We start from the raw sequence: 229,079 nt of genomic DNA, 5'->3' as shown, positions 1-229,079 counted from the left end.
GTCGGCGCGCTGATCTCCGGCAGCCGCCGCCACAGCGACCGCGCGGGCGGCACCAGCCACGACCGCACCAGCTCCACAGTGGTCCGTCCGAGCGCGGGCCCCGCCCAGGGCAGCCGTTCGCGCTCCTCGAACTCCGCGACCGCCTCGGCGAAGCGGTGCGGCGGCACCACGCCCGGGTCGGCGAAGCACAGCCGCATCAGCTGCGCGGCCCGCTCCGCCGCGGTCACGGTGGCCAGCTGCCGCCGCGTCCGCGCCCCGAGCACCGGCACCATGGCCAGCGCGATCCGCGGGTCGGACAGCCGCCGCGGGTCCAGCCGCAGGTCGGGCATGGCCGGGGAGATCAGCGTCAGCGTGGCGACCAGGTCGGGGCGCTGCGCGGCCACCTCGACCGCCACCGCCGCGCCGAAGGAGTTGCCGGACAGGTGCACCGGTCCCGGCAGCTGCGCCAGCAGCGCGACCACCGCTTCGGCGTTGGCCTCGCGGGTGCACGGGAAGCCGGGCGGCGGTTCGGTGCGGCCGAAGCCGGGCAGGTCGACGGCGATGCTGCGCAGCCGGACCGACAGCAGCGCGGCGAGGTCCGTCCAGTTCGTCGAGGACCCGGCCAGCCCGTGCAGGTGGACCGCGGTCCCGGCGTCCGCCGCCGGGCCGGGTGTCTCCCGCACGTGCAGGCGGAGCGGCCCCCAGCTGGTGGCGAGCTGGAGGTGCTGACCGGGTGGTGGCTTGGCGGTGAGGTCGACCGGTGGAACGCCGTCGACCGCCAGCGGTACCCGCGTCAGCTCCCGCTGGCCCAACCGCCCTCGTCCGGGGCGCGCAGCGGTGGATGTAGTCGTGGTCACAGCTACAGCATGATGGCCCGGCCACCACCGGATTTCGCTACCTACCACTACCGGCGAGTAGAGTCAGTCCCCACCGGTGGCCGAGAGGCCGCCGGGCGCGTTTGGAAGGAATCGGGTGGAGGCGAGGATGACCGAGACCGCGCAGCCGAGCCGAGGTGTCCGGTTGCCCCGCGACGCACGCCGAGCGCAGCTGCTCGAAGCTGCCCAGCACGTGTTCGTGCACAACGGCTACCACGCGGCGGCGATGGACGACATCGCGGAGCGCGCGGGGGTCAGCAAGCCCGTCCTCTACCAGCACTTCCCCGGCAAGCTGGAGCTCTACCTGGCGCTGCTGGAGACGCACGGCAACGAGCTGGTGCGCCGCGTCCGCGAGGCCATCGAGTCCACCTCGGACAACAAGCTGCGGGTGCGGGCGGCGATCGGCGCGCTCTACGAGTTCGTGGCTGGCGAGGGCCAGGCGTTCCGGCTGGTGTTCGAGTCCGACCTGCGCGGCGAGCCGGTCGTGGAGAAGGCCGTGGAGGACGCGCTGAACGGGTGCATCGACGCGATCACCGAAGCGGTGACGGCGGATGCCGGGCTGGACGCCGAGCGCGCCCGCCTGCTGGCGGTGGGCCTGGTCGGCCTGAGCCAGGTGACCGCGCGCTACTGGCTGGACGCGCGGGAGACGATCTCCCGCGAGGAGGCCGTCGGTCTGATGTCCACCCTGGCCTGGAAGGGCCTCGCGGGCTTCCCGCTGCAGAACCCCTGAGCTCCGGAGACCGCAGTTTCAACGAGGTCTTTCCAACCTCGTCCTGCGCGGCGGTGCCGGTAGCGGAACCTCAGCGCCCGCCCGGACTGCGCGTGGCCGACCTCGTGCATGCCAGATCCGCACGCCCACGGCGTCGGCGTGTCGGGACACCGACACACCGACACCTGTGGACGACCCCGCGATTTCAATGGAAATCGGACGTCCGATTTCCATTGAAATCGCGATCCCCCGGGTCCCCGCGCGTCAGCGGGCGGCTCGGGTGACGAGCTCGGCGATGCGGTCCGTGACCTCCACCGACCGCTCCAGCGGGAGCATGTGGCCCGCCCCCGCGTAGATCAGCAGCTTCGCGTCGGGCAGCGCCTCGGCGATGCGCCGCGAGTGGGTGTGCGGGGTGAGCCGGTCGGCCAGCCCGGAGAGCACCACGGTCGGGATGGACCGCAGGGCGGCCAGCGCGCCGATCCGCTCGTGCTCGGCCAGCGCCTCGCGGTAGGCGGCCATGTTCGCCGGGTTGCAGGCCGCCACCCAGTCCGCGGTGACGGCCACGTCGGCCGCGTCCGCGCCGGTCCCGAACAGCAGCCAGCGCATGCCCGGCCGCAGCCAGGACGACTGCGGGGCCAGCCGCTTCCCGCGGGCCGCCGCGAGCCGCTTGCGCACCACCCGCTCCCCTCGGTTGGCCAGCGCCGCGACCGGGCCGGGCAGGCCGAGGGTCGGTGCCGCCAGATCGCCGCCGGAGGTCGCCACCAGGGCCACCCCGGCGACGCGCTGCTGGACCAGCTCCGGGTGCTGCTCGGCCAGCGCCATGATCGTCATGCCGCCCATCGAGTGCCCGGCCAGCACCACCGGCCCGACCGGGACCCGCTGCTCGATCAGCTCCGCCAGGTCGTCCGCGCAGCGCCGGATGGTCGCGCTGCCCGGCGCCGCCGGTTCGCTCTCGCCGTGCCCGCGCAGGTCGTACCGCAGCGTGCGCACCTCGACCCCGGCCGCCTTCGGCAGCCCGGTCGCCACCCGGTCCCAGGTGTGCTTGGTCAGCGTCCAGCCGTGCACGAGCACGACGGTGACGGGCGCGTCGGCCGGTCCTTCCTCGACGACGCGCAGCCGGGCGCCGTCGCTGGTGGTGAACTCGTCGGCGGTCGTGGTCTGCAAGTTCGCTCCCGTCATTTCCAGTCTGTTCATCCTGGTCAGCAACCGCAGCCGCGGCGCTCGGGGCCGTTTGGCCGCGGAACCGTCGCCGAGCGCCGCCAGGCGCTTTCGGGCCCACCCGCGCAACCGGCACCGCCGCGGGTTCCCAGACGTCGCCTGGCGAGGACAGCCCGTTCGCCGTGCATTGGGGGCATGCATGAGAACGGGGTCCCGCAGCCAGGCGGCGTCCGAGGTTCCGCTACCCGCACCGCTTCGCAGGACGAGCCGGAAACCGTCATCGGATCAGGTAGGCCTTCTTCCACCAGTACATGCCCGGCTTGCCGACCAGCCCGGCCTCCTGCAGGAACGACATGATCTTCTCGCCGCCCCAGTGCAGGGTGTCCTGCCAGTTCGGGTTCCGCCAGGCCGCCTCCATCCCGTCCCTGGGACGGATCCCGACCGCCTTGTAGACGTGCGGGTTGATCAGGCTGAAGCAGATGAAGTACGACACCAGCGCGGTCCAGAACTGGTGGTAGGCGCGCTCCGCGGCGTTGCACTCGGCCATCCGGCGCACCACCTCCTCGCGCGCGAAGGTGACGTGCCGGGCCTCCTCCAGCACGTGGATGCGGTTGATCATGCGCACCAGCGGCTGGACGTTCTCGTCGTTCATCTGGTCCCGCTGGTAGCGGTCCAGGATCTCCTCGGCGACCAGGATGGACGCGTACGCCGACGGCCCGCGCAGGGTCGCGGGCAGGATCCGACCGCCGAGCTTGAGCAGCGGCAGCGGCCCGTAGGCGGGGGCTCCGACCCGGTCGACGGCCTTGGCGAACATCGTCGAGTGGCGGCACTCGTCGGCCACCTCGGTCAGCGCGTACTGGGCGTGGTTGGTGCGCGGGTCGGAGTCGTAGAACTCCTTGAGCAGCATCTGCATCAGCAGCACCTCGAACCACAGGCCGTTGGAGGCGATGCTGGCGAACTCGTGCTTGGTGAGCTCGATGCGCTGCTCGTCGCTGAGCCGGTCCCACAGCTCGGTGCCGTAGAGCGAGCTGCGGTGGAACGGGATGAACGGCTTGCCCTCGTCCAGCGGCGCGTCCCAGTCGACGTCGACCTCCGGGTCGTAGCTGTTCCGGGCGGACGAGTTCAGCAGTCTGCCGGCTGTCTTCTCCCGGTCGTTGACCTGCAAGGCCCTGCTCATCCGTCGATCACCCTTTCGCCCGCCACATTGCGTGTTACTTCAGGTAACAGTTACCTTAGGTAGCGTGAGCCACATCTCTCGACCTGTCAAGGCGGTCCCGCGCGACGGCGCACGCGGCGACGCCCGCCGGGAGCGCTGGCGCGAGCACCGCGAGGCGAGACGCGCCGAGTTCGTCGAGGCCACGGTCCGCGCGATCGGCAAGCACGGCGCCGAGGTCGGCATGGACGACATCGCCGCCGAGGCGGGCGTCAGCAAACCGGTGCTCTACCGGCACTTCCACGACAAGAGCGACCTCTACGTCGCCGTCGGCGAGTGGGGCGCGGAGCTGCTCATGCAGCGGCTGCGACCGCTGTTCCACGAGGGCGGCAGCCCGAACCAGCGGATCCGCCGCCTGCTCGACGCCTACCTCGGGACGATCGAGCAGTACCCGGAGCTGTACCGGTTCGTCGTGCAGCGCGACTTCGCCGACCGGCCGGTGCGCAGCGACCCGGTCTCGGCGGAGAAGACGGTGATCGCGAACTCACTGTCCCGCATCCTCGGCGAGTACCTGCGGCTGCTCGGCCTGGACTCCGGCGGGGTCGAGGTCTGGAGCCACGGCGTGGTGGGGATGGTGCAGGCCAGCGGCGACTGGTGGCTGGACCGGCAGTCGATGAGCCGCAGCGACCTCACCGACTACCTGGCGCAGATCATCTGGCACGCCATCGACGGCGTGCTGCGCTCGGCCGGGCTGGTGATCGACCCCGACGAACCGCTGGAGATCGGCGAGCACGGGTTGCGCGTGGTCGCCGAAGCCGACGAGGAGGAGGCCGACCATGGCTGACCACGACGAGGACGACTACCGCGGCCCGGCCACGGTGCGCACCGACGACCGCGAGGTCGCGGTCGAGGTGGTGCTGCGCGGCCACTTCCAGCCGATCGACGGCCGGTTCCACTGGTACGGCCGCGTCTCCGCGCACGACGAGGTGGCCGAGTTCGCCGCGAACCGCAAGACGCCGGTGCTGCTCAGCACGCCCGGCGGCGAAGCGCCGGGCACCCTGTCCGACCCGGACCCGTGGGGCCGCTACCGCATCACGGGCACCGGGCGCCCGCCGTTCCCGATCCCGACCGAAGTGGACGACTGACCCGCCGATCGGGTGAAAACGCGAAGGGCACCTCCCGGTTGCCGGGAGGTGCCCTCCACCTCGATCCAGGTCCTGCGTCCGCAGGACGGAATCGCCGCGATCAGCCGACGCCGAAGCCGACCCGCGGCAGCTCGGCCGGGCCGATCTCCACGTAGGCGACCTTCGTCGACGGGACGATGATGCGCCGCCCCTTCTCGTCGGTCAGCGCCAGCACGCCTTCAGCGTTCTTCAGCGCGTCGGCGACCAGCGACTCGACCTCTTCGGGGGACTGTCCGCTGGCGACCGTCAGCTCGCGCGGGCTGTCCACGACGCCGATCTTGACCTCCACGCCGAACCTCCGTTGAGCACTCGATTCCAATAGGTGTGGTCAGGCTATCCCAGCCCGCGCCGACTACGGGCAACGAAGCCCGCCGCGCCGCTATTCCACCGCCCGCGGCGGCCACGGCCCCGTCGACCGCAGTTTCAACTGAAACCGCGACCACCACCCACGCCGGACCGCAGTTTCAATTGAAACCGCAGGTGTGCGCGGCGGGACGGATCAGCCCAGGCCCAGCCGGTCCATCCGCTTGGAGTGGTTGCTCTGCAGGCGGCGGAACAGCGCGCCGATGCCGGTCAGGTCGCCCGAGCCCTTGATGATCAGCTCGGCGAGCGCGTCGCGCTCGGCGACCACCCGCTGCGCCTGCATGATCGCCTCGCCCAGCAGGCGCCGACCCCACAGCGTCAGCTTGTCGCGCAGCGTGCGGTCGTTCTCGCAGGCCGCCTGCACCTCGCGCTCGGCGAAGGCCGAGTGCCCGGTGTCGGCCAGCACCGCGAGCACCAGCTCGCGCGTCGTCGGGTCCAGCCACTCCGCGACCTCGCGGTAGAAGTCGGCCGCCAGGCCGTCACCCACGTAGGCCTTGACGAGTGATTCCAGCCACGAGTGCGGCGCGGTGGACTCGTTGAACGCCTCGAACGGCTCGACGAAGGGCTGCATCACCTCGCCGATCGACACCCCGCGCGCGGCCAGGTGCTCCTCCAGCAGCCGGTAGTGCCCCATCTCCGCCGCCGCCATGCTGGCCAGCGCCGCGCGCCCGGTCAGGGTCGGCGCGGTGCGCGCGTCCTCGGCGAGGCGGTCGAACGCGGTCAGCTCGCCGTAGGCCAGCGCCGCCAGCAGATCCACGACGCCTTCCGAGTAACGCTCGTCACTTTCTCCGGGCAGCGCCGTGCTCTGGTCAGCCTCACTCATGGCTGTGAGCCTAACCGGCGGCACGCCCGAGTTATACGCACCACGGCGAGAACAGCGGTCGAACAGGTATCCTCGGCCGCGGAGGAGCTTCGGCGTCCAGCGGGCGGGCACCGGTCGGGACCGGTCGAACACCGCGGGGCTGGCTCCCCGAACGTCACGATCCGGGCGCGAACGCCCGACCGGGACGGCCCCGGACCACTGCCGGCGCGAACGCGGCCCACGTGAGATCGCACGCCGGCTTTGGCGCACGCGACGCCGAGAGGAACGAACCACAGCGGTCAACCGCTGAGCGAACAGAGGCGCGCATCATCACGTCGGTGACCACGAGCACAGCGAGCGGCTGGCAGCAGCAGGCCGCGGTGCCGGGAGGACGTCGCCACGGATCGGCCCGAACCGGGACGCGAGCGCGCAGGTACCGAGAGAGGCGATCATTCTGACGTTCACCAACAGCCAGGCCCCCGACGGCCTCGAAGATCCCAACGGCGGCGGCAGCCCCGACGCGGACGCCACCCCCGCCCAGGCGAACCCGGACTCCCCGACGTTCGCCGAGCTGGACGTCCACCCGGACATCGTCCGGGCGCTGAGCGAGTCCGGCATCGAGCGCACCTTCGCCATCCAGGAGCTGACGCTCCCGCTGGCGATGAGCGGCGAGGACCTGATCGGCCAGGCCCGCACCGGCACCGGCAAGACGCTGGGCTTCGGCGTCCCGCTGCTGCACCGCCTGCAGCTGCCCGGCGACGGCACCCCGCAGGCGCTCGTCGTGGTCCCCACCCGCGAGCTGTGCCTGCAGGTCACCCGCGACCTCACCGACGCGGGCAAGCACCTGGGCGTGCGCACCGTCGCGGTCTACGGCGGCCGCCCCTACGAGGAGCAGATCTCCGCCCTGCGCAACGGCGTCGACGTGGTCGTCGGCACCCCGGGCCGCCTGCTCGACCTGGCCGAACAGCGCCACCTGGTGCTCGGCAAGGTCCGCGGGCTGGTGCTCGACGAGGCCGACGAGATGCTCGACCTGGGCTTCCTGCCGGACATCGAGCGCATCCTGCGGATGGTGCCCGAGCAGCGGCAGACGATGCTGTTCTCGGCCACCATGCCGGGCCCGATCCTGACCCTGGCCCGCACCTTCATGACCCGCCCCACGCACATCCGCGCGGAGCAGGCCGACGAGAGCGCGATCCACGAGCGCACCCGGCAGTTCATCTACCGGGCGCACGCGATGGACAAGACCGAGCTGATCGCCAAGGCCCTGCAGGCCGAGGGCCGCGGCCTGGCGATGATCTTCAGCCGCACCAAGCGGCAGGCGCAGAAGCTGGCCGACGAGCTCACCGAGCGCGGCTTCGCGGCGGGCGCGGTGCACGGCGACCTCGGCCAGGGCGCCCGCGAGAAGGCGCTGCGCGCGTTCCGCTCCGGCAAGGTCGACATCCTGGTCGCCACCGACGTGGCGGCCCGCGGCATCGACGTCGCCGGGGTCACCCACGTGATCAACCTGCAGTGCCCGGACGACGAGAAGACCTACGTGCACCGCATCGGCCGCACCGGCCGGGCGGGCCGCGAGGGCGTCGCGATCACGCTGGTCGACTGGGACGAAGAGCCCCGCTGGAAGCTGATCAGCGACACGCTGGGCCTGGACAAGCCGCAGCCGGTGGAGACCTACTCCACCTCGCCGCACCTGTTCACCGACCTCGACATCCCGACCGACGTGACGGGCCGCCTGCCGCTGTCCAAGCGCACCCGGGAGGGCCTGGACGCCGAGCCCGAGACGCAGGGCGAGGCGGCCAAGCGCCCGCGGCGCAACCGCCGCCGCACCCGCGGCGGCAAGGAGTCGCGCGGCGAGGCCGAAGCAGGCGCCCGCCAGGACAGCGACGCCGAGACCCGGCCCGCGCGCACCCGCCAGCGACGCCGCACCCGCGGCGGGGCCGAGACCAGCGCCCCGGCCCCGGAGGCGCCCGCCGCAGGCGGGGAAGCCGACGCGGGCGAGCGGCCGCGCCGCCGACGCCGCAGGCGTCGCTCGGGCGGCGGCGAGCAGGCCGGCGAAGCCGGCGGCTCGGCCCGCAGCGGCAACGCCGAAGGCGGCGCCGCGTAGGGGGAGGCCGCGAGGATGGCGGTTTCGCGCGAGATCGCCATCCAGGCCGCTGCCGCACCGCCACGCAGAACGATCCGCTCACCTTCTAAGCTCGCCTCCGGAAAGAGCTCGCCTTGCTGAGGAGTGATGGTGGTCCGGCCGGAGCGGCGTACGCGTACCGACCTCGTCGTGGTGGCGCTGATCGCGGTGGCCGTGGTCGTCACCGGGACCGTGCTGTGGTTCAACAGCGACGCCCGGGCCACCGTTTCCGAGGTCGCCGCGCGACCGCTGCCGGAACCTCCCGCGGCTGAGGGGGTTCCCGCGACTCTGACCGAGGCGTGGCGGGCACCGAGCCCCGCCACCCCGGTGCCGGTGGTCGCCGGTCCGGCGGCGGTGACCGGGGCGGGCAACGAGGTGCTCGGGCGCGATCCGCTGACCGGCGAGGTCGCCTGGCGCTACGCGCGCGACATCCCGCTGTGCACGGTCGGCGGCGAGTGGGACCGGGCGATCGCGGTCTTCCGCAAGTCGCTCAACTGCAGCGAGACCACTTCCCTGCGCGGGCCGACCGGTGTCCGGGGGCCGCAGCGCAACGGCGACGCCGAGCTGGGCACCCAGCTGCTCTCCGACGGCACCTACGTGACCGCCACCGGGCAGCGGACCTTCGAGTCGTGGCGCTCCGACCTGGTGCGCACCCAGCAGTTCGGCATCCCGCCCGCCATCAAGAACCCGGACAACAACATGAAGCGCCCGGACTGCACGTACTCCTCCATCGCGGTCGGCGACGAGCGCACCGCGGTGGTGGAGAACTGCCCCCGGGAGCTGGGCCGGATCACCGTCGTCAAGACCAAGCCGGAGGACGACGAGAAGCCGGAGGAAGTCCTCAGCGTCGGGCTCGGCAGCGCTTCGGCCGGGGTCGTCGCGGTCACCGACAAGCACGTCGCGGTGGTCGAGCGCGACCACTCCGCGGTGGTGGTGCTGGACAGCAGCGGCCGCGAGGTGGCGCACTACCCGGTCCGCGTCGGCACCCCGGACTTCCGGGCGAACGTGCAGGTCGAGGCGACCACCACCACCGCGGACCGGATCTACTGGCACACCGGCGCGGACACCGTCGCCCTCGACCCGGCCACGCTGACCCCGCTGTGGACCGCCCCGGACACCCTCGGACCGGGCGTCGGATTCGGCGGCAAGCTGCTGGTCCCGGTGCCGGAGGGGCTCGCCGTGCTCGACCCCGCCACCGGCGCCCGGGAGCGGGTGATCCCGGTGGACCGCGCCGGGCACACCGGCCCGGTGCAGCTCAACGCGGTCGGCCCGGTCGTCCTCGAGCAGCGCGGCAACACCCTCGTCGCCCTGCGCTGATCAGGCCCACCACTGCTCCGCACGCCCGGCGGCACGTTCCGCCGACCGCGCCCCGTGAGCACTTTCTGGTGCTATAACGCCCAAGTACGCACGTGCCGCCACCTGCACGAGCCCTCAGGCCCACCACCAGAACCACAGCGATCCGAGCACCAGCACGAACACGACCAGCGTCGCCAGGCCACCGGTCATACCGCGGTGGCGGTCGGCGACCGACTGCACCGCCAACGCCACCAGCGACGTGATCAGCTGAGCGATCACCGCAGGCAACCCGGGCCCCTGCTGCCCCTCCCCGGTCGCCCAGAACTGCACGCCGACGAGCACCAGCGCGAGCACGAGGGAACCGGCCGCCAGCGCCCCGCTCACCCCGCTGATCGCGCTCCCGCCCCGGCCGGGCGGTCGGTGCGCGTGCCGTCCCCGCCCGGCGGCGGGGATCGGTCGGGTCCGGTACTGGCGCGGCTCCGCGCCGCGCCGCCACTCCTCCGCTCGCCTGCTCATCAGGCTTCCAGCGCGGACCAGGACGGCAGATCCGGCGCCGCCTGCTCGCCCTCGGCGCAGTGGGCCCGGAAATCGCACCACGAGCAGTGCTTCCCGGTCCGCACCGGGAACAACGCCTGCGGATCACCACCGAGCTCCAGCTCGTCGGTGGCGCTCTGGAACTCCGCGGCCAGCTGCTCGGCCCGAACCCGCAGCTCGGCCAGCGATTCCTCGGTGTGCTCCCAGCTCGCGACGGTTCCGGTGGGCAGGTGGTGCAGCTCGACCCGGCGGCAGGTCCGGTGGAACTGCTTGCCCACGGCCAGGGCGTAGAGGCCCAGCGCCAGCGAGTCCCGCGCGTCGCCGACCTGCAGCCCGTACCTGCCGGTCTTGTAGTCGACGACCACGAGCTCGCCGTGCCGCTCGTCGATGCGGTCCACGCGGCCCTCGGCGATGATCGACCCGACCGGCGCGGACACCCACCGCTCGACGGCGAGCGGGGCTTCCCCCTCGGGCAGCTCGGCCACGTACCCGCCGACCCACTCCTGCGCGCGCGCCCGGTACTCGGCGGCCTGCTCCGGACCGGAGAACCCGTCGGACTTCCAGTGCTCCCGCACCAGCGCCGAAGCCCGCTCCGGAGACCGCTGGTCGACGCGCAGGTCGAAGTAGGCCTTCAGCGCGTTGTGCACCACCGCGCCCAGGGTGGCGTTCGCCCGGGCACCGGCGCGCGGCGGGGTCGGCCGGTCCAGGTAGGTCATGCGGTACTTGCGCGGGCACTGCTGCCAGGTCGAGAGGCGCGCAGGAGTCACCCGCACCAACTTGCCGGGAATTCCCTCGAGACCTAGCTGCCCTTGCACGCGCCCCACAGTACGCAGTTTTACCGCTACTCCTCGATCGACCCCGCTCAGCCGATCACCTTGCTGCCGGTGCACCGGTCGACGAGCCGGTCCAGCGAGTCCGGCGGCGTGGTCTCCTGGCCGATCCGGATCGTCTTGTTGGTGCCGTGGTAGTCGCTGCTGCCGGTGGGGATCAGGTCCAGCTCGTCGGCCAGGCCGCGCAGCCGCTCGCGGGTCGCGGGGTCGTGGTCGGGGTGGTCGATCTCGATGCCCGCCAACCCGCGGTCGGCCAGCTCCGCGACGACCTCCGCGGTCACCACGGGGCCGCGAGCCGTCGCGAACGGGTGCGCCAGCACGGTCGCCCCACCGGCCTCGGTGATCATCTCGATCGCGCGGTGCACCGGGGTGTCGGTGCGCGGCAGGTAGTACCGCCCGCTGCCGCCGAGGTACTGGGCGAACGCCTCGTCCACGCTGGCCACCGTCCCCGCCTCGACCAGGGCCCGCGCCAGGTGCGGGCGGCCGCCCGGCGAGTCCGGCGGCAGCCCGGCCATCAGCTCGTCCGGGTCGATCGGGAAGCCGTCGGCGGCCATGTGCCGGGCCATCTCGTGCAACCGCACCCGCCGCTCCGCGCGCAGCCGCGACTGCTCGGCGACGAGCGCCGCCGACTCCGGGTCGAACAGGTACGCCAGCAGGTGCACGGTGATCGTCCGGCCGTTCCCGTCCGGGCACGAGCAGGAGAGCTCCGCCCCCGGCACCAGCCGGAACCGGCCCGGCTGCCCGAGCTGGCGCACCGCGCGCTCGGCCTCGGCCCAGCCCGCGGTGGTGTCGTGGTCGGTGATCGCGATGGCGTCCAGCCCGGCCGCGACGGCGGTCGCCACCAGCTCAGCCGGGGTGTCGGTGCCGTCGGACTCGGTGGAATGCGTGTGCAGGTCGATTCGCACACCCACCAGTGTGACCTATGCCCCGCGAACCGGTTCGACCGCTGTCCGAGCAGCGATCGGCCCGGCGGGCGAACCACCCGCCGGGCCGATCTCCGCTCAGAGCTTCGCGGCCTTGCGCTTGCCGACTGCGGCGCGGCGCGCCTTGAGCATCGAGAAGCGGTCCTGCTGCTGACCCTTCTTGTCGCCGAAGACCAGGCCGGAGATGGCGTCCTCGACCTCGGTCGGGTTCGGCACGTACTCGATGCGGTTGAGCGCCTGGATCTGACCCGCCGACTCCACGACCAGGGTGCCGTACCCGAAGATCCGGCCCATCAGGGTGCGCGCGAAGGTCAGGTCGGTGACCTTGGTGATCGGCATCATCGCCACGTTGGTGGTGAAGATGCCGGAGGTCAGCAGGAACCGCTTGTCGGTGACCACGATGCGTTCCACGTACCAGTCGAGCACCTGATAGGTGAAGCGCACCAGCACGATCAGACCGGCGTACCAGAGGACGTTCTGGACCAGCCAGGCGTTCCCCTCCGGCAGCAGGTAGGACACCATCACCAGGCCGACGAGCAGACCGACCGCTTCGAAGAGGTCCCACAGCAAGCACGCCCAGTGGCGCCGCACGCGGATCACCCTGCGTTCGGTGTCCAGCAGGTACTCGTCGGGATCCCTCGGAGCGAACAAGGCACCCGCCTCCCGCGGCTCGCGCTTACGTGAAGAGGTTCTGCATGAAGGTGATGACGGCCTCGGCTGCGCCCTTCAGGCTGTCCAGGATGCCGTTCACCACGCCGCTGGCTTGCGCCGGCGCGGCGAACAAGAAGTACAGGAGGAAAGCAACTCCGGCCCACGTGAGGATTTTCTTCATGTTCACTGTCACGCACCCCGTCCGAAAATGCCCTTGAGTAGCGCAGGCGTTTGCTGATCCGTTGTACCGCACTTCGCCGCTTTACGGCAGCTTTGTACCGCACTTGGGTCAGTCGTTTCCGAGCAGGCTCGGATCAACTACCCTCCGTGTCGATGATCGTATCGGAGAACCCCGCGATTCGCTGCGTCGGAGCGGTGATCCACGACCCGCGCGGCCGGTTGCTGCTGGTCAAACGCGCACATGAGCCGGGTTCCGGGAAGTGGTCGCTGCCCGGCGGCCGGGTGGAGCACGGCGAGACCGACCATTCGGCGGTACGACGCGAAGTTCGAGAGGAAACGGGACTCTCCGTCACCGTCGGCGAGCTCGTCGGGCGGGTTCTGCGGCCCGCGCCGAAGGGCACCTACGAGATCCTCGACTACTCCTGCCGGACGAACGAGTGGACCCTTTGCGCTGGTGATGACGCCGCCGATGCGATCTGGGCGGACAGTGCGACTTTCGCCACACTCGACGCCGAGGGCGCCCTGACGGAGGGTTTGGCGGACTGCCTGCGGTCCTGGGATTGTTTACCCCGCAACGAGTGATCGCCGGAATTCGTCCGGGTTACCCGCATTCGCACCCCGGTGACCGAGTTGACCGAACCGGCCGCCGAAGTCGCGCGACAATCGCCCACACCGCCCAATTCACCCGTTTCCGCCAGCGATCGGGTGCGCGCTGTGACGTTCCGCGAGAGCGGTTGCCGCACCGGTGCCCGGACGGAGTATCGTTGCCGGTTGGCTGACGCGAGGACCACCGCATCGGTGGATGACCGCAGGAGGTGAGGGATCGTGGGCAATAGCGCCGACAGCGCTCTTCCGTGCAGTACCAACCGCATCCCCGCCGGAGGGACCGTCCGCCAGTAGCGCGGGTCCGCGCCCCGCTCCGGGCCCGGCCGGGATGCGCGAACAGCGAGACTCCCGCTCAGCGCCCGCGTCCCCCGGATGATCCCGGGTGGACCGCGCCCGGACTCCTGGAGGCAGCCGTGCCCAACCTCCCCTCGCTCGGCCTGCGCAACCGAAACAACCGCGCGCCCCGCACCACCCCGCGCGCGCCCGCGCCGACGTCCGACTACGTGGTGGACTGCGCCATCTACGTCGACGGGCACCGGGTCGAGGGCACCTGGAACCACTCCGACGCCGTCGACGAGGTGCGCCGCCGCGGCACCGGGTTCGTCTGGATCGGGCTGCACGAGCCCACCGAGCAGCAGATCAACGGGCTCGCGGACACCTTCGGGCTGCACGAGCTGGCGGTCGAGGACGCCGTGCACGCCCACCAGCGGCCGAAGCTGGAGCGCTACGACAACACGCTGTTCATGGTGCTCAAGACGGTCCGCTACCTGTCGTCCGAGCGCCGGTCGGCGACCAGCGAGATCGTCGACACCGGCGAGCTGATGGTGTTCCTCGGCCGGGACTTCGTGATCACCGTCCGGCACGGCAAGCACGCCGGGCTCGCCCAGGTGCGCAGCCAGCTGGAGGCCGACCCGGAGCAGCTGGCGCTGGGCCCGTCCGCGGTGCTGCACGGCGTCGCCGACCACGTGGTGGACACCTACCTGGAGGTCACCGAGGCCATCCAGGACGACATCGACGAGATCGAGGCCGAGGTCTTCGAACCGCGCACCAAGATCGACGCTGAGCAGATCTACCTGATGAAGCGCGAGGTGCTGGAGCTGCGCCGGGCGGTGCTGCCGCTGACCAAGCCGATGCAGCGGCTGGCCGAGGGCTACACGCCGATGGTCGCCGACGAGGTGCGGTCCTACTTCCGCAACGTCGAGGACCACCTGGCGAAGGTCTCGGAGCTGGTGGGGTCCTTCGACGAGCTGCTGACCACGCTGGTGGACGCGACGCTGGCCAAGATCACGCTCCAGCAGAACACCGACATGCGCAAGATCTCCGCGTGGGTCGCGATCATCTCGACGCCGACCATGATCGCCGGGATCTACGGCATGAACTTCACCAGCATGCCGGAGCTGAGCTGGACCTTCGGCTACCCGGGCGTCCTCGTGGTGATGCTGGTCGCCTGCGTGGTGCTGTTCAAGATCTTCCGGCGGAACAAGTGGCTGTGATGGCACTCGGTAACGAAGTCCGGATCTCGGACGATACGCTGAGCGGGGTCACTTCGCGCCCGGTGTTCTTCCGGACGCACCACCTGCCGTTCTCCACCGCCCGCCGCGTTCGGGTGGTGTCCGCGCGTGAGGAGGTTGTCATGCACCGGATGCTGCAGCACCGAGGTCCGGCCGAGCATCGGCAGCTCGCCTCGCCGCGACCGCGGCGAAGTCCGGTGTCGCGCCGGCAGATCGCGGAGCAGTTGTTCCGGCACACCTCGTGGGTGCAGCGAAAACCCGGCGCGATGTGGGACGCGGTTCCCGCCGCGCCGCGCGCCGCCGTGCGCTGACGCCTGCCGGGATCGACCGCGGGCCACATCGTGAGGACGAATCTCTCGCAGATCTTCGTTGTTCACGCAGGAGGCACCGCCATGACTCGCTTGATGACCAACAAGCTCACCATCCTCGTGGCCCTGCTCGTGGGATGGATCTTCACCCTCTTCGTGCTGATCTCCAACCAGGCTTGATCAGTTGTCCACTGTGGCCTGAATCCGCCCCCACGCGCGGTAGCCGAGTTCAGCGACGCGGCCGCGCAGCGCGGTCGCGGCGCGGTTATAACTCCCACCGGGCAAGGCTTTCCAACGGCGGGGGTGGTCGCGGATGTCGGCTTTGCGCGCAACGGCTGCGGTTCTGGCGCTGTTCAGCGCCGGGCCGCTGCTCCTGGCGGCGAAGACGCCGCCGGTCGACCAGCAGCTGCTGGACCTGACCAACGACGCCCGCGCTGCCGCGGGGTGCCCGCCGCTGCGCCTGAACGCGGACCTGAGCGAGGCCGCTGCCGGGCACAGCGCGGACATGGCGCACCGGAACTTCTACGACCACACGGGCAGCAACGGCAGCGATCCCGCGGGCCGCACCAGGGCCGCGGGCTACCCGGGCGACTACATCGGCGAGAACATCGCCGCGGGCTACCCCTCGATCGAGGTCGTCTTCCGGAAGTGGATGGACACCACCGCGCACCGCGACAACATCCTCAACTGCAAGTTCACCGACCTCGGCATCGGTCACGCGAACGTGCCGGGCAGCCGCTACGGCGACTACTGGACCCAGAACCTCGGCCGCCCACCGGGCGGGTGACGGGCGCCCCGACGGGGGCGGGGCGCCCGTCGGCGATCAGGTGAGGGTGGCGCCGGTGGTCGGGTTGAAGAGGTGGATCTTGTCCGGGTCGAACCAGACCTCCAGGGGCTGGTTCTCGCGGGCCGCGGACTGGACCGAGAGCCGGGTGACGACCTGGCCCTCGTCGGTCGGGATCTCGCTGCTGCCGCTGTCGGCGGCCAGCTCGTCCAGCTCCGCCGTGCTGGCCCGCCCGCCGTGCAGCGTGAAGTAGACGTACTTGTCCGAGCCCATCTCCTCCACCACGTCCACCTCGCCGCGGAACGTCGCGCCCGCCGCGCGGGCCGCGTCGTCGAGCAGCGCGGCGTCCTCGAAGTGCTCCGGGCGGATGCCGAGGACCAGTTCGCGCGGGGCGTCCGCGGACTCCAGCGCACGGCGGAGGCGGTCGTTGAGCGGCACGTCGCCGAGCGCGCTGCGCAGCACGCCGTCGGCGGCCTCGACCGGGACGAAGTTCATCGCCGGGGAGCCGATGAAGCCCGCCACGAACAGGTTCGCCGGGTGCTCGTAGAGGTGCTGCGGCGCACCCACCTGCTGCACCACGCCGCCGCGCAGGACCACCACGCGGTCGCCCAGGGTCATCGCCTCGGTCTGGTCGTGCGTGACGTAGACCGTGGTGGTGCCCAGCCGCTTCTGCAGCTTCGACACCGAGGTCCGCATCTGCACCCGCAGCTTGGCGTCCAAATTGGACAGCGGCTCGTCCATCAGGAACGCCTTGGGGCTGCGCACGATCGCCCGCCCCATCGCGACCCGCTGGCGCTGCCCGCCGGAGAGGTTGGCGGGCTTGCGCTCCAGGTGCTGGGTCAGGTCGAGGATCTTGGCCGCCTCCTGGACCTTCGCGCGCACCGTCGCCGCGTCGACCTTGGCCAGCCGCAGCGGGAACGCCATGTTCTCGAACACCGTCATGTGCGGGTACAGCGCGTAGGACTGGAACACCATCGCGATGTCGCGGTCCTTCGGCGCGCGCTCGTTCATCCGCTCCCCGCCGATGCGCAGCTCGCCCGCGCTGATGTCCTCCAGCCCGGCGATCATGTTCAGCGTGGTGGACTTCCCGCAGCCGGACGGGCCGACCAGGATCACGAACTCGCCGTCCGCGATCTCCAGGTCCACCTCGTCGACCGCCAGCGCCCCGTCCGGATAGCGCTTGGTCACCTTGTCCAGCACGATCTCGGCCACTTGCTTACCCCTTCACTGCGCCGGAGGTCAGTCCGGACACGATGCGTCGCTGGAAGAACAGCACGAACACGATGATCGGCACGGTGATCACCACCGCCGCGGCGGAGATCGACCCCGTCGGGTCCTCGAACTGCGAGCTGCCGGTGAAGAACTGCAGCGCCACCGGCACCGTCCGGGAGTTCTCCGTGGAGGTCAGCGAGATCGCGAACAGGAAGTCGTTCCAGCAGAAGATGAACACCAGGATCGCGGTGGTGAACACGCCCGGCGCGGCCAGCGGCGCGATCACCTTCGCGAACGCCTGCCCCGGCGTGGCGCCGTCCATCTTGGCGGCCTTCTCCAGCTCCCAGGGGATCTCCCGGAAGAACGCCGACAGCGTGTAGATCGACAGCGGCAGCGAGAAGGTGATGTAGGGCAGGATCAGCCCCGGCCAGGTGTCGAACAGCCCCAGCACCCGCTCGATCTCGAACAGCGGGGACACCAGCGACACCTGCGGGAACATCGCGATCAGCAGCGAGACCCCGACCAGCAGCCGCTTGCCGGGGAACTCCAGCCGGGCGATGGCGTAGGCGGCCATGGTGCCCAGCACCACCGCGATCAGGGTGGCGATCAGCGCGATGCCGATGGAGTTCAGCAGCGCGCGGGTGAACTCGGAGGTGCTGAAGATCGCCGCGTAGTTCTCCAGCGTCCACTCGCGCGGGATCAGGTTGCCGTCGGACAACGTCTCCGGGGTCTTGAACGACAGCGACAGGATCCACAGCACCGGCAGCAGCGCGTAGACCACGACGATGACGTTGAGCACCGTCCACTTGGCCTTCCGCGCGGGGGTTTCCGCCCCGCCCACGCCCGCCATCAGCGCCTCCCCTTGTCGTCGCTACCGGGCGCGGCCGTGCCGAACAGCTTGACGAAGATCCACGCGATGAGCGCGACCGCGATGAAGATCAGCACCGACATGGTGGAGCCGATGCCCAGGTTCAGTCCCTTGATCAGGTTGTTGTAGGCCAGCACCGACACCGACGAGGTGTCCTGCGCGCCCGAGGTGAGCACCACGATGTTGTCGAAAACGCGGAACGCGTCGAGGGTGCGGAACAGCAGGGCGACCAGGATGGCCGGTTTCATCACCGGCAGCATCACCTTGACGAACCGCTGCCACGGCCCGGCGCCGTCCATCGCCGCCGCCTTGAGCAGGTCGTCGGGCACCAGCGCCAGCCCGGCCATCAGCAGCAGCGCCATGAACGGGGTGGTCTTCCAGACCTCGGCGAGGACCACGATGGCCAGCGCGCTGGCGTGCTCGGTCAGCGGCGCGCCGTCCGGGGTGATCGCGTTGGCCAGGTAGCCGGTGTCCGGCGTCCACGCGTAGCGCCAGCTGAAGGCCGCCACCACGGTGACGATCCCGTACGGGATGAGGGTGACGGTGCGGACCAGGCCCCGGCCGACCAGCGCCCGGTGCATGATCAGCGCCAGGCCCATGCCGAGCACGAACTCGATGACCACCGACACCGCGGTGACCAGCACGGTCACCCAGAACGCGGTCCACCAGTAGCTGTTGCCCAGCACGGTGATGTAGTTGTCCAGCCCGACGAACTCGCGCTGGTCCGGGTACTTCAGGTCGAAGCGCTGGAACGACAGCCAGAGCGCGTAGAGGATCGGGTAGCCGGTGACGGCGAGCATCACCAGCGCGGCCGGGGCGCACAGGAGCCAGCCGAGCTTGCGCTCCGCCTTCTTGCCCTCGCTGATCGCCCCTGCATCGTGGGAAACCGCCACCGGCTCCGCTTTCTCCTGCTGCACCATCAGGGCATCACTCCCTTGGACTCCAAGGCGTTCTGCACCTCGGTGCGCATCCGCTCCGCGGTGGGCCGCGGGTCGATCTCACCGATCGGGGACAGCAGCTTGGACAGCACCGTGGAGACGTTCTGGGCGGCCGGGGTGATCGGGCGCACGCCCGGGTCCTTGAGGGCTTCCAGGATGGTGTCCCGCATCGGGTACTCGGCGGCGATCTCGGGGTCGGCGTAGACGGACTCGATCGTCGGCGGCACGCCGTCGTTGAGCGCGGAGAACTTCTGGCTCTCCGGGTTGCGCAGGCACTTGGCCGCTTCGAAGGACAGGTCCGGCTTGGTCGAGAAGCTGCTCACCGCGTAGTTGGCGCCGCCGATGGTGGACTTGCTCGGCACCCCCGGCTGCAGGCCGGGCATCCGCGCCCAGCCGACCTTCGCCGCCAGCTCCGGCTCCTTCTCCTGCATCGACGCGTAGACGAACGGCCAGTTCAGCTCGAACGCGGACTGCCCGGTCTCGAACTCCTGCCGGGCGTCGTCCTCCTTGGCGTTGTTCATCGACGCGCTGGTCACGCCCGCCGTGCCGAGGTCGCGCAGCGCCTGCAGCGCCCGCACCGCGCCCTCGTCGACCACGGCGCTGCGGCCGTCGTCGGAGACGACGCGCCCGCCCGCCGACTCGACCAGCGTGTTGAAGTGCACGTACACGCCTTCGTACTGGGCACCGGTGAGGGAGATCCAGTGCGGCTTGCCCTCCTGCTTGAGGCGCTGGGCGGTGGAGATCATCTCCTCCCAGGTCTCCGGCGGTTCGGGCACCAGGTCCTTGCGGTACCAGAGCAGCTGCACGTTGGTGTTCTTCGGCGCCGCGTAGAGCTTGCCGTTCCAGGTCGCGGTCTCCAGCGGGCCCTGCAGGGTGCCGCGCTCCACGTCCGCCTTGTCCTGCCCGGTCCACTCCCGGATCCACTTCGCCTCGGCGAACTCGGCGACCCAGGTGACGTCCAGGTACAGGATGTCCAGGCCCCGGTCACCGGCGGCGAGCCGGCGCACCATCTGCTCGCGCTGGCCGTCGGCGTCGCGCGGCAGCTTGTGGTAGACGATGTTGTACCGCCCGCCCGACTCGGCGTTGCAGCGGTCCACGTTCTGCTGCAGGTTCTCCTCGGGCGCGCTGTAGAGGTTCACGGTGTTCGCGCTGGATGCCGGGGCGCAGGCGGTCAGCGCGGACGCGCAGACCAGCGACGCACCCAGCAGCGCCGCGCGACGAGTGCGGCGAACTCTCACTGTCAGTCCTCCCAGTTGCTGGTCGCAGCCACGACCAAGCATCGGGAGGTGCCCACGCTTCGCCGCCTGCCACCACCGGCGATGAGCCGGTGCTGGAAAGCTAGGCCTCTTGATCAGTCAAGGCAAGACAGCGCTGCCCCTTGTTGCCAACACGTGAAAATCGACGAAACCGGCAACACCCGGCTACCCCGAACGCCCCGCAACACTCCCCTGAAAGCACCACGCCCAGGCTCCGAAGGGCCTGGGCGTGGGCGAGGTCACTGGGTGGGTGGGGGTTTCATCGCGAGCTTGGCGAGGAGGTCTCGGCCCTGTTCCGCGTGGCGGGGTTGGGCCAGGACGTCGTAGCGGCCCGCGACCAGCTGGCTCGCCGAGGAGAAGTCGCGGCGGCCCCGGGTGGAGGCGTAGCCGACCGCGGCGAAGACCAGGCCGAACAGCACACCCGCGCCGAGACCGGCCAGCACCGGGCCGAGCCAGCTGCCCTGCGGGGTGAACATGCCCATGATCAGGCCGACGAGCAGGCCGAACCACGCGCCGGACGCCGCACCGCCGCCCAGCACCCGACCCCAGGTCAGCCGCCCGGTGACCCGCTCGACGAGCATCAGGTCGACGCCGACGATGGTCACCTCCTGCACCGGGAAGTCGCTGTCCGCGAGGTGGTCCACGGCGCGCTGCGCCTCTTCGTAGGTGCTGTAGGAGCCGATCGGCCAGCCGCTCGGCGGCGTGGGCAGGTTGGGTGTGCCCGGCGTCGGCCGGCTGGCGCCGGTGAATGGGTTGGACACCGCTGACACCTCCGTGGAACGTGCTGCCAAGGTCGGGACGGCGGTGGCCGGGCGAGCCCGATTCCGCCGCAATGTCCCTTCCCCCATCAGGCTACCCTGCGGGGGCTTCCCGGAGATCATGTCGGTCCCAGCCGCAGCCCGCATCCCCGGCCGGGTGATGGGCCCGCGCGGAGGCGGCGAAGACGACTTAGGCTTGCCTTACTTAACGGAGTGCGGTCGAATGGATCCGTGACCGTCTTGACCCCCATCCGAGTCGTCGCCGACCACTTCGACCTGGCCGTCTCGACGTTGCACTACTGGGAGCGGCGCGGGCTGATCGCGCCGCACCGGCGCGGCGGGCAGCGCTGGTACGACACCGATCAGCTCTACCGCATCGCCCTGATCAAGGAGTGGCGCCGGAGCGGGCAGTTCGGCCTGGACCAGATCGCCCTCATGCTGTCCGGCGGACCGGCCTGGCTCGACGAGGTCGCCGCCCGGATCCGCGAGGTCGAACGGCAGCAGGCCGAGCTGACCCGCGCCCGCGCCTACCTGGACCGGCTGCTCGGCTGCCACTCCCCCGAAGATCCCGAGCGCTGCCCGGGTTTCCGCGCCGAGACCGACATCCCGGGCATCGCCGCGGCGGCGATGATCCCCGCGACCGCGACGCACACCGCCGAGGCGGAGAACGCCGCGGTGTAGCCGTGCGCCAGCGCGTCGAGCTCGTCACCGGGGTGCGCGCTCCGCCACGACGCGGCCGCCGCCGCGGACAGCACGCTCAGCGCAGCCAGCCCGATCGCGCCGCTGGTCTGGCGGACCGTGTTCAGCAGTCCCGCGGCCAGGCCGTTCTGGTGCGCCGGGACCCCGCTGGTCGCGCCCATCGTGATCGGGGTGAACGCCGCGGTCGTGCCGAACCCGAAGACCAGGCCCGGCAGCATCACCGAGGTCGCGTACGAGGCGTGCACCCCGGTGAGCAGCGCGATGCAGGCCAGGCCCGCGGCGCCGAGCAGGCAGCTCAGCGCCGCCGCCCGGCGCACGCCCAACCGCACCGACAGCGAGCCCGCGACCTGCGCTCCGGCGAACTGCGCCGCCCCGATCGGCAGGTAGCCGAGCCCGGCGCCCAGCGGCGAGTAGCCGTGCACGTCCTGCAGGTACAGCGACAGCAGGATCGGGCTGGCGAAGAAACCCAGCCCCAGCAACAACATCACCACGTTGCCGCTGCTGACCGAGCGCTGCCGGAAGAGGCCGAGCGGCACCAGCGGCTCCCGAGACCACCTTGACTGGTGCACCAGGAAGACGCCCAGCACCACGAGCCCCGCCAGCAGCGGCGACCACACCGATACCTCCGCCCAGGCTGCCTCGGAGGAGTGCATCACCGCGTAGACGATGCCGACCAGGCCCGCCGTGACCAGCACAGCACCGAGCACGTCCAGGCGCGGCCGCTCCGCACCGCCCGGCCGCGACGGCAGCACCGCCCAGGCGACAACGACCGCCAGCACCCCGATCGGCACGGTCACGAAGAACACCCATCGCCAGCCCGCCCACTGGGTCAGCAGCCCGCCGAGCACCGGCCCCGACGCCGCACCGGCCGCGCCCACCGCGCTCCAGGCACCCAGCATCCGCGCGCGCTTCGCGGGATCGGTGAACGTCGTGGTCAGCAGCGAGAGCGTCACCGGCATCAGCAGCGCTCCGCCGACGCCCTGCACAGCTCGCGCGGCCAGCAGCAGCTCGGCCGACACGGCCAGTCCGCCCGCCGCGCGGGCCAGCGTGAACAAACCCATGCCGAGCACGAACATCCGGCGCTGGCCGATCACGTCCGACAGCCGTCCCCCCAGCAGCAGGAGCCCCGCGAAGGCGAGGGTGTAGGCGTTGACCACCCACGGCAGCGTCGCGTCGGTGAACCCCAGCTCGGCGCGGATCGCGGGCAGCGCGACGGAGACGATCGTGGCGTCCAGGATCACCACGAACGCCCCGGCGCACGCGAGCGCGAGCACCACCGCGGCTGATTTCCGTTGCGCGTCCACCTGTTTCCCCTCAGTCATGGCGGTGCGGCCGAGGCCCGACCTCGCGCGGGACGGGCATGGCGTGCAGGGACTCGATCGCGGCGAGCCGAGCGCGGTAGGCCGACGCCAGCCCGCGCTTCTCGCTCTCGTCGGCCGGGAGGCCCGCCGCGGCGAGCAGCTCCTCGACCCTCCGGTGCAGTTCCCGATCACCCAGCGACACGGCCGGGCCTCCTCTCGTGCCAGTTCGTGCAGGTCTGGAAGGCCGCGCCGACCCGCAGGACGGTGGCCTCGTCCCGGACCGCGCCCGCCAGCTGGACCGACAGCGGACGGCCGTCGGCGGTCGCGCCGACGGGGATGGCCAGCACCGGGTTCGCGACGGCGTTCCAGTACGGGGTGCGGATCTTGGCGAACAGCTCGTCGTCGTCCTGCTGGCCGGCGTCGTTGGCGAGCTCCGCCAGCAGCGGGGCGCCGATCACCGCCGTCGGGCAGGCGATCACGTCCACCTCGCGGAACAACTCGTCCACCGCGCCCTGCGCGAACCGCCGCGCGCGCTGCGCCTGCACGTAGTCGGCACCCGAGGCGAGCGCACCGGCCGCGAGGAGGCCCCGGGCGGCGGTGAAGTAGTCGCCCCACCTGGTGCGCAGGTCGCCCCGGTGGTGCGCCAGACCTTCGCTGGTCACCGACACCACCACCGCGGCGACCATCTCCGACCAGTACGGGAGGACGACCTCGCAGATCTCGGCCCCGAGATCGGCGAGCACCGCGATGGCGCGGTCGAACGCCTCCGGCAGCGCGGGATCGGCCCCGTCCGGCACGTCGCGCACCACCCCGATCCGCAGGCCGGTCAGGTCGGCGTCGAAGTCCGGCGACTCGAACGACCACCGCATCGAGTCCGGATCCCCCTGGTCCGCACCGCTGATCACCTCCAGCAGCAGCGCGCAGTCCCGCGCGGTGCGCGCGAGCGGACCGACCCGGTCGACGCTGTGCGCCAGCGGCACGCAGCCCGACCTCGGCACCCGGCCGAACGTCGGCAGCAGCCCGCTGACCCCGCAGAACGCCGCTGGCATCCGGATGCTGCCCGCGGTGTCGGAGCCGAGCCCCGCGAGGAACATGCCGGCGGCCACGCCGCTGGCGGTCCCGGAGCTCGACCCGCCCGCCCAGCGCTCGGGGGCCCACGGGTTGCGGGGCGTCGGGAACGGCTTGGTGCCGTCCGGGATCCCGCAGCCGAACTCCATGGTCGTGGTCTTGCCGGTGATCACCGCCCCCGCGGCCTTCAACCGGGACACCACCGCGGCGTCGACCCCGCGCCCCCAGTCGCCGAGGACCAGGCTCTGCGCGGTCGTCGGCCCCTCGGCGACGGCGATGAGATCCTTGATGCCGAGCGGGATGCCGTGCAGCGGACCGCGATCCACCCCCGCCGCCAGCTCCTCGTCGGCGCGCTGCGCCGCCGCGAGCGCGGGCTCCCGGAAGCGGGTCAGGTACACGCCGAGCGCCTCGTCCAGCTCATCGGCCACCGCCTGGCACCCCTCGACGAGCGCGGTGCTGGTCGTCGCACCGGCGCGCAGCGCGCGACCGGCTTCGACCACCGAGCCGAAAATCATTCCGACCTCCGTTCCGCCCACCGCCCCGGGCGGGCGGTGGGACCAGCCGCAGCCTCCCGGCTCAACTCGGGTTGAGCGCAAGCCCGCGATCCGGCGGAACCCCGGTCTTGGCTAGGGTTTCGGCAGGGGGTGAGCGCGGTGGGACGAGTCCGCGTCGAGCGGTCGGTCTGGTTCGGCGAGGCCGAGCTGCTCCCCGACCCGCACCGGGACGCCGGGTGGACCGTCGCCGTCGACGGCGTCACCCAGTCCTTCGTGGACCTCGCCGACCCGACCTACCTGAAGCTCCCGTACGTCGCCTGGATCGGGCAGGCGATCGACCGGCACTGGCCGCCCGGCACCGCCGTGTCGGCGACCTACCTCGGCGGCGCCGGGTGCACGCTGCCCCGCTACGTCGCCGCCACCCGACCGGGATCCGAGCAGACCGCGTTCGAGCTGGACGAACCGCTGGTGGAGCTGGTGCGCGAGCACCTCGCGCTGGACGAGGTGCCGGGCCTGGAGGTCCGGGTGCAGGACGGGCGTGCGGGCGTCCGCGATGCGCAGGACGACAGCGCCGACCTCGTGGTGCTCGACGTCTTCCGCGCGGGCAGCGTGGCAACCGAGCTGGCCACCGTGGAGTTCCTGTCCGAGATCGCGCGCGTCCTGCGGCCCGGCGGCCTGTTCGCGGCGAACATCTGGGACGGCGGCGAGCTGCCGTTCGCGCTGGGCGCGTTCGCCTCGGTCTGCGAGGTGTTCCCGCACGTCCTGGTCCTCGCCGAACCCGCCGTCCTGCTGCGCCGCCGCGCGGGCAACATCGTGGTCGTGGCCTCCACCCGAGACCTGCCCCGCGCAGGCCTCGACGCGTGGGGCGCCGCGGCGGCGAACCGGATGTCCTGCCTGACCCCGCGCCAACTGGCCGCCGTAGCCGGAACAGCACCCCCGATCACCGAGGCGAACCCCCACACCGGCCAGGTCCCACCCGTCCGCCACCCGCGCGAACAACGCGATCTCAATGGAAATCAGAGGTCCGATTTCCATTGAAATCGCATCCTGCCCGTGGACCGCAGCCGCGAAGGGCGAACTGCACCGCTCGGCAGGTGCCGCATGCGCCGCAGGCGCATAACCCACCCTCGCAACCGGCACCGCCGCGGGTTCACGGTGCCCACCCCCCTGGGGTTCCTTCCGGCGAGGACGGCACTGACACCGTGTATCGGTCATACACAAGTCAGGGCACCCGGAGTCCAGGCGGGCGCTGAGGTTCCGCCACTTGCACCGCCACTCAGAACGAGGTTGGAAAAACCTCAATGAAATCGCGAACGTCCCCGGCACGTCCGGCCTCCGGCACACCGCGAGTCCGCAGTTTCAGTTGAAACTGCGGATCGCCGTGCCCGGGGACCACAGTTTCAACTGAAACTGCGGTCCGGCGGCGGTCACTGCCGGACGGCTCGGCGCGGCCGTGGTGGGAGGACGTCGACCGTGCCCAGCAGGATCATGTGGGCGTAGGCCGTGAGGACCGTCGCCAGGAGGATCCAGCTGCCGCCGCTCCAGGCGTCCGGTCGGGTCAGCCACAGGACCGCGCCGAACACCACCGCCGTCAGGGCGGTCGCCCCGATGCGGGCGCCCGTCCGGTAGGCGATCGTCGCGGGCCAGGTCAGCAGCACCGCGGCCAGCGCCAGGCCGAGCGGGCCGAGCCGGAATCCGGTGCTGAACAGCCAGAACTCCGCGGCGAGCAGCACCGCCGCGATGACCAGCGCGGGGACCCAGCGCGCCAACCCGCTGCCGAAGCGGCGCGCGAGCTGGTTGCCCGACCACACCCCGAACACCGCCACCAGCAGCATCGCGATCAGCACGCCGGGGCCGAAGGAGCTGCCCGAGAAGTCCGCGACCACCAGCCAGTCACCGCGCGGGGCGTAGGCGAACCAGCCGAAGTCCTCGCACCCGCCGTACGGGCAGGAGATCGCCGTGGCGGTGAGCGTCTGCTCCCCGCTTAGCTCGTAATAGCTGTCCGAGTACGCGGTGATCGACTGCAGCTCCGACTGGCCGATCCCGGTGAACGCCACCGCTGAGGCGGCCAGCAGACCGAGCAGCGCTGCCCGGCGCGGCGCGGCCACGGCGTACACGACCAGCATCACCAGCGGTTTGATCAACGTCATCGCCCGGCGGCCGAGCCAGCGCAGCACGCCCCGGCCCGACGGGCGGGCGGCCCGGTAGGCGAGCATCCCGAAGCGGGTGGCCAGCGACAGCGCCCGCCGCTCCCCCAGGTCGGGGAACCGCTGGCGCCCGACGGCGTAGTGCTCGACCTCGCTCGACAGCTCCGCCGGTGCGGGCGTGCCCGGTCGTCCGCCACCGCGCTGGTCCGCGCCCGAGGCGACCGTCGCCACGTACGGGACCTCCTCGGCCGCGATCGTCCACTGCAGACGCTCGGTGAGCAGGTTCCGGGTCTCGGTCAGCGGGTGCTCGTCGTCGGGCCGGGCGAACAGCGCGTCGAGCTCGGCGCGCACCTCGCCCGCGTGCCGCGCCCACACCTCGGCCAGGAAGCCGCGCCACTGCTTGGCCTGCTCCTCGTCGAGCTCGCCGAGCTCGGCCTTCGTCGGACGGCTGACGATCGCCTGCAGCGCGTCGCCCAGCGCCTCCGAATCGCCGTGCCGCCGCAGCCGAACCGGGTCGGCGAGCAGCCCGACCAGCGCGGCGGCGGCGTCCATCCGCCCCCACATCCAGTCGTTGGCCCGCCACTTGGCGGACAGGAACGCCCCGAAGTTGCCGATGTCCAACCCGCGGATCTTGTCCGCGATCTGCAGCGGAACGCCTTCCCCGCGGCGCAGCGCCGCGAACGGCAGCGGGCTCTGCTCATCGCTGACCACGCGCAGCAGGTTGATCCGCGAGCCCGGCACCCGGCCCACGTCCAGCGGCGCGGTCAGCACCACCAGCTGCTGGAGCACCTCGGCCCGCTGGTCGCTGCGCTCCAGCAGCGAATAGCCGATCTGCGCGGGCTCGTCGCACCGCTCGCGCGGTGGCGCGAGGGCGGCCAGCCGGTCGGCGACGCGGTGCAGCAGCTTGCGCGCCTCGGCCACCGCGTCCACCCCGGTCGCCTCGGGCACCGCGTCCGCGCCCGAGGACTCCACGATGGACCGGAGCTCGGCGGCGAACTCGGCGAGCACCCGCTGGAAGTCCGCGCCCTCCTCCACCGCGCCCAGCACCTCGCCGAGCAGCGGGGCGATCGGCGTGGGCAGCGCGTGCTGCAACCGGCCCCGGCGGCGGAGCACCCGCTGCACCCACTCGTCGAGCTCGGCGGTCTCGACGATCGGCTCCAGCTTCGCGCCGTTGATCCAGTACCGGTCCGCGTGGCCCTCCAGCACCTCGCCGAAGGCGCGCAACCGGTAGAGCACCGACTTGCAGCGCCCGATCTCCCGGCTCTCCGGCGACCAGCGCTCGATGTCCCACGCCCAGCCGAGGCATTCCTGGACCGCGGTGAGCAGGCTGCGCGCGTCGTCGAAGACCCGCGTCGTCGCCTCCCGGCCGAGCCCGTCCGACAGGCGCTGCGCGAGCTGGGTCCGGGCGGGCGCCGACCAGTCCGCGAGCGGATCGCCGACCACCGGCGGCAGCAGCTTCCCGTCCTCGCTGCCCGCGGGCTCGGTGAGCAGCCGGTAGACCGCCTGCGCGTCGAGCTCCGCGCGCACCACGGCGTGGTCCGGCGCGACGGCGGCGACCTGGTTCGCCAGCGCGGCCAGCCGCTCGTCGTCCGGGGTGGCGTGCAGCTGCGCGAACAACGCCTTGCGGCGCAAGGCCGTTCGCTCCACGACGCGGTTGTGCTCCTCCAGCGCGTCGAGGTCGGCCAGCAGCGATTCCTGGGTCATGCGGGCGCGCAGCGCGGTCAGCGTGACCGGGACCGCGCGCCCCGGTTCGCGGCGCTGCCCGCGCGAGGCGACGGGGTCCGGGTTCAGGTACAGCAGCCACCGCTGCGTCGGGCGGTCCGCGGGCGCCTCGGTGATCGCGTTGATCGCCGCCGACACCGGGATGTTGTCCAGCACGCCGCCGTCGATCACGCGGAACGGCGCGCGACCGGAATCGGGGGTGGTCTCGGAGAACAACCCGACCATGTTCGGCTCGCCCGCCGGTGGCCGACCGAGCGAGGAGAACACCTGAGCGGGCTCGAAGGCGAACGGGAACGCCGAGGTGGCGCGCGCCGCGTGGGCCAGCCGCAGCACCGTCGCGTCGAACTGCTCGCCCGCGCCGAAGTCGGACAGCGGATCACCCGCCCGCCCCCGGTGCCGGAACGAGAACGAGGCGGTACGCCGCTCCTGCAGCATCGACCCGGAGCGGGCGTCGAGCCGCTGTTCCACGGCCGGGTCCAGCAGGGTCGCGGTGAGCAGCAGGTCGGCGCGGTTGCCCGGCAGCTCCGCGTCGGCGGGCACGTTGCCGGTGATGACCTTCGCCAGCTCGGCGCGGAAGTAGGCGTCGCCCTCCAGCAGCGACGGCGGGCTGGGCTGCCAGAACTTCGGCACCGGCCGGGACATCGCCTCCACGTCGCCCAGCTGCACCCAGACCTCGCGCATCCGGTCGAAGGGCATGCCGTAGACGAGGGTGGCGGCCAGCAGCGTGGCGTTCAGCCCACCGGCCGACGCCCCGGCCAGCACGTCGACGGCGACCGAGTCGTAGCCGGACAGCTCCGCCAGCGCCGCCCACGGGTGCGCCCCGGACGGGTCCTCGACGTCGAGCGCGGTGCGCAGCCGGTTGATCTCGGCGACGGCGCCGCCGATCCACACCGCCATGCTCGCACCGCCGCGCATCGCCAGCGCCAGGCGCAGTTCCTGCTCGTTCTCCGCTCCAGCCGCGGTGGACACCTCGGAATCCGCCCTCTCGATCGACACCTGCGGATCACCCGAAACCTACCGCGCGGGAGCCGACCGGTGGCCCCGAACGGAACGACTCTCCCCCGTTGCCCCGAACCTCAACCCTGGCGGACCAACGACGAGCTCCCCACCGGCGGCGGAGGCCACAATTTCAATGAGGTTTTTCCAACCTCGTTCTGCGCAGCGGTGCCGGTGGCGGAACCTCAGCGCCCGCCTGGACTGCGGGGTCCCTGACTTGTGTATGACCCGATACACGGTGTCAGGGCCGTCCTCGCCGGAAGGAACCCCGGAGGGGTGGGCACCGTGAACCCGCGGCGGTGCCGGTTGCGAGGGTGGGTTATGCGCCTGCGGCGCATGCGACACCTGCCGGTCGGTGCAGTTCGCCCTTCGCAGCTGCGGTCCACGGACAGGATGAACAAGTTCAATGGAAATCAGACCTCCGATTTCCATTGAAGTTGCGTCTCACCCGATCGGCGGCTGGAGCTCAACCAGCAGGCGGTGTCCAGCGGTCCGTTCGGGTCATGCCCGCTGCGCGCCCCTTGCCCGCGATGACGAGCGCCATCTTGCGGGAGGCCTCGTCGATCATCTCGTCGCCGAGCATCGCCGCTCCGCGGGCTCCGCCCGCCGCCGAGGTGTGCCACTCGTAGGCGTCCAGGATGTTCTCGGCGTGGTCGTAGTCCTCCTGGCGCGGGGAGAACAGCTCGTTCACCGCGTCCACCTGGGCCGGGTGCAGGACCCACTTGCCGTCGAAGCCCAGCGCCGCCGTGCGGCCGCCGACCCGCCGCAGCCCGTCCACGTCCTTGATCTGCAGGTACGGGCCGTCGATCGCCTGGATCCCGGCCGCGCGGGCCGCGATCAGGATCCGCATCAGCGTGTAGTGGTAGGCGTCGCCCACGTCGTAGCCCGGGGGCTGGTGGCCCACCACCAGGGAGCGCATGTTGATCGAGGCCATGAAGTCCGCGGGCCCGTAGACCAGCGCCGCCACCCGCGGCGAGGCGGTGGCGATCGCGTCCACCTCGACCAGCCCGGCGGCGTCCTCGATCTGCGGCTCGATGCCGATCCGGCCGACCTCCAGGCCGTTCGCCCGCTCGATCTGGGTGAGCGTCAGGTCCAGCCACCGCACGTGGTCGGCGGTGCTCACCTTCGGCAGCACGATCGTGTCGAGCTCGGCGCCCGCGCCCTCCACGACGGTCACCACGTCGCGGTAGGTCCACTCGGTGTCCAGCGCGTTGACCCGCACCGAGCGGATCTTGCCGTCCCAGCCGCCCTCGTTGAGCGCGCCGACGATCCGCTCCCGCGCCTCGGCCTTGGCCAGCGGCGCCACCGCGTCCTCGAGGTCCAGGAAGAACTGGTCGACGGCCAGCCCGCGCGCCTTGTCGATCATCTTCGCACTGGAACCGGGCACCGCCAGGCAGCTGCGCCGCGCACGTCGACCGTCCACGTTGTCCTCCTCGAAAGACTGTTCCTGGTTGCGTTGCTTGCGTGGTCGCTGAGCGGAACCTGAGAGCTTCCCTGGACTGCGGATGCCCCTCCTGATGTATGCCCAATACACGGCGGAGGGGCCGTCCTCGCCAGGAAACCTCTCAGAACCCGCCGGTGGTCACCTTGCGCAGGTGGATGCAAGCGGCTGGCGCCGCTTCCACAAGCGCGGACGGCATTCGCCGACAGTGTTCTCAACGACGAGATCTGCTGGTTGTGTACCACGCCGCAGGCCCGGCCCGAGCGTGCTGAAGGTCACCCGGCCCGTCCGGACAGCGGGCCGACCGCGGAGTGCCTAACCTGATCGCGTGGTTGCCGCGACCAGGGTTTTCGCCGCTCGGATGGCCGGGCTGCCGGTGTTCGGGCCGGACGGCGAATCGATCGGTCGAGTGCGCGACGTGGTCGCCGGGCTCAGCATCGGGCGGCGGCCGCCGCGCGTGCTCGGCGTGGTCGTCGAGCTGCCCACCCGCCGCGGCATCTTCGTGCCGATGCTGCGGGTCACCCGGATCGAGCCCAACGCGGTGACGCTGGCGACCGGATCGGTGAACCTGCGCCAGTTCCACCAGCGCCCCAACGAGCTGCTGGTGCTCGGCCAGCTCCTCGACGCCCGGGTCACCATCGACGCCTCCGGCGCCCCCGCCGTGCTGGTCGACGTGGCGATGGAGCAGACCCGCACCCGAGACTGGCAGCTGTCCAAGCTCGCCGTCCGCGAGCGCACCGGTCGGCTCGGCCGCCACGGCCCCACCCAGGTGCTGGACTGGGACCAGGTGACCGGCCTGGAGTTCGCCGAGGTCACCGGCCGCCCGCAGGGCGTGCAGCAGCTGCTGGCCATGTTCGACACGATGCGCGCCGTCGACGTCGCCAGCACCCTGCACGACCTGCCGACCAAGCGCCGCTACGAGGTCGCCGAGGCGCTGGACGACGAGCGGCTCGCCGACGTCGTCGAGGAGCTGCCGGAGGACGACCAGAAGGACCTCCTGCGCCACCTCGACGACGAGCGCGCCGCCGACGTGCTCGGCGCGATGAGCCCGGACGACGCCGCCGACCTGCTCGCCGAGCTGTCCGAAGTGGACAAGAACCGGCTGCTCGACCTGATGGCCCCGGAGGAGTCCGGCCCGGTCAAACGGCTGCTGGAGTACTCCTTCGACACCGCGGGCGGCCTGATGACGCCGGAACCGGTCGTCGTCGGGCCGGACGCGACGATCGCCGAAGCGCTCGCCATGGTCCGCAACCCGGACCTGCCGGTGGCGCTGTCCAGCCTGGTGTTCGTCTGCCGCCCGCCGTCGGCCACCCCGACCGGTCGCTACCTGGGCTGCGTGCACATCCAGCGGCTGCTCCGCGAACCACCGTCCACGCTGGTCGCCGGCGCGCTGGACACCGACCTGGCCAGCCTGTCCCCGCAGGCCCCGCTGACCGAGGTGACCCGCTACTTCGCCGCCTACAACCTGGTGTGCGGGCCGGTGCTGGACGACGAGGAGCACCTCATCGGCGCGGTCACCGTCGACGACGTGCTGGACCACCTGCTGCCGGACGGCTGGCGGGAGAGCGGGCTGCCGGAAGCCGAACCGAACCAGCCGACGGACCGGGAGGCGCGCTGATGCCCGAGCTGCTGACCCATCGCCGACTCGACCAGCCCCGGCCGCCGCGCCACCTGTCGCTCACCTTCGACCGGGAGATGTTCGGCCGGTTCTCCGAGCGCATCGCGCGGTTCCTGGGCACCGGCACGTTCATCTTCTGGATGACCGCCTTCGTGATCACCTGGATCGGCCTGAACCTGTTCGCGGTCGGCCTGCAGTGGGACCCGTACCCGTTCATCCTGCTCAACCTGGCCTTCTCCACCCAGGCGTCCTACGCCGCGCCGCTGATCCTGCTGGCGCAGAACCGCCAGGACGACCGGGACCGCATCTCGCTGGAGGAGGACCGGGCGCGCGCCGAGCAGACCAAGGCCGACACCGACTTCCTGGCCCGCGAGCTGGCGGCCCTGCGCCTGGCGATCGGCGAGGTCGCCACCCGCGACTACCTGCGCGGCGAGCTGGACCGCCTCCGCGAGGAGCTCCCCGGCCTGCAGAGCCCGGCGGAGAAGCGCCGGACCCGAACCCCGGCCCGCGCCGAGGAGGCCTGACGCCCTCAGGACGGGTCGAGGTCGGCGTAGAGCGCGACGATCGCCGGGGCCGTGACCGGGCGGGCCAGGTACTCCTCGCGGGTCATCCAGGCGAGCTCGGCGATCTCCGCCGCCGGTTCGGGCTCGCCGTCCAGCTCGCCCGAGTAGCAGCTCAGCGACACCTGGACGCCCTCGCCCTGGCCGACCGCGTCGGTCTCGTAGCGGCGGTAGAAGTCCGCGCCGACCAGCCCGACGCCGAGCTCCTCCCGGATCTCCCGGTGGAGCGCCTGCACCTCGGTCTCGCCGGGGTCGATCTTGCCGCCGGGCAGGTAGAACGCGTCCTGGTAACCGGCGCGGACCAGCAACAACTTGCGGTCCGCGAACCGCACCAGCCCGACCGCGCGGATCACCCCGGGCGCGGAGAACTTCGCTTCTGGCACGTCCTCATGCTTGCGCACGCTGCCCGGGCGGCGACGGCACACCCCCGTCGGCCAGCCGCTCGCAGGTGCGCATCAGCGCCTCCAGCTCGCCCGCCGTCGCCGACAGGAAGTACCGCGCGACGCCGTTGCGGTGCGTCGCCGTCGCCGTCCGCAGCCGGTTCTCGCCACGTTCGGTGATCACCGCCTGGACCCCGCGGCCGTCGGAGTCCACCCGGACCCGCTGCACCAGCCCGAGCCGTTCCAGGCGGTCCACCAGCCGGGTCACCCCGGAGCGGGACAGCAGCACCACGTCGGCCAGCTCGGTCATCCGCAACCGGCGCTCCGGCGCCTCGGCCAGCGCTTCCAGGACGTCGTAGGCGGCCAGCGTCAGCCGTTGCTCGGCGATCAGGTCGCCCTCCAGGCAGCGCGTGACCCTGGCGTGCGCGCGGAGGAAACTGCGGTACGCCAACAACTCGTTTCGAGTCGGTAATCGATCAAGAGCCGTCTCGGCCACGAAGATTGATATTACGGTCCGCGTTCATCCGACTGCGCAGCGCCCCCGCGCAAGCCCCGGTCGTCACCCCGCGTAGCCCCACCCCGCGCGCCATCGCCCCTGTTCCGGGCGGGCTACCGATCCGTAGCATTGGAATCGCCCCGAAGGGGCGGTGTGAGAGCCTTGGCCTCTCCGCGAAGTTCCCAACAGCTTGCCGAGGTAACCGTGACCAGTACGCAGTCCGCGCCCACCGAGGACGCCGTCCGCAAGGCACTCAGCCAGGTCGAGGACCCGGAGATCCGGCGATCGATCACCGACCTCGGCATGGTCAAGAGCGTGTCCGTCGGCGAGGACGGCGCCGTCGCGGTCGAGGTGTACCTGACGGTCAAGGGCTGCCCGATGCGGGAGACCATCACCCAGCGGGTCACCACCGCCGTCTCCGCGGTCGAGGGCGTCAGCTCGGTCCAGGTCGAGCTGGACGTGATGAGCGACGAGCAGCGCACCGAGCTGCGCAAGATGCTGCGCGGCGACGCCGCCGAACCGCGCATCCCGTTCGCCGAGCCGGGCTCGATGACCCGGGTGTACTGCGTGGCCTCCGGCAAGGGCGGCGTCGGCAAGTCCAGCGTGACGGTGAACCTCGCCGCCGCGATGGCCAAGCGCGGGCTGTCCGTGGGCGTGGTCGACGCCGACATCTACGGCCACTCGGTGCCGCGGATGCTGGGCGCGGGCGGCAAGCCCACCCAGGTGGAGAAGATGATCATGCCGCCGCAGTCGCACGGCGTGAAGGTCATCTCGATCGGCATGTTCACCCCGGGCAACACCCCGGTGGTCTGGCGCGGCCCGATGCTGCACCGCGCGCTGCAGCAGTTCCTCGCCGACGTGTTCTGGGGCGACCTCGACGTGCTGCTGCTGGACCTGCCGCCCGGCACCGGCGACGTGGCGCTGTCCACCGCCCAGCTCATCCCGAACGCGGAGATCCTGGTGGTCACCACCCCGCAGCAGGCGGCGGCCGAGGTCGCCGAGCGCGCCGGTGCGATCGCCATGCAGACCCGCCAGCGGCTGGCCGGCGTGGTGGAGAACATGTCCTGGATGGAGCTGCCCGACGGCCAGCGGATGGAGGTCTTCGGCTCCGGCGGCGGCCAGCTGGTCGCGGACTCCCTGAGCCGCTCGATCGGCACCGACGTCCCGCTGCTCGGCCAGGTCCCGCTCGACCCGCGCCTGCGCGAGGCGGGCGACTCCGGCACCCCGCTGGTCCTGGAGGCCCCGGACTCCCCGGCCGCGGTGGTCCTCAACGACATCGCCAAGCGCCTGTCCACCCGCTCCCGCGGCCTCGCGGGCAAGCTCCTGTCGGTCTCCCCGGCGTAGCGGCGCTGATCCTCAGGCCTGGAGAAGGGTTCTGCAGCTCATGGCCCGTGAGCACTTTGCAGGGCTATAGCCCCAGAAAATGCTCACGGGCCCTCACCAGGCAAAACGTGGCGCACGGCCCAGGCACCTGCGGCGCTGCGCTCAGGCGCGCTTGGTGATGGCGAGGAGGCCCGGGCCGGTCGGGAGGGTCACCGGGACCAGGTCGTCGTCGGCCTGGACCTCGCTGATCAGCTCGCGGAGGGCTTGGGCCATCGCGCTGCGGATGTCCGGGCCCGCCAGCTGGGTCCCGGCGAACACGATCACGCCGCCCGGGCGCAGCAGGCGCAGGCCCAGCTCCAGGTACTGCGGGTACTCCGTGGTCGCGATGTTCACCGAGACCAGGTCGTAGCCGCCCGCGGTGAGGCGGGGCATCAGGTCGACCGCCCGGCCGGCGATCAGCCGGGTGCGCCCGGCCGGGATCCCCGCTTCGCGCAGCGTGCCGCGGGCCGCGCGGTGCACCGCCGCGTCGGCGTCGATCGAGGTCACGACGCCGTCGGGCACCATGCCTCGGAGCAGCCACAGCGCGGTCTCCCCGGAGCCGGTGCCGACCTCCACGACGGCCTTCGCCCGCAGCGCCGCCGCCAGGAAGCGCAACACGTGCAGCGGCGAAGCCCCGACCGACGTGCCCTGCGGACCGTCGGGCATGCGCAGCGGTGTCTGCTCGCGGCCCGCGGGCCCGGCACCGAGCGGCGTCTCGGGAATCACAACGCGAAAGGTTATCGATGTTGTGCCCATCCGTGACCCGCGCCGTCGACATCGTTAGTGGGCCGTTTCCGGCGAGGCCGGGAGCGACGTAGCTCACGTCAGGTTCTCAGGCTGCTCTCAGGCGCTTATTAAGGCCACCTCACCAGGGCAGACAAGACTAGTAGCGTCATGACCTACACCCGTCGGCGTCTCCGCTCCGAGGGGGTCGGGAACAAGCCGCCCGGCCCGATCGTTCTGGTAGATGCAAAGCGCAGGAGGTGGCTTTTCGCCCAATGGCAACTCAGCCGATGAGTGTGGCCCCCAGTGTCCGACCGAGCACCAGTGCTCAGCCCAGCACGGTCTCGCCCGCTGAGGAGGTCGCCTGGACCCCGCCGTCGTGGGACGAGGTCGTGCGGCAGCACGCCGACCGGGTGTACCGGCTGGCGTACCGCCTGACCGGTAACCAGCACGACGCCGAGGACCTCACCCAGGAGACCTTCATCCGGGTGTTCCGCTCGCTGGCGTCGTACAAGCCCGGCACGTTCGAGGGCTGGCTGCACCGGATCACCACGAACCTGTTCCTGGACATGGCCCGCCGCAGGTCCCGCCTGCGGATGGAGGGCCTGCCCGAGGACACCGACCGGCTGCCCGGCGGTGACCCGAGCCCGGAGCAGGTGTTCCACGACACCCACCTCGATCCCGACCTGCAGGCGGCGCTGGACGAACTGCCCCCGGAGTTCCGGGCCGCAGTGGTCCTCTGCGACGTCGAGGGCCTCTCCTACGAGGAGATCGGGACGACGCTGGGCGTCAAGCTCGGCACGGTCCGCAGCCGGATCCACCGCGGGCGCCAGATGCTGAAGGCCACCTTGGAATCTCGCCGCGAGCAGGCCCGGGAGGTTTGAGACGGATGACGGTTTTGCGTGGGTGGGGTCTGCCCGAGCAGCACCTCGCGCTGGACGCGATCGTCGCTTTCGTGGACGGGGAACTGAGCCCCAACGCCCATGATCGCGCCGCCGCCCACCTGGCCCGGTGCCCCGCGTGCACCGCGGATGCCGCTGCCCAGCGGCAGGCGCGGGCCGCGGTGAAGGCCGCCGGGACCCCGTCGATCTCGCCGAAGCTCCTGCAGGCGCTGCAAGCCATCCCGGCGCACGCCGAGCTGCCGAGCCAGCCCGAAGGGCTCGCGCTGACCGAGGACGGCCAGCTGGTCACCGTGTCCCGCCCCGACCGCGCGAACCGGTTCGGCACCGGCGCGGTCCTGGGTTCCACCACCCCGCTCGGAGGCGGGCAGCAACCGCTGGGCAGTTCGCGCCCTTTTGCCGGTGAGCCCGAACCGACCCGCCGCGTGGGTCGGCGCACCAAGCAGGGCGCCGGAGTCGTGTTCTCCGGTCTTGTGCTCGGCGCGCTCGCGCTGATGAACCTGCCCGCCGACGAGGACGGCGTCCACCCGGTTCCAGGACTGCCCGGCCCGAATCCGGGCGGGGAGTTCGCCGTGGTCCCGGCCTCGGCCCGCGATTCGCTGCCGCCGGAGACGACGAGCACCGAGCCGCCCGCGCCGCTGGTCGCCGCCGTCGTGCCGTCGTCCGCCGACGAACCGGCCCCGACGACCACGAGCGAAGCCCCGCAGAACTGACCTGAGCAGGTCCGACGACACGGATCACCGTCGCGCGGACCGCCAGTCCTCCGTCCAGCACGCGATTTCATTGAGGTTTTTCCCACCTCGTTCTGAGTGGCGGTGCAAGTGGCGGAACCTCAGCGCCCGCCTGGACTCCGGGTGCCCTGACTTGTGTATGACCCGATACACGGCGTCAGGGCCGTCCTCGCCGGAAGGAACCCCAGGGGGGTGGGCACCGTGAACCCGCGGCGGTGCCGGTTGCGAGGGTGGGCTATGCGCCTGGCGGCGCATGCGACACCTGCCGACCAGTGCAGTTCGCCCTTCGCAGCTGCGGTCCACGGCCAGGATGAACAAGTTCAATGGAAATCGGACCTCTGATTTCCATTGAAATCGCGGAGAGTTGTCCGGCAGCACCGGCGTGTCGGGGTGCGACACTCCGACGGTCCGCAAGTTCCGCTGAAATCGCGTCTGCCCCTTCCACCGAACTCGCGCCGCGTCCGGACGCCGTGGCCCTCCCCGTCGGGTTCGGCGGTTTTCGCCCCACTCCAACACGGACTTCACCGTTCACCCGGCAGAATGGGCGCACCGGCAGTGGGCCCAGGTGCCGGTGGCACGGGTACCTCACCCGTGTGATCCACTCGAGGGGACGAGTCCGACCGCATGCCCGGGGAGCGATGACCGACCAGCCAGGAACGCCCGCGCAGGGCCCGGACCACGAGCAGGGACGCCAGGACGACCCCCGCGCAGGCCAGCCAGCAGCCGACGGGCGGCCCGCTCAGCCGATGCACCCGTGGCAGGGCACGTCCACCGGGGCGCGCGGCGTGCCCGCCAGCGCCGCCCCGCAGCCCACCACCGTGAACGGCTCCGCGGAACCGCCCCGCCTGGCGCCGAAGCCGCTGCACCGGCCGCCGGTCGACCCCGCGCAGAGCTCGTCGTTCCGCCGTCCCCCGGGCGTGACCGGGAGCTTCGACCCCGACCGGCACAACCTTCCGGTGCGCGGCATCGAGCGCACCGCTCCCCCAGCAGCCCCGCTGGCCAGCGCTTTCGGCCGTCCCGAGGACAGCACCGAGCAGCTCCAGCGGGCACCCGGCGAGCAGCCCGCGACGCCGGAGCCCGCCGACGAGCCGGTGCTGTGGAACTCCGACGAGCGCGACCCGTGGCGCAACCCGGCCGCAGGCGCGGTGCTCGGCCCGCCCGCCGCGTCCGTCGAGCAGGACGAGGAGTCCGAGCCGACCGAGACCGGCCCGCTGCTGAGCGCCCGCGAAGTCCTGTTCGGGCGGCGGGTGCAGCCCCGCGCGCTGGTGATCCTCACCGTGATCGCCCTGCTCATCGGCCTCGCCGGTGGCTTCCTCGGGCGGATCACCGCCGAGGAGGGCAACCCGCTGCTCAATCCGTCCGTGACGCTGGCCGAGGTCGAGCCCGCCCAGGACCGGCCGAAGGGCACGGTGGCCGCCGTCGCGCAGCGCGTGGTGCCCGCCGTGGTCTCCATCGAGGTGCGCGTCGGCGCGCAGGGCGGCAGCGGTTCGGGCGTGGTCATCGACGGCGACGGCTACGTGGTGACCAACAACCACGTCGTCTCGATGGCCGCGGACACCCCGAACGCGCAGGTCTCCGCGGTCTTCCACGACGGCACGCGGGCCCCGGCCCGGATCGTCGGGCGCGACGTCAAGACCGACCTCGCGGTGATCAAGGTCGAGGTGTCCAACCCGACCGTCGCCCAGCTCGGCAACTCCGACAGCCTCTCGGTGGGCGACGACGTGATCGCCATCGGCTCCCCGCTGGGCCTGGCCGGGACGGTGACCACCGGCATCGTCAGCTCGGTGCACCGCCCGATGCGGCTGGCCGGGGAGGGCACCGACACCAACGCGGTGATCGACGCGATCCAGACCGACGCCGCGATCAACCCCGGCAACTCCGGTGGCGCGCTGGTCGACGGCAACGGCGCGGTGGTCGGCATCAACAGCGCGATCCGCACGCTCGGCGCCGGGGGCGAGGGCGGTTCGATCGGTCTGGGCTTCGCGATCCCGATCGACGACGTGCGGCGGATCGCCCAGGAGCTGATCCGCACCGGCCACGTCCAGCACGCCGACCTCGGGGTGAACGCCAAGTCGGTGAGCGACGGCCTGGCCGACGGTGCCCAGGTGCAGAACGTGCAGGACGGCAGCGCCGCGGCGGCGGCCGGGATCGCCGAGGGCGACGTGATCATCCGGGTCGGCGAGCGCAAGGTCGGCAGCGCGGACGAGCTGGTCGTGGCGGTGGACCGGCACCAGGTCGGCGAGCGGATCCCGGTCGCGGTGGTGCGGCAGGGCCGCGAGCTGGTCCTGGACGTGACGCTGAAGTGAACGCCTGCACACCTCCGCCGGAAGGCACCGTGTTCGGCCACTTCCCCCTCCAACCCGGATCGCCCGGTCGGTACGCTGGGGGCGTTGGCAGCTCGCGTGGTGCTGGACCGCGAGCGGCGAGGACCCGGAGGTAGTCGAGAGGTGTTCGATAGCATCGGCTGGCCTGAGCTCCTCGTGCTCATCGTGGTCGGGCTGTTCGTGCTCGGGCCGGAGCGGTTGCCGCAGGGCGCGGCGTGGCTCGGCAAGACCGTCCGCCAGGTCAAGGAGTACGCGACCGGGGCGCGCGATCAGATCAAGTCCGAGCTGGGCCCGGAGTTCGACGACCTGCGCAAGCCGCTGGAGGACCTGCGCGGCATCCGCAACTTCAACCCGCGCACCGCGGTCACCAAGCACCTCTTCGACGGGGAGAACCCGCTCGACCTCAACTCGAACGGCAACGGCCAGCACCAGCCGCCAACCCCGCCGAAGCCGCAGCAGCGCCCGCTGGAGCCCGGCGAGCGCCCGCCCTTCGACTCCGACGCGACCTGACCTGGGCGACCCACACCGCGACGGCTGCGACCGCGAGCCAGCAGCAGAGCAGCGCGGTCATGCCGGACCAGTCCCAAGCCCCGTAGGCCGCACCGCCCACGACGCCGCCGACGCTGCTGCCGCCGTAGTAGGCCAGCTGGTACAGCGCCGACGCCTGCCCGCGGGCCTGCGCTGACGCCTGGACGCCGACCCACCCGCTGGCCACCGAGTGCGCGGCGAAGAACCCGCCGGTGAACACCACCAGCCCGACCACGATCACGCCCAGGCTGTCGGCCAGCATCAGCAGCAGTCCCAGAACCGTCACGGCGAGCCCGCCGAGCAGGACCCGCGTGCGTCCGTACCGGTCGGCGGCGCGCCCGGCGAACGTCGAGGTCACGGTGCCCGCGGCGTAGGCGAGGAACGCGAGCGCGGCCAGCGCTGGGGGCACCAGCAGCGGCGGAGCGGTGAGGCGGAAGCCGAGGACGTTGTAGACCGTGACGAACGAACCCATGCCCAGCGCGGCGACCAGGTAGGGCGCGTAGAGCACAGGATCGCGCAGCGCCGCGCGCAGGCCGCCGAGCAGCGGGGCGAGCGCGAGCGGCTTGCGGCGGTGGTTCTGCTCGGCGGGCAGCAGCACCACGAAGAGCGCAGTGCAGACCGCAGCCAGCAGGGCCACGGCGAGCACGCCGCCCCGCCACCCCGCGAAGTCACCGACCACACCGCCCAGCAGTCGGCCGGTCATGCCGCCGATGGTGGTGCCCGCGACGTAGAGGCCCATCGCGGTGCCCAGGTTCTTCCCGCCGGTCTCCTCCGCCAGGTACGCGGTCGCGACGGCGGCCAGCCCGGCGATCGCGATGCCCTGGACCAGCCGGATCGCCACGAGCACCGGGAAGACCGGAACCCACGGCAGCAGCAGGCCCAGCACCTCGGCCACCAGCAGCGCCCCGATCATGACGCGGCGGCGGCCGACGACCTCGGCGAGCGCGCCGAGCGGGATGGCCGCCACCGCCAGCCCGAGCGTCGCGGCCGAGATCAGCAGCGCCACCGTGCCGGGGGCCAGCGCGAACGCCTCGGCGAACTGCGGAAGCACCGGCTGCGGCGCGTAGAGCAGGGCGAACAGCGCCAGCGCGCCGAGCAGCAGGGCGATGCGGATTCTGTTGGTGCGTGCCTGGTCCACGCACCCGAAACTAAGCAGCACTAACTAATGCGTCCAATGCGGCAATGAAGCATCATCGATGCGATGGTGAATCAATCGCAGCCGCTCGACGATCCGTCCCAGCTCGCGGCCCACCTGGCTCCCTCGCTGGCGCTGCTGCGCGCGGTCGCGGCGGAGGGGCATCTCACACGCGCTGCGGAGTCCCTCGGCATCCCGCAGCCGACGGTCAGCCGCACCCTGGCCAAGCTGGGCGAACAGCTCGGAGCGCCGGTCATCGCCCGGCAGGGCCGCGGGATCCACCTGACCCGAGCGGGCACCTTGCTGGCCGAGGCCGCCGAGGACGCGATGCAGCGGCTGGAGGCCGGTTGCCGCGCGGTGGTCGAGGAGCTCGACCCCGACCGCGGCCAGGTGACCTTCGGATTCCAGCACACGATGGGCAGCACCCTGGTCCCACCGCTGCTGCGCGGCTTCCGCGACCAGCACCCGCAGGTGCGGTTCTCCCTGGTCCAGGGCGCGCGCGACGCCATGCTGGCCCGCACCTGGGCGGGCGAGATCGACCTCTGCCTGATCGCCCCGCTCCCCGCGAACGACCCCCGCTGGTCCAGCGCCACGATCCAGGAAGAACCCCTGGTAGCGGTCCTGCACGCCCACCACCGCCTGGCCCGCCGCCGCACCTTGCGCCTGGCCGATCTCGCAGCGGAGGACTTCATCGCGATGCGCCCCGGCTACGGCCTCCGCCAGATCTTCGTGCGCCTCGCCGAATCCGCCGGATTCGAACCCCGACTCGCATTCGAGAGCGAAGAGGTCGACACGGTCAGAGGCCTGGTAGCAGCCGGACTCGGCGTAGCGCTCCTACCCCCGGCAACCCCGGCCCCAACCCCGGACACGGTAGAAATCCCCCTCAGCCCACCGGCCCACCGAACGATCGGCCTGGCCTGGCCAGCGAACCGCCCCCAACCCCCAGCAGTCCGCACCTTCCGCACCTTCGCCACCGCCAAAGCACAGAACGCCACCAGCAGATCGGTGCCGAACCTCCGCGATTTCGATTGAAATCGCCTCACCTCGCCACCGCAGGCTCCGTCGAGAACGAAGGCGATTTCGATTGAGGTTTTTCCAACCTCGTTCTGCGTGGCGGTGCAAGTGGCGGAACCTCAGCGCCCGCCTGGACTCCGGGTGCCCTGACTTATGTATGTGGCCAGCACCGATCCCCGGCGGTCGGACGATGTGCCAGTTCTGCCGACAACTGACCGGGCGTAGCAGAGTGCCAGTTTCAGGCCCCCGGCACACCACCGCCGGAGGCACAGCCACCGACCCGTGAGCACGCCACCCGAGCGTGCTCACGGGCCAACGCCTCAGCCCTTCGCGAACCCGGCCGCGAGCTCCACGAGGCTCCGCGCCGCGAAGCCGGTACCGCCCGGCACGACCTCGTTGTAGTCCTTGTCCGCCCGCGCCGGGCCCGCGATGTCCAGGTGCGCCCACGGCAGTCCGGCGGTGAACTCGCGCAGGAACAGCGCCGCCGTGATGCCGCCCGGCCCGGTCGGGGTCTGCTTGACGTCCGCCAGCTCGCCCTTCACGGCCTCCGCGTGGTCCTCGACCAGCGGCATCCGCCACCACGCCTCGCCGACCCGCTCCCCGGCCGCGCGGACCTGCTCGGCCAGCTCCTCGTCGGAGGCGAACAGGCCACCGGTGCGCAGGCCGAGCGCGACCTTCATCGCGCCGGTCAGCGTCGCGACGTCCACCAGCACGTCGGGTTCGAGCTTGTCGACCGCGTAGGCGATGGCGTCGGCGAGCACCATCCGGCCCTCGGCGTCGGTGTTGCCGACCTCGGTGGTGGTGCCGCCGTAGTGCCGGACGACGTCACCGGGCCGGTAGGCGCTGCCGGACACGTGGTTCTCCGCCGACGGCACCAGGCCGGTCACCTTCACCGGCAGGCCGAGGCGGGCGATGGTCAGCAGCGCCGCGATCACCGCGCCGCCGCCGGACATGTCGGTGCGCATCAGGTGCATGCCCTCGGCGGGCTTGATCGAGATGCCGCCGGTGTCGAAGGTGATGCCCTTGCCCACCAGCACCAGGTGCGGCCCCGCCGCGTCCTTCGGGCGGTAGGCCAGCTCCAGCAGCCGGGGCGGCCGCGACGACCCGCCGCCGACGGCGAGGATGCCGCCGAAACCGTGGTCGGCGAGCCACTTCTCGTCGCGCACGGTGGCGGTCAGGTCCGGGACGTCCGCGGCGAGCTCCGCGGCCAGGCCGGTCAGCCAGGCCGGGTCCTTGACGTTCGACGGGGTGTTCGCGAGGTCGCGGGCCAGGGACGTCGCGGACGCCAGTTCGCGGGCGCGCCGGACCTGCTCGCCCAGCGCCGCCACGTCGGCGCCCTCCGGCGCGACCAGCAGGACCTTCCGCAGCCGCGGCGGCACCGGGCCGCGCGACACCCGGAAGCGGTAGCCGCCGAGCGCGAGGCCCAGCGTCAGCGCCGAGACGATCTCGCCGTCGACGTCCGCGGGCAGCTTCACCTGGAGGTAGTCGGCGTCGGACGCCTCGCCGAGATCACCGGTCTCGTCCTCGGACTCGGCCACGTCGTTGAGCCGCTCGCGGACCGCGCGCGCCAGGGCACCACCCGCGCTGCGCCACTTCACCGGCTCGCCGGAACCGACCCCGACGACCCAGCCGAGGCCGCCGGTGCGCAGCGGCAGCGCGCGGACCGCACCGGCCGAGGCGGACGCTCCGACGGCCTCCAGCACCGCGGCGTCCACATCGAACTGTTCGGCTGCGGCGGCCAGCTCGGGCCCCGACTCGCCGTCGAAGACCGGGACCGCACCGGGCACGCCGTCCCGCCACTGGCGCACGACGTCCACTTCGACCAGAGCGGTCGGGATCGCGGGCAGCGCCGGGTCCGCGTCGCGGACCGGGTGGGCGGGGCGGAACACTGAGGCACCGGACACGAAAAGACCTTCCTGCGCGGACCGGCCGCGCACTCTCGTAACTACCGTCGTCACCCGGGCGGTCACGATCCGCACCCGACCGCGGGGACCTGCCTGTCGACGACGGCCCCGGTGCCCACCTCGGCACCGGGGCCCGACCGCGGCGAAGAGTGCTCGCCACCCGTCGTCGACGCTGCGCTGACGCCTCGGCGTCAGGAGGGGCCGCGCCCGCGGCACCCCCGAGATCGCCGGCCGGCGGCCTCAGCCGGTGGCGGACTCCAGGGCATCGCCCAGGTTCTTGGCCTCCTCGACCGACATCTCGACGACGAGCCGCCCACCACCCTCAAGCGGAACGCGCATCACGATGCCGCGTCCCTCCTTAGTCACCTCGAGGGGACCGTCACCGGTCCGGGGCTTCATGGCCGCCATAGCGTGCTCCCTCCGTGAACTCTTACCCCGCTGATCGCCACAACCAGCTCGGGTTCACCCCCATTCTCCCCCATCCCGAGGCTGGGACGAAACCGAACCGATCAACTCGTGTCGCCCGTGCGCTGGTCGAATGCCCGCGGCGGCTGGCAGACTCAGCGCCCGTGCGGGCTGTTTCGCGGCCGCCGCGGGCCACCTGGCGGCGGTTCGGCGCAGCCGACGCGCCGCTGGTCGCCGCGGGCGGCGGTCCACCGCCACCGATCCCCCGGCTACCTGCGACAACACTGTCCACCCGGGACATCGCGCGGCCGGCGGAGTCCACTTTGGAACCCGGTGCGCCGTCCCGGCCGAGAAGCCGCAGCGGACCGCGAGGCAAGGAGTTCGAAGTGACCGACGTACTGCTGACCGAGGACACCGCCGGTGTGCGCCTGCTCACGTTGAACCGCCCCGAGTCGTTCAACTCGCTCAACGTCGAGCTCAAGCAGGCCCTGATCAGCGCGTTGCGCGACGCGGCAGCCGACGACTCGGTGCGCGCCGTGGTGATCACCGGCGCGGGCAAGGCGTTCTGCGCCGGGCAGGACCTCAAGGAGCACGTCGCGCTGCTGGAGGCCGACGACCCGAGCCCGCTGAAGACGGTCGAGGAGCACTACAACCCGATCATCCGGGCCGTGACGAGCATGCCGAAGCCGGTGATCGCGGCGGTCAACGGCACCGCCGCGGGCGCGGGCGCGTCGCTGGCCTACGCCTGCGACCTGCGGGTGGCGGCGTCGAACGCGAAGTTCCTGATGGCCTTCGCCAACGTCGGCCTGTCCACCGACTCCGGCGCGTCCTGGACGCTGCCCCGGCTGATCGGCTACGGCCGGGCCATGGAGATGCTCCTGCTGGCCGAGCCGGTGGCGGCCGAGGAGGCGCTGCGCATCGGCATGGTGAACCGCGTGGTCGGCGAGGGCGAGGCGCACGGCGCGGCCATGGAGCTGGCGACCCGCATGGCGGCGGGCCCGACGTTCGCCTACGCCCGGATCAAGGAGACGGCGCAGGCCGCGGCGGCCGAAGGCCTGGCCGAAGCCCTGGCGGTGGAGGCCGGGGCACAGGCGGAGGCCGGAGCCACGGCCGACCACCGCGAAGCGGTGGCCGCCTTCGTCGCCAAGCGCACCCCCAACTTCACCGGCCGCTGACGGGTCGTGAGTGCGTAACAGTGTTCGAACACTGTTACGCACTCACGACAGGGTCCGCCAGCAGTCGGACAGGTGGTCGTCGACCATGCCGGTGGCCTGCATCAGGGCGTAGCAGGTGGTCGGGCCGACGAAGACGAAGCCGCGGCGCTTGAGCTCCTTGGCCATCGCCTTCGACTCCGGGGTGATCGCCGGGACGTCCTCCAGGGTCGCCGGGCGGTGCTTCCGGGGTTCCGGGGCGAAGGACCAGAGCAGGTCGTCCAGCGGCTGGTCCAGCCGCAGCACGGCACCCGCGTTGTTGATCGCCGCGTCGATCTTCGCGCGGTTGCGGACGATGCCCGCGTCGGCGAGCAGGCGCTCCCGGTCCGCGTCGTCGAAGGCCGCCACCTTCTCCGGCTCGAACCCGGCGAAGGCGCTGCGGAACGCCTCGCGCTTGCGCAGGATCGTCAGCCAGGACAGCCCGGACTGGAACGACTCCAGGGTGATCCGCTCGAACAGCTCCACGACGCCGCGCAGCGGGACGCCCCACTCCCGGTCGTGGTACTCGGTGTAGTCCGCCGGTCCCGCGCCCCACGGGCACCGGGCCTTCCCGTCCGCGCCGAGCACGGCGCCGGATCCGCTCACGTCCCTCTCCTGTCGTACTCGCGGCAGAACTGCGCGAACGCGGCCAGCGACCGGCGCACGCCCCAGGCGAACGCGGGCCGCACCACCGGCCAGACCAGCGCCGCACCGGCCGGCAGCGTCAGCCGCTCCCACCAGACGAAGGTCGAGGCCGCGTTCCCGCACCGGACCACATCGAACCCGCCGACCCCGACAACCGGCTCGGCGAGGTGGCGCACCCGGCAGCTCCGCGGCGGTTGCCACTCCACGATCTCCATCCGGTCCACGAACCCGACGCCGCCGAACCCGGTGACCGCGACCAGCCGCCCGCCCGGCCCGCTGGCGTCCCCGACCGGGTGCACCTCGGTGCCGAACATCCACTCGCCCTGCCGAGCCCAGTCCGTCGCGGCCGCCCACACCACCTCGGGCGGGGCCTGGACCGGGACGCTGAACCGCAGCTCGACCGGGCTCACCGCTCAGCCCTCCGCGTCGTCGCCGCGCGCGGAGCGGGACTCCTGCAGCTGCTCGCCGGCGACGTCGAGCTGGCGCTCGAGCACCGCGATGCGGCCGTGCAGCTCGTCGATCTCCCCGGCCAGCCGCTCCAGCGCCCAGTCCACCTCGGAGGCCTTGTAGCCGCGCAGGACCTGCTGGAACCGCAGCGCGCGCACGTCGGAGCCCTCGATGTCGGCCGGGGGCAGGCGGGTCGGGGTCGAGCCGGGCGGCAGCGGGGACAGCTCCTCGCCGCGCCCGAAGACGAGCGTTGCGAGCAGGTACACCACCGCGGCGACGGCGAGCACCGCGAAGAGGTAGATGAGCGCACTAGCCACGGTCGTCAATCGTGGCACGGACGGCGAGCCGCCGCGGCCACGGTCAGGTCTTCGCCGGAGCGGCTTCCAGGACGCCTTCGATGGCGCTGGTGAACTCGCGCCACGCCCGCCGCTCGGCCTGCAGGGTCTGCACGCCGGCCTGGGTCAGCCGGTAGGTGCGCCGCTGGCGGCCGCCGACGGTGCTCCAGGTGCTCTGCACGTACCCGGCGCGCTCCAGCCGCCGCAGCGCCGGGTAGACCGTGCCGGTGGGCAGGTCCAGGGCACCGCCGCTGCGTTCCTGCAGCGCCTCGATGATCGCGTAGCCGTGTAATGCCCTGCCGTCGAGCGTGGCCAGCAAGAGGGCATCCAGGTGGCCGCGGAGCGCATCAGCCTTCACAAGTAGCGACTCTACGGTCATTTCCGACCACTGTCACCGCCCTTCCACAAGAGGACCTAAGTCCTTTCGCGATCCGGCAGGTGATGACCTCGATCACAGTGCGCCGTTCGGGTGGCGTCAACTGGGAAAGGCGTTGACGTTCGGGAAATCCGAGCACACTGCGGAGTCGGATGAGCCGCGCGAGCAACCAGGAGGCGTTCGCCGTGCCCGACAACAGCGCCCCGGCCACGTCCGGAGCCTCGCGGTTGGACGCCGCGACGACCTACGCGCCGCAGGAGGAGGCCCGCGACCAGGTCCGCGCCTACCTCGCCCAGCTGGTCGACGTCATCGCCCAGCACCCGGAACCGGTGATGGCCCGGGACGAAGCGCACTGGCGGCTGGTGGAGCTGGTGGACGAGCTGTCCCGCGACCCGCTCAGCCCGCGCCGGGTGCAGTCGCGGTGGCTGCGCCTGGTCCCGCTGCTGCGCGAGGTCCGCCCGGACATCCCGTTCCCGGCCCTCACCGACCTCCTCAACCGCGCCGTCGGCACCCCCTGACCGGGATCAGGCCAGGGCCCGGAGGACCTGGTCCGGCGGGTGGGTGCCCGCGATGGCCGCGACCATGTCCACCACCCGGCGGGTTTCGCGGACGTGGTGGGCGCGGAACACCTTCGCCCCGCCCCAGGCCGCGACCGCCGTCGCCGCCAGGGTGCCCTCCAGCCGCTGGTCGACGGCGGCGCCCAGGGTCTCGCCGATGAAGTCCTTGTTGGACAGCGCCATCAGCACCGGCCAGCCGGTGGCCACCAGCTCGTCGACCCGGCGCAGCAGCGCCAGCCCGTGCCAGGTGTTCTTGCCGAAGTCGTGGGTCGGGTCGATCAGCACGCCCTGCCGGGGAACCCCGATGCGCACCATCCGCTCCGCCCGCTCGACCAGCTCGGCGGTCACCTCGGCGACCACGTCGGTGTAGCGGACCCGGTACGGGTCGGTGCGCGGCGGCAGGCCGCCGGTGTGCGAGCACACCACCCCGGCGCCGAACTCCGCGGCCACCTCGGCCAGCTCCGGGTCGGCCCCGGCCCAGGTGTCGTTGAGCAGGTCGGCCCCGGCTTCGCAGACCTGCCGGGCCACCTCGTGCCGCCAGGTGTCGACGCTGATCACCAGCTCCGGGTGCCGCTCGCGCACCGCGGCCACGAACGGCACCACCCGGCGGGCCTCCTCCGCGGCGTCCACCGCCTCGCCCTGCGCCCCGGCGCGGACCCCGCCGATGTCCACGATGTCCGCGCCGTCGGCCACCGCCCGGTCGACCGCCTCGGCGGCCGCCTCGACCTCGAAGGTCCGACCGCGGTCGAAGAACGAGTCGCGGGTGCGGTTGACGATCGCCATCACCAGGGGGCGGTCCTGGGGCACGTCCTTGTCGCGGAACCGGAGCGGCTGCACGTCTGCAGATCCTGGCACGCCGCCGCGGTCGGCCGGGAGGGTCACGGGGCGCAGGCGTCGAGCGCCGCGTCGACGTCGGTGACCACGTTGAGCACGTCCAGCGAGTGCTGCTTGGCGAACCCGCTGTCGACCAGCCCCTGCAGCCAGTCCAGCAGCCCCCGGTAGTGGCCGTCCGGGTCGAGCAGCACGATCGGCTTCTCGTGCATGCCGATGTAGCGGGCGGTCCAGACCTCGAACAGCTCCTCGCAGGTGCCGATGCCGCCGGGCAGCGCCAGGAACGCGGTGGCGTGCGCGTCCATCAGCCCCTTGCGCTCCCGCATGTTGTCCACGACCAGCAGCTCGTCCGCCTCGGTGTCGGCGATCTCCTTCTCCACCAGCGCGTGCGGGATGACCCCGACGGTGCGGCCGCCGTCGGCGCGCGCGGCCCGGGCGACCTCACCCATCATCGAGACCCGGCCGCCGCCGGAGACCAGCGTCCAGCCGCGCTTGGCGATCTTGCGCCCCACCTCGGCGGCCAGGTCGAGGTGCTGCTGGTCGACCGGTCCGGATGCGCAGTAGACGCAGACCGAGACGTCGGCGGGTGCGGAACTGGTCAATGCGTGGCCTCCCATGCTTCGTACGCCTCCTGCACGATCCCGACGGCGTCGTCGATGTCGTCGGTGAGGTGCAGCAGCGCGAGATCCTTGTCGCCGATCTTGCCGGACGCCCGCATGCTGTCCCGGATCCAGTCGTACAAGCCCTGCCAGTAGGACCTGCCGAACAGCACCACCGGGAACTTGGTGACCTTCTTGGTCTGCACCAGGGTCAGCGACTCGAACAGCTCGTCCATGGTGCCGAACCCGCCGGGCAGGCAGACGAACGCCTGGGCGTACTTGATGAACATCGTCTTGCGGACGAAGAAGTAGCGGAAGTTGACCCCGAGGTCCACCCACGGGTTCAGGCCCTGCTCGAACGGCAGCTCGATGCCGAGCCCGATGGACAGCCCGCCCGCCTCGGAGGCGCCCCGGTTGACCGCCTCCATCGCGCCCGGACCGCCGCCGGTGATCACCGCGCAGCCGATCTTGGCGAGCGCCGCGCCGAGCTCGACCCCGGTCGCGTACTCCGGGTGCTCCCGCGGCGTGCGCGCCGAGCCGAACACGGTGACCGCCCGCGGGACCTCGGCCAGCGCCCCGAAGCCCTCCACGAACTCGGCCTGGATGCGCAGCACCCGCCACGGGTCGGTGTGCACCCAGTCCGACGGGCCGCGGGAGTCCAGCAGCCGCTGGTCGGTGGTGGTGGGTTCGCGCAACCGGGACCGCCGCAGCACCACCGGTCCGCGTTGCTTCTCCTGGGGCCGCTCGGCACCGTCCGGCTCGCCCCACTGGCCTTCGATCGTCATGGCACGAGCCTACGCAGCCGACGCCCCGCGCCGGACCGAGGGGACGCGGTGAAATGCCTGTTCACGGGGGATTCACGCGAGCTTGCGCGAGCGTACGATTGCGATACAACGATCGAGTGGTGCCGACGGCCCGGCCGGTTCACCACGCAGGTCCCAGCGGCGATCTACGCAGGCGCAGCCGGGTCGCGGGCACGACCGGAAACCGAGCCCGGGAGCCTGCCATGCTCATCGAACTGCTCATCGTGATCCTCGTGCTCGGCGTCCTCTGCGCCGCCGCCGGCGTCAAGGTCGTCAAGCAGTACGAACGTGGTGTGGTGTTCCGCTTCGGCCGGGTTCAGCAGCTGACCCGCGGCCCCGGCCTGACCGCGATCGTCCCGGTGGTGGACCGGATGCGGAAGGTCAACCTGCAGATCGTCACCATGCCGGTGCCCGCCCAGGAGGGCATCACGCGCGACAACGTGACCGTGCGGGTGGATGCGGTGGTGTACTTCCGCGTCGAGGACCCGGTGCGCGCCATCGTCAACGTGGAGGACTACCTGTTCGCCGTCGGCCAGGTCGCGCAGACCTCGCTGCGGTCGATCATCGGCAAGAGCGACCTGGACGACCTGCTGTCCAACCGCGAACGGCTCAACCAGGGCCTGGAGCTGATGATCGACAGCCCGGCGCTGGGCTGGGGCGTGCACATCGACCGCGTGGAGATCAAGGACGTCTCGCTGCCGGAGTCCATGAAGCGCTCGATCGCCCGCCAGGCCGAGGCCGAGCGCGAACGCCGCTCCCGGGTCATCTCGGCGGACGGCGAGTTCCAGGCCTCCCGCCGCCTCGCCGACGCGGCCCACGTGATGGCCGACACCCCGGCCGCGCTGCAGCTCCGGCTGCTGGAGACGGTGGTGGAGGTGGCCGCGGAGAAGAACTCCACCCTGGTCCTGCCGTTCCCGGTGGAGCTCCTCCAGTTCGTCGACACCGTCAAGCGCGGAGCCACCGGCGCGGAGCAGCCCGCCGAGGCCACGCCGGAGGCGGCCGAGGCGGAGCTCGCGGAAGCGGAGCGAGCGGCGGAGCGCGAAGCGGAGCTGGTCAGCGCGGAGCGCGGCGAGGCGGAGCTGCCGCGGCAGCGCGCAGCGGAGGCGAAGCCCGACGCGGAGAGCTCGGAGAGCTCGGAGCAGTCGATGCTCGGCATCGCCTGAGCCGCGGAGCGGGGAGGGCGCCTTCCGGCGTCAGCGCAGGAAGCGGGTGAGGATGTCGGCGCAGTGGCGGATCTCCGCCGTGGCGACGTGCTCCTGCTTGGTGTGGGCGAGGGTCGGCGAGCCGGGGCCGAAGTTCACCGCCGGGAGGCCGCGGGCGGCGAAGCGGGCCACGTCGGTCCAGCCGAGCTTGGCCACCGGTTCCGAGGCCGAGGCCTCGACGAGTTCCGCGGCTGCCGGGGCGGTCAGGCCGGGCAGCGCACCGGCCGCACCGTCGGTCACCGTGACCTCGAAGCCGTCGAAGACCTCGCGCAGGTGGGCTTCCGCGTCGGCGAGGGACTTGTCCGGCGCGAAGCGGTGGTTGACCGCCACCACGCACTCGTCCGGGACCACGTTGCCCGACACCCCGCCGGAGATCCGCACCGCCTGCAGGCCCTCGCGGAACTGGAGGCCGTCGATCACCGGGTTGCGCGGGGTGTACTCGACCAGCCGCTGCAGCACCGGCTGCGCGGCGTGGATCGCGTTCTCCCCCATCCAGGCGCGGGCGGTGTGCGCGCGGGTGCCGGTGGTGCGCACCTCGACGCGCATGGTGCCCTGGCAACCGGCCTCGATCGCCGCGTTCGACGGCTCGCAGACCACCGCCAGGTCCCCGGCCAGCCAGTCCGGCAGCTCGCGCTCGATGCGGTTGAGGCCGTTGCGCTCGGCCTCGACCTCCTCGCAGTCGTAGAACACGAACGTCAGGTCGTGGCGGGGTTCGGTCAGCGTCGCGGCGAGGTGCAGCATCACCGCGTCGCCGCTCTTCATGTCCACCGTGCCGCAGCCGTGCAGGACCTCGTCCGCGCCCGATCCGCTGCGGGTCAGCGGCAGGTTGTCGTTGATCGGCACGGTGTCCAGGTGCCCGGCGAGCACGACGCGCGAGCCCCGGCCGAGGTTGGTCCGGGCCAGCACCGCGTCGCCGTTGCGCACCACCTCCAGGTGCGGCGCCTGGGCGCGCAGGGCCTGCTCCACCGCGTCCGCGATGGCCTTCTCCCCGCCGGAGACGCTGGGGATGTCCACCAGCGCGGCGGTCAGCTCGACGGGGTCAGCGGTGAGATCCAACGACGCAGTCACGACCGGCAGGCTACCCCGCAGCGGTGCGGCGGGGCCGGTGGGAACCAGATCGCCCGAACGCACATCTCACCCGTGATCATGGCGCTAGGCTTCGGCCGCTGGAGGTGGGCGTTGACATTCACGGCAGACCCGGACGTGCTGCGCAAGGCCGGGAAGAGTGCGAGGACGGCCGGTGAGCAGGCCGGGCAGGTCAAGCTGGGACCGCCCGTCGAGGACATCGCCGGGGCGATGCCCGGCGGCCGGTCCGAGGGTGCGGCCAAGCAGGTCGCGCAGAGCTGGGAGCGGGCCATCGGCGACTGGAGCAAGGCCGCCGAGAAGCACGGCCAGTCGCTGACCGCGAGCGCTGACGAGTACCAGGGTTCCGACGAGGCCAGCGCGCAGGGCATCAACGCCGCGGGCGGGAGGTAACGATGGTGTCCTACGCCGATGTGCGCCGCTGGAAGCCCGAGGAGCTCGAGTCGGCCCACTCCGAGCTCGGCAACCGCCGCAACGACCTCGTCGGGCTGCAGGACGAGCTGGACGGCGCCAAGAAGACCGACGGCTGGAGCGGCGCGGCCGCCGAGGCCTCCGCCGCGGAGCACGCGAAGCTCGTCGACGGCATGCGCTCGCTGATCGCCGAGGTCGCCACCGTGCGGGTCGCGGTGGCCGCGGCCGCCGATGAGGTGGCCAAGATCAAGAAGCGGATCGAGGAGGCCGACCGCGAGGCCGAGGCCAACGGGTTCCAGATCACCGACGAGGGCGGCATCCGCGACGTCGCCCCGCCGCAGGACGTGCCCGAGGACCAGCTGGAGGAGGTCAAGCAGCAGCGCCTCCAGGTCCGCGACAAGCTGATGGCCGACATCGAGAAGATCCTCGACGACGCCGAGCAGACCGACGCCGACCTGGCCAAGGCGCTGACCGCCGCCCAGGAGGACGAGATCAAGCCCGGCGAGGGCGGCACGCTGGCCGACGCGGCCAGCACCGGCGACCTCCAGGCCCTGGCCGCCTCCGCGGGCAAGCCCGCCGACGACTCCCCCGAGGCCAACGCCGAGTGGTGGAAGTCGCTGTCCGACGAGCAGCGCGCCGCCCTGCTGGAAGCCCCGCCCGCCTGGCTGGGCAGCCGCGACGGCATCCCCGCCGCCGCCCGCGACATGGCCAACCGGGCCAACATCGACAACGTCCGCGGGGACCTCGTGGCCGAGCGGGAACGGCTGGAGGCTGGCGGCGTCACCGAGGACGAGCGGGAGAAGCTCGACCAGATCAACGCCAAGATCGCCTCGGTCGACCAGGTCCGCGAGACCATCGGAAAGGAGGAGCCGCCCCGCCAGCTGCTGGTGCTCGACCCCAGCGGGGAGCGGCTCAAGGCCGCGGTCGCGGTGGGCGACGTGGACAAGGCCGACCACGTCTCGGTGTTCACCCCCGGCTTCACGACCACGGTGGACGGCAGCCTCGCGAACTACGACGACAAGATGCAGGAACTGGTCACCAAGTCCGAGGACCAGTTGGCCGAGAGCGGCAAGAAGGGCGACGTCGCCGCCGTCACCTGGATCGGCTACGAGGCGCCGCAGCAGGACGAGATCGGTGATCTCACCGGCGACTCCGTGGCCAGCTCCAGCTCGGCGAAGGAGGGCGGCGCGAAGCTCAACGACTTCTACCAGGGCATCAACGCCTCCCGGGACAACGACCCGCACCTCACCGCGATCGGCCACTCCTACGGCTCGACGACCACCGGCTACGCGCTCCAGGGCGGCGACCACGGCGTGGACGACGCGATCCTCTACGGTTCCCCGGGCGTGGGCACCAACGACATCGAGGACCTGGGCGTCCCGGAGGGGCACGCCTACCTGCTGGAGGCCAAGAACGACCCGGTCGCGGACTTCGCCCGCTTCGGCGGCGACCCCTCGCACATGGACGGGTTCACCAACCTGTCGACGGAGAAGTCCGAGCACGGCGCCGAGGTCACCGGTCACAGCGATTACCTCAACCCCGACACCACCAGCCAGCACAACATGGCGGCGGTCGTCGCCGGTCTGCCGGAGAACACCGTCGAGGGCAAGACCGACGGCGTGGGCGACGTGATCTCCTACCTGCCGCACCAGACCCAGGAGGGCGTCTCGGCGGCCCAGGAGTGGGGCAGCGAGGCCTGGTCGGACGTCAAGGACTTCGGCAGCGACACGTGGTCGGGCGTCAAGGACACCGGCTCCAAGATCAAGGACTTTTTCTCGTGAGGCGGCTCGCCCTGCTCGTCCTCAGCGCCCTGCTCATCACCGGATGTGCGGGCCAGCCCGACACTCCCGACGGGGGAAGCATGGAAGACCAGACCAGCACGCTGCAGGAGCGGCCCTCGATGGAGGAGATCACCGCGCGCTACGAGGAGATGCAGCAGAAGATCCGGGACCGGTTCACCGCGGAACTCGGCCTGGCCACGCCGTGGATCGACGACGGCGACCCCGGGCAGGCTGGCTGCGGGGAGTTCCCGGACACCCCGGAGGCGGAGAAGCACACGCTGAACCGCTGGTTGTACGAGGGGAATATCCCCGACGACCAGTGGCCCCGCGCGCTTCAGATCGCCGACGAGGTCGCCGCCGAGTACGGCTTCGTCGAGCGCCAGGTGATCCTCGACCGCCCCGGAAACCACAAGATCGAGATCCGGGACAGGTTCGGCGGTTGGCTGCAGCTGGGCACCAACGTGAACACCGTCCTGCGGGTCCGCACCGGCTGCCACCTGGTGCAAGGTGGCTGAGCAGCCGGGCGCGCGGGTCGTCGCGCTGGTCTTCGCCATCGCCTCGACCGTCCTCGCCATCCCGGAAGCCGCCTTCGCCGCGATGATCGGGGTGTGGGCGGCTTCCGTCCCGTGCGAGCCCGGCGGGTCGGGGGTCTGCGCGCCGATGGGCTACACGACGGCCGTCGCGCTCTTCGTGATCGCGGCGGCCCCGGTCGGGCTGTGGCTGCGCGTCCGCCGCCCGGGCCCCGTGCTCACCGCGGTGGTGGTCGGAGTGCTCGGGCTCGTCGCGGCACCGCTGCTGGCCTTCGGGATCATCCAGGTCGCGGCGACCTCGATCGGCTGACCTCCGGCGGTGCAGATCACAACTGCGGGTTGACCGAAGTCGATCTCCGGCATGATCTCGTCCGGCACCCCAGTCCGACCCGAGGGAGGAGCCGTGGAAGATCCCCGCAAGCTGCTCCGGCTGCGGCCCAGCATCGAGGAGATCAGCGCGCAGTACGGCCAGCTGCAGCAGCGGCTGCGGGACCGGCTCGACCACGAGCTCGGGCCGCTGTCCTGGGTGAAGTCCGAACCGCTCAGCCGCGCCGGTTGCGACGAGTTCCCGGACGTCCCGGAGGCGGAGGCCTGGGTGCTGGAGTCGTGGCAGGTGCCGGACAACCTGCCGGACGCGTCCTGGCCGCGCGCGGTCGACATCGTCCGGGCCCTCACCCGCGAGTACGGGTTCGGCGAGCCCGAGATCATCGTGGACCGCAGCGGCGACCACGAGATCACCGCCAACGACGAGTACGGCGCGGTCTACCGGTTCAGCACCGCGGCCAGGACGGTGCTGTCCATCACCACCGGCTGCCACCTGCGGGCGGCGGCGAAGGGCTGACCCGTGCGGGCCTCCGCCACCTGCGCCGATTACCGTTTCCGGTATGAGTGCACAGTCTCCCGATCCGCAGACCACGGGCGCCCACGGCGTGGGCCTGGCCACCGTGACCGACGACGGCACGGTGCTCGACACCTGGTTCCCGACCGTCCGGCTGGGTGAGCCGGGGCAGTCCGGCACGAAGCGGCTGTCCGCCGAGGAGGCCGCCGAGTCCCTGGGCGAGGCCGGTGCCGCACTGCTCGGACGGGACGAGGCCCGCGGGGTCGAGGTCGTCGCGGTGCGCACCGAGATCGGCCGCCTGGCCGACGCCCCGGTGGACGCGCACGACGTGTACCTGCGGCTGCACCTGCTCTCGCACCGCCTGGTCCAGCCGCGCGGGCTGAGCCTCGACGGCATCTTCGGCCTGCTGGCCAACGTCGTGTGGACCAACCACGGCCCCTGCCCGGTGGAGGGCTTCGAGGCCACCCGCCTGCGGCTGCGGGCGCGCGGCGCGGTCACCGTCTACGGCGTGGACAAGTTCCCGCGCATGGTCGACTACGTCGTCCCGTCCGGCGTGCGCATCGGCGACGCCGACCGGGTCCGGCTGGGCGCGCACCTGGCCAGCGGCACGACCGTGATGCACGAGGGCTTCGTGAACTACAACGCGGGCACCCTCGGCGCGTCGATGGTCGAGGGCCGGATCTCCGCCGGTGTCGTGGTGGCCGACGGCTCCGACGTCGGCGGCGGCGCCTCGATCATGGGCACCCTGTCCGGCGGCGGCAAGGAGGTCATCTCCGTCGGCGAGCGCTGCCTGATCGGCGCCAACGGCGGCGTGGGCATCTCGCTGGGCGACGACTGCATCGTCGAGGCGGGCCTGTACGTCACGGCGGGCACGAAGGTGACGCTGCCGGACGGCACCATCACCAAGGCCGCGGAGCTGTCCGGTTCGAACAACCTGCTCTTCCGCCGCAACTCCACCACCGGCGCCGTCGAGGTCACCGAGCGCACCGGCGGCAAGGTCGAGCTCAACGCCGCCCTGCACGCCAACGACTGACCGGTCCCGTGAGCACTTTCTGGTGCCACAGCACCACAAAGTGCTCACGGGCCCCACTCGGCACCGGCGGCCCGGCGGAGATCTTCCGCCGATCGGCCGAGGCGGGACCGGGGACGGGCGTTTTTATCATTGGCAATGGCTAGCAGCTGGCAGCAGCGCGACCTCTCGGCCGTCGTCGACCTGCCCGCCGAGCCCGTGACGGCCGACCGGCGGTCCCCCATCGCCGAGCACGTCCGGGCCGGGCTGGACAACCGCCTGCGCGCGCTGGTCGCGCACGACCCCGGCACCCGGCTCGGCGAGGATCCCGAAGAGCTGCACCAGATGCGGGTCGCGGTGCGCCGGATGCGCGCGATGCTGCTGGCCGCGCGGCCGTTCCTGGACCGGAGCTGGTCGGAGCCGCTGCGCGCCGAGCTCGGCTGGCTGGGCCGGGCGCTGGGCCCGGTCCGCGACCTCGACGTCCTGCTGGACCGCTTGCGCCAGGAGAGCGCCGACCTGCCGACCGACGAGCGGGCCGCCGCCGCCCGGCTGATCTCCGGGCTGGAGGCCGAGCACGGCGCGGCCCGGGTCGAGCTGCTCGCGGCGCTCGACAGCGACCGGTACCTGGATCTGCTGCGCGCGCTCGCGACCGCCGTCCGCACCACCCTGGCAGAGTCCGATGTGGACAGCGAGCGGGAACTGCGGAAGCTGGTGCTCGGCCAGTTCCGCAAGCTCCGCAAGGCGGTCGACCGGCTGCCTGCGGATCCCCCCGACCAGGACCTGCATGCGCTGCGCATCCGCGGCAAGCGCGTCCGCTACACGGCGGAACTCGCGCAGCCCGCCCTCGGCCGACCGGCGCAGCAGCTGATCAAGGCCGCCCGCCAGTTCCAGGATGTGCTCGGCGAGCACCAGGACGCCTGCGTGGCCGAGGAACGCGTGCGCGGCCTGCTCCACGACTTCGGCGACGAGGTGGACGCGGCGGTGGCGTTCGTGGCGGGCCGACTCGTCGAGCGCGAGCAGACCCGCCGGGCCGAACGCCGCGCGCAGTGGCCGTCCGCGTGGGAAGCCCTCACCGAAGCGGCGCAGGGCGTCTGATCCCGGGATTCACTCCGCGAGGCGCTTGGCGGCCGCCGCGATGCGCTCGTCCGTCGCGGTGAGCGCGATGCGGACGTGGCGGTCGCCCGCCGGGCCGTAGAAGGTGCCCGGCGCCGCGAGGATCCCCCGCTGCGCCAACCAATCCACCGTCTGCCACGCGTCCTCGCCGCGGGTCGCCCACAGGTACAGGCCCGCCTGCGAGTGCTCGATCCGGAAGCCCGCCGCCTCCAGCGCGGGCCGCAGCACCGCGCGCCGCGCCGCGTACCGCTCGCGCTGCTCGCTCACGTGCAAGTCGTCGCTGAGCGCCGCGGTGATCGCTTCCTGCACCGGCCGCGGGACGATCATGCCCGCGTGCTTGCGCAGCTCCAGCAGGCGCCGCACCAGATCCGGGTCACCGGTGACGAACCCGGCGCGGTACCCGGCCAGGTTCGACGACTTCGACAGCGAGTGCACGGCGAGCACGCCGCGCCGGTCCGCGCCCACCGAGGGGTGCAGCACCGACACCGGCTCGGTGTCCCAACCGAGCGCCAGGTAGCACTCGTCCGATGCGACCACCGCGCCGAGCTCCTGCGCGGCCCGCACCGACTCGCCCAGCTGCTGGGCGTCCAGCACGCGACCCGTCGGGTTGGACGGGGAGTTCAGCCACAGCAACGCGGTTCCGGCCGGGGGCAGCTCACCTGGCGCGAGCCGCACCACCTCGGCACCCGCGATCCTCGCGCCGACCTCGTAGGTCGGGTAGGCCAGTTCGGGGATGGCCACGACGTCGCCGGGCCGCACGCCGAGCAGCGTCGGCAACCAGGCGACCAGTTCCTTCGAGCCGATGGTCGGCAGCACCGCGTCGGGCTCCAGCCCGGAGATCCCGTAGCGGCGCTGCAGCGAGGCGATCGCGGCCTCGCGCAGTTCGGGAGTGCCGTGGGTGGCCGGGTAACCCGGTTTGTCGGCCACCTCCGCCAGCGCCCGCTGGAGGTTCTCCGGCACCGGGTCGACCGGGGTGCCGACGGACAGGTCGACGATGCCGTCCGGGTGGGCCTTCGCCGCGGCGGAGTGCCGGGCCAGCGAGTCCCACGGGAAGTCGGGCAGCTGCGGACCGCGGGGCCCGGACGCGGCGTCCGGGCCGGTCGCGCTGCTCATTCGCCCTGCGGGGGCAGGCTCTTGATGGGCTCGACGTCGAAGTCCTTCTTGCCCACCTTCGCCGCACCGCCCGGCGAGCCGAGTTCGTCGAAGAAGTCCACGTTCGCCTTGGTGTAGGCGGCCCACTCCTCCGGAACGTCGTCCTCGTAGTAGATGGCCTCCACCGGGCAGACCGGCTCGCAGGCACCGCAGTCGACGCACTCATCGGGGTGGATGTAGAGCATCCGCCCGCCCTCGTAGATGCAGTCGACAGGGCACTCCTCGATGCAGGCCTTGTCGAGCACGTCCACGCAGGGCTCGGCGATCACGTAGGTCACGGTTGCACTCCTGCTCGAAGCGTTGTCCTACTCGCGCGCAGGAACCTCCTGCCGCGACTGCTGACAGTATCTCTCCTACCCACCCAGGACACGTAACCGGTCCCACAGCTCGGGAGCGCTGCCGACTCTACGACGCGGGCGTTAACGGCGTAAACCACGTCGGCCCCCGGTCGCCCCTCGACGCGCACGTCAGCGGTGGTAATCCGGCCACCGTGCGCTGCGCCACACCGCTCAGGCCCGGGCGCGCTTGCCCAGCACGATCCCGAGCATCATCGCGCTCGGCAGCGCCCCGGCGCCGATCAGCAGCAGCGTCCGCCAGTCGTTGCCGACCAGGACCATGTCGCCGCCCGGTCCGAGGACGCCGAACACCAGCACGGTCAGGAACCAGAGCACCAGCGGCGCCCCGGCGATCCGGCGGCGCGGGGAGAGCCGCGCGGCCTCCGACACCAGCAGCGGCGTGGTCACCGCCGCGACCGCCGCGGTGATCGGGAACTGCACGGTGCCGAGGTAGGACGGCAGGAAGAGCAGCTCGACCAGCGCCAGGATCACGGCGTCGACCAGCAGGAAACCGAACACCGCCCGGTCCAGCGGGCTCAACGGTCCCCCACCGGCTCGGTCCCGCTCACCCCGAGCCCGCCGAACAGGTCCGCCTCGCAGCCCGCCGGATCACCGCTGGCCAGCACGTAGTGCTCGGTCGGCACGATGGGCTGCGCGACGCCGTTGGACAGCGCGTACGCCGCGACGCCCTCGCCGTTGTCCCACCGGTCCAACCACACCTTGACCTGGGTGCCGTGCGCCCGCAGCGCGCTGATCTTGGCGGGGAGGTGCTCGGACACGTCGATCACGGTGGTGATCGTCTCGTCCGCGACGCTGGCCAGCTCGTGCGGTTCGGGCAGCTGGAACGGCATGTCCTCGACCTCGGCCAGACCTGCCAGGCCCTTTTCCAGGGCGTCGCGCGAGGGCACCGCGTAGAAGACGCGCTGCACGTCGGGCACCTTCGCAGCGGCGGCGACGGTCACCTCGTGGGCGCGGACGTGGTCGGGGTGGCCGTAACCTCCGTCGGCCGCGTAGGTCACGACGACCTGCGGCTTGACCTCGCGCAGCACCGCTTCCAGCGCGTCGACCTGCTCCTCGGCGGAGCCGATCGCGAACGCCCGGGGGTGCGCGTCCGGCAGCGCCCCGGCCAATCCCGGCTTCTCCCAGAGCATCCCGGAATCGCGCCAGCGGCCGATGCCACCGAGGAACCGGTGGTCGGTCACGTGGAGGGCGGCGCAGGCCGAGCGCAGCTCGCCGACCCGGTAGCCGCCGAGCTGGTCCGCCTGGTCGGCGGCCAGGCCGCGCAGGCTCTCCGGGATGACCTCGCCCTCCTCGCCGAGGGTGCAGGTCACCACCACGACCTGCACGCCGCGCGCGGCGTAGCGGGCGATCGTCCCGCCGGTCCAGAGGCTTTCGTCATCGGGGTGCGCGTGTACCAGCAGCAACCGCGGTGGGGCCGTCAGCGTCACCGGTCCAGCCTAATCTGCGGCCCGCACCACACGGCGGACGGCAGTCGCATTGCTCCGAACGGCCCAACGACCCGGAGCGGTCGAACCAAGCCGATCAGTAGCCGTCGTTGTCGGCGTAGGTCCCGAGCCACTGGGCAGCGGTGGAGAACGGACCGGACAGACCGTTGCCCGGTTCGACGCCCTTCACCTCCGGGCGCAGCGCCAGGACCTGCGCCTGCTGGTAGAGCGGCAGCGCGACCGCCGCCCGCCACAGCACCGGCTCGACGATCGACGACGCCTCGGCGAACGGCACCTGACCGGTCATCGCCGCGTCGATGGTCGGCTGCAGCAGCTCGTCGCAGAACCCGGCCGCGTTGTGCGGGAACGGCTGCTCGCCGTCCGGGGTCACGCCGGGGCACCCGTACGCCGCGGCCATCGTCGCGGCCGGGTCGCCACCGGCGGGCCGCGGCGCGATCGCCATGTCCACCGAGGCCGCCCCGCCGGAGTCCCCGGACTTCGGGTTGGCCGCCAGCATCTCGCCGAACAGCTGGTCCCCGGTGGGCGTCACCACCGTCGCCTGGATCCCCTGCTCCCGCAGCTGCCGCGCGGCCTCCTCGGCGACCCGGATGTAGGACTCGTGCTCGAACGGCGCGGCGATGACCAGGTTCAGCGGCCGCCCGTCGCGCAGCCAGGCCCCGCCGCTGCGGTGGTAACCGGCCTCCTCCAGCAGCTTCTCCACCCGCGCGGGGTCCGGCTTCGCCGGGAACGCACCGGACGGTTCCGTCGGCGTGTAGCCGAGCTCGGACGGTGCGAGCACCTGCGCGTGGGACTGCAGCTGCTCGGCCGGTCCGCCGCCGGTGCCCGCCTCGATCAGCGCCGGGCGGTCGAGCGCCGCGAGAACGGCCTGCCGCGCCTTGATGTCGGCCAGCGCCCGGCTGTCCGGGCGCAGCAGCACCTCCACCGTCGCGGGCCGGGGCACGTTGATCAGCTGCACGGAGTCGCCGAGGTCGCGCAGGGCCTGCATGGTTCCGGTGTCCGCGCCGAACACCGCCAGGTGGCTGTCACCGCTGCGCAGCGCCTCGACCTGGCGGGCCTTGTCGATCGCGCGCAGCACGATGCGGTCGGACTGCGCGGGCGGCCCCCAGTAGCGGTCGTTGCGCTCCAGGATGATCTCGCCGCGGTCGAGGTCGACCTGCCGGATCGCGAACGGGCCGCCGGAGGCCGGGTAGCCGTCGTCCAGCACCGTCGACCAGCCCCGGGGCGCGTCCCGCAGCAGGTGCGCGGGCAGCAGGTTGTTGAACAGCGACTGCCAGCCGGGGAACGGCTTGGTGAAGGTCACGTCCACCGTCTTGCCGCCCTGGCGCGAGGCCACGTCCTCGATCAGCTGGTAGCCCGCCGCGTCGGACACGCCGGGCTGCGAGCGCAGCTGCTGCCACAGGTAGACGAAGTCCTCGGCGGCGATCGGCGCGCCGTCGGACCAGTTCGCCTCGCGGCGGATCCGGTAGCGGACGGTGAACTTCTCCCGGTCCGGCACCACCTCCGCCGATTCCATCAGTGTGGTGTCCAGCTGCAACCGCCCGTCCGGGCCGGGCCGGTGCACCGACGGCAGCATCAGGCTGGCCAGCGCCGAGCTGGTCGGCGAGAGGTCGGCGAGGGTGTGCGGGTTGAACCCGCCCTCCAGCTCGTCGACCCCGACCACGACCTCCACCGGCATCGGCTGCGTGGGCGGCGCGGTGGTCGTCGGGGGCTGCGTCGTCGGGGTTTCCGACACCAGCGGCGGTGGTGGCGCATTGGTGCAGGCAGCCACCAAGCTCGCTGTCGTCACCAGCAGGGAGACCGCAGCCAGTGGGCGGCGTCGACCCTGGGACACGCCGAACCTCCCCTCACGTCTGCTCCCCCGAACGCACCCCGACGGCCGGGGCGCCTCGCACGTGCGGAAGACGCGCGAGGGCCCTCCATGGTTCCCTCCGTCGACCGGGTGATCGACACCGGGGTAGGCGCCCAGTGTGCTAGCCGACCGCCCCGCGCGCCCGCAGAACGGCGAAATCCCTTTCGCCGCGCGAAATCCGGCAACCCGGCATTCCGGACGCGCTGGTCGCTCCCGGCGCCCACTGCCCAGCCTGGCTCACGACGCGTTGTCGCGCGCCTTCGCCCGGGAGCGCTCGCGAGCGCGGGTGGTGCCGTCGAGGATCACCTTGCGGACCCGGATCGCCTCCGGCCCGACCTCCACGCACTCGTCCGCGGCGCAGAACTCCAGCGCCTCCTCCAGCGCCAGGGTGCGCGGCTTGGCCAACCGCTCCAGCTCGTCCGCGGTGGACGAGCGCATGTTGGTGAGCTTCTTCTCCTTGGTGATGTTCACGTCGAGGTCCTCGGCGCGCGGGTTCTCCCCGACCACCATGCCCTCGTACACCTCGTTGCCGGGCTCCACGAAGAAGCTGCCCCGGTCGGCCAGCTGCAGCAGCGCGTAGGTGGTCGCCGAGCCCGCCCGGTCGGCCACCAGCGAACCGGTGTGCCGGGTGCGCAGCTCGCCCACCCACGGGAAGTAGCCCTCGAAGACGTGGTTGGCGATGCCGGTGCCGCGGGTCTCGGTGAGGAACTCGGTGCGGAAGCCGATCAGACCGCGCGCGGGCACCACGTAGTCGAGCTTGATCCGCCCGGTGCCGTGGCCGTCCATGGTCTCCATCCGGCCCTTGCGCCCGGCCAGCAGCTGGGTGATCGCGCCGAGGTGCTCCTCCGGCGCGTCGATGGTCAGCCGCTCGAACGGCTCGCACAGCTGCCCGTCGATGGTCTTGGTGACCACCTGCGGCTTGCCGACGGTGAGCTCGAAGCCCTCCCGGCGCATGGTCTCCACCAGGATGGCCAGCGCCAGCTCGCCGCGGCCCTGCACCTCCCAGGCGTCCGGCTTCTCGGTGGGCAGCACCTTCATGCTGACGTTGCCGATCAGCTCGGCGTCCAGCCGGTTCTTCACCAGCCGCGCGGTGATCTTGGTGCCGCCGTTGCGGCCGGTCAGCGGCGAGGTGTTGACGCCGATGGTCATCGAGATCGCCGGGTCGTCGACGGTGATCCGGGGCAGCGGCTCCGGGGCGTCCGGGTCGGCCAGCGTGTCGCCGATGGTGATGTCCGGGATGCCGGCGATGGCGACCAGGTCGCCCGCGGAGGCCTCCGCGCACGGCACCCGGTCCAGGTTCTCGGTGATCAGCAGCTCGGTCAGCCGGACCTTCTCCACCGAGCCGTCCGCCCGGCACCACCCGACGGTCTGCCCCTTGCGCAGGGTTCCGGCGTGGATGCGGCACAGCGCGATGCGGCCGAGGAACGACGAGGCGTCCAGGTTGGTCACCAGCGCGCGCAGCGGGGCCTCGACGTCGGCGACCGGCGCGGGAACGTGCTTGAGCAGCACGTCGAACAGCGCGGTCAGGTCCTCCTCGGCGGGCAGCTCGCCGTCCACCGGCTGGGCCACGGACGCGCGACCGGCGCGGGCGGAGGCGTAGATGACCGGCAGGTCCAGGATCGCCTCCATGTCGAGGTCGACCTCGCCGTCGAGCTCGCTGGCCAGCTCCAGCAGCAGGTCGTGGGTCTCCTCCACCACCTCGGCGCAGCGGGCGTCCGGGCGGTCGACCTTGTTCACCACCAGGATCACCGGCAGCCCGGCGGCCAGCGCCTTGCGCAGCACGAACCGGGTCTGCGGCAGCGGGCCCTCGCTGGCGTCGACCAGCAGCAGCACGCCGTCGACCATGGACAGCGCGCGCTCCACCTCACCGCCGAAGTCGGCGTGCCCGGGGGTGTCGACCACGTTGATGGTCACCGGTCCGGCGTCGGTCTCCCGGCGGATCGCGGTGTTCTTGGCCAGGATGGTGATGCCCTTCTCCCGCTCCAGGTCGTTGGAGTCCATGACCCGGTCGACCAGTTCGGCTCGTTCGGAGAAGGCGCCGGATTGCCGCAGCATGGCGTCCACCAGGGTGGTCTTGCCGTGGTCGACGTGCGCGACGATCGCGACGTTGCGGAGATCGCTGCGAATGGGGGCGGCGACGCTGGTGGCGGACACGCGGGTACTCCATGGCTCGGCGCGGAATGCGGGCGGCGGCGGGTTCGTCGACTGCGGGCCGGGTGCGGGTGCTCCCGCAACGCACCTCGTCGGGCGCGGGACACCTGGTCCTGGCACCCCTCGGGGCACCCTGCCGCGGCTCCGCTGCGCCGCTGCTGCGGAGCTCCTTCCGGACGGCACCCCGCCAGCAGCGGGGCGCGTGCGTCGACGCGCGGCTCGTTCCAGAGTAGTGCAACGCCGAGCGGGACCGGCCGCCGCGTGCTCAGCGCAACACCCGGCGGTCGCCCGCCAACATCAGGTTCGCCATTTGAGGTTAGGTTCACCTACCCTGTGCCCAACCGCCGTCGGAGCACCGGAAAGAAACATCGTGGGCAAAGGCACCATCAAGGTCAAAAAGAAATGTTGCCGCTCGCAACCTCCTTGCAAGAGCTGCCCGATCGTGGCACTGCGCAACCTGCTCCGCGAGGCCAAGGCGGAAGAGGCCAAGAAAGCGCAAAAGAAGGCAAAGAAAGAAGCAAAGAAAAAGAAGGCGAAATGATCTCGCCACGGCGGCGCCGTGGTCGCGGAACGCGTTTCGGGACTACTTGTGGGCAGCCGGGGTCAGCGGGTCGGCGTACTTCGCCAACTCCGGGATGGTGCGCAGCGCCTGGAACTCGATGACCTCGTAGCGAACCAGCTTGTGCAGGGCGAACGGGTCCGTGGCGAGGATCGCGTCGAGGCGCCCGCGGGACATCGCGCGAGCGATGATCACCGCTCCGCTGCGCGGGTGGCGGTGGCCGGCCGCGATGAAATCACCGGCGTCGTAATGCTGGGTTACCCATTCGTAGTGATCTACCAACTGGGCGTCGATCTCCGATTCCGGGGCGGTGTATTGCAGCAGCACTACAAACATGCTCCCACGGTAACTCCTCAACTTGACCGCTGCCGATCACCAAGCGGTAACATTGCCCCGTGCGCGCAATGTCGAACATCTGGTGGACCGCCTTCGGGCGGCCCGGCGACTCAGCGCACTGACGCACAGCACATCGGCCGCCCGACCGGGCGGCCGAGCAGTGCCAGGTCGATCCCGGTGGCGCCGACGACCACAGGAGAGACCCATGACCCGCCTGTCCGGGATCACCCCGTCCGGCCACGTCCAGCTCGGCAACTACCTCGGCGCGGTGCGGCGGTGGGCCGCCGAGCGCGAACCCGCGGACCTGTTCTTCGTCTCCGACCTGCACGCCATGACCACGCCGAACCGCCCGCAGCGGCTGCGCGCGCTCACCCGCGAGCAGTTCGCGGTGCTGCTGGCGGCGGGCATCGACCCGGACTCGCTGTTCGTCCAGTCCGACCTGGCCGGTGAGCTGGGCGCGCTGAACTGGATCCTGGAGTGCACCTGCTCCTTCGGCGAGGCCGCCCGGATGGTCCAGTTCAAGGAGCGGGGCGCCGGGCAGGACGGTTCGCGGGTCGGGCTGCTCACCTACCCGGTGCTGATGGCCGCGGACATCCTGCTGCAGGGCGCCGACCGGGTCCCGGTCGGCAGCGACCAGGGCCAGCACGTGGAGCTGGCCCGCACCCTGGCCCGGCGGTTCAACTCCCGCTACGGCCAGGTGTTCGCCGCCCCGGAGGCGGTGGTGCCCAGGACCGCGGCCCGGGTGCGCGACCTGGCCGATCCGGGCCGCAAGATGGAGAAGTCCAGCCCGCAGTCCCCCGGCGTGGTCTTCGTGCTCGACGAGCCCGACGTGATCCGCCGCAAGTTCCGCCGCGCCGTCACCGACGGGCTCGACCGGGTCCGCTTCGCCCCGGACGAGCAGCCGGGAGTGGCGAACCTGCTGGAGATCCTGGCCGCCTGCACCGGCACCAGCCCGTACACCGCGGCCGGATCGGCCAGCGCTTACGCGGAGCTGAAGGAAGCCGCGGCCGAAGCGGTGATCGAGGAGCTGCGCCCGCTCCGCGAGCGCACCTTGGAGCTGCTGGACGACCCGGCCGAGCTGGAACGCGTCCGAGCGCACGGCGCGAAGCGGGCGACCGAGCGGGCCCACCCCCGCCTCCAGGCCGCCTTCCACGTCACCGGCCTGCGCTGAACCCCCCGGAGGGCGCCTTCACGCGTCGACCGAAAGCGCCCTCCACCTGCCCATTCGTTCACCAGTTCGAGTTATTCACCTTGCGAACACGTGATCGACATCAGCAGCCTGGGATTCGTGATCGCCTACTTCGAAATCCCCACCGGTTTCGCCATCGCGAGGAGGAATCCCATGCACACGCCCGAACTCACCCCGTTCACCGCCTTCGCCGGGTGCGGCCCGGCCGATACCCGACGCGCCGCCGACCAGGCGTGCTTCTCAGGCGTCGGACAGCAGGTCGCGGAGGGAGTGGACCAGGACTCGGTCGGCGTCCAGCCAGTCGAGCTCGGTCAGCTCGTCCGCGGTGACCCAGCGGAGGTCGCGGTGCTCCACGGCTTCCGGGACCGCCGTCGGATCGACCAGCTCGGCCGCGTGGATGCGCAGCAGCATCCCGTTGCTGAGCGGCACGTCGGTGCCGACCCGCCCGGTGGGCCGCACCTCGACCGCTAGTTCTTCCCGGCACTCCCGGACGACCGCGGTCGGCTCGTCCTCACCGGGTTCGACGCGTCCGCCCGGCAGTTCCCAGCGTCCGGCGTCCGGTGCCGGGTAGCTGCGCTGCTGCGCCAGCAGGCGTCCCTTGTGGACGATCGCGGTGCCGACGACGATCGAGCGGCTCGCCCAGGACTCGGCGAGTTCGCGCACCGCGGCGATCCGGGCCGCCAGCACGTTCAGCACGAAGCGGCGGCCGATCGCGACGTCGGCCAGCCGTCCCAGCGGCCCGAACGGGGTCGTCCAGTGCACCGAGTCGGTCAGCAGTGTCCGAGGCCCGGCCGCGGCGAGCACCGACTCGTGCCGCAGTTCCGGCAGCAGGCCGGACACCAGCACGGAGCTCAGCGCGTCGGCGTCGGCGCGCACGATTCGAGTGGTCAGATCGACCGGGAGGCGGGCGATTCGCGTGTGGAAAACGACCTCATCGCCGGGCACGAGCAGCGCGGCGGGCCGGGTGGCGGCGTGGCCGCGGATCCCGATGTCGGCCAGGCCGACCTCGGCGGTTCGCGTGTGCCGCAGCGCGGCCCCCACCGTGGCGACGGGTGCCTCGATCAGTCCGGTGCTCCGCAAAACCGACACGTGCACACATCTTGCCGGACCCGGTCCGACCGATCGCGGCCACCTCGGCGCCACGGCCGGTGGCGCTCCGCCACATGGCGGTCAGGCGGTCACCGCACCGCCCCGGACGAGCTCCGATGCGTTCGAGGGCGATCAGGGCAGCGGCCGGTGCCTCGGCCACCGCGCTTCCACCCGCGCGCCGCCCTCCGGCGACATCGTCGCGCGGACCGTTCCGCCCCGGCGGCGCACCGCGTCGGCCACGAGCGACAGGCCGAGCCCGGCCCCACCGGTGCTGCGCGCGCGGTCGGGTTCGACGCGGTGGAACCGGTCGAACACCCGCACCCGGTGCTCCTCCGGGATGCCCGGCCCGTCGTCGTCCACCACCAACCACACCCACCCCATCCCGGAGCCGCCCATGCCATCAGCGAACACCGAGACCCGCACCACCGTCCGCGTGTAGCGCAGCGCGTTGCCGACGACGTTGTCCAGCACGGTCGACACCTCCGCCGGATCGGCGAGGACGAGCACCGGAGCGGTCGGCACCTCGACCGCGATCGGCGGCCCGTCGGGCGATTCGAGCCGGTCCGCAGCGGCCCGGGCGGCGGCGCCGAGGTCCACCGGTTGTCCCGGTGATCCGACGCCCCGTTCGGCCCGAGCCAGCGTGAGGAGGCTTTCCACCAGCGCGGACAGCCGTTGCGCTTCGCCCGCGATGTCCTGCAGCGTCTCCTGCGCGAGCTCCGGATCCGGGTGCACCACGGCGACCTCGGCTTGAGCTCGGATCGAGGCGACGGGGTTGCGCAGCTCGTGGGCGGCGTCGCCGGTGAACCGGCGCAGCCGCTCGGTGTCGGCGTCGCGGCGGGCGAGCATCGTGTTCAGCTCCTGCGCCAGGGCGCGGATCTCGTCGGCGGCCTCCGGGACCGGCAGTCGCCTGCCCTCCGGCAGCCCGGCCGCGGCCATGCGCATCCGCTCCACCGGGCGGAGCGCGCGGCGCACCACCAGCCAGGTGGCCAGCCCGACCAGACCGGCCGCGAGGACGGAACCGAACCCGAGCAGGCGGCTGGTCCTGCCCGCCGCGTCGAGCAGCCCGACCAGGCGAGCGCCGGTGGCCACGAGCAGCGGCTGACCGTCCGGGGCGGGCACCACGACGCCGCGCCAGCGGTGCAGGTCGGTCGGCGGGTCGAAGGCGAGCACCCCGCTGCCCGCCCGAAGCTCGTCGACCTGCCAGCGGTGGAAGCCGGGTGCGGGAAGCGAGTCCAGCGGTGCCCCGGCGACGTCGAGCACGCGGATGTCCGGTCGGGCCAGCTCGGCCGGTGCCGCGCCGCGCTCGATCTGCTGGGCGGTGGCGGTCGCGGTGCGCCGCAGGTCGGCGTCCACCGACTCGATCATGAGCCAGCCGACGATGCCGGTGCTGGCGTGCGCGATCACGCCGAGCCCGATGAGCGCGACGACGGCGGCCACGACGCTGGTGCGGAACTGGATGGTGCGGCGGCGCCACCACCGCCGCAGGCGGCCGGTCATGCCGGTTGGGCGCAGACCCGGTAGCCCTGGCCGCGCACGGTCTGCACCAGCTCACCGGCACCGACCGCGGCGAGCTTGCGGCGCAGGTACCCGATGTAGACCTCGACGACGTTGCGGGTGACGAACTGCTCCTCGCCCCACACCATGCGCAGCAGGTCGTCCTTGGGCACCACCGCCTCCGGGTGGCTGGCCAGCGCGACCAGCAGCCCGTACTCCCGGGGCGAGAGCGCGATCGGCTGCCCGGCCCACCGAACCTCGCGGCCCGCGCGGTCGATCTCCAGCTCGCCGACCCGCAGGCACACCTGACGACCGGCGGCGTCGCGCCGCCGCAGCAGCGCGCGGACCTGCGCGACCAGCACCAGGAAGGAGAAGGGTTTGACCAGGTAACCGTCCGCGCCGAGGTCCAGTCCGTCGGCCTGGTCGACCTCGCCGTTCTTCGCCGAGATCAGCAGCACCGGGGTGGTGACGTCCTGGTCGCGCATCCGCTCCAGCACCCGGTAGCCGGACAGGCCGGGCAGCATCACGTCGAGCACGACGACGTCGAAGGCGCCGGTGAGCGCCAGGCGCAGGGCTTCGGTGCCGTCACCGGCGACGGTCACCTCCATGCCCTCGGCGGAGAGGCCGCGCCGCAGCGCTGCTCGAACCCCGGGTTCGTCGTCCACCACCAACACACGCGGCACCATGCGCTCCAGCATGCCGATAGGCGGGCGCATCGGACATCGAACTCTCAGTCCGTTCTCAGATGTGCACCGGTTTCTCAGGCTGATCTCAGCATCGGGCCGCATCACCCGACGCACAGGACCGCACCGGCGGGCGAGACGCCCGAAAATCCGGCAACCGTCCGAATCGGTGCAGCGACCAGCGGTGACCGGACGCCGCGGACCGACTGTGAGATGGCTCGCCAGCGATTCGCGCGACCGGCACGGCCCGGACGGGCCGCCGCGAGGCCTGCGCCGATCGCCGCCGCGACCCGTCCGGGACCGGCGAAACCCATGGCCAAGCCGGGTCCGCGAACCCGATCAAGCGTTGCGAAAGTAGCAAGGGAGCACAACGTTCGATCTCCGCTGCGCATCGGGGGCTTGACATATCTACCCAGCACATGACGCCTTGACAGCCCCGTTCACGTCCGCGAAGGTCGATGCGATCGATTGACTGATCAATCAGTCGCACGTCGAAACGCAACACCAGCGGGGTGCTGCCGGGCCGCCCGGACGGGCCGGTCGACCGGCGCGAGCCGAACCGGCGCACGTCCCCGCGAGACACAGGAGGTACCGCCCGGATGGCGAGCAGAGGACAGTCGAACGCCGCCCCGAGTCGTCGCGACTTCCTCCGGTACGTCGCGGCGGGTGCGGGCGCGGTGGGCGCGGGCGCGCTGATCACCGGGTGCGCGGGCGGCGCGGTCCGCAAGGCACCGGTCCCGACCGGCCCACCGCAGTACGGCGGACGGCTGCGGGTCGGCATCGTCGGCGGCTCCAGCAAGGACACCCTGGACGCGCACGCCCCCGTCACGCACCCCGACCAGGCCCGGGTCTTCCAGCTCTACGACACCCTGCTGCGCTACGACGACGACTACCGGATCCAGCCCGCGCTGGCCGAGTCCGTCGAATCCGATCCGCAGGCCACGGAGTGGACGATCCGGCTGCGCGAGGGCCTGGAGTTCCACGACGGCAAGACCGTCACCGCCGACGACGTGATCCACTCGCTGCGCCGGATCGCCGACCCGGCCGACCCGAAGAACGGCGCGGTCGGGTTGAGCGCGCTGGACCTGAACGCGATGCGGGCGATGGACCCGCGCACCGTCCGGCTGACGCTGTCCCGCCCGGACGTCACGCTGCCCGACCAGTTCGCCGAGTACGGCAACGGGATCGTGCCGGTCGGCTACGACCCGGGGCGACCGGTCGGCACCGGCCCGTTCCAGCACGACGCCTTCGAACCCGGCCAGCAGAGCCTGTTCACCAAGAACGCCAACTACTGGCGCGACGGCGAGCCGTACGTGGACGAGCTGGTGATCATCGACTTCCCGGACGACACGGCGCGGATCAACGCGCTGCTCGGCGGCCAGGTCGACGCCATCGACCAGGTGCCGCTGGGCCTGCTGCGGGTGCTCGACGCGGACCCGAACCTGCGGCTGCTGGAGTCGGAGACCGGCTCGTGGCTGCCGTTCACCATGCGGGTGGACCGGCCGCCCTTCGACGACGTGCGGGTCCGGCAGGCGTTCCGGCTGGTCGTGGACCGCGAGCAGATGGTCCGGCAGGTCCTCGGCGGTCACGGCACGGTCGGCAACGACCTCTACGCGCCCGCCGATCCGCTGTTCAACTCCGCGCTCCCCCAGCGCAAGCGCGACGTGGCCAAGGCCCGGCAGCTCCTGCGCGAGGCGGGCAAGGAGAACCTGACCGTGGAACTGGTGACCTCCCCGGTGGCCGCGGGCGTGGTGGAGGCCGCGCAGGTGTTCGCCCAGCAGGCCGCCGACGCGGGCATCACGGTCAACATCCGCCGGGTGGACACCGGCGAGTTCTTCGGCGACATGTACCTGTCGTGGGACTTCGCCCAGGACTTCTGGTTCACCCGGAACTTCCTCGCGCAGGCAGGCTCGGGCAGCCTGGCCGACTCGCCGTACAACGAAACGCACTGGGACCACCCGGAGTTCACCCAGCTCGTGCTCGAAGCGCGGGCCACCACCGATGAAGCGCGCCGCAAGGAGCTGATCGCGCGGGCGCAGCAGATCGAGTGGGAGAGCGGTGGCTACATCGTCTGGGGCTTCCCGAACCAGCTCGACGCGCACAGCGTCCGGGTGGTCGGGCTGGCCCCGGACAAGAGCGGGATCCCGCTGAACTCCTACGGGTTCCGGCACGCCTGGTTGGCGAAGTGAGGGGGCACCAGATGACTCGAATGCTGGTCAAGCGCATCCTGCTCGGCTTGGTGATCCTCTGGGCGGTGTCCGTGGTGGTCTTCCTGGCCACCCAGGCGCTGCCGGGTGACGCGGCGCGCGCCATCCTCGGCCGCGAGGCCACCCCGGAGCGGCTGGCCGCGCTGCGGGAGCAGCTGCACCTCGACGATCCGCTGTGGCTGCAGTACTTCTCCTGGCTGGGCAACCTCTTCCAGCTGAACCTCGGCGAGTCCTACGCCAACGGCATGCCGGTGACCGAGCTGCTGAGCTCGCGGCTGAACAACTCGCTGGCGCTGATGCTCTGCGCGACGTTGATCAGCGTGCCGCTGTCCATCCTGGTCGGCACCTACAGCGCGCTGCGCCGCGACAAGGCCTTCGACCACACCACCTCGGTGATCAGCCTGGTGCTGGCCTCGCTGCCGGAGTTCGTGGTCGGCATCCTGCTGGTGCTGCTGTTCTCCACGGGTGTGCTGAACCTGCTGCCCGCGGTGTACGTGATGACCGGTTCCGGGTCGGCGTGGAGCGATCCGGTCCAGCTGATCCTGCCGACGTTGACGATGGTGCTCGCGGTCTCCCCGTACATCGTGCGCATCATGCGCGCCACCATGATCGAGGTGCTGGAGAGCGAGTACGTGCAGCAGGCCCGGTTGAAGGGCATGCCGGAGCGGACCGTGATCCTGCGGCACGCGCTGCCGAACGCGATCGGCCCGGTCGCGCAGGTGATCGCGCTGCAGCTGGCCTGGCTGGCCGGTGGCGTGGTCATCGTCGAGTTCCTGTTCCGCTTCCCCGGCATCGGGTTCGCGCTGGTGGACGCGGTGAACAACCGCGACCTGCCGGTGGTGCAGACGCTGACGCTGGCCATCGCGGCCGTCTACATCGTCGTGAACCTGCTGGCCGACGTGGTGAGTCTGGCCGCCAACCCGAAGGTGAGGTCTGCCGCGCGATGACCACGACTGCGCAGAAAACCAACACCGCGACGACTCCCGCGCCGCCGGCACCGCGCGCGGTCGGGGTCTGGCGGGCCGCGCTGCGGCTGCCGCGCACGAAGGTCGGGCTGGCGCTGTCCGCGCTGGTGGTGGCGATCGCCGTCGTCGGACCGCTGCTGGCCCCGCACGCCGCCACCGAGTTCGTCGACACCCCGTTCTCCAACCCGACCGGGAACACCTGGTTCGGCACCGACAACCTGGGCCGCGACGTGCTGACCCGGTTCCTGCACGGCGGGCAGACGTTGCTGCTGCTGGCGGTGCTGGCCACGCTGCTGGGCGTCGGGCTCGGCTCGCTGCTGGGCATGTACGCGGGCTACCGGCGCGGCTGGCTGGACGAGCTGCTGATGCGCTTCGGCGACATCGCGCTGGCGTTCCCGCAGGTCGTGCTGGCCCTGCTGTTCGTGAGCGTGGTCGGCCCGGAGCTGTGGCTGCTGGTGCTGGTGGTCGGCGGCAGCCACCTGCCGCGGGTGATGCGCGTGGTGCGGGCGGCCACCCTGTCGGTGGCCGAGCGCGACTTCGTCAAGTCCGCCGAGGCGATCGGCCTGTCCAAGGTGCGGATCCTGCTCGGCGAGATCCTGCCGAACGTCACCGGCACGGTACTGGTCGAGCTCGGCCTGCGGTTGAACTACTCGATCGGCCTGGTCGCCGGGCTGAGCTTCCTCGGTCTCGGCCTGCAGCCGCCGACCGCGGACTGGGGTCTGATGATCAACGAGAACCGGATCGCGCTGACGGTGCAGCCGTGGGCGGTGGCGCTCCCGGTGCTGGCGATCGCGGTCCTGACCATCGGCACGAACCTGGTCGCCGACGGCCTGGCCCGCTCGGTGGCGGGCGTGGACCGAGGCATCGAGAAGGCCCGCTGATGCCCGCCGAACTCCCGCCGGTGCCGGTCGATCCGCGATTTCCATTGAAGTCGAACATCCGATTTCCAGTGAGCCTTTTTCATCCTGCCCGTGGACCGCAGCTGCGAAGGGCGACCGGCACCGATCGGCAGGTGTCGCATGCGCCGCAGGCGCATAACCCACCCTCGCAACTCGCACCGCCGCGGGTTCTCAGCGTTCGCCTGGCGAGGACCGCCCTGACGCCGTGTATCGGACATACATCAGTCAGGGCACCCGGAGTCCAGGCGGGCGCTGAGGTTCCGCCACTTGCACCGCCACGCAGAACGAGGCTGGAAAGACCTCGATGGAAATCGCGTGGGATCACCGCGCACCGAGCCACCTCAGCCGCGTATTCCTGCCACCTCAGGAGGTGTCGATGACCGCCCCAGCCTTGGACGCCGCCGGTCTGGAGATCCGGGGCGTGCCCTCGGAAGCCGCCATCGTCGCGGACGTCTCGCTCACCTTGGCCCCGGGCGAGATCCTGGGGCTGATCGGCGAATCCGGCTCCGGCAAGACCACCTTGGGCCTGGCGATGCTGCGCTACTGCAAGCGCGGCACCCGCATCGCCGACGGCCGCATCCTCGTCGGCGACACCGATCTCACGGCGCTACCGCCCAAGCAGGCCGCCGCGCTGCGCGGCCGCCGCGTCGCCTACATCCCGCAGTCCCCCGCTTCGGCGCTGAACCCGGCGCTGCGCCTGAGCACCCAGCTGTCCGAAGCGGTGCACGACGTCTCCGGCGCTGACGCGCGGCAGCGCATCAAGCAGGTCCTCACCGAGGTGGCGCTGCCGGACGACGACGAGTTCCTGCGCCGCTACCCGCACCAGCTCTCCGGCGGTCAGCAGCAGCGGATCGCGATCGCGATGGCGTTCGTCGGCCGCCCGGAGGTCGTGGTGCTGGACGAGCCGACCACGGGTCTGGACGTCACCACGCAGAAGACGGTGCTGGCCACCATCCGCGAGATGTGCGAGCGGCACGGCACGGCCGGGGTGTACATCTCGCACGACATGGCGGTGGTCGCCGAGCTGGCGGACCGGATCGCGGTGATGTACTCCGGGCGCGTGGTGGAGACCGGCCCGACCGACCAGGTGCTGAACGAGCCGCGCCACCACTACACCGCAGGTCTGGTGCTCGCGGTGCCGGACCTGGACGGCAAGCGGGCGATGCAGGCCATCGACGGCCAGGCGCCGTCGCCGCTGAACCGCCCGGGCGGCTGCGCGTTCGCGCCCCGCTGCGCGGCGGCCACCGACGAGTGCCGGACCGAGGTCCCACCGCTCGAAGAGGTCGCCACCGGGCACGAGATCCGCTGCCTGAACCCGCGTTCCGGGCGGCTGGTGGCCGCGCCGAGGACCGCGGACGCCGCGCCCGAGTCGGCGGAACCGGTGCTCGAGGTGCGCAACATCCGCGCCTGGTACACGGATTCGCCGGTGCTGCAGGACGTTTCGCTGGCCGTCGCGCCCGGTTCCTGCCTGGCGCTGCTGGGCGAGTCCGGCAGCGGGAAGACCACGTTGTCGCGCTGCCTGGCCGGTCTGCACGCCAAGCACGAGGGCTCGGTGCTGCTGCGCGGCACCGAGCTCGCGCCCAGCAGCGCGAAGCGCACGCGCGACCAGCGCCGCCAGGTGCAGTACGTGTTCCAGAACCCGTACGAGTCGCTGAACCCGCGCCGCCGCGTGCGCGACCTGGTGGCCCAGCCGATCTCGGTGCTCGGCGGCGATGACGGCGGCAAGAGCACCGAGGAGCGGGTGATCGAAGCGCTGGAGCTGGCCGCGCTGCGCCCGGACATCGCCGAGCGCTACCCGGACCAGCTCAGCGGCGGCGAGCGGCAGCGGGTGGCGATCGCCCGCGCGCTGGTCACCCGGCCCGAGGTGCTGATCTGCGACGAGATCACCTCGGCGCTGGACGTGTCGGTGCAGTCGGCGATCGTCGACCTGCTGCAGGACCTGCGCGAGAAGATGGGGCTGGCGCTGGTGTTCGTCACGCACAACATCGCGCTGGTGCGCAACATCGCGCAGCAGGTGGCGGTGCTGCAGGGCGGGCGGATCGTGGAGCAGTCCGCGGCCGACGAGTTGTTCGCCGCGCCGCAGCACGAGTACACGCAGTCGCTGCTGACCGACGCGCCCAACTTCCAGCTGGAGGCGAGCGACCGATGAGCGGTTTCGACCGGGTGGCCGAGGAGTTCGCCGCGGTGGTCGCGGCCGACGAGGCGGGCGCGGCGTTCGCGGTGTTCCGCGACGGCGAGCAGATCCTCGACCTGCAGTCCGGGCACCGCGACCCCGACGGCGCCGAACCGATGACCACCGACACCCTGATGCCGATCTTCTCCGGCACCAAGGGCCTGGTGGCCACCGGAGTGGCGCTGCTGGTGGACCGCGGCGCCATCGACCCGGACGCGCCGGTGGTCCGCTACTGGCCGGAGTTCGGCGCGGCGGGCAAGCAGGACGTCGCGGTCCGGCAGCTGCTCTCGCACGCGGCGGGTCTGCCCTACCCGGAGCGCCCGGTGACCCGCGAGGACGCCGCGGACGGCCGGGCGATGGCCGCGCTGCTGGCCGCGCAGGCCCCGCTGTGGCCGGTCGGGTCGACGACCGCATACCACGCGCTGACCTTCGGCTGGCTGGCCGGAGAGCTGATCCGCCGGGTGGACGGCCGGGAGGTCGGGGAGTTCCTGCGCGCCGAGATCGCCGAGCCGCTCGGGGCGGACTGCTGGCTCGGCCTGCCGGAATCGGAGTGGCCGCGCACCGGTCGGCGCTGGCGCGCCCCGGACTACCAGGTGGCGAACCGGCTGAACACGCCGGAAGCGCTGGCCTACCGCGACAAGGTGTACGGCAACCCGCCTTCGCTGCTGGGCGAGGACGCCCCGTGGAACACCCCGGCCTGGTGGACCACCGGCATGCCGGGCGGCGGCGCGATGGCCTCGGCGCGGGGCATGGCGGCGGTGTACTCGGCGCTGGTGAGCGGGAAGCTGGTCAGCAAGTCCACTGTGGATCGGATCAGCCGCGAGGAGAGCCGCGGCACCGATCCCGGCACCGGACGCCCGCTGGTCTTCGGCCTCGGGTACGAGCTCCAGGACGAGCTGGAGACGTACGGCCCGGTGGCCGACGGTTTCGGGCACAGCGGAGCTGGCGGTTCGCTGTTCGGCTGCTGGCCGAGCGCGGGCGTGTCCTTCGCCTTCAGCCCGTGCCTGATGCGCACGGAGGGCTTCGACGACCGAGCCCACCGCCTGCTGACCGCCCTGCACGCCGCCCTCTGAACCTCGGTCCCACCGGGCGAACAGCAGTTCCCCGCACGGCACCGAAAACGCGTGTCCTCGGAGGCCGAGCGCGCAGTAGCCTGACCCGCATGGAGTTCGAGGTGGACGACGCACGGGACCGGGTGGATCGCGACGTGGTGTGGGACTTCCTCGCCACGCAGGCGTACTGGGGCAAGTGGCGGCGGCGCGAGCACCTGGACCAGCAGATCGACCAGGCGTGGCGCGTGGTCGGCGCCTACCGGAAGTCCGACGGCGGGCTGATCGGCTTCGCACGGGCGTTCTCCGACGGCGTGGGCAGCGCCTACCTCGCCGACGTCTTCGTCCTCCCGGAGGCCCGCGGCCACGGCGTCGGCAAGGCCCTGGTGCGCGTCATGATCGAGGACGGCCCGGGCCGGGACTTCCGCTGGATGCTGCACACCGACGACGCCCACGGCCTCTGCCGCTCCTTCGGCTTCGCCGAACCCGACACCACCTACATGGAACGCCCCCGCCCCACCTCCTGAACCCCGGACGGCCGCCCTCGCGGTGCCCGGGGCGGCTCCCGCGGGCGCGGTCCCGGTGGAGTTCGGCGTGCGGAGCCGCCACCATGTGCACATGACCGAACTGCTCACCGACACCCAGGTAGCCGAGGCGCTCGAACACCTCCCGGAATGGCGGCAGGACGGGGCCCAGCTGTCCCGCACCGTGGAGTTCGCCAGCTTCCCGCAGGCGATCCAGGCGGTCAACCGCATCGCGGAGATCGCCGAGACCGAGAACCACCACCCGGACATGGACATCCGCTGGCGCACCGTGGTGTTCCACTGCAGCACGCACTCCAAGGGCGGCATCACGGCCAACGACACCTCGCTGGCGCAGGAGATCGACAACGTGGTCGACGCGCTCAAGTCCTGACGGGTCAGCCCTCCACCAGGTCGGCGACCTCGAAGGCGCACCCCCAGGACAGCGTCACCCCGCAGCCGCCGTGCCCGTAGTTGTGGATGATCCGGGACCCCTCGTACCGCTCGACGTCCACCCGCACCGACTCGCGCCCGGGCCGCAGCCCGACCAGCTCGTCGAGCACCTCGGCGTCGGCCAACCGCGGCTCGACCGCCGCGCACCGCCGCCGGATCCCGGCGCTCACCTCGGGCCGGACGTCGAGCTTCCACTCCTGGGCTTCGGCCACCCCGCCGAGCACCACGCGGTCGCCGTGCGGCATGAAGGCGGCGAACTCCCCCGAGTCGGTCAGCTCGACGAAGTACTCGTCGATGCCGGGGTTGCGCACCACGACGCCCTGGCCGCGCACCGGGTGCACGCCGGGGTCGCCGACGAGCTCGCGCGCGCCCACGCCGGTGCAGTTGACCACCGTGCTGGCCTCGGCGGCCGCGTCGGCCAGCGTCTGGACCGGGCTGAGCTGCAGCTCTCCCCCGGCGCCCTGGAACCGGGCGACCAGGTGGTCGAGGTAGCGCGGCATGTCGATCAGCGGCACCGTCCCCCGGTAGCCGCTGACGAAGCCCTCGGGCAGCTCGTCCCGGGTGCAGCGCCGCAGGTCGGGGATCAGCCGGGCCTCGGTCGGGACCGCGTCGCCGAGCTCGAACCGGGCGGCCATCCGACCGGCGGTCAGGCGCACCCCGGAGCCCTCGTCGCGGGCGAGGGCGGTGAACTCGGCGTGCGAGCGGGTCACCCAGTACAACACCCGTTCAGCTGGTCGCAGCTGCGCCGGACCCCACATCGCACCGGCCGCCGCCGAGGTGGTCTCGCGCGGCCGGTCCGCGGTCCGGATCCGCACGGGCCACCCCGCCTCGGCCAGCACGACGCCGCAGGTCAGACCCTGCACGCCCGCGCCGATCACCAGCACCGGTTCTGCGGATGCAGTCATCCTCGAAACGCTAGCAGCGATCGGCGCGGCAGGCCGACGGCCGCGCGGGCTTTTGCAGCGCGGCGGGGGGATCGGTCGGTTTTGAGTCCGGGGGCTTGGGGATCGGTCGGCCTTGAGATCGGGGACTTGGGGATCGGTCGGCCTTGAGATCAGGGACTTGGGGATCGGTGGTGATACTGGGGTCGGCCTGGCGACGAGGGGTGCGGTTGGGTGGGGGGTTGGGTTTGGGTTCAAAGCGGTGGGTGGTTGCGTTGCGTGGTGTTGCAATTTCAATCGAAATTGCCGGCGTTCTCGACGGAACCTGCAGTGCCGAGGTGAGGCAATTTCAATCGAAATTGCGGACGTCACCACCCGTCCGGCGGCCGACCGAAGCGCGGACGTCACCGCTCCTCCGGCGGCCGTCCGAAATGTGGGCGTCACTCGGGTGGCCGTGATCGGGGGCTCGTGAGTGTTTTCGGGTGCTCTTGCACCCGAAAACACTCACGACCTGGTCAGTTCAGGAAGTTCTGGATTGCGGCCAGCCAGGCGCCGGGGTTCTGGGCCGCGATCAGGTGTCCGGACTCGACCTCCGCGAGCTTCGCTCCGGGGATCGCGTTCGCCAGTTCTCTGGAGTGGTGCGGCGGGACCAGCGTGTCCTGGGTGGTCGCGACGACCAGCGTCGGCACGGAGATCCTGGGCAGGTCGGCGCGGACGTCGACGGTGCGCAGCAGGTCGATGTGGTCGCCCGTCCCGACGGGGACGCCGTCCGCCGTTCCGCGCAGCACTTCGTCCCAGTCGTCGAGCGAGTTCAGCGCTTCCGGTCCGAAGCAGTTCAGCAGCAGGAAGCGCGCTAGCGCGTCCCGGTCGTCCAGGAGGTGCTGCCAGACGTCGAGGTTGAGGTGCAAGTGCCGGTCCGCCCGGGCGAAGCCTGCCGTGAGCACCAGTCCCGTCACGCGCTCCGGGTGCCTCGTGGCCGCGCGGATCGCGACGGTCGTTCCCATCGAATAGCCGAGCACCGCGAAGGTTTCCACTCCCGAGTCGACCGCGGTGGCGACGACGTCGTCGACGAGCCGGTCCAGGTCCAGCGGCTGCTCGGCCTTCGGCGTCTTGCCCGCGCCCGGGTAGTCCGGTGCGATCACGGTGTGCTTCTCAGCGAGCTCGGCGATGAACGGGAAGTTGGCCGCAGCCGACCCTCCCGCACCGTGCGCCAGCAGCAGGCCCGGCCCGGAGCCCCGGACCTCAGAGGACAGCGACATCAGTTCTTCCTTCCACTACAGCACTTCTCCGAGCAGCCGCGGTCATCGCCCAAGCTGCGACCGCGGCGAGAACCCCGATCCCGATCAACCAGTGCGGCGCCGCACCACCGTCGAGCACCCGACCCCCGATCCACGCACCACCCGCGTTCCCGAGGTTGAACGCCGAGGTGTTCACCGCGACCGTCAAGGTCGGTGCGGCCGCTGCAGCCGCGAAGGCCCGAGCCTGCAGCGCCGGGATGAGCGCGCAGCTCACCACACCGAGCACGAGCACACCCACCGCCGCAGCACCCGCGTGCGGCACCACCACCGCGAAAACCCCGAGCACCGCAGCCATCCCGGCGAGGAGCCCGCGAACCGAGCCCCACGGCCACCGATCGGCCAACCGGCCGCCGATCACGTTCCCCACCAGCCCACCGATGCCGAACGCCATCAGCAACCACCCCACCGCCCCGGCGGCGAACCCGGACACCTCGGTGAGGATGGTGGCGATGTAGGTGTACGGCGTGAAGAGCGCGATCTGCGCGAGCACCGTGACCGCGACGACCACGACCACCTCGCGGCTGGCCAACGCCCGGATCTCCGCCCGCACCGACTGCGGTCCGACCGCGCTCGACCGGGGCACCGCGACACCGACGAGCCCGGCGGCGACCAGGCTCACCGCGGCGAGCGCCCAGAACGTGGCCCGCCACCCGAACGCGTGGCCGATGAAGGTGCCGACCGGCGCGCCGAGCACGGTCGCCAGGTTCAACCCGGCGCTGACCACCGCGATCGCCCAGCCCCGGCGCTCCGCACCGACGACCGACACGGCCTGCACCAACCCGACGGCGAAGAACGTCGAGTGCACCAGCGCGGCGAGGACCCGAGCGACCAGCACCAGCCCGAAAGCACCGGCGAGCGCGGCCAGCACGTTGCCCGCGGTGAAGACCCCGATCATGCCGATGAGCAGCGCTTTCCGCGGAACCCGCGTGGTCAGCGCGGTGACCACCGGCCCGGCGACGGCGACCGTCAGCGCGTAGCCGGTGACGAGCAGACCGGTGGTCCCGACCGAGACCCGGAGGTCGCCCGCGATGTCGGGCAGCACCCCGAGCACCGCGTACTCCGCGGACCCGATGGCGAACACGCAGACCAGCAGGGCCGCGAGGGTCCAACGACTGCTTCTCATGCGGCAGACGCTAAAGTCTGACACCGATGGCAGAGTCAACCTCGCGTGAGCCGGATCTCATGAAGATCGGCGAGCTGTCCCGCCGGACGGGGGTCAGCCAACGCCTCCTGCGCTACTACGAGCAGCAGGGCCTGCTCACCTCGCAGCGAGCCCCGAGCGGCTACCGCTACTACCCGGCGGAAGCGATCACGGTCGTCGCCCAGATCCGCAACCTCCTGGCCGCGGGCCTGAACACGGAAACGATCCGCACGGTCCTCCCCTGCGCCCGCGGCGAGCTCCCCACCCTCGAACCGTGCCCGGACCTCCTGGCCACCCTCCGAGCCGAGCTGACGGCGATCGACGACCGCCTCACCTGCCTCCAACAAACCCGAAAAGCCCTCGCCACCTACCTCGCAGCCACCGAACCCTGACCGGCGGGCCTGCCCCACCGCCATGACCACGCCGCCGTACTGGACGCGCCCGCCCCGCGCTGAAGGCTGGTTCGCTGAGGATCTCGACCGTCTGCCTGAAGCACCCCGGCACACCGAGCTGATCGATGGAGCACTCGTCGTCGGAGAGTCCCCGCAGCGGTCCTGGCACGGCCGCCTCGTCACCGGCCCCACCGTCGAGCTCGCCCGCCAGGCCCCCGACTGCATCGAGAGCGAACGGGAGATGACCATCCGGCTCGACGCCCGCAACCGCCCGGAACCGCACCTGCTGGTCCCACCGCCCTTCGCCCCGGACCGGACCTGGTTCGAGCCGGAGGACGTGCTGCTGGTCTCCTGTTCGGTTCCATCGCCGCAGAACACGATGTCGGCTACTACGACCCGGCGAAAGCCGCGGTCGCCTCCTTCGCCGTCGGTCTCGCCGCAGATCTGGGACCACGGGACATCCGGGGCAACTGCATCTCGCCGGGCTACATCGCCGACATGGAGTTCTTCAACGGCACATGACCGCAGAACGAGCCGAGCAGCTCCGCCAGCAAACCGCGATCGGCCGCACCGGAACCCCGGACGACGCCGTGGCGCTCGCGCTGTTCCTGCTCTCCCCCGAAGCCCGCCGCATCACCGGCCAAGAACCTCCACCTCAACGGAGGCGCGTTCGCCACCCGCTGAGGGCCACTTCCGGGCAAGGTGCTGCTCCGCACGTCAGGATTTGTCGCCTGCTCCTGCCGAACTCCTGTCAGCCAGGGGGCGTACAGGCGGGTCATGAACGGCATGATGACGAACGTCATCAGGAACACCAGCGTGGCCGACAGCAGCAGCGTCGTGACGTAGACCGGAAGGCGTTCCACCAGGGGCGCTGCCACCCAGAGCAACAGGGTGATCAGCGGGTAGATCGCCAACCAGTTGATGATGGCGAGCTTGTACCGAGGAGGAGTTCCCGCCAGTCGAGCAGGCGACCTCGTCGAGGAAGCAACGGCTTCCCACCTCGCGCATCGCGTCATGCCGGGGTCTCGTGGTTCACCCACGCGACCGCGTAGGGATGGCGTGCCCGCCACTTGTGGATCACGTCGACCGCTCCCGGCGCCGCGAACAGCGTCGCCAGGTCGTCCTGGTCCGCCACTCCGAACTGCAGCACCGCGGTCGCGATGAACGCCGGGATCGCCTCCTCGCCGACGACGGGAATGTGGCGCTGCGCGGAGTACCACCGCACGACCCCGGTGTCTTTCATGGACTTCTCAATATCGGACAGGAACTGATCGAGGTCCGCGTCGGAGATCTGATCTTCGAAGGAAACAAGCATCGTGTGCGTGAACATGCTGCAACTCAAGCACTCCTCAGAACGATCGGTCCAATATCGACTGGACAGGCACTGATAACCTGGAGGCATGGATCTGCTGGAGGTGCGGGAGCTGCGGTACTTCGTGGCCGTCGCTGAAGAACTTCACTTCGGCCGCGCCGCGTCGCGCCTGCACATCGCCCAGCCCGCACTGTCGAAGACGATCCAGCGCGTCGAGACCCGTCTGGGCGTGCAGCTGTTCATCCGGACCAGCCGGAACGTGACCCTCACGAACGCTGGTGAGGCACTGCTCGAACAGGGGCGACACGCGCTCAACGCCATGGTCGTCGCAGTGCGGAGCGCCCAGCAGGCGGCCGAGTCCGGGCCGCTGCGCCTCGCCATGAAGCCGGGCGGCGATGCCGGGCTGCTGTCCGCGTTGCTCGCGGAGTACGCGAAGTCGCCGGACGCCAGGCACGTCGACATCATGTTCCACGCAGGCCCGGAACGAGCCGACCTCGTTCGCAACGGGCGAGCCGACGCCGCTCTGCTGTACGCGCCCTTCGAGGACCTCACCGGCCTCGCGACCGCGACCCTCCACGTCGAGGACCGCGTCGCCGTGCTGCCCGAAGACCATCGCCTGGCCCGGCACCCCAGCATCAGGTCCGCGGATCTCGACGGGGAGATCTTCCCGCGCTGGCGAGACATCCCAGATGACGGATCTGACGGACCCGAGCTCAACGACGTCGCCGAACTGATCCCCATGGTCAGAATCGGACGCGTGGTCGCGGTACTTCCCCGCTCGCTCGTCACCCCGGCACCGCCCGGCACGATCTGCGTCCCCGTCGCCGATGCCGAGCCGAGCTACGTCGTCCTCGGGCACGCCGAGCACGACCACCGCGACTCCCTCACCGCCCTCGTGAACGCAGCGGCGACGCTGAACGCCACCAGCTGAGACGCCTCTGCTTCGCGTGATGCGGGCGCCGCGGTCGGGACGGACCATCGAACCCACCGACCGCAGGAGGCACCTGATGACTGAGCACGCGCAGGACCGCAAACCCACCCCGGATCGGGCCGAGGACAACGCCTTCTTCCCCTCGCCCTACTCGCTCTCCCAGTACACCTCCGACAAGACCGATTACGACGGTCTGGCCACGGAGGAGAAGTACACCGGTGGCCGCTGGAAGATCCTCGTGATCGCCACCGACGAGCGCTACATGCTCATGCAGAACGGGACGTTCTTCTCCACCGGCAACCACCCGGTGGAGACGCTCCTGCCCATCCACCACATGGCGCAGGCCGGGTACGGCATCGACATCGCCACGATCAGCGGTGGCCCCGGCAAGATCGAGTGGTGGGCGTTCCCGGGGGAGGACGAAGCGGTGAAGTCGGCATGGGCGGCCACGAAGGACGGCTTCAAGGCTCCGGAGAAGCTCGCCGAGGTGATCGCGGACGGCCTGGAGGACTACGCAGCGATCTTCATCCCCGGTGGGCACGGGGCGATGAACGGCATCCCCTCCAGCACCGACCTGCGGGATGCGCTGGACTTCTTCCTGGACAACGACCGCTTGGTGATCACGCTGTGCCACGGGCCCGCCGCGTTGCTGGCCGCTGGCGTCGATCGTGACGCCAACCCCTTCGCCGGGTACGAGATCGTCGCCTTCCCCGACGCCCTGGACCTCGGTGCCAACGTCGAGATCGGATACCTGCCCGGGAAGATGCCCTGGAACCTCGGCGAACGGCTGCAGGAAGCCGGTATCGAGGTCATCAACGGCGACATGACCGGAGCGACCACCCGCGACCGCAACCTGCTCTCCGGCGACAGCCCGCTCGCGGCCCACCAGCTCGGCAAGGATTCCGCCCTCGCGCTGCTGGAGAAGTTCAACAGCTGACCGCGCCGGATCCCGCGTCAGGAGTCGAGGGTGATCGAGGCCCCGATCGGGAGAGCCTCGACCGCTGCTGCCTGGCCAGCGGTGATCAGGCCTCGTTCCCGCAGCCGCCCCACCGCACGCGTGCGCTCGGCAGCGAGGCCCTTGACCTTGCGCGGTGGCAGTGCGGCGACCAGGGCATCGGCGCGGGCGAGGTCGGCTGGGCCCGTGACCTGGAAGTCCCGGGCATCCCCGGTCCGCCGCCCCGCCGAGGCCAGGGTGAACGCTCCGAGCACGGCGGCTGCGGCCGCGGCCGCACCCCAGACCGGGGCGAACCCGAGCACGTCGACGGACGTCATGAGCGGCAGCGCGACGAGGGCGGCGACCAGCGTGAACACGACCGCGAACACCTCGGGCCCGGCGCGGAGCCGACCGCGCCGGAGCCACAGCGCCGTCAGGACCGCCAATCCGACCAGGGCGACCGCGAAGAAGAACGATGCGGTGGAGGGAGCGCGGTCGCCGAGGTCCACCGGCTCAAGCCACGGCTCCCCCTGGGCCTGCCGGAACCAGCCGGGCGCCAGCACCAGCGCGCCGATCCCGGCTGGCATGGCTGCCGCGAACGCCACCGTGTCGGTCGATGGCCCGGTGCGCCACCGGCGCCCCAGGGCCGCCAGGATCTCCGGATGGGAACCGAGCACGTGGAGGTCGAGCTCCGAGAGCCGGAACTCCTCGTCCGACACCTGCGACGCCCACGAGTGGGCACCAGGTCGCTGCGCTGCCATGTCGCTCCCCGATCTAGCCGTCGGGCCAGCATCGCACGAGCGCGATCAGACGTTGAAGCAGAACTCCACCGAGTTCCAATACATAGAACCGTCTGCCACGGCGTCGGACAGAGTCGCGAAAGTGGCTCCGATTGATCTGTGGCTGAATCGCTCAAGGAGATCCTCGGCGCGCGGGCGCGCGGGCTACGCAAGTCCCATGAGCTGGTGCAGGAAAAGTTCGCGGAGACGATCGGCGTGGCACCCATTTCAACGTCACGAACGCCGCTGGCCACGACTTGCGCGGGCTCTCCTCACGCCGGTGAGGGTTCGTCCCGACCGGGCGCGAACAGCGGCTCACCGTCGAAGTCCATGTCGACGAGTCCTCCCGCCGGTTTGATGTTGACCAGGTCCGGTTCGGGCAGATCGGCCGGGACGAACCGCTCGTCATCGGGATGGTGGAAGACGTACTCCCTGGCCGACTCCACGGTGTGCAGGTTGAACAGCTTCTCCGTGGCCGTGGTCCCCGGCTGAACTCGGTCAATCTTTCCAGCAAGCACCAAGCCGCGGAGTTCCTGGACACGCGGGGCATCGGCTCCAACGCCCTCCAACATCGCCATGGGATCGCTCATAAGCAGTCCCAGTTTGCGCGTGAGCGGGAACGTGACGCCCCATGCCGTCGCGAAGCCGACCCCGTCCCACGGCTCGTCGTCCGGTCGGCGCACAAGGCTGACCGGAGCATCCGATGTTATGAGGGAGCGTCGGTCGAAGCGAATGAGTGCCCAGGGACGGGTCGCGAGGTAGGGCGTCAGTTTCAGCGCGGTCGCGACTGCGTTCTGGATGTGGGCCAGGTTGGAGAACCCGATCGGCGGCCCGCCTGGCTGGGTGGCCTCTTCCCAGATGCGCTCCTCTTGCTCGGGCGTCGGGTCGAATCCGAGATTGTCGCGGATCCACGCGCCGACGTTCTTGCGCCCGCCGACACCTACCTCGAGGCGGACCATGGTCGCGCGGAGGTGCTCGATCGTCCTACGCGTGTCCGGCCCACGCACGCTTTGCAGCGCCATGTAGTGGGCGAAGGCCCACCTGTTCTGCTCGGAGGGAGGGAACTCGCCTTCCGCAAAGCCCCTGATGATGCCGAGGGCCTGGCCCTCCACCTCGCTCAGCACCTTCTCGAACGCATCCGGCTCCTCGAACTCGCCAACCGTGTGGAAGTGGTTCTGCGCGGCCACATTCCTCACGCTCGGCGTGTAAGGCTTTCGGCGGCGGTCAAGGGGAATGACGCTGATGCGCTCCTGGTTCGTAGCGAAGCCCCGAAGGTACCCCTGTGGAACGTAGTGATGAAGCTTCGCTGTGCTCTTCTTGCCGGTCACGTGCACACCATCCTCAGACGGCGCTTCTGCGGTCGCAACTGAATCGCCCTCACTCAATGCAGCTACCTCCTACGCCGCGCATCTGCGCTCAGCGACAGCCCCCTTGGTCATGGCGATAGTCTTCCCGACGGGACCGACAGTCTCGAATGAATGACCGTCCTGCGCCCAGCAGCGAGTAGGGCGGGTCAGTCGGATTCGGAGGCGACCAGCCGTTCGCGGGCGAGGCCAGCCGTATGCCTGAGCCTTGGATGATCCCGCACGATCTCCCTCTGCCGCTCGGCCGGCAGGCCGAGCTCGTGCAGAAGGTTGAGGATGACGACGGCGGTGGTCACCTCGACGATCGCGATCAGCTCGTCGAAGGAGTGCTTGGGCGTCTTTCCTTCGTGCGCCAGGTCGTTGCGGGCCTTGGAGGCCCGTTCTGCCCATCTCTCGACGTCCGGCATCAAGAGTCCGATTGCTTCCCGGTCAGGACGCATCACAAGAGCGTCCAGTCGATCCCGCAGCGTCGGGTCGTTGCGGATGACCTCCTTGAACCTTGAACGGTGCTCGTCAGGGACCTGCTCGAGCATGGCGCTGCGCATCGCCTTGAACGCGGCCGGAGGGAACGGCTTCTCGTCGATGCGGAGGTTTCGGTGCAGCACCTCGGCCGCACCGACTGCAGTCAGAAGATTGGTCTCGACGAAGCGGGCCGGTGCGTAGCGCAGGCCCAAGATCATGTTCGTCGCTGCCCGCAGGCGACCACGAGCCTCGCACCAGCGGGGCAAGACCTCCTCAAACGGGAGCGAGTCGCAGGTGAAAAACACTCGGTGATGGTCGACGACCTTCGCGTCATGCTCGCCCACCGCTGCGGGCGAGTAGAGCACATCGGCGCGCCGACGCGGCAGGGGCCGATCATTCGGGAGGAGTAACTCGGTACCGGCCACCTCCAACCGGAGCCAGATCACCCCAGCCGCGCGGTGCGTCGCCAGGGAGATCAGGTCCTGCACCAGGCTCGCCGCCTGCAAGGCAGCGCTCAGCGAGAACGGTTCGGCCGGCGCGACGCAGATGGAGACTGTGTCCCTCATACGTCCGACAGCGCCGCCCTTGCGCTGGTCGAAGTACGGGAGCGTGTGAGTGTGCACAAGGCGATACTCGGTGTCGTCGACCACGACCGACTGCCCCTCGACGGGCTTCACCGAGAGGCGCCCGGTCCCGTCGATCTTGCCGTCAGGAGCGCCGAGGAATCCTTCGAACACTGAAGACGCCGCCCAGAGGCCTAAGTCGTCGACCGAGACCTCCGCCATGGAGAACGCCGCGTCTTCCTCGCCGTTGACGTGCGCGCCGACGATCGCGGTCGCCGCGGTCATGGTCTGCGTTTCAGGGCTCTTCACCCGTGCACCGAAGGTCCTTCTCGTGCTCTTTGGAACACAACCGAGCAGAGTGATCTCCCTGAGCTCGGCCACACCGTGCATGACTTCCCAGGTACGGGTTCCTTCGTGGACCTCGGTCCATCCTGACGAGCCCGTCGTCATTATCCGGTCCTCGAAGGTGCCGATCAGCGACAGCAAGAGACCCCCTTCGGCGTCGTACCGGAGGACTCCCGGGACCTTCTCGTCAGGCTTGTCCGGCAGCCACCACAGGCCAGCCCACTCGCCGGCCTCGTCGAGATTCAAAGGATCGTTGGACATCGTGCTCCCCGTCAGGGCTCCTTCTTGTCTCGCCGACAGATGTCAGTTTGAAAATCTAAATTCGACCGAGTTCCGGCACGCAGGGCCATCTGATTTCGCAGCCCGCGCTCGTCGCCACCGCCCCGCGCCTGGGGACGGCAGGGTCGATCCCCGCACCTCCGCCAGCAGCATTCGCATCCGGCCGGTTTCTCGGTTGCGGCCGATGCGAAGCTGCGCTCAAGCGAGGGGCAAACCGGCTCGACCGACCAACCACTCGTGGGTCGCCGATGTGGGCACTCCCAGGTCCTCGACCTCGAACGCCTTCTCCTCCCAGAACGGCGAAGCACCATCGAGCGTGGCCACCGACTCGGTGAAGCGCACAGCGACCTCCGTCTGAGAAGCCTGCGGGTCCGAGTCCGCAGCGAGGTGGATTTCCATCCGCACCTGCGGAACCCACGCAAGTGGCCACACCTCCAGCACCTGCTGCGCCGTGAGCCGACGAGAACGTGAAGCCAGGCCAAAACCTGCGGCCGCGAACCGCGACCGGTCGATGTCGGAGAACGGGTAGTGGAAGCTCACCGAATAATCGTGAGTCACCAGGACGTGGGGCGGGCCGCCGCGGATCAGACGTTTTGGCAGAACTCCACCGAGTTCCGGCACGGACCAACCTCACGACGCCGATACCTGCGGCGCTCACACCACAAGCGTCCTCACCGCGGCGAGCACCGCTCCGATCCCGAACAGCGTCACGACGATCGCCGCGGCCTTTGTGATCCACGGGAGCGCCCGCGCGAGAATCGTGCGGCTTCGCTTGGCACCCATCACAGCGGCGACGAACAGGTCCCACGCCAGCACGATGGAGAACATCCACGCCCCGTACAACGTGAGCTGCCCGGTCGTCGCCGACGACAGCGTGGCGGCGAGGCTGACGTAGAACAGGAGGTTCTTCGGGTTCAGGAGCCCGGAGGCGAGCCCGAGGCCAACGTTCCTGATCCACACCGCGCGTCCCACAACACCTTCCGCGTCGACGGTGAGCGAGATCCGCGCACGCCAGAAGGCGAGGCCCATCGAGATGAGGAACGCACCACCGGCGAGCTCGATCCACGCGAGGATCCGATCGTCACCAACCAAGGTGAGTCCGGTGAGCGCGGCGACGATGAACACCCCGTTCGCCGAGGCGATGCCCGTGCAGACACCGCTTGCGCTGCGCCACCCGTGGGCGGCGGCGGTTCGGACGATCAGGAAGAAGTCGACGCCGGGGATGAGCAGCGCGAGGAAGTGGGCGAGGGCGACGGCGAGAAACTGATCCATCAAACTTTCGTTCGGGACGAGCGGAGAAGACGCTGCCCATCTTGAGGTCCGCTCGCGCTCACCGTATTGAACGAAATTGCATCAGCGCATGTACGCGCCAGGCGTCGTCGCCACGTGGGCGCGGAACACGCGGTGGAAGTGGCTCTGGTCCGCGAACCCCAGGGTGTGCGCGACGGAGGCGATCGGCTCCCCGCCCCGCAGCATCGCCCGCGCCCGCATGACGCGCGCGTTGTTGCGCCAGGCGATCGGCGTGAGACCGGTGGCGCTCTTGACGGCGCGGATCAGCTGGTATCGACTCATCCCGACGTCGGTCACGAGATCATCGAGGCGCGGGTCCTCCGGCCGCTCTGCGAGCACGTCGAGAACCGGGCGGAGCCTGGCCGCGAGTGCGGATGCGCCGACAGGATCCTCGCGCCGGACGCTCGCGGTTCCGAGCCCGGCGAACGCACGGCGAAGCGACCGTTCGAGCCCGTCGAGATCACGCGGCCCCTCGAACAGCGCTGCGTTCACCTCGCCGAAGAGGCGGTACGCGTCGGAGTCGCGATGCACTTGGATCGCCCCGTCGAATGCCGTGTCGTGCTCCCACGCGCGCACGCGAAGCCACTCCGGATCGAAGAGCATCATCTGGTACACCCAGTCGCCGCTGACCGGGTTGCACGAGTGGACGTGCCCGGCGGGGATGAGAATGACGTCGCGCGGTTCGAGGCGCACCGGCGATGCGGACCGCCCGACGAACTCGCTGGTCCCCTCGTCGATCAACCCGACGGCGAAGCGATCGTGCGTGTGCGGCCGGTAGCAGGAGTTCTGCCTGCAGGAGCGCCTCGACTCGATCTGCGGGAAACGCGGATCGTGCCAGAACTCCGGCGACCGGATCCTGGTCCCCGTCGCCGCCCTCACAGGTCTGATCCTATGACGCATGGCCGGGCCCTTCCGCGCCCGCACTGTTCGGGTCTCCGGCTTGCTGACAACGGCCCCCTGATCACGAGCGGGCGGCGGAGGAGCCCAGCCCCGACCTGCCGGTCACACGTTGAAGCGGAACTCCACGACGTCGCCGTCGGCCATCACGTAGTCCTTGCCCTCCATGCGGACCTTGCCCGCCGACTTGGCCTCCGCCATCGAGCCCGCGCTGGTGAGGTCGTCGTAGGAGACGATCTCGGCCTTGATGAAGCCGCGCTCGAAGTCGGTGTGGATCACGCCCGCTGCCTGGGGCGCCGTCCAGCCCTGGCGGATCGTCCAGGCGCGGGCCTCCTTCGGGCCAGCCGTCAGGTAGGTCTGCAGGCCCAGGGTGTGGAAGCCAGCGCGGGCCAGCGCGTTGAGGCCCGGCTCCGCCTGGCCGATCGACTCCAGCAGCTCGCGCTGGGACTCCTCGTCGAGCTCCTTGAGCTCCGCCTCGACCTTGGCGTCCAGGAACACCGCGTCCGCGGGCGCGACCAGGTCGCGCAGCTCCGCCTGCTTGGCCTCGTCGGCCAGCACGCCCTCGTCGGCGTTGAACACGTAGAGGAACGGCTTGGTGGTCAGCAGGTTCAGCTCGCGCAGGTCCGGGGTGTCCTTGCCCAGGCCCGCCGCGAACAGCGTCTTGCCGGAGTCGAGGATCTCCTTGGCCTGCTGCGCCAGCTCCAGGGCCGGGCGCTTGTCCTTGTGCGTGCGGGCTTCCTTCTCCAGCCGCGGCAGCGCCTTCTCCAGGGTCTGCAGGTCGGCGAGGATCAGCTCGGTGTTGATCGTCTCGATGTCGCTGGACGGGTCCACCCGGCCGTCGACGTGCACCACGTCGGGGTCGTCGAAGACCCGGATGACCTGGCAGATCGCGTCCGCCTCGCGGATGTTGGCGAGGAACTTGTTGCCCAGGCCCTGGCCCTCGGAAGCGCCCTTGACCAGGCCCGCGATGTCCACGAACGACACCGTGGCGGGCACCGTCTTGGCCGAGCCGAAGATCTCCGCGAGCTTGTCCAGCCGCTCGTCCGGCAGCGGCACGACGCCCACGTTCGGTTCGATGGTGGCGAACGGGTAGTTCGCCGCGAGAGCGTCGTTGCTGGTCAGCGCGTTGAACAAGGTGGACTTGCCGACGTTGGGCAGCCCGACGATTCCGAGGGTGAGGCTCACGCCCTGGAGTCTAGGTGCTCGCCCGGACCGGCATCGGCCCCGGTAGGGCTCGTGAGCGGCGAGGACCACCACCGCCGCTCACGAGGTGCGCCGGTCCGTCCTAGCCGTCGTCCTGCTGGTCGTCGCCGCCCTGGTCGTCGCCGCCCTGATCGCCCTGCTGGTCGTCGTCCTGGTCGCCCTGCTGGTCCTGCTGGTTGCCGTCCTCCTGCTCCTGCTGCTGCTCCGGAGCCGGTGCCGGGTCGTTGCAGCCAGCGGTGACCATCGCGGCGAGCGCGGCCCCGGCCGCGGCGGTGATGAGCTTGATCTTGGAATTCGCCATGTCGCGACGATAGGGATCAAACGCGCATTTGCCCACCCATCGCCCACGAACGGTCGTGTCCGATTTCCGCTAGTGACCGGTGCTGCCCGCTGGCACGATCGAAGGCATGTTGGTGGGAACCGAGGAAGCCTTCCGGGCAGTGGCCTCGCGCGATGCGCGGTTCGACGGCTGCTTCATCCACGCCGTCCGCTCGACCGGCATCTACTGCCGCCCCTCCTGCCCCGCTCGCACCCCGAAGCGCACCAACAGCGTGTTCTTCGCAACAGCCGCCGCCGCGCAGGCCGCCGGGTTCCGGGCGTGCCGGCGGTGCCTGCCGGACGCCGTGCCGGGGTCGCCCGAGTGGAACCTGCGGGCCGACCTCGCCGGTCGGGCCATGCGGCTGATCACCGACGGCGTGGTGGACCGCTGCGGCGTCCGCGGGCTGGCCGACCAGCTCGGGTACTCGGAGCGGCACCTGACCAGGGCGCTCACCGCCGAGCTCGGCGCCGGTCCGCTCGGCCTGGCCCGCGCGCACCGCGCGCACTCGGCGCGGATCCTGATCGAGACGACGGCGATCTCGTTCAGCGATGTCGCCTTCGCGGCGGGCTTCTCCAGCCTGCGGCAGTTCAACGACACCATGCGCGAGGTCTTCGGCACCACGCCGACCGAGATGCGCAGCCGCGCGCAGCGCCGGAACGACGCCCCGAGCGGCGCTGGCACCGTGCCCCTGCGGCTGCCGTTCCGCGCCCCGTGCGACGCCTCGGGCGTGCTGCGCTTCCTCAGCCAACGTGCACTGGCAGGCCTGGAAGAAGCCGGGCCCGACCACTACACGCGCTCCCTGCGGCTGCCGTACGGAACCGGAGTCGCGACGCTGCGGCCTCAGGACAAGTACGTCGCCTGCACGCTGCAGCTGACCGACCTGCGCGACCTCGGCAGCGCGGTGACCAGGCTGCGCCGCCTGCTCGACCTCGACGCGGACCCGATCGCGGTCCGCGAGGTGCTCGGCGCCGACCCGGTGCTGCGCACCTCCATCGCCCGCACACCGGGAGTGCGGGTTCCGGGCAGCGTGGACGGCCTGGAGATCCTGATCCGCGCGGTGATCGGTCAGCAGATCTCGGTCGCGGCCGCCCGCAAGACCACCGAGCGGCTGGTCACCGACCTGGGCGAGCCCCTGCCGCACGCGCAGGGCTCGGTGACCACGCTGTTCCCCACTGCCGAAGTGCTCGCCGAACGAGCGCTGGAAGCCCTGCCCGGACCGCGACGACGTGCGGAAACCGTCCGCGACGTGGCGGCCGCGGTCGCCGAAGGCCGGTTGGCCCTGCACCCCGGCCGGGACGAGGCGGAGCTGCGGCACGAGCTGGAGCAGATCCGCGGGATCGGCCCGTGGACGTCGAGCTACGTCGCCATGCGCGTGCTCGGCGCACCGGACGTGCTGCTCATCGGTGACCTCGCGCTGCGCCGCGGCGCCGAGGCCCTCGGACTGTCCGAAGATCCGGCGGTGATTCAGGAGCACGCCCGGAGGTGGAGCCCGTGGAGCTCCTACGCCGGGGTGCTGCTGTGGGAGGCTGCAGTCGCGCCACCACAGCTGCAGCGCGCTTCGTGAACCGCCGGGCTGATCCCCCTTGGAGTCGTTGTGATCAAATGGTCTACTGTGGACACTCCGGCCGGGCCCTTCACGGCCGTGGTCGATGGCGAAGGTGCTGTGCTCGCGTCCGGCTGGACCGCGCAGCTGGACGAGCTGCTGCCGCTGATCTCCCCCGCGCTGCTGTCCGAGACGCCGGTGGAAGCGGCCGATCTCGGTGCGGTGACGGAGGCGATCCGCAGGTACCACGACGGCGATCTGCACGCCGTGGACGGGACCCCGGTGCGGCAGAAGTCCGGGCCGTTCCGGGAACTGGCGTGGGAAGTCCTGCGGAAGGTTCCGGCCGGGGAGCCGGTGAGCTACGCCGAGTACGCGGCGCTCGCCGGTCGCCCGCAAGCGGTCCGGGCGGCGGCGTCGGCCTGCGCGCGGAACGCTGCGGCACTCTTCGTGCCGTGCCACCGGGTTCTTCGCAGCGACGGGTCGCTCGGTGGATTCCGGTGGGGAGCGCCGGTGAAGCGGTGGCTTCTTGAGCACGAGGCTGGGCTTGCGTCGTGAGCCGGGCGGTGCGACGGGGCTTTCGGTGACCGTGGGTTGGGGTTGCGGGGCGGAGCGGCGCGTGGAGGCCTTGGTGCGGGGTGATCCTGCGGTGCCGTTTGAGCTGAGCAGGGGTGTCCTCACCGGAGGATCGGTGGTGATACTTCGCAGGCTTGGCGTGGAGAGGTGCGGTGGGGTACGGGGTTGGTTTTGGGTTCAAAGCGGTGGGTGGTTGCTTTGCGCGGTGTTGCAATTTCAATCGAAATTGCCATCGTTCTCGACGGAGCCTGCGGTGGGGTGGCGAGGCAATTTCAATCGAAATTGCGGACGTCACCACCCCTCGCACGGCCGTGGCCGTGGTATCGGAGTCTTCACTGCACCTCGGGCCCACTGTGGGCGCGGCTTGGGCAGCGCTGAGGCTCGGTCGTCTTGGGCGTGTTTTGGGGCTTGGGTCAGGTTTGGAGTTCGAGGGTTGAGCCTTCTCGGGACTTTCTGACTCGGAGGCGGACTGCGATGCGTTGGCGCATTTCTTCGACGTGGGAGACCAGGCCGACCACTCGGCCTCCTGCTCTGAGGTCGTCGAGGGTGTCCATGACCAGGTCGAGGGTGTCCGCGTCCAGGGTGCCGAAGCCCTCGTCGATGAACAGCGTGTCCAGCAGCGCACCGCCGGTTTCCGCCGCCACCACGTCGGCCAGGCCGAGCGCCAGGGACAGCGAGGCCAGGAAGGACTCGCCGCCGGACAGGGTCTTGGCCGGGCGGACCTTGCCGGAGTAGTCGTCGAGCACGTCGAGGCCGAGCCCGCCGCGAGTCCCGCGCGCCCCGGCCGCATCGGAGTGCACGAACGAGTACCGCCCGCCGCTCATCCGCTGCAACCGCCGCGTCGCCGCGACGGCCACCTCCTCCAACCGCGCGGCCAGCACGTACGCCCGCAGCGACATCTTCCGCGCGTTCTGCCCGCGGCCGTTGACCACGTCCGCCAACGCCTCCAGCTCGGCGTGCTCCGCCAACGCCGGTCCGAGCTCCGCCCACGCTCCGCGCAAGCGCTCCGCGAGCTGCGCGATGTCGCGCTGCCGCTGCTCGGCGCGATGCGCCAGCGCAGCTGCGCGCTCCGCTGCTTCGCGTGCGACGGTGGCCGCCTCGGTGGCCTCTTCGAGGCCGACCTCGGCGGCTGGGTCGATTCCGGCGAGCTCCGCGCTCGCCAGCGCTGCGCGGGCGCCTGCGGCGCGCTCTTCGACCTCGGCCAGCGCCTCGGTGAGCTGGGTGATGCGTTCCTCGCTGCGCTCGGCGGCCAGGGCGGCGGCCGGGTCGGCGAATCCCGCGGCGGTCGCGGCTTCGGCCAGCGCCTCCTGCTGTTCGGTCAGGCGGCGTTCGGCTTCGTCGCGGGCTGTCCGGGCTGTTGTCAGCTGGTCGAGCCGTGCGGCGAGGTCGAGCAGGTGGGCGCGCCGGTCCGCGATGCTGGGGAAGTCGCCGCGCCCTTCGCGCAGCCGCGACTCCCTTTCTTCCACTGTGGACAGCAGCGTGGTGTGTTCGCTCTTCGCCGCCGCGAGGGCGGTGCGGAGCTGCGACAGCTGCTCGGCCAGGCGTTCCGTGGAGGCTTCGAGCTCCGCCAGGTGCGCGGTGCGCTGCGGCAGCTGCTCCGCTGCGCTTCGCAACGCTTCGCGCTCCGCTCGCAGTTCCTGCAGTTCGGCGGCGAGTTCCGACTCCGTTCGCTCGCCGAGGCGCTCCAGCAGCGCATCGACCTTCTGCTGCGCTCGCTGTGCTTCCACCGCGGCCTGTTCGCGGCGGCGGTGGGCCTTCTGCTCGTCGAGCTGGGCCTTCTCCTCGTCTTCGGCGCTCACCGGGTCGCCGATCGGCTTGCCCGGCTCCGGGTGCTCGGCCGAGCCGCACACCGGGCAGGGTTCGCCGGGGGTGAGCCGGGTGGCGAGTTCGGCGGCCATTCCGGCGAGGCGCCGGGCGCGGAGGTCTTGGAGCAGGTCGCGCGCTTGCTGGTGGGCGTCCACCGCCCGCTGGGCGTTGGTCGTCGCCGCCGCGAGCGCCTGCTGGGCGGCGGGGAGTTCGCGGGCGGCGGTCAGCAGTGCGGCGACCTCGGTCCCCCTGGCCTGGACGCCGTCCAGCCGGAGCTCCGCGTGCTTGGCCTCCTCGACCTGCTGGCGGGCGGCGCTGATGCGTTCCGGGAGGGCTGTCTGCTGTTCGAGCAGCTTCGCCTCCCGCTGCTCGTCGCGAGCGATCTGCTCGGCCAGCTCGGCCGCCCTGCGGCGGTCGGTTTCCTGTTGCTGCGCCTCGGGAACCAGGTGCGCGAGCGCACCGGCCTCCTCCCGCTTCGCCCCGGCCAGGGAGCGCAGCTCCGCCACCGGCGTTTCCGGGTCCAGCTCGCACCGCGCCGCTGCGGCCACGACCTCGGCGCCTGCCTTGTCGCGCTCCTGCTCGGCGCGCTGGACCGCGCGGTGAGCCGCCAGAACCGGGACCGCGCGGTGAGCAGCCTCCCGCTCCGCGCGCCACGCGTCGTGCTCGGCCTGCTGCTCGGCGATCTCGGCGAGCGTGGCGTTCGCCCGGCGAACCCGCCGCACCTTGTCGGCCAGCTCGCGGCGTTCCGCCAGGGTCGCTTCCGCCGACTCCCGCTCGCGGCGCAGCCTGGACTGCTCGGCCTGCGCCCCCTCCAGCTCGCGGAGCGCGGTCTTCTCGATGTCCTCCAACCAGCTCTGGTCGTCCACATCGGACTCGTGCACCGCGCCGGAGACCTGCGAGACGCGCGCGAGCAGCTCGCGCACCTGCTGGGTCTGCGCCTCGACCTCGCGGCCGCGCTCCCGGCGCCGTTCCACGAACCAGCGCTCGACCTCCCCGAAGCGCTGGGTGCCGAACAGCTTCTCCAGCAGCTGCTCGCGCTCCGCGGTGTCCGAGCGCAGGAACCGGGCGAACTCGCCCTGCGGCAGCATCACCACCTGGAAGAACTGCTCGACCGTCATGCCGAGCAACCGCTGCACCGTGCGGGCGACCTCGTCGATCCGGGTCAGGCCCTCCGGCGGGTACTCGGTCGGCGCACCGTCCACCCAGGTCAGCGAGGCCTTCGCCGGCTGCGTGGTGAACCCGTCACCGCGCTTCTTGGGCCGCTCGTACTCGGGACTGCGCTCCAGCCGCAGCCGCTGGCCCTGGATCGTGAGCTCCAGCACCACCTTGGTCGGCACATCGGGCGCGGCGGTGTCGCAGCGGAGCCGCTTGACCTGGCCGCGCGCACCCGGAACCGAGCCGTAGAGGGCGAAGGCGACCGCGTCGAGCAGCGTCGTCTTGCCCGCTCCGGTGTCGCCGTGCAGCAGGAAGAGGCCGTCGGCGCCCAGCCGGTCGAAATCGACCAGCTGGCGGTCCCGGTACGGGCCGAAGGCGGTGACCTCCAGGCTGTGCAGTCTCATTTCGCCCCCTCCGCGGCAGCGACCGCGCGCAGCGCCTCGCCGAGCAGCGCGCGTTCGGAATCGGTGGGATCCGAGCCCCGGCAGTCCGCCACGAACTGGTCGGCCAGCGCGCGGTCGTCGCGGCCCCGCACGATCTCGGCGTAGCGCAGCGGAGCGGTCGCGCGGCCGGTCGCGGGCTTCCACTCCAGGTGCACCGCGTGCGGGAAGCGCTGCTGGAGCTTGCGCATCGGCTCCAGCGGGCGGACCTCGTCGGTGAGCGTCACCGACAGGTAGCAGTCCTCCAACTCGGCGTGCTCGGGTGCTTCGAGCAGCTCCTCCAGCTCTCCCCGCACGGTGGCCAGGCGGCGCGGGACGGGCAGCTCGCGGCGCTCGACCCCGGCCAGGCCGTCGGCGTCGAGGTCCACCAGCCACACCGACTTGCGCTGCGCTGCCTCGGAGAACGAGTACGCCAGCGGGCTGCCGGAGTACCGCAGGTGCTCGGCCAGCCGCTGCGGGCCGTGCAGGTGGCCCAGCGCGACGTAGTCCACGCCGTCGAAGACCGAGCCCGGCACCTGCTCGACACCGCCGACGGCGATGGTGCGCTCCGAATCGCTGCTGTCGCCGCCCGTGACGAAGGCGTGCGCCAGCACCACCGAACGCGTGCCGTCCGGCCGCGCGGCCAGATCGGCGCGGATGCGGTTCATCGCCTCGGTGAGCACCGCGGTGTGGCCGCGGGACTCGATCTCGGCGCTGGCCCCCGGCACGTCCGCGCAGTCCTGCAGCGCGCGCCGCGCCGGATCCGGCTCCAGGTACGGGATTCCGTAGACGGCGACCGGCCCGTGCTCGTCGGCGAGCTCCACCGGCACGTGCAACCCGGCGACCTGGGTGCGCAGGTGCAGGCCACCGGCGGCGGCGAACTCGGCGAACGCGCCCACCCGCGCGGCCGAGTCGTGGTTGCCGGAGGTCACCACCAGCTGGGCGCCCGCCTCGCGGATCCGCGCCAGCACCCGCACGCAGGTCTGCACGGCCTCGCCGGACGGCACGGCGCGGTCGTAGAGGTCCCCGGCGACCACGACGACGTCGACCTGCTCGTCGACGACCAGGTCGGCCAGCCCGCCCAGGACGGCCTCCTGATCTCCGAGCAGGTCGCGCCCGTGGAACGTCCGGCCCACGTGCCAGTCGGAGGTGTGCAGTACCCGCATGGATCTCAAGTTATCGACGTCCGGGCGGAACCCCGCCGACCCCCCACGCCGCTTCGGCGTGTCGTGCACCAGCACCCCATCGCGTGACGGACCGACCACCTGCCGTCGCCGTCCCGGGCAGCGGGCCCGGGTGGCGGTGCGTGATCTTGTCGGGTCGGTCGGCCATCATCGGGGTGCAAACGGTCACTACCGGACGGAGCTCATGTGGGTACCGGCGTCCTGATCACCATCGTCGTCGTGCTGACGCTGTTGTTCGCCGCGGCGCTGATGCTGATCTGGCGGCTGTACACCGACAGCGCGCGCCGCGCCGACGAGGCGCTGCGCATGGTCGAGGCCGAGCGCGCGCGGAGCACCGAGCAGCAGGCCGCGCTGCGCCGGTACGAGGTGGCCTTCGCCTCCATCACCGGTCGCGGCGAGCTCGGCGAGCAGGTGCTGGTCGAGACCGCGCGGTCGCTGGGGCTGCGCGAGGGCACCCACTTCACGCTGCAGACCGACCTCGCGGGCGGGGGTGCGGCCCGACCGGACATGGTGCTCTCGGTCGGCGGTGGTCGGCAGGTCCCGGTCGACGCGAAGGCGAGCCTGGCGGTGTGGGCCGAGGCGATGGAGACCGACGACCCCGAGGAGCGCCGCGACGCCCTGCGCGTGCACGTGCGCAACATCCGCTCCCGCGCCACCGAGCTCGCGGGCAAGGGCTACCAGAAGTGGGCCGACGCGATCTACGGCTCGATCATGTTCGTCCCGTCCGACGCCGCCGTGGTGGCCGCCCTGGACACCGACCCGCAGCTGCTGTCCTGGCTGCTGGACAAGCGGGTCTTCCTGTGCGGGCCGACGGGTTTCGCGGTGCTGGCGTCGGCGGCGATGTTCGCCGCGACGGAGCGCACCATCGCCGAGGACATCGAGCAGGTGCGGGCGCAGGCGGTCCGCGCCCAGCGCGCCGCGAACGGCGCGGTGGAGGCGGTGAACCTCTCCAGCACGCACCTGCAGCGCTTCGTCTCCGCCCGCCGCCGCGAGCTCGACGCGCTCGAATCCTTCCGCAGCGCGGTCCAGCCCCTGGCGGAAGCGGCCGGTTCCGGCACCGTCGACCAGGTCCGCCGCAACGAGGACGCCCTGGTCAACGGGACAGCACCGGAGTAGGGCGCCCGCCGTCAGACGTGGGTTTCGACGAAGGCGGCGACGGTGTCGGCGATCAGCGGGGTGTGCGGGCCGCGGCCGAAGCCGTGGTCGAGGCCCTCGTAGGGGTGCATCTCCACGGTCACGCCGAGACCGCGCAGGGCTTCCGCGAAGTCCAGGCTCTGCTCCAGCGGGACCAGCGAGTCCGCCGTGCCCTGCTGGACCAGGAACGGCGGTTCGTCGCCGGAGAGGTTCCGGATCGGGCTCATCGCCTCCGCCTTCGCCGGGCAGTCCACCGGCATGCAGCCGAGCAGCTGGTTGACCACCCGGCGGGCGTACTCCTGCATTTGCGGCTGCGCGCGCTGCGCCTCGGCGCTCATGTCCGTCGGGCCGAACCAGTCCACCACCGCGCGGATCCCGGTCAGCCCGCCACCCGGCTTCCCCGGGTCACCGGCCACCGCGCCGAGCTGCGACACCAGGTGCCCGCCCGCGGAGGCGCCCCAGAGCGCGACCCGATCGGCGTCCAGGCCCCACCGACCGGCCTGCTGCTGCAGGTAGCGCACCGCGTCGGCCACGTCGACGACCTGCGCCGGGGCCTGCGCCACCCCGCTCAACCGGTAGTCCACCGTGGCCACCGCGTAACCGCGGTCCAGCAGTCGTTGCGCGGTCAGCGCCTCGGTGGCCGAGAGGTCCGAATCGAGCGTGCGGACGCCCGCGTCCCAGCCGCCGCCGTGCACGTAGACCACCAGCGGAGCGGGCTCCCGCTGCGGAGCGGGGAGGAACAGGTCCAGCTTCAGCGCACCGGTGTCGCGCTCGGCGTAGACCTGGTCGCGCACCACTTCGGCCGCGCCCAGTCCGCGGGCCGCCGTCTCGACCGGCGGGGCCTCGTCGGCGTCCGACACGCGCGAGCATCCCGCGGTGACCAGCGCCGCCAGGGCGAAGCAGGCCGCGAGAACACGTCGCGTCACCGACATTCCCCCCGAGCCTCCCCGATCTAGTTAAAGCTCACCCGAATGCCTGAGCTTAACAAGATCAGCAGAACGTCACCGGTGGATCAGCCGCGCTCATCCGCGGCGCGCTGCTCACCTGCCAGGAAGTGCGCGATCCGCACCGTGGACTCGTAGAGGTCCCGGTAGTGGCGGAAGTAGGCGTCGTAGCGCTCCGTGTGCTCCGGGTTCGGCCGGACGGTGCGCGCCACCGGGTTCCAGCCGTCCGGGTCGACGGCCGTGTCCGTGCCCACCCCCGCGAGCAGCGCATCGCCGTAAGCCGCGCCGATCGTCTCGCCCGGCACCTGCTGCTCCTGGCCGGTGATGTCGGAGACGATCTGCGTCCACAACCCGCCCTGGGTGCCACCGCCGACCGCGACCAGGCGCCCGGCCGTGCCGCCCGCCTCGCCCATCGCCTCCAGGTTGTGCCGGACCCCGAAACCGATGCCCTCCAGCGCCGCCCGGTACAGCTCGGCGCGCCCGTGCTCGAGGGCCAACCCGGCGATGATGCCCCGCGCGTCCGGGTCGAAGATCGGCGTCCGCTCGCCCGCGAAGTACGGCAGCATCAGAAGCCCGCGGCTCCCGGCGGGCACCGCGGCGGCCTCCTCGACCAGGTCGGCGAACTCGCCGTCGACCAGGTTCCGCAGCCACTGCGTGACCGCGCCCGAGGTCGCCATCCCCGCCGCGAGCGTGTACGTGCCGGGGAACGCTCCGCAGGTTCCCCACAGCGCCGGGTGCGGCCGCACCTCGTCGAGCACCTGGACGAAGAACATCGTGGTGCCGTACATGAGCATCACGTCGCCGGGCTGCCGCACGCCCACGCTGGTGGCCTCCGCCCACGCGTCCACGGTGCCCGCGGTCACCGGAAGTCCTTCCGGCAGACCGGTTTCCGCCGCCGCCTGCGCGCTGACCCGACCGACGACCTCGGTCGGCCAGGCCAGCTCGGGCAGCGTCAGCCCGGGGGCCACGCGCTGCGCCCAGTCCGCCGACCAGGTGCGGGACCGCAGGTCGTAGAGCGGGTCGCACTGGCTGGCCGAGTGGTGGTCGAGCACGTAGCGGCCGGTGAGCCGGTGCACCAGGTACGAGCTGCACATCAGCAGCATCTCGGTGCGCCGGTAGACCTCCGGCTCGTGCTTGGCCAACCAGCGGATCTTCGGCCCGACCGCCTGGCTGGACAGCGCGGAGCCGCCCCGGCGGAGGATCTCGTCGGCGCCGAGCTCCTCGGTCAGCTCGGCGATCTCCTCCGTCGCGCGGGTGTCGACGCCGTAGAGGATCGCCGGGCGCAGGGGCTTGCCGTCGCCGTCCGCGGGCAGCAGCACCGGACCGATGCCGCTGACCCCGAGCCCGGCGATCTCCCGCCCGTCGGCCGCGGGGACGAGCTCCCGCACCAGCCCCAGGAAGTCGTCCCACCACACCGCTTCGGCGTCGTGCTCGACCCACCCCGGGTGCGGGTAGGACGTCTCGTGCTGCCGACTCGCCCGGGCCAGGATCCGCCCGTCGGCGCCGACCAGCACGCCCTTCGAACTAGCCGTCCCGATGTCGATCCCGAGCAACACCTTCTCGGCCACCTGACCCGCTCCCTCTCAGCTCGACTGCTCGGCCCCCGACGGACGCGATTTCAATGGAGATCAGACCTCCGATTTCCATTGAAATCGCGGATGTTGTCCGCGGCCTTCGGCGTGTCGGCATCCGACGCGCCGAAGATCCGCGACTTCCATTGAAATCGCACCGGGACCGGGTGTCAGCCCCGGGTCCACTCGTCCAAGCGGATGTCGAGCTGCTCGGCGATCGCGCGCAACGCCGGGCGGTGGTCGCCGGGGATCGCGTGGATGTGGTTGGCGCCGAACTTCGACAGGAACAGCTCGCCCGGCGCGTCTAGGCGGGCGAACGCGTGCGGCCACTCCGGCGTCGACTGCTCCACCAGCGCCTTGTTGGTCGCGTCGTCGTAGTTCTCGAACTCGCCGAGCATCAGCTGCAGCCGGTACTCGCCGTTCTCCCGGGTCAGCCGCCCCAGCGTCATCTGCCCCGGCGCCGCGATGTGCTGCACGGACGCCCCACCGGCCGGGAAGAAGAACACCTCCGGGTAGAAGTTGACCTTGGCCAGGTTCTCCGCCGGATCGTCGCTGCGCGCGGCGTACCAGGTGGCGTGCTGACCGGAGTTGCACAGGTCCCAGATGTCGCGGTCGGCGTGGTAGTGGCGGACGTCGGCGAACAGCACCGGCTTGCCGGAGATCGCCTTGAACAGCTGCATGGTCAGCGCGCCGTCCATGTCCGCCTCGGTGGCGCAGACGTGCGGCTCCTTCGGGCCGTTCCAATCGTAGGGGTCGTTGAGGAACGCCTCGGTGACGTCCATGGTCGCGAAGTTCTCCGTCAGCTCCGGCTGCGCCTTGATGCCGGTGAAGTCCAGGCCGCGCTCCGCGATGATGTCCCGGATCGCCAGGTAGGAGCGCAGCTGGAGCTCCAGCAGCTCCGGGGTCAGCTTCTTGCCGTCGTAGTGCACCCCGGCGGCGTTCTGCTCGATCCACTCGCGGGCCTTGCGGGCCTCCCCGGCGTCCGCCTTGTCCGCGCGCAGGACCAGCTCGTACTGGTCGATCTCCTCCACGTCGACGCCGAACTTGCGCATCCACTGGTCGGTGTTGGCGACCGCGGTGTTCATGCCCATCGGCCGCCCGCCGAACCGGCCGAAGGTCGAACCCCGCAGCGACTTCACCGCGGCCGAAGCGGCGGCCTGCACGCCGATCTTCTCGACCAGCTCGGCGTCGTCCGGCGCGCCCCAGGCCCGGGTGTGCTGGCGGCCGATCTGGTCCAGCGCGCCACCGGCGGCGAGCATGCCGACCAGCCCCGGCTCGGTCGGGTCGGTGCTGGCCACCAGCACCAGCGGGCTGCGGGTGGCGTCCTGGGCGAGCATCGTGAAGTGCGGGAACGCCCAGACCGCGTAGTAGAAGACGGTCACGTCCACGTCGGCGGCGGCCACCTTGCGCGCCACCGAGGTGGCCAGCGAGTTGGTGGCCACCAGGTCGTCCCCGACCACCACTTCGTGCCCGGCCCCGCGCAGCGCCCCGACCAGGGCGTCCTGCTTGGACCGGATGAAGTCGGCGTTGCGGGCGTGGACGTGGTCACGACCGTCGGAAATGGTCACGACACCGATGCGGGCCACAGTTCCTCCAAGGTGAGCAGGCGGCGTTGACTGCGCAGGACCGGCGGCGAGGAGGCGCCGCCAGCCCACCCGGCGGGCTCCCCCGCGGGGCCGCCCGACCGGAACAACTCGTGTCCGAATGCCGACATGACCGGCGAGCAATCGTTTTCTCGGACGCTATTCTGGCAGGACGAGGGCTGTCAAGGCGGGCGGCCCGCCATCACTCGGGAAGAGGTCACGAGGAGGAACCGTGGCGACGATCAGTGACGTGGCGACCCGCGCCGGGGTGTCCACCGCGACCGTTTCCCGCGCGCTCAACGGCAAGAGCACGGTCGACCCCGAGCTGGCCGCCCGGGTGTTCGCCGCGGCCGCCGAACTCGGCTACCGGCCCAACGGCCCGGCCCGCAACCTGCGCAAGCAGGAGACCGCGGTGCTGGCCCTGATCATCGCGGACGTGGAGAACCCGTTCTTCACCGCGATCGCCCGCGGTGTCGAGGACGTGGCGCACGCGGCGGGCTACTCGGTGGTGCTGTGCAACTCCGACGACGAACCGGCGAAGGAGCGCGAGTACATCGACGTCGCGCTGCAGGAGCGGGTCGCCGGGGTGCTGCTGTCGCCCACCGGGCACAGCGAGAGCGTCGAGCTGCTCAACCGGTCCACCACGCCGGTCGTGGCGGTGGACCGCCCGCTGCCGGACACGCCGAGCGACACCGTGCTGGTGGACAGCAGGCTCGCGGCCGCGGAAGCCGTCCAGCACCTCGTCGACCAGGGGTACCGCCGGATCGGCTGCCTCACCGGCCCGAGCGGGGTGCGCACCGCCGACGACCGACTCGCGGGCTACCGCGACGGTGTCCGGGCGGCCGGGCTGCCGTCGAGCGACGTGCTGGTGCGGCGCTCGGAGTTCAAGGCGGCCGGGGCGAAGCGGGCCGCGCACTCGCTGCTGATCCGGCCGGACCGGCCGGACGCGGTGCTGGTGGCGAACAACATGATGGCGGTCGGCGTGCTGGAGACCTGCGCCGAGCTCGGCCTGCGGCCCGGCCGCGACGTCGGCGTGGTGGCCTTCGACGACGCACCGTGGGCGACGCTGCTCGACCCGCCGCTGACCGTCGTCGCGCAGCCCGCGTACGACGTCGGGGCGGTGGCGGCCCAGCTCCTGCTCGGCCGGATCGGCGGCGAGCGCACCGAGGCGACCACGACGACCCTCTCCGCCCACCTGGTGGCCCGCGCCAGCAGCAGCCGCGAACCGCAGAGCTGAAACGGGCCGTCCACCCCTTCCGAGGTGAACGGCCCGTTGGCGATCAGTCCCGTCAGCCGGTCGTCCGGTGCCCGTTGAGGGCGTCCTCCACCGCCTGTTGGACGTCGACCTGGCCGGTTCCGTCGTCCTGGCCCGTGGTGTGCGGGGCCGTGGTCTCCGGGGTCACCGGGCGGGTCGGGGTCACCGAGGAGGTCGGCGGAGCCGTCGGGGGTGCCGACGGGGTCGGGACCGGGCTCGGCGGCCGCGTCGGCAGCGGCGGGAGGACGGGCGCTCGGCCCGACGCGTTCCCGCCGTACCAGTAGGCCGTGGAACCGTAGTCGCCCGGCTCGTCGTTGACCGGTCCGTGCTCGATGCCCGCCACGAAGCCGGTGCGGAACGGCACCGCGTCGTTGAGCAGCAGGCGGTAGGCACCCGTGCAGTCGTACCGGCAGCCGTCGCCGTTGATCTCGTGCGACGGGTTGCCCGCCAGCGGCATCGAGTAGGTGGTGCCGAACCGGAAGTACCAGCCGGACTCGTAGAAGTCCTCGGTGCCGGTCCCGTGCCAGGCCGGTTCGCGGGAGCCGTCGACGTAGAACCGCTCGTCGCCCTCCAGGTAGTTGCGCTGGTTCACCGCCTGCGCCCGGGAGCGCGTGTCGGAGTGGGGCTGGTTGGAGCGCGTCTGGGCACCGGGCGGGATCAGCCCGCGCATGCTGTGCGAGACCCCGTAGAAGGTGCCCGCGCCGTTGGCGGTCAGGAAGTTCCAGTCCTCGCCGGGCACCGTGTTGCCCCGGTGGTGGGTGGCGTGGAAGTAGCCGGTGCCGGGGGCCAGCTCGGTCGGCGCGCTGGTCACCTCGGCGGTCGCGCCGGTCACCGGCACCCCGCCGGTGTTGACCAGCTCCACCTTGGCGCTCTTGCCGAACGGCATCGGCCACCAGGCCGTGTACCAGCCGTCCAGGCCCGGGTCCACCGAGCTCATCATGGTGCGCACGTCGTACTCGCCGAGCCCGGTGCCGAAGAACTCGCCGATCGGCGCGTCCACGGTGGTCCTGCCGTCGAAGGTGATGCGCAGCCGGGTCTTGTCCAGCACCTCGTCGGCGGCGGCGACGTCCTCCGGCCGCGTCGGGTAGCGGCCGACCAGCTTCTCGCGGGCGAAGACCGGGTTGTCGATGCGGTAGCCGTGCGCGGCCTCCTCGCCGGGGTGGCCCGGGCCGAGGTCGAGCACGTCGGTGCGCACCCACTCGCCGTCGACCAGGCTGTGCACGTCGTAGCGGAACTCGTTGAAGTCCAGCGAGGAGGAGATGAACCGGTTCTCCACGTCCACCGACGACCGGCCCGCGGTCACCTCGGCGGGCACGTCGATGATCTGCACGCCCCACGAGCCCGGCGCGGCCGCGCCGCTGCGCCACTCGCCGACCTGCCGCCCGTTGACGTGCAGGCTGCCGACCTGGTCGGCGATCTGCGGGTCGTACCGGCGGATCACCCGGATGCCCTGGTTGTTCGGGGCCACCCGCATCGCGAACCGGCTGGAGCCGCCCGCGCCGAACGCGCGCCCGTCGTCGACGACCTGCGGGGCGGCCACCACCTGCGGCAGCTTCACCCGCAGCTGGTTGATCTGGGCCGGGCCGGACAGGTCGGCGACGGTGGTGGCCCGACCGGGCGCCAGGTCGAAGGAGCGGCGCACCGGGGCGCCTTCGGGGCCGCCCTTCGGGTCGGCCACGCCGAACGTGCGCAGCTGTTCTAGGACGTCCTCAGCCGGTTCGTTCGGGTTGAAGGTCCGCACCCCCTCCGCGTCGGGGAAGGCGCGGTAGGACAGGTGGTAGAAGTACGGGTTGTGCTGCACCGTGACCCGCATCGACTCGCGGTACGGCATCGGCACCTTGATCACCACGCCGCCCGCGGTGTCGTTGGCGTCGCCGACCAGCGGCCAGGAGAACGGGGCGCCGAGCTTGCCGCTGACCACGTCGATGAGCGGGGCGTCCAGCACCGTCCGGCCGTCCAGCTCGATCACGATGTTGCCGGTCGCGGTGACGTCGCCCAGCGGCTCGCGGGTGCTCCAGATCGAGGTGATCTCGCCCGGGCCCTCGTGCTCGCCGATCACGCAGCCGCGCTCGGTGGTGCGCAGGCAGGAGTAGGTGCCCTCGAAGCCGTCGTTGTTGCCGCCGGTGCGGTCGTAGCTGGAGAACTGCAGGGACTGCTCGTTGCCGCGGGGCTGCGACATCGCGTCGAGGTTGCGGTAGGTGTCCCAGCCGACCGGGCCCTTCGTCGGCGCCGGAGCCTGCCCCTGCGCCTGACCGGCGCTGCCGCCGACGTCGGCGACCACCGCGGCCGCTGCGAGCGCCGCGACTCCCAGGTACGCGCCGAGTCGGCGGGCACGGCGTCCCCCGCTCGACCGCGACGTTGCTGAGCGGACTCTCATCGTGCTCGCCCTCCCCACGCATCACTGTCCGCAGTGGACTGTGGTGCAGCTGTTCCGATGATGGTGCGCGGCCACTGGATCGAGTTCTCCGTTCGGCTCCGCAGCGGAAGATCACTCGCGCAATGCGCGAAATCGTAGGAAAGAGATCTTCGCCGGGCCATCCAATTCGAGCGGTGTCGAGGAATCCGGAACTCGAATTCACTCGATATGATGGTCACCGGTAACGATCTCGCCGACAACCACCATCCAGGTGTATTGCCCGATTCCAGCGGAAAGGCCGAACCACCAAGGAAAAATCGTTCGGCACGGCAAGAATCCACATCGGACGGCGTGCGCCGCAGCAGTTCCCCCGAGCACGGGGGCGCGGAATCCGGTCGCCGCACCGGTGCGGCGACCGGACCGGGTCAGCTCTGGTTCAGCCGGGCGTAGACCTCGGCCGCGTTCTCCTTCGTGATCAGCTCGGTCTGCAGGGTCTGCGTCTTCGGCACCGGCTGGCAGTCGATGAGCAGCTTCTTGGCCGCCTCGACGGCTTCCGCACCGCCGGTCGGGTACAGGTTGGTGGCCTGCAGGCGCCCCTCCTCGACGGCCTTGATGCCGCCCGAGGGGATCGGCAGCCCGTCGATGCCGACGAACTTCAGGTCGTTGCGCCCGGCCGCCTGGGCGGCCAGGTACGCGCCCTCGGCCATCGGGTCGTTCTGCGCGTACACCGCCTGGATGTCGGGGTGCGCCTTCAGCAGCGCGTCCATCTTCTGCTGCCCGACCGAGCGCTCCCACTCGCCGTCGGCGGTGGCCACGATCTCGATGTTCGAGCCCTGGATGCCCTGCCGGAAGCCCTCCTCGCGCTCGGCGGCCGGGGTCGAACCGGACAACCCCTTGATCTGCACGATCTTGCCGCCCTGCGGCAGCAGGGTGTTCTTGAAGTACTCACCGGCCTGGCGCCCGATCTGCACGTTGTCCGCGCCGATGTAGGTCGTGTAGCCCTCGCCCTCGATCTTGCGGTCCAGCACGACGACCGGGATCCCCTTGTTGTAGGCCTTCGTCACCACGTCGGTCAGCGGTGCCGCCTCGTTCGGCGAGATCATCAGCAGGTCGACCTGCTTGGTGACGAAGTTCTCCACGTCGCTGATCTGCTTGGAGTTGTCCTTGGCCGCGTCGGAGAACTGCACGTCGAACTGCGGCACCTTGGACGCGGCGGTGCGGATGTCGTCGTCCATCCGCACCCGGTACGGCTCGGCGAGGTTGGCCTGGCTCATCCCGATGGTGTACTTGCCGTCCGGGCCCTTGCAGTTCTTGGTCGGGTTCTGCTGCTGGACCTGCCCGGTGTTCTCGCTGGTGGTCCCGCAACCGGCGGCGGTGAGCGCGACCGCGGCGCAGGCGACTGCGACCAGTGACCTCGTTGTCTTGCGCATCGTGCTTCCTCCCGGGTGTTGGTTCACGACGTGGGGCGCAGCCGCTGCAGCGCCGCCGCCGCGACGATCACCAGACCTTTGATGAGCAGCTGCAGATCGGTGTTGACGCTGTTCAGGCTCAGGATGTTGTTCAGGATGCCGAGCAGCAGCGCGCCGGCGATGGTGCCGATCACCGACCCGCGGCCGCCGGCGAGGCTGGTGCCGCCGACCACCACCGCGGCGATCCCGTCCAGCTCGTAGGCGATGCCGTCGTTCGGGCTGCCCGCGTTGAGCTGCCCGGCGTGCACGATCCCGGCCAGCGCCGCGCAGAACCCGGCGATGGCGAACGCGATGATCTTGACCCGGTTCACCGGCACGCCGGAGAGCCGGGCGGCCTTCTCGTTGCCGCCGATGGCGTACAGGTGCCGCGAGTAGGCGCTGGTCCGCAGGAACAGGATCGCGGCCACCGCCACCACGGCGAAGATCAGCACCGGGATCGGCACCACACCGCCGAACGTGCGCTCGCCCAGCAGCGAGAACAGCACCGGTGCCTGCCCCGGCCCGTCGCCGTAGGAGATCTGCACGGTCTCGCCGCCGGACCACATGCGCGCCAACCCGCGCGCGATCTGCAACCCGGCCAGCGTGACGATGAAGGCCTGCACCCCCAGCAGCGCCACCGCGGCGCCCTGCAGCAGGCCGAAGACGATGCCCGCCACCAGCACCAGCGCGACGGTCGCCCACACGCCGAGGCCGTTCTCGACCATCAGCACGGCCGAGCCCACCGCGGCCAGCCCGAGCACCGAGCCCACCGACAGGTCGATGCCGCCGATCAGGATCACGAAGGTCAGGCCCACCGCGATGATCCCGATCTCGGACACCGCGCGCACGATGTTGAACAGGTTGTCGCTGCTCAGGAACAGGATCTGCCCGTCGCCGCCGCGCGGCGAGAAGATCACCGCCGCGAGGAACACGGCGACGAGGCCGAAGAAGCTCTGGAACCGGAACAGCGTCTCCACCGTGTTGGACCGCTTCTCCGGCGCGGCCGCCGAAGGCCGCTCTGCCGTCTGGTTGCTCACCTGCCGCCTCCCCCGGTGCCCTGCCCGGTGCCGACCACCGGACCGTCGCCCGACCGCTCGCCCATCGCGGCGGCCAGCAGCTCCGCCTCCCCGACCTCCGCGGTGTCGAACTCGGCGACGCTGCGCCCACCGCGCAGCACCACCACCCGGTCGCACACCCCGACCAGCTCCGGCAGCTCCGAGGACGCCAGCAGCACCCCGATGCCGCGCTCGGCGATCTCGCCGAGCAGCTGGTAGATCTCCGACTTCGCGCCGATGTCCACGCCGCGGGTGGGATCGTCAAGCAGCAGCAGGCGCGGTTCGGTCAGCAGCATCCGGCCGAACACGACCTTCTGCTGGTTGCCACCCGACAGGGTGCCCACCGGGTCCAGGATCCGACCGAGCTTGACCTTGAGCTGCTGCACGCTGCCCTCGGTGGTGGACACCTCCTTGCGGCGGCGGACCAGGCCCAGCGGTCCCAGCCGGTCCAGCACCGACAGCACCGTGTTGGCCAGCACGGAGTGCTCCAGGACCAGCCCGGAGGTCCTGCGGTCCTCCGGCACGAAGGCGATGCCCTCGCGCAGCGCACGGCGCGGACCCCTCGGCCGCACCGGGCGCCCGTCGAGGGACACCTCCCCCTCCCACGTGCCGGAGGACCCGGCACCGAACAGCGATTCCAGCAGTTCGGTGCGTCCTGAGCCGAGCAGCCCGCAGAGCCCGACGATCTCCCCGCGCCGCACGGTCAGATCGATCCCCGCGGGCTCCCGGCGGCCCACCCGAGGCCGCCGCGGGTGCACGGCGAATCCCGATACCTTCAGCAGCTCCGCGCCGACCTCGCGGCGCTCGGCCCGGAACATCGTCTGCACCGAGCGGCCCACCATCGCCTCGGCGGCCTGCTCGGCGGTCAGCTTCCGGGCGTCGAACTCGGCGACCTTGCGGCCGTTGCGCAGCACGGTGGCCCGGTCGGCCACCCGGCCGATCTCGTCCATCCGGTGCGAGATGTAGACGATGCCGGTGCCGTTGCGGCGCAGCTCGGCGATCACCGCGAACAACCGCTCCACCTCGGTGGTGGACAGCGCCGAGGTCGGCTCGTCCATGATCAGCACCTTCGCGTCCAGCAGCAGCGCGCGGGCGATGGTGACCAGCTGCTGCTCGCCGACGCGCAGCTCGCCGACCGGGCGCTGCGGGTCCAGCTCGATGCCGGTGCGGCGCAGCAGCTCCCGGGTGCGGTCGGCCATCTTCCGGCGGTCCACCGCGCCGAACCTGTTGCGCGGCTCCCGGCCCAGGTGCAGGTTCTCCGCGACGCTGAGCGCCGGGACCAGGTCGAGCTCCTGGTGGATCATCGCGACCCCGGCGTGCTGGGCGTCCGCGGGCTTGCCGAACTGCACCCGCCGCCCCTCGATCGAGATCGATCCAGCGTGGTCGACCACATCGCCGGACAGCACCTTCATCAGCGTGCTCTTCCCCGCCCCGTTCTCCCCCAGCAGCGCGTGCACCTCCCCGGCGCGGACCGACAGGTCCACGTCGTCGCACGCCAGCACGCCCCCGTAGCGCTTGGTGATGCCGGTCATCTCGACCAGCGGTGGCGCCGTGCTCATAGGCCCCCCGTCGCGCCGTTCGCGAAACATGAGAAAACGATTGCTCGGACGCTAAAATGCTCGCGCTGATTGTGTCAAGGTTCACACACCCGGCCAACCGAAGATGCCGATCACCCATCGCGCGAACGTCGCATTCCGGGCACCGGGTGCCGGAATCACCCGGAACCGGGCGAGGGGTAACCCGCAAGTTCCGGAAGAGGGCTCTCGGGCCGGGGTACTGGACCGTTACCGTTGTGACTCGTGACCGCGATCCGCGACAACCAGAGCGCCTCATCCCCCGGCAACGGCGTGCCGCCCTGGTCGGCGCGCTCCGCCCTCCGTTCGGCAGGAGTGCCGCTTTGGGTTGCCGTGCTGCTGGCCGCAGTACCGACCGCGATCGGAACCGTGCTGGACATCCTGATCTGGAACCAGCCCGGCATCCTGTTCAAGGCGTGCTTCTTCGTCGGGAGCGTGCTGGGCGTTCTGCTGGTCAAGCGGCGGAGCGTGTTCGGCCCGATGGTGCAGCCGCCGCTGGTCCTGGTCATCGTCATGCCGCTGCTGGTGCTGATCACCGGGGCCGGGGCCGCCGCCGGAGCGGGCATCACCGGCAAGGCGCTCTCCATCGCGCGCCCGCTGATCAGCAGCTTCCCGATCATGGCCGGGGCCACGATCGTCGCCCTGGGTATCGGACTCGTACGCATGTTCGTTACCGAGAAGGCCGACCAGCGCCCCGAGGTCGCGGACAGCGACGCGGCCACCAAGAAGCGCCGCCGCCCCACCCCGCCCCGCAAACCGGAGGACGGCGAGCGCAAGCGCCGCCCGGAGGAGCGCAAACCCCGGGGCGAGGGCGGTCGGCCGAGCCGCGGCGAGCGCGAGCGGCCGGAGCGCGCCGAGCGCGGACGCGCGCAGGCGCCGGGACGCCCCCGCCGGGAGGAGCCGCCGCGACGCGGCGAGCCGCCCCGGCGAGGCGAAGCCGCGCCGGGCAGGCCGCGCGGAGCGGAAGGCCGACCGGAGCGCGCAGTGCCGCCGCGGCGGGGCGCAGCCCCGCGGCAGGCGCCGGGACGGCCGCGGGCGGCGGAGCCGCCGCAGGGCGAGCCGCCCAGGCGAGCCCGGAGGCCGCGACGCGACGAGCGGTTCGGGTAGGGCAGCAAAAAGGGGCACCCCGTCGGGTGCCCCTTTTCAGTGCTCGGGTCAGCGGACGCTGCGGGGCTTGTCCGGGTTGTCGTCCAGGTCCTTGCGGAGCTCCCGCGGCAGGGCGAAGGTGACCTTCTCGTTGGCCGTGGTGACCTCGTCCACCTGGTTCCAGCCGCGCTCCGCCAGGTGGTCCAGGACCTGCATGACCAGCACGTCCGGCACCGAGGCACCGCTGGTCACGCCGACCGTGGTGACCCCGTCCAGCCAGGCCTCGTCGATCTGGGAGGCGAAGTCCACCAGGTGCGCGTCCGACGCGCCCGCCTGCAGGGCCACCTCGACCAGGCGCTTGGAGTTCGAGGAGTTCTGCGAGCCCACCACGATCACCAGGTCGCACTCCGGGGCCATCGCCTTCACCGCGTGCTGGCGGTTGGAGGTGGCGTAGCAGATGTCGTCGCTCGGCGGCGCCTGCAGGTCCGGGAACCGCTCCTTGAGCTGGTCCACCCGCTCCATCGTCTCGTCCACGCTGAGCGTGGTCTGCGACAGCCACACGACCTTGCTCGGGTCGCGCACCTCGACCTTGTCGACGTCCTCGGGCTTGTCGACCAGCTGCACGCGGTCCGGCGCCTCACCGGCGGTGCCCTCGACCTCCTCGTGGCCCTCGTGGCCGATCAGCAGGATGTCGTAGTCCTCGCGGGCGAACCGGTGGACCTCCTTGTGCACCTTGGTGACCAGCGGGCAGGTCGCGTCGATGGTGCGCAGGTTGCGCCGGGCGGCCTCCTCGTGGACCGCCGGGGACACGCCGTGCGCCGAGAACACCACGAGCGCGCCCTCGGGCACCTCGTCGGTCTCGTCCACGAAGATCACGCCGCGCTCGGACAGCGTCTCCACCACGTGCCGGTTGTGCACGATCTCCTTGCGCACGTAGATCGGCGCGCCGTAGGTCTCGAGGGCTTTCTCGACGGTGACCACCGCGCGGTCGACACCTGCGCAGTACCCACGCGGCTTGGCCAGCAGGACTCGCTTGGTCCGCCCGGCGTCCTGGTCAACGAGGTCAGTGGCCTCGGGCGAGGTCGTCATGCCCCCAAGGGTACGGACCTGGTCCGCCGCGCTCAGCCTCGCGCCCGGTCCGCCGACGCGGATCACGTTCCCGGACCCGCGGGTCTGATCACAGTAGTGCGGTGAGGTGATGGCTTCCCGGGGTGAAGTGCGGCAGGCTGGGCGCATGTCATCGTTCCCGCTGCCGGTCCGGGTAGCCGCCGGGTTGGCGGCCACCGCCGTCGAACAGGCCCGCCGACTGCCGACCACGCTGCTCGGGCTGCCCGTCACCGTGGCCAGCCAGGCCCTGCAGGCGTCGATGCGGGTCCAGCAGCAGATCACCGAGCTGGCGATCAAGGGCGACGAGGCGCTCGCCGTGCTGCGCACCCCTGAAGAGCAGCCCGCCTGGGCGACCTTCGACGAGGACGAACCGGAGGAGCCGGAGGCCCCTGCCGAGGAGCGCTCGGTGGTCGCCGAGTACGAGGAGCTCACGCTGCCCCAGCTGCGCGGCAGGCTCCGCTCGTTCACCGAGGACGACCTGGCCGAGCTGCTCGCCCACGAGCAGCGCCACGGCCAGCGCCCGGAGTTCCTCCGCATGCTCCAGAACCGCCTCGACCGCCTCCGCGACCAGTGACGCCCACCTCCGGCGCTGGCGCGGCGAACCCGGCCCGCCCGCCGCGAGATCCGCAGTTTCAACTGAAACTGCACCACCTGACGACATCCGAGGAGTCCAGCTGACCTCTCCGACGAGCCCCGAGGAGCCGTGGCCGGTACGCACCGTCGCGTGCAAGATCGCCGAGTGGATCAACCGCCTCGGCTCGATCTGGGTCGAGGGCCAGATCACCCAGATCTCGCTGCGCCCGGGCGCCGCCACCGCGTTCCTGCAGCTGCGCGACCCGTCCGCCGACGTGTCGCTGACGCTGACCTGCTCGGCCGCCATGATCCGCAAGATGGACCCGCCGCTGACCGACGGCAGCCGGGTCGTGGTGCACGGCAAGCCGACGTTCTTCGTCGGCCGCGGCACGCTGAGCCTGCGGGTCGACGAGATCCGCGCGGTCGGCATCGGTGAGCTGCTCGCCCGCATCGAGCGGCTGCGCCAGCTGCTCAAGGCCGAGGGCCTGTTCGACCCGGCCCGCAAGCGGCCGCTGCCGTTCCTGCCGAACCGGGTCGGGCTGATCACCGGTCGCGCCTCCGCCGCCGAGCACGACGTGCTGACCAACGCCCAGCTGCGCTGGCCCGCCGTGCAGTTCGAGATCCGCAACGTCGCCGTGCAGGGCTCGACCGCGGTGCCGCAGATCCTGGAGGCGCTGCAGGAGCTCGACAAGATGCCCGAGGTCGACGTGATCGTGCTGGCCCGCGGCGGCGGCAGCGTCGAGGACCTGCTGCCGTTCTCCGACGAGGCGCTGTGCCGCGCGGTGTCGGCGTGTCGGACGCCGGTGGTCAGCGCCATCGGGCACGAACCGGACTCACCGCTGGTCGACCACGTGGCGGACGTGCGCTGCTCGACGCCGACCGGGGCGGGCAAGCGGGTGGTCCCGGACGTGGCCGAGGAGACCCAGCGCATCCACCAGCTGCGCGACCGCGCCCGCCGCGCCCTGCACGGGTGGGTCGACCGCGAGCGGCGGCTGCTCGACGCGCTCCGCAGCCGACCGGTGCTGGCCGACCCGCTCGGGCCGCTGGCGCAGCGGGCCGAGCAGGTCGGCGTGCTGCGCGACCGGGCCCGCCGGGCGATGACGACCGCGCTCACCACCGAGCAGCACGCGCTGACCGCGACCCGATCTCGCTTGACGACCCTGGGCCCGGCGGCCACGCTGGCTCGTGGATACGCGATCGTGCAGCGCATCGAGGACGGTGCGGACGGAGTGCTCCGATCGGTCGACGACGCCCCGCCGGGAACTCGACTGCGAGTGCGGGTCGTTGACGGTGCGATCCAGGCGGTCGTGCCGGATCGAGCAGGCTGAACAGGACGGAGACCGTGCACCCCGAGCAGGACCCCTCGTTCCTCCCGCTGACCGTCGGCGTCGCCCGGTCGGCGGCGACCGGTTCCCGGCGGGCCGGTGAGGTGCAGCGCTGCGCCGAGGCGGCGGACGCCACCGCGGCCGGGTGCTGGGCCGCGCTGCTGGGCGGCTGCCAGTCCGCCGAGCGCCGGGACCTGCCGTCCCGGCTGCGCGCGCTGGTCGAGGCCACCTCCGGTTACGTGGGGACCGGGTGGTGGGCGGTGTCCGCGCACCGACGTAGGGTCGCGGAAGCGCAGTTGCGCATCAACGACGCGGTGCGCGAAGGCGACGGCGCCGAGTTCGCCGAGGCGTTCGTCGGCTACGACCAGGCGATCGCCACTGCGGTGGTGTCCGTGCAGAACGACGTGGAGAGCCCTACCCCGTGACCGCGAACGAGCAGCAGGACGAGCACTTCGACCCGGTGGCCGAGCACCCGGAGGTCGCCGAGCTCGGCTACGAGCAGGCCCGCGACCAGCTGGCCGAGGTGGTCAAGCAGCTGGAGGCGGGCGGTCTGTCCCTGGAGGACTCCCTGGCGCTGTGGGAGCGGGGCGAAGCGCTGGCGGCGGTGTGCGAGCGCCACCTCGCGGGCGCCCGCGAGCGCGTCGAGCGCGCCCTCGCCTCCGTCGAGCAGGAGTGACCCCGGCAATTTCGATCTTGGAACCGCCGCGCGCGGATCTGCAGCTTCACCTGAAACTGCGGTCCCGCGGCGTGTCGGGCGCCTGACACGCCCGGGCGCGGGGGAACTTCCGCGATTTCAATGGAAATCAGAGGTCTGATTTCCATTGAACTTGTTCATCCTGCCAGTGGACCGCAGCTGCGAAGGGCGACCGGCACCGGTCCGCAGGTGTCGCATGCGCCGCTAGGCGCATAGCCCACCCTCGCAACTCGCACCGCCGCGGGTTCTCAGCGTTCGCCTGGCGAGGACGGCCCTGACGCCGTGTATCGCGGGTCATACACAAGTCAGGGACCCCGCAGTCCAGGCGGGCGCTGAGGTTCCGCCACCGGCACCGCCACGCAGAACGAGGCTGGAAAACCTCATTGAAATCGTGACGTCAGGGACGTGCCGGGGCCTTCAGGGCGGCTTCGGCGAGGGTGCGGAACTCGGGTTCGGTCGCGTTGCCCGCGATCAGGACGCGGACGCCGTTGCGGTCCGTCGCCCAGGCCTCCTCGCCTTCCACGCTCCGGTAGCGGACCCACTGCTGACCGCCCGCCTCGACGGTGCCGAGCGCCTGCGGCGGCTGGCGGGTGTCCGCGGTGACCAGCTCCTCCTCGGTCGCAGTCGACTGGGAGAAGCGCAGGTAGTGGCCGTCGCCGGTCAGCCAGCCGACGCGCACGACCTCCGCGTGCGAGCGCAGCGTCAGCACGTTCACCGAGTTGGCCCGCCAGTTCGCGGGCAGCTGCGGGTCGGCGAGCGGGAAGTCCACCCGCCTGGACGCCCGGTCCAGCTCGGCGGGCACGTCCACGGTCGGCACCTGCACCTGCGGACCGCCGGGGTTGAACGAGCACTGCCCCAGCAGACCTGCCATCCCGAAGGCGATCAGGACCAGCGGGAGGATCGCGAACACCATCGCCGAGACGGTCCGGGGCGGGCGGGACGGCGCCGGTTGCTGGTTGCTGGGTTCGGCCACGCCCCCCATGCTCTCACCAGCGGCGTCCCGGCCGACCGGGCAGGCGCGACCGGAGTGGGCTGGCCCACGCGAGGCCTCCGACCAGGCCGCCGATCTGCGAAGATCGGAGCCAACGAGCCTGAGCGCGGGTCGGGTCCCGCCGAACTCGGGCAGTCGAACCCGAAGAATGCTCACCACCGGGAGGCGCGATGAGCTCCAGCACCGAACGACACCGCGAAGCACCGGACCGCAACCTCGCCATGGAACTCGTCCGCGTGACCGAGGCCGCCGCGATGGCCGCCGGTCGCTGGGTCGGCCGCGGCGACAAGAACGCCGGTGACGGCGCGGCGGTGGACGCGATGCGCAAGCTCATCGGCACCGTGTCGATGCGGGGCGTCGTGGTCATCGGCGAGGGCGAGAAGGACGAAGCCCCGATGCTCTACAACGGCGAGGAGGTCGGCAACGGCGAAGGCCCCGAGTGCGACGTGGCCGTCGACCCGATCGACGGGACGACGCTGCTGAGCAAGGGCATGCCGAACGCGCTGGCGGTGCTCGCGGTCTCCGAGCGGGGCACCATGTTCGACCCGTCCGCGGTGTTCTACATGGAGAAGATGGCCGTCGGGCCGGAGGCCGCCGGGGCGGTCGACCTGGAGGCGCCGATCGCGGAGAACGTCCGCCGGGTCGCCAAGGCCAAGCAGATCGACGTCTCCGACGTGACGGTGTGCATCCTGGACCGCCCGCGCCACGAGCAGATCGTCAAGGAGGTCCGCGAGGCGGGCGCGCGCATCCAGTTCATCTCCGACGGCGACGTGGCGGGCGCGATCGCGGCGGCGCGGCCGGGCAGCGGTGTGGACATGCTGCTGGGCATCGGCGGGACCCCGGAGGGGATCATCGCCGCGTGCGCGCTGAAGTGCCTCGACGGCGAGATCCAGACCCGGCTCTGGCCGCGCGACGACGCCGAGCGCGCGAAGCTGCGCGAGGCCGGGCACGACGTGAACCAGGTGCTGACCACCTCGGACCTGGTGCGCGGCGACAACATGTTCTTCTGCGCCACCGGCATCACCGACGGGGCGCTGCTCAAGGGCGTGCACTACCGCGCGAACCGGTGCACCACGCAGTCGATCGTGATGCGCTCGAAGTCCGGCACGGTGCGCATCATCGAGGGCCAGCACCGGATGGCGAAGCTGCGCGAGTACGCCGACGTGGACTACGGCGACGACTCGGCGCGCCACGGGCTGCTGCCCTGACGGTTCCGGGAAACTGGGAAATATCCCCGGCATCCAGAAGTGGGACCGGAAATCGAGCGGTGACCTGCTGTTTCGCAGCGGGTCACCGCTTCGTCATCGTCGGCCTACTCCCTTAGTGGGTACGTCGTCAGAGCGAATCCTCTTACTGTCTGTGCCCATCCGGCCAGCGGTGCCGGGAACCCGGGAGGATTCGACGGAAATGCGCAAGCGTTCGGTTCTCATCGCGGCCATCGCAGCCGTCGGCGCGCTCGGCGCTCTGGGCATGCCCGCGGCCGCCCAGCCCGACGACGTCACCCCGTACATCGTCGGCGGCCACGACGCCACCGAGGAGTACTCGTTCATGGTGTCGCTGCAGCAGCAGGGCCGGCACGGCTGCGGCGGTTCGCTGATCAAGCCCGACTGGGTGGTGACCGCGGCGCACTGCGTGCAGGGCGGCGGCCAGTTCTCCGTGCGGGTCGGCAGCAACGACCACACCAGCGGTGGCGAGGAGGCCAACGTCACGAACGTGCAGACGCACCCCTCCGGCGACATCGCGGTGCTGCAGCTGGACCGCCAGCTGCAGGCGACCCCGATCAAGATCGCCGCCGACTCCGGCCCCGCGGGCACCGCGACGCGGATCATCGGCTGGGGTCAGACCTGCGCCCAGCCCGGCTGCGGCCCGGCCCCGCAGTACCTACAGGAGCTGGACACCCAGATCGTCGACGACTCGGGCTGCACGGGCATCGACGGCCAGGGCGAGATCTGCACGGACAACCCGAACGGCAACTCCGGTGCCTGCTACGGCGACTCGGGCGGCCCGCAGATCAAGGGCACCCCGGGCAACTGGGAGCTGATCGGCGCGACGAGCCGCTCCGGCAACGGTGACTCGACCTGCGCCACCGGGCCGTCGATCTACACCGACGTGGTCGCCTACGCGGACTGGATCAACCAGAACACCGGCGGCTGATCGCCCCTCGCACCGAGAACGCGCAACCGGGCCCCACACCGGTTGCGCGTTCTCGTCCGCATCGGAGCAGGGTGACCGTCAGGGGAGGTTGGAGGAGTGGCCCGGGAAGAGGTGGGCTTCCGGGTTGAGCTCCACCGCGATGTTGTTCACCGCCGTCGCCGCCTCGCCGAAGCCCGTCGCGATCAGCTTGACCTTGCCCGGGTAGGCCGCGACGTCGCCCGCCGCGTACACCCGGGGCCGGTTCGTCCGCATCGTGGTGTCCACCAGGATCGCCCGCTTCTCCAGCTCCAGGCCCCACCCCTCGATCGGCCCCAGGTCGGCGGTGAAGCCCAGCGCGGCGACCACGGTCTGCGCGGGCAGCACCCGGCGCTCCGCCCCGCCGACCTCGATCTCCACCTCGCGCACGGTGTCCTCGCCGCGGATCGCCACCACCTCGGCCGGGGTGATCAGCGGGACGCCCAGGTCCTCGACCTTGCTGACCAGGCCCGGGTGCGCGCGGAACCGCGCCCGGCGGTGCACCAGCGAGACGCTGCGCGCCACCGGGTGCAGCGCCAGCGCCCAGTCGAACGCGGAGTCGCCGCCCCCGACCACCACCACGTCGCGTCCACTGTGCACGGACAGCTCGGGGATGAAGTGCACGACGCCGCGGCCGGTCCAGTCACCACCGGCGGGCAGCGGTCGCGGGCTGAACTCGCCGATGCCCGCGGTGACCAGCACCGCGCCCGCGCGCACCGCCTCGTCGCCGCCGACCCCGACCAGCAGGCCGCCCTCCACATCGGACAGCTCGACCGCGTGCCTGCCGAGCAGGTAGTGCGGCGCGTACTGGTCGGCCTGCTCCACCAGCGCGGCAACCAGATCCCGGCCGCGCACCTCGGGGAACCCGGCCACGTCGAAGATCATCTTCTCCGGGTACATCGCGGTCACCTGGCCGCCGGGCTCGGGCAGGGCGTCCACCAGGGCCACCGACATCCCGCGAAAACCCGCGTAGTACGCGGCGAACAGCCCGGTCGGACCTGCGCCGACGATCAGCAGGTCGACCTCGTGCGACACCGCGGTCATGCCACCCACCTCGCCATCGATCGTGCGTGGACGCCCCCAGGCTAGCCCGATCCGCCCCCGATGTCCGCGTTACCGGCGCGAAGCTGCGCCACTCCGCCGAAGGCGCTGCGGCACTCGGCGGTACCCGCCCCGTGACCACGCCCATACGTTCACCGGAAAGGGGATCTTCATCGGGGAGGAGAATCGTGAAGAAGCGATCCATGCTGCTCGCGGGCATCGCCGCGATCGCGCTGGGCGCGGGCGCGGCACCGGCCGCGACGGCCGACGACAACCCGGGCGCGCTGATCGTCGGCGGCCACGACGCCACCGAGCAGTACGACTGGATGGCCTCGCTGCAGCGGGGCGGCAACCACAGCTGCGGCGCCTCGCTGATCGACGAGCAGTGGGTGCTGACCGCCGCGCACTGCGTGCAGGGGGCGGCCCCGGCGGACCTGGGCCTGCGCATCGGCAGCCCGAACCACACCACCGGCGGCACCGAGGCGGGCGTGGCCGAGATCGTGGTGCACCCCGACTACGAGACCAACAACCCCAACGGGGACATCGCGCTGCTGAAGCTGGACCGGGCGGTGTCCGAGACGCCGGTCGAGATCGCCGACGCCTCCGGCCCGGAAGGCACCCCGTCGCGCATCATCGGCTGGGGCGTGACCTGCCCGATCCGCGGCTGCGGCCAGCCCCCGGAGCAGCTGCAGGAGCTGGAGACCCAGGTGGTCGCCGACGCCCAGTGCTCGCTGAGCGGCATCGACGCCGAGACCGAGATCTGCACCGGCAGCTCGGAGCTGCTGGCCAACGCCTGCTTCGGCGACTCGGGCGGCCCGCAGCTGGAGGGCCAGCCGGGCGACTGGAAGCTCACCGGCGTCACCAGCCGCCTGGGCAGCCTGATCCCGGTCTGCGGCACGGCCCCGTCCATCTACACCGACGCCACGGCCTACAAGACCTGGATCAACGACACCATCGGCTGATCTCGCGCGACGCGAAGGGCGCCTCCTGCCCCGGGAGGCGCCCTTCGCGTTCGTGCGAGATGCGGCACCTTCATCGGTCCAGAAGGGACGTTTCCGCTGCTTCCGGCCGCGCGCGGCGCGCCGAGTGGGACGGCCCACGCTGACCCGGTGGTCACCGCGGCGGGACACTTCTGTCATGGCTGAACAGGACTACCGGATCGAACACGACACGATGGGCGAGGTGCGGGTGCCCGCCGACGCCCTGTACCGGGCGCAGACGCAGCGGGCCGTGGAGAACTTCCCGATCTCCGGGCGGGGCCTGGAGCGCGCCCAGATCCGCGCGCTCGGCCTGCTCAAGGCCGCCGCCGCCCGGGTCAACGGTCGACTCGGGGTGCTCGACGCCGAGGTCGCCGAGGCGATCGCCGCCGCGGCCGACGAGGTCGCCGAGGGCGCGCACGACGCGCACTTCCCCATCGACGTGTTCCAGACCGGCTCCGGCACGTCGTCGAACATGAACGCCAACGAGGTCATCGCGACCCTGGCGTCGCGCCGGCTGGGCCGCGACGTGCACCCGAACGACCACGTCAACGCCTCCCAGTCGTCCAACGACACGTTCCCGACGACCATCCACGTCGCCGCCACCGAAGCGGTGCTCACCGACGTGATCCCGGCCCTGGAGCACCTGGCGGGCACCATCGAGGGCCGCGCCGCCGAGTGGACCGAGGTGGTCAAGTCCGGCCGCACGCACCTGATGGACGCGGTGCCGATCACCCTCGCCCAGGAGGCCGGGGCGTGGGCGTCGCAGGTGCGCTACGGCGTCGAGCGGCTGCGCAGCGGCCTGCCGCGGCTGGGCGAGCTGCCGATCGGCGGCACCGCCGTGGGCTCCGGCCTCAACGCGCCGGAGGGCTTCGGCGAGGCGGTGTCCGCGGAGCTGGCGGAGGTCACCGGCCTGCCGCTGACCGAGGCGCGCGACCACTTCGAGGCCCAGGCCGCGCAGGACGCCGTGGTGGAGACCTCCGGCCACCTGCGCACCGTCGCGGTGAGCCTGACCAAGATCGCCAACGACCTGCGCTGGCTGGGCTCCGGCCCGCGCACCGGCCTGGCCGAGCTGGCGCTGCCGGACCTGCAGCCGGGCTCGTCGATCATGCCGGGCAAGGTCAACCCGGTGATCCCGGAGGCCACCCTGCAGGTGGTCGCGCAGGTGATCGGCAACGACGCGGCGGTGGCGTTCGCCGGTTCGCAGGGCAACTTCCAGCTCAACGTGATGCTGCCGGTGATCGCCCGCAACGTGCTCGAGTCGGCGCGGCTGCTGGCCGCGGTGTCGCGCCTGCTGGCCGACAAGGTCTTCGCCGGGGTGCAGGTCAACGTCGAGCAGGCGCGCGCCTACGCCGAGGGCTCGCCGTCGATCGTCACGCCGCTGAACCGCTACATCGGCTACGAGGAGGCCGCGGCGGTCGCCAAGCAGGCCCTCAAGGAGCGCAAGACGATCCGCGAGGTGGTCCTGGAGCGCGGCCACGTCGACTCCGGCAAGCTCACCCTGGAGCAGCTGGACGAAGCGCTCGACGTCCTCCGCATGGCCACCGGCAAGTGACGAGCAGGTGCCTCCCCAGCTCTCCCCGGGGAGGCACCTCGTCCAGCGCCGCTACGGCCCGCAAGGCAGTTCCTGCACGTCGTCGCGCGCCAAACCGGCGGGCACGTCCGCCCGGTAGTGCACCGCGACGCGGGTGTAGCTCGTCAGGTTCAGCCCGCAGGACCGCGGCTGGTCCAGGACGACCCGCACCGGGTAGGCCAGGTCGACGCCCTCGGCGCAGCTCGGCTCGCAGGAGTTGACCACAGCGGTCCCGTCGGCCTCCGCGACCGCGCCGCCCCAGCTGCTCCACCGCAGGTCCTCGACGACGTAGTTGGCGTCGGCGCAGGCCAGCGTCAGGCTGGTCGGCCGGACGCCGACCTCGACGCAGTTGACCAGCCCCGCCGAGCGGATCACCACATCGCTGCCCGCTCCGCTGGCGGCGAGCAGCGCGCCGCTGCGCGGGTCGAAGGTCAGCCGGTCGTCGCCGTGCCCGACCGTCACCCGCTCCGGGGTCTCCTCGACCGGTTCCACCCCCGGCACCCCGGCCAGCACCCGGTACAGCGCCGCCCGCAGGTCCCCGGGCACGCCCGGCGCGACCATCAGCTGCCGCACCGAGTCGAAGAGGTCCTGCTCCGGGGCCAGCCGCCGGAGGCGATCGGTCAGCGCGGCCGGGTCGGTCGGCAGGTCGCCCAGCTCCTCGAAGTCGAGCTGCGCGCCGCCGACCCGGTACACGACCGGACCGCTGGACTCGCCACCGCCGGCCGTACCGGGCAGCTGCGGCCGCCCCTCGCGCACCCACCGCTCGTGGCCCGCGGGGTCGGCGAACACCGGAGCACCGACGGTCGTCGCGGTGGTCGCGTAGCCGTCCGGGGCGACCCTGGTCGCCACCTCGGTGTCCACCGAGTACCGGAATCCGCGCTCCTGGAAGGACTTCGTGGTCACCACCTGCTGGTAGGCCGCCCGCCCGACCGGGATCTCCCGGTAGGTGGAGCTCGCACCGGCCGCCCGCTCCAGCAGCTCCGCGGCCGACGCCTGCGTGGGCAGGCTCAACACCGCGCTGACCACGACCACCGCCGCGGCCGCTGACGCCGACACCGCGAGCACCCAGCGGCGCACCGGAGGCCTGGTCGGCCGCGTGCGCGGCGTCGCCACGATCCGGTCGAACAGCGCCCGCTGACCGGAGATGTCCACATCGGACTCCTGGACGGGGTTGGCCGCGCGCAGCGCCCGGACCGCCCGGTCCGCGCGGCCGGGACGACGCGTGCTCACGAGACCTCCTGCACGTCTCGGGCGAACGAGGGCATGCGCATCATTCGACCTCCTCCGAGAGTTCCGCCAGCACCCGACCGAGGCGCTTGCGGGCCCGGTGCAACCTCAACCGCGCGCTCGCCCGGGTGCAGCCGAGGACTTCCGCGATGCGCTCCACCGGCAAGTCCTCCCAAGCGTGCAGCATCAGGACCTCCCGATCCCGTTCGGACAACGAGCGCAGCGCGGCCACCGCGTCGACCACCTCGGCGCCGTCGTGCCGGGTCCACTGCGGGGTGTGCGCGGCGACCTTCTGCTGCAGCGCGTCCTGCCGCGCGTGCGCCCGCCGGTGGTTCGAGAGGGTCCGCCGGGCCACCCCGAGCAACCACGGCAGCGACTCCTCCGGCACGTCGGCCAGCCGCCGCCACGCCACCAGGAAGGTCTCGGACAGCACGTCCTGCGCGGTCTGCTCGTCGGTCCGCCGCAGCAGGTAGCCCAGCACGGAGCGGTAGTTCGCGTGGTAGATCCGCTCGAACGCGTCCCCGGCCGTGTCCTCCGCCAACTCGGCAACCGCCTCCCGCCGCTCGATCGGGGTCGGCCCGGCCCCCGACTCCGGGCCGCCCCCGATGCCCCGGTGCACAACCGCTCCGGCTCGCTGCTCGATCACCTGCGCGCGGGCAGCTCGTAGCTCGTGCCATCGTCGAGCACGGCCCGGGTGAACGCGCGGTCAGCGGGCCGGTCGAGCACGACCCGCACCCGCTGAGCCGTCCGGCCGCCCGTGGCGCAGTCGGGCTCGCAGGTGGCGACGTCGGCGACGCCGATCCCCTCGGCCCGCTGCGCGTCCCAGGACGACCAGGACAGGTCGTGCACGACGGCACCGGCATCAGCGCAGGTCAGCACGATCTCCTCGGGCTCGACCTGGGCCGCGCCGAGGCAGTCCCGGACCGCGGTCTCCGCGGGCAGCGCCGTCGCGACACCGGTTCCGACCAGACCCACCGCGGCCAGTCCCGCGGCGATGAACCCCAACTTCACAGCAGATCTCCCCTCTGCGATGCCTTCCACCCCAGAGCTGTCCGGCAACATCAGCGCCGTTTCACCCTGTGCCCCGGAACACATCCGGAGCTCCGGTGCCCCGAGCGCATGCCGACCGTCAGTGGGCGGGCGCACCATGAGCGCATGGTGCTGCTCGCGGACGTGGTGACGACCTCGCACGAGGTCTCGGTGACGCGGTCCCGCAAGGCGAAGACCGCGGCCATCGCCGGACTGCTCGGGCGCCTCGACCCCGCGGAGGTCCGCCCGGCGACCGCGCTGCTGGCCGGTGAGCTGCCCGGCGGGCGGGCCGGGGTCGGCTGGTCGACGCTCGCCGCGCTGGCCGTGGCACCCGCGCCGGACCCGTCGCTGACGATCAGCGCGGTCGACGCCGCGATCGGCGAGGTCCGGCTGATCAAGGGCTCGGGCTCTGCGCAGCGGCGGACGGCGGCGCTGACCGCGCTGCTCGCGCAGGCCACCGCCGACGAGCAGCAGTTCCTGGTACGCCTGCTCGGCGGCGAGCTCCGCCAAGGAGCGCTGGAAGGCGTGATGGTCGAGGCGATCGCCACCGCCGCCGGAGTCCCCACCGACGCAGTCCGGCGGGCGTTCATGCTCTCCGGTCGCCTGCCCGCGACCGCCGAAGCGGCGTTGCGCGGCGGCGAGCCCGCGCTGGCCGAGTTCGGCCTGGAGCTCGGCCGCCCGGTGCGACCGATGCTCGCGTCCCCGGCGGAGGACCTGGAATCGGCGCTGGTCGGCGAGGTGACCGTCGAGTACAAGTTGGACGGTGCGCGCATCCAGGTGCACCGCGACGGCGACGAGGTGCACGTCTACACCCGGACGCTGCGCGAGATCACCCGCAGCGTCCCGGAACTCGTGGACCTGGTGCGCGGCCTGGACTGCCGATCGGTGGTCCTGGACGGCGAGACCCTCGCCCTCGACGACGGCGGTCGGCCGCGACCGTTCCAGGAGACGATGAGCCGGTTCGGCGCGCAGAACTCGCGAGAACTGCTGCTGCACCCGTACTTCTTCGACTGCCTGCACCTCGACGGCGCGGACCTGGTGGACCTGCCGCTGCGCGACCGCCTCGACGCGCTCGCGAAAGTCGCGCCGCAGCACCGGATCCCCGCCGCCGTCACCCCGACCGCCGAACGCGCGGCGGAGCTGTTCGACGAAGCGCTGGCCGCCGGGCACGAAGGAGTCGTGGTCAAGGACCTCGACTCCGGCTACGCCGCCGGTCGGCGCGGCCGGGCGTGGCGGAAGGTCAAACCCGAGCACACCCTGGACCTCGTGGTGCTCGCCGCCGAGTGGGGCCACGGTCGGCGCCGCGGCTACCTGTCCAACCTGCACCTCGGCGCGCGCGACCCGGACGGCGGCCCGCCGATCATGGTCGGCAAGACCTTCAAGGGCCTGACCGACGAGCGGCTGGCCTGGCAGACCGAGGAGTTCCAGCGCCGGGAGACCCACCGCGACGACTGGACCGTGCACATCGCACCGGACCTGGTGGTGGAGATCGAGCTCGACGGCGTGCAGACCAGCCCCCGCTACCCCGGCGGCGTCGCGCTGCGCTTCGCCCGCGTGCTGCGCTACCGGCCGGACAAGGACGCGGCGTCGGCCGACAGCATCGAGGCGGTGCGCGCCCTGCTCCCCGGCGGGTGAGATCCTGGGGGCATGAGCGGCAACGACTTCGACGCGATCGGCTCGATCAACATCGGCCCCATCGACCCGCGCGAGCTCCAGCAGGACGAGAGCGCCGTGGAGCTGGACCACTACGTCGCGGTCCTGCTCCTGGAGGCCACGTCGGACGCCGCCGACCACGAGCCGCTGTACGAGGAGTCCTTCGTCCTGCTCAAGGCCGAGTCCGAGGAGGAGGCCGCGGAGAAGGCGGCCGACCACGGCAAGCAGCAGGAGACCAGCTACCAGAACGAGAACCACGAGCTGATCACCTGGAAGCTGAAGCAGGTCGTCGAGGTGAAACCCCTGGAGGACGCGACCTTCGACGACGGCACGGAGCTCTACAGCCGCTTCTTCCGCAATTACCAGGCCTACAAGTCCTTCGAACCCCTGACGGAAGAAGAAGCGTAAAAAACGCAGAGGCCGGGGTCCCACAATACAGCGGGCACACCCGGCGTACTTCCACGCCCCAACAGAGCGCAGCTGCGGAGAAGCTACCAAGGACGAATTCGGAATCACCTTCGGGTGTAAGGATTTGATCTCGAACTTCAGTTCCCGCTTCACTACGGAACCGTGTTCGTCCACGCCTACGTCGACGAGTCCTACGACCTCACCATCGGCGTCTACATCCTCACGGCCACCATCGTCGACCTGCCCGACGCCGATGACTTCCGCTACTTGCTGCGGAGCCTCCAGCAAGGAGGCGAGAAGCTGCACTGGCGCAAAGAGCCACCGAGTCGACGCACTGAAATAACAAAGGCTATCGCTGGCACTGACATGCTGGCGATATCCGTACACGGTCACGCGGGAGCCCTACGACCCGAGCGAGCTCGACGTAAGTGCATGGAGGCGCTGCTACCCGAACTGGAGCGAGCAGGGGTCAGCATCGTTCAGTTCGAAGCCCGCCAAGCTCAGCACAACAAGCATGACAGTGAGATGGTCGTCTCCTGCCGCAACAAGCGATTGATCACCGGCAAACTATCCATCGACTTCGCACCTGGCGTATTTGAACCGCTGTTGTGGCTTCCCGATGCCGTCTGCGGCGCAATGCTGGCCGCCCAGAGGGGAGACCACAGTTACGCGAACCAGCTACTCGGTCAGACCCAGCTGATCCATATCGACGCAAGCTGAAAGTCCCCTTGAAACGCAGAGGCCGGGGTCCCACCTCCGGCGGGTACACCCGGCGTACTTCCACGTACCTCGGTACGCAGCCACCGCAAGGATAGCAAACGGATCGGGGCTTGCCCCAACTCGAAACCATCAACCGATCCGGTGATCTTGAATTGCGGCCCCCAGGAGCGCAGAGGCCGGGGTCCCGGCTTACTTCCACACCCCAGCAGAGCATGGCTTCGATCAACTTAGCGCGTCCGCTGTGCGGAGGCGACTGCGGGGCGTTGAGGCCGTATGGTGGGCAGACGTGCAGTTCTTGAACGGGCAGCAGCCCACCACCGACCTGACCTACGACGACGTCTTCCTGGCGCCGCGGCGCTCCGGCGTCGAGTCCCGCTTCGACGTGGACCTGGCCACCAGCGACGGCACCGGGGCCACCCTGCCGATCGTCGTCGCCAACATGACCGCCGTGGCCGGTCGCCGGATGGCCGAGACCGTCGCCCGGCGCGGCGGGCTCGTCGTGCTCCCGCAGGACGTCGCCCCGTCCGCGGTCGCCGAGATCGTCTCCTGGGTCAAGGCCCGCCACCCGGTCTGGGACACCCCGCTGGTGTTGCACGCCGACGACGCCGTGGCCGACGCGCTCAACCTCCTGCCCAAGCGCGCCCACGGCGCCCTGGTCGTCGTGGACGACGACAACCGGCCGGTCGGCGTCGTCGACGAGGCCGCCTGCACCGGCGTCGACCGGTTCGCGCGGGTCGGCGAGGTCGCCGACCGGCACCCGGTCGTGCTGCCGCTGGAGACCGAGCCGCGCGAGGTGTTCGAGCAGCTCGACAAGCAGGCCCGCAACGTCGCGATCGCGGTCGACGCGGACGGTCGGCTGGCCGGGATCATGACCCACCGCGGCGCGCTGCGCGCCGAGATCTACACCCCGGCGCTGGACGGCGAGGGGCGGCTGCGGGTCGCCGCGGCGGTCGGGGTCAACGGCGACGTCGCGGCCAAGGCCGCCGCGCTGCTGGAGTCCGGGGTGGACACGCTCGTCGTGGACACCGCGCACGGCCACCAGGAGAAGATGATCGCCGCGCTGAAGGCGGTCCGCTCGGTGTCGCCGCAGGTGCCGGTGGTGGCCGGGAACGTGGTGACCGCCGAAGGTGTGCGCGACCTCGTCGAGGCCGGGGCCGACGTGATCAAGGTCGGCGTCGGGCCGGGCGCGATGTGCACGACGCGGATGATGACCGGCGTCGGCCGCCCGCAGTTCTCCGCCGTCGCCGAGTGCGCGGCCGAGGCCCGCAAGCTCGGCAAGCACGTCTGGGCCGACGGCGGCGTCCGCCACCCGCGCGACGTCGCGCTGGCGCTCGCCGCGGGCGCGGCGTCGGTGATGGTCGGCTCCTGGTTCGCGGGCACCTACGAGTCCCCCGGCGACCTGCAGCGCGACGAGCACGGCCGGGCCTACAAGGAGTCCTTCGGCATGGCGTCCAAGCGCGCGGTGTCCGCCCGGACCCGCACCGACAACGCCTACGACCAGGCCCGCAAGGCGCTGTTCGAGGAGGGCATCTCCAGCTCCCGGATGCGCCTGGACCCGCAGCGCCCCGGCGTCGAGGACCTGCTGGACCAGATCACCTCCGGCCTGCGCTCGTCCTGCACCTACGCGGGCGCCCGCACCCTGGAGGAGTTCTACGACCGCGCGCTGGTCGGCATCCAGTCCGCGGCGGGCTTCGCCGAGGGCCGCCCCCTCCCCACCGGCTGGTGACGCGTGCGGGGCACCTCCGCGGAGGTGCCCCGCACCGCTTCCGTCACGGGGTGAACTCGCCCTCCAGGAGCTCGGTGACCAGGGCCGCGATCGGCGACCGCTCCGAGCGGGTCAGGGTGACGTGGGCGAACAGCGGGTGCCCCTTGAGCTTCTCGATCACCGCTGCCACCCCGTCGTGGCGGCCCACCCGGAGGTTGTCGCGCTGCGCCACGTCGTGGGTCAGCACCACCCGGGAGTTCGCGCCCAGCCGCGAGAGCACCGTCAGCAGCACGTTGCGCTCCAGCGACTGCGCCTCGTCGACGATGACGAACGAGTCGTGCAGCGAGCGGCCGCGGATGTGGGTCAGCGGCAGGACCTCCAGCATGCCCCGGTCCATCACCTCGTCCAGGACGTTCTCGCTGGCCAGCGCGCCGAGGGTGTCGAACACCGCCTGCGCCCACGGCGCCATCTTCTCGTTCTCGGTGCCCGGCAGGTAGCCCAGCTCCTGACCGCCGACCGCGTACACCGGGCGGAACACCACGACCTTGCGGTGCTGCTGGCGCTCCAGCACGGACTCCAGCCCGGCGCACAGCGCGAGCGCGGACTTGCCGGTCCCGGCGCGCCCGCCCAGCGACACGATGCCGACCTCCGGGTCGAGCAGCAGCTCCAGCGCGATCCGCTGCTCCGCGGACCGGCCGTGCAGCCCGAACGCCTCCCGGTCGCCGCGCACCAGCCGGACCTGCTTGTCCGGGGTCACCCGGCCCAGCGCGCTCTGCGACCCGGCCAGCAACCGCACACCCGTGTTCGGCGGCAGGTCCCGCGCCTCGTCGAGGTCGGCGATGCCGTCCTTGAACAGCGCGTCCACCGAGCCGCCCGGCACCTCCACGTCGGCCATGCCGGTCCAGCCGGACGGGACGACGTCCTGCGCGCGGTACTCCTCGGCCTCCAGGGCGACCGCGGCGGCCTTGACCCGCAGCGGCATGTCCTTGGTGACCAGCGTGACCCGGTGGCCCTCGGCCGCCAGGTTCAGCGCGCAGGCCAGGATGCGGGCGTCGTTGGAGTCGGTGCGGAACCCGGGCGGCAGCACCTGCGGGTCGGAGTGGTTGAGCTCCACGTGCAGGTGTCCGCCCGAGGTCCCGACCGGAACCGGCTGGTCCAGCCGTCCGTGCTGGATCCGGAGGTCGTCGAGCGCGCGGAGGGCTTCCCGGGCGAACCAGCCGAGCTCGGGGTGGTGTCGCTTGCCCTCGAGCTCGCCGATCACCACCACCGGGAGCACCACGTCGTGCTCGGCGAAGCGGGACATCGCCCACGGATCGGACAGCAGCACCGAGGTGTCCAGGACGTAGGTGCGGACTTCGGTGCCACCGGTTTGCACGGTGCGCGCGGAATCGCCGCTAAGGGCTCGGGTTTCCGCTTCTGGCTGGGAACGTCGTGCGGTCACGGCTACTCCCTCGCGGGCGTGGCGTCCACACCCGCTCGTCGGCGGGCCGGGCCTGCCCCCGTCGTGCGCCGGCCGGACCGCCTCGTCCGCCGTGGCCGCAGGGCCTGGCACCGGCCCATCGCGACCAAGGTGGACGGGGTAACCGTCCGCTCCAGCCAACAGCCACGATCAGGGCCTCCCGGACGGGCCGCGTACGGACTTGCAGGAGAGAACGGCCCGTCAACAGCGCACGCTACCTGCGTGATCGCGTCTCGGCAGGCAGCCACACAGGTGATTCAGCGAATCGTCGTTTCCCCTTCATCTGCCGGGGAAAACCGCGCTGGTCACGGCCCGTCCCAACGCGACTCGGGAGGCGACCGCAGCAGGTCAGACCGGTGCGCCACCCCGGCAGCGGGTCAGCACTGCCGGTGAGCGACGCTGCTCCGCTCGGGTGAATTCCGGGCTCACACCCGGGTGGCGAGCTCGGCGCGCACAGCTGCGGGGACCAGCGGCTCGTCAAGCAAGCGCCGGTAACGATCGGCGCTCGATGTGCTCGCGGGGCGCTCGTCCAGCCACCGCCGCAGCAGCCGATGGCCCTCGACGTAGGTCGTGGTGTAGGCGCGCCAGAGCGGATCCCGCATGAACCGCACCAGGTGCCGGGCCCGCCGCTCCGGCATCAGCAGCCAGCGCTGCAGGTGCGCGATGACGTCGGCCTCGTCCGCGCCGTCGCGGTGCAGCATCAGCAGCGCGTCCTGGCGGACCGGCAGCAGGCGGAGCAGCACCGCGTCGACCCGCTCCGCCAGCTCGCCGTCCAGCCGGATGCCCAGGTCGGCGAAGATCTCGGCCGCCCACGGCCCCCAGCCGGGCCCGACCGCGGCGTGCAGCCCCAGGTCGGCGAGGCCTTCGGCGAGCACGCACTGCGGGGTGTTGATCAGGAAGACGGTGTGCTCGACCTGCTGGTCCCGCTGCACCAGCCCGGCCTCCTTGCGGCAGTGCTCGGTGTGGTGACCGGGGTAGGCCTCGTGCGCGACGAGCTGCGGCAGGGTCGAGGCGCGGTGCCCGACGTCGGCGTTGACCGCGACCTTCGAGCGGAAACCGCCGAGGTAGTGGTTGAACCCGCTCCACGGCTGGTCCGACACGATCCGGTACTCGACGGTCTCGCCCATCGGCAGCTCGAACCGGGCGCGCACGCGGTCGCGCAGCGCGCTGGAGACCGCTCGGACGGCCACTTCGAGCCGCTCGGCCGGAACCTGGTCGAGGCGGCGCAGATCGCGCAGCCGCTCGGCCAGCGATCCGCGCCCGGGCAGCAGCGCGGCCAGTTCCCGGTGCACCCTCCGGTACTCGTCGGGATCCCCCGGCGTCGGCGTCACCTGGAAGCACGCCTCGACCTCGTCGACGAACGGCACCCGCTCCCCGGCCATCTTGCGACCGGAGCACTCCAGCGCGGTCAGCTGCGCGGCGAGGAACTGGCGGCGCGGTTCGGCGAGCTCGGCGGTGGCGACGTCGGCGCGCAGGCGATGCGCGTCGGCGGCCAGCCGGGCGGGGTCCGGCGGCGGCTCGGCGGCGACCTGGCGCCGCAGCGCCGGATCACCGGTGTAGGAGTCGACGAAACCCCGGACCAGCCGGTCGAATCGCAGCCCGAGGAGGACGTATTCGGCCGCGAGCGCTTCGGAGTCCACGAGCGGACACTACGCCTGCCCGAAGCGGGGTCGGATCGTCGGGCGGGTTTGCGATGAATTTGCCGGGGCAACGATAAGCCCGGCAGGCTCGAACAAATAAATCACACAATGGTGTTAACGAGGTATGTTTCGGCGGTTTCGATGTATATGTTTCACGCCGAGCGTTCTCCCTTCGGCTAAGTATGGGGTGCGTAGCCGAGGGACGGAGGGAGCGCTCGCGTCATCCCATCCAACAAGGAGCAACGAAGTGCTGAAGAAAGCTGCGATTGTTGCCGGTGCCGCTGCCGGTCTGCTCGCCCTGGCTCCCGTCGCCAACGCCGACAGCGCGGACAACGACGGCATCAACATCCTGAACGACAACAACCTGAGCGTGCTGCCGGTTCAGGCGTGCGGCAACAACGTCGCCGTGCTCGGTGCGGTCGTGCCGATCCTGTCCCCGCAGCTCAACGGCTGCGTCAACGCTCCGATCGTCGACCACCCCAAGGGCTGACGAGGCTGGCGGTTCACCAGGAACCGCTGCGCGGAATCTGGTGGTGAAAAGGGCGTCGGGCCTCCACCCGACGCTCCTTTTTGCGCGCCTTTCCACGGAGCGTGCAGCACACCGCCAATTCATCCGTCGCGCACTGAACTTCCGATCACACAATCGGGTTAACAAGCTTCGGTGTCCGGCATGCCGCGACGAATTCTCGGCAGTGGGGACACCACACTCGGTGGCCGCCGCCGCGGGTTTGCGAACCCGCCGGTGCGCTCCGAATCCCGCGGTATTCGAAGGAGAGTGAACCAATGCTGAAGAAGGCAGCTGTTGTCGCCGGTGCCGCCGCCGGTCTGCTGGCCCTGGCCCCCGTCGCCAACGCCGACAGCGCGGACAACGACGGCATCAACATCCTGAACGACAACAACGCCAGCGTCCTGCCGATCCAGGCCTGCGGCAACAACGTCGCGGTGCTCGGCGCGGTCGTGCCGATCCTGTCCCCGCAGCTCAACCACTGCGTGAACGCCCCGGTCGTCGACCACCCCAAGGGCTGAGCGGCACAGTCCCACGCGGAAGGGCCAGGTCCTCGCGACCTGGCCCTTCCGCTGCTCGGGGCAGGGCGCGCCCGCGCTTCAGCCGCCGAAGCGGCGGTGGCGCACCGCGTAGTCGCGGAGGGCGCGGAGGAAGTCGACGCGGCGGAAGGCGGGCCAGTAGGCCTCGGTGAACCAGAACTCGGAGTGCGCGGACTGCCACAGCATGAAACCGGACAGCCGCTGCTCGCCGGAGGTGCGGATCAGCAGGTCGGGATCGGGTTGGCCGGAGGTGTAGAGATGTTCGGCGATGTGGTCGACCGTCAGCACCTCGGCCAGTTCTTCGATGGTGGTGCCCGCCTCGGCGTGCTGCTGCAGCAGCTTGCGCACCGCGTCGGCGATCTCCCGGCGCCCGCCGTAGCCGACCGCCACGTTGACCTGCATGCCCGTGCGGCCCTTGGTGCGCAGCGCGGCGGCGGACAGCCGAGCCGCGGTCTCGGTGGGCAGCACGTCGAGAGCTCCGACGATCCGCACCCGCCAGGGCGTCTCCGGGGCGGTGAGCTCGTCGACCACCCCGGCGATGATCTCCATCAGGGCTTTGAGCTCGTCGGGGGTGCGGTTGAGGTTGTCGGTGGACAGCAGCCACAGCGTGACGACCTCCACCTCGGCCTCTTGGCACCAGCCGAGCAGCTCGGCGATCTTGCGGGCCCCGGCGCGGTGGCCGTGCGCGGCGTCCAGCCCGGCTTCCTTCGCCCACCTGCGGTTCCCGTCCAAGATGACGCCGACGTGCCGCGGATGCTGCACACCGTCCAGCTTCCGGCGCAGCCGGCGCTCGTAGACGCCGTACATGAGTTCTTTCAACCGAACCTTGAACGCCACGCCAGCTGAGCCTACGCGGATCCGGTGAGTCCTGATGCCCGGGTCGCCCTGAGCGCACGGCCGGGTGCAGTGCGGATCACCCTGGACCAGAACCTACGGTCCCGTAACCTCGGGGTGTGACTAGCGCCCTCTCCGCTCGCCGCCCGACCGCGTTCGTCAAACCGCGGATGCGCGGTTGGATCCACTTCTGGTCGCTCGTGGTGTCGGTCGCCGCCGGTGCCACGCTGATCGCGCTCGCCGCCGCGACCGTGTCCACCGCCGCCGCGGTCGGCACCTCGATCTACGTGGCCACCGTGCTCGGCCTGTTCGGCGTCAGCGCCCTCTACCACCGCAAGACGTGGAAGACGGTCGGCGCCCGCACCTGGATGCGGCGGCTCGACCACTCGATGATCTTCCTGTTCATCGCCGGTACGTACACCCCGTTCGCGATGGTCGCGATGCAGCCGACGACGGGCGCGGTGGTGCTGGCGGTCGTCTGGGGCGGGGCGCTGGGCGGGGTGGTCCTCAAGCTCGCCTGGCCCAACGCGCCGCGCTGGGTCGGGGTGCCGGTGTACATCGCGCTGGGCTGGGTCGCCGTGTTCGTGCTGCCCGACCTGCTGGAGAACGCCGGGATCGCCGCGCTGGTCCTGCTGGTGGTGGGCGGTCTGCTCTACACCGCGGGCGCGGTCTTCTACGCGACCCGCTGGCCGGACCCGTGGCCCAAGACCTTCGGCTACCACGAGTTCTTCCACTCGGCGGTCTCGCTGGCCGCGATCTGCCACCACATCGCGATCTGGCTGGCCCTCTACGCCTGAGACCTGTTCCGAACTCGTTTTGCGTAGCGGTGCCGGTAGCGGGACCTCATCGCCCGCTTGGACTCCGGGTGCCCTGACTTGTGCATGACCAGGTCCTCCGTCGCTCACGACGGTCTGACGGCTCGGCGCATGCAGATGCGCTTGGCCGGGTCGAGGCCGAGCTCGGCCTCGTGGGCGACGAGCGCGGCCAGCTCCGGCGCGGTGCTCTCGATCTCCTGGAACCCGAGGCGCGCGTAGTACGGGCCGTTCCACGGCACCGACCGGAACGTGGTCAGCGTCAGCGCGGGGAGGCCGCGGTCCCGGGCCCACGACTCGACGTGGTCAAGCAGGGCGCGGCCGATGCCCCGGCGCGCGTGGTCGGCGTGCACGCTGACCTGCGCGATGTGGGCGTTGCCGTCGATCAGCTCGACCAGGACGTAGGCCACCACCTCGCCGCCGACCTCGGCGACCCAGGCCCGCCCGGCCCGCTGGTACTCGGCCAGCACGTCGATCGCCGGCGGCGGGTCGTCGGCGATCTCGGGCATGCCGACCGCCCGGAACACCTCCCCCGCCGAGACCTCGATCTCCTGCAGCCGCCCCAGGTCGGCTTCCCCGACGTTCCGGATCCTCACCCGCACAGTGGATCAAACCCGGCAGCTCCCGGGCCACGGGTTTTCCACCGCGGCCCGGCGAGCGGTCAGAGCGGGAGGTCGTCGGGCTCGGTGACCGGCCGGTCGCAGACGTAGCCGCGGCAGACGTACGCCGCCGCCGCGCCGCCGACCAGCGGCCGCCCCGCCAGCAGCGGCACGCCGGTCGCCTCCGGCTCCCCGGCCACCACCGCCGCTCCGCCCGGCGCGCGCCGCCGCGCCGCGGCGAGCAGCGCCGCCCGGTCGGCGTCGTCGGCTGCGCCGACGACCGCGACCTGCAGCGGCCCGTGGGCGCGCGCTTCCGCCGCGCTGAGCCAGTGCCCCGCGAAGCGGGGGGCTCGCTGCGCGAGCAGCCCGGCGCGCGACAGCGCCTGCTCCGCCGCGCTGCGGTAGCGCGCGGTGCTCTCCGGGCCGCCGAGGGCGGCGGCGGTGAGCAGGGCGGAGGTGAGCGCGGAGGCCCCGGAGGGGCTGGCGTTGTCGGTCGGGTCGGAGGGGCGGCGGACCAGCGCTTCCGCGTCGGCCGCGGTGTCGTGGAAGGTGCCCGGGTGGTCGGCGTCGGCGAACTGGTCCAGCGCCGTGTCGAGCAGCGCGCAGGCCGCTTCCAGCCAGCGCGGTTCGGCCGTGGCCTGGTGCAGCGAGAGCAGGCCGTCGGCGAAGCAGCCGTAGTCCTCGAGCACGCCGTCGGCGGTGCCGACCTCGCCGTTGCGCGAGGTCCGGCGCAGGCGGCCGTCCACCAGGTGGCGGGAGAGCAGCAGGTCGGCGGCGGTCTCGGCCGCTTCCAGCCAGCTCGGTTCGTCGAGCGCCGCAGCGGCTTCCACCAGCGCGGTGATGGCCATGCCGTTCCAGGCGGTGACGACCTTGTCGTCCTTGCCGGGCTGGGGTCGGCGGTCGCGGGCTTCGCGGAGGCTGTCGCGGACGCGCCGCCAGCGGGCCGCGTCGTCCGGGTCGCGCTTGAGCTGCAGGGTCGAGGTGCCGTGCTCGAAGGTGCCCGCCTCGGTCACTTCCAGCAGGTCCGCCGCCCAGTCGCCGTCCTCCGGGCCGAGCACCTCGCGCAGCTGGTCGGGCGTCCACACGTAGGTCAGCCCTTCGACGCCTTCGGTGTCGGCGTCCAGCGATGCCGCGAAGCCGCCTTCCGGCGTGCGCAGGTCGGTCAGCAGGAACTCGGCCGTCTCGCGGGCGACGCGCTCGCCGAGCGGGTCGCCGAGCCGCGCCAAGTGCGCGTACGCGCGGAGCAGCAGCGCGTTGTCGTAGAGCATCTTCTCGAAGTGCGGGACCACCCAGGCGTTGTCGACGCTGTAGCGGGCGAAGCCGCCCGCGAGCTGGTCGTAGATGCCGCCGCGGGCCATCGCCTCGCAGGTGTCCTTGGCCAGTTCCAGCGCGGAGTGCCCGCTGCCCGGTTCGCCGAGCCGCTCGTGGTGGCGCAGCAGGAACTCCAGCACCATCGACGGCGGGAACTTCGGCGCCCCGCCGAACCCGCCGCGGTCGGCGTCGAACTCGGCGTGCAGCCGGGACACCGCCCCGGCCAGCACCTCGTCGTCCAAGATGGACTCCGGGAGCGGCGCGCGCTGCGCGGACAGCTGCTCGACCACCCGCGCCGCGGCCGCGCGGACCTCCGCGCCGCGGCCGTTCCAGGCCTGCGCCACGGCGTGCAGCAGCTGGCGGAACGACGGCATCCCGGACATCGGGGCGGGCGGGTAGTAGGTGCCGCAGTGGAACGGCTCGCCCTCCGGGGTGAGGAAGCAGGTCATCGGCCAGCCGCCCTGCCCGGTCATGGCCTGGGTGGCCTCCATGTAGACCGCGTCGATGTCCGGCCGCTCCTCGCGGTCCACCTTGACGTTGACGAACTGCTCGTTCATCACCCGAGCGGTCTCGGCGTCCTCGAAGGACTCGTGCGCCATCACGTGGCACCAGTGGCAGGCGGCGTACCCGACGGACAGCAGCACCGGCACGTCGCGCCGCTTCGCCTCGGCGAACGCCTCGGGCGACCACGGCCACCAGTCGACCGGGTTGTCGGCGTGCTGGAGCAGGTACGGGCTGGTCGCGCCCGCGAGCCGGTTAGCCATGCGCCCAGCCTCTCACCGGGCCCCGGCCGCGGACCAGCGGGCGGGGCCGGTCGCGCTCCCGACGCGACCGGACCCGCCGACCGGAAGACGTCCCGGGGCCGCGGTGGTTGCCGGTGTCCACCGATCGGACGGGGGCTGAACCCGAGGTCGTTGCCGGGACGTGCTTGAGTACGACGAGGACTTCTCAGAAAATGTGTTAACAAGAGATCGACCTCGGGAGCGGTTTTGACGTCGAAGACGATGCGCGCCTCCGTGCTGCGCGGCGTGCGGGACATCGCGCTGGTGGAGCGCCCGGTGCCCGAGCCCGGGCCGCGCGAGGTGCTCGTGCAGGTCACCTCGGTGGGCACCTGCGGCTCCGACGCGCACTACTACGAGCACGGCCGCATCGGTCCGTTCGTCGTCGAGGCGCCGCTGATCCTCGGGCACGAGGCCGGGGGTGTCGTGGTCGCGTGCGGCGCGGAGGTCACCCGGCACGCGCCGGGCCAGCGGGTCGCCGTCGAGCCGGGCGTGCCCTGCTTCGTCTGCGACCAGTGCCGCGGCGGCCGGTACAACCTGTGCCCGGACATGCGGTTCTACGCCACCCCGCCGGTCGACGGGGCGTTCTGCGAGTACGTCGCGGTGCACGAGGAGTTCGCTCACGCGGTGCCGGACGCGATCTCCGACGACGCGGCGGGCCTGCTCGAACCGCTGTCGGTCGGGATCTGGGCCTGCCGCAAGGGGCGGGTCGCGCCGGGCTCGCGGGTGCTGATCACCGGTGCCGGGCCGATCGGCCTGGTCGCCGCGCAGACCGCCCGTGCCTTCGGTGCGACCGAGGTCGTGGTCACCGACGTCAACCCGCGACGGCTGGCGCTGGCCGCGGAGCTCGGGGCGACCGGCACCATCGACGCCCGGCAGACCTCGCCCGCGGAGTCCGGGTACCAGCCCGACGTGCTGCTGGAGTGCTCCGGGGTGCCGTCCGCGGCGGTCGGCGGCATCCGCGCGGTCGGGCGCGCCGGGCGCGCGGTGCTGGTCGGGATGGGCGGCGACGAGCTGGCGCTGCCGCTGTCCCACGTGCAGAACTTCGAGATCGAGCTGACCGGCACCTTCCGGTACGCCAACACCTGGCCGACCGCCATCGCGCTCGCCTCGTCCGGTGCGGTGGACCTGGACCGGCTGGTCACGCACCGGTTCGGGCTCGCCGAGGTGGAGCAGGCGCTGACCGTCCCGACCCGCGACGAAGCGGCGGTCAAGGCCGTCGTGCGGCCGCAGGAGTAGCCGTGGGGGGCAGGGCGCGGCCGCCGGACGCCGTGGTCGAGCAGCGGCGGCAGGACGTGCTGCGGCAGGTCATCGAGCACGGCGAGGTCCGGATCACCGACCTCGCCGGGCACTTCGGGGTCAGCCTGATGACGATGCACCGCGACCTCGACGCGCTGGTCGACCGGCGGCTGGTGCGCAAGCTGCGCGGCCGGGTCACGGCGTACCCGTCGCTGACGCTGGAGACCGCGACGCGCTTCCGGGTCGGGCTGCAGGTCGCCGAGAAGGAGGCGCTGGCCGCCGCGGCCGCCGCCGAGGTCGAGCCGGGCATGACGCTGCTGGTGGACGACTCCAGCACGGTGTTCCCGCTGGCCCGCCGGATCGCCGAGGTCGCGGCGCTGCGGGTGTTCACCAACTCGCTCACCGTCGCGCAGATCCTCGCCGGGGCCGGGCACGAGGTGGGCCTGCTCGGCGGCCGCTACCGCGCCGAGTTCGACTCGTGCACCGGTCCGGAGGTGCTCAAGGCGCTGGACGGCCTGCACGCCGACGTGTCGTTCGTGTCGGCCGCGGCGGTCACCGAGGGCCACCTGTTCCACCCGGTCCGGGACTACGCCGAGATCAAGCAGCGGATCGTCGGGCGCGCGGAGCGCACCGTGCTGCTGGTCGACCACTCGAAGTTCGGCAAGAGCGCCCCGTTCGCGCACGGCGACGTGGGTGCCTACGACCTGGTGTTCACCGACGCCGCCGCGCCGGCGCCGGAACTCGACGCGATCCGCGGCCTCGGCACCGAGGTGCGCGTCGTGCCCGTACCCGAGCCAGACAGGGGAACCGATGCCATCAGTTGACAGCCCGGGCCTGGTCGCCGGGGTCGACTCCTCCACCCAGTCCACCAAGGTCGTGGTGTGCGACGGCGAGACCGGCCGGGTGGTGCGGGAGGGACGCGCCCCGCACCCGGACGGCACGGTCGCCGACCCCGCGGACTGGTGGCGCGCGCTCACCACCGCCACCGACGGTCTGCTCGACGACGTGGTCGGCATCGGCGTCGCGGCGCAGCAGCACGGCCTGGTCGCGCTGGACGAGCGCGGCGAGGTGGTCCGCCCGGCGCTGCTGTGGAACGACAACCGCTCCGCGCAGGCCGCGCTCGACCTGACCGAGGAGCTCGGCGGCGCGCAGGCCTGCGCCGACGCGGTCGGCTTGGTGCCGGTCGCCAGCTTCACGATCAGCAAGCTGCGGTGGATGGCCGAGCACGAGCCGCAGCTGGCCGACCGGGTCACCGACGTCCTGCTCCCGCACGACTGGCTGACCTGGCGGCTGACCGGCGAGATGGTCACCGACCGCGGCGACGCCTCCGGCACCGGCTACTGGTCGCCCCGCGAGGGCCGGTACCGGCCGGACGTGTTGGCCACCGCCTTCGGCGGCCGCACCCCGCGCACGCCCCGCGTCCTCGACCCGGCCGAACCGGCCGGGCGCACCCCGGACGGCAAGCTGGTGTCGGCGGGGACCGGGGACAACATGGGCGCCGCGCTGGGCCTGGCGATCGGTCCCGGCGACGTCGTGGTGTCCCTCGGCACCAGCGGCACGGTGTTCGCCTCGGCGGAGCAACCGAGCGCCGACGCCACCGGCACGATCGCCGGATTCGCCGACGCCACCGGGAGGTTCCTGCCGCTGGTGTGCACGCTCAACGCGGCCCGCGTGCTCACCTCGACGGCCGCGCTGCTGGGCGTGGAGATGGCCGAGTTCGACCGGCTGGCCTGCCAGGCCGCGCCGGGCGCGGACGACCTGGTCCTGCTGCCGTACCTGGACGGCGAGCGCACCCCGACCCTCCCGGACGCCAGCGGCACCCTCCTCGGCCTGCGCCGCGACAACATGACCCCGCAGAACCTGGCCCGCGCAGCGGTCGAGGGAATGCTCTGCGGCCTCGCAGCGGGCGTCGACGCGCTGCGCGAACAGGGCGTCGAGGTGCGCCGGGTGCTGCTGATCGGCGGCGCGGCGCAGTCGAAGGCGGTGCAGGTCGCGGCGCCGCAGGTGTTCGGAGTCCCGGTGACGGTGCCCGCCCCAGCGGAGTACGTCGCCCTCGGCGCGGCGCGCCAAGCCGCCTGGGCCCTGACCGGCCAGCAGCCGGACTGGGCGCTGACCGGCGCGACGGAGCTGGAGGTCACCGACGAGTCGGCGGGCGAGCGAATCCGCCGCCACCACCACGAGGCCTTCGCCCAGGTCCACGGCGGCTGACGGGACCGGGTGCGCAGGTGTGCCTGCGCACCCGCGAACGTGCCCGAAAGACGGCCGTCGCGGTACCCGAATCCACTACGGTTCCAGCGGAAGTTGATCGACCAGGGGGATCTCCGTTGCAACCAGGGCACCCGCAGTTCCAACCGAATCCGCGCCCGGCAGGACCGCCGCCCGGCATGCCACCAGGGCCGCCACCCGCCCGGCCCTCGATGCCACCGCGCCCCACCGCGCCGTCACCTCCACCACCGGTCGCGGAAGCGACGCAGGTCATCCGCACCGAGCCGAAGCCCGAAGAGCCGATCGACATGTTCGCCCTCGCTGGCATCGGCGATCCGCTCCGGTTCGACCTGAGCAAGATCTGGCAGCCGCGGGATGTCGACCAGCGCTACCGAGTTCCCATCGGCTTGGACGAGAACCAGCAGCCGCTGCTGCTCGACCTGCTCGGGTCCAAGACCGCGGTCGGCATCTTCAGCGGCGCCGAGCAGGGCAGTTCCCAGCTCCTGCACAGCATCCTGTTCGGGATGGCCGCAACGCACTCCCCGGCGGAGATCAACTTTATTTGCGTGGGCGACAGCTACAGCGACCCGACCTGGAACTCGATCGGCGACCTTCCGCACGCCGCAGCGATCCAGGCGATCGGCGCGAACGCCTCCGACGAACACCGGATCACCACCGCGCTGGAAGGCGAGCTGGAGAGGCGAGCCAGCCTCCTCTCCGCGCTGTCCACGCAGAAGTTCACCGACTACCAGATGATCCAGCCGCAGACCCAGCTCGATCCGATGCCGATGCTGGTGGTGGCGATCAACCGCCTCTCCCACTTCCTCGAAGCAGCTCCCGGCTTCGACCAGACGCTGAGAAGGCTGATGTCTGCGGGCGATCTGGGGATCAGACTGCTCTTCAGCTCTTACACCTCGAAACTGCCCGATCACCTCATCGGCATGTTCGAGCAGGTAGTGCTGAAGTTCTTGTCCAAGCGCACTTCCCAGGCGCTGCTGGGAAACGACCGAGCGGCGCAGCTACCCCTCGGCCACGGCTACCTGGGGGCGCAACCGTTCCGCACCGCCCGTGCGGATCTGCCGCACCCGTCGAGTTCCCCCGACTACCCCGTCCCGGCCTACAAGCTGTTCGCGGACCGGGTGCGAAACCAAGCGCGACCGGCTCGGCAGCTCGTTCTGCCACCACCCGGGCAAGAACAGCCGTCCGGCGTGGACGCCCCGCTGCCCCGGCTGACCACCAGCGAGGACCGCGGCTTCGGCGCCGAGACCGCATCGCCGCCTGCCGTCACCATCGGAACTGTCGACAACCCGCGTGAACACCGGCAGGACCCACTGCGCCTGGACTTCACCGGCGCCGAAAGCAGGCTCGCGATCGTCGGGCGCCCCGGCAGCGGCAAGACGACCGCGGTGCTGACCACGCTGATGGCGCTGGCCCTGACCAGCACCCCGACCGAAGTCCGCTTCCACTGCCTGGCTTTCGGCGGCAACGGCCTGCTGCCGCTGCGGAACCTCCCGCACAGCAGAGCCGTCGCGCCCAGCTTCGACCGCGAGCAGGTCGACCAGGTCCTGGCGCACCTCGAATCCACTTTGGACCGGAGGATCCGGTGCTTCGCCTCGGAGGAGATCGACTCCACCGCCGACTTCCGCCGCAGGCGCGCCGAAGCCGATCTCGGCGAAGAGGCCACCGATCACTTCCTGGTCGTCGACGAATGGCCGGAAGTGCACCAGCACCCCGGCCTCGCCGACCGCGTGCTGCGCCTGGCCCGGCGCGGACCGGAGCACGGCATCCACCTGGTCGTCACCGCCAACCGCTGGGACGACCTGCCGCGCGAACTGCGTGAACTCACCCGCGGCCGGATCGAGCTGCGGCTCACCGATCCGCGCGAGTCGCTGGTCTCCACCCCGGCGGCGGAAAGGCTCCCGGACGAAGCCGGGCACTGCCTGCACCGCGGGCTGTGGGGCACGATCAACCTGCCCGTGCTGGACGACGACCTGCCCAGCTACTTCGAGCTCCTCGAACACGGGCTGCCGGACGACCTGCCCGCCAAGACCCGAGCCCTCGTCACCCGCATCGACGAGTCCTGGCAGGGTCCCCGCTTCAGCCAGCTCGGCCACGAGCGGACACCGGCCGACGACGGCTGAAGGATTCCGGAGACCCATCGCTGAAAACGGAAGCGGGGCCGCCCGGAAATCCAGGACGGCCCCGCTCCTCCTGTCGGCTACGAGCCTTCGCCCTTGTCGGGCTTCGGCTCCTCCTTCTCGTTCGCTTCGGCTTCCGCCTTCGCGGCCTCCGCTTCGCGGGCCGCTTCGGCGCGCTTCACCTTCGCCGGGGCCGCTGCGGCGGCCTTCTCCTCGTCGAAGACCACCGGCAGCTTGCGCAGGTGCTTGGTCATCGAGCGGATCAGGAACACCACCGCCACCGCGAACAGGATCAGCAGCACCAGGCCGACCGGGGAGGACTTGCCGAAGTCCTCGCCCTGCCCGCCCGGGTCGTTCGGCGGTGCCGGGGCCTGCGCGAGCACGTGGGCCGCGGTTTCCAGGGCAGTCATGCGCACACCTTCTCCTGCACGCCGGAGAACAGGTCGTCCTCCGGCAACGTGGTGTCGACCAGGGACCGGACCAGCTCGTAGTCCTCGGTCGGCCACAGCTCCTGCTGGACGTCCAGCGGCACCGCGAACCACCGGCTGTTCGGGTCGATCTGGGTGGCGTGGGCGCGCAACGCGTCATCGCGCTGCGGGAAGTACTCGGCGCACTCGACCCGCGTGGTGACCCGGTCGTCGGGGTCCGGGCGCGAGGAGTCCCACTTCGCCAGCCACTCGCCGTAGGGCGACTCCATGCCCCGCGCCAGCAGCGCCTCGTGGAACAGGTGCATGCGCTTCCGGGAGAAGCCGTGCGAATAGTACAGCTTCAGCGGCTGCCAGGGCTCCCCGGCGTCCTGGTACAGGTCGGGGTCACCGGCCGCGTCGAAGGCCGCCACCGAGATCTCGTGGCACCGGATGTGGTCCGGGTGCGGGTAGCCGCCGTTCTCGTCGTAGGTGATCACCACGTGCGGGCGGAACTCCCGGATCACCTTGACCAGCTCGCGGGTGGACACCTCCAGCGGGGTGGTGGCGAACACGCCCTCCGGCAGCGGCGGGGGCGGGTCGCCCTCCGGCAGGCCGGAGTCCACGAAGCCCAGCCAGCGGTGCTGCACGCCGAGGATCTCGGCCGCCTTCGCCATCTCCTCGCGGCGGATCTCCGAGAGGTTCTCGACGACCTCGGGCCGGTCCATGGCCGGGTTGAGGATGCTGCCCGCTTCACCCCCCGTGCAGGTGACCACCATCACCTCGTGCCCGTCGGCCACGTAGCGCGCAGTGGTCGCGGCACCCTTGCTGGACTCGTCATCCGGGTGCGCGTGCACCGTCATCAGCCGCAGCTTGTCCGCCATCGCCCGGTAGTCCCCTCCTGCTATGCAGCATCTCTCCTGAACACGGCCCCGCTGACAGGCCGCAGGACACCCCAGGGATACTTAACGTGGATGTCGGGCCCCATTGTTCCCGGTGGGTCCGATGGACCGAGCGCCAGCCCCCGCCAGCGGGGGCGGCAAGACCGCAGGCGAAAGGCTTCCCGAGCCGGTGACGCACCCGCAGATCCCGCAGGACCGGTACGGGTCGCGCGCGAAGGCGACGCGACCGCGGCCGGGCCGCCGCTGGTTGCTCTACGCGGTCGTGCTCGTCGCCCTGGTGGGCGTGTCGATCATCGGCTACCGGAACCTCGGCAGCGCTCCCATCGAGGGCAAGCAGGTCGCCTTCGAGATCATCGACGACAGCTCCGTGCGCATCGTGGTCGAGGTCGAGCGCGACGAACCGCAGCGCCCCGCCGTGTGCGTGGTGCGCTCCCGGGCCAAGTCCGGCGAGGAGATCGGCCGCAAGGAAGTCCTCATCCAGCCTGCGGATGGTGTGACCAGGCAGGAGACTGTGTTGCGCACGTCCCCCCAACCGGCCACCGGGGAGGTGTACGGCTGCACTTACAACGTTCCTGAATATTTGTCCACCCACACGCGGCCAACCGGGTGAAGACAGGCGTTCCACGCCGGGCGCTGGGAAAATGCAGCCCCTCGGCGTGTAGGTTCGTGCTATCGTCGAGCACAGCACGGCCCCGCGCGGGCCGTGTTTTTCCGTTACTTGGCCATCAGCCGAGAAATGAGCGCGGAAATGCAATTGGCCCGCGGGGAGTCGCGGGACGCAGTCGACGAGGAGTGGTGACCGTGAGCGAGACCCAGGTGACCTGGCTGACCCAGGATGCTTACGACCGGCTCAAGGGTGAGCTGGACGAGCTCGTGGCCAACCGCCCGGTGATCGCCGCGAAGATCAACGAGGCCCGCGAGGAGGGCGACCTCCGGGAGAACGGCGGTTACCACGCTGCCCGCGAGGAGCAGGGCCAGATCGAGGCCCGCATCCGCCAGCTGCAGGAGCTGCTGCGCACCGCCAAGGTCGGCGACGTGCCCACCGAGTCCGGTGTGGCCCGCCCCGGTTCGGTGCTGACCGTCCGCTACGACGGCGAGGACGAGACCGAGAAGTTCCTGCTGGCCACCCGCGAGGAGGGTGCGCACGGCGAGCTGGAGGTCTACTCCCCGAGCTCGCCGCTGGGCCAGGCGCTCCTGGACGCCAAGGAGGGCGAGACCCGCGAGTACGAGCTGCCCAACGGCGGCACGATGAAGGTCACCCTGGTCAAGGCCGAGCCCTTCACCGGCTGATCAGAAGCAGCCGCGCCGGCTGAGCACGAAAAGGCCTCCGCACCGCGGGCGCTCTGTTGGGCGCCCGCGGTGCTTTCTATTCCGCTGTTTTCGCCAGGCGTTCCAGGAGGGGGCGGACTCTGGGGGCCACCGGGGTGGACAGGGCGATGGACGTCGAGGTGCGGCGGACCCCGGTGACGCCGACGATCTCGTCGATCACCCGCTGCAGGTCCGCGTTGGAGCGGGCCACCATGCGGACGAACAGGTCGCCCTGGCCGGTCGTCGCGTGCACCTCGCACACCTCGTCGATCGCGGCCAGCTGCTCGGCCACCAGCGCCCGGTGGCCCTGGGCGATCTCCAGGACCGCGAAGGCCGTCAGGCCGTAGCCCATCGCCGCCAGGTCCAGCTCCGGCGGGAACCCCAGCAGGACGCCGCGCTGCACCAGCCGGTCCATCCGGGCCTGCACGGTGCCGCGCGCCACGCCCAGCCTGCGTGAGCACTCCAGCACGCCCAGGCGGGGCTCGTCGGACAGCAACAGCAGCAGGCGCGCGTCCAGCGCGTCCAGGGCCTCGGCGTTCGCAGCCACGTCTCATCCTCTGCTCGGGTTGACCGATCCATCCAGCGGATCCGATCGAATGCTGAACAGATTGCCCAGATAAATCAACCGCTGTTGCCCAGGGTGACCGGCCCGCGCACGCTGAGCTCATCAGCACCGGAGCCAACCGCGGGGGGGACATCGTGACCGGCACCGTGAACCAGAGGAATCAGCCCGAGCAGCTCGACGACGTGACCTTCGACCAGATGCGGCGGCTCGTCGGGCTCGTCGAGCACGACGACACCAAGGACCCGTTCCCGGTCCGGGCGCTCGACGCCGTGGTGTTCGTCGTCGGCAACGCCACCCAGAGCGCGCTGTTCTACCAGGTGGCGTTCGGCATGGAACTGGTCGCCTACTCCGGCCCGGAGAACGGCAACCGCGACCACAAGGCGTTCGTGCTCAAGTCCGGCTCGGCGCGCTTCGTGCTCAAGGGCGCCGTCGACCCGGACAGCCCGCTGGCCGACCACCACCGGCGGCACGGCGACGGCGTGGTCGACCTCGCCCTGGACGTGCTCGACGTCGACAAGTGCGTGGCGCACGCGCGGGCGCAGGGGGCGACCGTGCTGGACGAGCCGCACGACGTGTCCGACGAGCACGGCACGGTCCGCACCGCGGCGATCGCCACCTACGGCGAAACCCGGCACACGCTGCTCGACCGCAGCCGCTACACCGGCCCCTACCTGCCCGGGTACGTCGCGCAGCGGGGCAGCTACGTCAAGCCCGCGGACGCGCCCAAGCGGCTGTTCCAGGCCGTCGACCACTGCGTGGGCAACGTCGAGCTCGGCCAGATGGACCGGTGGGTGGAGTTCTACAACCGGGTGATGGGCTTCGTGAACCTGGCCGAGTTCATCGGCGACGACATCGCCACCGACTACTCGGCGCTGATGAGCAAGGTGGTCGCCAACGGCAACCACCGGGTGAAGTTCCCGCTCAACGAGCCAGCGGTGGGCAAGCGCAAGTCGCAGATCGACGAGTACCTGGAGTTCTACCGGGGTCCCGGCTGCCAGCACATCGCGCTGGCCACCGGCGACATCATCAGGACGGTCACCGCGATGCGGGCCGCCGGGGTGGAGTTCCTGGGAGCGCCGGACTCCTACTACGACGACCCGGAGCTGCGGGCGCGCATCGGCGAGGTGCGGGTGCCGATCGAGACGCTGAAGGAGCACGGCATCCTGGTCGACCGCGACGAGGACGGCTACCTCCTGCAGATCTTCAGCAAACCGATCGGCGACCGCCCGACGATGTTCTACGAGCTGATCGAGCGCCACGGCTCCCTGGGCTTCGGCAAGGGCAACTTCAAAGCCCTCTTCGAAGCCATCGAGCGGGAGCAGGAACGCCGCGGAAACCTCTGATCCCCGATCAGCGGTCGGCGAGGACGGTGAAACCGGCGGCCCGGAGTTCGCGGACCACGCGTTCGCGGTGCTCCGGGCCCCGGGTCTCCAGAGAGATCTCCACCTCCACCTCGCCGAGGGCCAGCGCGCCGGAGATCCGCGAGTGCTCGATGTCCAGGACGTTGGCGGTCAGCTCGCCGAGCTTGGCCAGCAGACCCGCCAGGGAGCCCGGCCGGTCCGGCAGCCGGATGCGCAGCGACAGGTAGCGGCCCGCCGCGGTCATGCCGTGCTGGATCAGCTGGAGCAGCAGCAGCGGGTCGATGTTGCCGCCGGACAGCACCGCAACCGCCGGGGCGACGACCTGCTCCGGGTGCTCCAGCAGCGCCGCGACCGCCGCCGCACCCGCGGGCTCGACCACCAGCTTCGCCCGCTCCAGGCACAGCAGCAGCGCCCGCGACAAGGCCTCCTCGCTGACCGTGAACACCCCGTCGACCAGCTCCGCGACGTGCGCGAACGGCACCGGACCGGGCTCGGCGACGGCGATGCCGTCGGCCACCGTCTGGGTCTCGGCCAGCCGCACCGGCTTGCCCGCCGCCAGCGAGACCGGCCAGGCCGCGGCCTGCTCCGCCTGCACCGCCAGCACCTTGACCTGCGGGTGCTCGGCCTTCACCGCGGCGGCCACGCCAGCGACCAGGCCACCGCCGCCGGTGGGCACGACGATGCTGCGGACCTCCGGCAGCTGCTCCAGGATCTCCAGGCCGACCGTGCCCTGACCGGCGACGATGTCCGGGTGGTCGTAGGGGTGGATGAACTCCGCACCGGTGTCGCGAGCGTGCTCGCGGGCCGCTGCCAGGGTCTCCTCGAGCACCGCGCCGCGCAGCCGGACGTCGGCGCCGTAGGCCTTGGTGGCCGCCAGCTTCGGCAGCGGAACCTGCTCCGGCATGAACACCGTCGCGTGGATGCCGAGCAGCGACGCGGCCAGCGCGACGCCCTGCGCGTGGTTCCCGGCGCTGGCCGCGACGACACCGGCCGCGCGCTGAGCCTCGTCGAGCGCCCGCAGCCGCACGTAAGCGCCGCGGAGCTTGAACGAGCCCGTGCGCTGGAGGTTCTCGCACTTCAGGTAGACATCGCCCGCGCAGTGCGCGCCCAGCACGCGGGAGTGCTCGAGCGGGGTCCGCCGCGCGATCCCGGCGAGCTCCGCGTCCGCGGCCCGGATCCGGTCCAGGTCGACCAGCCGCATGCGCCAATCGTGCCACCGCGAACCGGGGGTCACTCGAGCAACACGTTGGGTACCCTCGAAGGAGCGGCTGGTCGCGGAGGGGGCGACGCGCGCGACCGCCGAGCACTTCCGGCGGTGGGCACCGCGCACCGGGGCCGCCGCCCAGATCATGGGGAGGGAGCATGTCGAAGCTGACGTCGAACCGCGCCCTCCCGCTGGTCACGGGCGTGGTCACGGCGGCCGCGCTGTCCGGCGCGGCGGTCTTCGCGGTGCTGCAGTCCGGGTGCGAGAACCCCGGCTCCTACCTGGTCCGGGACGACGTGGTCGAGCTGATCGGCGGCTGCCTGCAGCCCGACGACCTCCCGGTCACCCCGCGTCCCCCGGCCGAGGGCCTGGGCAGCAGCGACCCCGCCCAAGCGCGGTGAGATCACCGATCCCGGCAGGGATCAACCTCCGCAGCAGTGCGCTTCGCTAGCTCCGCCCGGGTGGACGCAATTTCAATGAGGTTTTTCCAACCTCGTTCTGCGTGGCGGTGCCGGTGGCGGAACCTCAGCGCCCGCCTGGACTGCGGGTGCCCTGACTGATGTATGACCGATACACGGCGTCAGGGCCGTCCTCGCCAGGCGAACGCTGAGAACCCGCGGCGGTGCGAGCTGCGAGGGTGGGTTATGCGCCTGCGGCGCGTGCGCCCCTCGCCGATCGGTGCCGGTCGCCCTTCGCAGGTGCGGTCCACGGGCAGGATGAAAAAGGCTCAATGGAAATCGGACGTCCGATTTCCATTGAAATTGCGCAAGTTCTGCACACCCAGGACGACCTTGCCGGACAAAGTCCCGAGCCCCACCCAACCGCACCTCAGGGGACCGTGACGCAACCCAGCCACAAGAAACCCGGAAACCGCGACCTCACCCCCCAAACGCAACCACCACTGTGAATCGCGGAGAGGCGGCACTGTCAACCCAGGGCCTGGAGGATGTCCTCGACCAGGTCGTCGGCCTCCTCGATGCCCACCGAGAGGCGGACCAGCTCGGCCGGGACCTGGAGCATCGAGCCCGCCGTGCTGGCGTGCGTCATGCGGCCCGGGTGCTCGATCAGGGACTCCACCCCGCCCAGCGACTCGGCCAGCGTGAACAGCCGGGTGCGCGCGCAGACCTGCAGCGCGGCCTCCTCGCCGTCGGCGTGCAGGAACGAGATCATGCCGCCGAAGTGCCGCATCTGCTTCACCGCGACCTCGTGGCCGGGGTGCTCCGGCAGACCCGGGTAGAGGACCTTCGCGACCTTCGGGTGACCGGCCAGCGCGGCGGCGATCCGCTCGGCGTTGGCGCTGTGCCGCTCCATGCGGATCGCGAGGGTCTTGGCGCCGCGCAGCGTGAGGAACGCGTCGAACGGGCCCGGGACCGCGCCCGCGCCGTTCTGCAGGAACGCGATCTGCTCGGCCAGCTCGTCGTCGGAGGTGATCACGGCACCGCCGACGACGTCCGAGTGGCCGCCCAGGTACTTGGTCGTCGAGTGCACCACGACGTTCGCGCCGAGCTCCAGCGGCTGCTGCAGGAACGGCGAGGCGAAGGTGTTGTCCACCACCAGCTTCGTGCCCGCCCCGCGGGAGACCTGCGCCAGCGCGGCGATGTCGGCGATGTTGAGCAGCGGGTTGGTGGGCGTCTCGACCCAGATCACCTTGGTGTTCGGCTGGATCGCCGCCCGCACCGCGTCCACATCGGACACCGGAGCCGGGGTGTACTCCACGCCCCACCCGGTGAGCACCTTGTCGATCAGCCGGAACGTGCCGCCGTAGGCGTCGTCCGGGATGACCAGGTGGTCGCCCGGCCGCAGCGTCGCCCGCAGCACCGCGTCGGTGGCGGCCATGCCCGAGGCGAACGCCCGCCCGTGGCGGCCGCCCTCCAGCTCCGCCAGGCACTGCTCCAGCGCGGTGCGGGTCGGGTTGCCGGTGCGCGAGTACTCGTACCCCCCGCGCATGCCGCCCACCCCGTCCTGGGCGTAGGTCGACGTGGCGTGGATCGGCACGATCACCGAACCGGTCGTCGGATCCGCCTCCTGCCCCGCGTGGATCGCGCGGGTAGCAAAGCCATCACTCATGTGGAGCAGCGTACGACCAACCGACCGGTTCGCCGACTCGGCCCCGGAACGCGGAGCGGCCCCCGACCGGGCTGGTCGAGGGCCGCTCCGCTCGAGCTCAACGTGTCACCACTGCGGCGGCTGCTGGCCACCGGGCGGCGGGTAGCCGCCGGGCTGACCCGGCTGGCCGGGCTGGCCGAACTGCTGCGGCTGCTGGCCGTACGGCGACTGGCCCGGCTGGCCGAAGCCCTGCGGCGCGCCGAAGCCACCGGCAACCGGGGCCTGCGCACCGGCAGCGGCCCAGTCGCGGGTGCCCGGCAGGAACGCCAGCACCGCGAGGGCGATGCCGAAGAGCAGACCGAAGTAACCCTGGAAGCCAGCCGGGTACATGATGATCCCGATCAGGCTCGACAGAGCACCGACGGCCGCAGCACCGCCGACCAGCAGCGGGCCGATCGGCTTGCGCTTCAGCAGCAGGATGCCGCCGACGAGGTACGCGATGGCGGCGATGATGCTGACGATCACCATCACGTACGCCAGGCCCATCGACGGGACCTCGACGTCGTACTGCGAGGCCAGGCTCGACGCAGCAGCCAGACCGAGGATGCCGATGATGCCGAACAGGATGCCCAGCGAACCGAAGACGATGCCGAGGATGGCGACGGTCTTGGCCAGACCCGGGTTGCCCGGGCCCTGGGGGGCCACCTGGCCGTAGGCAGCCTGGGGCGGCTGGGCGCCGAAGCCCGGCTGGGCCTGCGGGGCCGGGAAGCCGCCGCTGGGGGTGCCGGGCTGCTGCGGCTGGGCCGGGAAGCCGCCCGGCTGGCTCTGGGTGCCGGGCTGCTGGTACATCGGCTGCGGGGGCTGCGCCGACGGCGGCACCATCGCAGTCGCCTCAGCGCCGCTCTGGCCGCTCAGGCCGGGCTGCTGGTACATCGGCTGCGGGGGCTGCATCGACGGCGGTACGACCTGCGTCGAGTCGGACGGCGGCTGCTGCGGCTGTCCCTGCGACTGCACGGGCTTCACGACCTGAGTCGCGTCGCTGCCAGCCTGGTTGGGGTCCTGCGGGTCCATCCGGTTCGAGATGGGGTCCGAACCCTGCTGACCGCCGTCCGGCGGCTGCGGAGAGCTCATCGGGTTGTCCTACTCCCTCGGGGCGTAATGCGAAAGCCTGGGCATTCGACGACACACGCTATCTGATGGACGGGCAGCGTAGTGCCATTCCGTAACAAGTCGTCATCGACCGGCGATGAATCCAAGCACATCTTGTCGGGTGACCACCCCGGCGGGCTTGCCGTCGATCAGCACCATCGCCCCGTCGGCCCCGGCCAGCGCGGTCATCGCGGCGCTGACCTCCTCGCCCGCGCCGATGGTCGGCAGCGGCGGGGACATGTGCGCCTCGACCCGGTCGGCGAGGTTCGCGCGACCGGCGAACAGCGCGTCCAGCAGGTCGCGCTCGTTGACCGCGCCCGCCACCTCGGCGGCCATGATCGGCGGCTCCGCGCGCACCACCGGCATCTGCGACACGCCGAACTCGCGCATGATCGCCACCGCCTCCGCGACGGTCTCGTTCGGGTGAACGTGGACCAGGTCCGGGATGGTGCCGTCCTTGCGGCGCAGCACGTCGCCGACCGAACCACCGGCGTGGTCCGGCGACAGGAAGCCGTAGGAGGCCATCCAGGAGTCGTTGAACACCTTGGTCAGGTAGCCGCGGCCGCCGTCGGGCAGCAGCACCACGATCACGTCGTCCGGGTCCGCGGTCTCCGCGATCCGCAGCGCCGCCGCGACCGCCATCCCGCAGGAACCGCCGACCAGCAGCGCCTCCTCGCGGGCCAGCCGCCGGGTCATCTCGAACGAGTCGGCGTCGGAGACCGCGACGATCTCGTCGCAGATCTCCCGGTCGTAGGTGGTCGGCCAGAAGTCCTCGCCGACGCCCTCCACCAGGTACGGCCGACCGTTGCCGCCGGAGTAGACCGAGCCCTCCGGGTCGGCGCCGATGATCCGCACCCGCCCGTCGGAGACCTTCTTCAGGTACTGCCCGGTGCCGGAGATGGTGCCGCCGGTGCCGATGCCGGCGACGAAGTGCGTCACCTTGCCCTCGGTCTGCGCCCAGATCTCCGGGCCGGTGGAGTGCACGTGGGACTCCGGGTTGGCCGGGTTGGAGTACTGGTCCGGCTTCCAGGCGCCCTCGATCTCCTCGACCAGGCGGTCGGAGACGCTGTAGTAGGAGTCCGGGTGCTCCGGGGGGACCGCGGTCGGGCAGACCACGACCTCCGCGCCGTAGGCCTTGAGGACGTTGCGCTTGTCCTCGCTGACCTTGTCCGGGCAGACGAAGACGCAGCGGTACCCCTTGCGCTGGGCGACCATGGCCAGGCCGACGCCGGTGTTGCCGGAGGTCGGCTCCACGATGGTCCCGCCGGGTCGCAGCTCGCCGGATTCCTCGGCGGCCTCGATCATGCGCAGCGCGATGCGGTCCTTCACGCTGCCACCGGGGTTGAGGTATTCGACCTTGGCAAGCACCGGGGCCTTGCCGGTTGCCACCGCGTTCAACCGCACCAGGGGGGTGTTGCCCACCAGGTCGGTGACGTGCTCGACGTAGTCCACGTCAGGTCCTCGATCCTTCCCAGACTGCTGTGCTCCGTCGAGCCTAATCTGCTGGTCACCGGCCAACTCACCGAGGCTTTCCAACGGCGCTGCGATCACGATCACCGGAGCGGGTGAAACTCCGCGGACCTCGCGCGCGACACACCGTTGGGGGAACGAATTCACGTTCTCCGACGTCTTGCCGATGACGGGAGCGCTCGCCTCGCGGGCGGGGCGGCGCGGGGCGACCATGACCCATCCCGTTCGACGCGGCCGCCCGGTGATCTCGGGCGGTCCGGACCGGTTCAGGAGGGCCGCATGATCGCAGCGAAGGCACTCCGGCTCGCCCTGCTGGCGGCGGGCACCGCGGGCGGGCTCTCCGGCGCCGCGTACGGGCTGCTCAACGGGCAGTCCAAGTACGCGCGGCGGGTGATCGGCCCACCGGCCAGCGAGCCGCTGCGCGCCGACGGCGTCCACCTGCCCGACGGCACCGGGCCGGTGCCGCGGCGGGAGCTGCCGGACGGGGTCGAGCCGCTGGAGTTCGCGGTGCTCGGCGATTCCGCCGCGGCCGGGCTGGGCGTGGACTTCCCGGCCGAGCTGCCCGGGGTGCGGATGGCGCGCGGGCTCGCCGAGGAGCTGGACCGCCCGGTCGCGCTGACCACCCGCGCCATCGTCGGCACCACCTCGCAGGAGCTGGCGGCGCAGGTCGACGCCGCGCTGGTGCGGCCGCCGCGGCTGGCGCTGATCATCGTCGGGGCCAACGACGTCACCTCGAAGCTGCCGGTCTCGGCGTGCGCCGACCTGCTCGGCGATGCGGTGCGGCGGCTGGTCGAGGCCGACGTGGCGGTGGTCGTCGGCACCTGCCCGGACCTGGGTGCGATCCGGCCGATCCCGCAGCCGCTGCGGTCGATCGCGCGGCACTGGAGCCTGGCGCTCGGGCGCGCGCAGCGGCGGGTGGTGGAGTCCGCCGGTGGGCACGCCGTGCCGCTGGCCGACCTGCTGTCGCCGGAGTTCCTGGCCCGGCCGAGCGAGTTCTTCAGCCCGGACCGGTTCCACCCGTCGGCGGCCGGGTACGAGGCGGCGACGGCGATCCTGCTGCCCGCGATGTGCGCGGCGATCGGCGAGTGGGAGGGCGGTCCGCTGCCGACCGCGCCGACCCGGTCCGAGGCGGCCGAGGCGCGCCGCCCGACCAGCCGCATCGTCGCCGGGCTGAACCGCCGTCTGCACCACCGCTCCCGCTGATCCGACGGTCGTGAGCGCGTAACAGTGTTCGAACACCGTTACGCGCTCACGACTTCCGGACGACGTACCAACTGGTCGGTTTCACCCTTGTCCGGTGACTGCCGTCACCGCCAAGATGGGGTCACCGGCTCTAAAGTGACCGACCAGTAGGTCAAGTCGCGCGGGCCGTGCGCGGCGGATCGCCGCTTCGCGCGCCCACGACCGCGAACGAAGGAGTTCCCATGCCCGAAGCAGTCATCGTCGCCACCGCGCGATCCCCCATCGGCCGGGCCGGCAAGGGGTCGCTGAAGGACCTCCGCCCGGACGACCTCACCGCCCAGATCATCCGCGCCGCGCTGGACAAGGTGCCCGAGCTCGACCCGGCCGAGATCGACGACCTGATGCTCGGCTGCGGCCTGCCCGGCGGCGAGCAGGGCTACAACATGGCGCGCGCGGTCGCGGTGCTGCTCGGCTACGACCAGCTGCCCGGCACCACCATCACCCGCTACTGCTCGTCGAGCCTGCAGACCACCCGGATGGCGCTGCACGCGATCAAGGCCGGCGAGGGCGACGTGTTCATCAGCGCCGGCGTGGAGATGGTCTCCCGGTTCGCCAAGGGCAACTCCGACTCGCTCGAGGACACCAAGAACCCGCTGTTCGCCGACGCCCAGGCGCGCACCCAGCAGGTCGCCGAGCAGGGCGCGGACTCCTGGACCGACCCGCGCACCCTGGACCTGGTGCCGGACGTCTACATCCCGATGGGCCAGACCGCGGAGAACCTGGCGCGGGTCAAGGGCATCAGCCGCGACGAGATGGACGACTTCGGGGTCCGCTCGCAGAACCTGGCGGAGAAGGCCATCGCCAACGGCTTCTGGGCCCGCGAGATCACCCCTGTCACCACCCCGGACGGCAAGGTCGTCGACGCCGACGACGGCCCGCGCGCGGGCGTGACCAAGGAGGGCGTGTCCGGGCTCAAGCCGGTGTTCCGCCCGGACGGCCGGATCACCGCGGGCAACTGCTGCCCGCTCAACGACGGCGCCGCCGCCCTGGTGATCATGAGCGACACCAAGGCCAAGCAGCTGGGTCTGACGCCGCTGGCGCGGATCGTGTCCACCGGCGTGTCCGGCCTGTCGCCGGAGATCATGGGCCTCGGCCCGGTCGAGGCGTCGAAGCAGGCGCTCAAGCGCGCGGGCATGAGCATCGGCGACATCGACCTGGTGGAGATCAACGAGGCGTTCGCCGCCCAGGTGATCCCGTCCTACCAGGACCTGGGCATCCCGCTGGAGAAGCTGAACGTCAACGGCGGCGCGATCGCGGTCGGCCACCCGTTCGGCATGACCGGCGCCCGCATCACCACGACGCTGATCAACTCCCTCCAGTGGCACGACAAGCAGTTCGGCCTGGAGACGATGTGCGTCGGCGGCGGCCAGGGCATGGCCATGGTCCTCGAGCGCCTCAGCTGACCTGCGGGAACTCTTCGCCGTTCAACGCAACGGGGCCCTGCCGTCCACGATGGGCGGCAGGGCCCCGTTCGTCGTTCTGCTGGGGGTCACTCGCGGTTGAAGTAGTACAGCAGGCGGAGGATCTCCAGGTAGAGCCAGACCAGGGTGGTCATCAGGCCGAAGGCGATGTACCAGGAGAACTTGGCGTCCACCCCGCCCTTGATCGCCTGGTCAGCGGCGTCGAAGTCGAGCAGGAAGCTGAACGCCGCGATGCCGATGCAGACCAGGCTGAAGATGATGGCGATCGGACCGCCGTCGCGCAGCCCGAGGCCGCCCGCGGTGAAGAAGCTGGCGATCAGGTTCACCAGCATCAGGACCGCCACACCGGCAGCCGCACCGATGATCCACTTGGTCAGCTTCGGGGTGACGCGGATCGCGCCCGTCTTGTAGACCACCAGCATGGCCGCGAAGACACCGATGGTGCCCGCGATGGCCTGCAGGATGATGCCCGCGCCGAGGTTCGGGACCAGGGAGGCGAACAGGTAGCTGATGCCGCCGAGGAACACGCCCTCGACGGCCGAGTAGGCGATGACCAGCCCGGGGCTGACCTTCTTCTTGAAGATCAGGACCAGCGAGATGACCAGGCCGATGATCGCGGCGGGCAGCGCCAGCGCGACGGCCGGCGGACCGACCAGGTAGGTCAGCGTGCCGGTGATCACCGCCAGGCCGAGGGTGATCGCGGTCTTGGTGACCACGTCGTCGATCGTCATCGGACGCGAGGTCTGCGGCGGGGCGACCGTCGCCTCGCCGAAGGGCGAAGCGGGCTGCCCCTGGCCGTAGTTGAAGTTCGCGTAACCGCCGGTCGTCGGCAGGTTGCGGAACGCGGGGTTGCTCGTTGTGCGCAACTCATCCTCCTGGGCGTGCTTGCGCCGTCACTCGGAACAACGCTCGGCAGCGCTGACCGGTTCCCGGTTCGGTAAAAGCGACTTTACCCGCCGATCCGGGGTGTCCCCACCGCCCCTGGAAACTACTCGGTATCGATTTTTCCGCGATAACGATCACGTCCCGTCGCCAACCTTTCCGCGCCAATGCACCGGGTCACCGAAATCGCGTGAGCGCCACCACTCCGCTCGGCTCAACGGGTGACCATCGCGTGCCTTGCGCCTGCGATCTTCGACGCGGAGTGATCGGCAACGTCAACCGGATGACCTCTTGTTGCCACGCTCCGTGATCGGAAGTATCGCGTCGGGCGCTCGCGCGGTTCCTGGTCGGGGTTCAGCAGAACGAACACGCGACGCCGCATCACCTCCACCACCGGAACTGGAGCTCGCATGCGCATGTTCAAGAAGTGGGCCGCGGCGGTGCTGGGCACCGCCGCGCTCGCCGGGGGGAGCCTGCTGGCCCTCCCCGGTGCCGCCAGCGCCGACCCGCAGGAAGCGGTCGGCCACGAGACCCGGCCCGGGCAGCCGTACCGGGGCAACCCGGAACCGGACCGCGACTGGCTCGGCTCCTACCTCGTCAACGGCCAGCAGGTGTGGTGCGTGCAGTTCGCGCTGACCGCACCGGACAGCGACGAGGAGTACCAGCCGGGCGACGAGCTCAAGACCAAGTGGGGCACCGCGATCCCCGACGACACCGCCGCCGACATCTCCTACCTGCTGCTGCGCTACGGCAACACCCAGTCGCCCGACCAGGCCGCCGCGCTCGCGCACCTGCTGCACTCGTGGACCGCCGCGCCGCGCAGCGCGGCCGACCTCGACCCGGACAACGACTTCAAGCGGATCGCCTACGACGTCGACGCCCACTACGCCAAGCTCCCCCAGGGCGCCAAGGACGCCGTGGAGTCGCTCAAGGCGGAGGCCAGCAAGAACCGCGGCCCGTGGGAGGCCGAGCTGACCGCCCCTGAGGGCGAGCAGACCATCGGCCAGGCCGCCGAGTGGACCCTGACCGTGCAGCGCGCCGACGGCCAGGGCATCGGCGGGGTGCCGGTGCAGCTCTCCCCCACCGACGCCGAGGTCGAGGGCGTCGCCGAGGACGGCACCGTCACCACGCCGGAGGACGGCAGCCCGCTGGTGCTGAAGGTGACCCCGACCGGGCCGAACCCGAAGATCACCGGCAAGCTGTCCGCCCCGGCCGACCGGCCGTACGTGCGGCAGGCCGTCAACCAGCCCGACACCACCCAGCGCGTGGTGTCCACCGGCGGCGAGCAGGAGCTCTCCGTCGAGGCCGCGACCACCGCGGTGACCGCGCCGGGCGTGGTGAAGGTCGGCAAGACCGACTCGGAGAGCCAGGCGGGCATCGCCGGCGTCTCGCTGCGCGTGACCGCCGCGGACGGCTCGCCAGCGGTGCGCCAGGACGGCACCCCGCTGGTCGGCGAGGACGGCCAGCCCGTCGTGGTCGTGACCGGCGCGGACGGCACCGTCGAGGTCCCCGACCTGCGCACCCCGCAGGAGGTCAGGATCACCGAGGTCAAGCCCGCCCCCGGCTACGAGGAGGCCTTCGACGGGGCCAACCCGCCGTCGGTGACCGGCACCGTCGAGGCCGGGCAGACGCTGGAGCTGAGCCTGGTCAACAAGCCGAACACGCCGACCGTGCCGATCCGCATCCCGGCCGGTGACCCGACCGAGGAGGGCGTGCCCGCCGGGCTGCTCGGCCTGGCCGGGCTGACCGCGGTGACCGTGATCGGCGGAGCCGGGTTCGCGCTGCGCCGGCGGATCGGGGCGCGGAAGCAGTGACAGCTCGGCGCCGTTCCCTGTTCGTCGTGGTGGCGGTCGCGGTGATCGCCCTGGTCGCGGTGGCCGTCGTGGTCGCCTGGAACCTGCTCACCGCGCCCGCCACCAGCACCGCCGCGGACCGGCCCGCGCCGCCGCGCGAAGCGGCCGCGGCGGCTCCGCAAGCACTGCCCGCGCAGCCGGTGCACGTCCCGGCCGGTCAGCCGCCGGGCACCGTCCGGCTGCCGCAGGGCGGCACGGCCGAGCTCGTGCGCAAGGAGATCGACCGGTCCGGCACGCTGCCGGTGCCCGACGGCGTCGACGAGGCGACCTGGTGGGGTGCCGGGCTCGACGCCCCGAAGGGTGCGACGGTGCTGGCCGGGCACGTCAACTGGAAGGGCTCGGTCGGGCCGTTCGAGGAGCTCTGGCGGTCCGAACCCGGTCAGCCCGTGACCGTCGTCGACGACGGCGGCAAGGAGTGGCGGTACCAGGTGTCCGAGGTCATCACGGTGGACAAGGACGACCTGCCCGCCCGGGCCCGCGACCTGTTCGGGCAGGGCGGTGAGCACCGCCTGGTGCTGGTGACCTGCGGCGGCCGCTACGTCGGCGGCGACCTGGGTTACGACGAGAACCGCATCGTCATCGCCACCCCGGCCTGATCCGGGGACAGCAGGAGGGGCCGGTGGATCCGTCCACCGGCCCCTTCGCACATTCGCGGTTTCAGTTGAAACTGCAGAACTCACGCACCCGGAATCGCAGTTTCAACTGAGCCTTTTTCATCCTGCCCGTGGACCGCAGCCGCGAAGGGCGACCGGCACCGATCGGCGAGGGTCGCATGCGCCGCAGGCGCATAACCCACCCTCGCAACTCGCACCGCCGCGGGTTCTCAGCGTTCGCCTGGCGAGGACGGCCCAACTGCCGTGTATTGGCATACATAAAGTTGGGCACCCGGAGTCCAGGCGGGCGCTGAGGTTCCGCCACCGGCACCGCCACGCAGAACGAGGCTGGAAAAACCTCACTGAAACTGCGGTTCGGACGACGGGACCGGGCGATCGACGCCGGTCCGTCGCCGGGTCACCGTCGTTTCTTGCCCTTCTTGGCCGAGGCCGCCTGCTTGCCCGGCCGGTTCTTCTTGGTCCCCGGACGACCGCCCGGCCGCTGGCCGTTGTTGTTCTTCGGCTTGCCGGAGGTCGCGGTGGCGGTCGCGGTGGAGGCGGACTCCTCGTCGGCGCTCTTGCCGTCCTGGCGCACCGGCTTCTGGCCCGGCTTCGGCCGCGGGGCGGACTTCTTGGCCTCGATCTCCTTGGCCTTCTCCCGCTCCTGCTCGCGGTCGATCTTCTTGGTCAGGAAGTGCTGCTGGCCCAGGGTCCAGACGTTGTTGGCCAGCCAGTACAGCAGGACCGCGATCGGCAGGAACCAACCGGAGATGATCGCGCCGATCGGCGCGACGTACATCATGAACTTGGCCATCATCGCCGACTGCGGGTTGGCCATCGCCGCATCGGTCTGCTTCTTCACCGACAGGCGCATGGTGAAGAAGGTGGCCACCGACGCGATGATCATCAGCGGGATGCCGACGATCATCATCGAGGTGCGGTCGGTGCCGAACAGCGCCAGCTCCGCCTCGGGCTGGGTGATCCAGTTCGACAGCTTCGCGCCGAAGATGTCGGCGTTGATGAACGAGTCGACGCCGGCCTTGTCGAAGATGAAGTTGCTCTCCGCACCCGGGTGGAAGTTGCGGAGCACGTGGAACAGGCTCAGGAAGACCGGGATCTGCAGCAGCGCGGGCAGGCAGCCGCCGAGCGGGTTCACCCCGTGCTCGGACTGCAGCTTCTGCATCTCCTGCGCCATGCGCTGGCGGTCGTTCTTGTACTTCTCGCGCAGCTTCTGGATGTGCGGGGCGAACTTCGCCATCTTGCGCCCGGCCCGCATCTGGCTGATGGCGGGCTTGAGCAGCACCACACGCAGCGTGAAGACCAGGAAGAACACCGCGAGCGCCCAGGCGAACCCGTTGTCCTCGCCGAGCACGGCGCCGAAGATCTTGTGCCAGAACCACAAGATCGCCGACACCGGGTAGAGGATGAAGGAGAAGAAGCTTTCCACTCAGTCACTCCTGATCTTGGGCCACTCCTGGACATGGCCCGCCTGTCCGGCGCTGCCGGGGCGTACGCGGCCGGCCGAACCGCGCAGGATCGGCCCTCCCAAGGGTGCCATGCCGGATCGCGCACCAACCGTCGCCCCCCGAAAGGGGGACATATAGCACAGAGAGTCACTGGGCGGATCATGCCGCCCCCGCCTAGCGTGTTCGCCATCTCAGGCGACGTCGAGGGGTGGCCGATGGCTGACGCGGAAAAGGGTGGCGAGAGCACGCTGACGGTGCTGGTGGCGCTGGGCATCAACCTCGCCATCGCGGCGATGAAGGCGGTCGCCGGGGCGATCACCGGGTCGGCCGCGATGCTCGCCGAGGCCGGTCACTCGGTGGCCGACACCTGCACCGAGGTGTTCCTGCTGACCGCGCTACGGCGCTCCGGCAAGCCCGCCGACGCCCGCCACCCCTTCGGCTACGGCAAAGAGCGGTACTTCTGGTCGCTGATCGCGGCGATCAGCATCTTCGTCTCCGGCGCGGTGTTCGCCCTGGTCGAGGGCTTCCGGACACTGTTCGGCGAGCCGCAGGAGCAGACCCAGCCGCTGGTCGGCTACCTCGTGCTCGCGCTGGCCTTCGCGATGGAGGCGGTGTCCTGGCTGCGCGCGATGCGCCAGGTGCGGGCCGAGGCCGCCGAGAACGGCGACACGATCCTGCACCACCTGCGGGTCTCCGACGACCCGACGGTCAAGACGGTGCTGCTGGAGGACAGCGCGGCGCTGGCCGGTCTGCTGCTGGCCTTCGCCGGGCTCGGGCTGCACGACCTCACCGGGTCGAGCGCGTGGGACGGGCTGGCCTCGATCGCGATCGGCGTCCTGCTCGCGCTGGTCGCCTACACGATGGCCCGCACCAACCTCGCCCTGCTGATCGGGCAGCAGGCGGACCGCAGGCTGCTGGTGGCCGTGCACCGCAGGCTGGGCGAGCAGCCGGAGGTGGACAGCGTGGTGGACCTGCTGTCCATGAACGTCGGGACCGACCGGGTGCTGTGCTGCGCCCGGGTGGACTTCGCCGCCTCGCTGGACTCCACCGAGCTGGAGCGCGCGGTGGTGCGCATCGACGGGACGCTGCGCGAGGAGTTCCCGGAGCTGGACGAGGTGTTCCTGGAACCGGTGCCGCGCAACGACCCGGACCTGCGCGCCCGAGTGCTCGCCCGCTACGGCCATCCGCTGTGAGCACTCCGCGCGGCCGCGGAGTGCTCACAGCCGATCAGCGCTTCAGCGCGCGGGCGACGATGCGGCCGCCGAACAGGTAGATCAGCGCCGCGAGGCCGTAGTTGAGCACCACGCCGATCGTCGCGTCCCCGGGCTGGAACACGTCGCCCAGGCCGAACACGAAGAACTTCGCGGTCCCGTAGGTGAAGGACACGAAGCCGTTGTCCTGGTTGGCACCGGTGACCACGAAGATGATGTGCAGCAGGAAGATCAGCGCGATCAGGCCGGTGAACACGCCGATCAGGCGGCCGATGGTGTCCGCGCTGGGACCGCTGAACCGGGGCTCGCGGTCGTCGTAGCGGTCCTCCCGGGGCGCCCGCTCGCGACGCCGCTCGCGGGGCGGTTCGTCCCGGTAGCGGTCGTCGTGGTCGTCCTGGTAGCGGTCGTCGCGCCGCTGGTCGTAGTGGTCGTAGTACGCGTCCCGGTAGCCCTCGTCGTAGGCGTCGCGGTACCGCGCCTCGTCGCGGCGGCCGTCGGCGTACGGGTCCCGGCGGTCGGCGTCCGGGTCGCGCAGCGTGCCGGACTCTCGGTAGGGGGCGGGCTCGTCGAGCCCGTCCAAGCGCTGCTGGACCCGCGTCGCCGGGTACTGGTTCGGCGGCGGCCCCTGCGGCGGTTGCCGCCCGCCGGGCGGCGGGGCCTGCGGAGCCACGCCGGGCGGGCCTTGGGGAGCCGCGCCCGGTGGCGGGCCTTGGGGAGCGCCGGGCGGAGGCCCCTGCTGGGGCGCACCAGGAGGTGGACCTTGCGGAGCTGCGCCGGGCGGAGGTGCACCGGGGACGCCAGGGCGGGGACCGCCCGGTGGCATCGGGCCAGCTCCAGGCGGTGGACCCGGCTGAGCCGCACCGGGCGGCACCGGTGCCTGCGGGACCGCACCGGGCGGTGGGCCTGCCGGGGCTGCGGCCGCTGGGCCGACCGTTCCCGTCTTCCGCGTCTCCTGGGCCTGCGGCGGTTGCCCCTCCGGTGGCACCGGTCCCTGGCGGGGCGGTCCGGGCGGCACCTGCCCGGGCGGCGCCTGCGGCGGCCGGCCCGGCGGCACCGGTCCCTGCGGCGATCCGTCCTGCGGACGCCCCGGCGGCGGCCCGGACGGTCCGGGGCCCGGCCGACCGGCTGGGGGCTCTGCACGCTCATTGGCCATGGCAGCGCATTGTCTCGGGTGATCCACCCCCGGCGAAACCCCCACCCCCGACGCCGCCCGTGGCGCGCACCACAGTTCCCCCGAACGGCCTCGCTGACCTGCGCAGATCTCAGGCGTACCGCGCGGATCAGGAGCGGACGGCCCAGGCGTTCACCGCCAGCCGCCCGGTGGTGCCCAGATCGATCCCGCCGTCCGGCTCGACGACCTGCGCCGGTTCGCCCGCCGCGGGAGCGATCTCCAGGTAGCTGCCGTCGACGGCGGGCGCGGTCGAGTCCGTCACGTCGTTGCGCCACAGGACCCGCGCGGTCACCTGGTCGCCGGGCCGCAGCGTGACCGGCGCGGGCGGCACGTCGTAGCTGTCCGGCGAGCTGACCGGCTCCGACCCGTTGCCGACCACGACGTCCAGCGGCTGCCGGTCCGCGCCCAGCACCCGGACCACCGGGAACCCGTTCGCGGTGTAGTCCGCGGTCCCGCAGTTGGTCAGGACGACGCCCATCGCCCGCAACCCCATCGCGGCGTCCACCGGACCAGCGGTGATCGCCACACCGGACTCCGGGCACCCCGCGACCTCGCTGGTCGTGGGCGTCGGCGGCGGTGGCGGCGGCGCGGGCTCGGGCCCGGTGCAAGCGGCGAGCACGACGACACCGGCGACCACCACGCCGGAAAGCACTGCAGGAGTTGACTTCACGAGCTGAGCTTTCCACACCCGCCACCGGAGACGGCCCTGTGTGCGTTCTGCGAGCGCGGCCCTGGAGCCTCCGCCCCATGGCGAAACTCGTCATCAGCAGCAGCGCCGCCCTGCTGTCCACCGGCGTGCTGTCCGGTGAAGTCGCGCCGGGCTGCCCGGGGGCGTCTCAGCTCTCCCGCGGGGCGATGAGGGCGGCTGCTACTCGGGGGAAGATCTCCGTGAACAGGGTGCCCATGTTCGGGTCGGTGTTGCTGAAGACCGCTCGCTCCAGCTCCGCGTCGTAGATCGCGATCAGGGCTCGGACCGCGTCACGGGTGTCCACCTCCGCTCGCATGCCCATCTCGTCGAGGGCGTGCTGCATCAGCTCCGCCACCGCTTCGGTGACCTGGACCAGGTACTCCCCCGCTCGCATGCGCAGTTCCGGGCTGCGCAGGGCGTGCGCGCGGAACTCCGTCAGCAGCAGGTACCAGGTCTTGTCCGCGACCAGCGACTCCGCGCACGCCGCACCGATCTTGACGATCGCCTCGTGCACCGAGCGCTCCTCGCCGGTGGGCGCGATCGCCTTCTCGATGATCTCCCGGGTCTGGTCGATGCGGGCGGCCATCTCCTCCTCGTAGACGGCGAGGAACAGGTCCTCCTTCGTCGCGAAGTTGGAGTAGAAGGCGCCGCGGCTGAACCCGGCCGCCTCGCAGATCAGCTCCACCGGCGTGTCTCGGATGCTGTGCTCGAGGAACACGTCCCGAGCAGCGGCGATCAACCGTCGACGGGTCTCCGCGCGGCGACGGGTCTCGCGTCGTTGCGGCTGCTCGGTCATGACCTTGAGTCTCCTGCCCAGTGTTTCGCCTCACAGTTTCCCCCGCGAGGTGGCCGCCGGGGATCTCGGGAAATATACAGTGTGAATCGAATACATCGTGTATCGCATGCATCGCGTATCGCATGCGCCGTGTATCGGTTCTTCGCTGCGGGAGTGTTCCGGTTGTCGTCTTTGCTGTACCGACTCGGGCGGGCCGTGGTCCGCGCCAGGACCTGGGTGCTGGTCGGGTGGCTCGCACTGCTCGCCGTGCTGGGCGGGGGCGCGTTCTTCCTGCAGCAGGGCATGGAGACCAGCCTCGAGATCCCCGGCGCCGAATCGCAGGAGGCGCTGGACCACCTCAACAACGTCTTCCCGCAGATGACGGGCTCGCGCGCGCAGCTGGTGTTCACCGTGCCCGAGGGCGAGCAGGTGGACTCGCCGCAGGTCCGGGCGGCCTTCGAAGGGCTCATCGACCGCGTCTCGGCGTGGGACGGCGTGCAAGCGGTGATGAGCCCGCTGGACGAGCTGGTGGGCAACCAGGTCTCCGAGGACCGCAGCACCGGTCTGATCAACATGCAGTTCGACTTCCCGCCGCTGGACGTCCCGGACCAGGTGAAGAACGACCTGCTCAGCGAGGCCAACGCCCTGGAGCAGCAGCTCGGCGCGGGTGCCTCGGTGCACGTCGGCGGCGACATCTTCGCCAACAACATGCCCGCGCTGGGCGCCACCGAGGCGGTCGGCGTGGTCGTCGCGCTGCTGGTGCTGCTGCTGTTGCTGCGCTCGCTGATCGCTGCGGTGATGCCGCTGGTCACCGCGCTCGTGGGCGTCGGCGTGTCGATGACGATCGTGCTGCTGACCACCGCGTTCACCGAGGTCTCCTCGGCCGCGCCGATGCTCGGCGTGATGCTGGGCCTGGCCGTCGGCATCGACTACTCGCTGTTCATCGTGTCCCGGCACCGCGAGCAGCTCGCCGCCGGGGTCGGCGTCACCGAGTCCATCGCGCGCTCCGTGGCCACCGCGGGCTCGGCGGTGATCTTCGCCGGGGTCACCGTGATCATCGCGCTGCTGGCGCTGGCGGTCCCCGGGATCACCTTCCTGACCACGATGGGCGTGCTGGCCGGTGTCGCGATCGCGATCGGCGTCGCGGTGGCGCTGACCATGATCCCGGCGCTGCTCAGCTTCGCCGGCGAGCGGCTGCGGCCGGTCAAGGTGCGGCGTCGGCGCGCCGCCAAGCCGCGGCGCGAGCGCCGCTCGTTCGCGCTGACCTGGGTGCGGGCGGTCACCAAGGCGCCGCTGGTCACCATCGTCGTGGTCGTCGCCGGTCTCGGCGTGTGCGCGCTGCCGATGGCGCACCTGAAGCTGTCGGTGCCCGACGCGGGCGCGCAGGCCGTCGGGACCCCGGCGCGCGACACCTACGACCACATCGCCGAGAAGTTCGGCCCCGGCTTCAACAGCCCGCTGATGATCACCACCGACATCATCGGCAGCAAGGACCCGCTCGGCGTGGTCAACGGCATCGCCGACGAGATCCGGGCGATGCCCGGGGTGGCCGCGGTGCCGATGGCCACCCCGAACCCGACCATCGACACCGGCATCATCCAGGTGGTGCCGACCACCGGCGGCGAGTCCGAGGAGACCGCCGACCTGGTGCACCGGCTGCGCGCGATGAGCCCGCACTTCGCGGAGAAGTACGGCTCGGGCATCGCGGTGACCGGCGTGACGGCGATCGGCATCGACCTGTCCGAGAAGCTCTTCGACGCGCTGCTGCCGTTCGCGGTCATCGTGGTGGGCCTGACCCTGGTGCTGCTGGCGATGGTGTTCCGGTCGGTGTGGGTGCCGGTCAAGGCCGCGCTCGGCTACCTGCTGTCAGTCGGCGCCACCTTCGGCGCGGTGGCGTTCGTGTTCAACCAGGGGCACCTGGCCGGACCGCTGAACGTGGCGCACGTCGGCGGGGTCATCAGCTTCATGCCGATCCTGCTGATGGCGATCCTGTTCGGGCTGGCCATGGACTACGAGGTGTTCCTGGTCTCCCGGATGCGCGAGGAGTACACCCACCACGGCGACGCGAAGCGGGCCATCGAGGCCGGTTTCACCAACGTCGCCCCGGTCGTGGTCGCGGCCGCGGTCATCATGATCTCGGTGTTCGCCGCGTTCGTCCCGCACGGCGACTCCAACATCAAGCCCATCGCGTTCGGGCTCGCCGTCGGCGTGTTCGTCGACGCCTTCCTGGTCCGGATGACGCTGGTGCCCGCGGTGATGGCGCTGCTCGGCGACAAGGCCTGGTGGCTGCCGCGCTGGCTGGCCCGCCGGTTGCCCGCGCTGGACGTGGAGGGCGAGGCGCTGCAGCACGAGCTGCGGCTGGCCGACTGGCCGGGCAACGACGAGGTGGTCAGCGCCCGCGACCTGAGCATCCACGACGACCGCGGCGACCAGGTCCTCGGCGGGGTGCGGATCAACCTGCGGCCCGGCGGGGTGCTCGCGGTGGAGGGCGACGACGCGGACACCTCCGCGCTGCTGCACGCGCTCGGCGGCCGGGTCCGCACCGTGCGGGGCGACCTGCGGGTGACCGGGCTGCTGCTGCCGCAGCGGGCGCGGGCGGTGCGCTCGCGCACCGCGCTGGTCCAGTGCCGGACCAGCGCCGAGCCCGCCGCCGAGGTCCGGCAGGCGGTGGCCGAGGGCGTGCGGCTGGTGCTGCTGGACGAGGCCGACGCGATCGCCGACACCGACCAGCGCCGCCAGCTGGCCGCCCTGCTCCCCGGAACGTCCACTTCGGACGGTTCGCCGGTGAGCTTCGTCGTGACGTACCAGAACCCGAGCCTGGTCTCCGACCTGCTGCCGGAGCACCGGGTCGACGTTCTGCGGCTTTCCGCGCGCCCGGGCGCGCTCGCGGGCCGCCTCCAGGAGGTGTGAGGGCAATGAGGAACCCGTTCACGCAGGCCACCCGGCGCGCCGGGGGCTCGGTCGGACGCCGCACCTGGATCGGGCTCGCCCTGGTCCCGGTGCTCGTCGTCGGCGTGCTGGCCTGGGCCTTCTGGGCGCCGATGAGCCAGCACGGCGCGGCCAAGGTCGCGGTGGTCAACGCCGACGAACCGACCACCATCAACGGGCAGATGGCCCCGCTGGGCCGGGAGATGGCCGCGAAGCTGGTCAACAGCACCGATTCCGGCTACGTCTGGCAGATCACCTCGGCCGAGGACGCCGACGAGGGCTTGGCGGACGGCCGCTACGCAGCGGCGGTGACCATCCCCGAGGCGTTCTCCCGCAACACCGCGTCGGTGATGACCGGCGAGCCGATGGACGCCACGCGCGCCGGGATCACCGTGGAGACCTCGCCGGTGGCGGCCCCGGCCGACGCGGCGGCGGTGGAAGCCGCGGCGCGGCAGAGCGTTTCGGTGTTCAACCAGCAGATCCTGGAGATGCTGCTCGACGGCTTCTACGGCGGTTTCTCGGAGATGCACGGCCAGCTGGGCACCGCCGCCGACGGCGCGCGGCAGCTGGCCGACGGCAGCGGGCAGCTCGCCGACGGCACCAAGCAGCTGGCCGACGGTGTCGGTCAGCTGTCCGGCGGGGTGGGCGAGCTGGCGGGTGGCGTGCCGCAGCTGGCCGACGGCGGCGCGCAGCTCGCCGACGGCGCGAAGCAGCTGTCCGGCGGCCTGAACCAGCTGCACCAGCAGGTGTCGCAGATGCCCGCGCAGACCCGGCAGCTGGCCGACGGCGCGGAGCAGGTCGCGGCGGGCAACCGCGCGATGGCCGACCAGTTCGTCCCGCTCGCCGACCAGATCCTGGCCGCCACCGACCAGATCCCCGACTCCCCGAAGCTGGACGGGCTCGCCGAGTTCGCCGAGCAGTGCCCCGTCGACGGCGTGACCGCCGACTTCTGCACCCGGCTGCGCGAGCAGATCGACCAGCTGAACCAGCAGCAGGGTTTGCTGGACGGCCTCAAGGAGAAGATCCAGCAACCGGTGAAGCAGGCCCGGGACGGTTTCGAAGGCCTCGCCTACGGTTCCGAGCAGGTCGCGATGGGCACCCGGATGCTCGCCGACTCCTCCGGCGAGCTGGTCGGCGGGATCGGTCAGCTGGCCGACGGCGGCGCGCGGCTCAGCGACGGCGCGCAGCAGCTGTCCGGCGGCCTGAACCAGCTCAACGGCGGTGTCCAGGCGCTCAACGGGGGCGTGCAGGAGCTCGACGGCGGTGTCGGCCAGCTGGTCTCCGGCGCCCAGCAGGTCGCCGACGGCAACCGGCAGTTCGCCGACCAGATCGCCCCGGCCGTCGACAAGCTGCCCAACTACACCGACGAGGAGCGCGCGCACCTCAAGACGGTGGCGGCCAGCCCGGCCGCGCTGCAGTCCGACCTGCCGGGCTTCGGCAAGTCGCTGATCGCGCTGCTGATCGCGATCGCGTTCTGGACGGCGGCGCTGGGCGTCTACGCGGTGACCAGGGCGGTCCCGGAGGACGCGGCGAGCTCGCGCCGCTCCACCTGGCGCCTGGTCCTCGGCTCGCTGCTGCCGGGTGCGCTGATCGCGACGATCGGCGCGGTCGTGGTCAGCGCGGCGCTGGCCCCGTTCCTGGGCCTGTCGTTCGGCTCCTGGGCGGCCTTCGCCGGGGTGACGCTCTTGGCGGCCCTGGCCTTCGTGGCGCTCAACCAGGCGCTGGTCGCCCTGCTCGGCAGCACCGGCCGCATCGTCGGGATCGCGGTCCTGGTGCTGGCCGCGGCCACCGGGGTGGTCTCCACGATCCCCGGCTTCCTGCAGAGCGCGAGCGCCTTCCTCCCGACCCACGGGGTGGTCCAGGCCCTGTCCGCGATCATCACCGGGGCGGGCGGCGCGGCCAGCGGTGTCCTCCAGCTGGTGGTCTGGCTGGTCGCCGGGGTCCTGGTCAGCGTCCTGGCGGTCGACCGGGCCCGCGTGGTCCCGGCCAGGCAGCTCCGCCGCCGCCCGGCGTGACCTGACGCGGTCGTGAGTGCGCACCGGTGTTGGAGCACCGGTGCGCACTCACGACATCAACGTCGCGCATCGATCTCGCTCCGGCGGTGTCCAGATCTCGTCAGCAGCGCCGCTCACCCCGCCGCGCCGGGTGTGCACTGGCGGCGAACCGGTGCGACGAGACGACGGGAGCGTGGCGGACATGCCGGACATCGCCTGGGCGATCTTGCTCATCGGCAGCTTCCTCGGCCTGGCCTTGATCCTGCGCGTGCTGCAGAGGTCGTCATGACACAGCGCTGTCCGGAGTGCGGATCGGCGCTCGATCCCCCGCGCATCCTCGTCACGCTCGATGCGGACGGATCGTCGTGGGCCTTGGGGAGCGTCGACAACGGCGCCTGGCACCCGCAGGCGACCAAACCGGCGAGCGCGCGCGGGACGGCCACGCCGCAAGAGCACGCCGAGCGCGACGCGCTGGCCCGGTGGGCCGCCGCCGAGCTCGGCGCGAAGACCGTCCACCTGCGGTTGGCGGCGAACTTCCCCCGGGTCACCTGGCGCGTCGCCGTGCAGCAGGTGTCGTAGCGATATATTCTTTGACACGAACATTCTCCGTGGCGAATACTCCAACGTCATGGACGCACCGATCCTCGCCGCGCTGGCCGACCCGGCTCGTTGGCGGCTCGTCAGGCTGCTGGCCGAGCGACCGCGCTCGGTCGGCGTCCTGGCGCAGCTCGCCGAGGCTCGGCAGCCGCAGACCACCAAGCACCTGCAGACCCTCGAGCGCGCTGGCGTCGTCACCTCCCAGCGCACCGGTCAGCGCCGGATCTACGCGCTCCAACCAGGTCCGCTGCGGGACCTGGCCGTCGAGCTGAACCAGCTCGCCGACACCGCGGACCGGGCCGGTGCGACCTTCCACCGCTACGGGTCCGGTCTCGACGCGGAGCGGCGCGCCGCCGCAGCGCCGGGCTGGGCCGACGACCGCTCGTTCCGGTTCCACCGGTCGCTGCCCGGGCAGCCCGACCTGGTCTGGCGCCACCTGACCGACCCGGCGCTGCTCGCCACCTGGTGGACCCCCGACGACCTGCGCGTTTCCGAGCTCGTCTTCGAGGCCCGCCCGGGCGGGCGGATCGTCCACGAGTACCGCGACGTCGAGGACGCCGACGCCTCGGAGCCGGTCGCCGGGCGCGCGGAGGGAGCTGTCGAGGAGGTGCGCCCCGGCGAGCGCCTCGCCTACCGGCTCTCCCCGCTGCTCCCCGACGGCGGCACCGCCTTCACCGCGCACGTCGACCTGAGCCTGCGCACCACCGGCACCGGGACGGAGCTCGACGCCAGCTGGCGCATCACCGACAGCACCGTCGACTCCGCCGACTTCATCGCGGGCATGGAGATCGGCTTCGGCCAGAGCCTCGACAAGCTCGCCGCGACCCTCGCACCCGGAACAAGGAGCTCCTCGTGGGACGACTGATCGTCAACGTCGCCGTGACCGTCAACGGCGCCTTCGAAGCACCGGCGCCCGAACCGCAGGGCTGGCTGGTCACCGACCCGGACAGCGTGCAGGCCGGGCTGGAGATGTGGCAGGCGGCCGACGCCATGGTGCTCGGGCGCAAGACCTACGAGGGCCTGTCCGCGGTCTGGCCGCAGCTCGTGGACGTCCCGGGATTCGAGGCCTACGCGGCCCGGATGAACGGCATGCCCAAGTACGTCGCGTCCCGGTCGCTGACCGGACCGCTGGAGTGGAACGCCGCGCTGCTGGAGGGCGACCTCGCCGAGAGCGTCCGCCGCATCAAGGCCGATCACGACGGCAACCTGATCGCGCCCTGCGCCGGGGAGCTGACCCGCGAGCTCATCGCCCACGGCCTGGTCGACGAGTTCTGGTTCAACGTCAGCCCCTACCTGTGGGCGACCGGACCGCGCATCTTCGACGACCTCGGCCCGGTCCGCCTGGAACTGGTGAGCACGACGACCTTCCCCTCCGGCGTGGTCCGCCTCTGCTACCGCCCCGCCCCGGCCGAGTCCTGAGCCCACGACCGCGGCGGACGTCTAGCGCTGGTCGCCTCCTTCGCCCGAGTTCAGCAGGTCGATCAGCGCCTCGGCGGGGTGGGGCGTCGGGGCGCCTGTCAGGCTCCAACCGCTCCCATCGGCGCGGAACAGGTACCAGCGCTCGTCCTCGCCGAACCTGAGCTGCGCCCCGCAGGAGGTCAGCGTCAGCCGGTTGCGCCAGTGCCGCACTTCCGGCGGTTCGCCCAACCCCGCGTCCGCCCAGGCTTCGGCGATCTCCGCGCGGGCACGGCGCACGACCTCCCCCGGTGGCGACCACGAACCTTCCAGCACCGACAGCCCCTGCTGCCCGGCCACCTCCCACGCCCGCACCGCGCGGGCGAAGTCCGCGGGACGGCCGGAAAACCGCCCGGCCCGCGAGGTCAGCTCGTCGCGACCCGCGCGGGCCGCGAGCCGCACGGCGTCGGTCCACCGGTCCGCCGGTCTGTCCACACCGGACAGCAGACCGCGGGCGCGGTCCGCCGCGTCGGCGGCCAGCGCGGCGAGCGCAGCGGTGTCGACCGGAGCTTCCCCGACCTCGACGTCCGCCAGCAGCGGCGCCAGCTCCAGCGGCTCGACCAGCACCGGACCGGGCCCCTCCGGCAGCGGTGGCACCGGAGCCGCCCACGCCTCGGCGGCCGGGGTGCCCGGCTCCCGCTCGTCGACCTCCGCGCTCTGCCGCGCGTTCCGCCGGTGCAACTCCTCGGTCAGCTCGTCCTCGCCGCGACCGCGCAACAGCAGCAGGACGAACGGATCCCGGTCCAGCAGCCAGGAGACCTGGTAGGCCAGTGCCGCGGCGTGCTTGCACGGGTTGTCCCAGTCCGGGCAGTCGCACTCCGGTTCCAGGTCGCCGTAGCTCGGCAGCAGGCGCACACCGGCGTCCTCGGCGGCGCCGACCAGGTCGGGCGGCATGTCCCGGTCGAGCAGCGCGGCGATGTGCCCGGCCCGCCCGGCCACCCGGTCCAGGAACCGGTCCCAAGCCGAGTCGCGCAGCTCGGCGAAGTGGACCTCGGTGCGGTAGGGCTGGTCGGGGTCGCCGTCGTGCACGGGCGCGAGGATGCGACCGGGGCTGACCGTGATCGCCCCGACCTGCCCGGCGAAGGCGTACTTGCGCCCCTTCTTCAGCTGGTCCGGGTCGAGCGCGGCGTACTCCACCGCCTCGATCCACGCGTTGCCCCACCACGTGTCGGCGAACTTCTTGCCGTACCGCTTCCCCGGCGGGAAGGCCGGGAAGGTCACCGCGCGCACCGGTTCGTCGAACTCCCAGGCCATCTCAGACCCCCCTCAGTTCCACCAGGCGGCGCAGTTCGGCGTTGGAGAGCTCGCTCAGCGCCGCCTCACCTCCGCCGATCACCGCCTCGGCCAGCTCCTGCTTGTGCGCCAGCAGTTCGGCGATGCGCTCCTCCACGGTGCCCTGCGCGATCAACCGGTGCACCTGCACCGGTTTGTCCTGGCCGATCCGGTGCGCCCGGTCCGTGGCCTGCTCCTCGACGGCCGGGTTCCACCAGCGGTCGTAGTGCACCACGTGGTCGGCCCGGGTCAGGTTCAGCCCGGTCCCGGCCGCCTTGAGCGACAGCAGGAACACGGGCACCTCGCCCGCCTGGAAGCGGCGCACCATCTCGTCGCGCTTGGCCACCGGAGTCCCTCCGTGCAGCAGCTGGGCGGGAACCCCGCGGTCGGCCAAATGCTTCGCCAGCAGCCGGGCCATCTGCACGTACTGCGTGAAGACCAGCACCGCACCGCCTTCAGCGAGGATGGTGCCGAGCAGTTCGTCGAGCGCCTGCAACTTCTCCGAACGCCCGGCCGCCGCCGAGGGCTCCTTGAGGTAGTGCGCCGGGTGGTTGCACACCTGCTTGAGCCCGACCAGCAGCTTCAGCACCGATCCCCGCCGTGCGATCTCCGTGGTGCTGCCCGAGATCTCGGCCATCACGTCCCGGACCACCCGCTGGTACAGGTCGATCTGCTCGGCGGTGAGCGGGACCAGGTGGTCGGTCTCGGTCTTGGGCGGCAGTTCCGGCGCGATGCCCGGATCGTTCTTGCGACGCCGCAACAGGAATGGCCGCACCAGGCGGGAGAACCGCTGCGCGGTCGCGATGTCGCGGTCCTCCTCCACCGCCCGCCCCCACTCGGCGCGGAACTCCCGCATCCGGCCGAGCAACCCCGGCGTGGTCCAGTCCAAGATCGCCCACAGCTCGCTCAGGTCGTTCTCCACCGGCGTCCCGGTCATCGCCACGCGCACGTCCGCCGGGATCGAGCGCAGTGCTTTCGCCGTGTCGCTCAAGCGGTTCTTGACGTGCTGGGCCTCGTCAGCGACGACCATCCCCCAGCGGTGCGCAGCGAGCGCCGCCGAGTCAACGCGCATCGTGCCGTAGGTGGTGAGCACGAAACCGCTGTCGGCCAACGAGCGCGCCGAGCCGTGGAAGCGGCGCACCGGTGTGCCGGGCGCGAACTTCGCGATCTCGCGCTCCCAGTTGCTCAGCAGCGAAGCCGGGCACACGACCAGCGTCGGCCCCGCCGCACGCCGCAGGTGCAGCGCGATCAGCGTGATCGTCTTGCCCAGCCCCATGTCGTCGGCCAGGCAGCCACCGAACCCCAGCGAGGTCATCCGCTCCAGCCAGCGCAGGCCGCGCCGCTGGTAGTCGCGCAGCGTCGCGGCCAGCTCGGCGGGCTGCCCCAACGGCTCCGGGCCCGCGTCGGGCTCGGCGATCCGGTCCACCAGGTCGCCCAGCCAGCCCTCCCCGACGGCTTCGAAGCGCGAACCTCCGACGACCGCGCTGCCGACCAGCACCGCTCCCAGCGCCGGGTACGCCGGGAGCGGCGGCAGCGCGCGCTCCCGCGCTTTGCGCGCCAGCTCGGGTCCGACCAGCAGCCACCGGTCGCGCAGCCGGACCACCGGGCGGGACTTGGCGACCAGGTCCATCTCGTCGTCGCTGAGCGGTTCACCGTCGAGGACCAGCTGCCAGGACACCGGAAGCGGACCGGATTCCCGGAAGAAGGCGGCAACGTCGTCCGGCTGAGCGCCCGGCGCGGACACCGCGACCCGGGCGCCGAGCTCGCGGGAGAGCTCGGGCGGCCAATCGACGTCGACCCCCATCGCCGCCAGTCGCGCCTCGCCACCGCCGAGCAGGTCCACCACGTCCTCGTCGACCAGCTCCAGCTCGACCGGTTCTGCTTCCGCCAGCAGGCTTTCCAGCGGGGACCAGGCGCGAGCGGCCCGGCGCAGCGCGAGCACGGCCTCGAACGTCGCGCGGTCGCCGAACCCGTGCGATTCCCCCGCCCACAGGGCTTCGGCGTCGACCACCTGCGTCGGATCGGCGAGGTTGCGCAGCCGGACCACGGCGGTGAACGGCGTCGCCGCGGGATCGCCGCGCAACTCCAGGCGCAAGCCGACCCGCAGGCCTTCGTCAACGCCAGCGGCGACCTGCTGCGCCCACTCCGCGAGCTCGCCGTCGGCCGCGGTGCGCTCCTGGTCCGCGTACCGCGGATCACCGGTCAACCAGACCGCTCCGGGGGTGCGCGGCAACGTGTCGGCGACGCCGTCGAAGAACTCGCGCAGCAGCGCCTCGGCATCGGGCAGCACCAACTGGTCGGCATCCGCGTCCACCGGAACCGAACGCGCACTCGCCGGGGCGGCAGCGGCCAACGCGCGCAGCCGCTCGACGTCGACCACGTCGAACGGCCCCGCACGCCAGGCGTCAACACCGCTCTCGTGGACACCCGGCAGCACCCGACCGCGCGCCACCACGTGCAGCGCGAGCTTCGCGGCCGCGCCCCAGAAAGCCGCAGCCGGATGCGCTTCCCGACCGTCCAGCGAAGCCAGCTGGGGCAACAACCGGTTCAGCGGAACCCGCTGCGCCGGAACTCGCCGCGAGACGACCTCACCGCCCTCCAGCAGCGTGACCACGGGTTCCGCGGCCTCCCCCAGCGAGATCTCCGGCGGCAGCGGCCCGCCGGACGGGTCGTGCACGAGGAACGCTCCCGCACGCGGCACATCTCCGGGCTCGAACACCACCGCGCACCGACTCAGCCCCACCCGCACCTCCAGATCCGTTGAACGTACATAGTACGGTACCTCTAACGGATCAGGCGGCGGCGATGTTCCCCGCCCGGCCAGCGCAGGGGTTCCAGGTCGGAGTCCTGGCGGAGGACAGGCGGGCGGGTGACGATCGCCGCGGCCACCGATGCCGGATCGGTCGGCGGTGGCTGGGCAGTGCGCGGCGACCTCGAACAGCACGTACGCCAACCCCCAGCGGCTGCAGCCCCCACTGCGCTGCCCGCTCGTGGAACAGCGCCCGTCGCCGCGCTGGTGACGACCTGCACGTCACCAGCCAGGAACTCCGTGATGCGCCGGTTGAAGTCGGCCGCGGGCGCCCGGTACCCGACAGGGGTCGCGATGTCGTCGATGCCCCAGCAGAAGTAGTACGTCCACCGAAACGGGCGGTCGTCGGCGGCGCCGCGCCCGCCGAGCAGATCCATCACGAACAGCAGCGGATTGCCGAGCGCGTACAACCGCCCGCTGCGCGCGATCACCACTCCGTTCGTGAGCGGCGATGGCGGCAAGAGCGACCATCACCGCTCACGACGACCCCTTCGCGCGTCAGAGCTCCACCAGCACCTTTCCGCGCTTTGCCGCACCCCCGGAGAAAACGCTCTGGTAGGCCGCCGGGATCGCGTCGATGCCGTGGTGGACGGTCTGGTCGTAGCGGATCTCCCCGCGCCGGATCAGGCCGCCGAGCTCCTCGTGCAGGGCGTTCCAGTTCGACTCGGTGAACCACTCGATGACGTAGATGCCGCGAATGGTGGTCTGCGGGTACATGATGTGCTGCAGCAGGCGCGGCCCGACCTCGTCGCCGCAGACCTGGTTGCCCCACTGCCAGCACACCGCGACCTGGCTGTGCCGGTTGAGCCAGGTGAACACGGCGTCGGTGATCGAACCGCCGAGGTTGTCGAAGTACTTGTCGATGCCGTCCGGCGCCGCCTCCCGAACGGCGGCGCGCACCTCGTCCACCGGGTCGCCGTGCCGGTACTCCAGCACCGCGTCGAAGCCGAGCTCGGCCATGTAGGCCTTCTTCTCCGGCGAGGTGGTCGTGCCGACGACGCGGGCACCGGCGCGCTTGGCGAGCTGCCCGACCAGCGACCCGAGACTGCCGGAGGCACCGCTGATCAGCACCGTGTCACCGGGCTCCACGGTCAGGAACTTCGTCAGGGTGCCCCACGCCGTCATGCCGGTGCTGCCCATGACCCCCAGCGCCGTCGAGAGCGGGAGCACGTCGTCGTAGTTCCGCGGGTCCAGCTTGCGGAACGGCGGAACGACCAGCGGGAACCTGCCCTCCCACAACGGCCCGCCTTCCCCGTTGCTGACCAGGTGGGTCCGCCAACCGCCCCAGCCCTGCACCAGGTCGCCCACCTGGAAGCGCGCACGCGGCCCGGCCTGCACGACCTCCATGATCGAGTCCGCACCCGCCACCTCCCCGACCTGCATGTTCAGCGTGATGCCCTGCAAGTGGGGTTCGAGCGAGAGGTACCGGACCTCCAGCAGCATCTCGTCGTCGGCGAGGTCGACCTCGACGTCCTCCACCACCTTCTCGTAGATCCGCCCCACGTCCGGCACGCCCTCGACGTGCTCCCGGATGACCCACTTCTCGATCTTCACTCCGGCTCCTCTCCTCGGTCCGACCACCGGCGCCCCGGGTGGAGCCGGTGGCCGTCGGATCACCTCTGCGGCTCGATCGTGAACACCCGTGAAGACGAGTCCTCCCGGTTGCGCGTCCACAAGCGACTGGAAAGCACGGCCGGTGCGCGGTCAGCCGAGCTTGCCGTAGTCGGTGGTGCTCCAGTGCTCGGGGCGCATCCGAACGACGACGTAGTCCATCGCGATCCCTCGAGTGCTCTCCAGGTACTTCTCCACGTCCGCCGGTTCGAGGTAGCGGCGCGCCATCGCCTCGCGCACTCCGGAATCGATGTTCTCGTGGATGGCGACCACCGGCCCCTCCACGCTCACGTACCGCGGTGGCAAGGCCGGATCCTGCGCGCACAAGGTGAATCTCCCGGACTCGCGGATGAAGCGGACCTTCAGGCTCGCCTGCCCGGTGATCACCGCGACCTCCCCACCAGGCCGGTAGTCGTACCAGACCGGGGTCTGCAGCGGAGCTCGGCCACCACGCGAGTCGCGGACCGCGAGCACCCCGATCCGCGGTTCGGCGAGAAAGGCTTCTCGTTCGGCAGCTGACATGGCGACGTCCACGCGAACCCTCCTTGCGCGCCCGGCCCGGGCCGGGCGAACAGCACGAGCCACTCACCGAACTGCCTACCGCGCACGAGGTTCTGCTGCAGTCCCAACCGAACAAAGCACCCACCCGGGGACTCCGGTTTCAGCGAGCCCCGCCCAGCCGGGCGACGAGGACCCCGCGTGCGGCCGAGAGGTCCTCTCCGACTCGCACGGGGCCTCGGCGGCGAATGCCGCAGTCCCCGCGCCCTATTCGTCCATTGTGGATTCCGACGGCTCCGGTCGGGTCCGCTGACCGCGCCAGGTGGTGACCATCGCGACCACCGATGCCGAGAACACCACGGCGAGCAGCAAGATCGCCGGGTTCACGAAGGCGGGCACCGATTCGTGGCCACGGCAGCCGGTGTCGCTCAGCGGCCAGTCGATGATCGGGTGGTTGTCCAGGCGGTCGTCGCTGAGAGTGCACGGGTCGTCGGCGTCCAACCTGAAGGAGGTCGCCATCCTGGTCATCCCGTAGCCGACGGTCGCCGCGCAGAGGAGTGCGGAGCCGACGCCGAGCCGCGCCCAGAGTCCGGGCAGGCGCCCGGCGCCCGGGGATTCCCGGACGGCGGTGACGACGACGCTGATGACGTAGCCGACACCGATGGGGAGCAGCAGCCACCAGGTGCTCACGAGGAGGAGGGCGGCGACGAGCGCGACTGCCAGAACAGCTTCCATGTTCAGCAAGCTATCCGGCATCACGGACACCGCGGGCCCGAACGAGAGCAGTCGCTGCCGCAGTCCGCATGCGCGGCCCACCCGCCCGCGACGCGGAAGATCCCGGCGAAACCACGCCTGCTACGAGCGAAACACCTGTTCAGGAAGGCCGGTGGTGCCCCCGGTCGGGTTCGAACCGACACTCTGACGATTTTAAGTCGTCTGCCTCTGCCAGTTGGGCTACGGGGGCCTGGTGGTCGGCGTGGGCCGACCGCATCAGTACGACGCAGGGTGTCCCGGATCGGTTCCCGGTTCGGGGAATTCGCACCTGGTCGGTTGGTTCACCAACGGCCCCACCTTCCGGTGGCCGCCGCGGTCAGCTCCTGGAAGCGGGTTCGGACCCAGTCGTGGACCGCCGTCGACACCGCGTCGGACTCCGCCCGGTGCTCGAACCAGCGCCAGTCGCAGTTGACGTTGACCTCGAGGAACACCCAGTCGTCGCCGACGCCGAGCAGGTCGAAGCCCGCCACGCTCAGGCCCCAGTTCCGGCACAGCTCCAGCAGCCGCTCGGACAGCTGCTCGGGGACCTCGACCGGTTCGACCACCACCGACTCCGGGTCGACCCACAGCTGCGCCGGGTCCAGCTTCTGCACCCGGAAGCCGATCGTGCGGTCGCCGACCACGAACACCCGCAGCTCGCGGTCCGCGTCGAGGTACTGCTGGACCAGCACCGGGGCCGGTTCGCGGGTCTCGCCGGAGCGGCGGATGTCCAGCGGTTGCGGGAACAGCCCGCGCAGCGCGCCGGGTTCGGGTTCGAGGAGGTGGTGACCGGCCGTCTTGACGATGCAGCGCCCACCGCCGGGGCGGCTGCGGCCGGGCATGGTGGTCACCGCGGTGCGGGGCACCCGCAGGCCGACCGCGGCCGCGTCCTGCAGCTGCGTCAGGCGGTCTAGGTGCTCGCTCACGCGCACCGAGTTCACCCGGTCCCAGTCGTTGCGGCAGGACAGCCAGTTGGCCACCGCCCGCCACTGCTCGCGGACGTAGGCGCCGTGCACGGTGGTCGGGTCGGCCGGGACCGCGTCGATGTCGAAGTGCCGCCGCCAGACCAGCACCGGGCGCAGCAGCCAGCGGTGGAACTCGATCAGCGGGGTGTCGGTGTAGATGGTGAGCGGCAGGTCCAGGCAGCGGTCCGCGTCGATGCGCACCATGCGGATGTCGTGCTCGGCCAGCGCCAGCGAGAGCTCGTTCATCTCCATGTCCGCAGCGCGGGCCAGCACCAGCACGCACGGCACCGGGTCGCCCGGCTCGTCGGCCACCAGGTCCGCGCCGAACATCCGCTCCTGGAAGTCCAGCGGGGTGTCGGGGGCGCGGAAGAAGTAGTCCTGCCCCTGCAGCAGCATCGGCGTGGGGCGCAGCGACGGCTCGGAGACATCCCCGGCCTCAGCGGGCTGTCCCTCGGCCGATGGCATCGTCAGTCGTCCTTCTTCCGGAAGACCTTGGCCGCTTCGCGGTAGTCGGCCGCGAACTCGGCGAGCGGACCTTCCTCGACCGCGCCGCTGCGCAGCAGCGCAGCCAGTTCCTTCAGCGTCAAGGGATTCACCCCTTCCCCCGCACGACGCACCCGTTCAGGTGAATACCTCGGCTCAGTCTTCGATTACTCGCTACGGGCTGTCAAGGATAGCTGATCATAAAGTAGCCCGCACGGAGCAGAACTGCGGCGCAAGAAAGCCGCGTGCCGGTGCGACACGCGGCTTCGTCGCTGTTGCCCCGACCAGGACCGATAGAGCTGTCGGCGAAGCCGTCCGCGCCTTTGGAAGCGGCGCCAGCCGCTTGCATCCACCTGCGCGAGGTGACCACCGGCGGGTTCTGAGAGGTTTCCCGGCGAGGACGGCCCCTCCGCCGTGTATTGGACATACATCAGGAGGGGCACCCGCAGTCCAGGGAAGCTCTCAGGTTCCGCTAGGCGACCACGCACGCAGCGCAACCACCAACAGGCTGTCAGCTTTCAGCGGCCCGCTCGAAGGCGGCGCGCGGGTTCTGGATCTGGCCCATGGACACGACCTCCCGCTTGAACAGGAACGCCAGCGTCCAGTCGATGATGATGCGCAGCTTGCGGTTGAACGTGGGCATCCGGCTCACGTGGTACGAGCGGTGCATGAACCACGCGATGAAGCCCTTGGCCTTGAAGCCGTAGACGTCGGCGACGCCCTTGTACAGGCCCATGCCCGCGACCGAACCGGCGTAGGCGTGCCGGTACTCCTTGGTCTGCTTCCCGCGCAGCGAGGCCAGCACGTTCTTGGCCAGCTGGTTGGCCTGCCGGACCGCGTGCTGAGCCGACGGCGCGCAGGTGGCGCCGGGGTTCTCGTCGGTCTTGGACAGGTCCGGCACCGCGGCGCAGTCACCGGCGGCCCAGACGCCCGGCAGGCCCTCGACCTGCAGGTGCGCGCTGGCCTTGACCCGGCCGCGCTCGTCGAGCGGCAGGTCGCTGTTCTTCAGCACCGGGTTGGCCTTGACGCCCGCGTTCCACACCAGGGTGTCGGTGTCGAACTCGGTGCCGTCGGACAGGACCGCGTGACCGCCCTCGACCGACTTCAGGAAGGTGTTCAGGTACACCTTGATGCCGCGCTCTTCGAGGGCGTTGACGACGTAGACACCCATCTTCTCGCTGACCTCGGGCATCACCCGGCCAGCGGCCTCGACGAGCACCCAGGACATGTCGTCGGGCTTGATGTTGTCGTAGTAGCGGGTCGCGAAGCGGGCCATGTCCTCCAGCTCCGCGAGCGCCTCGACACCCGCGAAGCCGCCGCCGACGAAGGTGAAGGTCAGCAGCCGCTTGCGCAGCTCCTCGTCGTCGGTGTTGGCCGCGGCGTCCATCTTGCCCAGCACGTGGTTGCGCAGGTAGGTGGCCTCGCCGACGGTCTTGAGCCCGATGCCCTCCTCGGCGAGGCCGGGGATCGGCAGCAGTCGGGAGACCGAGCCCAGCGCCACGACGAGCACGTCGTAGGCGATCTGCTCGGTGCCGGTCTGCGGGTTGTCGACCGTGACGACCTTCTGGTCGTGATTGATCTCGGTGACGGCGGCGGTGACCACGTGGCACCGCTTCAACACTCGTCGCAGTGGCGCTACCACGTGGCGGGGCTCAACGTTGCCCGCGGCCGCTTCCGGGAGGAAGGGCTGGTAGGTCATGTGCGGCTGAGGGTCGACGACCGTCACGGAGGCCTCCCGGCGCCCCAGCTTCTTCTGCAGCTGAAGTGCCGTGTACATGCCGACGTAACCGCCGCCGAGGATGAGAATCCGCGTGGGATCGGATTTACCAGCCATGGTTCACATGGTCGCACCACGTACCGTGTTCGCGCTGCGCCGACCCCCCTTAATGTGACGCCAGTCGCGAGTGGCTTCGATCACGATCAACGCGCAGTACGCGGTCGAACGCGCTGTGTACGCACCCAGGAGGGGTGGTGAGCGGTGGTGTCACGATGACGCCACCGAGGTGTCATGGGGGCTGGTTCTGGCCACCATACCGAATCTTGGACCGCGATGCCCAAACCCGAGGAGATCTGCCCGATTTCCCCGAATCCGTTCACGCGACGTTCACCGGAATCCGCTCAGCGCTAGACGTGGCGGACGACCACTCGTTCGTGCTTCGGTCGTTCCGGTTCGTCGACCAGTTGATTCAGGTCGTCCGGGTCGCTGGTCAAGATCACCACCGGGCGCGCGAGGTCCAGAGCCGTCGCCGCGACGACCGCGTCGATCGCGCAGCGATGGCCCGACAGCCCCGTCGCCCCGAGGAGCTCTCCGGCCGCGCGGGCGATTTCGGCCGATACGGGCACGATGGCGATGCGCGAGAGCACTCGGTGCACCAACACGTCCCCGGCTCCGCCGCGAAGCACTTCGGTCAGCGTTATCGCGCTCACCACCACCCGGGCCCGCCGCCCCCGCGCGATCTCCAGGTACGACCGGGCCCGCGCATCCCCGCTCACGAGCTTCGACAACCCCTCGCTGTCCAGGACCAGCGTGCCGTCGCCCGCTACTCGACGTCCGGCCATGCCGCCCGCGCTTCCGCCAGGAACTCCTCCGGAACCGGCCCGTGCTCCGCATCGAGCAGGCCGGACAGTTCGGCCAACAGGTCCAGTTCGAGCTGCCTTGACACCGCATCCGTCACGTACTGGCTGAACGCGCCCCGGCCCACGCGGCGTTGCACCGCAGCAGTCAGCTCCTCGGGCATCGACACGCTGACCTTCCGCGCGCGCCCGAGCGACCGCACGTTGCCCGACGAGCCCGCCGCCACGACATCGTCCTGCTCGGGCTCGCCGAATTCGCGGTACTGGCTCAGCAGCAGGGCCAACCGCTCGGTGAAGTCCCTCCCCCGCTCACTCCCGCCCGGGGGATCGTTCGGCAACGCACTCATGGACAAGATGCTACCGCCGGTGGTAACACGTTCGCCACCTGCAAAAACACCGCAGGACCAAGTTCACTCCAGCGTGTTGTCGCTCAGGCCTGGCCGGCTTCCTCCGCGACGCGCTCCAGGCGGGCTCGGTAGGCCTTCCACCAGGCCTCGTCGACCGGGGGGACGTTGTCGTTGCCGCTGGTCATGCCGACCTCGCCGTCGATGAGCTCGCGGACGACGTCCGCGTGTCCGGCGTGCCGGTCGGTCTCGGCGATCACGTGCACCAGGGTGCGGTGCAGCGTCACCTCCTTCTTGTCTGCTCGCCACCACGGCACGCTCCCCGGCGCATCCAGGTCCAGGGCGTCGATCGTGGCGTCCGAGTGCGCCCACGCCCGGCGGTAGAAGTCGACGACCCACTCGCGCGACTGGTCGGCGGTGGCCCACATGTCCGCGTTGATCTCGGCACCGTCGGCCAGCCACGGCATCGGCTCCGGGAACGGCCGGTCGAACACGACCCCGAAGTACCCGGCCTCCATGCTCGCGACGTGCTTGACCAGGCCGAGCAGGTTGGTCCCGGTCGGCGTCAGCGGACGGCGGAGGTCGTACTCGGAGAGCCCGTCGAGCTTCCACAGCAGCGCTTCGCGCCCGGCCTTCAGGTAGAGCTTCAGGTCGGCCTTCGGATCAGATCCCGTCATGCCCCGGAATCTCCCACGCCGCACCGACAACCGTGAGGCGCAGATCACCTTCCGCCCGGAACGGCCCGGACCTCGCCGACGCGAGCCCCAGCGGCGGTCGTGCGTCATCCCGCCATCGCGTTCCCGGCGTCCCGAGAGCGCCCCAGCTTGACATGCAGCCGATTGGCTGCCTATCGTCGTTGTCATGCAGCCATCCGGCTGCATGTTTGGTGGGAGCTGTGGACGAAGTCTTCAAGGCGCTGGCCGACCCGAACCGGCGTCGGCTCCTCGACAGCCTCAACGCCCGGAACGGGCAGCGGCTGCGCGAGCTGTGCGAGGGGCTGGACATGGCCCGGCAGTCGGTGAGCAAGCACCTCGCGGTGCTCGAGGAGGCGAACCTGGTCACCACCGTCCGCCGGGGCCGGGAGAAGTTGCACTACCTGAACGCCGCACCGATCAACGCGATCGCCGACCGCTGGATGCACCAGTACGACCGGCGGCGCGCCGAAGCACTGGCCGATCTCAAGCAGGCACTGGAGTCCGCACCGATGAGCGAGAACGCGTTCGCCTACACGACTTTCATCAAGACCACCCCGGAGCAGCTGTGGCAGGCCCTCACCGATCCGGCGTTCACCCGCCGGTACTGGGGAGTCGCCTTCGAGACCGACTGGCGCCCGGGATCGCCGATGGTCTGGGAGGAGAACGGTCACCGCACGGTCGACCCGGAGCAGGTGGTGCTGGAGGCCGAGCCGTACCGCCGGCTCTCCTACACCTGGCACACGCCGACCCCGGAGTGGGCGGCAGCGGCCGGTATCGACGACGAGACGCTCAAGGCGCTCGCCGCGGAGTCCCGGTCGAAGGTCACGTTCGAGATCGAACCGTTCGGGCAGACGGTCAAGCTCACCGTCGTCCACGACGACTTCCCGGACGGCAGCACGATGCGGCAGATGGTCAGCACCGGCTGGCCGCACCTGCTCTCCGACCTGAAGACCTTCCTGGAGACCGGCGAAACCCTCCCCCCGGCGCCCGACGAGGCCTGGCAGTCCTGACCGCGAGAGGATCAGCGACTGCCGTTCAGGCGTCGGAGCAGGAGGAAGGCGAAGCCGAGCACGCCCCGGTAGCCGCGCAGCCAGCCGGTGCGGTGTTCGCGCGCCGCTGCGATCGCCGCTTCGGCGTCCGGGTGGCCTGGGTGGTCCAGCGCCCATCGGGTCAGCGATCCGGTCCAGGACCACTCGTAGTCGTCCCACTCGTCGGGGCTGCTGACGTGTCCGTGCACCGGGGTCCACCCGGCCTTCTCGACTGCGTCCACCGTGCTTGCGAGGTCCCGGAAGTCGTCGGGGGACGCACCGAGCGCCTCCAGCGTCGGCTGGTCCGGGGTGCGTTCCCAGAACCCCTCGCCGATGAGGACCGTGCCGCCAGGCGCGACGTGCTCACCGACCGCGCGCAACGTGTCCTCCAAACCGCCGAAGGCGTGCGTCGCGCCTACGCACATCACGAGGTCGCACGCCTTCGGCGGCTGGTACTCCCGGGCGTCGCCGCGCACGTAGGTCACGCGGTCGCTGAGCCCACGATCCCGTGCGGTGTCCTCGGCTCGCCGCAGCGCCTCCTCCGACATGTCCACCGCGAAGGCGCGGGCGGTCGGGTACTGCTGGAGGGCGCGCAATGTCCACTCCCCCGGTCCGCAACCGAGATCGAGCACCCGGGCGTCCGGCGGGCACTCGGCTCGCTGGATCAGCTTCTCCACGTTCGCCGGGCTCACCGGTGCGGCGATGGGGTGATCGGTGTGGGCCAGCGCGCTCAACAGGTAGCGATCCACCCGGCCAGCATGACCGGCGGACCGCGGGATCACACCCGAATTTCGCGACAATCCCCCTGGGACCACGTGATTCCGCGTTCCGCCCCCAGCCGTCCCCGAGGGGCCAGCAGCCTGCCCGCCACGACGGCGGAGCGGACGCGCCCCACTCGAAGCAGATGCGCCGTTGCCGGACGCTGCACCGACCGGCCCGCTCTTTCCTCCGACCGATCGGACCTCATCGCACCCCGGCCAGCTCCTTCGCACGTTCCAAGACCCCGCGCAGCATCGCCGGGGTCAGCTTGCCGGTGAAGGTGTTCTGCTGGCTGACGTGGTAGCAGCCGAGGAGGTGGAGGGGGGCTCCTCCGTCGGTGGCCCGGAGTTGCGCGTGGGCTTCGTGGCCGAACTTCGGGCGGGGGCGCGGGACCTCCCACACCGCGTCCGCCAGCACCGGCAGCAGGGCCTGCCAGCCGAAGGCGCCGAGGACCACCACCGCGCGCAGGGTGGGGCGGAGCAGGTCCAGCTCGCGGACCAGCCACGGGCGGCAGGTGTCGCGCTCCTCCGGGGTCGGCTTGTTGGCCGGTGGGGCGCAGTGCACCGGCGCCGTGATCCTGGTGCGGAACAGCTCCAGGCCGTCGTCGAGGTGGTGGGCTTCGGGCTGGGAGGCGAGGCCGACGTCGTAGAGCGCCTGGAACAGGACGTCGCCGCTGCGGTCGCCGGTGAAGATCCGGCCGGTGCGGTTGCCGCCGTGCGCCGCCGGAGCCAGGCCGACGATGCCGATCGCGGCGTCCGGCGGGCCGAAGCCCGGCACCGGGCGTCCCCAGTACTCCTCGTCGCGGAACGCCGCGCGCTTGACCTCGGCCACCTCCTCGCGCCAGGACACCAGGCGCGGGCAGGCCGTGCAGCGGGTGATCAGCCGGTCCAGCTCGGCCAGCCGAGCGGCGGTCGGGGCGGCGGAGGCCGGGTCGCCGACCGGGTCGGCGACCAGCTTGGAGGGCGTGGTGGGCACCTCCCAAAAATTGCAGAAAAGCGCTGCGGCGGCACGTAATGTGGTCGGCATGGCAGCCAGCGCGGACAAGACCGACGAGAGCAAGGAAACGACCACCCCGGCGGAGCCGGCCGACGATCTGGTCAGCACGCACCACACGATCGAGGTGGACGGCGGGGAGCTGTCCTACACCGCCACCACCGGGCGGGTCGTGCTGCGCGAAGAGGTGCACACCGACGGCAAGTTCGAGGGGTTCAAGGCCAAGGCCGAGGTCTTCCTGACCTCCTACGTGGTCGACGCCGAGCCCGGGACCACCCGTCCGGTGACCTTCGCGTTCAACGGCGGCCCTGGGTCCTCGAGCGTGTGGCTGCACCTCGGCCTGCTCGGCCCGCGGCGGGTCCTCTCCGGCGACGCCGGTGACCTCGCCCCGCCGCCCTACGGGCTGGCCGACAACCCGGAGACCCTGCTGGCGCACAGCGACCTGGTGTTCATCGACCCGGTGTCCACCGGGTACTCGCGGGCCGTCGAGGGCGGCACCCCGGGCGACTTCCACGGCTACCAGCGCGACATCGAGTCCATCGCCGAGGTGATCCGGCTGTGGACCACCCGCAACGGGCGGTGGATGTCGCCGAAGTACCTGGCCGGCGAGTCCTACGGCACGCTGCGCGCGGCGGCGCTGGCCGAGCACCTGCAGTCCCGGTACGGGCTCTACCCGAACGGCCTGCTGCTGATCTCCTCGGTGCTGGACATGGGCACGATCCGGTTCACCGACGGCAACGACCTGCCGTACGCGCTCTACCTGCCGACCTACGCGGCGATCGCGCACCACCACGGCAAGCACGGCGACCGGCCGCTGCGCGAGGTGCTCGACGAGGCGGAGAAGTTCGCCGCCGAGGACTACCCGTGGGCGCTGGCGCGCGGTGCGCGGCTGACCGCCGAGGAGCGGGCGGACGTGGTGCGCCGGGTCGCGGAGCTGTCCGGGCTGTCCGAGGACTACGTGGACCGCGCGAACATGCGCATCGAGCACATCCGGTTCTTCACCGAGCTGCTGCGCGACCGGCGGCAGACCGTGGGCCGGATGGACGGCCGGTTCACCGGCTGGGAGCCGGACGCGGCGGGCGAGCGCTTCACCGACGACCCGAGCATCTCCGGCATCCTCGGGGCCTACGCGGCGGCGATCAACCACTACCTGCGCGAAGAGCTCGACTACACCAACGACCTGCCGTACGAGATGCTCTCCAGCCGCGTGCAGCCCTGGTCGTACAAGGAGTTCGAGGGTGCGAGCGTGTCCGTCGTGGACAAGCTCGGCGCGGCCATCCAGGCCAACCCGCACCTGCGGGTGCACGTCGGCTGCGGCTACACCGACGGCGCGACGCCGTACTTCGCGGCCGAGCACGTCCTGGCGCGGCTGCCGATCCCGGCGGAGCTGCGGGAGAACATCGACGTCCGCTACTACCCGGCGGGCCACATGATGTACGTGCACGAGCCCTCGCGGTTGGAGCAGTCCGCGCACCTCGCGGAGTTCGTCCGCGTCCGTCCTTAGTGGACTTTGCCGAGGCCCCGCTCCCGACCGGGCGCGGGGCCTCGGTCGTCGCTCCGCCGCGCGGAAGGGCCGGTCAGCGCGCGAGCCACTCCCGGTAGGTCGTCCCGGCGATGACGGCGTCGTCCTCGGCGATCAGGGCGTCGCCGGAAACGGCGGCGAACATGCCAGCGCTGTTGTCCGTGACGACGGCGCGGTGGTCGCCCCGGGCCGCGAGGGTGATCCGGCCCAGCTCGTCGAGCGCGAAGACCTCGGGCCCGGCCACGTTGCGCGTGCCCTGCAGCGGCTCACCCGCGGCGACATCGGCCACTGCTCGGGCGACGTCGGCCGCGGCCATCGGCTGGACGCGCGTGGCGGGCAAGCGGACTTCGTTCTCGTCGGCGGTCCAGGACAGCACCGCGTCCACGAACTCGAAGAACTGGGTGGCCCGCACGATCGAGCAGGGCACCGGACCGGCCTTGAGGACGTCCTCCTGCAGCACCTTGGCGCGGTAGTAGGCCAGGTCCGGCACCCGGTCGGCGCCCACGATCGACAGGACGACCGCGTGACCGGTACCGGCCGCCCCGGCGGCCGCCACCAGGTTGTCCGTGGTCTTCCGGAAGAACTCGAGCGAGGACTCGTCGAAGGTCGGCGAGTTCGTCAGGTTGACGACGACGTCGGCCCCGTCCAGCGCTTCGCGCAAGCCCTGCCCGCTGAGCAGGTCCAGTCCGGTGGACGGCGAGTGCGGCACCGCCTCGTGCCCGCTCGCGTTCAGGATCTCGACCACCTGCGATCCGATGCGCCCGGTCCCACCGATGACAGCGATCTTCATGTGGTCGCCCCCCCTCGTTCTCGGAGCTCTGAGGTCGCGGTCGGCCGGTTTCAGGATGCCCTCGGCGGCGGGCTTCAACCGGGGGCTTTGGTCCTCCGCAACCGGAGCAGCTCGTGCTGGGGGTCAGCTGCGGCGGGCTTCGACCAGCCAGGCCGCCGAGTCGTAGTACACGCCGCGCTCGGTCTGGTGCTCGGCCAGGTTCGCGCGGAGGTCGGCGATCGCGCGAGCCTTCTCGTCCGCGGTGAGGTCGTCGAGCAGCGAGGCGTGCTGGTCGGTGACGAAGTCGCAGGCGTCGTCGACGTCTCGGCCGAAGTACATCGGCTCGGCGAGGCCCGCCAGCTGGACGTCGGCGAACCCGGCGGCGGTCAGCAGTTCGCGGACCACGTCGGGGTCGCTCAGCGACCAGGGGTTCGGGCCGCTCGACGGCGGTTTCGGCACTTCACCGGTCAGCAGGGTGCGGAACGCGACGATCCACTCGATGCGCTCCACCGGCTGCCAGGTCAGCAGGGCCAGGCGTCCGCCGGGGCGCACCGCCCGCGCGATGTTGCGGAACGCCGCGAGCGGGTCCCCGAAGAACATCACCCCGTGGCGGCTGACCGCGACGTCGAAGTGCGCCTCCGGGAAGTCGTGCACCTGCGCGTCGACCTGCTCGAACGCGACGTTGGACAGCTCCTCCCGCGCGGCCAGCTCGCGGGCCAGCTCGATCATGCGGGAGGACAGGTCCACGCCCAGCACCGAACCGTCCGCCGCCCGCCGGGCCGCGTCCCGCGCCGTCTGCCCGCTGCCGCAGCCGATGTCGAGCACCTTCGACGCGCGGTCGATCTCCGCGGCGTCGAGGAGCTTGCGCTGGTAACCGGCGACTCCCTCGTCGAACCGCTCAGCTCGGGCGGTCCAGAGGTCCCCCTGGTTCCCGTCCCACGCGCGCAGCTGCTCCACATTGGACGGATCGACTGGTGCGGCCACGGAATCCCCCTCGTCTGAATGCGCAGCGGGCAACTCTACTCCACACTCCGATGAGAGCAACCGGTTTTCCGCCACCGGGTGATCCCACCGGAGCCGTGACCGGCTCTCACGACCCCTCCGGGTGCGTCAGCAGGAAGACCTTCGGCGCGACGCGCTCCATGCTGCCGTCCCGCGCCACGACCATCCCCGCCGCGAAGTCGACCAGCTGTCTGGCCTCGGCGTTGGACAGGGCCGACAGGTCCATCAGCACGGAGTTGCCCTGCCGGAAGTAGTCGCCGACGTGGTAGACGTCGGCGTAGTTCTGCGGGTGCAGCGTCTTGACCACGCCCCTCAGTCTTGCCCGCTGCGGCGGGAAGTCAACTGCAAGCACGTCTCCCCAGCTCAACCTCGCCGGACGAGCCACCAGGTCCTTGCCGGAGCAATCGCCCGCTGCTCACCGCGGCGGCGTCAGCGGGGCCAGCGCGGTGGGGCGCACCGCGCCTGCGGCGGCCGAGCCGAGCAGCAGGTCGGCCAGGTCGTGGGGCGGCGACTTCTCGTCGGTCGGCGTCGCCGTCGCGATCCGGTCCAGCCGGAAGCCCCGGCCAGCTCGCCGCTCGCGGCACCAGGCGATGAGGTACCAGCTGCCGCCAGCGGTGAGCAGCCCGGCGGGTTCCACCGCGCGATCGCTCCTCCGCCCCGATTCGTCTACGTAGGACAGCAGCAGCACCGTGCCGGTGGTGAGGGCGTGTTCCACTGCGGACCGGACCGATCCGGCGGTCCGGTCCGGCAGCGCGACGATCCGCGCGGCGAGCCCCTGCGCCGCATCGGCCGCGGGGCCGGTCATCGAGGCTGCGATCTTCTGAGCTGCTGTGCGAGCCGCGTCGGCGTAGGGAGCGTCGGCCACCGCGAGCGCCGCGACCAGCGCCGAGGCCTCGTCGGCGGTGAAGCGGATCGGCGGAAGCGTCATCGCCGGATCGATCGACCAGCCCCCACCACGCCCGGACGTGGTGCGCACCGGGACGCCCGTCTCCAGCAACGCCTGGAGATCGCGCTGCACAGTGCGGGTGCTGACCTCGAACCGCGCCGCGAGGGAAGCCACGGTCAGCGGTCGCGGGGCCGCTGCGCGCAACTCCTCCACCAGCGCGTAGAGCCGATCAGTCCGGTTCACGGGCTCGACGCTACGCGCCCGCCAGGAAGTCCCGCTCGCGCTGCTTCTCCCGCTCGGTGATGGTCAGCGGGAACAGGGTGAAACCGTGCATCGCGCCTGCGACGACGCCGAGCTGCACGGGCGCCTGCCACCGCGCCGCGAGGAAGAGCGAGTCGTCCAGCAGCGGGTCTTCGGTGCCGACCACGATCCGGGCGGGCGGCAGCCCGGTCAGGTCGGCGAACAGCGGCGAGATCTCCGGGTCGCGGCGGGCTTCCGGCCCCATCCCCGGTGTGAAGAGCTCGTAGCTGCGCCGCAGCGAGTCGGTGTTGCTCAGCAGCGGCCGGGAACCGAACGAGCGCTGGCTCGGTGTCATCGACAGGTCGTACGGGCCGAAGGTCAGCTGGGCCGCCTGGTACGCGCCGGTGATGCCGTGCCGGTCGCGGAGGCGCAGCAGCGTCAGGACGCTCAGGTGGGCCCCGGCCGATTCACCGCCGATCAGCAGTCTTCGGGTGCCGAACTCGGTGGCGGCGTGGTCCACCAGCCACCGGGCGACGGCTTCGCAGTCGTCGGGCCCGGCCGGGAACGGGTTCTCCGGCGCCAAGCGGTATTCCACGCTCACCACGGCCAACCGCGCCTCGACGGCCAGCTGCCACAACTTCTCGTCCTGCCCGTCCGCCGTGCCGAACGCCCAGCCACCGCCGTGGATGTGCAGGTACACGCCGTCGACGCGGTCCGGCACGAACGCCCGGACCGGCACACCCGCGACGACGCGGTCCTGCCCCTGCGGCAGGCGCACCGGCGGCGCGTCACCGCCGACCCGGTTGCGCCGCAGGAGTTCCAGCGACTTCGGCACCTCGCCGCGAGACGCCTCGAACCGGTCGTTGAACGCCGAGGTCTCGGCGAGGCAGTCCGCATCAGTGATCGTCATGCGCCGACGGTCGCACTCGCGCGCGACACCCCCGTGTCACCCTTCGCAGGTGAACTGGATCACGGGAGGGTGTTGCGGGCGGTGCGGTGAGTGGTGGGGAGTGCGCACCGCCCGCAACGCTCGTGGTCAGGGCAGGTCGCGGCGGGCCGCTCGCGCTGCGCTGACCAGGTTCTCCAGGGCCGGTTCGACCTCCGCGTAGCCCCGGGTCTTCAGACCGCAGTCCGGGTTGACCCACAGGCGGTCCGCGGGCACCGAGCGCAGGGCCGCGCGGAGCAGGTCGGTCATCTCCGCCGCGTCCGGCACGCGCGGCGAGTGGATGTCGTACACCCCCGGCCCCACGCCCCGGGCGAAGCCGACCGCGTTGAGGTCGTCGAGCACCTCCATCCGGGAGCGGGCGGCTTCGATGCTGGTGACGTCGGCGTCCAGCGCGACGATCGCGTCGATCACGTCGCCGAACTCCGAGTAGCACAGGTGGGTGTGGATCTGGGTGGAGTCGGCGACCCCGGAGGTGGCCAGGCGGAACGCCGACACCGCCCACCGCAGGTACGGCCCGTGCTGGGCCGCGCGCAGCGGCAGGAGTTCGCGCAGCGCGGGCTCGTCGACCTGGATCACCCGGATACCGGCCGCTTCGAGGTCCTGCACCTCGTCGCGGATGGCCATCGCGACCTGCGCGGCGGTGTCCGCCAGCGGCTGGTCGTCGCGGACGAACGACCAGGCCAGGATGGTGACCGGCCCGGTGAGCATGCCCTTGACCGGCTTCGCGGTGAGCTTCTGCGCGCAGGTCGCCCACTCCACCGTCATCGGTGCGGGCCGGAACACGTCGCCGTAGAGGATCGGCGGCCGCACGCACCGGGACCCGTAGGACTGCACCCAGCCGTTCGCGGTGCTGATGAACCCGTCCAGGTGCTCGGCGAAGTACTGCACCATGTCGTTGCGCTCCGGTTCGCCGTGCACCAGCACGTCGAGCCCGATCGCTTCCTGCAGCTCGACCACGCGCCGGATCTCGTCGCGCATCCGCTGGTGGTAGCTGGCCCGGTCGATGCGCCCGGCCCGGAACGCCGCGCGCGCCTTGCGGACGTCGCTGGTCTGCGGGAACGAACCGATCGTCGTGGTGGGCAGCGGCGGCAGCTTCAGGGACTTCTGCTGCGCCTCCCGCCGCTTCCGGTAGTCGCCGCGCTGCGAGTGCTCGGGTCGCAGCGAATCGAGCCGGGCGCGGACGCGGTTGTTGCGCACGCGCGCCGCCCCGGCCCGGTCGGCGATGGCGGCGCGGGCGGCGTCGAGCTCGTCGGCCACCGAGTCCCGGCCTTCCTTCAGCGCGCGCCCGAGCACTACGACCTCGCGGACCTTCTGCGCGGCGAAGGCCAGCCAGGACTTGATCTGCGGGTCGATGTCCTCGGTCTCGACGTCGTAGGGCACGTGCAGCAGCGAGCACGAGGTGCTCACGGCGACCTCTCCGGCCAGCCCCAGCAGCGTGGCCGCTGTGGTGAGCGCGCGGTCCAGGTCGGTGCGCCAGACGTTGCGCCCGTCCACGAGCCCGGCCACCAGCGTCTTGTCCCGCAGCCCCGGCACCCCGGACAGCGAATCCACAGCGGACGGCTCGGTCACCAGGTCCGCGCCGATCGCCTCCACCGGGGTGGCCGCCAGCACCCGCAGCGCCTCGCCGAAGTCCCCGAAGTACCCCGCCACCAGCAGTTCCGGCCGCGCGGACAACCCGCCCAGCTGCCGGTAGGCGTCGCCGAGCGCCTGCAGCTGCTCAGGCGTGCGGTCCGCGGCGAAGGCGGGCTCGTCGAGCTGCACCCACTCGGCCCCGGCGCGGTGCAGCTCGCGCAGCAGCTCGGCGTAGGCGTCGAGCAGTTCGGGCAGCTTGTCCAGCGGGCGAAAGGGTTCCGGCGCGCCCGGCGCCGGTTTGGCCAGCAGCAGGAAGGTCAGCGGACCGACCAGCACCGGGCGCGTGGTCACCCCGGCCTCCAGCGCCTCGCGGTACTGCTCGACGGGCGTGCGGTCGGCCAGCGAGAACCGCGTGTCCGGGCCGATCTCCGGCACCAGGTAGTGGTAGTTGGTGTCGAACCACTTCGTCATCTCCAGCGGCGGCACCGCGGAAGCGCCGCGCGCCATCGCGAAGTAGGTGTCCAGCGGCCCGAGCCCCAGTTCGGCGTAGCGCGGCGGCACCGCGCCGAAGGTGACCGCGGTGTCGAGCACCTGGTCGTAGTAGGAGAACGTGTTGCCGGGCACCGAGTCCAGCCCGGCGTCGCGCAGCTGCCGCCAGGTGTCGATGCGCAACTCCCGGGCGGTTTCGCGCAGTTCCGCTTCGGTGGAGCGGTCGGCCCAGTAGCTCTCCAGCGCGCGCTTCAGCTCCCGCTTCGGCCCGATCCGGGGATATCCGAGCGCGGTCGATCCGATCTTGCCGGTCAAGTCCCTCACCTCGCGAGCTCGACATCAGGTGTGCCGAGGTCGTGCGGGCGCGGGCCAGCGGGCAGGCAGCAGCCGCTCGTCGGCCAGGTCCTCCCGCGAGACCTCGGACCGCGCCCACCGGTCGGCGGGCGCACCGGTGGCAGGTCTTCGGACTCGCGGGCGTTCTCCTGCTCGGAGGCTCCTACTGGCCGTCGCTTCCCAGGCCCTCCGGCCCAGTGCTCGATGACGGCGGTCGTTCCCGCTCACCGCTGCGGGGCAGTCCCGGATTCGCACCGGGTTCCCTCTTGCCTCGCCCACCCCCGCAGGGGGCGGACGAACCACCAGCACGGCCAAGGCTATCGACCAGGACCCCGTTGGCAAGGCCCGTCCGACGTCCGGCCCCCGGCCACGGCCGGTGAAGTCGATCTACGCCGCGCTGAGATCCGCCCCACACCCGAACGGCCGAGATCAGGTACAGCGGGGAAGTCGAGAGGCCAATTGCGTTCTTCGACGGTGCCGCTGAGTTCGTCCGCCCGTTCTCACCCAGCGCCTCCAGCGCCACATCGCGCAAATTCGTACCCAGCGTGGGGCGGTGGGCCGGGCGCGGGGAGGGGCGACGCCCGGCCCACCGGGAGGTCCGGCGCCCGCGAGGTCGGGGGCAATCGGGCACCGGACCACTTCAGGAGTCCGACCGGAGGCGGCCTGCTGTTGTCGCTCGGTCTCGACCTCCTCGATCAGCTGCCAGACGTTGAGCGCCCCATCACCAGCACCGCCGTGCTGCACCCGCGGCGGGCGGATCAGCAGCATGCTCGCGATCAGCACGTTGACAAGCACCAGCGTGCTCACCTGAAGCCAGAACATCCCTGGTCACCCCTTGTTCGCTGAAGGTCGTGTTTGTGCAGGTCAGGTGTCGTGAGTGCGTAAACCGGCTCCAGCCGGTCTTTGCACTCACGACCACCGGGCGCTGATCCGCCGCCAGCAGTCCATGCAGGTGTCCTCGCGGATCCACTCCGACTCCGGCGCAAGCCGCTGCACCTGCCACGCCTCCACCTCCACCCCGCAGAGTCGAAGATCAGAAAGATCGAGCTCGGGGCCGTGCCGACCAAACGGGCCGAGCTCGACGCCTTGCTGCGGTTCTACGAGGCGTCGCAGGAGGACATCGACGAGATCAAAACCCTTGCGAAGGGCGCAAATCAGCGTGGCCAGTGGCAGGCTTTCCTACGCCACGTCAAGGACGGCGTACTCGACCGGTAACGGTGAAGGGCACCCCCGACCAGCGGTCGGGGGTGCCCTTCACCGTGAGAACTCCCCGTCAGGACACGACGTGGGGGCGCTCCTCGGCGAAGTGGCACGCCGAGGGGTGGTCGCCCAGGCGGACCTCCAGCTGCGGGACCTCCTCCGCGCAGCGGTCCTGGGCCTTCCAGCAGCGGGTGCGGAAGCGGCAGCCCGAGGGCGGGTTCGCCGGGCTCGGCACGTCGCCGGTCAGGCGGATGACCTCGCGCTTGCCGCGCAGGGTCGGGTCCGGGACCGGCACCGAGGACAGCAGCGCCTGGGTGTACGGGTGCTGCGGGTGCTCGTAGATCTGCTCGTCGGTGCCGACCTCCACCATCTTGCCCAGGTACATCACCGCCACCCGGTCGGACAGGTGGCGCACCACCCCGAGGTCGTGGGCGATGAAGATGTACGACAGGCCGAACTCCTTCTGGAGGTCGCCGAGCAGGTTCATCACCTGCGCCTGGATGGAGACGTCCAGCGCGGACACCGGCTCGTCGCAGACGATCACCTTCGGCCGCAGCGCCAGCGCCCGCGCGATGCCGATGCGCTGCCGCTGACCGCCGGAGAACTGGTGCGGGTAGCGCTGGATGTGCTCGGGGTTGAGCCCCACCACCTCCAGCAGCTCCTGCACCTTGCGCCGCCGCTCGCCCTTCGGCGCCACCTCGGGGTGGATCTCGAAGGGCTCGCCGACGATGTCGCCGACGGTGCGCCGCGGGTTCAGCGAGGTGTACGGGTCCTGCAGCACGATCTGCAGGTCGCGCCGCAGCTTGCGCAGCTCCGACCCGCGCATCTTGAACATGTCGCGGCCCTCGAACAGCGCGCTGCCGCTGGTCGGCTTCTCCAGCCGCATCAGCACCTGCGCCAGGGTCGACTTGCCGCAACCCGACTCGCCGACCACGCCGAGGGTCTCGCCCTTGTTCAGGTCGAACGACACGCCGTCGACGGCCCGCACGTGCCCGATGGTGCGCTTGAACAGCACGCCGCGCGTCACCGGGAAGTGCTTGACCAGGTCCTTCACCTGGAGGATCGGCTCAGCCACGGCTCATCATCTCCTCCGCGAAGTGGCAGGCGCTGATCCGCCCCAACCCCAGCTGGTGGTACTCCGGGACCTCGGTGCCGCACCGCTCCTCGGCGCGCGGGCAGCGCGGGTGGAACGGGCAGCCCGGCGGTACCGCCAGCAGGTTCGGCGGCAGGCCCTTGATGGTCTCCAGCTCCTGGCCCTTGAGGTCCAGCCGCGGGATCGACCTCATCAGCCCCTCGGTGTAGGGGTGGCCCGGCTGCTTGTACAGCGAGTACGCGTCGGAGGACTCCACGATCCGCCCCGCGTACATCACCACGATCCGGTCCGCGACCTCGGCGACCACGCCCAGGTCGTGGGTGATCAGGATCAAACCCATGCCGCGCTCGCGGCGCAGCTCGTCGAGCAGGTCCATGATCTGCGCCTGCACCGTAACGTCCAGCGCGGTGGTCGGCTCGTCGGCGATCAGCAGGTCCGGGTCCAGGGCCAGCGACATCGCGATCATGGCGCGCTGCCGCATGCCGCCGGAGAACTGGTGCGGGAACTCCTTCACGCGCTGCTTGGCGTTCGGGATCTTCACCTGGTCGAGCAGCTCGACCGCCTTCTTCGTGGCGTCCTTGCGGGACATGCCGCGCCGCAGCCGGAGCTGCTCGGCGATCTGGAAGCCGACCGTGTACACCGGGTTCAGCGCCGACAGCGCGTCCTGGAAGATCATCGCCATCGACTCGCCGCGCAGCTCGCGCCGCCGGTTGTCGGAGGCCGCGAGGAGGTCCTCACCGCGGTAGCGGATCGAGCCCCCGGTGACCGCGCCCGGCGGGATGTCCAGGATGCCCATGATGGTCTGGGCGGTGACGCTCTTGCCGGAACCGGACTCCCCCAGCACGGCCAGGGTCTCCCCGGCGTCGACGTGGTAGCTGACGCCGTTGAGGACCTTGGCCACCCCGTCGCGGGTGCGGAACTCCACGTGCAGGTCCTCGACCTCCAGCAGGTGCTCCCCCGCGGTCTTCTCGTCCACAGTAGACAAAGGGTTTCTCCTACTTCTGCTTCGGGTCGAGCGCGTCGCGCACGGCGTCCCCGAGCATCACGAACGCCAGCACCGTGACCACCAGGAACGCCGCCGGGAAGATCAGCAGGTGCGGCGAGGTCTGGATGTACTGGCGCGAGTCGGCGATCATCACGCCCCAGGACACCACCGGCGACCGCAGCCCCAGGCCGAGGAACGACAGCGTCGCCTCGACGGCGATGAACGACCCGAGCGCGATCGTGGCGTACACCAGGACCGGCGCCAGGCAGTTCGGCAGCATGTGCCGCAGGATGATCCGCACCGGCCCCGCCCCCAGGGCGCGCGCGGCCTTGACGTAGTCCTGGTTGCGCGCCGAGATCGCCGCGGACCGCATGATCCGCATCGAGATCGGCCAGGACAGGATCGAGATCGACAGGATCACCAGCGAGGTGATCTTGAAGGCGTCGGGGACCTCGGTGGCCGGGTTCAGCGTGGTCAGGATGACGATCGCACCCAGCACGAACGGCAGGCCCAGGAAGATCTCGCCGAACCGGGACAGCAGGCTGTCCAGCCAGCCGCCGAAGTAACCGGCGATCAGGCCGAAGATCGAACCGATCAGCACCGTCAGCACGGTCGCCATGACGCCGACGATGATCGAGGCGCGAGCGCCGTAGATGGACCGGGCGAAGATGTCGCGGCCCTGGGTGTCGTAGCCGAACCAGGCCTCCGCCGACGGCGTCTGCCGGGCCCGGGACAGGTCCATGTGGTTGGGGTCCACCGAGGTGAACAGCTGCGGGAAGAACGACATCACCAGCAGCACGAAGATGATCGCCATCGAGACCAGGAAGATCGGCCGGCGGCGCAGGTCGCGCCAGGCGTCGCCCCACAGCCCGCGCGGCTTCTGGTTCTTCTCGGCGGGCTTGGCCGCTGCGGTCTCCGGCCCGGGCGGAGTCGGCTCCGACGTCAGGCTGGCTGCGCTTTGTTCAGTCATATCGGATCCTCGGGTCGAGAACCGCGTAGAGCAGGTCCACGAGCAGGTTCATCAGCAGGTACACCAGGACCAGCAGGGTCACGATGCCGACCACCGTGGTGCCCTCCTTGGTGAGGATGGCCTTGTAGACCAGTCCGCCGATGCCGCGGATGTTGAAGATGCCCTCGGTGACGATGGCACCGCCCATGAGCGCGCCGAGCTCGGTGCCCAGGAACGTGATCACCGGGATCAGCGAGTTGCGCAGCAGGTGCACGCCGACGACCCGCTTGGGCTCGAGCCCCTTGGCCACCGCGGTGCGCACGTAGTCGGCCCGCTTGTTCTCCATCAGGCTGGTCCGGGTCAGCCGCGCCACGTAGGCCATCGAGGTGCTGCCCAGCACGAAGCCCGGCACGATCAGCTCGCCCCAGGTGGCCCGGGAGCTGACGCTCGGCGTGATGATGCCGAGCTCGGTGCCCAGCACGACCTGCAGGATGAAACCGGTGACGAACACCGGCAGCGAGATCAGGAACAGGGTGGACATCAGCACGAGGTTGTCCATGAACCCGCGCCCGCGCAGACCGGTCAGGATGCCCGCGCCGATGCCGATCAGCGCGGCGAAGGCCAGCGCGACGATGGCCAGCCGCAGGGTGATCGGGTAGGCGTCGGCCACCAGCTGGTTGACCTCGATGCCGGCGAAGGTCTCGCCGAAGTCACCCGTGAGGATCTGACCCAGGTACTTGAAGTACTGAACGATCACCGGGTCGTTCAGGTTGTACTTCTCGGTCATCTCCGCGATGTAGGCGGGCGGGCACGGCCGGTCCCCGCAGCGGCCGGCGAACGGGTCGCCGGGCAACGCCCAGATCAGGGCGTAGATGATGAAGGTCGTCCCGATGAATACCGGGATCAGCTGCAGCAGCCGCCGCAGCACGTAGCGTCCCACGTGAACCTCCTCCAGGACGCAAGCCGGGCCCGGCCCGCACTGGTCGGGCCGGACCCGGACTTACCCGATCAGGACTTCAGCTTGACGGTCTCGAAGTTCAGGTTCCGGTCAAAGGTCACCGTCGCACCTTCCAGCCGGTCGGACCAGCCGACGGAGGCCTTCTGGTTCCAAAGCGGGATGGACGGCATGTCCCTGGCCAGGATCTTCTCCGCCTCGCCGTAGAGCTTGTTGGCCTCCTCCTCGGTGGGCGCCTGGTCCGCGCGGTCCATCGCCGCGTCGAACTCGGGGCTGGAGTAGCGCATGTAGTTCGACGACGCACCGGTGCGGTAGATCTTGCCGAGGAAGGTCTCGGCCGCCGGGTAGTCACCCAGCCAGCCGAAGCGGAACGGCCCGTTGTGCGCGTTCTCCTTGTGCATCTTCAGGAACTCGGCGAAGGTCGGGACCGGGTTGAAGACGCAGTCCACGCCCAGGTTGTTCTTGATCTGGCCGCAGATGGCCTCGATCCACTCCTTGTGACCGCCGTCGGAGTTCGAGGTGATGGTCACCGGGCCCTGGAAGTTGGCCTCGGCCAGCAGCTGCTTGGCCTTCTCCGGGTTGAACTCGCAGAACTCGCCGCAGCCGCCGTCCTGGTAGCCCGGGATGACGCCGCCCGGCACCCAGCCGTTGGCCGGCTCGTAGGTGTTCTGGAAGACCGTCGAGGTGATCTGCTTGCGGTCGATGGCCATCGAGATGGCCTGCCGCACCTTCGGGTCCTGGTACTTCGGGTCGTACAGCGGCACCTGCAGCGCGTTGTTGCTCAGGATCGGCTTGGCCTCACCGCGGTCCTGCAGGTCGGTCTTCCACTTGTCGCCGACCATCGCCGACGGCGGCAGCTGGTCGACGAAGTCGAGGTTGCCCGAGACCAGGTCCTGGTAGGCGGTCTCCAGCTCGTTGTAGATGCGGAACTCGATGCCGTTGATCTGCGGCTTGTTCTTGCCCGCGTACTGGTCGTACTTGGTGAGCTTGATGAACGCGTTCGGCTGGCGCGAGTCGAACTTGAACGGCCCGTTGCCGATCGGGTGCTCCTCGAACGCCTTCGGGTCGGCGAAGAAGCTCTCCGGCATCGGGGAGAACGCGGTGTAGCCGAGCATGACCGGGAAGGTGGTGAACGGCGCGTCGAGGGTGACCTCGAAGTTCAGGTCGTCGATCACCTTCAGGCCGGACATCTCCTTGGCGGACGGAGGCGGGCCCTCGCCGTCCTCGCCACCCGGGTTGACCTGGTCGTAGCCCTCGATGTGCTCGAAGAAGGACGTGGTGGACTGGCCGTTGGGCCCGTAGGCGGCGTAGTTCCAGGCCTTCACGAAGCTGTTCGCGGTGACCGGGCTGCCGTCGTGGAAGGTCCAACCCGGCTTGAGCTTGATCTTGTAGACCTTGTTGTCGGTCGTGTCGATCGACTCGGCGACCTCGTTGTACGGCTCGGAGGTCTTCTCGTCGTAGGAGACCAGACCGCTGAACATCGCCTTCAGCACGTTGCCACCACCGGTCTCGGTGGTGTTGCTCGGCACCAGCGGGTTCTCGGGCTCGGTGTGGTTGACCGTGACGATGCCGTCCTCGGCCGCCCCTCCGCCGCCACCGCCGCAGCCGCTGGCGAGCAGCCCCACGGCGAGTGGGGCCGCAACCCAAGCGACCAAGCGTCGTTTCCGCATTTAGCGTCCTCCTGTTTCCACGCGCTCCCCGGGCGTTCATTCCCAAGGCACCACGCGCGGCGGATCATTCACCGCCGCGTCAGACGAGCGTAAACATAAGGGAGAACCAGATCACGCCGGTGCACTGTCACAAAGCCGTCACTTTCTGATTCGATCAAGACCAGTTGTCACCCAAAAGTTGGAATAAAATTTCCACATCGTGAGAACTAGCTGATAGACAGGGCTATACCATCGAGGATGTCGTGCTCACTGACAGTTACCCCGGTGATCCCCGCGCGCTCCGCCAATTCCTCGGCGAGGACCTTCACCACCAGCGCACCACCGCCGATGACATCCACCCGCCCCGGATGCATCGAACCGATTGCGGAGCGTTCCTCGTGCGTCATGCCGAGTAGTTCTTCGGTGATTCGTTCGACCTTGCTCTGGGAAATACGGGAAAGATGAATTGCCGCCGGATCGTATTCCGGGAGGTCCTGCGCGATCGCGGACAGCGTGGTGACGGTTCCCGCGACGCCGACCCAGGTCCTCGCGCCCGAGCAGTCCACCGCGGCGAAGGCCTCGTCCAGCACCTGCCGGGCCACCTTCTCGGCCTCCCGCACCTCCTCGTCGGTGGGCGGGTCGGTGCGCAGGCAGCGCTCGGTCAGCCGCACGCAGCCCACGTCCGCCGAGTGCGCGGCCGCGATGTCGGCGCGCACGCCGTCCCAGGTGCCGACCACGACCTCGGTGGACCCGCCGCCGACGTCGGTGACCACGAACGGCCCGTCCAGCGGGTCGAGGTCGCCGACGGCGCCGGTGAACGACAGCCGGGCCTCCTCGTCGCCGCTGATCACCTCGGCGTCCACGCCGAGCGTGTCCCGCACCATGGCGAAGAAGTCCTCGCGGTTGGCCGCGTCCCGGGTCGCCGAGGTCGCCACCATGCGCACCTTCTCGACGCCCTTGCGGACGGCCATCGCGGCGTAGTCGGCCAGCGCCGCCCGGGTCCGCTCCAGCGCCTCGTCGGCGAGCCGCCCGGTGGCGTCCACGCCCTGGCCGAGGCGGACGATCCGCATCCCGCGGTACACGTCGCGCAGGTCGCGCCGACCGTCGTCGTGCACCGTCACATCGGCCACCAGCAACCGGATCGAGTTCGTCCCGCAGTCGATCGCCGCAACCCGTGGCATCCCAGTCCTCCTCCGCTCGGCGCAGCCCCGAGGTCCACGCTACTTCCCCGGTCCACCCGCCCCGGCAGGACCTGCGGAGCTCAGCGCGGAGGAGTGGGAATTCCCGTTGTGCAGGTCGCGAAGGTGCCCGGAGCGCCGTTCTGGACGTAGACCTCCTGGCCCGGAACGAGGGCTGAGGGATCGCCGGTGCCCGGCCCGATCGCGGTGCCCGGAGCGGGTTGTTCGGGCGAGAACTCGCCCCGGCCCAGCACGGCCGGATCGCAGGTTCCGAGCGCCTCGACGGGCGCCGGAGCGGGGTCCCCCGTTTCGGGCAACGTCACCGGCGGAGCGGTGACGGACGGTGGCGTCGGCGCAACGCCCGAAGGGGTCTCCGACGGCGGCGCGCCGGGCCCCGGCGGAGGCGTCTCGGAGGGCGGTGCCGGGGTCGGCGACGGGGTGCCCGGTTCCGGCGGAGGCGTCGTGGACGGCGGTGCTGGGGTCGGCGACGGAGCGCCGGGCTCCGGCTTCGCCTCGGGCGGCGGGGTGCCCGGGGTTCCGGTGGGCGGCGGCGGTGGCGGGACTCCGGGACCCGTCGTGGACGGCGGTGCCCCGGGCGTGGACGGGGCGGACGACGGCGGCGCGGAGGTTCCGGGCGCGGTCGGGCCCGGGGTCAGGTTCGGCGGCGTCGGCTCCGGGATCGTCGGCGGTGCGACGCTCACCTCGCCGGGGTGCGGCAGCGCTCCCCCGGGCTGCGGCGGCACCTCCGCGGACGGCGCCGGGGGCTCGCCGGACGGGACCGGCTGCGCGGACGGCGGCGGGGCCGGTGCCGGTGGCGCGGCGACCGGTGCTGCGGGCATGGCCAGGACCGCGGGGCCGTCGGGCAGGCGCTCACCGGCGAGCACGTCGTCGACCTCGGGCGCCAGCTCCGTCGGCGTCGGCGTCACGCCCTTCGCGTAGGCGGCCGCCCAGATCAGCACCGTGCGCACGTAGCTCTCGGAGTGGTTGTAGCGGAACACCGCCGCCGCCAGGTCGCGCGGTTCGCGCAGGTCACCGGCACCGCTGCAGAGGTACTGGCCCGCGGCGGCCGCCGCGTCGTGGATGTTGTGCGGGCTGGCCGCGCCGTCGGCGTTGCCGTCCACCGCGAACTTCCGCCAGGTCGACGGGATGAACTGCATCGGCCCGACCGCGCGGTCCCACACCGGGTCGCCGTCGAACGTGCCGCCGTCGGTGTCCGGGATCGCCGCGACCCCCGGGCCGCCGGACAGCCGGGGGCCGAGGATGGCGCGGACCGTGGTGCCCAGCAGGTCGACGCTGCCGGAGCGCGCGTGCCCCGATTCGATGCGGCCGATCGACGCCAGCACCGACCAGTGCAGCCCGCAGTTCGGGTTGCGCTCGTTCGCCGCGTCCGCGGCCTGGCGGTAGGCGGTCAGCGCGACCTCGGGAATGCCGAGCGCCCCGGTGGGCAGCTCGATCGGCCGTTCGGCGCCCTCCGCCAGCTCGCGCGGATCACCGGCCTGCCCGAGCAGCTCTTGGCCGGGTTGCGGGGCCTGCGGCAGGTGCCCGGTGACGCCCAGCTCGCGCGGATCCGACCGCGGCGGGCCCTGCGGCGCCGCCAGGAAGGAGCTCGACGCTCCGACCAGCGTCAGCGGGAGCAGCAGCGCCGGGGTCAGCGCGGTGACCGCGACCCACCTCCGCGCCCGGTGCCCCGCCACCCCGCCGAACCGCGGAGCCGTCTTCCACATGTGCTTGCCGTGGCGCTTGCTGCGAGCCGTCACTAGTCCATCCCCCGACGTGGACCGCCAACCCCGAAAAACGAATGGCCTCCTGGATACACCACCGGGTGGACGATCGCCGGATGGCGGGCCGACACGTCACCCGGACGACTGGCCGGTCTCGAACAGGACAGCGGCGGGTAGCGCCAGCTCGGAGGGCTGGCGCTGCTCCGTCCGGGCGGTGCGGTCCGCCGAGCTCCCGCCGGACGGGCGGGAGCTGCCTACGCTCCGGGCATGACGCTCACCGACGAGCCCCGCGTGTTCGGCACCCACCGGGTGACCAACCAGCCACCACCGCTGTCCGGATTCGACCCGCTGGCCTGCGACCCCGCGCTGGGCTCGGCGCTGACCCGCTACGCCGTCGGGGACCTGACCGCGCTGGCCGAGGAGGCCGGTTCGGCGGAGGCCCGCGAGCACGGCCGCCTCGCCAACGAGCACCCGCCGCAGCTGCGCACGCACGACCGCTACGGCAACCGGATCGACGAGGTCGAGTTCCACCCGTCCTGGCACTGGCTGATGTCGCGCGCCGTCGAGCACGGCCTGCACGCCGCGCCGTGGACGCGCGGACCCGGCGCGCACCTGCGGCGCGCGGCGGGCTTCTACCTGTGGTCGCAGGTGGAGCCGGGGCACAGCTGCCCGATCTCGATGACGTACTCGGCGGTGCCCGCGCTGCGCTACAACCCCGAGCTGGCCGCCCAGCACGTGCCGAAGCTCGCCGCCACGGAGTACGACTTCGGGCTGCGCCCGCCCGCGGAGAAGACCGCGCTGCTGGCCGGGATGTCGATGACCGAGAAGCAGGGCGGCTCGGACGTGCGCGCCAACACCACGACCGCCGAACCGCTCGCCGACGGCAGCTACCGGCTGGTCGGGCACAAGTGGTTCACCTCGGCACCGATGAACGACCTGTTCCTCACCCTGGCGCAGGCGCCCGGCGGGCTGAGCTGCTTCCTGGTGCCGCGGGTGCTGCCGGACGGCAGCCGCAACGAGATCCGGGTGCAGCGGCTCAAGGACAAGCTGGGCAACAAGTCCAACGCGTCGGCGGAGATCGAGTACACCGGGGCGATCGGCCACCTGATCGGCGAGGAGGGGCGCGGCGTCCGCTGCATCATCGAGATGGTGTCGATGACCAGGCTGGACTGCGTGCTGGGCTCGGCGGCGAACATCCGCGTCGCGCTGTCCGAGGCGGCCCACCACGTGCAGCACCGAAGCGCCTTCGGCGAGCGCCTGGTGGACCTACCGCTGATGCAGAACGTGCTGGCCGACCTGGCGCTGGAGTCCGAAGCGGCGACCACGCTGGCGATGCGCCTGGCCGCTGCGGTGGAGCAGGGCGAGCACGACCTGTTGCGCCTGGCGCTCCCGGCGGCGAAGTTCTACGTCTGCAAGCGCGCCCCCGCGGTGGTGGCGGAAGCGCTGGAATGCCTGGGCGGCAACGGTTACGTCGAGGAGTCCGGCATGCCCCGCCTGTACCGCGAGGCGCCGCTGATGTCGATCTGGGAGGGCTCGGGCAACGTCACCGCCCTCGACCTCCTGCGCGCCCTGGCGAAACAACCGTCCACAAAGGACGTCCTGGTCGCGGAGCTGGACGCGGCGGCGGGCGCGAACGCCCACTACGACGCGGCCCTGCACCGGCTCCGGGCGGAACTGGACTCCCCCGCGCCGGAGAGGGCCCGAGCCCTGGCCGAACTCCTGGCCCTGACCCTGCAGTCGTCGCTCCTGCTCCGCTGCGCCCCGACCCACGTCGCGGAGGCGTTCGCGGCCACCAGGCTCGCCGACGCGGGCCGCACCTTCGGCTCGACCCCGATCCCCGGCGCCCGCACCCTGGTCGACCGCATCGCCCCGACCCGCTGAACGCGATTTCAATGGAAATCAGACGTCCGACTTCAAGGGAACTCGCGGATCGTCGGCGTGTCGGGACCTGACACGCCGACACCGGTGGACGACCCCCGCGATTTCAATGGAAATCGGACACGCGATTTCCATTGAGCCTTTTTCATCCTGCCCGTGGACCGCAGCCGCGAAGGGCGACCGGCACCGATCGGCAGGTGTCGCATGCGCCGCCAGGCGCATAGCCCACCCTCGCAACCGGTACCGCCGCGGGTTCTCAGCGTTCGCCTGGCGAGGACGGCCCTGACGCCGTGTATCGGGCAATACATAAGTCAGGGCACCCGGAGTCCAGGCGGACGCTGAGGTTCCGCCACCGGCACCGCCACTCAGAACGAGGCTGGAAAAACCCCATTGAAATCGCGCCTCCGCGGAGGCCGTCCGCCGGTGTCAGCGGTTGAGGAGGTAGCGGTGCTCCGGCCAGCGGTCGGCGATCAGGTCGATCGCCTCGTCGCCGAAGGGGTTCACCCCGGGGCCCTTGGCCAGGGCGTGGGCGATGTGGACGTGCAGGCACTTCACGCGGTCCGGCATGCCGCCCGCGCTGACGTCGGTGCCCAGGGACTCCAGCTCGTCGCGCTCCGCCAGGTAGGACTCGTGGGCCCGGCGGTACCGGGCCGCCAGGTCCTCGTCGGTGGCCAGGCGGTCCTGCATCTCGCGCATCAGGCCCTCCGCCTCGAAGGTCGAGGCGTGCGAGACCAGCTGCGGCGCGGTCAGGTAGTACAGGGTCGGGAAGGGGGTGCCGTCCTCCAGCCGCGGCCAGGTCTGCACCACCGTCGGCTCACCGGCCGCGTCGCGCGCCGCGATCGCGCGCAGGCCGCGCGGCGGACGGCCGAGCTGCCGGCGGACGCATTCCCGATCGGCGTCGCTGATCACCGGCGCACCCGAGTTCAACGTCAAGATTCCTTCCCCATGACCGAGTTCCAGAGCTCTTCGTACCACGGCAGCCCGTCGTCGGCGGACTCCGCGGGAGGCGGCGGCGCGGCCGGTGCCGTGGGCACCTCCACGATGTAAGGCGTCTCGCCGGGTCGGACGTAACCGAGCCGGGCCCGCGCCTCGGCCTCCAGCTGGGCCGGGTCGGAGAGCTCCTCCTTGCGCTTCTCCAGTTCGCTGACCTGCTGCGTCAGCTCGGCCCGCTGCTGCTCCTGCGCGTTCAGCTCGGCGCGCTGGCTCAGGTAGGTGCGCAGCGGCACCGAAACGCTCAGCGCCATCACACAGAACAGCATCGCCAGGCCAGCGGCCCGCCGGGTCGAGGAGAGCTTGAACGCACCCCCGGTGCTCGACCTCGGGCGGGGCCGGGACGACGGCTGCCGCCCCGGCCGCTTGCCCGACGTCGTGCCGGTCTTGCGGCGGGCGCGCTCGGCCCGGCGCTGCGCCGGGGTCTCCCCCTGGCGGCGCCGCCGCGGGTCCGATGCGCGCCCGACCGGCATGGCTCAGCTCTCCGGGGTGAACCGCGGGAAGGCCAGCTCGCCCGCGTACCGGGCCGCGTCGCCGAGGGCCTCCTCGATGCGCAGCAGCTGGTTGTACTTGGCGACCCGCTCGCTGCGCGCCGGGGCACCGGTCTTGATCTGGCCGCAGCCGGTGGCCACCGCCAGGTCGGCGATCGTGGTGTCCTCGGTCTCGCCGGAGCGGTGGCTCATCATGCTCTTGTAGCCGCACGAGGTCGCCAGGTTGACCGCGTCCAGGGTCTCCGACAGGGTGCCGATCTGGTTGACCTTGACCAGCAGCGCGTTGGCCGCGCCCCGCGAGATGCCCTCGTCCAAGCGTTCCGGGTTGGTCACGAACAGGTCGTCGCCGACCAGCTGGACCTGGTCGCCGACCTGCTCGGTCAGGCTGGTCCAGCCGTCCCAGTCGTCCTCGGACAGCGGGTCCTCGATGGAGACCAGCGGGTAGGCGCCGATGAGCTCCTTGTAGTAGTCCGCCATCTGGTCGGCGGTGCGCTTGGCGCCCTCGAAGGTGTAGGTGCCGTCGGCGAAGAACTCGGTGGCGGCGACGTCCAGCGCCAGCACGATGTCGCGGCCCAGCTTGTACCCGGCCTTCTCGATCGCGGAGGCGATCAGGTCCAGCGCCTCGCGGTTGTTCGGCAGGTCGGGGGCGAACCCGCCCTCGTCGCCGAGACCGGTGGCCAGGCCCTTGGCCTTGAGCACCGACTTCAGCGCGTGGTAGGTCTCCGCGCCCCAGCGCAGCGCCTCGGAGAAGGTGTCCGCACCGATCGGCGCGATCATGAACTCCTGGATGTCGACGCCGGTGTCGGCGTGCGCACCACCGTTGAGGATGTTCATCATCGGCACCGGCAGCACGTGCGCGTTCGGCCCGCCGACGTAGCGGAACAGCTCCAGCCCGGAGGTCTCCGCGGCGGCCTTGGCCGTCGCCAGCGAGACGCCGAGGATCGCGTTGGCCCCCAGCCGGGACTTGTCCGGGGTGCCGTCCAGGTCGACCAGCCGCTGGTCGACGACGCGCTGCTCGGTGGCGTCCAACCCGACCAGTTCCGGCCCGATCTCGTCCAGCACCGCCGCGACCGCGTTCTCCACGCCCTTGCCGCCGTAGCGCCCGGCGTCGCCGTCGCGCAGCTCGACGGCCTCGTGCTCGCCGGTCGAAGCGCCCGAGGGGACCGCGGCGCGGCTGAGCGTGCCGTCCTCCAATGCCACCTCGACCTCGACGGTGGGGTTACCGCGGGAGTCCAGGATCTCGCGGGCACCGACCTGCTCGATGATCGCCACGTGTGCTCCTAACCAGCCTTTGAACTATGGACGAAGCGGGCCGCCCCGGCGTTCCCGCGCGCGGCGAAACCGGCCGAACGCCCGACGACCGCCTACGAGCCTAACCGGGCCGGTAGCACGGCCGCCGGAGACTCGCACGCCTCGCGATCGAGGTGCCCGTTTCGCCCCCGTCCGGCCACCCGCCGTTCGTCCGCCGTTCGCCCTGCGCGACCCCCGAAGACCATCCGGTCGGACGCATCGGAACACCGGATCGGCACGTAACGTTGTGCCCGCCATGACGACCGAAGGCACCGTCGAAGCGTTCCGCCGGGCGGAGGAACTGCTCGCGCAACGCCGTCCGCTCGAGGCGCTCCGCGTCCTCGAGCCGGTGCTCGACGTCGACGCCGACAAGCCGAGCGTCCAGTTGCTCCTCGGCCGCGCGTACTACTTCTCCGCCCAGCTGCGCCGCGCGGAGCGCGCCTTCCTGCGGGTGCTGGAGTTCGACCCGTCCGACCACTACGCGCGGCTGGTGCTGGGCCGCACCCTGCAGCGGTTGGGACGGCTCCACGAGGCGCGGGCCCAGCTCAGGCTGGCCGCGATGATGCACCCGTCACCGGCCTACCAGGAAGCGCTCGGCGAGATCAACGCGCACATCGCCACCCGCAGCTGAGCTCGGCCGCGGCCGGTAGAGGCCCGCGAGTACTTTCCGGGGCCATAGCCCCACAAAGTGCTCACGGCACATGAGCTGCCAAACAACCCCCACACCAAGACATCGCCAGCCCGGCGCTGAGCTCAGCGGCCGGTGTCGATGACGCAGAACCGGTTGCCCTCGGTGTCCGCGAGCACGACGAAGTCGGGGTCGTCCGGGTAGCTGTCCCACGCCACGCGCTCGGCGCCGAGCGCGACCAGCCGCTCGACCTCGGCGGCCTGGTCCGCGGCGTCGCGGGCGTAGAGGTCCAGGTGGACGCGCGGGTGGTCCTGGACGGGGGTGTCGCTGAGCCCGAGCGCCAGACCGGGGCCCGTTCCGCTCGCGGGGACCAGCACCGCCCAGTCCTCCTCGATCTCGTCCCGGGGGACGTACCCCAGGGCCTGCCCCCAGAAGGCCGCGGCGCGGTGGACGTCGGCCGCTCCCAGCACGATCGTTCCGATGCTCAGCATCTCCCGAGCGTAGGGGCTCAGCGGCGGCGGTTGCCCGCTTCGGCGTAGGACTCGGCGAGGGCGAAGACCTTCTGGGCGTACTCCACCGAGTTGTTGTAGGACATCACCCCGGCCCACCAGCCCGCGCCGGTGGTCATGTCGCGGCCACCGGCGCAGAGGTAGCGGGCGGCGGACACCGCGGCGTCGTCCAGGTTCTGCGGGTCGCCGATCCCGTCGCCGCTGCCGTCGGTGGCCCACTTCCGCCAGGTCGACGGGATGAACTGCATCGGACCGACCGCCCGGTCGTGCACCGGGTCGCCGTCGAGCAGGCCGCCGTCGGTGTCCGGGATCTCGCGGATGCCGGGCGCGCCGTTGAGCGGCACGCCGATGATCGGGCTGGACGGTCGGCCGTCCTCGCGCAGGATCCGCCCGGCGAAGCGGCCGTGGTTGGACTCGACGCGCCCGATGCCCGCCAGCGTCGCCCAGGAGATCCGGCAGCCCGGCTGGTACTGGCGCATCGCCAGGTCGGCGTTGACGTAGGAGACGATCGCGCGCGCCGGGATGTCCACCACCGTCGCCACCTCGTCGGCCCACTTGCGCACCGGGTCCGCGCCCGGTTCGAGCTGGCCCGGGTCGACGCCCGGGATGGCCTGCGGCAGCGGCTCCTCCACCGGCGGTGCGGTCGAGCCCGGCAGCACCGGTGCGGGCTCGGGTTCCCGCTCCACCGGCGGTCCCGCCCACGGCGCGGACGGCGGTGCGCCGAGGACGTTGATCAGGCCGACCCCGACGACCATCGCGGCGAGCAGCCCGAACGCGGTGGCCAACCGCCCGAGGGCGGCGAACACGTCGGAAGTGGTCCTGATCACCCGGACAGGCTACTCAACAGTAGGCCGGACCATCCAGCCTCCGAACGATGCCTTCCGGCCATCCCCGGGCCACCGGCCGATCACCCCACCGCCACCGCTCCCCGCGCCGCGGGCAACCGCAGTTTCAACTGAAACTGCGGAGTCCACGCACGGCGGATCGCAGTTTCAATTGAAACTGCGATCTCACGGCGTGTCGGGCGACGACACGCCGGAGCATGCGGACAGGTCGTCCGGGCTGCGCGGAACTCCCGCGATTTCAATGGAAATCAGACCTCCGATTTCCATTGAACTTGTTCATCCCTGTCTGTGGACCGCAGCCGCGAAGGGCGACCGGCACCGATCGGCAGGTGCCGCATGCGCCGCAGGCGCATAACCCACCCCCCGCAACTCGCACCGCCGCGGGTTCTCAGCGTCCGCCTGGCGAGGACGGCCCTGACGCCGTGTATCGGACATACATCAGTCAGGGCACCCACAGCCAGGCGGGCGCTGAGGTTCCGCCACCCGCACCGCCACGCAGAACGAGGCTGGAAAAACCTCACTGAAATCGCACTCCCCCGCGGACGGCGGGATCAGCTGCCGCTGGCGACGGCGGGGATGTCGTGGCTGGACCTGCCGTAGTGGTCGGCCCAGTCCAGGACCTCCTGCCCGTAGCTGCGGCTCTGGTTGTAGGTCAGCAGCGCGTTCCAGAACACGTCCACGTCGCGCAGGTCGCCGCCCGCGCTGCACAGGTAGCGGCCCGCCGCCAGCGCCGCGTCGTCGATGTCCTGCGGGTCGGCCACGCCGTCGCCGTCGGCGTCGATCTGCCACTCGTTCCAGGTGGTGGGGATGAACTGCAGCGGTCCGACCGCCCGGTCCCACTCGACGTCGCCGTCGAGCGCGCCGCCGTCGGTGTCGGGGATCCGCTTCACCCCGTCGCTGCCGTCCAGCGGCAGCCCGATGATCGGGGTACTGGGGCGGCCGGTCTCGTCCAGCCGCGCCCCGCCGTGCCTGCCGTGGCTCGACTCGACCGCGCCGATCCCGGCTAGCAGCGTCCAGCTGAGGCGGCACTCCGGGGCGCTCTCCTCCATGTACCGCTGCGCGTAGCCGTAGGCCTGCAGCGCGGCGCGGGGGATGTTGAGCTCGTCGGCCATCGACTCGGACCAGTCGACCAGCTGGTTCTGCGGTCGTTCCGACGGGGGCAGCGGGGGTCCGCCCGGCTGGAGCAGCTGCACTTCGGGCGGGTCGATGCCGGGGTCCGGCGGGGCGGTCGCCGGGGGCGGGGCGAACGGCGTCTGCTCCACCCGCGGGGGCGCGGGGGGCGCGCACGACGCCACCAGGGTGAGCGCAGGGCATAACAGCAGCCAGAGCCGACGCGACACCAAAGTTCCTCCCTCGCGCACCTGGACACTTCAGGGCGTCGAACCCAGCAGACCGCCCACCCGTGGATGAATCGCCGTGATCTCGCGTCGTCAGCCGACGCACCCGCGGCAAGTGTGCGTCACGACTCGGCGCGCACGGCCACCGGGTCAGACAATTCCGACATCAGCGCGCGCCACTCGTCCGCAGCCAGCTCCGCCGGTTCCCGGCCGGACTCCCGCGCCCGCCGCTCGGCCGCGCGGATCCGCTCGGCGAAGGACAGCGCGACCGCGCGCAGCTCGTCCTCCGGGTCGCCACCGGCGAGCTTGGCCCGCGCGGCGATGTCGAACAGCGCCTCGCCGGGGGCCTCGCCGCGCGGCATCGCCTCCGCCGGGATCCCGGCGCGGGCGGCGCGCTGCACCAGCTTGGCGGCGAGCGCCACCGCGGGCTGCGCCAGCGCCACGCCGTCCACAATGGATTCGCGCTGCTTCTCCCGCTGCTTCAGCTCTTCCCAGCGGGCGTGCTGCGACTCGGCGTCCAGCAGCGCTTCCGCGTCGGCGAACACGTTGGGGTGCCGCGACACGAGCTTGCTGACCAGACCCGCGGCGACCGCGTCGATGTCGAACGGATCGGCCGCGTCCTCGGCGGCGACCCGCGCGTGGAACAGCACCTGCAGCAGCACGTCGCCGAGCTCCTCGCGCAGCGCCTCGCGGTCGCCGTCGGCGATGGCGTCGAGCAGCTCGTAGGTCTCCTCGACGAGGTACTTGCGCAGCGTGTCGTGGTCCTGCTCGGCGTCCCACGGGCAACCGCCCGGCGAGCGCAGGCGGTCCATCACGGTCACCGCGTCCAGCAGCTCCACCCCGGGCGGGGCGGGCGCGCTGATCACCCGGGCACCGGCGGCGCGCAGCGCTTCGGCGTCGGCGCAGCCGAGGTCGCCGACGAACAGCACAACCGGTCCGCGCGCGGCCTGCGCCAGCAGGTCGGCGGGCGGTTCCGGCGCGCCGAGCGCCTCGCGCGCAGCGGGCGCGAGGCCGGGCTCAGCGTAGGCGGTGGCGCGGCGCAGCAGCGGGACTGCCGCGGCAGGCACGACTTCACCGAGGCGGTCGTCGACCAGGACCACCGCCGAACCTTCCGCCACCCGCACCTCGTTCATGCTCCGATTGTCCCAAGCCCGCACACGCCCCGTGGCCACATCCACCGAGTCCTTGGTCACCATCGGGCGGTCAGGACTGCGGGGCGTGCTCCGGGAAGCGGAAACCCGTGGTCTCGCCCTCGCTCGGCACCGCCGCGAGGCCCACCGGGTCCCAGACGCCGTAGCGCGGGCTGAGCTGCACCCCGGCGCGGTCGGCCGTCGCGCCGAGCAGGTACGTCCCGAACTGCTGCAGCACCTGGTCGTCCGCGCCGTTGGCCAGCTGGGCCGGGGCGGCGGGGTCGACCTGGCGGTCCTTGATCCGCACGACCAGCCACTGGCCGTTGTTCGGCGTCCGCTCGAAGGCCATCACCGTGCCGGGTTCGGCGCCGAAGAGCGGCGTGGTGGTCGCGAGCTCCGGGGTGTCCACCGGGCGCGCCCGCTGGTCGGCACCGGCCAGCAGCCCGGCCGCCGCGTCCTCGGCGACCAGCGCCGCCGACTCCTGCGGGCCGCGCGCCATCCGCCGGGCCTTCTCCTCGGCCTCCCGGCGGGTGCTCGCCTGGGTGAGGTCGAAGGTGATCACCAGCCGGTCGATGTACTTGCGCCCGAGCTCCGCCGTCAGCAGCTGGGTTCGGACCATCTCACCGGCTTCCCGCGGGCCGTAGATCATGCCCTCGGTGGCCGCCTCCGGTCCGCCCAGCTGGCCGATCCGCTCCGCGACCTGCTGATCGGTGACGGTCAACCGCTCCTCGCGCGCGGCCTGCTCGACCAGCTCCTGGCGGACCAGCTGCGAAGCCAGCTGGCGCCCGACGTCGTCGAGCGCGCCCTGCTCCTTCGCCTGCGGCTTGATGTCCGGCTGCCGCTCGAAGAGCTCGGTGAACCAGGACTGCACGTCGGCGACCGGGATCCGGGTGTCGCCGACGATCGCGGCGGCACCGACCTGGCTGGGCCCGGAACCGCAACCGGCGAGCAGCAATCCGGCCGCGGCGATCGAAGCGAGAAGGCGCCCGTGGCGCGTGCGGAAGCTCACAGCCGCACCCTCTCACGAGATCAACGCCCGGTGAAGCCACTTCAGTGGTTCCAGTGGCTGAATTCCACGGCACCGGGAGGCGCTGATCGCCGCACCCGGGGATCGTTTCGGCAGGACATGGCACGTGCGCACTTTCTGGTGCTGCAGCCCCGGAAAGTGCGCACGGAACCCCGCCAGACCCAACGCCCGGCCGGAGCCGGTCAGCGACCGAGCGGCCCGGCCGCCATGTTGACGATCACCTTCTCGCCCTCGACCAGGACCTCGTAGTCGACGCTCTGGGCCAGGCCGATGGTCAGCTCGCCGGTGCCGTGCGAGTTGTCGTTGACCACCGCGCTGCTCGCGAGGCGCTGGTCGAAGCTCTCCGGGCCCGCCGTGCGGCGCTCCGGATCCGCCACCTCCACGTAGATGTGCAGGAACGCCTTGCCGGTGATGCCCTCGACCGGTTCGCCGGAGCCACCCCAGACCGGGGCCTGCTCGTTCAGCTCGTGCTTCATCACCTTGATGCCGTCGACGCCCTTCAGGCCGCTGAAGTCGAAGACCACGCGCTCCTCGTTGCCGTGCACGCCGGCGCGGATGTCCGGCTTGTCGGTGGAGACCGGCGCCTGGAAGGTGCTCGCCTGCTCGGAGCTCCCGGACTGCAGGGGCTGCACCTGCTGCGGCGCGTCCGCGGGACGCGGGGCTTCCGGCTGCGCGCCCGCCGAGCACCCGGCCGCTGCCAGCGCGGACAGCGCGATCGATCCGGCCGCCAGGATCAGCTTGCTGCGCGAGAACATCGGTAGAACCTCTCAACCACGGGGACTTTCCCCTACAGACGCGCAGCACTGCGCCAGGTTCCCGCCGGGGCAGAACTGATCTCCGGCACATTTCGCGCCGCTCCGGGGAATCCGGCGATCACCGGTCGCTGTTAGTCCTCTGTGGACACGAACCGATCGGCGCGCGGGTGATGAAGCGGAGCGCGTCGGCGAGGCGTTCCCGGTGCTCGCCCAGGACTTCCGGGTCGACACCTTCCGCCGTGATGGCCACCAGTTCGTCGGTCGCCGCCCGCAGCGCCGCGCTCACGGCCGCGGCCTGCATGCGGACCTCGAGCGCATCGCTCGGCACACCCAGCCGCTCGGCGAGGACGTCGACGAAGGTGGGCTCCGCGCGCTCCCGCAGCACGAGGTACGCCGCGCGCAGCGCCGGTTCGTCGTGCGTCATCCGGATGACCGCGAGGACAGCTTCGACGTCGGACCACTCGGGTGCGAGCGTGTAGGCCGCGCGCAGGTGCTCGGCCAGCTCCAGCTCGGGCGGCCAGCTGCGCAGGACGTCCTGGAAGGCGTCGAGCGTCTTGGTCAGCAGCGGCTCGACGCAGCTCTCCTTGCTGCGGAAGTAGCGCCACAGCGTGCGCTCGGAAACCCCGGCCGCCTTCGCGATCTGCTCGCCCGACGTCGCCGCCACCCCCTGCTCGCGGAACAGCCGCACCGCGTGGCGGGAGATGTCGAGCCGCTGCTGCTGGCGCTGCTCCTCGCTCACCGGCGGGCGCCCGCGGCGAGCGGTCCGCTGGACCATCAGCACCTCCACCGGGCGATCGGGCGTTGACACACCTTAACCGACCCGAACATTATTGGCAGTGTCTGCCAATAATGATCCGGGAGAAGCCATGAGCGTTGCCGCCGAACGCCTGCAGTTGCCCTTCCCGAGGCCGAACGTCCTCGACCTCGCCCCGCTGTACGAGGTGCTCCGCCGCGAAGCACCGATCACCCCGGTCACCACCCCGGCCGGGGACCCCGCCTGGCTGGTCACCCGCTACGACGAGGTCAAGGCGCTGCTCGGCGACAAGCGGCTCGGCCGCTCCCACCCCGAGCCCGAGCGCGCCTCGCGGATCACCACGGCCGCGGTGCAGGACGGTCCCACCGGCAGCTACGAGACCGAGGAGGCCGACCACGCGCGGATGCGCCGACTGCTCACCCCGGCGTTCTCCGCCAAGCGGATGCGGATGCTCTCCCAGCACGTGCAGGACCTAGTCGACGGCTACCTGGACCAGCTGATCGCCGAGCGCGCGACGCCCGACGACGTCGTCGACCTGCACTCCGGCCTGGCCTTCCCGCTGCCGGTCGCGGTCATCTGCCGACTGCTGGGCGTGCCCGAGAGCGACCGCGAGCACTTCCACGCGCTGTCCGAGCGCATGGCCAGCCCGTCCGCCGGGGGCGAGGCGCACCAGGCGCGCGAGGAGTTCAGCCGCTACATGGTGGGGCTCGCCGAGGCCAAGCGCGACCAGCTGGGCGAGGACGTGATCTCCGACCTGGTGCGCGCCCAGAGCGCCGACGAGGCTTTCGACTACGACGAGATGATCCGGCTGTGCGTCGGGCTGCTCTTCGCCGGGCACGAGACCACGGTCAACCGCATCGGGCTGGGCGTGCTGTTCCTGATGACCCGCCCGGAGCAGTGGGCGGCGCTGACCGCCGACCCCGACGGGCGGGTGGACGCCACCGTCGAGGAGATCATGCGGCTGGGCGCGCCCGGCGACCTCGGCCTGCTGCGCTACGCGCACACCGATCTCGACGTCGCGGGCACCACGATCCGCACCGGGGACGCCGTCATCCTGTCGGTCAACTCCGCCAACCGCGACCAGGCCGCCTACGCCGACGCCGAGACCTTCGACCCGGACCGCGCCGAGCGCACCCACCTCGGCTTCGGGCACGGCGCGCACTTCTGCATCGGCGCGAGCCTCGCCCGCACCGAGCTGCGCATCGTCTTCGCCACCCTCGCCCGGCGGCTGCCCGGCCTGCGGCTGGCGAAGGGCGTGGACGAGCTGCCGGTGCGCCCGACCATCACCGGCGGCGTCGCGGAACTCCCGGTGACCTGGTGAACGAGGAGGAAGACGTGAAGGTGACAATCGACCAGGACAGGTGCGTCGGATCCGGCCAGTGCGTGCTGACCGCCGAGGCGGTGTTCGACCAGCGCGACGAGGACGGCATCGTCGTCCTGCTGAACGCCACCCCGCCCGCGGAGCTCGCCGCCGAGGTCCGCCACGCGGCCGAGATGTGCCCGGCCGCGGCCATCACCGTCGAGGAGTGACCTCGTGAGCGGCGGTGATCGCCGCCACCGCCGCTCACGACCTGGGTTCGCCGTGGTCTTCCACGGGCCCGACCTCCAACTGGAACTCGCCGCCGTGGCGCTCGGTGCCCGCGATGACCGCCTGCTCCAGCACCTGCGCGCCCTTCTCCCCGCGCTGCATCATCGGGTCCTCGCGCAGGTCCTTCAGCAACGCCACGCACAGCAGCACCATCACCACCGCGAAGGGCGCCGAGGCGAGGAACGTCAGGTTCTGGATGCCGCTGAGCGCGTCCTCGCCGCCGACGACGAGCATGATCGCGGCCACCGCACCGGTCGCGGCACCCCAGAACACCACGATCCACCGCTTCGGATCGATCGAACCGCGCTGGGACAGCGTGCCCATCACCACCGAAGCCGCGTCCGCGCCCGAGACGAAGAAGATCGCCACCAGGACCATCACCAGCACCGTGGTGATCGCCGTCAGCGGCAGCGTCTCCAGCACCCGGAACGTCTGCGCCTCCTCGCCGCCGCTGCGGAAGACGTCCGCCCCGCTCTGCTGCACCTTGATCGCGCTGCCGCCGAAGATCGCGAACCACACCAGGCTGACCACGCTGGGCACCAGGATCACCCCGCCGACGAACTGGCGAATGGTGCGGCCGCGGCTGATGCGGGCGATGAACATGCCGACGAACGGCGTCCAGGAGATCCACCACGCCCAGTAGAAGATCGTCCAGCTGGACAGCCAGTCGTTCATCGCCGCCCCGCCGGTCGCGCCGGAGCGGGACGCCATCGAACCGAAGTCGCGCAGGTAGACGCCGATCGAGGTGGGCAGCAGGTCCAGGACGAACACCGTCGGGCCGACCACGAACACGAAGATCGCCAGCAGCGCCGCCAGCACCATGTTGATGTTGGACAGCCACTGGATGCCCTTGGCCACGCCCGACACCGCGGAGGCGATGAAGCACACGGTCAGCACCACGATGATCAGCACCAGCACGGTGTTGCCGACCGCGCCGATCCACCCGGCCGCCTGCATGCCGCTGCGGATCTGCAGCGTGCCCAGCCCGAGCGAGGCGGCCGAGCCGAACAGCGTCGCGAACAGCGCGAGGATGTCGATCAGCTTGCCGGCCGGGCCCTCCGCCCCGCGCTTGCCGATCAGCGGCGTGAACACCGCGCTGATCAGCTGCTTGCGGCCGCGGCGGAAGCTGCAGTAGGCGATGGACAGGCCGACCACCGCGTAGATCGCCCACGGGTGCAGCGTCCAGTGGAACAGCGAGGTGGCCATCGCGGTCTCCACGGCCGCGTCGCTGAGCGGCGCCACGGTGCCCGGCGGCGGCTCCACGAAGTGCGCCAGCGGCTCGGCGACGCCGAAGAACATCAGCCCGATGCCCATGCCCGCGCTGAACATCATCGCGATCCAGGACACGGTGCGGAACTCCGGCTCCTCGTCGTCCTCGCCGAGCGGGATCGCGCCGTAGCGGCTGAACGCCAGCCACAGCGCGAAGACCACGAAGCCGGTGGACGCGAGCACGAACCCCCAGCCGATGTTGGTCACCAACCAGGACAGCAGCGAGCTGGACACCGCGGCCAGCGTCTGGGTGGAGAACACGCCCCAGCCGACGAAGACCACCGTGATGACCGCGGTGACCCCGAAGACCAGCAGGTCGGTGCGGTGCGCGGCGGCGAAGGCTTCCGGCGACCGCGGGATGTCCGTGCCGGTTTGGTTCGGTTCAGAGGCCTTCCTGGTCATGATCCGCGCCTCCTCGTGACCGATGCGGAGCCGGATCAACGGTCACGCCACCTGCGGATCTCGGCAACTCAGGACGAGATCCGCAGGTGGCGACCGGCCCGGTTCCCGCCGGTGGCGGCCCGTGAGCGCCTTGCGGGGCTATGGCACCAGAACGTGCTCACGGGACCTGACCTGCGGAAACGGAGCCTCAGCGGTCAGGCGACGGGGGCCGGGGCCGTGGTGAGGTCCGCGAGGAACTTGGTGCACCACTCCAGGAGGGCGTCGTCGCGCAGCGGCGGGGCGCCCATGCGGCCTCCGGCCGCGCCCTCCGTCGGGCGCGGGACCGACACCGTGCGGACCGCGGGCTTGTAGACCGCCTTCGGGTACAGGCGCTTGAGGCGGACCTGTTTGGAGTCGGCCAGCTCCAGCGGGGCCAACCGCAGCGACGCGCCCTGCAGCGTCACCTCGCGGACCCCGTGCTCCCGGCAGCGCTGCCGGAACCGCGCCACCTTCAGCAGCCGCTCCACCGGCTCCGGCAGCGGGCCGTACCGGTCGACCAGCTCGGCGCGCACCGCCTCCAGCGCCTCCTCGTCGGCCGCCGCGGCGAGCTTGCGGTAGGCCTCCAGGCGCAGCCGCTCCCCCGGCACGTAGTCGTGCGGGATGTGCGCGTCGATCGGCAGGTCCACCCGGACCTCGGTGAGCTCCTCCTCCGCCTCGCCGGGCTCGGCCCCGGCGTGCTTGCGGAAGGCTTCTACGGCCTCGCCGACCAGCCGCACGTACAGGTCGAAGCCCACCCCCGCGATGTGCCCGGACTGCTCGGCGCCGAGGATGTTGCCCGCGCCGCGGATCTCCAGGTCCTTCATCGCCACGGCCATGCCCGCGCCCAGCTCGGAGTTCTGCGCGATGGTCGCCAGCCGGTCGTGCGCGGTGTCGGTCAGCGGCTTCTCCGGCGGGTACAGGAAGTACGCGTAGCCCCGCTCCCGCGCGCGCCCGACCCGGCCGCGCAGCTGGTGCAGCTGGGCGAGGCCGAGCATGTCCGAGCGGTCCACGATCAGCGTGTTGGCGTTGGAGATGTCCAGGCCGGTCTCCACGATCGTGGTGCACACCAGCACGTCGTGCTCGCGCTCCCAGAACCCCTGGATGATCTTCTCCAGCCGGTCCTCGTTCATCTGCCCGTGCGCGGTGACCACCCGCGCCTCCGGCACCAGCTCGCGCAACTGCCGCGCCACCTTCTCGATGTCGTGCACCCGGTTGTGCACGAAGAACACCTGGCCGTCGCGCAGCAGCTCGCGGCGGATCGCGGCGGCGACCTGCTTCTGGTCGTAGGCGCCGACGTAGGTCAGGATCGGGTGCCGCTCCTCGGGCGGGGTGAGGATGGTCGACATCTCGCGGATGCCCGCCATGCTCATCTCCAGCGTCCGCGGGATCGGCGTCGCGGACATGGTCAGCACGTCCACGTGCGTGCGCAGGGCCTTGATGTGCTCCTTGTGCTCGACGCCGAAGCGCTGCTCCTCGTCGACGATCACCAGCCCCAGGTCCTTGTAGCGGATGCCGGTCTGCAGCAGCCGGTGGGTGCCGATCACGATGTCGACCTCGCCGTCGGCCAGGCCCTTGATCGTCTGCTCGGACTCCATCGGGTCGGTGAACCGGGACAGGCCCTTGATGGTCACCGGGAACGAGCGCATCCGGTCGGTGAAGGTGTTCAGGTGCTGCTGGGCCAGCAGCGTGGTCGGCACCAGCACGGCGACCTGCTTGCCGTCCTGCACCGCCTTGAACGCCGCGCGCACCGCGATCTCGGTCTTGCCGTAGCCGACGTCGCCGCAGATCACCCGGTCCATCGGCACCGGCCGCTGCATGTCCGCCTTGACCTCGTCGATGGCGGCCAGCTGGTCGCCGGTCTCGGTGTAGGGGAAGGCGTCCTCCAGCTCCCGCTGCCACGGGGTGTCCGGGCCGAAGGCGTGCCCCGGCGAGGACTGCCGGGCGGCGTAGAGCTGCACCAGCTCGGCGGCGATCTCCTTGACCGCCTTGCGGGCCTTGGCCTTGGTGTTCTTCCAGTCCGAGCCGCCGAGCTTGTTCAGCGTCGGCGTCTCGCCGCCGACGTAGCGGCTGACCTCGTCGAGCTGGTCGGTGGGCACGAAGAGTCTGTCGCCGGGCTGGCCGCGCTTGCTCGCCGCGTACTCCAGCACCAGGTACTCGCGAGTGGCGCCGCCGACGGTGCGCTGCACCATCTCCACGTACTTGCCGATGCCGTGCTGCTCGTGCACCACGAAGTCACCGGTCTTGAGCGCCAGCGGGTCGACCGCGTTGCGCCGCCGCGACGGCATCCGCCGCATGTCCCGGGTGGACGTCCCGCCGCGACCGCCGGTCAGGTCGGCCTCGGTGAGCACCACCAGCGCGATGCCGGGCGCGGCGAAGCCGTCCTCCAGACCGCCGCGCACCACCGTGACGACCCCGGCCTCCGGCTCGGTCTCCAGCCCGTCCTCGGCGAGCCGCGCGGGCAGCTCGGCCTCGCGCAGCTGCTGCACGGCCCGCTGCGCGGTGCCCGCACCCGCCACCACCAGCAGCGCCGCGCCGCCCGAGGCGGTGTGCGCGCGCAGGTCCGCGAAGGCCCGCTCGATCTCGCCGCGGTAGGCGTCCACCTGCTTGAGGACCAGGCGGACGACCTCGTCGTCGTCCTCGCCCTCCTCGCTGGTCAGCTGGGTCAGCGGCCACCAGGGCAGCCCGATGGACACGGTGTGCTCGGCGACCTCGGCCAGGCTGCGGTAGGCCGACGCGCCGAGGTCGATCGGCGCCTTGCCGCCGTCCGCGGCGACCATCCAGGACGCCTCCAGGAACTCCTGGCCGGTGCGCACCAGGTCCGCGGCGCGGGCGTGGATCTTCTCCGGATCGGCCAGCAGCACGTGCGTGCCGGTGGGCAGCAGATCCGTCAGCAGCTGCATCTCGCCTTCGCACAGCGCCGGGATCAGCGCCTCCATGCCCTCCACCGGAGCGCCACCGGCGATCTTGCCGAGCATCTCCGCGAGGTGGGTGTCGGTCTGGTGCTGCTCGGCGAGCTTGGCGGCGCGCTCCGCGACCTGGTCGTCGATCAGCAGCTCCCGGCAGGCCGGGGCGAACAGCTCGGTGTCCTGCGCGTCCGGCAGCGAGCGCTGGTCGGCCACCGCGAACGGGCGGATCTCGGTGACCTCGTCGCCCCAGAACTCCACCCGCAGCGGGTGCTCCTCGGTCGGCGGGAACACGTCGACGATGCCGCCGCGCACCGCGAACTCGCCGCGCTTCTCCACCATGTCGACCCGGTCGTAGGCCAGCTCGGCGAGCCGGTCCACCAGCTCCTCGAAGTCGTGCTCGACGCCGACCGACAGCCGCACCGGGCGGAGCTCCCCCAGCCCCGGCGCGATCGGCTGGATCAGGCTGCGCACGGTGGTCACCAGCACCCGGATCGGGCCGTCCGCGTGCTCTTCGGGGTGCGCGAGGCGGCGCAGCACCGACAGCCGTCGGCCGACCGTGTCCGCGCGCGGCGAAAGCCGTTCGTGCGGCAGGGTCTCCCAGGACGGGAACACCGCCACGCCGCCCGGTCCGAGCAGGTCGGAGACCGCGGCGGCGGCTTCCTCGGCCTCCCGGCCGGTGGCGGTGACCAGCAGCACCGGGCGGGCGGCGCCGTCGGCGGCGGCCAGCGACGCGGCGGTCAGCGAACGCGCCGCAGCCGGGCCCTCCAGCACCAGGCGCGGCCGACCCGCAGCCCCGACGACCTGCTGGAAAGCGGGATCGCGCAGCACGACTTGGAGCAGTCCGCGCAGGGGACCGGCCTGGCTCATGGAGCTACCTCGCAGCAGAGATCGCGAAATGCGGACACACCCCTGCCCGGGACGAACGCCACGCCGGGAGGGGCGACGGCACCCAGACTACGACTCGGCACCGACGCGAACACCGCGGCCCGAGCACGCAGCGTCGCAATCCGTGTCCGGTGTCACACTGATCCCATGCACGTGCGCCGGTTCGTCGCGTTGGTCCTGGTTCTCGTCCTCGCGGGCTGCGGCGCGAACGGTGCGAGCCGCCCCACCCCGGCCAGCACGCCACCACCGGCGCCCGACGCGGAGCTGCGCGTCGAGGTGATCGCCGACGGGCTCGAACACCCCTGGGACATCGGCTTCCTGCCGGACGGCACCGCCCTGGTCAGCCAGCGGCCCGGCCGGATCGCGCTGCTCGCCGACCACCGCCCCGGCGCGCTGGTGCACCCGGTCCGGGCTGATCTCGGCGACGTGCTGGTGGCCGGTGAGGGCGGCCTGATGGGGCTGCTGGTGCACCCGGACTTCGCGAACGACCGGCGGTTCATCACCTGCCAGACGCACCAGGTCGGCGGCGACGCGGTGGACGTCCGGCTGGTCACCTGGCGGCTCGCCGAGGACGGCTCGCGCGCGGACCGGGTCGGCGACCTGCTCACCGGGCTGCCGGTGAACCCCAGCGGTCGGCACTCCGGCTGCCGCCTCGCGCTCGCCGCGGACGGCGCGCTGCTGGTCGGCACCGGCGACACCGCGCGGCCCGCCGACCCGCAGGACCGGACGTCGCTGGGCGGCAAGGTGCTGCGGATGAACGTCGACACCGGAGCACCGCTGCCGGACAACCCGTTCATCGCCTCGCCCGACGCGCGCGAGCGGCTGGTCCTCAGCTTCGGGCACCGCAACGTGCAGGGCATCGCGCTGCACCCCGACGGGCGGGTGTTCACCGCCGAGCACGGCCCGGCCAACGACGACGAGGTCAACCTGCTGCGGCCGGGCGCGAACTACGGCTGGGACCCGTCGCGGGGCGGCGTCTCCAGCAGCTACGACGAGTCGGTGCCGATGACCGACCAGCACCGCTTCCCGGACGCGGTCAAGGCGGTGTGGACCTCCGGCGACGAGCGCCTGGCCCCGAGCGGCGCGACGTTCCTGACCGGCCCGCAGTGGGGGCGCCTCGACGGCGTCCTGGCCGTAGCCACGCTCCGCGGCAGCAAGCTCCTCCTGCTCCGCACCGAACCCGACGGCGCGGTCCGCGAGGTCCTGATCCCGGCGGAGCTGGACGGGACCTTCGGCCGCCTCCGAGCGGCCCGCCAGGGCCCCGGCGGAGCCCTCTACCTCTCCACCTCCAACGGCCAGAACGACAAGATCCTCCGCATCACCGCCCCCTGACCCCGCACGCCGCGGAGGCCCGCGGTTTCAATTGACACTGCGGACGGCCACGCACGGCGGATCACAGTTTCAATTGAAACCGCAAGTCGACCGACCACCGACAACCGGTCACCACGACGGGACCCGATGCGACGATCCACCGGCGTGCCGGACACCGACACCCCGGCTCCGGTCGACGACTCCCGCGATTTCAATGGAAATCAGACGTCCGATTTCCATTGAAATCGCGCCCGACCGGGGGCGCGGGCCGCGATCACTTCGTCGAGAGGCGGGGTTTGTGCTCCAGGTGGGAGAGGCCGTTCCAGGCGAGGTTGACCAGGTGCGCGGCCACCTCCTCCTTCTTCGGCTTGTGCGCTTCGAGCCACCACTGGCCGGTCAGCGCGACCATGCCCACCAGCGCCTGGCTGTAGAGCGGGGCCAGCTTCGCGTCGTAGCCGCGGGCGCTGAACTGCAGCGCGAGGATGTGCTCGACCTGGCTGGCGATGTCGTTGAGCAGGCTGGAGAAGGTGCCGCTGTTGCTGGCCACCGGCGAGTCCCGGACCAGCACGCGGAAGCCGTCGGTGTTGTTGTCGATGTAGTCCAGCAGCGCCCGGGCCGCCTGCTCCAGCAGGTCGCGCGGGTGCCCGGCGGACAGCGCGGAGACGACCAGGTCCAGCAGGGTGCGCATCTCGCGGTCGACCACGACCGCGTACACGCCCTCCTTGCCGCCGAAGTGCTCGTACACCACGGGCTTGGACACCCCGGCGCGGTGCGCTATCTCCTCGATCGAGGTGCCGTCGAAGCCCTTCTCCGCGAACAGCGCGCGGGCCACGTCGAGCAGCTGCTGCCGACGTTCCTTGCCCGTCATCCGGACCCGCGCGGTGCGCCCCGAAGGATTTGCTCCCGGTTCGGGCGCGTTCCGCCCGCGTCGCCGTGATACCACTCGCACCACCCTAGGCGGCAAGACCGGCATCCGTGTGCCGACCCGTGCGAAAAAAATTACCGCTCGGCAACCGCCGAACGGGCACTTCTCGATTCCGACCCACGACTGACGCGGTGTCGGGCAAGCGGCGCCAGCCGCTTTCGGAGGTGAACAGCTACCGCGAAGGGCGACCGGCGCCGGCGGTCAGGTGCCGCATGCGCCGCAGGCGCACAACCCACCCTCGCCACCGGCACCGCCGCGGGTTCTCAGAGGCCGCCTGGCGAGGACAGCCCGTTCGCCGTGTATTGGGCCATACACAAGAACGGGATCCCGCAGCCAGGCGGCCTCTGAGGTTCCGCTACCGGCACCGCCGCGCAGGGCGACCACCGGAACCGGAAAGGGTCAGCCCTTGTACTCGGTGACCGCGATCCGGGCGAGGCGCTTCTCGTTGGGCCAGCGGACCTTCCAGGCCCAGCCGACCTTCTCGAAGAACCAGATCACCCGCGCCGAGATGTCCAGCTGACCGCGCAGCACGCCGTGCCGGGCGCAGGTCGGGTCGGCGTGGTGGGAGTTGTGCCACGACTCGCCGAAGGACAGGATCGCCAGCGGCCAGAAGTTCGCCGCCTTGTCCCGGCTCTTGAACGGGCGCTCGCCGATCATGTGGCAGATCGAGTTCACCGACCACGTGATGTGGTGCAGGAAGGACACGCGCACCAGGCCCGCCCAGAAGAAGGCCGTCACCGCGCCCCACAGGGACCAGCTGATCAGTCCGCCCAGCAGCGCGGGCAGCAGGAAGCTGAGGGCCGTCCACAGCGGGAACAGCCGGTTCAGCACGACCAGCTCGCGGTCCTTGAGCAGGTCCGGGGCGAACCGGTCCTCGTTGGTCATCTCCCGGTTGAACATCCAGCCCATGTGGGAGTGCCAGAAGCCCTTGGTCAGCGCCACCGCCGAGGTGCCGAACAGCCAAGGCGAGTGCGGGTCGCCCTCGCGGTCGGAGAAGGCGTGGTGCCTGCGGTGATCGGCGACCCAGGTGATCACCGGCCCCTGGACGGCCATCATCCCGGCGATGGCCAGGGCGATCTTCACCCCGCGGTTGGCCTTGAACGAGCCGTGCGTGAAGTACCGGTGGAAGCCGACGGTGACTCCGAGACCGCTGATCACCCAGAAGGCCACGGCCAAGCCGATGTCGAGCGGCCCCACGCCCCAGCCCCAGAGCACCGGGATCGAGGCGATCAGCGCAGCCATCGGAATCAGCAAGAACGCATACACGAGGGACGAACGTCCAGCGGACTGCGGCCCCGTGGTCAGCGGCTTAGGTCCGGATTCGGTCTTCGGGGAGGCAACGCGCTCGGATACTGCGGTCATACTCAAATACCTCAGATGACATTGGGGAGGTGCGAAAACAGCGTCCTGCGCCGGGCAGCCCGGCCCCGCAACACCTCCACCTACGGGACCGTAACCTACGCAAGCGTAAGTTGTCCGATGCGGAATCGTCACCCCCCAGCGGCAAATTCACGGCGTGTCACACTCTTCCGGGCGTGTCCGGTTTGCTCGCGTTCACCTGATCGGACTGATCAACTGCGCAACCCGACGC

Annotated in this window: 217 protein-coding genes, 1 tRNA gene, 1 pseudogene and 1 riboswitch (1 of these 220 running past the window's edge); of the genes and pseudogenes, 89 read left to right on the top strand and 130 right to left on the bottom strand. The window is 71.5% G+C overall.

The window, feature by feature from the left end:
• Positions 1-836: the 5' portion of an alpha/beta fold hydrolase gene (locus F1721_RS04950; RefSeq protein ID WP_246154257.1), read on the bottom strand. 184 nt of this gene lie to the left of the window's left edge; only the first 836 of its 1,020 coding nucleotides appear in the window; the start codon lies at positions 834-836; the stop codon falls past the left edge of the window.
• A gap of 127 nt (positions 837-963) precedes the next feature.
• On the opposite strand from F1721_RS04950, the gene F1721_RS04945 reads away from it, so the two are divergent.
• Positions 964-1,584, top strand: coding sequence for a TetR/AcrR family transcriptional regulator (locus tag F1721_RS04945; protein WP_150065323.1), 621 nt, complete (start codon positions 964-966; stop codon positions 1,582-1,584).
• Positions 1,585-1,827: 243 nt separating this feature from the next.
• On the opposite strand, the gene F1721_RS04940 is transcribed toward F1721_RS04945, so the two are convergent.
• Both F1721_RS04940 and F1721_RS04935 read right to left on the bottom strand, forming a co-directional pair.
• Positions 1,828-2,727 carry an alpha/beta fold hydrolase gene (locus F1721_RS04940; RefSeq protein ID WP_246154255.1) on the bottom strand — a complete coding sequence of 300 codons (900 nt, stop codon included), beginning with the start codon at positions 2,725-2,727 and terminating at the stop codon, positions 1,828-1,830.
• A gap of 271 nt (positions 2,728-2,998) precedes the next feature.
• Positions 2,999-3,898, bottom strand: a complete 900-nt coding sequence (locus tag F1721_RS04935; protein ID WP_150065321.1) for an AurF N-oxygenase family protein — start codon at positions 3,896-3,898, stop codon at positions 2,999-3,001.
• Between the two features lie 64 nt (positions 3,899-3,962).
• Between F1721_RS04935 and F1721_RS04930 the strand changes: the two genes are divergently transcribed.
• On the top strand, positions 3,963-4,718 hold the full coding sequence (locus F1721_RS04930; RefSeq protein ID WP_150065320.1) for a TetR/AcrR family transcriptional regulator: 756 nt from the start codon (positions 3,963-3,965) through the stop codon (positions 4,716-4,718).
• Positions 4,711-5,019 (top strand): DUF4873 domain-containing protein, encoded by a 309-nt coding sequence (locus tag F1721_RS04925; RefSeq protein WP_150065319.1) that lies wholly within the window; start codon positions 4,711-4,713, stop codon positions 5,017-5,019. Before F1721_RS04930 ends, F1721_RS04925 begins: the two co-directional genes overlap by 8 nt.
• A gap of 100 nt (positions 5,020-5,119) precedes the next feature.
• Here the strand turns inward: F1721_RS04925 and F1721_RS04920 are convergent, their stop codons facing one another.
• A complete protein-coding gene (locus tag F1721_RS04920; protein ID WP_093153123.1) occupies positions 5,120-5,347 on the bottom strand; it encodes a DUF3107 domain-containing protein in 228 nt (75 codons plus the stop codon).
• A 210-nt stretch (positions 5,348-5,557) separates the two neighbouring features.
• Entirely contained in the window at positions 5,558-6,244 is a 687-nt protein-coding gene (locus F1721_RS04915) for a ferritin-like fold-containing protein (RefSeq protein WP_150065318.1), read from the bottom strand.
• A 550-nt stretch (positions 6,245-6,794) separates the two neighbouring features.
• Between F1721_RS04915 and F1721_RS04910 the strand changes: the two genes are divergently transcribed.
• Together F1721_RS04910 and F1721_RS04905 are read left to right on the top strand one after the other, a co-directional pair.
• Positions 6,795-8,324, top strand: a complete 1,530-nt coding sequence (locus tag F1721_RS04910) for a DEAD/DEAH box helicase (protein ID WP_150065317.1) — start codon at positions 6,795-6,797, stop codon at positions 8,322-8,324.
• A 126-nt stretch (positions 8,325-8,450) separates the two neighbouring features.
• Positions 8,451-9,659, top strand: a complete 1,209-nt coding sequence (locus tag F1721_RS04905) for an Rv3212 family protein (RefSeq protein ID WP_246154254.1) — start codon at positions 8,451-8,453, stop codon at positions 9,657-9,659.
• Positions 9,660-9,773: 114 nt separating this feature from the next.
• Here F1721_RS04905 and F1721_RS04900 read toward each other — a convergent pair whose 3' ends face one another.
• The 5 genes from F1721_RS04900 to F1721_RS34310 form a co-directional block, all read right to left on the bottom strand.
• Positions 9,774-10,154: a hypothetical protein gene (locus F1721_RS04900; RefSeq protein WP_211840333.1), complete on the bottom strand. Its 381-nt coding sequence runs from the start codon at positions 10,152-10,154 to the stop codon at positions 9,774-9,776.
• Positions 10,154-10,939: a RecB family exonuclease gene (locus tag F1721_RS04895; protein WP_281288738.1), complete on the bottom strand. Its 786-nt coding sequence runs from the start codon at positions 10,937-10,939 to the stop codon at positions 10,154-10,156. The genes F1721_RS04900 and F1721_RS04895 overlap by 1 nt, the downstream gene beginning before the upstream one ends.
• A gap of 95 nt (positions 10,940-11,034) precedes the next feature.
• Positions 11,035-11,916, bottom strand: a complete 882-nt coding sequence (locus tag F1721_RS04890; RefSeq protein ID WP_150065315.1) for a PHP domain-containing protein — start codon at positions 11,914-11,916, stop codon at positions 11,035-11,037.
• A gap of 87 nt (positions 11,917-12,003) precedes the next feature.
• A complete protein-coding gene (locus F1721_RS04885; protein WP_150065314.1) occupies positions 12,004-12,576 on the bottom strand; it encodes a PH domain-containing protein in 573 nt (190 codons plus the stop codon).
• Positions 12,577-12,601: 25 nt separating this feature from the next.
• Entirely contained in the window at positions 12,602-12,763 is a 162-nt protein-coding gene (locus F1721_RS34310) for a hypothetical protein (RefSeq protein ID WP_170301353.1), read from the bottom strand.
• A gap of 146 nt (positions 12,764-12,909) precedes the next feature.
• Here F1721_RS34310 and F1721_RS04880 point away from each other — a divergent pair, with 146 nt between their 5' ends.
• The 4 genes from F1721_RS04880 to F1721_RS04865 all read left to right on the top strand — a co-directional run bounded on the left by F1721_RS04880 (position 12,910) and on the right by F1721_RS04865 (position 15,968).
• A complete protein-coding gene (locus F1721_RS04880; protein ID WP_150065313.1) occupies positions 12,910-13,338 on the top strand; it encodes an NUDIX hydrolase in 429 nt (142 codons plus the stop codon).
• 437 nt (positions 13,339-13,775) lie between these two features.
• The gene (corA, locus tag F1721_RS04875; RefSeq protein ID WP_150065312.1) at positions 13,776-14,855 is read left to right on the top strand and encodes a magnesium/cobalt transporter CorA; all 1,080 of its coding nucleotides are present in this window, start codon (positions 13,776-13,778) and stop codon (positions 14,853-14,855) included.
• 140 nt (positions 14,856-14,995) lie between these two features.
• On the top strand, positions 14,996-15,184 hold the full coding sequence (locus F1721_RS04870) for a hypothetical protein (RefSeq protein WP_150065311.1): 189 nt from the start codon (positions 14,996-14,998) through the stop codon (positions 15,182-15,184).
• A gap of 310 nt (positions 15,185-15,494) precedes the next feature.
• Positions 15,495-15,968: a CAP domain-containing protein gene (locus F1721_RS04865; protein WP_150065310.1), complete on the top strand. Its 474-nt coding sequence runs from the start codon at positions 15,495-15,497 to the stop codon at positions 15,966-15,968.
• Between the two features lie 36 nt (positions 15,969-16,004).
• Here the strand turns inward: F1721_RS04865 and F1721_RS04860 are convergent, their stop codons facing one another.
• From F1721_RS04860 to F1721_RS04840, 5 genes are all read right to left on the bottom strand, one after another.
• Positions 16,005-17,177: an ABC transporter ATP-binding protein gene (locus tag F1721_RS04860; RefSeq protein ID WP_150065309.1), complete on the bottom strand. Its 1,173-nt coding sequence runs from the start codon at positions 17,175-17,177 to the stop codon at positions 16,005-16,007.
• A gap of 4 nt (positions 17,178-17,181) precedes the next feature.
• On the bottom strand, positions 17,182-18,027 hold the full coding sequence (locus F1721_RS04855; RefSeq protein ID WP_150065308.1) for a carbohydrate ABC transporter permease: 846 nt from the start codon (positions 18,025-18,027) through the stop codon (positions 17,182-17,184).
• Positions 18,027-18,965, bottom strand: coding sequence for a carbohydrate ABC transporter permease (locus F1721_RS04850; protein ID WP_150065307.1), 939 nt, complete (start codon positions 18,963-18,965; stop codon positions 18,027-18,029). The genes F1721_RS04855 and F1721_RS04850 overlap by 1 nt, the downstream gene beginning before the upstream one ends.
• The gene (locus tag F1721_RS04845; RefSeq protein WP_211840332.1) at positions 18,965-20,263 is read right to left on the bottom strand and encodes an ABC transporter substrate-binding protein; all 1,299 of its coding nucleotides are present in this window, start codon (positions 20,261-20,263) and stop codon (positions 18,965-18,967) included. The genes F1721_RS04850 and F1721_RS04845 overlap by 1 nt, the downstream gene beginning before the upstream one ends.
• 215 nt (positions 20,264-20,478) lie before the next feature.
• Positions 20,479-21,000 (bottom strand): YflT domain-containing protein, encoded by a 522-nt coding sequence (locus tag F1721_RS04840; protein WP_150065306.1) that lies wholly within the window; start codon positions 20,998-21,000, stop codon positions 20,479-20,481.
• A gap of 210 nt (positions 21,001-21,210) precedes the next feature.
• Here F1721_RS04840 and F1721_RS34915 point away from each other — a divergent pair.
• Positions 21,211-21,429 (top strand): annotated as a pseudogene (locus F1721_RS34915) (helix-turn-helix domain-containing protein); the annotation flags it as partial.
• A gap of 95 nt (positions 21,430-21,524) precedes the next feature.
• On the opposite strand, the gene F1721_RS04830 reads toward F1721_RS34915, so the two are convergent.
• From F1721_RS04830 to F1721_RS04820, 3 genes are read right to left on the bottom strand one after another with little or no spacing between them, the layout of a single operon-like run.
• Positions 21,525-23,000 carry a DHA2 family efflux MFS transporter permease subunit gene (locus F1721_RS04830; protein ID WP_246154250.1) on the bottom strand — a complete coding sequence of 492 codons (1,476 nt, stop codon included), beginning with the start codon at positions 22,998-23,000 and terminating at the stop codon, positions 21,525-21,527.
• Between the two features lie 10 nt (positions 23,001-23,010).
• Positions 23,011-23,199, bottom strand: coding sequence for a hypothetical protein (locus F1721_RS04825; protein WP_150065304.1), 189 nt, complete (start codon positions 23,197-23,199; stop codon positions 23,011-23,013).
• Positions 23,186-24,580: an amidase gene (locus F1721_RS04820; protein ID WP_150065303.1), complete on the bottom strand. Its 1,395-nt coding sequence runs from the start codon at positions 24,578-24,580 to the stop codon at positions 23,186-23,188. The genes F1721_RS04825 and F1721_RS04820 overlap by 14 nt, the downstream gene beginning before the upstream one ends.
• Before the next feature lie 138 nt (positions 24,581-24,718).
• Between F1721_RS04820 and F1721_RS04815 the strand changes: the two genes are divergently transcribed.
• Complete coding sequence (locus tag F1721_RS04815) at positions 24,719-25,597, top strand: spermidine synthase (protein ID WP_246154245.1); 879 nt, start codon at positions 24,719-24,721, stop codon at positions 25,595-25,597.
• A 389-nt stretch (positions 25,598-25,986) separates the two neighbouring features.
• Here the strand turns inward: F1721_RS04815 and F1721_RS04810 are convergent, their stop codons facing one another.
• Together F1721_RS04810 and F1721_RS04805 are read right to left on the bottom strand one after the other, a co-directional pair.
• Positions 25,987-29,424, bottom strand: a complete 3,438-nt coding sequence (locus F1721_RS04810) for a patatin-like protein (protein WP_246154233.1) — start codon at positions 29,422-29,424, stop codon at positions 25,987-25,989.
• Between the two features lie 466 nt (positions 29,425-29,890).
• The gene (locus tag F1721_RS04805; protein WP_150065301.1) at positions 29,891-30,847 is read right to left on the bottom strand and encodes an HpcH/HpaI aldolase/citrate lyase family protein; all 957 of its coding nucleotides are present in this window, start codon (positions 30,845-30,847) and stop codon (positions 29,891-29,893) included.
• Positions 30,848-31,193: 346 nt separating this feature from the next.
• Between F1721_RS04805 and F1721_RS04800 the strand changes: the two genes are divergently transcribed.
• Positions 31,194-32,483, top strand: coding sequence for a magnesium transporter MgtE N-terminal domain-containing protein (locus tag F1721_RS04800; protein ID WP_211840331.1), 1,290 nt, complete (start codon positions 31,194-31,196; stop codon positions 32,481-32,483).
• A complete protein-coding gene (locus tag F1721_RS04795; RefSeq protein ID WP_150065300.1) occupies positions 32,483-33,007 on the top strand; it encodes a DUF1003 domain-containing protein in 525 nt (174 codons plus the stop codon). The genes F1721_RS04800 and F1721_RS04795 overlap by 1 nt, the downstream gene beginning before the upstream one ends.
• Positions 33,008-33,012: 5 nt before the next feature.
• Here F1721_RS04795 and F1721_RS04790 read toward each other — a convergent pair whose 3' ends face one another.
• Positions 33,013-33,426 carry an NUDIX hydrolase gene (locus tag F1721_RS04790; RefSeq protein WP_246154230.1) on the bottom strand — a complete coding sequence of 138 codons (414 nt, stop codon included), beginning with the start codon at positions 33,424-33,426 and terminating at the stop codon, positions 33,013-33,015.
• A 4-nt stretch (positions 33,427-33,430) separates the two neighbouring features.
• Positions 33,431-33,877 (bottom strand): MarR family winged helix-turn-helix transcriptional regulator, encoded by a 447-nt coding sequence (locus F1721_RS04785; protein WP_150065564.1) that lies wholly within the window; start codon positions 33,875-33,877, stop codon positions 33,431-33,433.
• A 246-nt stretch (positions 33,878-34,123) separates the two neighbouring features.
• On the opposite strand from F1721_RS04785, the gene F1721_RS04780 reads away from it, so the two are divergent.
• Positions 34,124-35,263: an Mrp/NBP35 family ATP-binding protein gene (locus F1721_RS04780; RefSeq protein WP_150065298.1), complete on the top strand. Its 1,140-nt coding sequence runs from the start codon at positions 34,124-34,126 to the stop codon at positions 35,261-35,263.
• 141 nt (positions 35,264-35,404) lie between these two features.
• Here the strand turns inward: F1721_RS04780 and F1721_RS04775 are convergent, their stop codons facing one another.
• Positions 35,405-36,007, bottom strand: a complete 603-nt coding sequence (locus F1721_RS04775) for an O-methyltransferase (protein ID WP_246154228.1) — start codon at positions 36,005-36,007, stop codon at positions 35,405-35,407.
• A 287-nt stretch (positions 36,008-36,294) separates the two neighbouring features.
• Between F1721_RS04775 and sigE the strand changes: the two genes are divergently transcribed.
• From sigE to tatB, 4 genes are all read left to right on the top strand, one after another.
• Positions 36,295-36,888 carry an RNA polymerase sigma factor SigE gene (gene sigE / locus F1721_RS04770; RefSeq protein WP_150065296.1) on the top strand — a complete coding sequence of 198 codons (594 nt, stop codon included), beginning with the start codon at positions 36,295-36,297 and terminating at the stop codon, positions 36,886-36,888.
• A gap of 5 nt (positions 36,889-36,893) precedes the next feature.
• A complete protein-coding gene (locus F1721_RS04765; protein ID WP_211840330.1) occupies positions 36,894-37,616 on the top strand; it encodes a zf-HC2 domain-containing protein in 723 nt (240 codons plus the stop codon).
• A gap of 656 nt (positions 37,617-38,272) precedes the next feature.
• Complete coding sequence (locus F1721_RS04760; protein WP_246154218.1) at positions 38,273-39,940, top strand: S1C family serine protease; 1,668 nt, start codon at positions 38,273-38,275, stop codon at positions 39,938-39,940.
• 141 nt (positions 39,941-40,081) lie between these two features.
• The gene (tatB, locus tag F1721_RS04755) at positions 40,082-40,468 is read left to right on the top strand and encodes a Sec-independent protein translocase protein TatB (protein WP_150065295.1); all 387 of its coding nucleotides are present in this window, start codon (positions 40,082-40,084) and stop codon (positions 40,466-40,468) included.
• Here tatB and F1721_RS04750 read toward each other — a convergent pair.
• Positions 40,362-41,624: an MFS transporter gene (locus F1721_RS04750; protein WP_150065294.1), complete on the bottom strand. Its 1,263-nt coding sequence runs from the start codon at positions 41,622-41,624 to the stop codon at positions 40,362-40,364. The genes tatB and F1721_RS04750 overlap by 107 nt on opposite strands.
• Positions 41,625-41,687: 63 nt before the next feature.
• Here F1721_RS04750 and F1721_RS04745 point away from each other — a divergent pair, with 63 nt between their 5' ends.
• The gene (locus F1721_RS04745; RefSeq protein WP_150065293.1) at positions 41,688-42,653 is read left to right on the top strand and encodes a LysR family transcriptional regulator; all 966 of its coding nucleotides are present in this window, start codon (positions 41,688-41,690) and stop codon (positions 42,651-42,653) included.
• 302 nt (positions 42,654-42,955) lie between these two features.
• On the opposite strand, the gene F1721_RS04740 is transcribed toward F1721_RS04745, so the two are convergent.
• The gene (locus tag F1721_RS04740; protein ID WP_246154216.1) at positions 42,956-44,539 is read right to left on the bottom strand and encodes a leucyl aminopeptidase; all 1,584 of its coding nucleotides are present in this window, start codon (positions 44,537-44,539) and stop codon (positions 42,956-42,958) included.
• 240 nt (positions 44,540-44,779) lie between these two features.
• A complete protein-coding gene (locus tag F1721_RS04735) occupies positions 44,780-44,947 on the bottom strand; it encodes a DUF3117 domain-containing protein (protein ID WP_009949794.1) in 168 nt (55 codons plus the stop codon).
• Between the two features lie 383 nt (positions 44,948-45,330).
• Here F1721_RS04735 and F1721_RS04730 point away from each other — a divergent pair, with 383 nt between their 5' ends.
• Entirely contained in the window at positions 45,331-46,119 is a 789-nt protein-coding gene (locus tag F1721_RS04730) for an enoyl-CoA hydratase-related protein (protein WP_150065292.1), read from the top strand.
• Positions 46,120-46,161: 42 nt separating this feature from the next.
• On the opposite strand, the gene F1721_RS04725 is transcribed toward F1721_RS04730, so the two are convergent.
• From F1721_RS04725 to F1721_RS04710, 4 genes are read right to left on the bottom strand one after another with little or no spacing between them, the layout of a single operon-like run.
• Entirely contained in the window at positions 46,162-46,740 is a 579-nt protein-coding gene (locus F1721_RS04725) for a DNA-3-methyladenine glycosylase I (protein ID WP_150065291.1), read from the bottom strand.
• Positions 46,737-47,189, bottom strand: coding sequence for an SRPBCC family protein (locus F1721_RS04720; protein ID WP_150065290.1), 453 nt, complete (start codon positions 47,187-47,189; stop codon positions 46,737-46,739). Before F1721_RS04720 ends, F1721_RS04725 begins: the two co-directional genes overlap by 4 nt.
• A 3-nt stretch (positions 47,190-47,192) precedes the next feature.
• Positions 47,193-47,543, bottom strand: coding sequence for a DivIVA domain-containing protein (locus F1721_RS04715; protein ID WP_150065289.1), 351 nt, complete (start codon positions 47,541-47,543; stop codon positions 47,193-47,195).
• Positions 47,544-47,586: 43 nt separating this feature from the next.
• Positions 47,587-47,919, bottom strand: a complete 333-nt coding sequence (locus F1721_RS04710; RefSeq protein WP_150065560.1) for a PadR family transcriptional regulator — start codon at positions 47,917-47,919, stop codon at positions 47,587-47,589.
• Positions 47,920-48,089: 170 nt separating this feature from the next.
• On the opposite strand from F1721_RS04710, the gene F1721_RS04705 reads away from it, so the two are divergent.
• A complete protein-coding gene (locus F1721_RS04705; protein ID WP_246154214.1) occupies positions 48,090-48,455 on the top strand; it encodes a hypothetical protein in 366 nt (121 codons plus the stop codon).
• A 6-nt stretch (positions 48,456-48,461) separates the two neighbouring features.
• On the opposite strand, the gene folP is transcribed toward F1721_RS04705, so the two are convergent.
• From folP to F1721_RS04690, 3 genes are read right to left on the bottom strand one after another with little or no spacing between them, the layout of a single operon-like run.
• Positions 48,462-49,331, bottom strand: a complete 870-nt coding sequence (gene folP, locus F1721_RS04700) for a dihydropteroate synthase (protein ID WP_150065288.1) — start codon at positions 49,329-49,331, stop codon at positions 48,462-48,464.
• 41 nt (positions 49,332-49,372) lie between these two features.
• Positions 49,373-49,927 (bottom strand): LOG family protein, encoded by a 555-nt coding sequence (locus F1721_RS04695; protein ID WP_246154212.1) that lies wholly within the window; start codon positions 49,925-49,927, stop codon positions 49,373-49,375.
• Complete coding sequence (locus tag F1721_RS04690) at positions 49,924-50,709, bottom strand: LOG family protein (RefSeq protein ID WP_150065286.1); 786 nt, start codon at positions 50,707-50,709, stop codon at positions 49,924-49,926. Before F1721_RS04690 ends, F1721_RS04695 begins: the two co-directional genes overlap by 4 nt.
• A gap of 221 nt (positions 50,710-50,930) precedes the next feature.
• Here F1721_RS04690 and F1721_RS04685 point away from each other — a divergent pair, with 221 nt between their 5' ends.
• Entirely contained in the window at positions 50,931-51,890 is a 960-nt protein-coding gene (locus F1721_RS04685; protein WP_150065285.1) for a slipin family protein, read from the top strand.
• Positions 51,891-51,920: 30 nt separating this feature from the next.
• Here F1721_RS04685 and dapE read toward each other — a convergent pair whose 3' ends face one another.
• Positions 51,921-52,997, bottom strand: a complete 1,077-nt coding sequence (gene dapE / locus F1721_RS04680) for a succinyl-diaminopimelate desuccinylase (protein ID WP_150065284.1) — start codon at positions 52,995-52,997, stop codon at positions 51,921-51,923.
• Between the two features lie 111 nt (positions 52,998-53,108).
• Between dapE and F1721_RS04675 the strand changes: the two genes are divergently transcribed.
• The 7 genes from F1721_RS04675 (at position 53,109) to F1721_RS04645 (ending at position 58,676) form a co-directional block, all read left to right on the top strand.
• Positions 53,109-53,405 carry a hypothetical protein gene (locus F1721_RS04675; RefSeq protein WP_150065283.1) on the top strand — a complete coding sequence of 99 codons (297 nt, stop codon included), beginning with the start codon at positions 53,109-53,111 and terminating at the stop codon, positions 53,403-53,405.
• Between the two features lie 2 nt (positions 53,406-53,407).
• Complete coding sequence (locus F1721_RS04670) at positions 53,408-55,204, top strand: alpha/beta hydrolase (RefSeq protein ID WP_150065282.1); 1,797 nt, start codon at positions 53,408-53,410, stop codon at positions 55,202-55,204.
• Positions 55,201-55,719, top strand: a complete 519-nt coding sequence (locus F1721_RS04665) for an LppA family lipoprotein (RefSeq protein ID WP_150065281.1) — start codon at positions 55,201-55,203, stop codon at positions 55,717-55,719. Before F1721_RS04670 ends, F1721_RS04665 begins: the two co-directional genes overlap by 4 nt.
• Complete coding sequence (locus tag F1721_RS04660) at positions 55,712-56,044, top strand: hypothetical protein (RefSeq protein WP_150065280.1); 333 nt, start codon at positions 55,712-55,714, stop codon at positions 56,042-56,044. The genes F1721_RS04665 and F1721_RS04660 overlap by 8 nt, the downstream gene beginning before the upstream one ends.
• A 51-nt stretch (positions 56,045-56,095) precedes the next feature.
• The gene (locus F1721_RS04655) at positions 56,096-56,575 is read left to right on the top strand and encodes an LppA family lipoprotein (RefSeq protein WP_150065279.1); all 480 of its coding nucleotides are present in this window, start codon (positions 56,096-56,098) and stop codon (positions 56,573-56,575) included.
• A 43-nt stretch (positions 56,576-56,618) separates the two neighbouring features.
• Positions 56,619-57,605: a 2,3,4,5-tetrahydropyridine-2,6-dicarboxylate N-succinyltransferase gene (dapD, locus tag F1721_RS04650; RefSeq protein WP_150065278.1), complete on the top strand. Its 987-nt coding sequence runs from the start codon at positions 56,619-56,621 to the stop codon at positions 57,603-57,605.
• Between the two features lie 135 nt (positions 57,606-57,740).
• Positions 57,741-58,676: a CHAD domain-containing protein gene (locus tag F1721_RS04645; protein ID WP_150065277.1), complete on the top strand. Its 936-nt coding sequence runs from the start codon at positions 57,741-57,743 to the stop codon at positions 58,674-58,676.
• 9 nt (positions 58,677-58,685) lie between these two features.
• On the opposite strand, the gene dapC is transcribed toward F1721_RS04645, so the two are convergent.
• From dapC to typA, 6 genes are all read right to left on the bottom strand, one after another.
• A complete protein-coding gene (dapC, locus tag F1721_RS04640) occupies positions 58,686-59,807 on the bottom strand; it encodes a succinyldiaminopimelate transaminase (protein ID WP_150065276.1) in 1,122 nt (373 codons plus the stop codon).
• On the bottom strand, positions 59,804-60,124 hold the full coding sequence (gene fdxA / locus F1721_RS04635; RefSeq protein ID WP_150065275.1) for a ferredoxin: 321 nt from the start codon (positions 60,122-60,124) through the stop codon (positions 59,804-59,806). Before fdxA ends, dapC begins: the two co-directional genes overlap by 4 nt.
• A gap of 231 nt (positions 60,125-60,355) precedes the next feature.
• Positions 60,356-60,721, bottom strand: a complete 366-nt coding sequence (locus F1721_RS04630) for a hypothetical protein (RefSeq protein WP_150065274.1) — start codon at positions 60,719-60,721, stop codon at positions 60,356-60,358.
• Positions 60,718-61,629, bottom strand: a complete 912-nt coding sequence (gene mshB, locus F1721_RS04625; RefSeq protein ID WP_150065273.1) for an N-acetyl-1-D-myo-inositol-2-amino-2-deoxy-alpha-D-glucopyranoside deacetylase — start codon at positions 61,627-61,629, stop codon at positions 60,718-60,720. The genes F1721_RS04630 and mshB overlap by 4 nt, the downstream gene beginning before the upstream one ends.
• 94 nt (positions 61,630-61,723) lie before the next feature.
• On the bottom strand, positions 61,724-63,478 hold the full coding sequence (locus F1721_RS04620; RefSeq protein WP_170301351.1) for an ABC transporter family substrate-binding protein: 1,755 nt from the start codon (positions 63,476-63,478) through the stop codon (positions 61,724-61,726).
• A 255-nt stretch (positions 63,479-63,733) separates the two neighbouring features.
• Positions 63,734-65,650: a translational GTPase TypA gene (gene typA, locus F1721_RS04615; protein ID WP_150065272.1), complete on the bottom strand. Its 1,917-nt coding sequence runs from the start codon at positions 65,648-65,650 to the stop codon at positions 63,734-63,736.
• Positions 65,651-66,017: 367 nt separating this feature from the next.
• On the opposite strand from typA, the gene F1721_RS34305 reads away from it, so the two are divergent.
• Positions 66,018-66,188 (top strand): hypothetical protein, encoded by a 171-nt coding sequence (locus tag F1721_RS34305; RefSeq protein ID WP_170301350.1) that lies wholly within the window; start codon positions 66,018-66,020, stop codon positions 66,186-66,188.
• A 42-nt stretch (positions 66,189-66,230) separates the two neighbouring features.
• On the opposite strand, the gene F1721_RS04610 is transcribed toward F1721_RS34305, so the two are convergent.
• Positions 66,231-66,542 carry a YciI family protein gene (locus tag F1721_RS04610; RefSeq protein ID WP_150065271.1) on the bottom strand — a complete coding sequence of 104 codons (312 nt, stop codon included), beginning with the start codon at positions 66,540-66,542 and terminating at the stop codon, positions 66,231-66,233.
• 205 nt (positions 66,543-66,747) lie between these two features.
• Between F1721_RS04610 and trpS the strand changes: the two genes are divergently transcribed.
• Positions 66,748-67,713, top strand: coding sequence for a tryptophan--tRNA ligase (trpS, locus tag F1721_RS04605; protein ID WP_150065270.1), 966 nt, complete (start codon positions 66,748-66,750; stop codon positions 67,711-67,713).
• Between the two features lie 258 nt (positions 67,714-67,971).
• On the opposite strand, the gene F1721_RS04600 is transcribed toward trpS, so the two are convergent.
• The 3 genes from F1721_RS04600 to F1721_RS04590 form a co-directional block, all read right to left on the bottom strand.
• Positions 67,972-68,820, bottom strand: a complete 849-nt coding sequence (locus tag F1721_RS04600; protein WP_246154210.1) for an NUDIX domain-containing protein — start codon at positions 68,818-68,820, stop codon at positions 67,972-67,974.
• 132 nt (positions 68,821-68,952) lie between these two features.
• A complete protein-coding gene (locus F1721_RS04595) occupies positions 68,953-70,317 on the bottom strand; it encodes a sensor histidine kinase (protein WP_150065269.1) in 1,365 nt (454 codons plus the stop codon).
• The gene (locus F1721_RS04590) at positions 70,314-71,000 is read right to left on the bottom strand and encodes a response regulator transcription factor (RefSeq protein ID WP_150065268.1); all 687 of its coding nucleotides are present in this window, start codon (positions 70,998-71,000) and stop codon (positions 70,314-70,316) included. The genes F1721_RS04595 and F1721_RS04590 overlap by 4 nt, the downstream gene beginning before the upstream one ends.
• A gap of 596 nt (positions 71,001-71,596) precedes the next feature.
• On the opposite strand from F1721_RS04590, the gene F1721_RS04585 reads away from it, so the two are divergent.
• From F1721_RS04585 to F1721_RS04555, 7 genes are all read left to right on the top strand, one after another.
• Positions 71,597-73,186 (top strand): ABC transporter substrate-binding protein, encoded by a 1,590-nt coding sequence (locus F1721_RS04585; protein WP_150065267.1) that lies wholly within the window; start codon positions 71,597-71,599, stop codon positions 73,184-73,186.
• Between the two features lie 11 nt (positions 73,187-73,197).
• A complete protein-coding gene (locus F1721_RS04580) occupies positions 73,198-74,151 on the top strand; it encodes an ABC transporter permease (protein ID WP_150065266.1) in 954 nt (317 codons plus the stop codon).
• Positions 74,148-75,050, top strand: coding sequence for an ABC transporter permease (locus F1721_RS04575; protein ID WP_150065265.1), 903 nt, complete (start codon positions 74,148-74,150; stop codon positions 75,048-75,050). Before F1721_RS04580 ends, F1721_RS04575 begins: the two co-directional genes overlap by 4 nt.
• A 394-nt stretch (positions 75,051-75,444) precedes the next feature.
• Complete coding sequence (locus tag F1721_RS04570) at positions 75,445-77,217, top strand: ABC transporter ATP-binding protein (protein ID WP_150065264.1); 1,773 nt, start codon at positions 75,445-75,447, stop codon at positions 77,215-77,217.
• Positions 77,214-78,314 carry a serine hydrolase domain-containing protein gene (locus tag F1721_RS04565; protein ID WP_150065263.1) on the top strand — a complete coding sequence of 367 codons (1,101 nt, stop codon included), beginning with the start codon at positions 77,214-77,216 and terminating at the stop codon, positions 78,312-78,314. Before F1721_RS04570 ends, F1721_RS04565 begins: the two co-directional genes overlap by 4 nt.
• A gap of 89 nt (positions 78,315-78,403) precedes the next feature.
• Positions 78,404-78,817, top strand: coding sequence for a GNAT family N-acetyltransferase (locus F1721_RS04560; RefSeq protein ID WP_150065262.1), 414 nt, complete (start codon positions 78,404-78,406; stop codon positions 78,815-78,817).
• 91 nt (positions 78,818-78,908) lie between these two features.
• Positions 78,909-79,205, top strand: coding sequence for a 4a-hydroxytetrahydrobiopterin dehydratase (locus F1721_RS04555; RefSeq protein WP_150065261.1), 297 nt, complete (start codon positions 78,909-78,911; stop codon positions 79,203-79,205).
• Between the two features lie 4 nt (positions 79,206-79,209).
• On the opposite strand, the gene F1721_RS04550 is transcribed toward F1721_RS04555, so the two are convergent.
• The 3 genes from F1721_RS04550 to F1721_RS04540 form a co-directional block, all read right to left on the bottom strand.
• Complete coding sequence (locus tag F1721_RS04550; protein WP_246154209.1) at positions 79,210-80,169, bottom strand: FAD-dependent oxidoreductase; 960 nt, start codon at positions 80,167-80,169, stop codon at positions 79,210-79,212.
• A 491-nt stretch (positions 80,170-80,660) separates the two neighbouring features.
• Positions 80,661-81,404 carry an alpha/beta fold hydrolase gene (locus F1721_RS04545; protein ID WP_150065260.1) on the bottom strand — a complete coding sequence of 248 codons (744 nt, stop codon included), beginning with the start codon at positions 81,402-81,404 and terminating at the stop codon, positions 80,661-80,663.
• Positions 81,388-82,566, bottom strand: coding sequence for an MFS transporter (locus F1721_RS04540; RefSeq protein WP_150065259.1), 1,179 nt, complete (start codon positions 82,564-82,566; stop codon positions 81,388-81,390). The genes F1721_RS04545 and F1721_RS04540 overlap by 17 nt, the downstream gene beginning before the upstream one ends.
• 59 nt (positions 82,567-82,625) lie before the next feature.
• On the opposite strand from F1721_RS04540, the gene F1721_RS04535 reads away from it, so the two are divergent.
• Together F1721_RS04535 and F1721_RS35590 are read left to right on the top strand one after the other, a co-directional pair.
• Positions 82,626-82,976 carry a MerR family transcriptional regulator gene (locus F1721_RS04535; RefSeq protein WP_150065555.1) on the top strand — a complete coding sequence of 117 codons (351 nt, stop codon included), beginning with the start codon at positions 82,626-82,628 and terminating at the stop codon, positions 82,974-82,976.
• A 162-nt stretch (positions 82,977-83,138) separates the two neighbouring features.
• Complete coding sequence (locus tag F1721_RS35590) at positions 83,139-83,498, top strand: SDR family oxidoreductase (RefSeq protein WP_150065554.1); 360 nt, start codon at positions 83,139-83,141, stop codon at positions 83,496-83,498.
• Here F1721_RS35590 and F1721_RS04525 read toward each other — a convergent pair.
• Both F1721_RS04525 and F1721_RS04520 read right to left on the bottom strand, forming a co-directional pair.
• Entirely contained in the window at positions 83,462-83,890 is a 429-nt protein-coding gene (locus F1721_RS04525; RefSeq protein WP_150065258.1) for a putative antibiotic biosynthesis monooxygenase, read from the bottom strand. The genes F1721_RS35590 and F1721_RS04525 overlap by 37 nt on opposite strands.
• A 98-nt stretch (positions 83,891-83,988) precedes the next feature.
• Entirely contained in the window at positions 83,989-84,306 is a 318-nt protein-coding gene (locus F1721_RS04520; RefSeq protein ID WP_150065257.1) for a hypothetical protein, read from the bottom strand.
• A 70-nt stretch (positions 84,307-84,376) separates the two neighbouring features.
• Here F1721_RS04520 and F1721_RS04515 point away from each other — a divergent pair, with 70 nt between their 5' ends.
• Together F1721_RS04515 and hchA are read left to right on the top strand one after the other, a co-directional pair.
• Positions 84,377-85,219, top strand: a complete 843-nt coding sequence (locus tag F1721_RS04515; RefSeq protein ID WP_150065256.1) for a LysR family transcriptional regulator — start codon at positions 84,377-84,379, stop codon at positions 85,217-85,219.
• 76 nt (positions 85,220-85,295) lie between these two features.
• Entirely contained in the window at positions 85,296-86,156 is an 861-nt protein-coding gene (hchA, locus tag F1721_RS04510; protein ID WP_150065255.1) for a glyoxalase III HchA, read from the top strand.
• Positions 86,157-86,173: 17 nt separating this feature from the next.
• On the opposite strand, the gene F1721_RS04505 is transcribed toward hchA, so the two are convergent.
• The 8 genes from F1721_RS04505 to F1721_RS04470 all read right to left on the bottom strand — a co-directional run bounded on the left by F1721_RS04505 (position 86,174) and on the right by F1721_RS04470 (position 93,636).
• Positions 86,174-86,914, bottom strand: coding sequence for a hypothetical protein (locus F1721_RS04505; RefSeq protein WP_150065254.1), 741 nt, complete (start codon positions 86,912-86,914; stop codon positions 86,174-86,176).
• A 290-nt stretch (positions 86,915-87,204) separates the two neighbouring features.
• A complete protein-coding gene (locus F1721_RS04500; RefSeq protein WP_170301349.1) occupies positions 87,205-88,260 on the bottom strand; it encodes a DUF4238 domain-containing protein in 1,056 nt (351 codons plus the stop codon).
• A gap of 185 nt (positions 88,261-88,445) precedes the next feature.
• Positions 88,446-89,927 (bottom strand): ApeA N-terminal domain 1-containing protein, encoded by a 1,482-nt coding sequence (locus F1721_RS04495; protein ID WP_150065252.1) that lies wholly within the window; start codon positions 89,925-89,927, stop codon positions 88,446-88,448.
• A 216-nt stretch (positions 89,928-90,143) separates the two neighbouring features.
• Positions 90,144-90,485, bottom strand: a complete 342-nt coding sequence (locus F1721_RS04490; RefSeq protein WP_150065251.1) for a hypothetical protein — start codon at positions 90,483-90,485, stop codon at positions 90,144-90,146.
• Between the two features lie 114 nt (positions 90,486-90,599).
• On the bottom strand, positions 90,600-91,217 hold the full coding sequence (locus F1721_RS04485) for a LysE family translocator (RefSeq protein WP_150065250.1): 618 nt from the start codon (positions 91,215-91,217) through the stop codon (positions 90,600-90,602).
• Between the two features lie 81 nt (positions 91,218-91,298).
• Positions 91,299-92,114: a helix-turn-helix domain-containing protein gene (locus F1721_RS04480; protein WP_246154208.1), complete on the bottom strand. Its 816-nt coding sequence runs from the start codon at positions 92,112-92,114 to the stop codon at positions 91,299-91,301.
• Positions 92,115-92,237: 123 nt separating this feature from the next.
• A complete protein-coding gene (ychF, locus tag F1721_RS04475; RefSeq protein ID WP_150065248.1) occupies positions 92,238-93,317 on the bottom strand; it encodes a redox-regulated ATPase YchF in 1,080 nt (359 codons plus the stop codon).
• A gap of 100 nt (positions 93,318-93,417) precedes the next feature.
• A complete protein-coding gene (locus F1721_RS04470; RefSeq protein WP_150065247.1) occupies positions 93,418-93,636 on the bottom strand; it encodes a hypothetical protein in 219 nt (72 codons plus the stop codon).
• Positions 93,637-93,742: 106 nt separating this feature from the next.
• Between F1721_RS04470 and F1721_RS04465 the strand changes: the two genes are divergently transcribed.
• Both F1721_RS04465 and F1721_RS04460 read left to right on the top strand, forming a co-directional pair.
• The gene (locus F1721_RS04465) at positions 93,743-95,218 is read left to right on the top strand and encodes a DNA-3-methyladenine glycosylase 2 family protein (RefSeq protein WP_150065246.1); all 1,476 of its coding nucleotides are present in this window, start codon (positions 93,743-93,745) and stop codon (positions 95,216-95,218) included.
• Between the two features lie 30 nt (positions 95,219-95,248).
• Positions 95,249-95,752: a methylated-DNA--[protein]-cysteine S-methyltransferase gene (locus F1721_RS04460; protein ID WP_150065245.1), complete on the top strand. Its 504-nt coding sequence runs from the start codon at positions 95,249-95,251 to the stop codon at positions 95,750-95,752.
• 431 nt (positions 95,753-96,183) lie between these two features.
• Here the strand turns inward: F1721_RS04460 and F1721_RS04455 are convergent, their stop codons facing one another.
• Positions 96,184-99,135, bottom strand: a complete 2,952-nt coding sequence (locus tag F1721_RS04455) for an AAA family ATPase (protein WP_150065244.1) — start codon at positions 99,133-99,135, stop codon at positions 96,184-96,186.
• A complete protein-coding gene (locus tag F1721_RS04450; protein ID WP_150065243.1) occupies positions 99,132-100,316 on the bottom strand; it encodes an exonuclease SbcCD subunit D in 1,185 nt (394 codons plus the stop codon). Before F1721_RS04450 ends, F1721_RS04455 begins: the two co-directional genes overlap by 4 nt.
• Positions 100,317-100,583: 267 nt before the next feature.
• On the opposite strand from F1721_RS04450, the gene F1721_RS04445 reads away from it, so the two are divergent.
• A complete protein-coding gene (locus tag F1721_RS04445) occupies positions 100,584-101,450 on the top strand; it encodes a DNA recombination protein RmuC (protein ID WP_387511709.1) in 867 nt (288 codons plus the stop codon).
• An 11-nt stretch (positions 101,451-101,461) separates the two neighbouring features.
• Here F1721_RS04445 and F1721_RS04440 read toward each other — a convergent pair whose 3' ends face one another.
• From F1721_RS04440 to F1721_RS04430, 3 genes are all read right to left on the bottom strand, one after another.
• Positions 101,462-102,400, bottom strand: coding sequence for an alpha/beta hydrolase (locus tag F1721_RS04440; protein ID WP_150065241.1), 939 nt, complete (start codon positions 102,398-102,400; stop codon positions 101,462-101,464).
• An 80-nt stretch (positions 102,401-102,480) separates the two neighbouring features.
• Entirely contained in the window at positions 102,481-103,980 is a 1,500-nt protein-coding gene (locus F1721_RS04435) for an FGGY-family carbohydrate kinase (protein WP_150065240.1), read from the bottom strand.
• 173 nt (positions 103,981-104,153) lie between these two features.
• Complete coding sequence (locus tag F1721_RS04430; RefSeq protein ID WP_150065239.1) at positions 104,154-105,569, bottom strand: L-fucose/L-arabinose isomerase family protein; 1,416 nt, start codon at positions 105,567-105,569, stop codon at positions 104,154-104,156.
• Positions 105,570-105,798: 229 nt separating this feature from the next.
• On the opposite strand from F1721_RS04430, the gene F1721_RS04425 reads away from it, so the two are divergent.
• Positions 105,799-106,803 carry a LacI family DNA-binding transcriptional regulator gene (locus tag F1721_RS04425; protein ID WP_150065238.1) on the top strand — a complete coding sequence of 335 codons (1,005 nt, stop codon included), beginning with the start codon at positions 105,799-105,801 and terminating at the stop codon, positions 106,801-106,803.
• Positions 106,804-106,855: 52 nt separating this feature from the next.
• Here the strand turns inward: F1721_RS04425 and F1721_RS04420 are convergent, their stop codons facing one another.
• The 4 genes from F1721_RS04420 to F1721_RS04405 all read right to left on the bottom strand — a co-directional run bounded on the left by F1721_RS04420 (position 106,856) and on the right by F1721_RS04405 (position 113,239).
• Positions 106,856-109,198 carry a glycoside hydrolase family 172 protein gene (locus F1721_RS04420; RefSeq protein ID WP_150065237.1) on the bottom strand — a complete coding sequence of 781 codons (2,343 nt, stop codon included), beginning with the start codon at positions 109,196-109,198 and terminating at the stop codon, positions 106,856-106,858.
• 404 nt (positions 109,199-109,602) lie between these two features.
• Complete coding sequence (locus tag F1721_RS04415) at positions 109,603-110,607, bottom strand: substrate-binding domain-containing protein (RefSeq protein ID WP_150065236.1); 1,005 nt, start codon at positions 110,605-110,607, stop codon at positions 109,603-109,605.
• A 23-nt stretch (positions 110,608-110,630) separates the two neighbouring features.
• Positions 110,631-111,662: an ABC transporter permease gene (locus F1721_RS04410; RefSeq protein ID WP_150065235.1), complete on the bottom strand. Its 1,032-nt coding sequence runs from the start codon at positions 111,660-111,662 to the stop codon at positions 110,631-110,633.
• Entirely contained in the window at positions 111,659-113,239 is a 1,581-nt protein-coding gene (locus tag F1721_RS04405; protein WP_150065234.1) for a sugar ABC transporter ATP-binding protein, read from the bottom strand. The genes F1721_RS04410 and F1721_RS04405 overlap by 4 nt, the downstream gene beginning before the upstream one ends.
• A gap of 240 nt (positions 113,240-113,479) precedes the next feature.
• On the opposite strand from F1721_RS04405, the gene F1721_RS04400 reads away from it, so the two are divergent.
• Complete coding sequence (locus F1721_RS04400) at positions 113,480-114,361, top strand: DUF6542 domain-containing protein (protein ID WP_150065233.1); 882 nt, start codon at positions 113,480-113,482, stop codon at positions 114,359-114,361.
• A gap of 48 nt (positions 114,362-114,409) precedes the next feature.
• Here F1721_RS04400 and F1721_RS04395 read toward each other — a convergent pair whose 3' ends face one another.
• Positions 114,410-115,429, bottom strand: coding sequence for a 4-hydroxy-3-methylbut-2-enyl diphosphate reductase (locus tag F1721_RS04395; protein WP_150065232.1), 1,020 nt, complete (start codon positions 115,427-115,429; stop codon positions 114,410-114,412).
• A gap of 145 nt (positions 115,430-115,574) precedes the next feature.
• Between F1721_RS04395 and F1721_RS04390 the strand changes: the two genes are divergently transcribed.
• The 4 genes from F1721_RS04390 to F1721_RS04375 all read left to right on the top strand — a co-directional run bounded on the left by F1721_RS04390 (position 115,575) and on the right by F1721_RS04375 (position 118,021).
• Positions 115,575-116,021 carry a lipid droplet-associated protein gene (locus F1721_RS04390; protein WP_150065231.1) on the top strand — a complete coding sequence of 149 codons (447 nt, stop codon included), beginning with the start codon at positions 115,575-115,577 and terminating at the stop codon, positions 116,019-116,021.
• Between the two features lie 100 nt (positions 116,022-116,121).
• A complete protein-coding gene (xseA, locus tag F1721_RS04385) occupies positions 116,122-117,348 on the top strand; it encodes an exodeoxyribonuclease VII large subunit (protein ID WP_150065230.1) in 1,227 nt (408 codons plus the stop codon).
• A 14-nt stretch (positions 117,349-117,362) separates the two neighbouring features.
• The gene (locus F1721_RS04380; RefSeq protein WP_150065229.1) at positions 117,363-117,770 is read left to right on the top strand and encodes a hypothetical protein; all 408 of its coding nucleotides are present in this window, start codon (positions 117,363-117,365) and stop codon (positions 117,768-117,770) included.
• A complete protein-coding gene (locus tag F1721_RS04375) occupies positions 117,767-118,021 on the top strand; it encodes an exodeoxyribonuclease VII small subunit (protein ID WP_150065228.1) in 255 nt (84 codons plus the stop codon). The genes F1721_RS04380 and F1721_RS04375 overlap by 4 nt, the downstream gene beginning before the upstream one ends.
• A 415-nt stretch (positions 118,022-118,436) precedes the next feature.
• On the opposite strand, the gene F1721_RS04370 is transcribed toward F1721_RS04375, so the two are convergent.
• Positions 118,437-119,012, bottom strand: a complete 576-nt coding sequence (locus F1721_RS04370; RefSeq protein ID WP_387511677.1) for a DUF4245 domain-containing protein — start codon at positions 119,010-119,012, stop codon at positions 118,437-118,439.
• 188 nt (positions 119,013-119,200) lie between these two features.
• Between F1721_RS04370 and glpX the strand changes: the two genes are divergently transcribed.
• Both glpX and F1721_RS04360 read left to right on the top strand, forming a co-directional pair.
• Positions 119,201-120,238, top strand: coding sequence for a class II fructose-bisphosphatase (gene glpX / locus F1721_RS04365; protein WP_150065226.1), 1,038 nt, complete (start codon positions 119,201-119,203; stop codon positions 120,236-120,238).
• A 199-nt stretch (positions 120,239-120,437) separates the two neighbouring features.
• Complete coding sequence (locus F1721_RS04360) at positions 120,438-121,184, top strand: S1 family peptidase (RefSeq protein ID WP_150065225.1); 747 nt, start codon at positions 120,438-120,440, stop codon at positions 121,182-121,184.
• A 78-nt stretch (positions 121,185-121,262) separates the two neighbouring features.
• On the opposite strand, the gene F1721_RS04355 is transcribed toward F1721_RS04360, so the two are convergent.
• Complete coding sequence (locus F1721_RS04355) at positions 121,263-122,243, bottom strand: NAD(P)/FAD-dependent oxidoreductase (protein WP_150065224.1); 981 nt, start codon at positions 122,241-122,243, stop codon at positions 121,263-121,265.
• Positions 122,244-122,443: 200 nt separating this feature from the next.
• Between F1721_RS04355 and F1721_RS04350 the strand changes: the two genes are divergently transcribed.
• Together F1721_RS04350 and F1721_RS04345 are read left to right on the top strand one after the other, a co-directional pair.
• Complete coding sequence (locus tag F1721_RS04350; RefSeq protein WP_211840346.1) at positions 122,444-123,202, top strand: S1 family peptidase; 759 nt, start codon at positions 122,444-122,446, stop codon at positions 123,200-123,202.
• Between the two features lie 175 nt (positions 123,203-123,377).
• Positions 123,378-124,772: a class II fumarate hydratase gene (locus F1721_RS04345; protein ID WP_150065223.1), complete on the top strand. Its 1,395-nt coding sequence runs from the start codon at positions 123,378-123,380 to the stop codon at positions 124,770-124,772.
• Between the two features lie 51 nt (positions 124,773-124,823).
• On the opposite strand, the gene F1721_RS04340 is transcribed toward F1721_RS04345, so the two are convergent.
• The 3 genes from F1721_RS04340 to F1721_RS04330 are packed head-to-tail and all read right to left on the bottom strand — an operon-like array spanning position 124,824 to position 127,028.
• Complete coding sequence (locus F1721_RS04340) at positions 124,824-126,020, bottom strand: hypothetical protein (RefSeq protein ID WP_150065222.1); 1,197 nt, start codon at positions 126,018-126,020, stop codon at positions 124,824-124,826.
• Positions 126,021-126,060: 40 nt separating this feature from the next.
• Positions 126,061-126,663, bottom strand: a complete 603-nt coding sequence (locus F1721_RS04335) for an RNA polymerase sigma factor (protein ID WP_211840327.1) — start codon at positions 126,661-126,663, stop codon at positions 126,061-126,063.
• The gene (locus F1721_RS04330; protein ID WP_150065221.1) at positions 126,660-127,028 is read right to left on the bottom strand and encodes a hypothetical protein; all 369 of its coding nucleotides are present in this window, start codon (positions 127,026-127,028) and stop codon (positions 126,660-126,662) included. Before F1721_RS04330 ends, F1721_RS04335 begins: the two co-directional genes overlap by 4 nt.
• Positions 127,029-127,172: 144 nt before the next feature.
• Between F1721_RS04330 and F1721_RS04325 the strand changes: the two genes are divergently transcribed.
• The 4 genes from F1721_RS04325 to F1721_RS04310 all read left to right on the top strand — a co-directional run bounded on the left by F1721_RS04325 (position 127,173) and on the right by F1721_RS04310 (position 131,553).
• Complete coding sequence (locus F1721_RS04325) at positions 127,173-128,681, top strand: ATP-dependent DNA ligase (protein ID WP_150065220.1); 1,509 nt, start codon at positions 127,173-127,175, stop codon at positions 128,679-128,681.
• 12 nt (positions 128,682-128,693) lie between these two features.
• Complete coding sequence (locus F1721_RS04320; protein WP_150065219.1) at positions 128,694-129,107, top strand: DUF4288 domain-containing protein; 414 nt, start codon at positions 128,694-128,696, stop codon at positions 129,105-129,107.
• A gap of 162 nt (positions 129,108-129,269) precedes the next feature.
• Entirely contained in the window at positions 129,270-129,827 is a 558-nt protein-coding gene (locus tag F1721_RS04315) for a hypothetical protein (protein ID WP_150065218.1), read from the top strand.
• Positions 129,828-130,113: 286 nt separating this feature from the next.
• Positions 130,114-131,553 (top strand): GuaB1 family IMP dehydrogenase-related protein, encoded by a 1,440-nt coding sequence (locus F1721_RS04310; protein ID WP_150065217.1) that lies wholly within the window; start codon positions 130,114-130,116, stop codon positions 131,551-131,553.
• A 43-nt stretch (positions 131,554-131,596) separates the two neighbouring features.
• Here F1721_RS04310 and phoH2 read toward each other — a convergent pair whose 3' ends face one another.
• Both phoH2 and F1721_RS04300 read right to left on the bottom strand, forming a co-directional pair.
• On the bottom strand, positions 131,597-132,907 hold the full coding sequence (gene phoH2, locus F1721_RS04305; protein ID WP_350943957.1) for an RNA 5'-3' helicase PhoH2: 1,311 nt from the start codon (positions 132,905-132,907) through the stop codon (positions 131,597-131,599).
• Between the two features lie 509 nt (positions 132,908-133,416).
• Positions 133,417-134,631, bottom strand: a complete 1,215-nt coding sequence (locus tag F1721_RS04300; RefSeq protein WP_150065215.1) for a DUF885 domain-containing protein — start codon at positions 134,629-134,631, stop codon at positions 133,417-133,419.
• 247 nt (positions 134,632-134,878) lie between these two features.
• Between F1721_RS04300 and F1721_RS04295 the strand changes: the two genes are divergently transcribed.
• Together F1721_RS04295 and F1721_RS04290 are read left to right on the top strand one after the other, a co-directional pair.
• Positions 134,879-135,121 (top strand): hypothetical protein, encoded by a 243-nt coding sequence (locus F1721_RS04295; RefSeq protein ID WP_150065214.1) that lies wholly within the window; start codon positions 134,879-134,881, stop codon positions 135,119-135,121.
• A 293-nt stretch (positions 135,122-135,414) separates the two neighbouring features.
• Positions 135,415-135,657 carry a hypothetical protein gene (locus F1721_RS04290; RefSeq protein ID WP_150065213.1) on the top strand — a complete coding sequence of 81 codons (243 nt, stop codon included), beginning with the start codon at positions 135,415-135,417 and terminating at the stop codon, positions 135,655-135,657.
• A gap of 78 nt (positions 135,658-135,735) precedes the next feature.
• On the opposite strand, the gene F1721_RS04285 is transcribed toward F1721_RS04290, so the two are convergent.
• A complete protein-coding gene (locus F1721_RS04285) occupies positions 135,736-136,512 on the bottom strand; it encodes an isoprenyl transferase (RefSeq protein WP_150065212.1) in 777 nt (258 codons plus the stop codon).
• Positions 136,513-136,628: 116 nt separating this feature from the next.
• Between F1721_RS04285 and trhA the strand changes: the two genes are divergently transcribed.
• Complete coding sequence (trhA, locus tag F1721_RS04280; RefSeq protein WP_170301348.1) at positions 136,629-137,306, top strand: PAQR family membrane homeostasis protein TrhA; 678 nt, start codon at positions 136,629-136,631, stop codon at positions 137,304-137,306.
• A gap of 104 nt (positions 137,307-137,410) precedes the next feature.
• On the opposite strand, the gene F1721_RS04275 is transcribed toward trhA, so the two are convergent.
• Together F1721_RS04275 and F1721_RS04270 are read right to left on the bottom strand one after the other, a co-directional pair.
• Positions 137,411-137,917 (bottom strand): GNAT family N-acetyltransferase, encoded by a 507-nt coding sequence (locus tag F1721_RS04275; RefSeq protein WP_246154206.1) that lies wholly within the window; start codon positions 137,915-137,917, stop codon positions 137,411-137,413.
• A 65-nt stretch (positions 137,918-137,982) separates the two neighbouring features.
• A complete protein-coding gene (locus tag F1721_RS04270) occupies positions 137,983-139,995 on the bottom strand; it encodes a thioredoxin domain-containing protein (RefSeq protein WP_150065211.1) in 2,013 nt (670 codons plus the stop codon).
• 240 nt (positions 139,996-140,235) lie between these two features.
• On the opposite strand from F1721_RS04270, the gene F1721_RS04265 reads away from it, so the two are divergent.
• From F1721_RS04265 to F1721_RS04250, 4 genes are all read left to right on the top strand, one after another.
• On the top strand, positions 140,236-141,249 hold the full coding sequence (locus tag F1721_RS04265; RefSeq protein ID WP_150065549.1) for an NAD(P)-dependent alcohol dehydrogenase: 1,014 nt from the start codon (positions 140,236-140,238) through the stop codon (positions 141,247-141,249).
• A gap of 2 nt (positions 141,250-141,251) precedes the next feature.
• On the top strand, positions 141,252-142,073 hold the full coding sequence (locus F1721_RS04260; RefSeq protein WP_150065210.1) for a DeoR/GlpR family DNA-binding transcription regulator: 822 nt from the start codon (positions 141,252-141,254) through the stop codon (positions 142,071-142,073).
• Positions 142,060-143,457 (top strand): xylulokinase, encoded by a 1,398-nt coding sequence (gene xylB / locus F1721_RS04255; RefSeq protein ID WP_150065209.1) that lies wholly within the window; start codon positions 142,060-142,062, stop codon positions 143,455-143,457. Before F1721_RS04260 ends, xylB begins: the two co-directional genes overlap by 14 nt.
• A 305-nt stretch (positions 143,458-143,762) precedes the next feature.
• On the top strand, positions 143,763-145,595 hold the full coding sequence (locus F1721_RS04250) for an FtsK/SpoIIIE domain-containing protein (protein WP_170301347.1): 1,833 nt from the start codon (positions 143,763-143,765) through the stop codon (positions 145,593-145,595).
• Between the two features lie 77 nt (positions 145,596-145,672).
• Here F1721_RS04250 and F1721_RS04245 read toward each other — a convergent pair whose 3' ends face one another.
• Both F1721_RS04245 and mca read right to left on the bottom strand, forming a co-directional pair.
• Positions 145,673-146,002 carry a hypothetical protein gene (locus F1721_RS04245; protein WP_150065207.1) on the bottom strand — a complete coding sequence of 110 codons (330 nt, stop codon included), beginning with the start codon at positions 146,000-146,002 and terminating at the stop codon, positions 145,673-145,675.
• On the bottom strand, positions 145,999-146,880 hold the full coding sequence (gene mca / locus F1721_RS04240; RefSeq protein ID WP_150065206.1) for a mycothiol conjugate amidase Mca: 882 nt from the start codon (positions 146,878-146,880) through the stop codon (positions 145,999-146,001). Before mca ends, F1721_RS04245 begins: the two co-directional genes overlap by 4 nt.
• Positions 146,881-147,001: 121 nt before the next feature.
• Between mca and F1721_RS04235 the strand changes: the two genes are divergently transcribed.
• Together F1721_RS04235 and greA are read left to right on the top strand one after the other, a co-directional pair.
• Complete coding sequence (locus F1721_RS04235) at positions 147,002-147,508, top strand: DUF4307 domain-containing protein (protein ID WP_150065205.1); 507 nt, start codon at positions 147,002-147,004, stop codon at positions 147,506-147,508.
• A 191-nt stretch (positions 147,509-147,699) separates the two neighbouring features.
• A complete protein-coding gene (gene greA / locus F1721_RS04230) occupies positions 147,700-148,188 on the top strand; it encodes a transcription elongation factor GreA (protein WP_211840326.1) in 489 nt (162 codons plus the stop codon).
• Positions 148,189-148,264: 76 nt separating this feature from the next.
• Here the strand turns inward: greA and F1721_RS04225 are convergent, their stop codons facing one another.
• A complete protein-coding gene (locus tag F1721_RS04225) occupies positions 148,265-148,753 on the bottom strand; it encodes an Lrp/AsnC family transcriptional regulator (protein ID WP_150065203.1) in 489 nt (162 codons plus the stop codon).
• Between the two features lie 215 nt (positions 148,754-148,968).
• Between F1721_RS04225 and hppD the strand changes: the two genes are divergently transcribed.
• Positions 148,969-150,114, top strand: a complete 1,146-nt coding sequence (gene hppD / locus F1721_RS04220) for a 4-hydroxyphenylpyruvate dioxygenase (RefSeq protein ID WP_150065548.1) — start codon at positions 148,969-148,971, stop codon at positions 150,112-150,114.
• Positions 150,115-150,121: 7 nt separating this feature from the next.
• Here the strand turns inward: hppD and ilvA are convergent, their stop codons facing one another.
• Positions 150,122-151,333: a threonine ammonia-lyase gene (gene ilvA / locus F1721_RS04215; RefSeq protein ID WP_150065202.1), complete on the bottom strand. Its 1,212-nt coding sequence runs from the start codon at positions 151,331-151,333 to the stop codon at positions 150,122-150,124.
• A gap of 161 nt (positions 151,334-151,494) precedes the next feature.
• On the opposite strand from ilvA, the gene F1721_RS04210 reads away from it, so the two are divergent.
• Positions 151,495-151,737 carry a hypothetical protein gene (locus F1721_RS04210; protein ID WP_150065201.1) on the top strand — a complete coding sequence of 81 codons (243 nt, stop codon included), beginning with the start codon at positions 151,495-151,497 and terminating at the stop codon, positions 151,735-151,737.
• 526 nt (positions 151,738-152,263) lie between these two features.
• Here F1721_RS04210 and F1721_RS04205 read toward each other — a convergent pair.
• The 3 genes from F1721_RS04205 to F1721_RS04195 all read right to left on the bottom strand — a co-directional run bounded on the left by F1721_RS04205 (position 152,264) and on the right by F1721_RS04195 (position 155,983).
• Positions 152,264-153,403, bottom strand: coding sequence for a cystathionine gamma-synthase (locus tag F1721_RS04205; RefSeq protein ID WP_150065200.1), 1,140 nt, complete (start codon positions 153,401-153,403; stop codon positions 152,264-152,266).
• A 105-nt stretch (positions 153,404-153,508) separates the two neighbouring features.
• Positions 153,509-154,513 (bottom strand): DUF4064 domain-containing protein, encoded by a 1,005-nt coding sequence (locus F1721_RS04200; protein WP_150065199.1) that lies wholly within the window; start codon positions 154,511-154,513, stop codon positions 153,509-153,511.
• A gap of 102 nt (positions 154,514-154,615) precedes the next feature.
• Complete coding sequence (locus F1721_RS04195) at positions 154,616-155,983, bottom strand: cystathionine beta-synthase (protein ID WP_150065198.1); 1,368 nt, start codon at positions 155,981-155,983, stop codon at positions 154,616-154,618.
• Positions 155,984-156,280: 297 nt separating this feature from the next.
• On the opposite strand from F1721_RS04195, the gene F1721_RS04190 reads away from it, so the two are divergent.
• Both F1721_RS04190 and F1721_RS04185 read left to right on the top strand, forming a co-directional pair.
• Positions 156,281-157,204 (top strand): SGNH/GDSL hydrolase family protein, encoded by a 924-nt coding sequence (locus tag F1721_RS04190; RefSeq protein ID WP_150065197.1) that lies wholly within the window; start codon positions 156,281-156,283, stop codon positions 157,202-157,204.
• Between the two features lie 221 nt (positions 157,205-157,425).
• A complete protein-coding gene (locus tag F1721_RS04185; protein ID WP_150065196.1) occupies positions 157,426-158,646 on the top strand; it encodes an acetyl-CoA C-acetyltransferase in 1,221 nt (406 codons plus the stop codon).
• An 86-nt stretch (positions 158,647-158,732) separates the two neighbouring features.
• Here F1721_RS04185 and F1721_RS04180 read toward each other — a convergent pair whose 3' ends face one another.
• Positions 158,733-159,530 carry a Bax inhibitor-1/YccA family protein gene (locus F1721_RS04180; RefSeq protein WP_150065195.1) on the bottom strand — a complete coding sequence of 266 codons (798 nt, stop codon included), beginning with the start codon at positions 159,528-159,530 and terminating at the stop codon, positions 158,733-158,735.
• A 426-nt stretch (positions 159,531-159,956) separates the two neighbouring features.
• Here F1721_RS04180 and F1721_RS04175 point away from each other — a divergent pair, with 426 nt between their 5' ends.
• Together F1721_RS04175 and F1721_RS04170 are read left to right on the top strand one after the other, a co-directional pair.
• Positions 159,957-161,360 (top strand): MSCRAMM family protein, encoded by a 1,404-nt coding sequence (locus F1721_RS04175; protein WP_342782916.1) that lies wholly within the window; start codon positions 159,957-159,959, stop codon positions 161,358-161,360.
• Complete coding sequence (locus F1721_RS04170; protein WP_150065194.1) at positions 161,357-161,995, top strand: class F sortase; 639 nt, start codon at positions 161,357-161,359, stop codon at positions 161,993-161,995. Before F1721_RS04175 ends, F1721_RS04170 begins: the two co-directional genes overlap by 4 nt.
• Before the next feature lie 415 nt (positions 161,996-162,410).
• Here F1721_RS04170 and yidC read toward each other — a convergent pair whose 3' ends face one another.
• Positions 162,411-163,439, bottom strand: a complete 1,029-nt coding sequence (gene yidC / locus F1721_RS04165; protein ID WP_150065193.1) for a membrane protein insertase YidC — start codon at positions 163,437-163,439, stop codon at positions 162,411-162,413.
• A 234-nt stretch (positions 163,440-163,673) separates the two neighbouring features.
• Here yidC and F1721_RS04160 point away from each other — a divergent pair, with 234 nt between their 5' ends.
• Entirely contained in the window at positions 163,674-164,651 is a 978-nt protein-coding gene (locus tag F1721_RS04160) for a cation diffusion facilitator family transporter (protein ID WP_150065192.1), read from the top strand.
• 34 nt (positions 164,652-164,685) lie between these two features.
• Here F1721_RS04160 and F1721_RS34910 read toward each other — a convergent pair whose 3' ends face one another.
• From F1721_RS34910 to F1721_RS04145, 3 genes are all read right to left on the bottom strand, one after another.
• Positions 164,686-165,339 carry a hypothetical protein gene (locus tag F1721_RS34910; protein WP_150065191.1) on the bottom strand — a complete coding sequence of 218 codons (654 nt, stop codon included), beginning with the start codon at positions 165,337-165,339 and terminating at the stop codon, positions 164,686-164,688.
• Positions 165,340-165,949: 610 nt separating this feature from the next.
• Positions 165,950-166,510 carry a DUF4232 domain-containing protein gene (locus tag F1721_RS04150; protein ID WP_246154203.1) on the bottom strand — a complete coding sequence of 187 codons (561 nt, stop codon included), beginning with the start codon at positions 166,508-166,510 and terminating at the stop codon, positions 165,950-165,952.
• A 166-nt stretch (positions 166,511-166,676) separates the two neighbouring features.
• A complete protein-coding gene (locus tag F1721_RS04145; protein WP_150065190.1) occupies positions 166,677-167,324 on the bottom strand; it encodes a TetR/AcrR family transcriptional regulator in 648 nt (215 codons plus the stop codon).
• Between the two features lie 162 nt (positions 167,325-167,486).
• On the opposite strand from F1721_RS04145, the gene F1721_RS04140 reads away from it, so the two are divergent.
• From F1721_RS04140 to F1721_RS04115, 6 genes are read left to right on the top strand one after another with little or no spacing between them, the layout of a single operon-like run.
• A complete protein-coding gene (locus tag F1721_RS04140) occupies positions 167,487-170,213 on the top strand; it encodes an MMPL family transporter (RefSeq protein ID WP_150065189.1) in 2,727 nt (908 codons plus the stop codon).
• A 5-nt stretch (positions 170,214-170,218) separates the two neighbouring features.
• The gene (locus tag F1721_RS04135) at positions 170,219-172,246 is read left to right on the top strand and encodes a YhgE/Pip family protein (protein WP_150065188.1); all 2,028 of its coding nucleotides are present in this window, start codon (positions 170,219-170,221) and stop codon (positions 172,244-172,246) included.
• 40 nt (positions 172,247-172,286) lie between these two features.
• Positions 172,287-172,514, top strand: a complete 228-nt coding sequence (locus tag F1721_RS04130) for a hypothetical protein (RefSeq protein ID WP_150065187.1) — start codon at positions 172,287-172,289, stop codon at positions 172,512-172,514.
• A complete protein-coding gene (locus F1721_RS04125; RefSeq protein ID WP_150065186.1) occupies positions 172,511-172,804 on the top strand; it encodes a hypothetical protein in 294 nt (97 codons plus the stop codon). Before F1721_RS04130 ends, F1721_RS04125 begins: the two co-directional genes overlap by 4 nt.
• Before the next feature lie 49 nt (positions 172,805-172,853).
• Positions 172,854-173,687 (top strand): metalloregulator ArsR/SmtB family transcription factor, encoded by an 834-nt coding sequence (locus F1721_RS04120; RefSeq protein WP_150065185.1) that lies wholly within the window; start codon positions 172,854-172,856, stop codon positions 173,685-173,687.
• A complete protein-coding gene (locus F1721_RS04115; protein ID WP_150065184.1) occupies positions 173,675-174,241 on the top strand; it encodes a dihydrofolate reductase family protein in 567 nt (188 codons plus the stop codon). The genes F1721_RS04120 and F1721_RS04115 overlap by 13 nt, the downstream gene beginning before the upstream one ends.
• 21 nt (positions 174,242-174,262) lie before the next feature.
• Here the strand turns inward: F1721_RS04115 and F1721_RS04110 are convergent, their stop codons facing one another.
• The 12 genes from F1721_RS04110 to F1721_RS04055 all read right to left on the bottom strand — a co-directional run bounded on the left by F1721_RS04110 (position 174,263) and on the right by F1721_RS04055 (position 186,263).
• Entirely contained in the window at positions 174,263-175,531 is a 1,269-nt protein-coding gene (locus tag F1721_RS04110; protein ID WP_150065183.1) for an SWIM zinc finger family protein, read from the bottom strand.
• A gap of 1 nt (position 175,532) precedes the next feature.
• Entirely contained in the window at positions 175,533-178,292 is a 2,760-nt protein-coding gene (locus F1721_RS04105; protein WP_425474394.1) for a DEAD/DEAH box helicase, read from the bottom strand.
• 41 nt (positions 178,293-178,333) lie between these two features.
• The gene (locus F1721_RS04100; protein ID WP_150065181.1) at positions 178,334-178,789 is read right to left on the bottom strand and encodes a hypothetical protein; all 456 of its coding nucleotides are present in this window, start codon (positions 178,787-178,789) and stop codon (positions 178,334-178,336) included.
• A 67-nt stretch (positions 178,790-178,856) separates the two neighbouring features.
• Positions 178,857-179,912, bottom strand: a complete 1,056-nt coding sequence (locus tag F1721_RS04095) for an MDR family NADP-dependent oxidoreductase (RefSeq protein ID WP_150065180.1) — start codon at positions 179,910-179,912, stop codon at positions 178,857-178,859.
• A 150-nt stretch (positions 179,913-180,062) separates the two neighbouring features.
• The gene (locus F1721_RS04090) at positions 180,063-180,503 is read right to left on the bottom strand and encodes a pyridoxamine 5'-phosphate oxidase family protein (RefSeq protein ID WP_246154201.1); all 441 of its coding nucleotides are present in this window, start codon (positions 180,501-180,503) and stop codon (positions 180,063-180,065) included.
• A gap of 231 nt (positions 180,504-180,734) precedes the next feature.
• Positions 180,735-181,202 carry a hypothetical protein gene (locus F1721_RS04085; protein ID WP_150065179.1) on the bottom strand — a complete coding sequence of 156 codons (468 nt, stop codon included), beginning with the start codon at positions 181,200-181,202 and terminating at the stop codon, positions 180,735-180,737.
• A 152-nt stretch (positions 181,203-181,354) separates the two neighbouring features.
• Positions 181,355-181,431 (bottom strand) — tRNA-Leu (locus tag F1721_RS04080).
• Between the two features lie 91 nt (positions 181,432-181,522).
• On the bottom strand, positions 181,523-182,650 hold the full coding sequence (locus tag F1721_RS04075; RefSeq protein ID WP_150065178.1) for an ATP-grasp domain-containing protein: 1,128 nt from the start codon (positions 182,648-182,650) through the stop codon (positions 181,523-181,525).
• 529 nt (positions 182,651-183,179) lie between these two features.
• Entirely contained in the window at positions 183,180-184,502 is a 1,323-nt protein-coding gene (locus F1721_RS04070; RefSeq protein ID WP_150065177.1) for an NAD(P)/FAD-dependent oxidoreductase, read from the bottom strand.
• Positions 184,503-184,792: 290 nt separating this feature from the next.
• Complete coding sequence (locus F1721_RS04065) at positions 184,793-185,227, bottom strand: type II toxin-antitoxin system VapC family toxin (protein WP_150065176.1); 435 nt, start codon at positions 185,225-185,227, stop codon at positions 184,793-184,795.
• Entirely contained in the window at positions 185,209-185,589 is a 381-nt protein-coding gene (locus tag F1721_RS04060; RefSeq protein ID WP_150065175.1) for a hypothetical protein, read from the bottom strand. The genes F1721_RS04065 and F1721_RS04060 overlap by 19 nt, the downstream gene beginning before the upstream one ends.
• 83 nt (positions 185,590-185,672) lie before the next feature.
• The gene (locus F1721_RS04055; protein WP_150065174.1) at positions 185,673-186,263 is read right to left on the bottom strand and encodes a DinB family protein; all 591 of its coding nucleotides are present in this window, start codon (positions 186,261-186,263) and stop codon (positions 185,673-185,675) included.
• Between the two features lie 218 nt (positions 186,264-186,481).
• Between F1721_RS04055 and F1721_RS04050 the strand changes: the two genes are divergently transcribed.
• Positions 186,482-187,291, top strand: a complete 810-nt coding sequence (locus F1721_RS04050) for an ArsR/SmtB family transcription factor (RefSeq protein WP_150065173.1) — start codon at positions 186,482-186,484, stop codon at positions 187,289-187,291.
• A gap of 11 nt (positions 187,292-187,302) precedes the next feature.
• On the opposite strand, the gene F1721_RS04045 is transcribed toward F1721_RS04050, so the two are convergent.
• Both F1721_RS04045 and F1721_RS04040 read right to left on the bottom strand, forming a co-directional pair.
• A complete protein-coding gene (locus F1721_RS04045) occupies positions 187,303-188,058 on the bottom strand; it encodes an SAM-dependent methyltransferase (protein ID WP_150065172.1) in 756 nt (251 codons plus the stop codon).
• Positions 188,059-188,272: 214 nt separating this feature from the next.
• The gene (locus F1721_RS04040) at positions 188,273-188,968 is read right to left on the bottom strand and encodes a uracil-DNA glycosylase (RefSeq protein ID WP_246154306.1); all 696 of its coding nucleotides are present in this window, start codon (positions 188,966-188,968) and stop codon (positions 188,273-188,275) included.
• Between the two features lie 124 nt (positions 188,969-189,092).
• Here F1721_RS04040 and F1721_RS04035 point away from each other — a divergent pair, with 124 nt between their 5' ends.
• Positions 189,093-190,565, top strand: a complete 1,473-nt coding sequence (locus F1721_RS04035) for a S10 family peptidase (RefSeq protein WP_150065171.1) — start codon at positions 189,093-189,095, stop codon at positions 190,563-190,565.
• Positions 190,566-190,638: 73 nt separating this feature from the next.
• Here the strand turns inward: F1721_RS04035 and F1721_RS04030 are convergent, their stop codons facing one another.
• The 6 genes from F1721_RS04030 to metE form a co-directional block, all read right to left on the bottom strand.
• Positions 190,639-191,373 (bottom strand): SDR family oxidoreductase, encoded by a 735-nt coding sequence (locus tag F1721_RS04030; protein WP_150065170.1) that lies wholly within the window; start codon positions 191,371-191,373, stop codon positions 190,639-190,641.
• Between the two features lie 123 nt (positions 191,374-191,496).
• The gene (locus F1721_RS04025) at positions 191,497-192,336 is read right to left on the bottom strand and encodes a class I SAM-dependent methyltransferase (protein ID WP_150065169.1); all 840 of its coding nucleotides are present in this window, start codon (positions 192,334-192,336) and stop codon (positions 191,497-191,499) included.
• Between the two features lie 106 nt (positions 192,337-192,442).
• On the bottom strand, positions 192,443-192,661 hold the full coding sequence (locus F1721_RS04020; protein ID WP_170301345.1) for a cell division protein SepF: 219 nt from the start codon (positions 192,659-192,661) through the stop codon (positions 192,443-192,445).
• Positions 192,662-192,769: 108 nt separating this feature from the next.
• Positions 192,770-193,483, bottom strand: coding sequence for a helix-turn-helix transcriptional regulator (locus F1721_RS04015; RefSeq protein ID WP_150065167.1), 714 nt, complete (start codon positions 193,481-193,483; stop codon positions 192,770-192,772).
• A 10-nt stretch (positions 193,484-193,493) separates the two neighbouring features.
• Entirely contained in the window at positions 193,494-194,390 is an 897-nt protein-coding gene (locus F1721_RS04010) for an alpha/beta hydrolase (RefSeq protein ID WP_150065166.1), read from the bottom strand.
• Between the two features lie 126 nt (positions 194,391-194,516).
• Positions 194,517-196,802: a 5-methyltetrahydropteroyltriglutamate--homocysteine S-methyltransferase gene (metE, locus tag F1721_RS04005; protein ID WP_150065165.1), complete on the bottom strand. Its 2,286-nt coding sequence runs from the start codon at positions 196,800-196,802 to the stop codon at positions 194,517-194,519.
• A 121-nt stretch (positions 196,803-196,923) separates the two neighbouring features.
• Positions 196,924-197,139, bottom strand: a riboswitch (cobalamin riboswitch).
• A 737-nt stretch (positions 197,140-197,876) separates the two neighbouring features.
• Between metE and F1721_RS34295 the strand changes: the two genes are divergently transcribed.
• Positions 197,877-198,035, top strand: coding sequence for a hypothetical protein (locus F1721_RS34295; RefSeq protein ID WP_170301344.1), 159 nt, complete (start codon positions 197,877-197,879; stop codon positions 198,033-198,035).
• Positions 198,036-198,093: 58 nt separating this feature from the next.
• Here F1721_RS34295 and F1721_RS03995 read toward each other — a convergent pair whose 3' ends face one another.
• The 7 genes from F1721_RS03995 to F1721_RS03965 all read right to left on the bottom strand — a co-directional run bounded on the left by F1721_RS03995 (position 198,094) and on the right by F1721_RS03965 (position 206,586).
• Positions 198,094-199,095 carry an ABC transporter ATP-binding protein gene (locus F1721_RS03995; protein WP_150065163.1) on the bottom strand — a complete coding sequence of 334 codons (1,002 nt, stop codon included), beginning with the start codon at positions 199,093-199,095 and terminating at the stop codon, positions 198,094-198,096.
• Positions 199,088-200,098 (bottom strand): ABC transporter ATP-binding protein, encoded by a 1,011-nt coding sequence (locus F1721_RS03990; RefSeq protein ID WP_150065162.1) that lies wholly within the window; start codon positions 200,096-200,098, stop codon positions 199,088-199,090. Before F1721_RS03990 ends, F1721_RS03995 begins: the two co-directional genes overlap by 8 nt.
• A 10-nt stretch (positions 200,099-200,108) precedes the next feature.
• Entirely contained in the window at positions 200,109-201,068 is a 960-nt protein-coding gene (locus tag F1721_RS03985; protein ID WP_150065161.1) for an ABC transporter permease, read from the bottom strand.
• Positions 201,061-201,987, bottom strand: coding sequence for an ABC transporter permease (locus F1721_RS03980; protein ID WP_150065160.1), 927 nt, complete (start codon positions 201,985-201,987; stop codon positions 201,061-201,063). Before F1721_RS03980 ends, F1721_RS03985 begins: the two co-directional genes overlap by 8 nt.
• Before the next feature lie 68 nt (positions 201,988-202,055).
• Complete coding sequence (locus tag F1721_RS03975; RefSeq protein ID WP_246154199.1) at positions 202,056-203,657, bottom strand: peptide ABC transporter substrate-binding protein; 1,602 nt, start codon at positions 203,655-203,657, stop codon at positions 202,056-202,058.
• 221 nt (positions 203,658-203,878) lie between these two features.
• Entirely contained in the window at positions 203,879-204,832 is a 954-nt protein-coding gene (locus tag F1721_RS03970) for a Ppx/GppA phosphatase family protein (protein ID WP_150065158.1), read from the bottom strand.
• An 80-nt stretch (positions 204,833-204,912) separates the two neighbouring features.
• A complete protein-coding gene (locus F1721_RS03965) occupies positions 204,913-206,586 on the bottom strand; it encodes a lytic transglycosylase domain-containing protein (RefSeq protein WP_246154197.1) in 1,674 nt (557 codons plus the stop codon).
• 231 nt (positions 206,587-206,817) lie between these two features.
• Between F1721_RS03965 and F1721_RS03960 the strand changes: the two genes are divergently transcribed.
• Positions 206,818-208,431 carry an acyl-CoA dehydrogenase family protein gene (locus F1721_RS03960; RefSeq protein ID WP_387512781.1) on the top strand — a complete coding sequence of 538 codons (1,614 nt, stop codon included), beginning with the start codon at positions 206,818-206,820 and terminating at the stop codon, positions 208,429-208,431.
• Positions 208,432-208,854: 423 nt separating this feature from the next.
• Here F1721_RS03960 and F1721_RS03955 read toward each other — a convergent pair whose 3' ends face one another.
• From F1721_RS03955 to eno, 3 genes are read right to left on the bottom strand one after another with little or no spacing between them, the layout of a single operon-like run.
• Positions 208,855-209,355: a DUF501 domain-containing protein gene (locus tag F1721_RS03955; RefSeq protein WP_150065541.1), complete on the bottom strand. Its 501-nt coding sequence runs from the start codon at positions 209,353-209,355 to the stop codon at positions 208,855-208,857.
• 2 nt (positions 209,356-209,357) lie between these two features.
• Positions 209,358-209,891, bottom strand: a complete 534-nt coding sequence (locus tag F1721_RS03950; RefSeq protein ID WP_150065157.1) for an FtsB family cell division protein — start codon at positions 209,889-209,891, stop codon at positions 209,358-209,360.
• Positions 209,892-209,894: 3 nt separating this feature from the next.
• On the bottom strand, positions 209,895-211,181 hold the full coding sequence (gene eno / locus F1721_RS03945; protein WP_150065156.1) for a phosphopyruvate hydratase: 1,287 nt from the start codon (positions 211,179-211,181) through the stop codon (positions 209,895-209,897).
• 274 nt (positions 211,182-211,455) lie between these two features.
• On the opposite strand from eno, the gene F1721_RS03940 reads away from it, so the two are divergent.
• On the top strand, positions 211,456-211,830 hold the full coding sequence (locus F1721_RS03940; RefSeq protein ID WP_150065155.1) for a tetratricopeptide repeat protein: 375 nt from the start codon (positions 211,456-211,458) through the stop codon (positions 211,828-211,830).
• A 122-nt stretch (positions 211,831-211,952) separates the two neighbouring features.
• On the opposite strand, the gene F1721_RS03935 is transcribed toward F1721_RS03940, so the two are convergent.
• The 7 genes from F1721_RS03935 to F1721_RS03905 form a co-directional block, all read right to left on the bottom strand.
• A complete protein-coding gene (locus F1721_RS03935) occupies positions 211,953-212,318 on the bottom strand; it encodes a VOC family protein (RefSeq protein WP_150065154.1) in 366 nt (121 codons plus the stop codon).
• A gap of 17 nt (positions 212,319-212,335) precedes the next feature.
• On the bottom strand, positions 212,336-213,163 hold the full coding sequence (locus F1721_RS03930; protein WP_211840324.1) for a lytic transglycosylase domain-containing protein: 828 nt from the start codon (positions 213,161-213,163) through the stop codon (positions 212,336-212,338).
• Between the two features lie 569 nt (positions 213,164-213,732).
• Positions 213,733-214,521, bottom strand: a complete 789-nt coding sequence (locus tag F1721_RS03925) for a lytic transglycosylase domain-containing protein (protein ID WP_150065153.1) — start codon at positions 214,519-214,521, stop codon at positions 213,733-213,735.
• 119 nt (positions 214,522-214,640) lie between these two features.
• On the bottom strand, positions 214,641-215,651 hold the full coding sequence (locus F1721_RS03920) for a nucleoside triphosphate pyrophosphohydrolase (RefSeq protein WP_150065152.1): 1,011 nt from the start codon (positions 215,649-215,651) through the stop codon (positions 214,641-214,643).
• 70 nt (positions 215,652-215,721) lie between these two features.
• Positions 215,722-216,657, bottom strand: a complete 936-nt coding sequence (locus F1721_RS03915) for a SurA N-terminal domain-containing protein (protein WP_150065151.1) — start codon at positions 216,655-216,657, stop codon at positions 215,722-215,724.
• A gap of 200 nt (positions 216,658-216,857) precedes the next feature.
• A complete protein-coding gene (locus F1721_RS03910; RefSeq protein ID WP_150065150.1) occupies positions 216,858-217,430 on the bottom strand; it encodes an AMIN-like domain-containing (lipo)protein in 573 nt (190 codons plus the stop codon).
• Between the two features lie 118 nt (positions 217,431-217,548).
• Positions 217,549-218,205 (bottom strand): TetR/AcrR family transcriptional regulator, encoded by a 657-nt coding sequence (locus F1721_RS03905; protein ID WP_170301343.1) that lies wholly within the window; start codon positions 218,203-218,205, stop codon positions 217,549-217,551.
• A 91-nt stretch (positions 218,206-218,296) separates the two neighbouring features.
• Between F1721_RS03905 and F1721_RS03900 the strand changes: the two genes are divergently transcribed.
• Together F1721_RS03900 and F1721_RS03895 are read left to right on the top strand one after the other, a co-directional pair.
• Positions 218,297-219,505, top strand: coding sequence for a cytochrome P450 (locus F1721_RS03900; RefSeq protein WP_150065149.1), 1,209 nt, complete (start codon positions 218,297-218,299; stop codon positions 219,503-219,505).
• A gap of 14 nt (positions 219,506-219,519) precedes the next feature.
• The gene (locus F1721_RS03895) at positions 219,520-219,714 is read left to right on the top strand and encodes a ferredoxin (protein WP_150065148.1); all 195 of its coding nucleotides are present in this window, start codon (positions 219,520-219,522) and stop codon (positions 219,712-219,714) included.
• Between the two features lie 34 nt (positions 219,715-219,748).
• Here F1721_RS03895 and F1721_RS03890 read toward each other — a convergent pair whose 3' ends face one another.
• Positions 219,749-221,443 carry a BCCT family transporter gene (locus F1721_RS03890; protein WP_246154194.1) on the bottom strand — a complete coding sequence of 565 codons (1,695 nt, stop codon included), beginning with the start codon at positions 221,441-221,443 and terminating at the stop codon, positions 219,749-219,751.
• Positions 221,444-221,637: 194 nt separating this feature from the next.
• Positions 221,638-225,234, bottom strand: coding sequence for a transcription-repair coupling factor (gene mfd / locus F1721_RS03885; RefSeq protein ID WP_150065147.1), 3,597 nt, complete (start codon positions 225,232-225,234; stop codon positions 221,638-221,640).
• 165 nt (positions 225,235-225,399) lie between these two features.
• Between mfd and F1721_RS03880 the strand changes: the two genes are divergently transcribed.
• On the top strand, positions 225,400-226,584 hold the full coding sequence (locus F1721_RS03880) for a PQQ-dependent sugar dehydrogenase (protein ID WP_150065146.1): 1,185 nt from the start codon (positions 225,400-225,402) through the stop codon (positions 226,582-226,584).
• A 253-nt stretch (positions 226,585-226,837) separates the two neighbouring features.
• On the opposite strand, the gene F1721_RS03875 is transcribed toward F1721_RS03880, so the two are convergent.
• Both F1721_RS03875 and F1721_RS03870 read right to left on the bottom strand, forming a co-directional pair.
• The gene (locus F1721_RS03875; RefSeq protein WP_150065145.1) at positions 226,838-227,431 is read right to left on the bottom strand and encodes a TetR/AcrR family transcriptional regulator; all 594 of its coding nucleotides are present in this window, start codon (positions 227,429-227,431) and stop codon (positions 226,838-226,840) included.
• A gap of 456 nt (positions 227,432-227,887) precedes the next feature.
• On the bottom strand, positions 227,888-228,850 hold the full coding sequence (locus tag F1721_RS03870) for an acyl-CoA desaturase (protein WP_150065144.1): 963 nt from the start codon (positions 228,848-228,850) through the stop codon (positions 227,888-227,890).
• Between the last annotated feature and the right edge of the window lie 229 nt (positions 228,851-229,079).

It is taken from the genome of Saccharopolyspora hirsuta (genome assembly GCF_008630535.1).
In the GTDB taxonomy this organism is placed as follows: Bacteria; Actinomycetota; Actinomycetes; order Mycobacteriales; family Pseudonocardiaceae; genus Saccharopolyspora; species Saccharopolyspora hirsuta.
This window is presented reverse-complemented; position numbering and strand designations above follow the sequence as displayed.

Coding starts and splice junctions, on each gene's coding strand:
- F1721_RS04945 (WP_150065323.1), top strand. CDS start 964: ATGACCGAGACCGCGCAGCCGAGCCGAGGTGTCCGGTTGCCCCGCGAC.
- F1721_RS04935 (WP_150065321.1), bottom strand. CDS start 3,898: ATGAGCAGGGCCTTGCAGGTCAACGACCGGGAGAAGACAGCCGGCAGA.
- F1721_RS04925 (WP_150065319.1), top strand. CDS start 4,711: ATGGCTGACCACGACGAGGACGACTACCGCGGCCCGGCCACGGTGCGC.
- F1721_RS04915 (WP_150065318.1), bottom strand. CDS start 6,244: ATGAGTGAGGCTGACCAGAGCACGGCGCTGCCCGGAGAAAGTGACGAG.
- F1721_RS04905 (WP_246154254.1), top strand. CDS start 8,451: ATGGTGGTCCGGCCGGAGCGGCGTACGCGTACCGACCTCGTCGTGGTG.
- F1721_RS04900 (WP_211840333.1), bottom strand. CDS start 10,154: ATGAGCAGGCGAGCGGAGGAGTGGCGGCGCGGCGCGGAGCCGCGCCAG.
- F1721_RS04880 (WP_150065313.1), top strand. CDS start 12,910: ATGATCGTATCGGAGAACCCCGCGATTCGCTGCGTCGGAGCGGTGATC.
- F1721_RS04870 (WP_150065311.1), top strand. CDS start 14,996: ATGCACCGGATGCTGCAGCACCGAGGTCCGGCCGAGCATCGGCAGCTC.
- F1721_RS04865 (WP_150065310.1), top strand. CDS start 15,495: ATGTCGGCTTTGCGCGCAACGGCTGCGGTTCTGGCGCTGTTCAGCGCC.
- F1721_RS04855 (WP_150065308.1), bottom strand. CDS start 18,027: ATGGCGGGCGTGGGCGGGGCGGAAACCCCCGCGCGGAAGGCCAAGTGG.
- F1721_RS04850 (WP_150065307.1), bottom strand. CDS start 18,965: ATGGTGCAGCAGGAGAAAGCGGAGCCGGTGGCGGTTTCCCACGATGCA.
- F1721_RS04845 (WP_211840332.1), bottom strand. CDS start 20,263: ATGCTTGGTCGTGGCTGCGACCAGCAACTGGGAGGACTGACAGTGAGA.
- F1721_RS04820 (WP_150065303.1), bottom strand. CDS start 24,580: ATGATTTTCGGCTCGGTGGTCGAAGCCGGTCGCGCGCTGCGCGCCGGT.
- F1721_RS04795 (WP_150065300.1), top strand. CDS start 32,483: ATGCCCGAGCTGCTGACCCATCGCCGACTCGACCAGCCCCGGCCGCCG.
- sigE (WP_150065296.1), top strand. CDS start 36,295: ATGAGTGTGGCCCCCAGTGTCCGACCGAGCACCAGTGCTCAGCCCAGC.
- F1721_RS04765 (WP_211840330.1), top strand. CDS start 36,894: ATGACGGTTTTGCGTGGGTGGGGTCTGCCCGAGCAGCACCTCGCGCTG.
- F1721_RS04760 (WP_246154218.1), top strand. CDS start 38,273: ATGACCGACCAGCCAGGAACGCCCGCGCAGGGCCCGGACCACGAGCAG.
- F1721_RS04745 (WP_150065293.1), top strand. CDS start 41,688: ATGGTGAATCAATCGCAGCCGCTCGACGATCCGTCCCAGCTCGCGGCC.
- F1721_RS04735 (WP_009949794.1), bottom strand. CDS start 44,947: ATGGCGGCCATGAAGCCCCGGACCGGTGACGGTCCCCTCGAGGTGACT.
- F1721_RS04705 (WP_246154214.1), top strand. CDS start 48,090: ATGAGCCGCGCGAGCAACCAGGAGGCGTTCGCCGTGCCCGACAACAGC.
- F1721_RS04690 (WP_150065286.1), bottom strand. CDS start 50,709: ATGACGATCGAAGGCCAGTGGGGCGAGCCGGACGGTGCCGAGCGGCCC.
- F1721_RS04685 (WP_150065285.1), top strand. CDS start 50,931: ATGCTCATCGAACTGCTCATCGTGATCCTCGTGCTCGGCGTCCTCTGC.
- F1721_RS04670 (WP_150065282.1), top strand. CDS start 53,408: ATGGTGTCCTACGCCGATGTGCGCCGCTGGAAGCCCGAGGAGCTCGAG.
- F1721_RS04655 (WP_150065279.1), top strand. CDS start 56,096: ATGATCTCGTCCGGCACCCCAGTCCGACCCGAGGGAGGAGCCGTGGAA.
- dapD (WP_150065278.1), top strand. CDS start 56,619: ATGAGTGCACAGTCTCCCGATCCGCAGACCACGGGCGCCCACGGCGTG.
- F1721_RS04645 (WP_150065277.1), top strand. CDS start 57,741: ATGGCTAGCAGCTGGCAGCAGCGCGACCTCTCGGCCGTCGTCGACCTG.
- dapC (WP_150065276.1), bottom strand. CDS start 59,807: ATGAGCAGCGCGACCGGCCCGGACGCCGCGTCCGGGCCCCGCGGTCCG.
- F1721_RS04610 (WP_150065271.1), bottom strand. CDS start 66,542: ATGTTTGTAGTGCTGCTGCAATACACCGCCCCGGAATCGGAGATCGAC.
- trpS (WP_150065270.1), top strand. CDS start 66,748: ATGACCCGCCTGTCCGGGATCACCCCGTCCGGCCACGTCCAGCTCGGC.
- F1721_RS04595 (WP_150065269.1), bottom strand. CDS start 70,317: ATGACCGGCCGCCTGCGGCGGTGGTGGCGCCGCCGCACCATCCAGTTC.
- F1721_RS04590 (WP_150065268.1), bottom strand. CDS start 71,000: ATGGTGCCGCGTGTGTTGGTGGTGGACGACGAACCCGGGGTTCGAGCA.
- F1721_RS04585 (WP_150065267.1), top strand. CDS start 71,597: ATGGCGAGCAGAGGACAGTCGAACGCCGCCCCGAGTCGTCGCGACTTC.
- F1721_RS04580 (WP_150065266.1), top strand. CDS start 73,198: ATGACTCGAATGCTGGTCAAGCGCATCCTGCTCGGCTTGGTGATCCTC.
- F1721_RS04575 (WP_150065265.1), top strand. CDS start 74,148: ATGACCACGACTGCGCAGAAAACCAACACCGCGACGACTCCCGCGCCG.
- F1721_RS04570 (WP_150065264.1), top strand. CDS start 75,445: ATGACCGCCCCAGCCTTGGACGCCGCCGGTCTGGAGATCCGGGGCGTG.
- F1721_RS04565 (WP_150065263.1), top strand. CDS start 77,214: ATGAGCGGTTTCGACCGGGTGGCCGAGGAGTTCGCCGCGGTGGTCGCG.
- F1721_RS04560 (WP_150065262.1), top strand. CDS start 78,404: ATGGAGTTCGAGGTGGACGACGCACGGGACCGGGTGGATCGCGACGTG.
- F1721_RS04555 (WP_150065261.1), top strand. CDS start 78,909: ATGACCGAACTGCTCACCGACACCCAGGTAGCCGAGGCGCTCGAACAC.
- F1721_RS04550 (WP_246154209.1), bottom strand. CDS start 80,169: ATGACTGCATCCGCAGAACCGGTGCTGGTGATCGGCGCGGGCGTGCAG.
- F1721_RS04545 (WP_150065260.1), bottom strand. CDS start 81,404: ATGTCGCTGTCCTCTGAGGTCCGGGGCTCCGGGCCGGGCCTGCTGCTG.
- F1721_RS04540 (WP_150065259.1), bottom strand. CDS start 82,566: ATGAGAAGCAGTCGTTGGACCCTCGCGGCCCTGCTGGTCTGCGTGTTC.
- F1721_RS04535 (WP_150065555.1), top strand. CDS start 82,626: ATGAAGATCGGCGAGCTGTCCCGCCGGACGGGGGTCAGCCAACGCCTC.
- F1721_RS04520 (WP_150065257.1), bottom strand. CDS start 84,306: ATGTTCACGCACACGATGCTTGTTTCCTTCGAAGATCAGATCTCCGAC.
- F1721_RS04515 (WP_150065256.1), top strand. CDS start 84,377: ATGGATCTGCTGGAGGTGCGGGAGCTGCGGTACTTCGTGGCCGTCGCT.
- hchA (WP_150065255.1), top strand. CDS start 85,296: ATGACTGAGCACGCGCAGGACCGCAAACCCACCCCGGATCGGGCCGAG.
- F1721_RS04505 (WP_150065254.1), bottom strand. CDS start 86,914: ATGGCAGCGCAGCGACCTGGTGCCCACTCGTGGGCGTCGCAGGTGTCG.
- F1721_RS04495 (WP_150065252.1), bottom strand. CDS start 89,927: ATGTCCAACGATCCTTTGAATCTCGACGAGGCCGGCGAGTGGGCTGGC.
- F1721_RS04485 (WP_150065250.1), bottom strand. CDS start 91,217: ATGGATCAGTTTCTCGCCGTCGCCCTCGCCCACTTCCTCGCGCTGCTC.
- F1721_RS04470 (WP_150065247.1), bottom strand. CDS start 93,636: ATGGCGAATTCCAAGATCAAGCTCATCACCGCCGCGGCCGGGGCCGCG.
- F1721_RS04465 (WP_150065246.1), top strand. CDS start 93,743: ATGTTGGTGGGAACCGAGGAAGCCTTCCGGGCAGTGGCCTCGCGCGAT.
- F1721_RS04455 (WP_150065244.1), bottom strand. CDS start 99,135: ATGAGACTGCACAGCCTGGAGGTCACCGCCTTCGGCCCGTACCGGGAC.
- F1721_RS04450 (WP_150065243.1), bottom strand. CDS start 100,316: ATGCGGGTACTGCACACCTCCGACTGGCACGTGGGCCGGACGTTCCAC.
- F1721_RS04445 (WP_387511709.1), top strand. CDS start 100,584: ATGCTGATCTGGCGGCTGTACACCGACAGCGCGCGCCGCGCCGACGAG.
- F1721_RS04440 (WP_150065241.1), bottom strand. CDS start 102,400: ATGTCGGTGACGCGACGTGTTCTCGCGGCCTGCTTCGCCCTGGCGGCG.
- F1721_RS04420 (WP_150065237.1), bottom strand. CDS start 109,198: ATGAGAGTCCGCTCAGCAACGTCGCGGTCGAGCGGGGGACGCCGTGCC.
- F1721_RS04415 (WP_150065236.1), bottom strand. CDS start 110,607: ATGCGCAAGACAACGAGGTCACTGGTCGCAGTCGCCTGCGCCGCGGTC.
- F1721_RS04405 (WP_150065234.1), bottom strand. CDS start 113,239: ATGAGCACGGCGCCACCGCTGGTCGAGATGACCGGCATCACCAAGCGC.
- F1721_RS04395 (WP_150065232.1), bottom strand. CDS start 115,429: ATGACGACCTCGCCCGAGGCCACTGACCTCGTTGACCAGGACGCCGGG.
- F1721_RS04390 (WP_150065231.1), top strand. CDS start 115,575: ATGTCATCGTTCCCGCTGCCGGTCCGGGTAGCCGCCGGGTTGGCGGCC.
- glpX (WP_150065226.1), top strand. CDS start 119,201: ATGAGCTCCAGCACCGAACGACACCGCGAAGCACCGGACCGCAACCTC.
- F1721_RS04360 (WP_150065225.1), top strand. CDS start 120,438: ATGCGCAAGCGTTCGGTTCTCATCGCGGCCATCGCAGCCGTCGGCGCG.
- F1721_RS04355 (WP_150065224.1), bottom strand. CDS start 122,243: ATGACCGCGGTGTCGCACGAGGTCGACCTGCTGATCGTCGGCGCAGGT.
- F1721_RS04350 (WP_211840346.1), top strand. CDS start 122,444: ATGCTGCTCGCGGGCATCGCCGCGATCGCGCTGGGCGCGGGCGCGGCA.
- F1721_RS04345 (WP_150065223.1), top strand. CDS start 123,378: ATGGCTGAACAGGACTACCGGATCGAACACGACACGATGGGCGAGGTG.
- F1721_RS04325 (WP_150065220.1), top strand. CDS start 127,173: ATGGTGCTGCTCGCGGACGTGGTGACGACCTCGCACGAGGTCTCGGTG.
- F1721_RS04320 (WP_150065219.1), top strand. CDS start 128,694: ATGAGCGGCAACGACTTCGACGCGATCGGCTCGATCAACATCGGCCCC.
- F1721_RS04290 (WP_150065213.1), top strand. CDS start 135,415: ATGCTGAAGAAGGCAGCTGTTGTCGCCGGTGCCGCCGCCGGTCTGCTG.
- F1721_RS04270 (WP_150065211.1), bottom strand. CDS start 139,995: ATGGCTAACCGGCTCGCGGGCGCGACCAGCCCGTACCTGCTCCAGCAC.
- F1721_RS04265 (WP_150065549.1), top strand. CDS start 140,236: ATGCGCGCCTCCGTGCTGCGCGGCGTGCGGGACATCGCGCTGGTGGAG.
- xylB (WP_150065209.1), top strand. CDS start 142,060: ATGCCATCAGTTGACAGCCCGGGCCTGGTCGCCGGGGTCGACTCCTCC.
- F1721_RS04250 (WP_170301347.1), top strand. CDS start 143,763: ATGTTCGCCCTCGCTGGCATCGGCGATCCGCTCCGGTTCGACCTGAGC.
- F1721_RS04245 (WP_150065207.1), bottom strand. CDS start 146,002: ATGACTGCCCTGGAAACCGCGGCCCACGTGCTCGCGCAGGCCCCGGCA.
- mca (WP_150065206.1), bottom strand. CDS start 146,880: ATGGCGGACAAGCTGCGGCTGATGACGGTGCACGCGCACCCGGATGAC.
- F1721_RS04235 (WP_150065205.1), top strand. CDS start 147,002: ATGGACCGAGCGCCAGCCCCCGCCAGCGGGGGCGGCAAGACCGCAGGC.
- hppD (WP_150065548.1), top strand. CDS start 148,969: ATGCGGCGGCTCGTCGGGCTCGTCGAGCACGACGACACCAAGGACCCG.
- ilvA (WP_150065202.1), bottom strand. CDS start 151,333: ATGCGGCTGGTCGACCTGGACCGGATCCGGGCCGCGGACGCGGAGCTC.
- F1721_RS04210 (WP_150065201.1), top strand. CDS start 151,495: ATGTCGAAGCTGACGTCGAACCGCGCCCTCCCGCTGGTCACGGGCGTG.
- F1721_RS04205 (WP_150065200.1), bottom strand. CDS start 153,403: ATGAGTGATGGCTTTGCTACCCGCGCGATCCACGCGGGGCAGGAGGCG.
- F1721_RS04200 (WP_150065199.1), bottom strand. CDS start 154,513: ATGAGCTCTCCGCAGCCGCCGGACGGCGGTCAGCAGGGTTCGGACCCC.
- F1721_RS04190 (WP_150065197.1), top strand. CDS start 156,281: ATGATCGCAGCGAAGGCACTCCGGCTCGCCCTGCTGGCGGCGGGCACC.
- F1721_RS04185 (WP_150065196.1), top strand. CDS start 157,426: ATGCCCGAAGCAGTCATCGTCGCCACCGCGCGATCCCCCATCGGCCGG.
- F1721_RS04175 (WP_342782916.1), top strand. CDS start 159,957: ATGCGCATGTTCAAGAAGTGGGCCGCGGCGGTGCTGGGCACCGCCGCG.
- F1721_RS04160 (WP_150065192.1), top strand. CDS start 163,674: ATGGCTGACGCGGAAAAGGGTGGCGAGAGCACGCTGACGGTGCTGGTG.
- F1721_RS04145 (WP_150065190.1), bottom strand. CDS start 167,324: ATGACCGAGCAGCCGCAACGACGCGAGACCCGTCGCCGCGCGGAGACC.
- F1721_RS04135 (WP_150065188.1), top strand. CDS start 170,219: ATGAGGAACCCGTTCACGCAGGCCACCCGGCGCGCCGGGGGCTCGGTC.
- F1721_RS04125 (WP_150065186.1), top strand. CDS start 172,511: ATGACACAGCGCTGTCCGGAGTGCGGATCGGCGCTCGATCCCCCGCGC.
- F1721_RS04120 (WP_150065185.1), top strand. CDS start 172,854: ATGGACGCACCGATCCTCGCCGCGCTGGCCGACCCGGCTCGTTGGCGG.
- F1721_RS04110 (WP_150065183.1), bottom strand. CDS start 175,531: ATGGCCTGGGAGTTCGACGAACCGGTGCGCGCGGTGACCTTCCCGGCC.
- F1721_RS04085 (WP_150065179.1), bottom strand. CDS start 181,202: ATGGAAGCTGTTCTGGCAGTCGCGCTCGTCGCCGCCCTCCTCCTCGTG.
- F1721_RS04075 (WP_150065178.1), bottom strand. CDS start 182,650: ATGCCATCGGCCGAGGGACAGCCCGCTGAGGCCGGGGATGTCTCCGAG.
- F1721_RS04070 (WP_150065177.1), bottom strand. CDS start 184,502: ATGGCTGGTAAATCCGATCCCACGCGGATTCTCATCCTCGGCGGCGGT.
- F1721_RS04065 (WP_150065176.1), bottom strand. CDS start 185,227: ATGGCCGGACGTCGAGTAGCGGGCGACGGCACGCTGGTCCTGGACAGC.
- F1721_RS04060 (WP_150065175.1), bottom strand. CDS start 185,589: ATGAGTGCGTTGCCGAACGATCCCCCGGGCGGGAGTGAGCGGGGGAGG.
- F1721_RS04055 (WP_150065174.1), bottom strand. CDS start 186,263: ATGACGGGATCTGATCCGAAGGCCGACCTGAAGCTCTACCTGAAGGCC.
- F1721_RS04035 (WP_150065171.1), top strand. CDS start 189,093: ATGGCAGCCAGCGCGGACAAGACCGACGAGAGCAAGGAAACGACCACC.
- F1721_RS04030 (WP_150065170.1), bottom strand. CDS start 191,373: ATGAAGATCGCTGTCATCGGTGGGACCGGGCGCATCGGATCGCAGGTG.
- F1721_RS04010 (WP_150065166.1), bottom strand. CDS start 194,390: ATGACGATCACTGATGCGGACTGCCTCGCCGAGACCTCGGCGTTCAAC.
- F1721_RS03985 (WP_150065161.1), bottom strand. CDS start 201,068: ATGACTGAACAAAGCGCAGCCAGCCTGACGTCGGAGCCGACTCCGCCC.
- F1721_RS03970 (WP_150065158.1), bottom strand. CDS start 204,832: ATGCCACGGGTTGCGGCGATCGACTGCGGGACGAACTCGATCCGGTTG.
- F1721_RS03960 (WP_387512781.1), top strand. CDS start 206,818: ATGACGCTCACCGACGAGCCCCGCGTGTTCGGCACCCACCGGGTGACC.
- F1721_RS03950 (WP_150065157.1), bottom strand. CDS start 209,891: ATGCCGGTCGGGCGCGCATCGGACCCGCGGCGGCGCCGCCAGGGGGAG.
- F1721_RS03940 (WP_150065155.1), top strand. CDS start 211,456: ATGACGACCGAAGGCACCGTCGAAGCGTTCCGCCGGGCGGAGGAACTG.
- F1721_RS03935 (WP_150065154.1), bottom strand. CDS start 212,318: ATGCTGAGCATCGGAACGATCGTGCTGGGAGCGGCCGACGTCCACCGC.
- F1721_RS03920 (WP_150065152.1), bottom strand. CDS start 215,651: ATGAACGAGGTGCGGGTGGCGGAAGGTTCGGCGGTGGTCCTGGTCGAC.
- F1721_RS03910 (WP_150065150.1), bottom strand. CDS start 217,430: ATGTTCTCGCGCAGCAAGCTGATCCTGGCGGCCGGATCGATCGCGCTG.
- F1721_RS03905 (WP_170301343.1), bottom strand. CDS start 218,205: ATGGTCCAGCGGACCGCTCGCCGCGGGCGCCCGCCGGTGAGCGAGGAG.
- F1721_RS03900 (WP_150065149.1), top strand. CDS start 218,297: ATGAGCGTTGCCGCCGAACGCCTGCAGTTGCCCTTCCCGAGGCCGAAC.
- F1721_RS03890 (WP_246154194.1), bottom strand. CDS start 221,443: ATGACCAGGAAGGCCTCTGAACCGAACCAAACCGGCACGGACATCCCG.
- mfd (WP_150065147.1), bottom strand. CDS start 225,234: ATGAGCCAGGCCGGTCCCCTGCGCGGACTGCTCCAAGTCGTGCTGCGC.
- F1721_RS03880 (WP_150065146.1), top strand. CDS start 225,400: ATGCACGTGCGCCGGTTCGTCGCGTTGGTCCTGGTTCTCGTCCTCGCG.
- F1721_RS03875 (WP_150065145.1), bottom strand. CDS start 227,431: ATGACGGGCAAGGAACGTCGGCAGCAGCTGCTCGACGTGGCCCGCGCG.
- F1721_RS03870 (WP_150065144.1), bottom strand. CDS start 228,850: ATGACCGCAGTATCCGAGCGCGTTGCCTCCCCGAAGACCGAATCCGGA.